This is a genomic window from Streptomyces sp. ITFR-6 (assembly GCF_031844725.1).
GTDB lineage: Bacteria > Actinomycetota > Actinomycetes > Streptomycetales > Streptomycetaceae > Streptomyces.
Genome location: NZ_CP134612.1, coordinates 5,078,589 through 5,301,503 on the forward strand (window position 1 = coordinate 5,078,589; position 222,915 = coordinate 5,301,503).

Sequence of the window (222,915 nt, forward strand, 5' to 3'; positions counted from 1 at the left end):
CCCTCCCGGATGCCCGTACCGGCGAGCGGGGAGCGGGCCTTGGAGTCGGAGGACTCGCCGGGCAGGATGCGCCCGATGGTCCAGTCGCCGTCCCGGCAGAGGAAGTTCACGCCGAGCAGGCCGATCGCGCGCTGGTAGTGCGGCGGGCCCTCGTTGCGGCGGGCGGGCGCGACGTAGGCGTGCGAGGTGCCCAGTTCGCCGAGGACCTCGCGGAGCAGATCCGCGAACTCGTCCGGGGTGGAGACCCGTTCGACCAGTGGACGGTACTGGTCGAGGATCGCGTCCCAGTCGATGCCGCACATGTCCGGCTCCCAGAAGTAGGAGCGGATGATGCGGCCCGCCTCGTCGAAGGCGCCTCGCCACTCGGCCGCCGGGTCGACGTCGTGCAGGATGCGGCGCAGGTCCAGATAGACCGTGGAGTCGTTGTCGCCGGGCTCGGTCGCGGGGACGGCGCGCAGCTCCCCGTCGTCCATGACGACCAGCCGGGAGGTGTCGCCGCTGACGGCGAACCAGTCGAGGTGGCTGACGAGTTCGGTCTTCCTCGCCTTGGCGATGTTGAAGTGCTCCAGGGTCGGGCGGCCCGACATGTCCGCCGGGTTGGCGAACGTCTCCCCGAGCGCGCCGGAGATCGGCCAGCGCAGCCAGACCAGGCCGCCGCCGCTGATCGGGCAGAGCGCGGAGTACTTGGAGGCGGCGACCGGGAACGGCGTGACCCGGCTCTCCAGGCCCTCGAACTCGACGGTGACCGTGGAGCCCTCCACGGCGCCCGCCTCCGCCGTGTCCACCGGGTCGAGGCCGCCGGCCGCCGGGCGGCCGTCGGGGGAGAGCGCGAAGGGGGAGGGGGTCGCGGAGGAGAGCGGGACCAGATAGGGGCGGCAGCCGAGCGGGAAGGAGAGGTCCCCGGTGTGCACGTCGTACACCGGGTCGAAGCCGCGCCAGGAGAGGAACGCGAGGTAGCGGCCGTCACCCGTGAAGACGGGGTTCTCGTCCTCGAAGCGGCCGTTGGTGACATCGACGATCACGGGCGATCCGGCACCCGTGATCCGGGCCAGCTTGATCTGGCGCAGCGTGCGGCCGATCCCGGGGTGCGACCAGGTCAGCCAGGCCCCGTCCGGGGAGAACGCCAGATCGCGGACCGGGCCGTTGACCGAGCGGATCAGCTCGACGGGTTCGCCGGTCGAGTCCTCCTCGACGTCAAGGAGGAGGAGGCGGCCGTCGTGCGAGGCCATCGCGAGGATCTCGCCGTCCGGGTCCGCGACCAGCTCCTGGACCCGGCCGATCCGCCCGGAGGCGAGGCGGCGCGGGGCGCGGTCGCCGCTGGCGCGCGGCAGGTAGGCGATCTCGATCGCGTCCTCGCCCTCCGCGTCCGTCACGTACGCCACCTGGCCCCCGCTGCCGAGCATCTCCGGCAGCCGGACCCGGACGCCGGGGGTGTCGGTGATGGTGCGGGCGGGGCCGTCGCGGTGGGTGAGCCAGTAGAGGCTGCCGCGTACCGATACGGCGCTGGCCCGGCCGGTCTCGTCCACGGAGAGCGCGTCGACGTGGCTGGCGGCCGCCACCTGGTACGGGCGCCGCCCGGCGCGTGGTCCGCCGAGCCGCACCTCCAGCCTGCGCGGCACGGCGTCGGGCGACTCCAGGTCGTCGGCCAGCCACAGTTCGCCCGCGCACTGGTAGACGACGCGCCGCCCGTCGCTGGAGGCGTGCCGGGCGTAGAACGCGTCGTGGTCGCTGTGGCGGCGCAGGCCGGTGCCGTCGGGCAGGCAGGAGTAGAGGTTGCCGACGCCCTCGTGGTCGGAGAGGAAGGCGATCCGGCCGCCGACGAACATCGGTGAGCCGAGGTGCCCGCCGATGTCCGGGAGCAGTCGCTCGCCGTGCAGCCACAGCCGTCCCGTCGCCCCGCCCCGGTAGCGCTTCCAGGCGGCGGGCTCGTGCGGCGGGGTGCCGGACAGCAGCAGGGTGCGGCGCTCGCCGTCGATGTCCGCGACGGCGATGTCGGAGACCGGGCCCCAGGGCAGCCGGCCGCCGGGGCTGCCGTCCGTGGGCACGCTGTAGGCCCAGGAGAAGTACGAGAACGGCTGCCGGTGCGAGGAGACGGCGAGGATCTGCGCGGCGTCCCCGGCGTCCGGGGTCCAGCCGCAGACCCGGGCGTCCGTCGACCCCCAGTAGGTGAGCCGGCGGGCCGGGCCGCCGTCGACCGGGGCGAGGTGGATCTCGGGGTCGAGGCTGCGCCAGGTCGTGTACGCGATCCTGGTCCCGTCGGGCGAGAAGCGCGGATGGCTGACTCTGGTGCGGTCGACCGTCACCCGCCAGGCGCGTCCGGGCCGCTGGCCCTCCGCTGCGAGAGGGGCGACCCAGAGATCGTCCTCCGCCGCGAAGCAGAGGAGATCCTCGTGGAGGTGCGGGAACCGGAGATACGAGACGTCGTCACTCACCCCCCAATGCTTTCCGCGCGAGCGGGGGGCGGCAACTTGTGGTGCGGAACACAAGCGAAACGATTCCGTTTCGCTGGGTGGCCGGGGTACCGTCGAGGTGTACGAAACAGTTTCGTTCGATTGACATAAGTTCGGTCTACATAAGTTCGAGCGACAACACCCACACATCGGACGAGCTCGGAACGGGGGTCGACACATGGCACGCACACGGCTCACGCCCGAACGCGAGAGCGAGCTGTACGCCGCCGTGCTCGACCTGCTCCGCGAGGTCGGTTACGACGCCCTGACCATGGACGCCGTCGCGGCCCGCACCCGTTCCAGCAAGGCCACCCTCTACCGCCAGTGGGGGAGCAAGCCCGAGCTCGTCGTCACGGCTCTGCGGAACAACAAGCCCGTGTCCCTCGGCGACGTCGACACCGGCTCGCTGCGCGGTGACTTCCACGCCGTCCTGAGCCGTACCGATGACTGTCAGATGGAGAAGGACGCCGCGCTGATGCGGGGTCTGAGCCATGCCGTCCACAACAACCCCGACCTCCTCCAGGCCCTGCGCGCACTGCTGGTCGAGCCGGAGCTCTCCGGTCTCGAAGTGCTGCTGAACCGAGCCCTGGACCGGGGTGAGCTGCGTCCGGACAACCCGGCGCTGAAGTACGTACCCCACATGCTGATCGGCGCGTTCACCGCTCGGCAGCTCATCGAGGACCGCCCGGTCGATCACGCGTTCCTCACCGATTACGTCGACTCCGTGATCCTCCCCGCTCTCGGAGTCTGACAGCCGTCCCCACGGCCCCGCACAGCCCTCTCCCCAAAAGCTCCACCTGACACGCCGCTCTCGTCGTCGGGCTGGTTCCTCACGCCTAATTCCACTCAACGACCCGACCGGGAGTACGCCTCCGTGGCCACATTCCTCTACAAAATCGGACGGCTCGCCTTCCGGCGCCGCCGCTATGTCGCCCTGATCTGGGTGGCCCTGCTGGCGCTCGCCGGATTCGGTGCGGCCTCCGCGTCCACCGCCACCTCCAGCTCCTTCTCGATCCCGGGCACGGAGGCGCAGAAGGCCTTCGACCTGCTGGAACAGCGATTCCCCGCGGCCAGCGCCGACGGCGCGACCGCGCGCATCGTCTTCAAGGCCCCCGAGAACGAGAAGATGACGGACCCGGCCAACAAGGCCGACGTCAAGAAGATCACCGCCCAGCTGAAGTCCGGCTCCGACCAGGTGGCCTCGGTCGTCGACCCGTACACCGGCAACGCCGTCTCCAAGAACGGCTCGACCGCGTACGTCTCGGTGACCTACAAGGTCAACTCGATGGAGCTGACCGACTCCACCCGGGACGCCCTGGAGGACGCGGGCGAGGCGGCGCAGAAGACCGGGATGACCGTGGAGATCGGCGGTGACGCACTCCAGGTGATGCCGGAGACCGGCGCCACCGAGGTCATCGGCATCGCGCTGGCCGCGGTGGTCCTCGTCATCACCTTCGGCTCGCTCATCGCGGCGGGGCTGCCACTGCTCACCGCGCTGATCGGTGTCGGCATCGGCGTCTCCACGATCACGGCCCTGGCCAACGTGCTGGACCTCGGCTCCACCACCTCGACGCTCGCGATGATGATCGGCCTCGCGGTCGGCATCGATTACGCGCTCTTCATCGTCTCCCGCTATCGAGCCGAACTGGCCGAGGGCCGGGAGCGCGAGGAAGCGGCGGGACGGGCGGTCGGCACGGCCGGTTCCGCGGTCGTCTTCGCCGGGCTCACCGTGGTCATCGCCCTGGTCGGGCTGGCCGTCGTCAACATCCCGATGCTGTCGAAGATGGGCTTCGCGGCGGCCGGCACGGTCGCCATCGCCGTCCTCATCGCGCTCACCCTCGTCCCGGCCATGCTGGGCTTCGCGGGCAAGCGGGTCATGGGACGCAGGGCGCGCAAGGCGGCGGAGGACGAGAACAGGCCCGACGCCAAGCCGAACATGGGCACCCGCTGGGCCCGGTTCGTGCTGCGCAAGCCGGTGTGGGTGCTGCTCGTCGGCGTCCTCGGCCTGGGCGCGATCGCGATCCCGGCCGCCTCACTGGAGATGGGCCTGCCGGACGACGGCTCCCAGCCCACCAGCACCACCCAGCGCCGCGCCTACGACCTGCTCTCCGACGGCTTCGGCCCCGGCTTCAACGGCCCGCTGATGGTCGTCGTCGACACCGGGAACAGTTCGGACGGCAAGGCCGCCGCCAAGCGGGTCGGTGACGAGATCTCCGGCATGAAGGGTGTCGTCGCCGTCACCCCGGCCAACTTCAACAAGACCGGGGACGCGGCGATGATCACCGTCGTCCCGAAGGACCGGCCCAGCTCGGTCGAGACGGAGAACGTGGTCCACGCGATCCGCGACGCGGGCAAGGACATCAAGTCCGACACCGGCGCCGAGGTCCTGGTCACCGGCTCCACCGCGATGAACATCGACTTCTCGCAGAAGATGAACGACGCGCTGCTGCCGTACCTGGCGCTCGTCGTCGGCCTCGCCTTCCTGCTGCTGATGGTGGTCTTCCGGTCGATCCTGGTCCCGCTGAAGGCGGCGCTCGGCTTCCTGCTCTCGGTCGTCGCGGCCCTGGGCGCGGTCGTCGCGGTCTTCCAGTGGGGCTGGCTCGGCTCGCTCTTCGGCGTCGAGCAGACCGGTCCGATCATGTCGATGATGCCGATCTTCATGGTGGGTGTCGTCTTCGGTCTCGCGATGGACTACGAGGTCTTCCTCGTGACCCGGATGCGCGAGGCGTACGTCCACGGCGAGAAGCCCGGCCAGGCGATCGTCACCGGCTTCAAGCACGGAGCCCGGGTGGTCACCGCCGCGGCCGTGATCATGATGGCGGTCTTCTCCGGATTCATCGGCTCCAGCGAGCAGATGATCAAGATGATCGGCTTCTCGCTGGCCATCGCCGTCTTCTTCGACGCGTTCATCGTGCGGATGGCCATCGTGCCCGCCGTGCTCGCCCTGCTGGGCCAGCGCGCCTGGTGGCTGCCGCGCTGGCTGGACCGGGTCCTGCCCAACGTCGACGTGGAGGGTGAGGGGCTGCGCAAGGAGCTCGGCGCCGCCACCGATGACGGGGCCGGCCCTGACCACGGCGGTGAGCGCGAGCTGACCCGCGTCTGAGCCGCTCGCTTCGAGCCGCAGAACTCCGGAGCCGCGTCTGAGCGGAGCGCGGCCCCGGAAGCGCCGGTTACCTGTGGGACGGGGGACCGGAGCGACGAGAGCCCCCGTGCACCTGGTGTGCACGGGGGCTCTCGGCATGTCGCGGGTCAGGCGGGGGCGGCCTCAGGCCTGGGGCCGGTCCTGGCCTCCGCGTGGGTGCGGCGCAGGAAGCGGATCAAGGGGGAGCTGTCGAACTGCACCACCTCGACACCGGCCGCCGAATGGAGCTCGACGACCAGCTGGGCCCGGCCGCAGGGCCAGATGCGGTAGCTGTCGCGCTCGACCGGGGCGCGCAGCCCGCGCTCCAGCAGCTCACGTTCGACGGTCCACTCCGTACCGCTGGGGAAGGCGATCCGGATCGTGGGCGGGGCGTCGGCGGTGTCATGGCGCAGCTCGACCGGTACCACGGGCAGGTCGCGGGCGTCGGTGACGAGCCGGGCTCTGGCATGTTCTTTGATCATGGGGGACATGGGCCGGCTCCTCCTGTGTATACGTCTTTTGTATACGCCTTCGCCCTCTAATGTCCCATATTTTACGTAAAGAGCACTGCGGGAAGCCTGGGCAGTTGTGACGGGGGTGCTCTTGCAAACGGTTCGCAACAAGGTTCTATTATTGAGAGGTTCATGACCCCGCGCAGTCACGCTGTAACGCAGGAAGCGGAGCCTCCCCCATGCATGTACCCGACGGATTCATCAACGCGCCCGTCTCCGCCGTTGCCGGAGTCGTCGCCGCCGGTGCCGTAGCCGTCAGTCTGAAGGGGGCCCGCCGGGAGCTGGACGAGAAGACCGCGCCGCTGGCCGGTCTGGTCGCCGCCTTCATCTTCGCCGTGCAGATGCTGAACTTCCCGGTCGCCGCCGGTACCAGCGGCCATCTGCTGGGCGGGGCGCTGGCCGCGATCCTGGTCGGGCCGTACACCGGAATCCTCTGCGTCTCCGTCGTCCTGCTGATGCAGGGCATCCTGTTCGCGGACGGCGGGCTCACCGCGCTCGGCGTGAACATTCTCGACATGGGCATCGTCACCACCGTCGTCGCGTACGCCCTCTTCCGCGGCCTCGTCGGGCTGCTGCCGCGCACCCGCCGCTCGATGACCGCCGCCTCCTTCGTCGCCGCGCTCGTCTCCGTACCGGCCGCGGCCTGCGCCTTCACACTCATGTACTGGATCGGCGGCACCACCGACATCCCGATCGGCAAGGTGTTCACCGCGATGGTCGGCGTCCACGTCCTGATCGGCATCGGTGAGGCGGCGATCACCGCGCTGACGGTCGGCGCCGTCATCGCCGTACGCCCCGACCTCGTGCACGGCGCCCGCGGACTCACCGCCCCGCTCAAGCTCCGGATCGACGGCGAACTCGTCGACGCGCCCGCCCGCGAGCCCGTCGCCGCCGCACCCGCCGCCCGCTCCAACCGGGGCCTGTGGGCCACCGGGCTGGTCACCGCGCTGGTCCTGGCCGGATTCGTCTCCTTCTACGCCTCCGCCAACCCCGACGGCCTGGAGAAGGTCGCCGCCGACCAGGGCATCGACAAGAAGGCCGAGGAGCACGCGGCCAAGGACTCCCCGCTCGCGGACTACGGCGTCAAGGACATCTCCGACGCCCGGATCTCCGGCGGACTGGCCGGAGTGATCGGCGTCGGCGCCACCCTCGTCGTCGGCAGCGGTGCGTTCTACGTCGTCACCCGCCGCCGCCGTGCCGACAGCTCCGCGAGCGGCTCCGGTACCACCCGCAGCGACGAGAAGGTCTGATGGGCGCGGGGCACGCCCACAAGCTCTACCGGCACGGTCACTCGCCGGTCCACGACCTCCCGCCGCACTGCAAGCTCGCCGCCGTCTTCTGCTTCGTCGTGGTCGTCGTCACCACCCCGCGCGAGGCGGTGTGGGCCTTCGGGCTGTACGCGCTGCTCCTCGCGGGCGTCACCGCGGCGGCCCGCGTCCCGGCCGGATTCCTCCTCAAGCGGCTGCTGATCGAGGTGCCGTTCGTCGCGTTCGCGCTGCTCATGCCGTTCGTGGTGCCCGGCGAGCAGACCCACGTACTCGGCCTCTCCGTCAGCGTCCCCGGCCTCTGGGGCGCCTGGAACGTCCTGGCCAAGGGCACCCTCGGCGTCGCCGCCTCCGTACTCCTGGCCTCCACCACCGAACTGCGCTCCCTGCTGCTCGGCCTGCAACGACTGAGGCTGCCGCCGCTGCTCGTCCAGATCGCCTCCTTCATGATCCGGTACGGCGATGTGATCACCGATGAGATGCGCCGGATGTCCATCGCCCGCCGCTCGCGCGGCTTCGAGGCGCACGGGGTACGGCAGTGGGGCGTGCTGGCCAAATCGGCGGGCGCGCTCTTCATCCGGTCCTACGAGCGCGGGGAGCGCGTCCACCTCGCGATGGTCAGCCGCGGCTACACCGGCACCATGCCGGTCATCGACGACGTGACCGCCTCGCGCACCCAGTGGGCGTACGCCTCGGCACTCCCCCTGCTCGCCCTCGCCGTGTGTCTGCTGGGATGGACCGTATGAGCACCGACCCCGACCCCGTACCGCCGTCCCTCGAAGTCAGCGGCCTCGCCTACGCCTACCCCGACGGCCACCAGGCGCTCTTCGGCGTCGACCTGACCGTCGCACGCGGCGAGCGCGTCGCCCTGCTCGGCCCGAACGGGGCCGGCAAGACCACCCTCGTCCTGCACCTCAACGGCATCCTCGACGCGGGCGCCGGCACCGTCCGGGTCGCCGGGCTCCCCGTCGAGAAGCGCAATCTGGCCGAGATCCGCCGCCGCGTCGGCATCGTCTTCCAGGACCCCGACGACCAGCTCTTCATGCCCACCGTCCGCGAGGACGTCGCCTTCGGGCCCGCGTCCGGCGGGCTGCGCGGCGCCGAACTGGAGGAGCGGGTCACCGACGCGCTGAAGCAGGTCGGCATGGAGGAGTTCGTCAACCGGCCGCCGCACCACCTCTCGTTCGGGCAGCGCCGCCGCGTCGCCGTCGCCACGGTCCTCGCGATGCGGCCGGAGATCCTCGTCCTGGACGAGCCCTCCTCCAACCTGGACCCGGCCTCCCGCCGCGAACTGGCCGACATCCTGCGCTCCTTGGACGTCACCGTGCTGATGGTCACGCACGATCTGCCGTACGCCCTGGAGCTGTGCGGCCGCGCGGTCATCCTCAGCGAAGGCGTCATCGCCGCTGACGACCGCACCCAGGACCTCCTCTGCGACGAGCAACTGATGCGCGCCCACCGGCTGGAGCTCCCCTTCGGCTTCGACCCGCGCTCCGTGACGGTGAACACGAGGTAACAACCTCACCCGCCCCACCCGCGACCTGCGCGGCAATGCACCATGGGGGTATGAGCGGGAGCGCGGGAACAGGCGTGGACGTACGGGGTGCGGTAGTGCCCGGATTCGAACCGGTCCGGGATGCTTTCATCCGTAACTTCGAACAGCGTGGCGACCGGGGGGCGGCGGTCACCGTCTACCGGCACGGGCACAAGGTCGTCGACCTGTGGGCCGGGACCAGAGACGTGGACGGCGCGGAGCCGTGGGCCGTCGACACCGTGCAGATCGTCCGCTCGGCGGGCAAGGGCATCGCCGCCGCCGTACCGCTGCTGCTGCACCAGCGCGGCCAGATCGATCTGCACGCCCCGGTCGGCACCTACTGGCCGGAGTTCACGGCGAACGGCAAGAAACGCGTCCTCGTTCGCCACCTCCTCGCCCACCGGGCCGGCGTCCCGGCCCTGGACCGGCCGCTGACCCCCGAGGAGGCCGCCGACGGCGTGAGTGGGCCGCTCGCCGTCGCCGCCCAGCGCCCCCAGTGGGAGCCCGGCACCGAGCACGGCTACCACGCGCAGACCTACAGCTGGCTCATCGGTGAACTGGTGCGACGCGTCACCGGCCGCACGGTCGGCCGCTGGGTCGCCGAGGAGATCGCCCGCCCGCTCGGCCTGGACTTCTGGTTCGGCATCCCGGTGGACGAGGCCCACCGGGTGGGCCGGATCGGCCCGGTCGAGGCGCCCGCGGGCGAGGAGACGGGCGCGCTGCGGATGCGTCCCAAGCGCTCGGTCGCCGAGGCCTACCGTGACCCGGACTCGCTGACCCGGCGGGCTTTCGAAGCGATCGACCCGTTCCCCGACGAGAACGATCCCGGCTACCAGGCCGCCGAACTCCCGGGGTCCAACGGGATCGCCACCGCCCGGGGCCTCGCCCGCTGCTATGCCGCGATGATCGGGCCGGTCGACGGCCACCGGCTGTTCGCCCCTGCCACGCTGACCCTGGCCCGCACGGAGGAGTCCGCGGGGCCGGACAGGGTGCTGGTCGTCAACACCCGGTTCGGACTCGGCTACATGCTGCACGGACCGGCCTCCCCACTGCTGGCCCCGGGCTCCTTCGGCCACCCCGGAAGGGGCGGTTCGCTCGGCTTCGCGGACCCCGAATCGGGGATCGCGCTCGGCTATGTGACGAACGGTCTGCAGAAAGGAGTCACCGCCGACCCCCGTGCCCAGGCACTGGTCCGGGCAGTACGGTCGGCGCTATGACTTCTGCCGCGCTCGCGCGCTTCGACGGTTACGGCGTCCTCATCACCGGTGCGGGCCAGGGCATCGGCGCCGCCACGGCCCGCCGCCTCGCGGCCGAGGGCGCCCGGGTCCTGGTCACCGACCTGGACCCGGCGCGGGCCGCGCGGGTGGCGGCGGACATCGTCGCGACGGGCGGCCGGGCCGAGTCGCTGGCCTGCGACGTGACGGACCGGGCGGCGGTCGAGGCGGCGGTGGCCCACGCCGTCGAGGTGTTCGGCGCGCTCGACGTGCTGGTGAACAACGCGTACGCGTGCACCCCCGACGAGGCGCTGTTCGAGGACGAGCCGGACGACGTCTGGGAGCGCGATCTCGACGTCACCCTCAGCGGCGCCTACCGCTGCGCGCGGGCGGCGATGGCGCACCTCGCGGCGTCCGGCCGGGGCGCGATCGTCAGCATCGGCTCGGTCAACGGCGTGCAGGACTTCGGCAACCACGCCTACAGCGCCGCCAAAGCGGGCCTGGCCGGTCTCACCCGTACGCTCGCGGGCCACGCCGGACCGCGCGGGGTGCGGGTCAACCTGGTCACGCCCGGCACGATCCGCACCGACGCCTGGTCCGGCCGCGAGGACGAGCTCGCCCGGGTCAGCGGCCTCTACCCGCTCGGCCGGGTCGGTGAGCCCGAGGACATCGCCGCGGCGGTCGCCTACCTCGCCTCCCGCGACGCGGCCTGGGTCACGGGCACGACGCTGTGCGTGGACGGCGGGCTGACGGCGGTGAACACGGGCTTCCGGCAGGCCCTCGCGAAGGACTGAGGCCGGGCGGGTCGGGGCCGGGGCTCTGCGCTCCCCGGCCCCGACCCGCACCGCCCGGCCCGCCCCCCCCGCTCCGGTTCAGTGGTCGGTCGCGGCGTCGTACACGCCCACGATCCGCTCCAGGAAGGCCGCCACGACGGCCTGTTCGCCCGGCGAGAGCTCCGAGGCGGCTTCGCTGACGCCCTCGATGACCGGCGCCACAGGCTCGTACGCCGTGGCGCCCCAGTGCTCGGCCGGGGTCACGATCACCTTGCGGCGGTCGGTGGGGTGCGGCTCGCGGGTGGCGTGGCCGCCCGCGACGAGCCGGTCCATCACCAGGGTCGTCGCCGCCGTCGAGGCGTCCAGCCTGCGGGCGAGATCGGTGGGCGTCGTCGGCCCGACGTTGACGAGATGGTCCATCACGGCCAGACCCGCCGGGTCCACCCGCAGCCGCCGCCCCAGATAACGCTCGAACCGCTGCTGCCGGAGCGTCAGGATGCTCGTCGCCGAGATCATGGACCTGCTGGACGCGTCCATCGTCAACGTGGCAGGACCCGAACTGGAGAAGTCCCTCGGGGCGGGGCCGGTCGGCCTCCAGTGGGTGATCGGCGGCTACGCGCTCACCCTGGGCGCCGGGCTGATCCTCGGCGGCAGGCTGGGCGACCGCTACGGGCGCGGCCCGATGTTCCTGCTGGGCCTCGCCGCCTTCACCCTCACCTCGATGCTCTGCGCGTGCGCGCCGAGCATCGAATCGCTGATCGTCTTCCGGCTGCTCCAGGGCACCGCGGGCGCGATGCTCCTGCCGCAGGGCCTCGGACTGCTGCGGGAGAACTTCTCCGGCGCCGAACTCACCAAGGTCTTCGGCATCTTCGGCCCCGTGCTGGGCCTCGGCGGCATCGTCGGCCCGGTCCTGGGCGGCGGGCTGATCCAGGGCGACTTCCTGGGCCTGGGCCGGCGGCTGGTCTTCCTGGTCAACCTGCCCATCGGTATCGTGGCCCTGATCGTCGCCGCGAAGGCCGTACCGAAGAAGCCGGGCGACCGCAGCGTGGTCGTCGACGGCGTGGGGGCTGCGCTGATGGCCCTGTCCTGCGCGCTGCTGGTCCTGCCGCTGAACCAGGGCCAGGAGTCCGGCTGGCCGCTGTGGACCTGGCTGTGCATGGCCGCGTCCGCCCTCGGCTTCGCCGCGTTCGCGCTCCAGCAGCGCCGTACCGCGGCCCGCGGGCGGCAGCCGCTGGTGACGCCCGCGCTGCTGCGCAAGCCCGCGTTCACCGTGGGGCTCGGCGGGATCGCGCTGTTCTTCGGCGGACTCGTCGGCAGCCAGCTCGTACTGACCCTCTACCTCCAGATCGGGCAGCACTTCACCGCGGGCGAGGCCGGTCTCGGCAATCTGCCGCTCGCCGTGGGCACCGCGATCGGCGGCGCGGTCAGCGGCGCGTTCCTGGCCGAGCGGATCGGCCGGACGGTCCTGCAGATCGGCCCGCTGGTGCAGCTCGCGGGCGCCGCACTGCTCTGGTACGAGCTCGGCTCCACCGGCTCGTTCTCCGTCTGGGACATCGCGCCCGGCGTGGCCGTCTCCGGTATCGGCGCGGGCATGGTGATCGCCGCGCTGTTCAGTTTCATCCTCGCCGCCGTGGACGACAGCGAGATCGGCTCGGCCTCCGGGGTGCTCACGGCGGTGCAGTCCATCGGCGGCTCGATCGGGGTGGCCGTCTTCGGCTCGGTCTTCTTCGACCGGGCCACGGCCGGTGACTTCACCGCCGGCTACCGGCACGCACTGATCGCCCAGGCCTGTCTGCTGGTGGCCTTCCTGGGCATCACCCTGCCGCTGCCGAAGAAGGCGCGGCCCGAGGGCGACGAGTTCGCGGACGCGGACATCACGGCGTGACTGCCTAACGGGGGGGCGATCCGGGCGGGACGCACACGGCACCGGCCCTCCCGGGGGCAGTCCCGGGAGGGCCGGTGCGCGCGGGTACCCGTCCCCTCAGGCGGGTACCCGCAGGCGCTGCCCGCGCTGGACCTCCGTCTCCTCCCGGGTGGCTCCGCGGGAGGTGAACAGCCGGTCGACGGCGAGCGCGCCAGGCCCGGAGAAGACGATCAGGAGCAGGGTCCAGCAGAAGAAGACCGCCGCCTCGCCGCCGTTCTCCATCGGGAGCAGTCCCCGCTGCTGGTGTACGTCGAAGTACGCGAACCCCATGGAGCCGGAGCCCACCAGAGCGGCCGTTCTCGTACCGAGGCCGAGGAGCACCAGGGTGCCCCCGGCCAGCTGGATGACGGCCGCGTACCAGCCCGGCCAGGTGCCCGCCGGCACCCGCGCGTCACCCAGGAGCCCGAACAGCGAGGCGACTCCGTGGCAGGTGAAGAGCAACCCGATGACGATGCGGAACAGGCTGAGCGCGTAGGGCTGTGCCCGCCCCAGGTTGTTGATCATCATGAGGGCCCTTCTCCTGTCAGCTGTAGACGCCGAACTCGTAGAGCGAGTAGCCGTAGCCGGAGCCGCGCGCCGTGCCGTTGATCCGCACGTAGCGACCGGTGCCGTTGACGTCGATGTCGTCGATGTCGCCGTTGCCGTCGGTCACCGACTTCACCGTCGTCCAGCTCTGTCCGTCCTCGGACGTCTGGATGTCGTACGCCTTGCCGTACGCCGGGTCCCAGGCGAGTTGCACGTGCTTGAAGGCCGTCGAGGCGCCCAGGTCGACCTGGACCCACTGCGGGTCGCTCCAGTCACTGGCCCAGCGGGTGTCGAACTTGCCGTCCACCGCGTTCTCCGCACCGCACGGGCAGCCGCCGGTCGGGTCGGTCTGGAACGAGGACGCCGTGGCCGTCTTGCCCTGGGACACGTTCGTCCCGTCCACCTTCGGCGGGATCACCTTGAGGGACGTGGTCTCGATGCCCACGTTGCCCTTGCCGTCCGTGGACTTCACGTAGACCTTGTAGACGCCCGTCTTGCTGGGCGCCTTCGCGGTCAGGGTGCCGTCACCGTTGTCCGTGGTCTCGGCGGGGACGAGCGCCTTGTTCTCGTCGATGTAATTGCTGCTGAACAGCACCTGGGAGGTGACCGCGTCGCCGTCCGGGTCGGACACCTTGGCGCTGACCTTCACGTCGCCCCCGGTGGGGACACCCTCGGTGGCGTTGTCCACCTTCATGTCGCTGATCACCGGCGGGGTGTTGTCGCCCGAGGTGTCCGCGCCGTACGCCTTCTTCACGGCGTAGTACGAGAGCCTCTTCTCGCCGCCCGGCAGCAGGTTGAACCAGACGCCGCCGAAGTCGTCCTCGACGCCGTAGTGGAACATCGTGGCGCCGAGCGCCACCCCGGTGTGGCCGGTGATGCAGCCCCACGCCTTGGTGTAGCCCTCGGCCTTCGCGACATCGGTCGGCTCGGTCGGGACGCCGTTCGCGTCGTCGTCGACCTCCCACTCACCGGCCGGGCCCGTCTCGGTGACGATGTAGGGCTTGTCGTAACCGCCCTGCTCCCAGTCGGACTTGATGTTGCACACCGCGTTGTAGGCGTTGACGGCGTACAGGTCGAGGTCCGGCGCGTTCTTCTTGTAGTACGGCCAGGCGCCCGTCCAGGCGTCGGTCGAGGTGACCGGGTGGTTGGGGTCCACCGTGTGGATCTTCTTCGCGATGTCGTTCACGAAGGTGGTGTACGCGTTGCGCTGGGCCTCCAGCTCGTCACCGCTGTAGCAGTTCTGCAGGCCGAGCGTCGACTCGTTGCCGACGTTCCACATCAGCACGCCGGGGTTGTCCTTGTAGGTGTCCACCCACTTGGGGAACTCCGCCAGCATGTCGTCCTTGTACTGCGTGTCCGTCAGGTAGTTGACGCAGCCGCCGCTGCCCGGACCGCCGCCCGGCTGGAGCCAGAATCCGGCGATCACCTTGACGCCGTTGGCGGCCGCCGTGTCGAAGAGCGGCTTGCTGGTGGCGTCGGTGCCCCAGGTGCGGATCGTGTTCACGCCCATGGACGCCACGTCCGGCATGTACTTCTCGGCGTCGGCGACCGAGGGGCCCCAGGTCAGACCCTTGACGGTGTACGGCGAACCGTCGACGGTCAGCTGCCAGTTCCCCTGGGAACCGGTGACCTTGACGACGCTGCCGGCCGCCTGGGCGGCGGGTGCCTGGAGAGCCACCATCGCACCGGCCAGCAGGGCCGCCGCCGCGAAGGGGGCCACGAGACGTTTGGCTGTACGGGTGGGGGGGTGGTGCATGTCGATCTCCTTGAGGGTGGGGGAGGAGTGACCCCGGGTGATCTTGGAGAGCGCTCTCCAAGATGGTCCGAAAAAAGACCCCCACCCGGGGTGCGGCCGTCCGGTCGTCTGGTCATCCGGTTGCCCGGTTGCCCGGTTGCCCGACTGTCCGGCCTTGCGGGCTACGGGAGTTCGTAGTCCCCGTTGAGTACCGCGCCCTTCTCGGGGTGGTTCTCGTCGTAGCCGTGCGGGTCGCACTGGAGCCCGCCCTTGACGCAGTGGGTGACCATCGCGTCGAGCGTGGCGGTGTCCCACCCGTTCATGAAGTCGTAGTGGAACGAGAAGCCCTTGCCGCTGGCGAGCTTCACCTGCGACATGTCGCCGTTGACCGGCCAGGCCATCTTGAACTCGATCATCGGCAGGGCCACGGGGTGGTCGGCCGGGCACGAGTTGTAGTTGGCGCCTCCGGCGACCGGGTACGCCATGTGGCTCTTGTGGTCGGGCGTGTCCAGGTGGATGCCGTCCCAGCAACTCGGCGCCTGGAGCCGCAGGTTGAGGTAGGTGTCCCGGCTGGTCGGGCAGTTGGCCGGGAAGTCGAAGTTCTTGAACGACTCACCGCACTCCCAGCCCTCGACGGTGCCCTTCAGGTTCTTGAACTCGTCCTGGGTCTGCATCGGGCTGCCGACGACGTACCGCAGTCCCTTCGGGAAGGGGCGCACGCTCCGGTAGTCGGTGACTCCGGACTTGTAGTAGATCGTCTGGACGCCCTCGGGGAGGATCTTCGTGTCCCCGTTGAAGAGGCTCGGCATCCAGTACCCGGACTTGTCGCCGGGCGCCAGGCACGTCGTGTCACCGGTCTCCAGCGAGGCGGCGGTGGTGTAGGCGTCGGTCGTGGTGTTGCCCATGAACGTGTGGTCGTGGGACTTGCCGGGCTGGCCCGGGTACACGATCGGGTCGTCCGGAGCCGTGTGGGTCGGGGCGCACTTGGCCTGGAACTCGTGGAAGTACGCCGGCGGCGGCACCTCCATCGAGGGGGTGACCCCGGTGACCGGCGGGTCGGCCATGATGTAGCCGTCCCCGTCCGGGTCGTCGCCCGAAGCCTTGGTGGAGGCGGGCATGCCGGGCATCCCGGGCATGGAGTACGCGGCGTGCTCGGTGTGCGCGCCCGCCGCCGCGACCGGCTTCTCAGTCGATGCGTTCGCCGTCGCGGCGATCCCCGCGATCCCTGCGGTGGTGAGGGTCAGCGAGGTGAACAAGAGCAGTCCGGTGAGTGTTCTCGACCTCCGTGGCATGGAGACCTCCTGCTGCGTGGGTGGGGGTGCATGAAGGTGGGAGAGCGCTCTCCCATTCCGGAGTGTTCCGCTCCTGACAAGAGCGTGTCAATAGTTCGTGAACGACCGCCGCGTCGGCCGGAGTTGGCGGCGAAGCGTGAGTTACTGGCGGTAACAGGCTGTGGCCTGGGCCGGTCCGCTGATCGCCCGGTCCGGGCGGCCGTTCACCGGACGCCACGTATATGAGAGGTGGACTCGGGGACCGTGTACGTCATGCGGTGCGCGGAGGCGGCCGACGCAATTCACGAACCCGGCCGCCCGCTCCGCCAACCGCCCGATGACCGCGTCCGGATCGTCGGAGCGACCACGGGCGGCAGAGCGGGAGGGCGGGAGGAGCACCAGATCGGCCCGGTTGCGTACGCTGCCGGGATGGATGACGGCCGAACCGCGCGCGTGCGAACCGGGACAGAGAAGACGGCTCCGCCTGGAGCCCCACGGGGAGAGCGGCGGCAGCCGACGCCGGTCCGGACAACGGCCCCCGCACACGGCGCGGTTCGCGCTCACGGCGGCGGGGCCGGTGACGCGATGAGCATCGACGTACGCCCCTTCCAGCCCTTCGACCTGCCAGGCATGTACCGGGTGTGCCTGCTCACCGGCGACTCCGGCCGGGACGCGACCGCGCTCTACGGCGACCCGGACCTGCTCCCGCACATCTACGCGGGCCCCTACCCGGCCGCCGACCCCGGTCTCACCTTCGTCGCCGCCGATGAGCGGGGGGTGCTCGGCTACATTGTCGCGACCGCGGACACCCACGCCTTCGACGGCTGGCTGGAGGAGCACTGGTGGCCGTCGCTGCGCCACCGCTACCCGCGCCCGCTGGCCGAGGACCCGGGCGACGGGACGAAGGACTGGCAGTGCGTGGCGCACATCCACCGCCCCGGACCGCCGGAGCCGGAGGCGCTGTACGCCCGCTACCCCGCCCACCTCCACATCGACATCCTCCCGCGCGGCCAGGGCGCCGGCCTCGGCCGCCGCCTGATGGACGCCCTGCTGACGGCCCTGTGCGAGCGCGGGGTGCGTGGGCTGCACCTGGGCGTCGGCGCCGGGAACCCCGGGGCGCACGCGTTCTACCTCCGGCTGGGCTTCACGGAGGCCGAACGGCAGGAGTGGGGCTCGGTGATGGTGATGGACCTGACGCGACGGCTCGGGCCGACCCCGTAGGCACGAAGCCCAACGACCCGGGTCAGGCCGGCCCGTTCCTCGGCTCGGTGAGCCTCATGCGTCACCGATCTTCCCGTACCGGCGAAAGGCACTGGTGTCGATGTTCCATGCCCCGAAGGGGACGACGTCCCCGAAGATGTACGGCTCACTGTGACGGTAGGTGCCGTGACAGGGCTCATCATGCACGGTGATCGTGCCGTCCCTCGGATCCACGATCAGGTAGAGGCTGATGTTCATGGCCGGGTAATCGGCCATCTTCTCGACGTAGTCGTTGCTCGGATTCGGCTTCGAGACCACCTCGGCACAGGCCAGCACCTCGTCCGGGGCAAGTGAGTCCCGGTCCGAATCGAGCGCGCTCTCCTCGCACACCAGCACGTCCGGGCGGCGCATGCGACCGACCTGCGGATCCTCGACCTCCGGCCCGGTCTCTGCGATCCACCCCGGATGCGTCAAGCCGATCTGCTGATTGATCTGATCCCTGATCCGGCCCGCGATCCGCTCGTGCCGATTGACCGGGCTCATCATCGCCATGACAGGACCGCCGGCGCCGATCTCCACGGTCCAGGAGCCTTCCAGGTGCTCGGCATACTCGGAAAGGCCGTCAGCGACCTTCCGCATCCACGCATAGTCCGGACTCATACTCCGAGCATATCGAGAATCATCTGCGTGCTCAGCTGCGCCGAATGATGCCGAGACCACTGCCGCTGCGTTACTGCCGAATTCCCGTCTCCGACTCCACGAAACAAGTCACCTTCTCGGGGCCGCATAGACCGGCTTCTGTTCCCTTGTCCCGCAAAGGGTGTGCCGATCGGGGCGTCTGGCGTGACTCGGTACGCCTGTATATGGAGGCCAGGGATGGCTCCGACCCCGCGCCCCCGCCCGCCCCTCAACTCGTATGCAGCATCAGCCCGATGCCCACCACCATCAGCCCCGCCGCCGCGACGCGCGGGGCGCCGAACCGTTCCTTGAAGAACACCGTGCCGATGGCCGCGCCGACGATGATCGATGTCAAGCCTTGCTCATGCGGTGATAACTTGCCTGATCAGGGCGCTGCGGGCGCCGTGGGCGTCGCTCCAGCCGTAGAGCGGCAGGCTGCCCAGGGCTGGGCGAGTGCCTGCCTGCCTGCTTTTGGCCGGCGGGCACGACTGAACATATGTGCCGTGGATTCGGCGGGGCCACTGCGTGCCCGCAGACAGCGCGGCGCTACCGCGCTACGCAGCGAAGCCCCGGCCGAGATGGACCGGGGCTTGGCGCTTCCCTCAGTGCCAGCATCAACCAGTGAGGGGCCCCTTCTCGTCGATGCCAGTCAGAAACGCATGCCAGGCGTGCTCACTGAGCACGATGACGGGACCAGCGATGTTCTTGCTGTCCCGGACGGGAACAGCTCCGCCGCCCACGGTCGCGATCTCCACACACGATGATTGGGCGTTGCTGTAGCTGGACTTGACCCAAGATGCTTCGGTCAGATCAACCCTGTTCATAGCTCCCTGCCACTTCAGAGATCAGGCTCTGCGATGCCTGATCGTCGCTTGCGTTGTTCCAGATATCCACAAAGGCGGCGTCGTAGCTTTCCACCTCGGCTGGCTTGTCCAGGTAGAGGTCGCCGGTGTACCCGTCCGCGTAGACGGTGTCTGGCTCACTCGCGCTTCCGTCTCGGTTGGTGGGAAACCTCAGAACCTGGAACGGTCCTGCCATGACTCCCAGGTGAAGCCCGGCGCTGAAGGGAACCACCCTCACGGTGACGTTTGGCAAGCTGCCGACATCCAACAGATGGCGAAGCTGCTTGGCCATCACTTTGTTACCGCCTACGCGGCGGCGAAGCACAGCTTCATTCACAACGACCTTGAGCCGGACTGGGGCAGTCGTGCGAGTCAGCAGAACCTGCCGTGCGATGCGGAGATCCACCCTACGATCCACCTCCTCGGCGTCCTCGTCAGGCTTCCCTCTCTGGATGATGGTGCGCGCATAGTCCTCGGTTTGTAGCAGCCCCGGGATCAACTCGCTTTCGTACCAGTCGACCTCCGAGGCGGCCTCCTCCAAACCGATGAACAGGTCGAAGCCCTCGGGGATTGCGTCGCCGTACGCATGCCACCAGCCGCGCGCCTTGGTCTCTTTGGCCAGCCCCATCAGGGCCTCTGTGAAATCGGGTGCGGCGCCGTACACGTTGCACATGGCTTCGACATCATGGCTACGAAGAGACGTTTGACCCGTCTCGATCCTCCACATCTTGGCTTCGGACCATTCCAGAGCGCGGGCCGCCGCCTTCACCGTGAGGCGGGCGCCGCCACGAAGTTCTCGCAGGTACCTGCCCAGCTGCCTGCGCGGCACCGTCGATCCTGTGGGGCCGTCGACCACGATTCCACCCTCCTCCTGCTCAGCAGACCTCATTGTGAAGTCTTCCATACGCCCGAAATGAAAGCACCGACTCGATCACTTCGCAATGAAGTGCATCTGTTCGAAACAGTCAAAGTGAAGTTCCTCAAAATGAAGTCTTGCAGAATGACGGACTGGGTGTGCATCCTTGAGGTGTCGGTCCGTCAGGACTCACGGGGTGACGATCGATGGATCGCGCACGCCTGTGGTTCGTGACGGAATCAGAAACCCCCGCGACCGATGAAGCGGTCCGGGGGCATGGCCCACGCTTTGAAGGAGCGTCGACATGCATAATCTTATCGCCCGGTTACTCGAACCGGTGTGCCTACTTCTCGGCTTACGTCGCCGGGAGTCGCCAGCCGAGAGGTTGGCCCCACGGGCGAACTGCCTGCCCGTGAAAATCGGCCCCCGTCGCCTCCTGGTGTGCCGCTCCGCGATGCCGAAGAGCATGGTCCCTCGTCCGCCCAACGGCCCGTACTCGCAGGCTGCGTACGACCGTTGGGAACGTGCGGAGATCCGGATGCGCCGAGAGGAAGCCGCGCTCTGGCTGGTGCTCCACGGCGTCGATCCCGGCCCCCGTACCATCCATGGGGTGGTGGTGCGGTGATGGACTCCGCACTGTTCCACGGGGCGGACTATCCGTTGGGGAGGTCGCCACTCGCCTTCCCTCCCTGTGAATGCGGCGCACCGATCTGCCCGGATCGCCGCACTCCGCCCGACCTCGACGAAGCGCGTCCCGCTCGTCCCTCTCCCTGGCCTGACAGCCCTCTCCTGGCGGATCTCCGCTCACGAGTCCGGGAATCGAACCAGTTCCGCTCCTCGTTCCGGGGGGTGCGATGAACACCCCAACACCAAGAGTTCCGCTCGCGGCTACCGTCCAGCGCAACTCACGGCCGCTCCCCCCTCCGTCCACCTCCACTGAGGCCCCCCGCCGGATGCCGTCCTTCGGACCGCGTGGCCTGAGGCCGGGGCAGGTTGTGTTCGAGCGAGTGAAGGCGGTGCCCTGCATGGTGATCAGCGCGACTGGCACTCGCGTGCGCGTCGTGCGGCCTGGCGGCCGACCGTGGGAAACAGAGCTGCGGCGTCTCCTGCCGGGCACCGACTACCACTGTCGACAACTCGATGCACTGGCGCAGCACATCGCCTACCAGAGGCGCGGCTAGCAAATCGACTTGCTGGTCTAAGAGTTCAGCCTGTGGCCCCGTCCGTCGTGCCGTGCGACGCGGCGGGCGGGGCCACCCCTCAAACTCCCGTTTGGCTTCGCCTGACGGGTCAGTGAATGCAGTGCACCACTCAGCAGAGAGGAACGCAGCATGACCACGTTCATCGAACGACCTGCCCGACCGGTTGCCAGCATCCAGTCCCTTGAGCTGGAGATCACCGGGAAGTGCCAACTGTCGTGCACGCACTGCCTGTCCGAGTCGAGTCCGCAGGCAACGCACGGCGTCATGACTCTCGACGACTGGCGGGCGGTCATCTCCGATGCTGCCACCCTGGGCATCCGTACGATTCAGATCATCGGTGGGGAGCCGACCGTCCACCCGCACTGGCGGGCTCTCACGGAGTACGCGCTTTCGCTCGGACGGCACGTGGAGGTGTACAGCAACCTGTACACGGTCCACGACCAGTGGTGGGAGCTTTTCACGCATCCGGCGGTCACGCTCGGGACCAGCTACTACAGCGACGTTCCCGCCGAGCACGACAAGATCACGGGACGGAGCGGAAGCTACGACCGGACCCGGCACAACATCCGTGAGGCCCTGAAGAGGGGCGTGCCGATCCGGGCCGGAATCGTGGAGACCCTGCCGGGACAACGTGTCGCTGAGGCTCGCGCCGAACTGCAATCCATGGGCGTGACCCGGATCACCATGGACAGAGCGCGGGCGGTCGGTCGGGCGCTGCTGCCGGGGCAGTCACCGACGCTGGACGAGATGTGTGGAAGGTGTACGCGCGGGCGCGCTGCCGTCCTTCCGAACGGTGATCTCGCGGGGTGTGTGCTCGCGCGGGACTTCCCGGTGGGGAACGTACGCGAGACCCGGTTAGGCGAACTGCTCGGCGGAGAGGCTTGGGCGGACCTCGCTGCGCGGATTCCGCTGCCTGCCCGGAATGCCTGCCCGCCGGATGACAGCGGCGATTGCAGCCCGGCGACCACGACCGCATGCGGACCGAAGTACTGAGAGGCTGGCCAGCATGGATTGGCACGGACCTGCGGGGCGGCTCGCGGACAAGGTAGCGGACCCCGATTCGCGGTGGCTGGCGATGGTTGCGAGCGTGCCTCGTCATCAACTGGTCCCTCGATGGTGGGAGAGGGACGGGGAGGGGGACGGCTCGGATTGGGTGCTGCGCGACGGTTCCAGTGATCCTGAGGGGTGGACGCGGGCGGCCTACTCGGACCGGTCGTTGATCACCAAGGTCGGTGCCCTGCACGCCGACCACGCCCAGAGCGGGAAGCGGGCGCACGGCCGCCCCACATCGTCGGCCACGATGCCCAGCCTCGTGGTGCGCATGCTCCGACACGGGCGGCTGGGAGAAGGGCTGTCGGTCCTGGACCTCGGGACCGGAAGTGGCGGGCTCACCGCCTACGCGGCCCGGCGCATCGGGGACCAGCACGTGACCAGCCTGGATGTGGACTCCCACCTGACCGGTGCAGCTCGTGAACGGCTGGCCGGGCTCGGCATTCACCCCCACTTCGTCACTGCCGACGCAACGGATCACGTACCTGGTACGTACGACCGCATCGTGTCCACGGTCGGCCTGCCCGCCGGTACGGGGCTGCGGCCGGTGCTGGCTGCGCTGGCACCTGGTGGGCGCATCGCGACGACACTTGGGCGCACGTGCCTGATCGTCACCGGGTGGAAGCATGCGAACGGTGAGGTGGTGGGGCGAGTGGAAGGTGACATGGCGGGGTTCATGGTCACTCGCTCCGGGGACGATTACCCGCCGGAGCAGATCGAACTCTTCGCGGACGCGTGGAGCACGGAGGGGGAGCAGGTCAGTACGGGCCGTTATCCGGTGGTGGACGTGGCGAACGCGTGGGAGCTGCGATCCATGCTGGAGCTCACCGTTCCCGGCGTGGAAGTGGTCTACGAAGAGTTCGACGATCAGACTCGGGTTGCCTGCCTCGTCCATCCTGACGGGTCGTGGGCGCGAGCAACCGCTGAGTGGACCGATCCGCCAGAGGTGCACCAGAGCGGCCCCCAGAAGCTGTGGACCGCCTTGGAACGTATCCGCAACCGCCTCAACGTCGAGGGCTCGTTGCCTTTGCTCGGCGCGCAAGTCCGCATCTCGCAAGACGGGGTGTGCCACTTCTCGCGCGGCGGATGGAGCGCCTCCCTCGGGCATGCCGAGTAGCTCCGTGCTCCTCGTTCGGAACTGATCAGCCACCCGGTGCCCGCCTGCCTGCTTTTGGCCGGCGGGCACCTTCCTGCTGATCGGGAACTCAGCCGGGGTGCGAGTGGAGCGGCCTCGATAGACGATGAACCCCCGTCCGACGCAAGCAGCATCGGACGGGGGTTCTGTTCGTCAGCCCGTGGCGCGGCCCCGCATCAGTCCAGTTGCATGCAGACCTCGGCCTTGAGGTACTTCTTCGCGACCCATCCCTGAGTTCCGGCCCGCAGACCGGAGGGGGTGTTGTAACTGGTGCTGACCTTGTACCAGGCGCCGGATGCCTTGTGCGCGGCTACCACGTCGCCTTTGTGCAGTTGTCCGATGGCGGTGTTTTTCTTGCTCGGTCCGGTCCGAAGCATGAGCGTGGTGGTCGGTTGGTACCCGCAGGAGTTGAAGCCCTTCGCCACCGTGGCGGGCGCGGACGCGGGGGCTGCGGCGGCAGTGGCCGGGATGATCAGGCCGAGAACGGCAGCTGCCGTGAGTAGTGTGATCTTGGTTTTTTGCATGGTCGGCCCAACGGCAACCCCCCGGCCTCACGTCACGGCCTCTCGAAGAAGTCCACACGGGAGAGCGAACACGTAACTCATCAGGACAAGTGCTTGCATCGACGGGTTACGCACCTCCATACTCATAACTCGTCAGGACAAGTGACGTCCGCATAAGCGGATGTTGCTTGCCATTTCAGAGTGAGAGGTGTGCGAACTATGGGAAAGATCCTGAAGATTCAGCGGCTGTGGCTCGGTGCGGCGGCGGCGGCCGTCGGCCTGGTGCTCGTTGTGCTGCTGGTGCCTTCTCGGGCGGCAGCGGCTCCGGACCTGGTCCGCGCAGTTCCGGCGTCGACCTCGATGCAGGTCGGCAGCGGCGCGATGCGGCCCGGCTTCATCGTGGGGGTCAACGGGCTCCGGCTGCGGACCGGTCCGAGCACCTCGGCCCCGGTGAGGGGGCTTCTGTACCACGGCAACGGGCTGCTGACCCACGGTTGGGGCACTCAGCGCGGGGCCTGGGTGCGAGTCAAGGTGATGCGGACGGGAGCAGTCGGCTTCGTCTGGCGCGGCTACACCGTCTCGGCGCGCTTCGAGCGGTAGCAGCGGAGGGGTGATCACTGCGGCGGCCTACTCCTTGCGGGGTGGGTCGCCGCTTGAAGTTAGCTTGAGCAAATCATGTGCGTGCCACCTGGTGCGCTGCTGGGAGGATCGTCAAGGGCTTCAACTGCCTACTTATGGAACAACGTCACTCGTCCGAGCGATCTGCTCGCCCTTCGTGGTCACACTCTGTACTCGGGTGAGTGTGCTGTGCTTTGCTTCTGTGAGTGATCTTTATGGGGCCTGATCGGCTCTGACGGGGAGGTTTGCTCATGTTCGAGGACCTGGGACCGGGCGTGGTGGATGGCGCCGCTGATGCACTGTGGGTGAGAGGCACGGACTATCTGTCGGCCTGGCAGGCGGCTAGAGATGCTGCTGTTGGGGTCAACAGGACTCTGGCTGAAGTGGGCTTCTCTGAAAGCGAGTTGATGGCGTTCGCGGGTACCGGGCCGGCTGGTGAGCCGATGGTGCGGTATCGGGGATCACCGGTCGGTGCACGGCGTGCGGCGTGGCTGTTACGGCTCGGCGCGGGAACAGTCTCGGCTCACCGTTCCGGGTCGTGGTGAGGGATTGGCGGGCCGCAGTGAGCATCGTGGGCGTTGGCTGTGGCTTTGGGCGGGAGCTGCCAGGGGGCGAGAGAACAGGGGGCCTTACGCTCATCAGCGGATCGGGCGGGTTGGTGAACCTGCCCGTGTTTGCGACCGATTGGCCCCCTGTTCTTAGAGGCTCGCCCCCTGGTGGCTGCCTAAAGCCACAGTCAACGCCCACCCCAGCCCAAGACGCAGTAGCCGGACCGTCAACGCTGTGGCAGACGCGAGAGGGGTTTCGATGAGGCGCAGGAGAGTGGGGCGGCCGCTGCGGACGCGGGGGCGCGGAACCGTCTGGGTCGTCCAGGATGAGCACGGTCACCAGTGGGTGACCTGTACCGGCTGTCGCCTCGACCAGTACGCGGCGGGGGTGTCGCCTGCGTCCTCCGCTGCGCGGAAGCATGCCGACTCGTGCGATCGCTGATCAGCCACCCGGTGCCCGCCTGCCTGCTTTTGGCCGGCGGGCACCTTCCTGCTGTTCAAGGCCTACTCGGGGTGCGGGCAGTCGGCCGTTCGGCCGGGACCGGCGGAACGCCGCAGCCCGGCCGAGGACGGCCGGGCTGCCCGGCGCGCCGCAGGCGCGCCCTTGAGTAAGTAGAGAAGAGTTAGACCGATCCGGCCTTGCGCCTGGCGGCGGGGGCCTTCTCCGGGGTGACACGGAAAGCGAACTGCCCGTGCGCGGCGGAGACCCGCAGCTCTTCGAGGATGAGCGGGCCGCCTTCCGCGTCGGCGGTGACGCGTCGAGTGATCAGCACCGGGTCGCCGTCACCGCCTCCGAGAGTCGCGCGCTCGTCCGGCAGGGGGCCCCGCGCACTGACTGTCTCCGCCCACGACAGGACGAACCCGGCCTCGACCAGCACGGCGTAGATGCTGGACACCGGAGCGTCGGGAGCCTCGGCAAGCTCTGGCGCCTTAGCCACCGTGTCCATGGGGATGAACAGGCGGTGGGCAACGGGGGTACTGGTGCGGGGATCAGTCATCAGCCGATCTACACAGATAGCTTCCTCATCCGCTCGCGCCAGCAACGCCCCTGCTGCGCCACTGAGTTGAACGCGACTCACCGCCGCTGCTTCGGAAGGGGTCAGGCTCTCATCGGAGAACCCTTTGCCCCGGCGGATTACCGACCGGTTGATGGTTGCTGCCGGATCGGCGTCGTGCTTGCGCACGAAAGTCCCCCGGCCGTGCTGGCTCTCGACGAGTCCCATCGCCCTGAGGTGGCCGATCGCGGCGCGCACGGTGGGGCGGGAGACCTCGAACTCCGCGATCAATCGCGCCTCACTCGGAAGCATCCGGCCCGGTTCGTACTCGCCTGACGTGATCCGCGCGGCCAGCTGATCGGCAAGCTGCACGTAGATCGGGCTGCGGTCGATGGCTGCCAAGGAGTCCTCCAAGGGTGAGAGACGGTCGAGTACCACCAGTGGTCAGCATATCTACCCATCACTCGTCAGCATAAGTTCCTTGACTTCCACCCCCCTTCACTTCACACTCAGAACTCGTCAGGACGAGTTACGTCATGATGAGTCGAGAGAAGGGTGCGGGTATGCAAAGCATTCCTGTGGACATGGCAAGACTTGGTGCGGCGCTGTGTGTGGTTCCGCCTGAGCCCCGGCTGAATCCCGAGACCGGAGAGGCGCGTAAGGACCGGGAAGGAAACCCCGTCTGGGTCGTCGGAGTCGCGGTTCGGCAGCTGGAAAAGCGGCGGGCTGACGTCCTCGAAATCGCGGTCTCCGGTGAGCCGCCGGGTCTCACCGAGGGTGCACGCGTGGTCGTGGTGGACCTGGTGGCGACGGTGTGGGAGATCGACGGGCGCCACGGCGTCTCGTACCGGGCTTCGGCGGTACGCACTCAAGGGGCGGCGCCTGTGAGTGCTGGGCGGGGCAAGGCGGCCTCGGGCGGTGATGCCTGATGTCGTTGGAACTCGTGGTGTGGCTGCTCTCGGCTGTCCTGTGCCTGGCGCTGATCTTTCAGCCTCGCTGGCAAAGCTGGGTAGACGCCGTGCCCTGGCGCTGGTACCTGATCGGCTACCCGGCCACCGCCGCGCGCATGACGCTGACATGGCGTCGGCTGTGCCAGAACACCGACCTGTCCGTCAGCCGACGACCCAACCACGTGCTCTTGGGTGGGGATCTGCTGGTCAAGGGCTCGGCACTCCGCCCGGTGGCGCCGAAGCTCGGACCGATCCGGCCAACGCGAACGGGGCTGACCGCGTCCATCCGACTCCACCCCGGCCAAACCCCGCTGCACATGCTGGCGGCCGCCGAAGGGTTCACTCACGCATGGCGTGTGCACTCGGTGCGGGTCACCTCTCCGGCGCGTGGGCGTGTCCTGGTGATCGCGACGGCCAGCGATCCCCTGGGAAAGCCACTGGGCGGCACCCCGGTGCATCAGCCTCGCCTGTTGACTGCGCTCATCGGCCGGACCGGGGACGGGGCGGACTGGGTGATCAACTTCCGGCGGGTACCTCACTGGCTGATCGTCGGCGCCACCCGATCCGGAAAGTCCAATTGGCTTGCGACGCTGGTCCGCGAACTGGCGCCACAGCCTCTCGCGTTGGTCGGAATCGACTGCAAGGGCGGTTTGGAGCTGTCGCCGTTCAGCAAGCGGCTAACCGCGCTCGCGACGAACCGGACCGACGCGACACGGCTCCTCTCCGCGCTCCTGCACGAAGCTACGGAACGCATGCGGCAATGCAGGGCAGACGGTGCCCGATCCATCTGGGACCTCGACGATGCCGTGCGCCCCGTGCCGATCGTGGTCCTGGTGGACGAAGTGGCAGAGCTCTACCTGATCGACGGCAGTCGGGACGCCAAGCACGAGGCTGCCGAATGCTCAGCGGCACTTCTGCGCCTCGGGCAGCTCGGAGCCGCCCTGGGAATCCATCTCGTGATCAGCGCTCAGCGCTTCGGCTCCGAACTCGGCCCCGGCGCAACGGCGTTGCGTTCACAGCTTGGCGGACGAGTCTGTCACTGCGTACACGACAAGGCCAGTGCAGAAATGGCGCTGGGGGACCTCTCACCGGACGCGGTCACCGCCGCACAGATGATCAACGAGAGCGAAAAGGGCGTTGCGATCGCTGCCGTGGGCGGCCGGTGGGTGCGTGCCCGGTCGGTGATCACCTCCCCTCGTGAGGCACGGGAATGCGTCCGCGCGCACGCGCACCGGACTCCGCCCCTGACCCTGACGGGCCCGTCCCTGACCAAGGGCGGCGCCGGGTGACCGAAGACTCAGCACTGCCTCTGATGCTCGTCTTCGCACTCGCCTCCGTGCTCCTCGTCCGGTCCCGCGAAGTCGCGTGGTGGCACGCCCTGTTGATCTTCCTCTTCGGCATCTACACGGCACTGACGCCCATCGTCTTCACCGTGACGGGCCTCGTGAACTGGCTCCTCCAGCGCTTCACCGCCTGACCATCCACAAGAAGGGAACTGCCATGGTTGCAAAGCTCCGCTGTCCCACGTGCCGCCGCCTCCGTCGGCCCACCCGAGGCGGGCGCCTGCGTCGCTGCGTGTGCTACCACCGCCCGCGCACCCTGTAACCACACACGCGAGTGTCCGCCTGCCCGCTTTTGGCCGGCGGGCACGGCCCCGCGGATTTCTAGCCCCCAACCTCCCGGAGGAACACCCCCGTGACACCCCCAACTCCTGTCATCAGTCCACGCGAAAGGTCACCGCCTGCCCATGGATTCCAACAGTTTCCGGCGCCCCGTTCCCCCGGCGGGGCGCCCCTACCTGACCGACACCGAGCGCGATCTCATCCGCCTTGCCAACGAGCCAGGATTTCGGCGCTGGCTCGAACAGATCAAAGCCACCGGAGGATGCGCCCACCCCGTCTACCTCTCCGGACACACCACCACAATCGACGCTGCAACAGGCGCTGTGCTCCGCCACTACGACACAGCCACCGAACCCGGTGGGCGCCTCCCCATCCGGTGCCGCAACCGCCGGGAATCCGTCTGCCCGCCCTGCTCCCGCCTCCACGCGGGCGACACCTTCCATCTCGTCCGGGCCGGACTCCTCGGCGGTAAAGGCACCCCCGCAACCGTGGCCCTTCACCCCCGGCTCTTCGTAACCCTCACCGCCCCGTCCTTCGGCGCAGTCCACCGAATCACCCGTGACGGCTCACCCTGCCGTCCCCGCCGCAATGCCAACGCTTGTGAGCACGGGCGCTCTCTCGGGTGCGGGCTCACCCACACGGAAGAGGACCAAGCGGCTGGGAAACCTCTCTGCACTCGTTGCTATGACTACACGGGACACGTCCTCTGGCACGCACACGCAGGAGACCTCTGGAACCGCACCACCATCAGCATCCGCCGACACGTCGCCACCGAAGCAGGCATTACCCAATCCCGTCTCCGCGATCACGCACGCCTGAGCTTCGCGAAAGTCGCTGAATACCAACGACGTGGCGCGGTGCATTTCCACGCCGTCATTCGCCTCGACGGACCCAACGGCCCTGATTCGCAGCCCCCCACCTGGGCCACTGCTGACCTGCTCGCCACCGCAGTAAAAAGGGCCGCAGGGCCCGTCTATGTACCTATGCCGCACGTGAGCGCGCTCGGTGAACCCATCTTTAGATGGGGAGCTCAGACCGACTGCCACCCTATCGATGCGAGTGCGGCCGACATTCGGATGTCTGATCAAGCGGTTGCCGCGTATATCGCCAAATACGTTTCCAAGAGTGTCGGGGATGCGGGCGGAACTGACCGCCCCGTCACTTCGGCAGAAGAGATCGGGCTGCTGCCCGTATCGGCGCACCTGCGCACGTTGATGCTTACCTGTTGGCGCCTCGGTCGATTGCCAGAACTTGATCACCTGCGTCTACGAATGTGGGCCCATGCGCTCGGCTTCCGGGGCCACATTCTCACGAAATCCCTCCGTTACTCGACTACGTATGGCGAACTGCGGGCTTCGCGATGCAGTCATCATTTCGAAAGGGACGATATGGCACTCGATGAGGCTGTGGTTCGTGTTACTGAATCAGCCTGGCGCTATGTAGGCAGCGGACACACTGACTCGGAAATGCTGATTGCCGCAGGAATTGCTAGTGACCTAGCTCAACTCCGTGATGTGCGGAGAGAGGAGGGATTCTAGGTGGTCTCGCGGAGTGCTGACAAGTGGGCAAGGGCTGTTAGGCGAGAAGCTGCCAAATTTCCTAGAAGAGTCGGGCCGAAGAGTGCGGCCCGACTCGCTCGACTTCTAGGGCCCGAACGTGACGGTTTCTAGCCCAAGGGGTTCGGTCGAGTCTCGACACGATCGGTGTCGAATACCGGGCCCCCCTTTCGATTGGGTGGGTGGATGATTACGGCAGAAAACAGAAACTGATAGATTGCGTTCATGCGGTGATGGTCGTTTGCTCGCTCAAGAGCTTTCCAGTTTTCTTCCGCTGCCGGGCCGGCGATCCCGTCCAGTAGTTTGATTGGGCGTTGAACGGCTTGTAGCTGTCGTTCCTTGATGCGCTTCATGATCTCAGCTCGCATGTCCTTATACTCTGTGGCAGTGAATGCGTCGTCATCCAGCCACATTTGATTAAGCTCTTTGAGCTTCCTTTGATCCAGCTCATCTGCCCGGATATCTGCATCGCTCCTCGAAGTCGCTACCGTGCAACCAGAAGTATCCAGTTCCGAGAGCGCAGCAATTGCGACATCCCGCATGAACGATTCCAACGGGCCAGCGGAAATGGATCGGTCACACTTTCCCTCGCCATGGATTTTGGCTCGTGTGCAACGGTAGTACGCATAACGCGCGGAGTTGCTGCCTGCCATGCGTGCGCCACATGCGCATGTGGCTACTCCGCGCAGCAGATAGTACCGGTCGGAATTCTTCCGATTCTTGCTAATTCGGGCGGCTCGGTGGGTGCGGCGTTCTTGTACCTCGTTCCATTGACCTCGGTCGATGATGGCGGGCCAAGTGCCAACAGCCACCTCTTCGCCATGGTGTGACCTGATCGCCGCTACGTATCGCGACGAAAGTAGATGGCGTACGTTTTCAGCCTGCCATTTTTTCCCCTTTGATGTCGGAATTTTGCGGGCGTAGAGATCCTTTGCGATTGCTGAGGGCGATTCTCCATCGAGATAGCGAAGATATACCTCACGCACGATTTTCGCTTCGTCCTCGTTGATCTCCCTGCCGTTTTTCGTGTAGCCGTAGGGGCGATTTCCGAAATGCGGCTTACCTTCACTCGCGTGATCAATCCACATGTCTTTTAGCCGACGCGATGAGTCGTCGGATGAACGACAGGCGTGTGCTACTTCGATTCGCAGGATGAATCGGTCATCCGGGTCGGAAAGGTTGCGCCGATTCGCTTCTCCGTGCAACATGATGCGCCGTTCATCTGCGATGGATAGCAATTCTTCGAGGTCCTTGGGCTGCCGCATGAGCCTGTCGGGGTGATAAACGATCACATGGCGGGTTTCACCTTCGGCCATGGAAATCAGCATTCGGTCCCAGCCGGGACGCTTTCGGTTGCGCTTCCAAGCGGACCGATTGTTGTCGATGTAGACGTGTTCCGGATCTACGCGCAGTTGTAGCCGTTCAGCGATCTCGCGGCAGATGCGTTCCTGTCGATCTACGCCGGTCTGGTCGTCATCCTGCGTATGCGAGATACGGCAGTAGATCGAGGCATGCTCGCCTGCGGTGATGACGGTCTTGGGCTTCCTGGGGTGACTCATAGTGATCACTGTATGAGCGGGGGGTGATGGAGGATTCGCGGAGGGCGGCGACCGGGGCCAGGGCGGCGCGGGTCTGGGCCCAGAGGACGAGGCCGTACGCCGCTACCGAGAGGGCGGCGCCGAGCAGTCCGCGCAGGGCGTACGGGCGGAGCTGGGCGGGCAGTGCGGAGCGGCGGCGGTACAGGGCGTAGACCGGGATCGCCACGCCCTCCAGGATCATCAGCCAGGCGATGTATCCGAGCGAACTGCCCGAGGCGCGTACGCCCACGCCGTCGACCGTCGTGTAGCCGGCGATGGCGAGACCGGTCGCCAGCGCGGCGACGATCGCGGGCCGGTGCGGGCGCTTGCCGGAGCCGCGGATGCCCCACAGGGCCATCCCGACCAGCCCCGCTGAGGCCACCGCGACGCCCGCCGTGGCCCAGCCGTCCGGGCGTTCGCCCACGAAGACGGCGGCCAGGACGGTGACGACGAGCGGGGCGGTGCCCCGGGCGATCGGGTACATCTGGCCGAAGTCGCCCAGGGTGAACGAGCGCATCAGCAGCAGCATGTACGTCACGTGCAGGGCGGCGGACAGGGCCAGGTACGGCCAGGCGTCCGCGGCCGGGAACGGGACGAAGGCGGCGGCGGCCGCGCCGATCAGCAGCCCGCCGCCGGAGATCAGGGTGAACGAGACCAGCTGGTCCTTGATCGCGTGTGCGATGGCGTTCCAGCCCGCGTGTGTGAACGCGGCTATCAGGACGGCTGTGGCGACGAGCGGTGTCACGGTGGTACCTGGTTCTGTTCAGCGGGGGCGGTGGCCGGTAAGCGCGTGCCGGCGGGTGGTGTGGGCGGCGTCGGGATCCTGGCGTGCTCCGGGGATACGGGGATCGCACTCATGGATGAGGCGAACCCGATGCCTCCCGGACAGCGGCGGAGCCGTCGGCCGACCGCGTCCGCGCCCGCGACGGCGGGCGCGAGCAGCGGTATCCAGCCGACGGCCATGGCGCTCCCCCCTGTACCAGCTGACGGTTCGTGCTCGCGGACGGGCCTGATCCACTTCTACGACTATCAGGAAACGGGACGGCGTTCGTCAACCTCTTCGGGGCGCGTCCGCCCCGCTCACGGACCCGCGAGCAGGACCTCCGCGACGACCGGTCCCGCCGCGTCCCCGCCGTGGCCGCCCGACTGGACGAGGGCCGCCGCTGCCAGGTCGTTGCTGAAGCCGGTGAACCAGCTGTCGGACGAGGCGTGGCCGTCGATCTCGGCGGAGCCCGTCTTGGCGCCCTTGGTGCCGCCCACCCGCGCCATGGCCTCGGTGCCGGTGCCCTCCTGGGCGGTGGCGGTGTATTGCAGCATCTCCTTCAGCTGCGCCGACACCCCGCCCGGGAGCGGGTTGGCGACGGCGAAGGTCCGGTTGTCCAGGCTCTGCGGGACGATGTAGGGCTGCCGGAACTGGCCGGTGATCGCGGTGGCGGTGACGGAGGCCATGTTCAGCGGGTTCATCTCGACCTTGCCCTGGCCGATGAACGACGCGGCCGTCTCCGCGTCGTGGGACTCGGGCACGCTGCCGTCGACCGTCTCGATGCCGGCCTGCCAGTTGCGGCCGATCCCGAAGTACTGCGCGGCCTCGACGCCGAGCGCGGTGTCGCGCTTGCCGTCGCCCAGCGGCAGCACCGGCTTGATGAACGCCGTGTTGCAGGACCTGGCGAAGGCCCGCTTCAACGTGGGGCCGTCCGTCATCTCGAAGTTGTTCAGGTTGTGGAAGGGCACCCCCTTCCAGGTCACGCTGGACGGGCACTTGACCGGCCCGTTCGCGCTGCCCAGTCCGTTCTGGATGATCATCGCGGCCGTCACGATCTTCATCGTCGAGCCGGGCGCCACCTTCGCCCACCGGGCCGCGTCGTAGCCGTCTTTCCGGTTGTTGGCGATGGCGCGGATCGCGCCGGTCGACGGCTCGACGGCCACCACGGACGACTCCTCGAACTTCTTCACGCCCCGCTCGGCCGCCGCCTGGACCCTCGCGTCCAGCGTGGTCCGGAGCTTGCCCGGGTTCCCCTTGACCAGGGTCAGCAGCGTCTTGTCCGCGCCGTCCTCGGTCGCGCTGTTGATCCAGGTCTCGATGCCCGCGGTGCCGCCGGTCTTCCCGCCGTACTTCTTGCGCAGCTCGTCCAGGATGGCGCCGAGCGAGGGGTACTTCTCCTTGGTGAGCACCTGGCCGTTGTGGTCGACCGCCTCGATCGGCGCGGTCCGCGCCTCGCCCGTCTCCAGCGACTCGCCCCTGGCCAGGTCCGGGTGGAGGACGGCGGGCTTCCAGTCGACGAGCGCGTGGCCGGTGGACTGGCCGCGCACCACGGTCAGTTCGGACTTGTACGACCAGGGCTTCGTCTTCCCCTTGTACGAGACGGTCGCCTCGACGGTGTACGGGACCTTCGCGCCGACCGCCGGGCCGGGCGTGATCACGGCCTTGGTGACGTGGGCCGTATCGCGGTAGCCGGCCAACGCCGGTCCGGAGTCGCCCTCGTTGTTGGTGAGGTGGGACGCGACCGCCGCGTCGCCCTTCGCCCACGCCGCGAGGAACTTCTTCGACGTGTCGGCTATCTCCTGCTCGGTGACCGGCCCGGTCCGCACCTCCTGCGAGGCGGTCTCGGTGTCCGAGCCGCCCCCGACGCCGCTGTCCCCGAGCCCGTCCAGGATGTTGTACGCGCCGTAGCCCACCCCGCCGACCACGACCGCGAACACCCCGCCGACTATGCCTATCTTCACTCCACTGCGCATTCCTGCAGTCCCCCTCCCCAGGAGGCCTCCTTGAACACGTTCAAGGAGGCTTTTCCCGGCACTTTACGGGACGGTAGTGACAGCGGAGCCGGTTGTTATCGGAACGCGATCCGGTGTGGCGTGAACAGGGCGGCCATATACGGGCATCCGGTTCTTTCCCCTCCGTGTTCGTGTTCACGTCCGTCAAGCCTTCTCGTCAAGGAGGCGTCCAGGCCCACTCGTTGTGATGGCTCTTTATTTATCGAGCGCGACTGATGGTGATCATTGCTGGTGGGGGCAGGCAGAAAGTGCCCCTGACAAATCACGTGCAACCCCTGACAACAGGAGGACCCCCCACATGCGTCGCACCCTGATTCCCCTCGGCAGCATCGCCGCTGCCGGCATGCTCGCGTTCGCCGGGACCCAGTCGGCAGTCGCCGCGAGCGGCTTGCTCATCGTCAACGGAGTGTCGTACGAGAACCCCGGCGCCGGCTGTTACGCCGCGAGTGACGAGGGCGCCCAGGTCGACAACCAGACCGACTCGGACGCCGAGGTCTTCCTCGACGCGGCCTGCGCGGACGGGCCTGTGAACGTCATCGGCGCCGGTGACTCCGGGGACGTCGACCCCGGCGGAAGCATCAGGCTGTCCTGACGCCCCGCGCCCTCGGCGGCCGATAGACGTCTGGGGGCCGCGGCCACCGGCCACGCCCCCCAGACGTCCGTCCAGCCGGTCAGATCCAGGTGTCCAGCCACATCCGGTCGCGCCAGGAACCCTCCGGGATCGCGGTCCCCGTGTACAGCGGCCAGAAGTAGATGAAGTTCCAGGCGATCAGCAGGACCAGCACGCCGGCCGCGACCGCCCCCAGCGTCCGGCGCCGCTCGCCCGAGGGGTCACCGGCCGTCAGGCCCAGTTCGTGTTTCGCCCCGGTCCCCGCCGCCGGCCCCAGCATCGCCCCGATCATCATCGCCACCGCGAGACAGAGGAACGGTACGAACACCACCGCGTAGAAAAGGAAGATGGTGCGTTCCTGGTACAGGAACCACGGCACCCAGCCCGCCGCCACCCCGCACGCGATCGCGCCCGCCCGCCAGTCGCGGCGGAAGACCCAGCGCCACAGCACGTACACCAGCGCGAAGCAGGAGGCCCACCACAGCAGCGGGGTGCCGAGCGCCAGCACCTCGCGGGCGCACTTGCCGGTCTCCGAGGCGGCGCAGCCGTTCTGCTCCTCGTAGAAGTACGAGACCGGCCGGCCCAGCACGATCCAGCTCCACGGATTGGACTGGTAGGTGTGCCCGGACGTCAGGTTCACGTGGAACTCGTAGACCTGGTACTCGTAGTGCCACAGGCTGCGCAGCCAGTCCGGCAGCCACGTCCAGCTGCCGCCCCTGCCGTCGGTCGCCGCCCAGTCCCGGTAATAGCCGTGCCGGGCGGGGGAGTTGTGGATGATCCAGCCGGTCCACGAGGCGACATAGGTCAGGATCGCCACCGGCACCGTGGAGACGAACGCCGGGACCAGGTCCCGTTTCACCACCGCCGCGTACGGCCGCATCGCGCCCGCCGTACGCCGCGCGCCCACGTCCCACAGGACCGTCATCAGGCCGAACGCGACCAGGATGTACAGTCCGTTCCACTTGGTGGCGAAGGCCAGCCCCAGCATGAGCCCGGCCGCGATCCGCCACGGCCGCCAGCCCAGCCGCAGCCGCTCCGCCACCACGACGTCCGGCCGCAGCACCCCCTCCGCGTCGACCGGCAGCGCCGCCGCGAGCCGGCGCCGGCCCCAGTCCCGGTCGATCAGCAGGCAGCCGAACGCGGCCAGCACGAAGAACATCAGCACCAGGTCGAGCAGCGCCGTACGGCTCATCACGAAGTGCAGCCCGTCCACCGCGAGCAGTGCGCCCGCCAGACAGCCCAGGAACGTCGAGCGGAAGAGCCTGCGGCCGATCCGGCACAGCATCAGCACCGACAGCGTGCCGAGCACCGCGACCATGAACCGCCAGCCGAACGGCGTGAAGCCGAAGATCTGCTCACCGATCCCGATGATCCACTTACCGACCGGCGGGTGCACCACATAACCGGGGTCGACCGGGACGCTCACCTTGGACGGGTCGTCCAGGATCAGCTTGTCGACGTCCTTGGGCCAGGCCCCCTCGTAACCCTGGTTGATCAGCGCCCAGGAGTCCTTGGCGTAGTACGTCTCATCGAATATCACCGCGTGCGGGCTGCCCAGGTTCCAGAACCGCAGCACCCCGGCGACCAGCGCCACCAGCAGCGGACCGCCCCAGGCCGACCAGCGCAGCAGCCGCTCCGCGAGGCCCGGAGGCACCCCGAGCACCGCCCACAGCCGGTTCCCCGGGCGGGTGTACGGCGGAACCAGCCGCTCCCGCAGCCCGATCCCGGGCCGCGGTGAATGGCCGAAGCGGCGCAGCCGCTGCTGCCAGGAAGTCGGCTCCGGGCCGTACTGATCCCCGGCGTCTTGGCCCTGCCGGGCATCGGGCGCTGTACTCGTCACCGCGCCATCGTAGGGAACGCATCTGTGCGAGTGGTGCCGCCCGTGCTGGGAGAATGGACTTGTGACGGAGACGACTGGAACGCTGGTACTCGCAGGGACCCCCATCGGAGATGTGGCGGACGCCCCGCCACGCCTCGCCACCGAACTGGAGACGGCGGACGTCGTCGCCGCGGAGGACACCCGCCGGCTGCGCCGGCTGACCCAGGCGCTGGGCATCCACACCACAGGGCGTGTCGTCTCGTACTTCGAGGGCAACGAGTCCGCCCGTACGCCGGAACTCGTCGAGGCGCTGACCGGCGGGGCCCGCGTACTGCTGGTCACGGACGCCGGGATGCCGTCCGTCTCCGACCCCGGCTACCGGCTCGTCGCCGCAGCCGTGGAGAAGGACATCAAGGTCACCGCGGTGCCGGGCCCCTCCGCGGTGCTCACCGCGCTCGCCCTGTCCGGGCTGCCGGTGGACCGGTTCTGCTTCGAGGGCTTCCTGCCGCGCAAGGGCGGCGAGCGCCTCGGCAAGCTGCGCGAGGTCGCCGCGGAGCGCCGCACCATGGTCTTCTTCGAGGCCCCGCACCGGCTGGACGACACCCTCGCCGCGATGGCCGAGGTGTTCGGGGCGGAGCGGCGCGCCGCCGTCTGCCGTGAGCTGACCAAGACCTACGAGGAAGTGAAGCGCGGACCGCTGGGCGAACTGGCCGCCTGGGCGGCCGAGGGCGTACGCGGCGAGATCACCGTCGTCGTCGAGGGCGCGGCCGACTCCGGGGCCGAGGAACTGGACGTCACCGAGCTGGTACGCAGGGTGCAGGTGCGAGAGGAGGCGGGGGAGCGGCGGAAGGAGGCGATCGCCGCCGTCGCCACCGCCGCCGGCCTGCCCAAACGCGAAGTGTTCGACGCGGTGGTCGCGGCAAAGAACGCGGCTCGGACCGGCCCCCCGGAGGGCAAAGGACTATCGTGAAAGGCAAAGCGAAAGCCGCGTACCGGCCTCTTTTGCCACGAGAAGCCCAAGACCGCTCCAACACTCGACAGGGCCCGGTGCGCCTGTGCCGGTAAAGGCGTCCACTGGATAACGGGACGCATTCTCCGGAGTGCTTGTCCGGCGGACAAGAGGAGCAGGCATGAGTGAGATCGCAGCAACCACCGTGCACGAGGCATACGCCTTCGCCTGCATGAGGTGCGGACACGGCTGGGAACAGGCCTACGAGATAGAGCACCACGTCGACGCCTCCAACAACGCTTTCGTGGTCTACAAGGCGGACGGCCAGCGCGTGCCCTCCCCCCTTTACACGCCCACCTGCGCCAACTGCGGCGGGCACGTCGTGCGCATCATGCGATCCGGCCGCGTCTCGACCGTCCAGCAGCTGATGCGCAACCGCCTGCCCGTCGACAGCAACCCGGCCGGTACGCCTGCCGGGAGCCCCGCCGACGCCGACACCACCGCCGACACCCGCGGACGGAAGGCGGAGGCCGTGGCCGCCACCGCCGTCCCCGCTGGCGAGCACCACTGGCACCTCGCGGACCTGCTGCACCCCTTCCACCGCAGGTGAGCCCCGGCCCCCGGGCCCCGTCCTCGTACCATCGTGGCCATGAGCCGTACCGAAGCCCCGCCGCTGCCCGAACCCCTTGAGGTGCCGGTCGCTGACTCGCACACCCACCTGGACATGCAGGACGGCACCGTGGAGGAGGGCCTCGCCAGGGCCGCCGCGGTGAACGTCACCACCGTGATCCAGGTGGGCTGCGACGTGAAGGGCTCGCACTGGGCCGCAGAGACCGCCGCCGCTCACCCGAGCGTGTACGCGGCGGTGGCCCTGCACCCCAACGAGGCGCCCCGGATCGTGCACGGCGATCCGGAGGGCTCTTCGCGGCAGGGCGCACGAGAGGCCGGTGGCACGGCGGCGCTCCACGAGGCCCTCGCCGAGATCGACGCACTGGCCGCGCTGGACCACGTACGCGGCGTCGGGGAGACCGGGCTCGACTACTTCCGGACCGGCCCCGAGGGCGTGGCGGCCCAGGAGGAGTCCTTCCGGGCCCACATCGAGATCGCCAAACGGCACGGCAAGGCGCTCGTCATCCACGATCGCGAGGCGCACGCCGATGTGCTGCGCGTCCTGGCCGACGCGGGCGCCCCCGAGCGGACCGTCTTCCACTGCTACTCCGGCGACGCGGACATGGCCCGGATCTGCGCGGACGCCGGGTACTTCATGTCCTTCGCGGGCAACGTGACGTTCAAGAACGCCCAGCCGCTGCGCGACGCGCTCGTCGTGGCACCCCTCGAACTGGTCCTGGTCGAGACGGACGCCCCCTTCCTCACCCCCGCCCCGTATCGCGGACGGCCCAACGCGCCGTATCTGATTCCGGTCACGCTGCGCGCCATGGCGGCGGTGAAGGGCCTCGACGAGTCCACCCTGGCCTCTGCGGTCGCCGGTAACACGGCTCGGGCGTTCGACTACTGAGCGGCGCCCGGCGAAAGAGGTCCGCGAGCGACTTACGCTTAACGGGTGAGCACCACAGAGTCCGACGCCCTCCTGGGCCCCGCAGACATCCGCGAGCTGGCCGCGACGCTGGGCGTACGCCCCACCAAGCAGCGTGGCCAGAACTTCGTCATCGACGCCAACACGGTCCGCCGGATCGTGCGGACCGCCGAGGTCCGTCCGGACGACGTGGTGGTCGAGGTCGGCCCCGGCCTCGGCTCGCTGACCCTGGCGCTCCTGGAGGCGGCGGACCGGGTCGTCGCCGTCGAGATCGACGACGTGCTCGCCGCCGCCCTGCCCGCCACGGTCGCCGCCCGGATGCCCCGGCGCGCGGACCGGTTCGCCCTCGTCCACTCGGACGCGATGCTGGTACGGGAACTGCCGGGCCCGCCGCCGACCGCGCTGGTCGCCAACCTTCCGTACAACGTCGCCGTGCCGGTGCTGCTCACCATGCTCGACCGCTTCCCGACCATCGAGCGGACCCTGGTCATGGTCCAGGCGGAGGTCGCGGACCGGCTGGCCGCGCGGCCGGGCAACAAGGTCTACGGAGTGCCCTCGGTCAAGGCCAACTGGTACACGGACGTCAAGCGCGCCGGCTCCATCGGCCGCAAGGTCTTCTGGCCCGCCCCGAACGTCGACTCGGGGTTGGTGTCCCTGGTGCGCCGGGCCGAGCCGGTCGCGACCACGGCGAGCAAGGCCGAGGTCTTCGCGGTCGTCGACGCCGCCTTCGCCCAGCGCCGCAAGACCCTGCGCGCGGCCCTGTCCGGCTGGGCGGGCTCCGCGCCCGCCGCGGAGGCCGCCCTGGTCGCGGCCGGGATCTCGCCGCAGGCCAGGGGCGAGGCGCTGACCGTCGAGGAGTTCGCCGCCATCGCCGAGAACAAGCCCGCCGAAGCCGAGTCTGCCGAAGCAGAGCGGGCCAAGTCCGAGCGGGCCGAGTCAGAGCCCGCCGAGAGCAAGTCAGCCGAGACCACGTCCGCCGAGAACAGGCCGGAGCCATCCGCATGAGCGAGAGCGTCACCGTCCGGGCACCCGCGAAGGTCAACGTCCAGCTCGCCGTCGGTGCCGCGCGCCCCGACGGCTTCCACGACCTGGCCAACGTCTTCCTTGCCGTCGGCCTCTACGACGAGATCACCGTCACCCCCGCCGACGCACTGCGCGTCACCTGCGCCGGGCCGGACGCCGCCCAGGTCCCGCTGGACGCCACCAACCTCGCCGCCCGTGCCGCGATCGCGCTGGCCGGGCGGTACGGCATCGAGCCCCGGGTGCACATCCACATCGACAAGGACATCCCGGTCGCGGGCGGAATGGCGGGCGGCAGCGCCGACGGGGCCGGCGCCCTGCTGGCCTGCGACGCGCTCTGGTCCACCGGCGCCACCCGTGACGAGCTGCTGGCCATCTGCGCGGACCTGGGCAGCGACGTCCCGTTCAGCCTGGTCGGCGGCGCGGCCCTCGGCGTCGGCCGGGGCGAGCGGCTGACCCCGGTCGAGACCGGCGGCACCTTCCACTGGGTCTTCGCCGTCGCGGACGGCGGCCTCTCCACCCCGGCCGTGTACCGCGAGTTCGACCGGCTCACGGCGGGGATGGCGGTACCGGAGCCCGTCGCGTCCCCCGTGCTCCTGGAGGCGCTGCGGACCGGCGACACCACGGCCCTCGCCGCAGCCCTGAGCAACGGCCTCCAGCCCGCCGCGCTGTCGCTGCGGCCCTCGCTGGCCGACACCCTGGCGGCGGGCACCGGCGCGGGCGCCCTGGCCGCGCTGGTCTCCGGCTCCGGCCCGACGACCGCGTTCCTGGCCGAGGACGAGGCGTCGGCCAGGAAGATCGCGGACGCCCTGACCGCCTCCGCGACCTGCCGCACCGCCCGGGTCGCGGCGTCCCCGGCGGCGGGGGCGACACTCCGCTGACGGGGGTGGACCGGAGCGTACGGCCCCGCTCAGCCGAGCCGGACGCTCCGCTTCGCCAGTTCGAACGCCGGGCGCATCCCCTCGTGCTCCTGCGCGTCCAGCCCGTCCAGGTGCACCACCACCGGCCCGTCCGGGGTGGCGACGGCGAAGGCGCGGGCCGGGCGCGACTCCTCCATGATCTCGCTGTGGACGGTGTAGCCGGCCTCGGCCACGGACAGCTTCCCGGCCGTGGACTCCGTGTACGTGATCTTCGAGGCGTTCTCGTCGGCCTTCACGAAGCCCTCCAGCGCCTCGCGCGGCGTGCCGGACTCGGCGTCGCCCCGCCACACCCGCAGGAATCCGATGTGCCCGGCCGGCTTCGCGTCGATCTCGCACACCAGGGCGACCGGGCCCTGCCGGCTGAGCGCGGCGAACTCCGAGTCCGGCTCGTCGGGCACCACGGCCTTCGCCTTCCGGTGCCGCGCCAGGTCGAAGACGACGGGCAGCTCGCAGCCGGAACCGGCGCCCCCGACCGTTCCTCCCCTGGCCACGGCCTTGTCGCCCGCCTTGTGCGCGGCCGCCCCGCCGCCCGGCTTCTTTTCCGCCTCCGTACCGCCGCCGGACTCCGAAGAGCAGCCGATCAGCGCGACGGATGCCAGCAGCGCGACAGCTGCCAGCAGAACGTGCGCGGGCCCGCGACCGTACGTCGTCTCATGAAGTTCCCCACCCCGGAGAGACCCGGGAACCCGCCCGGATCTTGATCAATTCGGGCAAGGTACCGCCGGCAACCGGGGTGAGCGGGCGCTCGTGAGGAGCTCCGCGCCGTGGCGACTACGCTGAAGGTTCAGTGTTCTCCCTTCGAGCTGGAGCGTTCGTGGCCGTCAACCTCGTCAATGTCGAGCAGGTCAGCAAGGTGTACGGCACCCGTGCGCTGCTCGACGGTGTGTCCCTCGGTGTGTCCGAGGGGGACCGGATCGGTGTCGTCGGTCGTAACGGGGACGGCAAGACGACCCTCATCCGGATGCTCGCCAAGCTGGAGGAGGCGGACACCGGCCGCGTCACCCACAACGGCGGGCTGCGCCTCGGTGTCCTGACCCAGCACGACTCCCTCGACCCGGAGGCGACCGTCCGCCACGAGGTCATCGGTGATCTGGCCGACCACGAGTGGGCGGGCAGCGCCAAGATCCGCGACGTGCTGACCGGGCTCTTCGGCGGTCTCGACCTGCCGGGCTTCGAGCACGGACTCGACACCGTCATCGCCCCGCTCTCCGGCGGTGAGCGCCGCCGGATCGCGCTCGCCAAGCTGCTCATCGCGGAACAGGACCTGATCGTCCTGGACGAGCCGACCAACCACCTCGACGTCGAGGGAATCTCCTGGCTGGCCGGCCACCTGCGCGCCCGCCGCTCCGCACTGGTCTGCGTCACCCACGACCGCTGGTTCCTCGACCAGGTCTGCACGCGCATGTGGGACGTCCAGCGCGGCACCGTCCACGAGTACGAGGGCGGCTACAGCGACTACGTCTTCGCCCGTGCCGAACGGGAACGGATCGCCGCCACCGAGGAGGGCAAGCGGCAGAACCTGATGCGCAAGGAACTGGCCTGGCTGCGGCGCGGCGCCCCCGCCCGCACGTCCAAGCCGCGCTACCGCATCGAGGCGGCCAACGAGCTGATCGCGGACGTGCCGCCGCCCCGCGACACCAGCGCGCTGATGAAGTTCGCCAACGCCCGGCTCGGCAAGACCGTCTTCGACCTGGAGGACGTGACCGTCCAGGCCGGGCCCAAGACGCTGCTCACCCACCTCACCTGGCAGCTCGGCCCCGGCGACCGGATCGGCCTGGTCGGGGTCAACGGCGCGGGCAAGACCTCGCTGCTCCGGGCGCTGGAGCAGGCGGCCCGCACCCAGGGCGACGCGCAGCCCGCGGCCGGGAAGGTCGTCGTCGGCAAGACGGTCAAGCTGGCCTACCTCTCCCAGGAGGTCTCCGAGCTGAACCCGAACCTCCGGGTGCTCGAAGCGGTGCAGCAGGTGCGTGACCGCGTCGACCTCGGCAAGGGCCGGGAGATGACCGCGGGGCAGCTCTGCGAGCAGTTCGGCTTCACCAAGGAGAAGCAGTGGACCCCGGTCGGCGACCTGTCGGGCGGTGAGCGGCGCCGGCTCCAGATCCTGCGGCTGCTGATGGACGAGCCCAACGTCCTCTTCCTCGACGAGCCGACCAACGACCTCGACATCGAGACCCTGACCCAGCTGGAGGACCTGCTCGACGGCTGGCCCGGGTCGATGATCGTGATCTCGCACGACCGGTTCTTCATCGAGCGGACCACGGACCGGGTGCTGGCGCTGCTCGGTGACCGCTCGCTGCGGATGCTGCCGCGCGGCATCGACGAGTACCTGGAGCGCAGGCGGCAGATGGCGGCGGCCGGTACCCCCGCCGCGGTGGCGTCCACCTCGTCCTCGCAGCCCGCCGCCGCACCGGCCCCCGGCGTCTCGCCGCAGGAGGCACGCGCGGCGAAGAAGGAACTGCAGAAGGTCGAGCGGCAGCTCGACAAGATGTCGACCCGCGAGACGACGCTGCACGCCCAGATCGCCGACAACGCGACGGACTTCGAGAAGGTGGCGAGGCTGGACGCGGAGCTGCGCGAACTCGTCGCGCAGCGCGATGTGCTGGAGATGCGCTGGCTCGAACTGGCCGAGGACGGCTGACCGTTCGGCCTTCGCCCTCGCAACCCTGCAACAGGTGTGACTGAAGGGGCCTGTGGGGCGGGTGGTAGAAAGGAGCCCTGCCCGGTGCGGCGCGGGCGACCGCGCCGCACCACAGGGGACAACGAAACAGGGAGACGGGCCGATGAGCCAGCCACCCGGACAGCAGCAGCCGCCGCAGGGCGGGTTCGGAGCACCGTACGATCCGCCGCCAGGAACCCAACCGCAACCGGGAGCACAGCCGGGGGTGCCTCAACAGCCGGGTGCGCAGCCGGCCGGCCCGTACGGCCCCGTCCCTGGCCCCTACAACGCCCCTGCCCAGCCCGGTCCTTACGGGCAGCAGCCGCAGGGCTACGGCTACCCGGCCCCGCCGCACCAGCAGCCGACGCAGCCGCAGTACGCCGCGCCGCCGCCGGGCGGACCGGGCGGCGGGGGGTTCTTCCGGGGTACGACCCGCAAGGTGCTGGGCGCCGCGCTCGCCGTGGTCCTGCTGGCCGGCGCGGGCATCTGGTTCCTCACGAGCGGGGACAAGGGCGGCAAGCCCGAGGCCGGTCCGACCCACACGAGTGCGGCGCCGACTGTCTCGCCGTCGCCGACCAGGAGCAAGGTCAAGCCGGACTACAACCCCACGCTCAGCCCCGACGCCGAGGCCCGGAAGATCAATGCCGCGGTCAAGCACGGTGAGGCGAAGGTCCAGTGGCTCCAGGAGGTCGGCGTGGACCTGCCGGGCCGGGGCGCCGATGTCTTCGGGCCCTGGTTCGTGGGCGACACCGTCGCGAAGGCCATGTACCACACGGTCTCCGGCTACTCGGCCGGTGACGGCTCCGTCAAGTGGAGCGTCCGGCTGCCGACCAGGATGTGCGCGGCGCCCTCGCGGCCCACTGCTGACGGGAAGATCGTTTTGGGCATCCTGCACGACACCAGCAGCAGCGCGGCCTGCGACGCCCTGCAGATGATCGACCTGCGGACGGGCGAGATGGGCTGGCGCAAGCAGGTCGTCCGGGAGGGCGTCTGGGACAAGCTGTCGGACCTGGCGATGTCCATCAACGACTCCACCGTGACTGTCGGCCGCACCAGCAGGACCGACGCCTTTCGGGTCGGCGACGGCAAGCCGCTGTTCGGCAAGCAGCCCGGCGCGTGTCAGCCGTACGCCTTCGCCAGCGGTCTCGGTGGGATCGCCGCGACCAGCTGTCTGGTCAAGGGCGACTACAAGGAGTACCGCCTGGAGCGGCGGGATCCCGCCACCGGCAAGCTGGAGTGGTCCTACAAGGTCAAGAAGGGCTGGCAGGTCGAGAACGTCTACTCGACCAGCCCCCTGATCGTCGCCTCGGTGAAGCAGTCGGACAAGTGGGGCATCCTGGTGCTCAACGCCGACGGCACCTACCGCACCCAGCTCTCCGGCGGCGGGGACGACCTCGTGCATCCCCGGTGCTTGGAGCTCGCCAGCCTCGCCACCAACCTCGACGACTGCGTGGGAGTGACCGCGGACGAGAACACCTTCTACATGACGACCGGCAACGTCTGGGAGAAGAGCGGGAGCCAGGAGATCCCCAGGAACACGGTCGTCGCCTTCGACCTGACTACCGGCAAGCCCCGCTGGACGGCCAAGTCCGCGCTCGGTCACCCCCTCACCCCGCTGCGGATGGCTGGCGACGTGGTGCTGCTGTACGCCGCCGCGAGCAAGAGCGAGGGCGGCGGCATCGCCTTCCTCCCGTCCACCGGCGGCACCCCGTCCATGGTGCTGCGGCACCCGGCGTCGGGCACCGAGGTGGAGCGCGGCTTCATCGAGCCGCGCGTCGACTACGTGAACGGACACAGCTACCTCACGATGAGGAGCATCAGCGGCGGCATCAGTGACGGGGACGAAGCGGTGACGCGCTGCCTGGTGGCCTACGGGACCTGACGGACCGTAGGCATAACGGCGGTATTACGGGGCGGTCCTCCCTTGGGAACAGGGGAGGACCGAACCGGATCCGGCCATGGGGCGGGTGGTAGAAAGAAGCCCCGCTCGACTGTCGTATCACTGCGGAATCCATGCCTGATTCGCTCCATTTCACTGGGGATTCAGGGGGTCTAGGCCGACTCCCGGAGTCCCGGTGGAATCGCGGGGGAGTCCGGAACGGGCACCGGACCGCACGAAGGGGGACGCGCTGATGACCCAGCCGCCCAGCCAGCAACCGCCGCAGGGAGGCTTCGGCGCTCCGCAGGAGCCGCCGCAGGGGGTCCCGCAGCCGCCCCAGGCCCCGCCGCAGACGCCGCCCGCGCAGCCGGGCTACGGCTACCCACCGCAGCCGGGCCCGTACGGTCAGCCGCAGCAGCCGGGGCCCTACGGCCAGCAGCCCGGCCCGTACGGTCAGCAGCAGCCGGGCCCGTACGCCCAGCAGCCCGGTCCCTACGGCCAGCCGCAGCAGCCGGGCCCGTACGGTCAGCCGCAGCAGCCCGGTTACGGCTATCCGCAGCAGCAGTACCCCGGCGCACCCGTCCCCGGCGGTCCGGCGGGTCCCGGCGGCCGCAGCCCCTTCAAGGGGAAGCCCGCGATGATCATCGCTGCCGCGGTCGCCGCGCTGCTGGTCATCGGCGGCGGTGTCTACCTGGCCACGAGCGGCGGCGACGACGACAAGAAGCCCGTCGCGGAGAAGAGCACCGACGACGCGAAGCCGTCCGTCTCGCCCTCCGTGGACGAGGGCGACGGCAACGGGGCGGGTCGTGAGGGCAACGACGACCTGAACGCCGGGCGCAAGGACGGCGAGGCCAAGGTCCTCTGGCTCCAGAACAACGATGTCGACCTGCCGCGCAACGGCGCCGACGTGTACGGCCCCTGGATAGTCGGCGACACCATCGTCAAGGGCATGTACCGCACCGTCTCCGGCTACTCGGTGGCCGACGGCAAGCAGAAGTGGACGCTGAAGCTGGGCACGGACATCTGCTCCGCACCGGCGCAGACCACCACCGACGGCAAGATCGTCATCGGGGTGAAGGACGGCACCACGGAGAAGGCGGACTGCGCGGACCTCCAGCTGATCGACCTCAACACCGGCAAGACCGGCTGGAAGAAGTCGATCAAGAGCAGCGGTCTGTTCGACATGCTGTCCGACATCTCCCTCGCGATCAGCGGCAACACCGTGACGGTCGGCCGCACCGGCGCCTCCAACGCGTTCCGGGTGAGCGACGGCAAGGCACTGTTCGGCAAGCGGGTCGGCAACTGCCAGCCGTTCTCCTTCGCGGGCGGCGCCAAGCTGATCGCCGCGACCAACTGCCGTACGGGGGACGTCGAGAACCCGCAGCACGAGGTCGAGGAGATCGACCCGGTCACGGGCAAGCCCAAGTGGACGTACAAGCCCGCGCGCGGCTGGGAGATCGACCGGTTCTACTCGGTGAGCCCGCTCATCGTCTCGCTGACCAAGGGCAGCGGCGACAGCAAGAAGTGGAGCATCCTCGCGCTCAAGGAGAACGGCTCGCTGCGCTCCCAGATCGTCAGTGACAAGGGCGACTCGTTCGCGACCAACTGCGGCGGCATGTTCGCCATCTTCGGCAAGTCCGTCGACGGCTGCGCGGGTGTCGCGACCGACCCCAACACGCTCTACATGGCGACGCAGGGCGACACCAGCGGCTCCGCCCGGACCAACAAGGTCGTCGCGTTCAACCTGAACACCGGCAAGACCAAATGGAAGGCCAACGCACCGGCCGAGCAGACGATGCGGCCGCTGCGGATGGAGGGCGGCAACCTGCTGCTCTACGTGGACGCCGGATACGGCAAGGGCGGCGGGATCGCCAGCCTCGCGCCGACCGGGGGCACCCCGAAGATGGTGCTCCAGCACCCGGACTCGACGGCGGAGATCGAGAGCTCCTTCTACAACGAGAAGATCCTCTACGAGGGCGGCCGTTCGTTCGTCATGAGCGGGCGGGTCAGCGCCAGCAACGACAAGGAAGAGCTGGAGACGAAGACCATGATGGCCTTCGGCAAGTAACGGCTCCCGCCGCGGCACCCGCAGGAACCCCGCCGGCCGAGGACGACAGCAGACCGCCCCCGGCCGGCTCCGGCCCACCCCGACTGACTCTTCTTCTCCAGAGGTACCCAACGCCATGACGCAGCCGCCCCAGCCGCCCCAGCCGCCCCCCAACGAACCGCCGCAGGGCGGGTTCGGCGCACCGCAGGACCCGCCGCCCGGCGGTTTCGGCGCCCCGACACCGCCGCCCGCCGACCCGTTCGGCAAACCGCCCGCGACCCCGCCGGCCACCCCGCCCCCGGGCGGCTACGGCACCCCGCCGCCCGCGGGACCGCCCCAGCAGCAGCCCGGCTACGGCTACCCGCAGACACCCCCGCAGGGCCAGCCGCCGCAGCCCGGTTACGGGTTCCCGCCCGGTCAGCCGCCGCAGCCCGGTTACGGGTTCCCGCCCGGTCAGCCGCCGCAGCCCGGTTACGGCTACCCGCAGGGCCAGCCGCCGCAGCAGGGCTACGGCTACCCGCAGCAGGGCCAGCCGCCGCAGGGCTACGGGTACCCCACCGCCCCGATGCAGCAGCCGCCGCAGAACGGGAACGGGCCGAAGAAGTTCTCCACCCAGGCACAGATCATCGTCGCCGCGGTGGTCGCCGTGGTGCTCATCGTCGGCGGCGGCCTCTGGTACGCCTCCAGCGGTGACGACGGCGGTGACAAGAAGGACGAGGCGTCCACCTCCGCCGGCACCGACGGCGAGAGCAAGGGCGGCGGCGGCAAGGACGTCGGCGGCGGGGGCAAGGAGAAGGCCCCGGCCAACACCAAGTCCTCGGTCGCCTTCCAGCTGCCGCAGCCCAAGGTCACCGACGTCACCACGGTCGACGGCTCCTGGCTCACGGACAAGGCGTACGTCAAGACGGGCGTCAACGAGATCATCGGCTACGACCCGGCCAAGGGCACCAAGCTCTGGTCGATCCCGCTGCCCGGCCAGCTCTGCGCCGCCTCCCGGCACATGAGCAAGGACTTCAAGACGGCCATCGCCTTCGAGGCGGGCAAGCGGACCGCGGCGAAGAAGTACCAGCCCTGCGACCACGTGGGCGCGCTGGACCTCGCCACCGGCAAGCTCATGTGGAGCAAGTCGGTGACCGCCGCCACCGGCGGCGACGCCCCCGTCCGGTTCACCGAGATCACCCTCAGCGGTACCACGGTCGCCGCGGCCGGCTCCGAGGGCGGTGCCGCCTTCGACCTGAACACCGGCGCCGAGCGCTGGAAGCCGAAGGTGAGCACCGACCGCTGCTACGACACCGGATACGCCGGCGGCGACGCCCTCGCCGTGGTCCGCAAGTGCGGCTCGTACGACGACCCCCAGCTCACCATCCAGGCGCTGAACCCGACCACGGGCGCCCCGCTCTCCTCGTACAAGATGCCGCCCGGTGTCGAGTACGCGAGCATCGTCTCCACCAAGCCCCTGGTCGTCGCGGCCGACGTCGGCGACACCGCGGGTGACGGCAGCGGGATCTCCGACTTCTTCTCGATCGACGCCGCCACCGGCAAGCTGCTCGTCCGGATCCCGGCCGACGCGGAGAAGTACGCGGCCAAGTGCGGCTCCACCGAGGTCGAGAGCTGCCAGCAGCTCGTTGTCGGCAACAACCGCCTCTACCTCCCGACGGAGGAGCACGACGGCGGCGAGGACAACAGCGACACCAACGAGATCGTCTCCTTCGACCTGACCACCGGCAAGCAGACCGGCGACCGGGCCGACGCGGGCGACGACTACACGCTGTTCCCGCTCCGCATGGACGGCGGCAACATCATCGCGTACAAGGAGCCCCCGTACGACAAGGGCGGCCAGGTCGTCTCCATCGACGGCAGCACCTTCAAGCAGACCGTGCTGATGGAGAACCCGAGCGACGAGACGGTCCGGGACGCGGAGACCAGCTTCTCCCCGGAGTACGCCGAATACCGCTACAGCGGCGGCCGGTTGTTCATCTCCGAGACGATGATCAGCAAGCCGAGTACGAGCTCGCTGGACGACAAGGAGTACCTCGTCGTCTCGTTCGGCGCGAACTGATCTGACGTCAACACCGCACCCGGCCCTGCCGGTCGATCCGTCGACCGGCAGGGCCGGTCGCTTTGTGGCCGCCAACTGGGCCGGAACGGCGCACGATTGGGTAATCCGCAGTCATTCCAAGGGTCTTCTGCCGGCGAAGACGCACGCGGCGTCGAACATGCGTGTAACTTGCCGGGTCTAGAAGGCCGGGGGCCCGGTGCCAGTGCTACGGGGGTTTGCTCGATGGGCGTGCGGCTGATGGTGGTCGATGACCACCGACTGCTCGCCGAGGCGCTCGCCTCGGCACTCAAACTACGGGGTCACCGGGTGCTCGCCGCCGCCGCTCCCACCGCCGGGGCGGCGGACCTGGTGGTGAGCCGGGCTCCGGAGGTCTGCCTGTTCGGCACCGCCGCACCCGCGGAGCCGGGCGCCTTCGAGCCGATCACGCGGATCAGGCGCGAGCGCCCGCAGATCGCCGTGCTGGTGCTGGGGCCGGTGCCCAGTCCGCTGGGGATCGCGGCCGCCTTCGCCGCGGGCGCGGCCGGCTACGTACGTCACGACGAGCGCATCGAGGGCGTCGAGCGGGCGATCGTCAAGGCGCGGGCCGGTGAGGCGGCGATCGCCCCGCAACTGCTCCAGGGCGCCTTCGCGGAGCTGCTGAACCCGGCGGTCCAGCCGGACGACGAGGGGCAGCGGCTGCTCCAGCTGCTCACCCCGCGCGAGGTCGAGGTGCTGGTCAGGGTCGCGGAGGGGGAGGGCACCCGGCTGATCGCGGCCGGGATGCGGATCGCGCCGAGCACCGCCCGTACCCATGTGCAGCGGGTCCTGATGAAGCTGGGCGTCGGCTCCCGGCTGGAGGCGGCGGCGCTGGCAGCCCGTACCGGACTGCTGGACCGGGCGGCGGGCACGCGGCAGGGGCCGGACCCCGCCGGCTGACGGTGTCCGGCCCCTGCCGGTGATGCTGGTGCCCCCGCGTCTCAGCTGTCGGGCGCGTCCGTGGTGTCCGGGGCGACGGCCGGCGGCTGGACCGGGCGCAGCTTCAGCCAGACCAGGAAGAACAGCCCGAGCACCAGCATGGCCAGGCCGGTCCAGAGGTTGATGTGGACGCCTTCCGCCTTCTTCAGGTCGGCGTCGGACGGGTTGATCCCGGCGATGGTGACGATGACTCCGTAGACCACGAAGAGACCGCCGATGATCCGCCTGATGTCGAAGAGGCGGGCCGCCGTGGCGGACTTCTTCTCCAGATCGGAGACTTCCTTGTGCATGTCGGACATGGTGAGTTGCTCCGATCAGAACGAGTAGGGGACGTAGCACAGGGCGGCGAGCACGATCGCGCCCCAGCCCAGCAGGGCCGGCCGGCGGTACCAGGCGTCGTCGCCCTCCGCGGGCGCCTCGTCGAGGTCCGGTGACTCGGTTCCGTATACGAGACCGGCCAGTTCGGCCTCCGGCTTGGGGGCGGTGAAGAACGTGACGGCGACCATCACGACCGCGCCCGCGACGAACCCGACGATCGCGGAGACGAAGTTGGCGCCCTGGTCGCTCGGGATGTCGATGATGCCCTGCTTGTAGATGACGAAGTAGTTGACCATCGCGGCCGTGGTACCGGCCAGCAGGCCCCAGACACCGGACTTCATCGAGGCGCGCTTCCAGAACATCCCGATGATGAAGACGACGAAGAGCGGGACGTTGAAGAAGGAGAACAGCGTCTGGAGGTAGCTCATGATGTTGGAGAAGCTGGCGGCGATGAACGCCGTGCCGATGGAGGCCAGCACCCCGATCACCGTGATGCCCCGGCCGAAGCGCAGGTAGTACGCGTCCGACTGGTCCTTCTTCACGTACCGCGCCCAGATGTCCGTGGTGAACACGGTGTTGAACGAGGAGACGTTGGCGGCCATGCCCGCCATGAACGCGGCCAGCAGCCCGGTCACCGCGATGCCGAGGACACCGTTGGGCAGCAGCTCCCGCATCAGCAGCGGGATCGCGTCGTTGTACGTGGTGCCGGAGCCCGCGGTGCCGATGTTCGGCACGATCACGGCGGCGACCAGTCCGGGGATCATCACCAGGAAGACGATGAACATCTTCGGGAACGCGGCGATCAGCGGGGTGCGCTGGGCGGCCGAGAGGTTCTTCGCGGACAGGGCGCGCTGCACCTCGGCGAAGTTGGTCGTCCAGTAGCCGAACGAGAGCACGAAGCCCAGACCGAGCACGATCGTCAGCCAGTTGGCGCCGAGCGGGTTGGAGTCACCGATGCCCGTGCCGCCCCAGGCGCTCATGAAGTTCGAGCCGTGGCTCGACGTCAGCGAGTCGCTCAGCCCGTCCCAGCCGCCGACGCGCTTGAGGCCCAGCACGGTCAGCGGGATCAGCGCGGCGAGGATGACGAAGAACTGCAGTACCTCGTTGTAGATGGCGGAGGAGAGTCCGCCGATGGTGATGTAGATCAGGACGAAGAGGCCCGCGACGACGATCGCGACCCACTGCGGCCAGCCGAGGAGGGCTTCCACGACGATCGACAGGGCGTACAGGTTGACGCCCGCGATCAGGACCGCGGAGAAGGCGAAGAGTACGGAGCTCAGCAGGTGTGCCGACTTGTCGAAGCGGTGGAGCAGGAACTCCGGTACGGAGCGGACCTTCGACCGGTAGTAGAAGGGCATCATCACGAGGCCCAGGAAGACCATCGCGGGGATGGCACCGATCCAGTACCAGTGGACGACCGCGACGCCGTACTGGGCGCCGGTCGCCGCCATGCCGAGGATCTCGGTGGCGCCGAGGTTGGCCGCCACGAAGGCCAGACCGGTCACCCAGGCGGGCAGTGACCGTCCGGAGAGGAAGAAGTCGAGGCTCGTCTTCACGCTACGCCGGGCGGCGAAGCCGATGCCGAGAACGACGGCGAAGTAGATCGCCAGGATCGTGTAATCGAGCCCGTTCGTGGGGAGCCGGAGCCCGGATGCCAGAGGGTGCATGGGGGGAACTCGCTTCGTTGCGTGTACTGAACCCGAAGGAAACTACGCCCTTGTGTTCAGAAAATGAACAGTTCCATTGAGCATCTTTGTTTGATTGTGATCGTATGGCCCGAAAACCCGGCCCTAATCCACGAGAACCCCGCGAGGGTCCAACAAATCCTGTCGGTCGGCTGTGCGAGATGCAGCTCGCAACCGGCCGCACTTGGTTGGCCTGGACTCATTGACGCGCCTGTTGATTTGTGGTTCATTGTGTTGGGTTATGTTTGGGAGGAGTCTGGTGAAGAAGACGGTTACGACGCTCGCCGACGGCCGGGAGCTGCTTTATTTCGACAGCCGCGACGACGAGGTCCGGGACGCCGTCGACGGGCGGCCGCTCGACGCCGTGGCGACTTCCTCCGAGATCCGCCGGGACCCCCTGCTGGGGGACAGCGTCGCCGTCGCCTCGCACCGCCAGGGACGTCCGTACCACCCGCCGGCCGACGAGTGCCCGCTCTGCCCGTCCCAGGAGGGGCGGCTCAGCGAGATCCCCGACGACCACTACGACGTCGTCGTCTTCGAGAACCGCTTCCCCTCGCTGGCCGGTGACTCCGGCCGCTGCGAGGTCGTCTGCTTCACCTCCGACCACGACGCCTCGTTCGCGGACCTCACGGAGGAGCAGGCCGGCCTCGTGCTGGAGGCCTGGACCGACCGCACGGCCGAGTTCGCCGGGCTCGACCAGGTCAAGCAGGTGTTCTGCTTCGAGAACCGGGGCGCCGAGATCGGCGTGACGCTCGGCCACCCGCACGGGCAGATCTACGGCTACCCGTTCGTCACCCCGCGCACCGAGCTGATGCTCCGCTCGATGGAGAAGCACCGCGCCGAGACCGGCGGCAACCTCTTCGACGACATCGTCGCCCGCGAGATCGCCGACGGCGACCGGATCGTGCTCTCCGGCGAGCACTGGGTGGCGTTCGTCCCGTACGCGGCCCACTGGCCGTACGAGGTCCACCTCTACCCGCTGCGCCGCATCCCCGACCTGCGGGAGCTCGACGACGCGGAGCGCACGGAGTTCGCACAGGTCTATCTGGAACTCTTGAGGCGGTTCGACCGGATATTCGGCCCCGACCACCCGCCGACGCCGTACATCTCGGCCTGGCACCAGGCACCGTTCGGTATCCCCGACCGGGAGGAGTTCGCTCTCCACCTCGAGCTCTTCACCGTGCGAAGGACCACCAGCAAGCTGAAGTTCCTCGCGGGTTCCGAATCCGGCATGAGTGTGTTCATCAACGATGTGCCGCCGGAGGCCGCGGCCGCGCGACTGCGAGAGGTAGCGAGCGAGTGAGCAAGTCCCCCAAGAAGTACCTGGTGACCGGCGGCGCGGGATACGTGGGCAGCGTGGTCGCCCAGCACCTGCTGGAGGCCGGGCACGCCGTCACCGTCCTCGACGACCTCTCCACCGGATTCCGCGAGGGCGTCCCGGCCGGTGCCGAGTTCATCGAGGGCCGGATCCAGGACGCCGCGAAGTGGCTGGACCCCTCCTACGACGGGGTGCTGCACTTCGCCGCGTACTCCCAGGTCGGGGAGTCCGTCACCGACCCGGAGAAGTACTGGGTCAACAACGTCGGCGGCTCCACCGCGCTGCTCGCCGCCATGCGCGAGGCCGGGGTGCGCACCCTGGTCTTCTCCTCCACCGCCGCCACCTACGGCGAACCCGTCTCCAGCCCCATCACCGAGGCCGACCCGACGGCCCCGACCAGCCCGTACGGCGCCACCAAGCTCGCCGTCGACCACATGATCACCGGCGAGGCGGCCGCCCACGGGCTCGCCGCCGTCTCGCTGCGCTACTTCAACGTGGCCGGGGCCTACGGCGACTGCGGCGAACGGCACAGCCCCGAGTCGCACCTGATCCCGCTGGTCCTCCAGGTCGCCCTCGGGCAGCGCGAGTCGATCTCGGTGTACGGCGACGACTACCCGACCCCCGACGGCACCTGCGTCCGCGACTACATCCACGTCGCGGACCTCGCCGAGGCGCACCTCCTCGCCCTGGACGCCGCCACCTCCGGCGAGCACCTGATCTGCAACCTCGGCAACGGCAACGGCTTCTCGGTCCGCGAGGTCATCGAGACGGTCCGCGAGGTCACCGGCCACCCGGTTCCCGAGACCGCGGCCCCGCGCCGCGGCGGCGACCCGGCCGTCCTCGTCGCCTCCGCCGCCACCGCCAGGGAGCGCCTCGGCTGGCAGCCGTCCCGCGCGGACCTGGCCGGAATCGTCTCCGACGCCTGGACGTTCGCCCGCCGAGAGGAGCCCACCGCACCATGACCGACACCGCCGAGCCGGCCGACACCGTTGAGCCGAGCGCCGTCTCCACCGAGCCGGCCACCGCTTCCACCGAGCTCACCGACTCCTTCACCGAGCTGTACGGGACCGCGCCCGAGGGGGTCTGGGCCGCCCCCGGCCGGGTCAACCTGATCGGGGAGTACACCGACTTCAACGACGGCTTCGTGATGCCGCTCGCGCTCCCGCACACCGCGCGGGCCGCCGTCGCCCGGCGCACGGACGGCGTTCTGCGGCTGCACTCCACCGATGTGCCGGGCGGCGTCGTCCAGCTCCGCGTCGACGAGCTGGCCCCGAACGAGGGCCACGGCTGGGCCGCCTACCCGGCCGGTGTCGTCTGGGCGCTGCGCGAGGCCGGCCACCCGGTCACCGGCGCCGACATCCAGCTGACCTCCACCGTTCCCACCGGCGCCGGGCTCTCCTCGTCCGCCGCCCTCGAAGTGGTCACCGCTCTCGCCCTCGACGACCTGTTCGGGCTCGGGCTCGGCCACGCCGAGCTGGCGGTACTGGCCCAGCGCGCGGAGAACGCCTTCGTCGGCGTCCCTTGCGGGGTCATGGACCAGATGGCCTCCGCCTGCTGCACCGAGGGCCACGCCCTGCACCTGGACGCCCGCGACCTCACCGTCCGGCAGGTCCCCTTCGACCTGGCCGCCCACGGCCTCCAGCTCCTCGTCGTCGACACCCGCGTCAAGCACGCACTCGGTGACGGCGCCTACGCGGAGCGCCGCGCGGCCTGCGAGGAGGGCGCCCGGCTGCTCGGTATCCGCACCCTGCGCGAGCTCCCGTACGAGGGCCTCGGTGCCGGGCTCGACACGCTGGCCGCCGCCGGCGCGGACGAGTCCGTCGTGCGCTGCGTGCGCCACGTGGTCAGCGACAACCAGCGCGTCGAGCAGGTCATCGCGCTGCTCGACGCGGGCGACGTGCGTGCGGCAGGCCCTGTGCTCACGGCGGGCCACGTCTCGCTCCGGGACGATCTGCGGGTCTCCTGCGTGGAGCTGGACCTGGTGGTCGAGGCGGCGAACGCGGCCGGAGCGCTCGGTTCCCGGATGACCGGCGGCGGCTTCGGCGGCTCCGCGATCGTGCTCCTGGAGGAGGCGCAGGCGGACACGGTCACCAAGTCGGTTATGGAGGCGTTCACTTCGGCGGGTTACGCGGCCCCCCGGGTCTTCCCCGCCGTCCCGTCGGCGGGCGCCCACCGGATCGCCTGACCGAGGACGGTTCGAGGACAGAGTCGAGGGCTACCCGCCCAGCCGCTTGGTGAGGGTGAACTCCGTGACGCCCGGCGGGTAGTCCTCGACCCGGCCCGTCACCTCGTAACCCCGCTTCCGGTAGAAGTCCGGGGCCTGGAAGTCCCAGGTCTCCAGCCGGGAGCGGGTGCAGTCCCGGTCGGTGCGGGCCACCCGTTCCGCCTCGGCGAGCAGTCGCGAGCCCAGGCCGCACCCGCGGTGCCCGGGGTCGACCCAGAGCAGGTCCACATGGAGCCAGTGCGCCCAGGTGCGCCCGGTCAGCCCGGCGGCGACCTGCCCGTGGGCGTCCAGCGCCCATACCTCCAGCGGGAGTTCGCGCGCGGCCGGGCCGCCCCGCAGCGCACGGATCTCCGGCGAACCGGCGGTGTTCTCCTCACGGAGCCGTCTGCTCAGCGACTGACGACGCTCTCTGTCCACTTCTGTCTCAAGACGGAACATGCACCACACCCTAAGAGCTGTCCCGCCGCCCAGTTCCGCGAATCCCCTCCCGCCCCGGGCGGCCGCCCGTACGCTGTTGAACAGCACCGGTGGGGGCCGGTGCTGATTCAGGGGTACGAGACAGCCGGGTGCGACACCCGGATGGGGGTGGCGAGTCGGTGCCCGGCGGCGGCCGTGGCACCGCGGTCCGATTCCCCGTTCCGGGTGTCGCACCCGTGCCGGTCCGTCGCTGACGGGGGGCGCACGCTACGGGGCGCCCCAGAACGCACAGCATGGGGGTGCCTGTGGTCCGTATCCGGGTTCTCGTGGTCGACGACCACCGTATTTTCGCCGAATCGCTCGCCGCGGCGCTCGCGGCCGAGCCCGATGTCGACGTCGCGGCGGCGGGCAGCGGCCCGGCCGCGCTGCGCTGCCTGGAGCGGGCGGCCGCGGAGGGGCGCGGCTACGACGTGATGCTGGTCGACGCCGAACTGGGCATCCTGGCCCCGGCGGGCGGCCGCAGGGCCACCGGTCCGGTGGCGGTGCCCGACCCGCCTTCCGGAGCCGGGGCGCAGTCCGACGGCATCTCGCTGGTCGCCGAGGTCCGCGCGAACCGGCCCTCTGTGCGCACGGTGGTGCTCGCGGAGAAGGACGACCCGCGCCGGGCCGCGCTCGCGCTGCAGGCCGGGGCCTGCGGCTGGGTCGCGAAGGACTGCTCGCTCCAGCGGCTGCTCGCGGTCATCCGGGGGGTGCTGCGCGACGAGACGCATCTGCCTCCCGCGCTGCTCACCGGGGTGCTGCGGGAAATGCTGGCGGACCGCAAGCACCGCAGCGAGAGCGAGCAGCTCGTCGAGTCGCTGACCCCGCGCGAGCGCGAGGTGCTGCGCTGCATGGTGGCCGGGCTCGGCCGCAAGGCGGTGGCGGAGCGGCTGTTCCTCTCGCCGCACACGGTGCGTACGCATATGCAGAACGTACTGGGCAAGCTGGGGGTGCACTCGACGCTGGCGGCGGTCGCGCTGGCCAGACGGGCGGGCGTGGGCCCGGCCGATCCGGAGGCGGGTCAGCAGCCCGGACAGGCCCTAGGGGATGTTGTCGAAAGGGGCAGTCAACTGGCGTAGCAGTCCGGCCAGTTCGCCGCGCTGTTGGCGGGAGAGCTCGCCCAGGATGGCGCGCTCCTGGGCGAGCAGCCCGGCCAGCGACTGGTCCGCCTTGTCGCGGCCCTCCGCGGTGAGCCGGACCAGCACCCCTCGGCGGTCGCTCGGGTCGGGGAGCCGTTCGACGAGGTTCTTCTTGGTCAGCCGGTCGATGCGGTTGGTCATGGTGCCCGAGGTGACCAGGGTCTGGGTGAGCAGCTGGCCGGGGGAGAGCTGGTACGGGTCACCGGCGCGCCGCAGCGACGTGAGGACGTCGAACTCCCACGGCTCCAGGTTGTGCTCGGAGAAGGCGATCCTGCGGGCCCGGTCGAGGTGGCGGGCCAGCCGGGAGACGCGACTGAGGACCTCAAGCGGTTCCACGTCGAGGTCGGGGCGCTCTCGGCGCCATGCAGCGACCAGCCGGTCTACCTCGTCCTCCATGTGGATCAGTGTAGAGGGTCTGTCGACATGAAGTCTCTTGAATTCGAGTCTCTTGCATTCAAGTGTCTTGACATCAAGATAGTTTCGGGATGATCCTGGCCCCATGACCGCACCGATCTGGGATCCGCAGCAGTACCTGCGCCACGCGGACCACCGCACCCGCCCCTTCCGCGATCTGCTGGCCCGCGTCCCCCCGCTCCCGGGCGCCCCCGCCCCCCGGATCGCCGACCTCGGCTGCGGAGCCGGCAACGTCACCGCACTGCTGGCCGAACGCTGGCCCGGCGCCCGGATCACCGGCTACGACAACTCCCCGCAGATGCTGGAACGGGCCCGCGCCCACGCCACCGCCCTGCTGGACTTCGCGGAGGCCGACGCCGCAACCTGGACCCCCGACGAGCCCCACGACCTCATCGTCTCCAACGCCCTGCTCCAGTGGGTGCCCCGCCATGCGGAGCGCTTCCCCGACTGGCTGGACGCCCTGGGTCCCGGCGGCACCCTCGCCTTCCAGGTGCCCGCCAACTTCGGCCAGCCCAGCCACGTCCTGATGCGCGAACTGGCCGCCTCCCCGCGCTGGCGCTCCCGGCTGGGCGGCCTGCTGCGCCACGCCGACGCGGTGCTCAGCCCCGCCGGCTACCTGGACCGGCTCACCGGCCCCGGCCGTACCCCGGACGTCTGGGAGACCACCTACCTGCACCTGCTGCCCGGCGAGGACGCCGTCCTCGACTGGGTGAAGGGCACCGGCCTGCGCCCCGTCCTCACCGCCCTGGCCGATGACGAGGAGGCCCGGAGCGCCTTCCTCACCGAATACCGCGACCTGCTGCGCACCGCGTACCCGGCGGGCCCGCACGGCACCGTCTTCCCGTTCCGCCGTATCTTCGCCGTCACCCACCGGGAGAAGTGAGCGAGCGACCGGCGGCCGGGGCGGAAGCGGTTCAGCGATGGATCAAGGTGTCAGCTCTTGCGGTGGCCTATCAGCCGGGGCTTCGACTCCAGGTTCTCCAGCCCGTGCCAGGCCAGATTCACCAGATGCGCCGCCACCTCGGCCTTCTTCGGCTTACGGGTGTTCACCCACCACTGCCCGGTCAGCGCCACCATGCCGACCAGCGCCTGCGCGTACAGCGGAGCCAGCTTCGGATCGAAGCCCCGGGCCTTGAACTCCAGCCCCAGGATGTCCTCCACCTGGGTGGCGATATCGCTGATGAGTGAGGCGAACGTGCCGGTCGACTGGGCGACCGGCGAATCACGCACCAGAATCCGGAAGCCGTCCGTGTAGGTCTCGATGTAGTCCAGCAGGGCGAACGCCGCCTGTTCCAGCAGCTCACGCGGGTGACCGGCGGTGAGTGCGGTGTTCACCATCTCCAGGAGCTGGCGCATCTCCCGGTCCACCACCACCGCGTACAGCCCCTCCTTGCCGCCGAAGTGCTCGTAGACCACCGGCTTGGAGACCCCGGCGCGCGCCGCGATCTCCTCCACCGAAGTGCCCTCGAACCCCTTGTCGGCGAAGAGGGTGCGACCGATGTCCAACAGTTGCTCGCGGCGTTCCTTGCCCGTCATCCGCACCCGGCGGGCCCGCCGGGTGGAGGGTGCGCGGGATTTCTCGCTGCCTGTGCTTCCGTCGGTCGACACATCGTCAATCATGCCGCGTCGGCCTCCGCCGGGTGGCGCCGGGACTCGATACGGGCGGAGTCGGGCCAGCGCACATCCGTAGCCCAGCCCAGTTTCTCGAACCAGCGGATCAGCCGGGCACTCGAATCGATCTGACCGCGCATCACGCCGTGCCGTGCGCTCGTCGGGTCCGCGTGGTGCAGGTTGTGCCAGGACTCACCGCACGAGAGGACCGCCAGCCACCACACGTTGCCGGACTTGTCACGGGACTTGAACGGGCGCTTGCCGACCGCGTGGCAGATCGAGTTGATCGACCACGTCACGTGGTGCAGCAGCGCGACCCGGACCAGGGAGCCCCAGAAGAACGCCGTCGCCGCCCCCCACCACGACATCGTGACCAGACCGCCGACCAGCGGCGGGATCGCCAGCGAGAGGATCGTGAAGGACAGGAAGTGACGCGAGATCCCGCGGATCGCGGGGTCCCTGATCAGATCGGGGGCGTACTTCTGCTGCGGCGTCCGCTCCTCGTCGAACATCCATGCGATGTGTGCCCACCACAGCCCCTTCATCAGGGCCGGCAGCGTCTCACCGAAACGCCACGGGGAATGCGGATCGCCCTCGGCGTCCGAGAAGCGGTGATGCTTGCGGTGATCGGCCACCCAGCGCACCAGGGGACCCTCCACCGCGAGCGAACCGGCCACGGCCAGGGCGATACGGAGCGGACGCTTCGCCTTGAACGAGCCATGGGTGAAATAGCGGTGGAAGCCGATCGTGATGCCGTGGCAGCCGATGAAGTACATCGCCACCAGCAGACCCAGATCGAGCCAGCTGACACCGCGGCCCCAGGCCAGCGGCACCGCCGCGACCAGAGCCAGGAACGGCACGACGATGAACAGCAGAAGCGCGAACTGCTCGATCGACCGCTTGTTGTCCCCGCCGAGCGTGGCGGAGGGAGGACTGTCGGCCGCCGGAGCGGCCTCGATCACATCGGGGCTGGTCTTCATGGGGAGTCCCCTGTGGGTGAGAACGCGACGGAATGCGTGGGCTACGCATCCGTAACCTACGGCGTCGTAAGTATGGCAGTCCGGAGCCCCGCCACAAGAGGGAGCGGCCGGCCTCGCACGGAGTGGCGTCATACGGGGTAGGGGACAGAACGCGTACCCCGACGGGCACCCGTCTTGAAGTGCGGACACCTGTCGGGGCGCGAACAGCACCCAAAGCACGGACACCTATCCTGGAGAGGTCGGACAGCGCGGTCCGCACTCTGCTTTCCCGGGGGTGGCGTGGCACCCGCTGCCAGCCGCGGGCCCCGGATCCCGTGCTCAACCACTGCAAGGAGCCGCACACTGTGAGCAGTGCCGACCAGACCCCTGCCGCCAGCCCCGAGCTGCGCGCCGACATCCGCCGCCTCGGCGACCTCCTGGGCGAGACCCTCGTACGCCAGGAGGGCCAGGATCTCCTCGACCTCGTCGAACGGGTCCGCGCCCTGACCCGCACCGACGGGGAGGCCGCGGCCGAACTCCTCGGTGACACGGACCTGGAGACCGCCGCACAGCTCGTGCGCGCCTTCTCCACCTACTTCCACCTCGCCAACGTGACCGAGCAGGTCCACCGCGCCCACGAGATGCGCGACCGGCGCGCCGCCGAGGGCGGACTCCTCGCCCGCACCGCCGACCGGCTCAAGGACGCGGACCCAGAGCACCTGCGCGAGACCGTCAAGAACCTGAACGTACGGCCCGTCTTCACCGCGCACCCCACAGAGGCCGCGCGGCGCTCCGTACTCAACAAGCTCCGCCGCATCGCCGCACTGCTGGAAACCCCCGTCATCGAGGCCGACCGGCGCCGCCAGGACATCCGGCTCGCCGAGAACATCGACCTCATCTGGCAGACCGACGAGCTGCGCGTCGTCCGCCCGGAGCCCGCCGACGAGGCCCGCAACGCCATCTACTACCTCGACGAACTCCACGCCAACGCCGTGGGCGACGTCCTGGAGGACCTGGCCGCGGAGCTGGAGCGCGTCGGCGTCGAACTGCCCGCCGGCACCCGCCCCCTCACCTTCGGCACCTGGATCGGCGGCGACCGCGACGGCAACCCCAACGTGACGCCCGCCGTCACCTGGGAGGTGCTGATCCTCCAGCACGAGCACGGCATCACCGACGCCCTCGAACTCGTCGACCAGCTGCGCGGACTCCTCTCCAACTCCATCCGCTACACCGGAGCCACCGACGAGCTCCACGCCTCCCTCCGGGCCGACCTGGAAGCCCTCCCCGAGATCAGCCCCCGCTACAAGCGGCTGAACGCGGAGGAGCCCTACCGCCTCAAGGCCACCTGCATCCGGCAGAAGCTCGTCAACACCCGCGAGCGCCTCGCCTCCGGCACCCCGCACCGCCCCGGCTGCGACTACCTCGGCACCGCCGAACTCATCGCCGACCTCGCCCTCATCCAGACCTCGCTGCGCGAGCACAAGGGCGCCATCGTCGCCGACGGCCGGATGGACCGCACCATCCGCACCCTCGCCGCGTTCGGCCTCCAGCTCGCCACCATGGACGTACGCGAACACGCCGACGCCCACCACCACGCGCTCGGACAGCTCTTCGACCGCCTCGGTGAGGAGTCCTGGCGCTACGCCGACATGCCGCGCGACTACCGGCAGAAGCTCCTCGCCAAGGAGCTCCGCTCCCGCCGCCCGCTCGCCCCGACCCCGGCCCCGCTCGACGCCGCCGGCGAGAAGACCCTCGGCGTCTTCCACACCATCAGCCAGGCCTTCGAACGCTTCGGCCCCGAGGTCATCGAGTCCTACATCATCTCGATGTGCCAGGGCGCCGACGACGTCTTCGCCGCCGCCGTCCTCGCCCGCGAGGCCGGCCTCCTCGACCTGCACGCCGGCTGGGCCAAGATCGGCATCGTCCCGCTCCTGGAGACCACCGACGAGCTCAAGGCCGCCGACGTCATCCTCGACGAGATGCTCGCCGACCCCTCCTACCGCCGCCTCGTCTCGCTCCGCGGCGACGTCCAGGAGGTCATGCTCGGCTACTCCGACTCCTCCAAGTTCGGCGGCATCACCACCTCCCAGTGGGAGATCCACCGCGCCCAGCGCCGGCTCCGTGACGTCGCCCACCGCTACGGCGTACGCCTGCGCCTCTTCCACGGCCGAGGCGGCACCGTCGGCCGAGGCGGTGGCCCCTCGCACGACGCGATCCTCGCGCAGCCCTGGGGCACCCTGGAGGGCGAGATCAAGGTGACCGAGCAGGGCGAGGTCATCTCCGACAAGTACCTCATCCCCGCGCTCGCCCGCGAGAACCTGGAACTGACCGTCGCGGCCACCCTCCAGGCCTCCGCGCTGCACACCGCGCCCCGCCAGTCCGACGAGGCACTGGCCCGCTGGGACGCGGCCATGGACACCGTCTCCGACGCCGCCCACGCCGCGTACCGCAAGCTGGTCGAGGACCCCGACCTGCCGACGTACTTCCTCGCCTCCACCCCGGTGGACCAGCTCGCCGACCTGCACCTGGGCTCGCGGCCCTCCCGCCGCCCCGGCTCCGGTGTCTCGCTCGACGGACTGCGCGCCATCCCCTGGGTCTTCGGCTGGACCCAGTCCCGGCAGATCGTCCCCGGCTGGTTCGGCGTCGGCTCAGGCCTCAAGGCCCTGCGCGAAGCCGGTCTCGACACCGTCCTCGAAGAGATGCACGAACACTGGCACTTCTTCCAGAACTTCCTCTCCAACGTCGAGATGACCCTCGCCAAGACCGACCTGCGCATCGCCCGCCACTACGTCGACACCCTCGTCCCCGACGAGCTCAAGCACGTCTTCGACACCATCGAGGCCGAGCACGCGCTGACCGTCAGCGAAGTCCTCAAGATCACCGGCAACACCGAACTGCTCGGCACCAGCCCGGTGCTCCAGCAGACCTTCGCCATCCGTGACGCCTACCTGGACCCGATCTCCTACCTCCAGGTATCCCTGCTGGCCCGCCAGCGCCAGGCCGCAGAACGCGGCGAGGAGCCCGACCCGCTGCTCGCCCGCGCCCTGCTGCTCACCGTCAACGGTGTGGCCGCCGGACTCCGTAACACCGGCTGATCGAGAGCCGTCGCGGGTGCGGTCCCGTCACAGGGCGAAGAACGTCGCCACCAGCAGGACCGCACCCGCGATCCCGGCACCCCACGCGATCCGGGGCAGCCGCATCCCCCCACCGATCACCAGCGCCGCGAGCACCAGCGCGCCGCCCAGCGGCACCCACGCGTGCAGAAGACCCGGCGTGCCCGTGCGCACCACCTCGAACGTGCCCGGCTTCACGACGACCGGGAAACGGTCCCCCTTCTTCGCCGCCACGGACTTGTCCACCGACACCCGGGACCGCCCGGAACCGTCGTCCGAGGGCACATAGGGCCCCGTACACACCTCGCTGCCGCAGCCGGTGACCGTCATCGTGCCGTGCTCACGTCCCTTGGCCAGCACGATGTGCTGCGCCGAGTCCCACGAGGCCAGCACCCCCGCCACCAGCAACAGCAGGACGACGCAGCCGAGAGCCGCGGTGCGGCCGTGGTGCAGGGCACGTTGGGAGGAGCTGCGCTTCATGGGGGCCGATCCTTGGCCAGCGCCCCACGCCCGGTCAAGCCGTGGCTGAAAACAGCCCGATTACCGGCAGGTATGTCGGATTCGCCGCAGGATTCTCCGCTGTCGCTGCTCAGGAGTTGTACGCGCTCTGCGCGCGCTCCAGACCCTCCGCCAGCAGGCACTCCACCGAATCCGCCGCCCGGTCCACCAGGAAACCCAGCTCCTTGCGCTCCGTGGACGAGAAGTCCTTCAGAACGAAATCGGCAACCTGCATCCGGCCGGGCGGACGCCCGATCCCGAACCGGATCCGGTGGTAGTCGGGCCCCATCGACTTCGTCATCGACTTCAGCCCGTTGTGACCGTTGTCGCCACCGCCCAGCTTCAGCCGCAGCGACCCGTAATCGATGTCCAGCTCGTCATGGATCGCCACCACATGGTCGAGCGGCACCTTGTAGAAGTCGCGCAACGCCGTCACCGGGCCGCCCGACAGGTTCATGTACGACATCGGCTTCGCCAGCACCACCCGGCGGCTCAACGGCCCCGGCGGACCCATCCGGCCCTCCAGCACCTGCGCCTGGGCCTTCGGCGCCCGCTTGAACTTCCCGCCGATCCGCTCCGCGAGCAGGTCGGCCACCATGAAGCCCACGTTGTGCCGGTTCGCCGCGTACTCGGGACCGGGATTGCCCAGGCCCACGATCAGCCAGGGGTCGGTGGCGTCGGACATCGCGCTGGGTCTCCTCGCGTACGGCGGGTGGCGGACAGAAAGACGGGGCAGCGGCTCCCCTCACGGGGATCCGCCGCCCCTCAGTCAAGCAGGTGGGACGGGGGAGGCTCAGAGGCTGCCGTGTGACCTCTGATCGGGCGGCCTCTCAGGCCTCGGCGCCCTCGGTCTCGGCGGCGTCCGCGGACGGCTCCTCGGCCTGGGCGGAGACGACCTGGAGCACGACAGCGTCCTCGTCGCCGGCCAGCACGGAGCCCTTGGGCAGCGGGATGTCCTTGGCGAGGATCGACGCACCGGCGTCCAGGCCCGCGATGGAGACCGTGACGGACTCGGGGATGTGAGTGGCCTCGGCCTCGACGAGCAGGGTGTTCTGGACGTACTCCAGCAGGTTGCTGCCCGGGGCCAGCTCGCCCTCGACGTGCACCGCGACCTCGACCTCGACCTTCTCGCCGCGCTTCACGGTCAGCAGGTCGACGTGCTCGATGTTGCCCTTGAGGGCGTTGCGCTGCACGGCCTTCGGGATGACCAGCGCGTCCTTGCCGTCGATCTCCAGACCGATCAGCACGTTGGCGGTACGGAGCGCGAGCTGCAGCTCGTGGGCCGGCAGCGTGATGTGGACGGCCTCGGCGCCGTGGCCGTAGATGACGGCGGGGACGAGGTTGGCGCGACGGGTGCGGCGGGCAGCGCCCTTGCCGAACTCGGAACGGACCTCGGCGTTGAGCTTGATCTCGGCCATGACTGCACTCCTCGTAAGGTGACAAAAACTGCGGAAGGTCACCCGGCCCACGACAGGCCTGCTACGAAGAGCGCGTCGATAACGGACCGCCGTACCTATGAGTACGGCCTCCCTCGCCGAGCAACTCGCTGAGTCTACCCGGCGGGGAGGCCGCACCCCAAAGTGGATCTTCTGTGACGCTTTCCCCTGTGACGCTTTCCCCGGAGGGAACCGCCTACTGCTCCTCGAAGAGGCTCGTCACCGAACCGTCCTCGAAGACCTCGCGCACCGCGCGGGCGATCGTCGGCGCGATGGAGAGCACCGTGATCTTGTCGAGCTCCAGCTCACCCGGCGTCGGCAGGGTGTCCGTGAACACGAACTCGCTCACCTTGGAGTTCTTCAGCCGGTCCGCCGCCGGGCCGGACAGCACACCGTGCGTGGCCGTCACTATGACGTCCTCCGCACCGTGCGCGAACAGCGCGTCCGCGGCGGCGCAGATCGTGCCACCCGTGTCGATCATGTCGTCGACCAGGACACAGACCCGGCCCTCGACGTTGCCCACGACCTCGTGGACGCTGACCTGGTTCGGCACGTCCTTGTCGCGGCGCTTGTGCACGATCGCCAGCGGGGCGTCCAGCCGGTCGCACCAGCGGTCCGCGACCCGGACCCGGCCCGCGTCCGGCGAGACGATCGTCAGCTTCGAGCGGTCGACCTTCGCACCGACGTAGTCGGCCAGGATCGGCAGCGCGAAGAGGTGGTCGACCGGACCGTCGAAGAAGCCCTGGATCTGGTCGGTGTGCAGGTCGACGGTGAGGATGCGGTCCGCACCCGCCGTCTTCATCAGGTCCGCGATCAGCCGGGCCGAGATCGGCTCGCGGCCGCGGTGCTTCTTGTCCTGACGGGCGTAGCCGTAGAACGGCACGATCACGGTGATGGAGCGGGCCGACGCGCGCTTCAGCGCGTCCAGCATGATCAGCTGCTCCATGATCCACTTGTTGATCGGAGCCGTGTGGCTCTGGATCAGGAAGCAGTCGGCGCCGCGGGCGGACTCCTGGAAGCGGACGTAGATCTCACCGTTGGCGAAATCGAAGGCCTTCGTCGGCACGAGGCCCACACCCAACTGGTGCGCAACCTCCTCGGCCAGCTCGGGGTGGGCGCGGCCGGAGAAGAACATCAGTTTCTTCTCGCCGGTCGTCTTGATCCCGGTCACAGCACAGTCTCCTCAGACGTGTTCCTGGCGCTGCACGCAGATGTCCCGATGTGCAACGAGCCAGCCGAAATGGGGTGAGCATCTATCACGGTACGCCGTGCGCGACGCACCTGATTCCGGTCAGCTTTCGCCGCCGGCCTCCTCCGACGCGGCCTGAGCCGCCTGCGCGGCCGCGCTGCCCGGACGCTTCCGGGCCACCCAACCCGCGATATTCCTTTGCTGGCCACGGGCCACGGCCAGCGAACCGGACGGCACGTCCTTCGTGATGACAGAGCCGGCCGCGGTGTAGACACCGTCCCCGACCGTGACAGGCGCCACAAACATATTGTCCGACCCGGTACGGCAGTGAGAGCCGATCGTCGTGTGGTGCTTGGCCACACCGTCGTAGTTCACGAACACGCTCGCGGCACCGATGTTGGTGTGGTCACCGATCGTCGCGTCACCGACGTACGACAGATGCGGAACCTTCGTGCCCTCACCGATCGTGGCGTTCTTCATCTCCACGTACGTACCGGCCTTCGCCTTGGCGCCCAGCCTCGTCCCCGGCCGCAGATACGCGTACGGGCCGACCAGCGCACCCGCGCCCACCTGCGCCCCGTCCGCCACCGTGTTGTCCACCCGGGCGCCCGCGTGCACGACGGTGTCCGTCAGCCGCGAGTTCGGGCCCACCTCGGCGTCCTCTCCGAGGTGCGTCGACCCCAGCAGTTGCGTACCCGGGTGCACGATCGCGTCCCGCTCGTACGTCACCGTCACGTCGATCAGCGTCGACGCCGGGTCCACCACGGTCACCCCAGCCGTCATCGCCCGCTCCAGCAGCCGCTGGTTCAGCAGCCGGCGGGCCTCCGCCAGCTGCACCCGGTTGTTGATCCCGAGGATCTCCCGGTGGTCCCCGGCGACCGAGGCGCCGACCCGGTGCCCCGCCTCGCGCAGGATCGACAGCACATCGGTGAGGTACTCCTCGCCCTGGCTGTTGTCCGTGCGCACCTTGCCGAGCGCGTCCGTGAGGAGCTGCCCGTCGAACGCGAACACCCCGGAGTTGATCTCCCGGATCGCGCGCTGCGCCTCGGTGGCGTCCTTGTGCTCGACGATCTCGGTGACCGCGCCGGTCGCCGCGGACCGGACGATCCGTCCGTACCCGGTGGCGTCCGGGACCTCGGCGCTGAGCACGGTGACCGCGTTGGCGTCGGCGGTGTGGGTGGCGGCGAGCGCGGCGAGCGTCTCACCGGACAGCAGCGGGGTGTCGCCGCAGACCACGATGACGGTGCCCTCGACGGTCCCGCCCAGCTCGTCGAGCCCGACGCGCACGGCGTTCCCGGTGCCCTTCTGCTCGGCCTGGTAGGCGGTGCGCACCTGGGCGTCCGCGGCGGTGAGGTGTGCGGTGACCTGCTCGCTCGCGTGGCCGACGACCACGACGAGGTGCTGGGGTGCCAGCTCGCGGGAGGCCGCGACGACATGTCCGACGAGCGAGCGTCCGGAGATCTCGTGCAGAACCTTGGGGGTCTTCGACTTCATGCGGGTGCCCTCACCCGCTGCGAGGACGACGACGGCTGCCGGGCGTTCGGAGCTCACGGATTGGCCCTTCGGCTTCGGGTGGTGGACATCCGCAGGATACCGGGGGGTGTTCGACCGGGCATGAGTGCGGGCCCCGACCGCTTGGGTCGGGGCCCGCTGTAAGGGCTCCCGGGGAAGGAATCGAACCCTCATTCAATGGACCAAAACCATTTGTCCTGCCTTTAGACGACCCGGGATAGTTTTACCCTTATGCCCGAATTTGCGGTTCGGGTGAAAGCGCAGCACCTACTATGCCGTACCACCAGCCCTCGATGCGACGGTAAAGGTCAGCGCTTCGCAGTACATGGATCGCAAGGCAACCTCGGTAGTTTTCACCGACGTTCTTCCGGACGGTGAGGGGCTGGTGCTTCTTCAGGGTCGTCTTGCCGAACCGTGAGCTGTCGGCACCTGTGTGTTCCACCCGGAACCGCTCGGCTTCGGCCACGTCTGCGGTCTCGTGGATGTTCACATGGAACTTGAGCTGCTCGGACGTGAAGCCGAGTAGGCGCAGCCAGGCGAGGAAGACGCCGATCACGTCGGGGTCGCTGTTGATGAAGGAGACGCGTTCCGATCGGCGGTAGCTCTTGGATTTGGTCCCCTCCGCCCAGTAGAGCGCCACGCCCACCAGGAACAGTTCACGGTCACTCAGTGAAGCGGTTTCCCGACGGGCCGATTCCCTTGTCTGCAGGCGCTCGGTCTCACGCCGGTGGAGTGTTGCCTCCCAGCCGCGCCGCGCGATGGCGGAGGCGTCCTCCCTGCTGCGTCGAGGCGGTTTCGGCAGATCCCGCACCCATGACGAGATGGAACCCTTCGAGCACCCCAACTCCACCTGGATCTGGTCGTATGTCTTTCCCTCCAGCCGCAGCTCTCGCGCCCTGGCCCGCAGGTCGTCCTTGGCGTTGGGTCGCTCGGTCCACTCGGGGGCGGGCTCGCCCTCCAGTAGGCGGTTGAGGAGGACGTTGTTGTGGAGCTGGAGCCGGTCGCGGATCTGGCGGCGGCTGAGGCCCTCCTGTCGCAGCACGACCGCTTGCCTCCGGAGCCCCTCGAAATCCGCGTACTTGCTGGTGATTTCCGTCATGGGACAAGGGTTGTCCGGAATCCGGACGTCCGGGTCGAATGGGTGGTCGATTCGCCATTTCGGGCGATCGTCGATCGTTTCGTCTCCGTTCGAACGTGCGACGTGCTGTCCGGGTCACCCGAAAACGAGGTGCGCCCGCCCGTACGCTGGATGCCATGACCGCAACGGGGGCAGACCGGGAAGCGGCGGGACCGACCACCCGCGGCTACTGGTGGTGGGAACGGCGACGGAGTGTCGCTCTGGATGTGGGACTGGCGCTGTTCTCGGCGCTGGAGTGTGCGCTGGAAGGGGTGGAATTCGCGGGGGACACCGGGCTGCCGGTGCCTCTGGGGGTGGTTTTCGGGTTCTTGGCGGGGGCCGTGCTGCTGGTCCGCCGGCGGTGGCCGATCGCCGTGGTGCTGGTGTCCGTCGCCACGACGCCGGCCGAGATGGGCTTCCTGATGGGCCTGGTCGGCCTGTACACGCTGGCCGCGTCCGACGTGCCACGGCGGATCACCGTGGTGCTGATGAGCATGTCGCTGGTCGGCACGTTCATCGTCACGTACGTACGGCTGCGGCAGGGGGTGTCGGCCAGCGCCGACTTCGGGCCGGGCGACTGGTACGTCCCGATGCTGTCCCTCTTCATGGCGGTGGGGCTCACCGCGCCGCCCGTGCTGTTCGGCCTCTACATAGGGGCCAGGCGCCGGCTGATGGAGAGCCTGCGGGAGCGGGCCGACTCGCTGGAGCGGGAGCTGTCGCTGCTCGCGGACCGGGCCGAGGAGCGGGCCGAGTGGGCGCGTACCGAGGAGCGGACCCGGATCGCCCGCGAGATGCACGACGTGGTCGCCCACCGGGTGAGCCTGATGGTCGTGCACGCCGCGGCGCTCCAGGCCGTCGCACCCAAGGACCCGGCGAAGGCGGTGCGCAACGCGGCGCTCGTCGGTGACATGGGGCGCCAGGCGCTGACCGAACTGCGCGAGATGCTCGGGGTGCTGCGCACCGGGGAGCCGATGGTGGCGCGGGTGACGAAGGTGCCGCTCGCCTCCGTCGGCCGGACGGCCCCGGTCGCGGCGGAGGACGGGCCCCGGCTGGACGAGGTGGAGACGCTCGTCGGGGAGTCACGGGCGGCGGGGATGACGGTGGAGCTCTCGGTGGAGGGCGAGACGCGGCCGTACCCGCCCGAGGTCGAGCAGACGGCGTACCGGGTCGTGCAGGAGGCCCTGACGAACGTGCACAAGCATGCGGCCGGCGCCAAGACCTGGGTGCGGCTGGCGCACCGGGGCGCGGAGGTCGCCATGCAGGTGGAGAACGGCCCGTCCGACTCGGCCACGGCGGACGCGGGGCTGCCCAGCGGCGGCAACGGGCTCGTGGGCATGCGGGAGCGGGTGCTCGGTCTGGGCGGGGTCTTCGTCTCCGGGCCGACGGACGCGGGCGGCTTCCGGGTCTCCGCGGTGCTGCCGGACGCCTCCGGCCCGGCGGGCTGACACCCGCGCCGGACGGGCTGGACGGGGGCGGCCCCGCTTCGGTCAGGCCGAGGTCAGGCGTTCCGGCTGGGCGCCGGTGACCAGGGTGGACAGGGCCCGGTCGATGTCGGGGCCGAGGTACCAGTCGCCGGTGTGGTCGACGCTGTAGATCCGCCCCTCCGTGTCGATCGCGAGCACCGCCTGCCCGTCCCCCTCCTCGCCCAGCGGGGCGACCTCGGTCTCCAGGGCGCGGCCCAGGTCCGCCAGGGTCCGGGCCAGGTGCAGTCCGCGCAGCGGGTCGATCCGCACGGTCGCGGGCGCGATCTGGCGGCCGGGTGCGGTGGGGGTGAGGTGGAGGCCGCCGAATTCGGCCCAGGCCTCCACGGCCGAGGGGAAGACGGCGTGCTGGTGGCCGGCCGGTGAGGCGTGCGAGCGCAGCGCGTCGGCCCACTCCTCGGCCTGCCGGATGTCCCAGCGGCCGGGCTGCCAGCCGGCGGCGCGCAGGACGGCGTCGACGGCGACGGGGAAGCGGGTGGAGGCCTGGCGGTCGTGGTTCGCCGGGTTCGCTTGTTCGGGGAGGTCGTGTCGGTCGGCCATGGGGGCGCGGTCAGCCCTTCTCTGCGGTGGTCGCCGCTCCGGTGGTGGTGAGGTCGACGGGTCGTACGCCGAAGTGGGCGAGCATCACCGAGCAGGAGCGGCAGGGCGGTGCGTAGCTGCCGTGCAGGGGGTCGCCGTCCTCGCGGATCCGGCGTGCGGTGAGCCGGGCGTGCTTGAGCGCGCGGCGGGCCTCGCCGTTGGTGAGGGGTTTGCGCTGGGCGCGCTTGGAGCGGCCGGCCTCGGCGGCGGTGAGGTGTCGGGAGAGCAGTATCGCTTCGGGGCAGCGGCCGGTGAAGCGTTCCCGCTGGCCGCTGGTGAGGGTGTCCAGGAAGTCCTGGACGAGGTGGTGCAGTACGGGTGCCTGGTCGCCCTTGCCCGCGGTGCAGGTGAGTGTGTCGCCGCGGACGGACAGCGCTGCGGCCACCGCCGGCAGGATGCCGTCGCGGCGGTGGGTGAGGCGGGGTGCGTGGCTGGTCGCTGTGCTGCTCCAGCTGAGTCGTGGGTCCCCGGATGTGACGGTGTGTGCAGAGTGTGCGGTGTGCATGGTGCGTTGTCCCTCCCGTGCCCGCAGCGGCCGCTGCCGAATGTGCACGCCCCCGTGTATGCGGGTGACAGCCTGCCAAATGTGTCGGGTCGTGTGAAAGCTGGGTCGGGAAAACGTGTGTGCGTGTCGCCCGATGGTGGCCCGGCCGTCGCTCATCCGGCACAGCGTTGTGACGGTTCGTGACGAAAATGTTCGGGGGTCGGTGGGGCGGGACCCGTCCTTGCGGCACCGCATAGGCTGTGCCTGGACCGCCCCCATGGGCAGGTCGGTCCTCATCAGCCAGACGCAGCAGGGGGCAACCGCCATGACGACAGGTCGGCTCGGGCAGCAAGCCGCGCCACCGAACGGGGCCTACGCCGGGCAGCTCGTGCACTTCCCGGATCCTGTCCGGGCGTCCCGCCACCCCAGAGGTGTGCGCATGGACGGGAACGGGTGTCCGGAGTTCGCGCCGTACGCGCGCGCCGCCGCCGAGATCGCGGAGCCCCCGCAGGGCTTCGGCGTCGACGAACTGCGGCTCACGGACTACGTGTCGGCGAACGCGGCACTGGCGGCCAGTGGGCATGAGCTGTGGGACACGATTCCGGCGGTGGCCACCCCGCACGGCTGGACCTGGCACCACGTGCCGGACGGCCGGCGGATGGAGCTGGTCCCGGTCGAGGTGAAGGCGCTGCTGCGGCACCACGGCGGTCTGGCGACGACCGCGGTGGACCAGAACAAGCGGGGTACGCGTCCGCTCCAGGAGACCCGGCCCGCCCACTTCCGGCTCCCGAAGGGGGCCGTGGCGGTGAGCGAGCAGCAGATCCAGGGTGTCGAGGAGGACCTCGGTTACCGGTTGCCGGGTGCGTACCGCACGTTCCTGAAGGCGGCCGGCGGTTCGGCCCCGGTGGGTGCGGCGCTCGACGCGGAGCTGGGGCTGCTGGTCGACCAGCCGTTCTTCACGGTGCGCGACGAGGCGGCCGTGAACGACCTGGTCTATGTGAACAAGTGTTTGCGGGACCATCTGACCAAGGACTACCTGGGGGTCGGCTTCGTCCAGGGCGGCATCCTCGCGGTGAAGGTCCGGGGCCAGGGCATCGGTTCGGTCTGGTTCTGCGCCTACGACGACGCGCGGGATCAGGACGGCTGGAGTGTCCAGGAGCGGGTGGACCGGCTGCTGTTGCCGTGCGGTGTGGACTTCGACGCCTTTCTCCAGCGCCTCGCGGGCAACCCGCCGGAGCTGGAGACGGTGGCGAACCTGATGGTGGACGGCGGCTTCGCGCGCGCCGTCCCGGTGGAGGGGTGAGCGCGATGGTGACCTTCGCACAGGCGCAGGAGCGCGCGGACGAGTGGGTCAACGGCGACGTTCCGGCGTATCAGCACCGCGAGGTGCGGGTGCGTGAGTTCGAGCTGGGTTTCGTGGTGTGGGCCGAGGACCGGGCGAACGGTCCGGTCTCCGACGGCGGCCGGCAGCGGCTGGTGATCGCCCGGGACAGCGGTGAGGCGACGTTGTGGCCCGGCCTGCCGGTCGGTGAGGTCATCCGGCGGTACGAGGAGGAGTACGGCGCCGCGGCGGTGGCGCAGGCCGCTCCGGAGCCGCCGCAGCGCATCGATCTGAATCAGACGTCGTTCCTGTTGAGCCCGCCGGAGTGGCTCCAGGAGGCGGCGGACAAGCTCGGTATCCCGGACCGGCGGGCGGAGGGTGCGGGGGATCAGGTGCCGCCGCAGGCGTCGCCCCCGGCCGTCCCCGCCACGCCCGCTGTTCCCGCCGCGCCCGCTCCGATCCCCTCTCCCGCGTCTCCTCCCGAGTCCCCTTATTCGTCCGGTCCCGCTGCCCCCGCTGCTCCGTCGGACGGGCGGGGCGCGTACGAGCCCACCGCGTACGAGGGGGTTCAGGCATCCTCGCCGCAGCCGCCGGTGGGGGCCACGCCGTGGGCGGGAACCGATACCAACGCGGGCTCCGACGAGGGGGAGGTGGGGCTGCCGGCCACGGTGTTCGCTCCGCCGCTCTCGGGTGCGGACGACGATGAGGAGCCGCCCAGGGTGGTGTCGGCCGAGGCGCCGACCGCGCTGATGTCCGGGGGCAGCCAGTTGCCCCGGACGGCGGTCGTGCCCGGCCTCGACTCACAGAGCCCCGGACCCCAGGGACCGGGGGCGCCAGGGGCTCCTGGTGTTCCTGGTGCGCCCGGTGCCGCGGACATCTCGCAGGAGGCCACCAGCAAGGCGGCCGTTTCGCCGCGTGGTGCGCGTCCGACTACTCCGCCGCCGCCCGGCGCCCCCGGTGTTCCGGGCGCGCTGCCGGGTGCGCCGGTGCCGCCGCCCTCCGGGCCGGGTGCGCCCGGTGCCCCGGCGGGCGGGTACATGCCGACGCAGCTCGCCCCGCAGCAGGGCCCGCCCGGCGCTCCGCAGCCGCCCGGCCCTCCTGGTCCGCCCGGCCCGCCCGCTCCTCCTGGTGCGACGCCGCCGCCCGGCAGCGACGTGCATCACGCGGCGACGATGTTCGCGACCCCCGCCCAGGTGGGCCCGCCCGGTGCGCCACAGCCTCCCGGCCCGCCCGGTCCGCCCGGCCGGCCCGGTGTCCCCGGCCCGCCGCAGCCGCCCGGTCCGCCCGGCCGGCCCGGTGTCCCCGGCCCGCCGCAGCCGCCCGGTCCGCCCGGCCGGCCCGGTGTCCCCGGCCCGCCGCAGCCGCCCGGTCCGCCCGGTCCGCCCGGTCCGCCCGGTCCGCCCGGTCCGCACGGTCAGCCGGGCCCTCCCGCTCCGCCCGGTCCTCCTGGTCCGCCCGCTCGTCCTGGTGCGACGCCGCCGCCCGGCAGCGACGTGCATCACGCGGCGACGATGTTCGCGACCCCCGCCCAGGTGGGCCCGCCCGGTGCTCCGCAGCCGCCCGGTCCGCCCGGTGGATCGATGGGGGGTGCCCCCGGACAGCTGCCGCCACCCGGTCACACCCCGCCGCCGGCGGCGTACGGGTATCCGCAGGCGCCCCTCGGTCAGCCGACCGTCGGCCCCGGCTACCAGGCCGTGCTGCGCTACCGGGGCCCCGACGGCAGTGAGCAGCAGCTGATCCGGCGTTCGGCGCCGGGCACCCCGCACCCCGAGTGGCAGATGCTGCACGAGCTGCGGGCCATGAACGTACCGCCGCAGCAGGTCATCGAGCTGCACACGGAGCTGGAGTCCTGCGAGCTGCCGGGTGGTTACTGTGCCCGGATGATCCGGGAGACCTGGCCGCAGGTGCGGATCACCAGCGTGGCCCCGTACGGCACCGATCACGCGAGCCGGCAGCAGGGCATGCAGCATCTGCTCACCCATCAGGGCGAGTTGCACCAGGTGGCGGACGGTCCGGCGCGTCCGGCGCCGGTGCGGGCGCCGTTGCCGCAGCTGCCGCCCGCGATGCCGGTGCCGCCGGAGGCGGTCGCGGAGGAGCTGCTCCAGACGTTCGGTCCGCAGGGTGTGCTGCGCTTCGATCAGCGTGCGGTGTCCCGGCAGGGCGTGCCGGAGATCGTGGCGCGGACGCTGGTCTGGGCCGGGCTGCCCGCCGACTTCGGGCCGTTCTTCTGGGCGCAGCCGGGTCAGCCCGTGGTGCCGACGCTGGCCGAGCTGGCGGCGCAGCGTCAGGTGCAGCCCGCGCCCGACGCGGGGTCCTACCTCGTGATGGGTTCGGACTTCGGCCGGGCGATCTGTGTGCAGTACGGGACGGCGAACATCGTGGCCGTGCCGGTGGAGGCGGGGCCCGGCGGGCAGTCGGTGGCGCCGCAGTTCGTGAACACCGGGCTGCCGGAGTTCACCCGCTCGCTGGCCCTGCTGGGCCGGATGTGGCGGCTGCGGTTCGGGCTCAATCCGGAGCAGGCCGGCCGTTGGACGGTCGACTTCCAGGCACAGCTGGTCGCGCTGGACCCGGCGGCGCTGGCGTCGCCGGAGAGCTGGTGGTCGGTGCTGCTGGAGCAGATGTGGGACGGCTTGATCTGATCGTCGAACATCCGTAGCACGTCAGCGGGCGTGGTGCCCCTTCCTGGCAGAATCCCTGCTGGGAACGGGGCACCACGCCTTTGCTGTCTGTGATGCCGGTCGCTTCCGTCCGGAAAGCATCGAAAGGATTCCGACTTCTCAGCCAATTGCCGCATCCTTGACGTATTGCTCGATGGTCGGGCCCGGAGAGTCGGAAAGAGGCGTCAAGGATGAGTTCTGCACCGGTGTCCGCGCACGGCTTCGTCGGCGTGCGCGGACGTGGCTACCGTCCGGAGCAGGTGGACCGCATGGTGGCGGGGCTGTCCGTCGAGCGGGACGAGGCTCAGGAACGGGTGGCGCGGCTGACGGCGCAGGTGGAGACGCTGATCGAGGAGTCGGCCCGGCTGGACGAGGCCGTCGCCGCGCTGGCACCGCAGGACTACGCGTCGCTGGGGGAGCGGGCGCAGCAGATCCTGGCACTGGCCGAGGGCCAGGCGGAGGCGTTGCGGGCGGCCGCGCTGGAGGAGTCGCAGTCCGTGCGGGACGCGGCGGACGCGGCGGCTCGGGCGGTGCGCGAATCGGCCCGTGCGGACGCGGAGGCGTTGCGGGCGGCCGCGACGGACCGGGCGGAGCAGCTGGTGACGTCGGCAGAGGCCGAGGCCGGGGAGGCGCTGACGGCGGCCCGGCAGGAGGCGACGGCGGTGCGCGAGGAGGCGGACGCCGCGATGGAGGCGACCCGCAGCCGGACGGCGAGTGTGCTGGCGCATCAGGAGCAGGAGCACGCCGAGCGCTGGAAGGCGGCCGGGCAGGAGATCGCGGACGCCGAGGCGGCGCAGTCGGCGGAGCACACCGAGCTGACCGGACGGGCGGATGCGCTGCTGGCCGAGGCGCGCCGGGCGCTGGCCGAGGCGGAGGAGGCCGCGCGGCACGGGCAGGAGGACGCGGAGGCGCGGGGTGCGGAGCTGATCGCGGCCGCCCGGGTGCGCGAGGAGCGAGTGGTGCGGGAGACGGAGCGGGTGCTGCGGGAGCACGAGGAGGGGCGCGAGGACGTGCAGGCGCACATGGCGCATGTGCGTAACTCGCTGGCGGCGCTCACCGGGCGGGTGACCCCGGCGGGGGATTGAGACTTCCGGTGAGGAGGGAAGGCCGGGGTCAGGGGCGCGGCCAGGGCTGCTTGGAGAGCTGCTCGATGCCGCTGTTGAAGCGTTTGAGGTAGCCGGCGAACGCGGCGATGTCGTCGTCCGGCCAGTCGTGCATGACCTGGTCCAGGGCGCGTACGACGCGTTCGCGCTCCTGGTCGAGGAGGTCGGCGCCCTTCTCCGTGATGCGGAATTTGCGGGCCATGCCGCCGCCCGGGTCCGCGATGCGTTCGGCCAGCCCGGCGCGGGTCGCTGCCGCGGTCTGGCGGTTGAGGGTGGAGGCGTCGAGGCCGAACGCCTCGCTCAGTTCGCCGTTGGACATGGGGCCCTGGATTTGGATGCGGCTCAGCAGGATGTAGGCGCTGCGGTCCATGAGGGCGTATTTGTGCCGTCCGCCCCTCTGATGGGCGAGGTCGTGCCGCCCGAGCAGCATCTGCTCGTACTCCACTTGGTCCGTGGGCCTGGCCATGTCTCTGCGGCCTCCTGCTCTCCGATGGGCTCGGGATCATGCTCTCACGCGGCGTGCGTCTGACACGTGGTGTGTATGACACATTAGACGTGTGCGATGCACATCGCTATATCGGGCGGGCTGCCCGGCGAACTGTCCAGCGGGCCGTCCTGCGAACGGTCCGGCCGACGTCCGGGCGGACCGGACGACGACCCTTTTAGGAGTTCCTCCTCATGGATGCCCCCAGCCGACAGCCGGAACGGGCGGTGTGGTCGCGACGCTCGCGTTCGCCGGAACCGTGGCGGCCGTCATGCAGACCCTGGTCACGCCGCTCATCGCGGAGCTGCCGCAGCTCCTCAACACGTCCAGCTCCAACGCCACTTGGGTGATCACGGTCACCCTGCTGGTCTAGGCGGTGTGCGTGCCGGTCTCCGGGCGGCTGGGCGACCTGCTGGGCAAGCGCCGGATGCTGCTGGTGTGCTCGGTGCCGTTGTTCATCGGTTCCGTGGTGTGCGCCCTCGCGTCCTCCGTCGTCCCGATGATCATCGGACGCGGTCTGCAGGGCATGGGCATGGGCATGGGCATGGTGCCGCTCGGTATCGCCCTGCTGCGTGACGTGGTGCCGAAGGAGAAGCTGAGCTCCTCCATCGCCCTGGTGAGCGCCTCCCTCGGCATCGGCGGCGCCCTCGGCCTGCCGATCGCCTCCGCGGTCGCCCAGTACGCGAACTGGCGGGTGCTGTTCTGGGGCTCCGCGGCCCTCGCCCTCCCCATCTCCGCACTGATCTGGTTCCTGATCCCGGACGTCCCGGCCGGCGCCAAGGGGCAGCGGTTCGACGTGCCCGGCGCCCTCGGTCTCGCCCTCGGCCTGGTCTGCCTGCTCCTCGCCGTCTCCAAGGGCGCCGAGTGGGGCTGGACCTCCACGACGACGGTCGGCCTGTTCGTCGCCTCCGTCGTGGTGCTGCTGGCCTGGGGATTCTGGGAACTGCGCACCAGGGACCCGCTGGTGGACCTGCGCACCACGGCCCGCCCCCGGGTGCTCATCACCAACATCGCCTCGCTCTTCGTCGGCTTCGGCATGTACGCGGGCATGCTGATCGCGCCGCAGCTGCTGCAGTTCCCCGAGGCCACCGGCTACGGACTGGGCCAGTCGATGCTCGCGGCGGGCCTGTGGATGGCCCCCGGCGGCATCATGATGATGATCGTCTCCCCGCTGGGCGGGAAGCTCACCGACGCCCGCGGGCCCAAGTTCACCCTGATCAGCGGGGTGCTGGTGATCGCGGCTGCCTACGGCCTCGGCATCCTGCTGATGGGCTCCGCCTGGGGCCTGATGCTGTTCCTGATGGTCAGCAGCAGCGGTGTCGGCCTCGCCTACGGCGCGATGCCCGCCCTGATCATGAGCGCGGTCCCGGCGTCCGAGACCGCCGCCGCCAACGGGTTCAACACCCTCATGCGCGCGCTCGGCACCTCGATCGGCGCCGCCGTGATCGGCGCGGTCCTCTCGCAGATGACGACGGAGACGGGCGGCTTCAGCCTCACCTCGGAGGCCGGGTTCCGAACGGGCCTGGTGTTCGGCTGCGCTGTCGCCGTCATCGCGGCGGTGATCTCGACGTTCATCCCGGCCGTCCGCGCTTCGGCCACCGGCGGGAAGACCGACGCGGCCGCCTCGCCGGAGGTGGCCCCGGCCAGGGGCTGACCACGCCCCCCGCTCACCCCTCGCCCAGCGCTGCCGCCTGCCTCTGGAGGGCCCGGACCAGAGCCGTGACCTGGAGGCGGGTGCGGCGGTGGCCGAGCGTGGCCACGCCGATGTGCGCGCCGGAGCCGGTGGCTGGGCCGGGACGGCGCGAGTACTCACCCGCGGTGCGCGGCGGCGAGCCCGAGCTCCGGTTGAGTGCGGAACTGGGCCTCGCCTTCCTGCCCTGGAGCCCGCTGGGCGGCATCACCCGAAGCTCGCTGGACGGCCCGGCGGGCCCGACCTCCGCGGGCACCGCCTTCCACGACATCGCCGCCGATCACCGGGTCAGCCCCCAACAGGTCGCCCTGGCATGGCTGTTGGCCCGCTCCCCGGCGGTGATCCCGGTGCCCGGAGCCAGCCGTCCGGCATCGGTCCAGGACTCGGCGCTGGCCGCCGGGCTCAAGCTGAGCGAGGCGGAGCTGACGCGACTGGAGGGCGCCCGCTAGCGCGACTGCCCCGAAGGGCCCCAAGGGTGTGCACCCTTGGGACCAGTCCCTGACAGGCCCTAGGGGTAGCTCCTTACTTCCGCCCAGGGATCGTTCCTCCCGGCGGAGGACGTGGTCGGTGCCGTCCTCTCCGTAGCGTGTTTCACACACCGCGATTGCGGCAGACCGCAGGGAGCAGGGTGGGGAAAACCCCACCCGAAGACTGCGCTGGGCACCAGCGCGCCGGACCCCCTCGGGCCGACAGGCTTCAGAGCAGACAGCGACCACCCGGCGCAGACGACGACCGCCAGGAGCTGACCGACATAGGAGATAAACCGTGACAACGGCTGTGACCATTCCCAGGCACGAGGGCACTGGAGGGCGTACGGCCGTTGCTGCGCGGGCGCGGCAGGTCGTCAAGGCGTACGGGGTCGGAGAGACCCGGGTCGTCGCCCTCGACCATGTCGATGTGGACATCGCACGCGGCCAGTTCACCGCGATCATGGGCCCGTCCGGATCCGGCAAGTCGACGCTGATGCACTGCCTGGCCGGACTCGACACCGTCACCTCCGGGCAGATCCACCTAGCCGAGACCGAGATCATCGGCCTCAAGGACAAGAAGCTGACCCAGCTCCGGCGCGACCGGATCGGGTTCATCTTCCAGGCGTTCAACCTGCTGCCGACGCTCAACGCGCTGGAGAACATCACGCTCCCGATGGACATCGCCGGCCGCAAGCCGGACGCCGCCTGGCTGCGGCAGGTCGTGGAGACCGTGGGCCTCTCGGAGCGGCTGAAGCACCGGCCGGCCGAGCTCTCCGGCGGCCAGCAGCAGCGGGTCGCGGTGGCGCGGGCGCTCGCCGCCCAGCCGGAGATCATCTTCGGTGACGAGCCGACCGCGAACCTGGACTCGCGGGCCGGCGCGGAGGTGCTCGACTTCCTGCGCAAGTCCGTGGACGAGCTGGGCCAGACCATCGTCATGGTCACCCACGACCCGGTCGCCGCCTCCTACGCGGACCGGGTGCTGTACCTCGCGGACGGGCGCATCGTCGACGAGATGCTCCACCCGACCGCCGACCAGGTGCTGGACCGGATGAAGGACTTCGACGCGCGCGGGCGGACCTCATGACCGTCTGGAAGACCTCGATGCGCAACTTCTTCGCGCACAAGGGCCGGATGGCGCTCTCCGCCGTCGCCGTCCTGCTGTCGGTGGCGTTCGTCTGCGGCACGCTCGTCTTCACCGGCACGATGAACACCACGTTCGACAAGCTCTTCGCCGCGACCTCTGCCGACGTCACGGTCAGCCCGAAGGCGGCCAAGGCCGACGACACCCCGGAGAACGGCAAGCCCGAGTCGCTGCCCGCCTCCGTCGTCGCACAGGTCGAGAAGGCCGACGGGGTGAAGAAGGCCGAGGGCGCCGTCTCCAGCTCGGCGGTCACCGTCGTCGACAGCCACAACAAGAACATGGGCTCCGACACCGGGGCCCCCACGATCGCCGGCAACTGGACGCGGAACGACCTGCGTTCCATGGAGATCACCTCCGGCCACGCCCGCGCCGCCCGACCGAGATCATGGTCGACGCCGACACCGCGGACAAGCACCACCTGAAGATCGGTGACGAACTGCGCACCATCGCCGTCACCGGCGACGTCCGCGCGAAGATCAGCGGCATCGCCACCTTCAAGGTCACCAACCCGGGCGCGGCCATCGTCTACCTCGACACCGCCACCGCCCAGCAGAAGCTCCTCGGCAGCCCCGACGCCTTCACCCAGATCTCCGTCACCGCGGAACCGGGCGTCGGCGACGCCCAGTTGAAGAAGAACGTCGCCACCGCCCTGGACGGCTCCGCCGCGTACAAGCTCCAGACCCAGAAGGAGGCCGCGGACGCCGACAGGGACTCCATGGGCTCCTTCCTCGACGTCATGAAGTACGCGATGCTCGGCTTCGCCGGGATCGCCTTCCTCGTCGCCATCTTCCTGATCGTCAACACCTTCTCGATGCTGGTCGCCCAGCGCACCCGCGAGATCGGCCTGATGCGGGCCATCGGCTCCAGCCGCAAGCAGGTCAACCGGTCCGTGCTCCTGGAGGCGGTGCTCCTCGGCATCGTCGGATCGATCCTCGGCGTCGCCGCCGGGGTCGGCCTCGCCGTCGGCCTGATGAAGGTCATGGGCGCGGTGGGCATGGAGCTGTCCACCCAGGACCTCACCATCGCCTGGACGACCCCGGTGACCGGGCTGGCGCTCGGCATCATCGTGACCGTCCTCGCCGCGTACATCCCGGCCCGCCGGGCCGGCAAGGTCTCCCCGATGGCCGCTCTGCGCGACTCCGGCACCCCGGCGGACGCCAAGTCCGGCTGGATCAGGGCCGGCATCGGCCTGGTCCTGACCGGCGCGGGTGCGGCGGCCCTGTGGGCGACCACCCAGGCGGACAAGTCGAGCGACGGCTCGGCCTTCCTCGGCCTGGGCGTGGTCCTCACCCTCATCGGCTTCATCGTGATCGGCCCGCTGCTCGCCGGCGTCGTCGTACGGGCGCTCAGCGTCGTCGTCCTCCGGTTCTTCGGACCGGTCGGCCGGCTGGCGGAGCGCAACGCGCTGCGCAACCCGCGGCGCACCGGAGCCACCGGGGCGGCCCTGATGATCGGCCTCGCTCTGGTGGCCTGCCTCTCGGTGGTCGGCTCCTCCATGGTCGCCTCCGCCACCGACGAGCTGGACAAGTCGGTGGGCGCCGACTTCATCGTGCAGTCGTCCACCGGCCAGCTGATCGTCCCGCAGGCCGCGAAGGCGCTGACGACCGCCGCCGACCCGACGTACCCGCAGGACCTGCGGCGCGAGACCGTCGCGGGCGACCTGCCCGCTGCCTACGGCAAGAACGCCATGTCCGTCGGGGACGAATACGCCACCAAGCACGGCATCAAGGTCGGTGACACGATCACCTTCGCGTTCAAGGCGGGCGAGACGGCCAAGCTCAAGGTCGCCGCGATCACCTCGGACGACACGAGCGTGGACCAGGGCGCGATGTACCTGAACACCTCGACCGCCGAGAAGTACGTCCCCGCCGACAAGATGCCCAAGAACGTGATCATGTTCGCCAAGGCGCAGGACGGCAAGGAGAAGGAGGCCTACGCCGCCCTCAAGAGCTCGCTCGCCGAGTACCCGCAGTACAAGGTGCAGAACCAGGCCGACTTCAAGCAGGACCTGAAGGACCAGATCGGCCAGCTCCTGAACATCGTGTACGGGCTGCTCGCCCTGGCGATCATCGTCGCGGTCCTCGGTGTCGTGAACACCCTGGCCCTGTCGGTCGTCGAGCGGACCCGCGAGATCGGCCTGATGCGCGCCATCGGCCTCTCCCGCCGCCAGCTGCGCCGCATGATCAGGCTGGAATCCGTGGTCATCGCCCTGTTCGGCGCCCTGCTCGGACTCGGCCTCGGGATGGGCTGGGGCACCTCGGCCCAGAAGCTGCTGGCCCTGGAGGGCCTCGGCGTCCTGGAGATCCCGTGGCCGACCATCATCACGGTCTTCGTCGCCTCGGCCTTCGTCGGACTGTTCGCCGCCCTGGTCCCCGCTTTCCGGGCCGGCCGGATGAACGTCCTGAACGCCATCGCCACGGACGGGTGAGACGGCGGTCCACGTAGACTCACGGATCCGGCCCCGGGCGTTCCTCCAAACGCCCGGGGCCGGATCCGTGTGCCCGCGAGCGGGGTACCGGGGCCCGCGCGAGGTGGCCCCGGTGCCTGTTGCGGGAGCGGCTGTCCGACCGGAGTCGTACGCTGGAACCCCGGCCCGTGCTACGTGTCGGGCCCTTCGCGTTGCCCCTGGCAGCAGCCGGCTGCCGGACCCTCACCCTCGTTACCCGGACGGAAGCCCTTCATGAGCCTGCACGGTCTGCTGGATGTCGTCGTACGTGACCCGGCACTGTCCGAAGCGGTGAAGGCCGCCGGGGACAGCCACCGGATGCACATCGACCTGGTGGGACCGCCTGCCGCCAGGCCCTTCGCGGTGGCGGCGCTCGCCAGGGACGCGGGGCGGACCGTGCTCGCCGTCACCGCGACCGGCCGGGAGGCCGAGGACCTAGCGGCGGCGCTGCGCACGCTGCTGCCGCCGGACACGGTCGCGGAGTTCCCGTCCTGGGAGACGCTGCCGCACGAGCGGCTCTCGCCCCGCTCCGACACCGTGGGCCGCCGCCTCGCCGTACTGCGGCGCCTGGCGCACCCCCGGCAGGACGACCCGGAGACCGGGCCGGTCTCCGTCGTCGTCGCCCCGGTGCGGTCCGTGCTCCAGCCGCAGGTCAAGGGGCTCGGCGACCTGGAACCCGTGGCGCTGCGGATCGGCCAGAGCGCCGATCTCGGGGAGACGGTCGAGGCGCTCGCGGCCGCCGCGTACTCCCGGGTGGAGCTGGTCGAGAAGCGCGGCGAGTTCGCGGTGCGCGGCGGCATCCTGGACGTCTTCCCGCCGACCGAGGAACACCCCCTCCGGGTGGAGTTCTGGGGCGACGACGTCGAGGAGATCCGCTACTTCAAGATCGCCGACCAGCGGTCCCTGGAGATCGCGGACCACGGGCTGTGGGCGCCGCCCTGCCGTGAGCTGCTGCTGACGGACCAGGTCCGCGAGCGGGCCGCCGCGCTCGCGGAACGCCACCCCGAGCTGGGCGAACTCCTCAACAAGATCGCTGAGGGCATCGCGGTGGAGGGCATGGAGTCGCTCGCCCCGGTCCTCGTCGACGAGATGGAGCTGCTGATCGACGTGCTGCCCGAGGGCTCGATGGCCGTGGTCTGCGACCCCGAGCGGGTCCGCACCAGGGCCGCGGACCTGGTCGCCACCAGCCAGGAGTTCCTCCAGGCGTCGTGGGCGGCCACCGCGGGCGGCGGCGAGGCCCCGATCGACGTCGGCGCGGCCTCGCTGCGCGGCATCGCGGACGTCCGGGACCGGGCCCGCGAGCTGGAGATGATGTGGTGGTCGATCTCCCCGTTCGCCGCCGACGACGAGGTGGACGAGGACACCCTCAAGCTCCGGATGCACGCCCCCGAGGCGTACCGGGGCGACACCGCCCGCGCGCTCGCGGACACCAAGGGCTGGCTGGCCGACGGCTGGCGCACGGTGTACGTCACCGAGGGCCAGGGCCTCGCCTCCCGTACCGTCGAGGTGCTGGGCGGCGAGGGCATCCCGGCCCGTCTCGACGCGGACCTGGGCGAGATCTCGCCGTCCCTGGTGCACGTCTCCTGCGGCGCCATCGACTACGGCTTCGTCGACCCCGAGCTCAAGCTCGCCGTCCTGACCGAGACGGACCTGACCGGCCAGCGCACCGCCATCAAGGACCTGGGCCGGATGCCGGCCCGCCGCCGCAAGAGCATCGACCCGCTGACGCTGGAGACGGGCGACTACATCGTCCACGAGCAGCACGGCGTGGGCCGCTACATCGAGATGGTGCAGCGCACGGTGCAGGGCGCCACCCGTGAGTACCTCCTCGTCGAGTACGCCCCCGCCAAGCGCGGCCAGCCCGGCGACCGGCTCTACATCCCGACCGACCAGCTGGAGCAGGTCACCAAGTACGTCGGCGGCGAGGCGCCCACCCTGCACCGGCTCGGCGGCGCCGACTGGACCAAGACGAAGGCCCGCGCCAAGAAGGCCGTCAAGGAGATCGCCGGCGACCTGATCAAGCTCTACGCCGCCCGGATGGCGGCCCCCGGCCATGTCTTCGGACCGGACACTCCCTGGCAGCGCGAACTGGAGGACGCCTTCCCGCACGCGGAGACGCCCGACCAGCTCTCCACCATCGCCGAGGTCAAGGAGGACATGGAGAAGTCCGTGCCCATGGACCGGCTGATCTGCGGTGACGTCGGCTACGGCAAGACGGAGATCGCGGTGCGCGCGGCCTTCAAGGCGGTCCAGGACGGCAAGCAGGTCGCCGTCCTCGTCCCCACGACCCTCCTGGTCCAGCAGCACTACGGCACGTTCACCGAGCGGTACTCCCAGTTCCCCGTCAACGTACGGGCGCTGAGCCGCTTCCAGTCCGAGTCGCAGTCCAAGGCGACGCTCGAAGGGCTGCGCGAGGGCTCCGTCGACCTGGTCATCGGCACCCACCGGCTCTTCTCCTCCGAGACGAAGTTCAAGGACCTGGGCCTGGTCATCGTCGACGAGGAACAGCGCTTCGGTGTCGAGCACAAGGAGCAGCTGAAGAAGCTCCGCGCCAACGTGGACGTGCTGACCATGTCCGCGACGCCCATCCCCCGTACGCTCGAAATGGCGGTCACCGGCATCCGCGAGATGTCGACGATCACCACCCCGCCGGAGGAGCGCCACCCCGTCCTCACCTTCGTCGGCCCGTACGAGGAGAAGCAGATCGGCGCGGCCATCCGCCGCGAACTGCTCCGCGAGGGCCAGGCGTTCTACATCCACAACCGCGTCGAGTCGATTGACCGGGCCGCCGCCCGGCTGCGCGAGATCGTCCCGGAGGCCCGGATCGCGACGGCCCACGGCCAGATGTCCGAACAGGCCCTGGAGCAGGTGGTGGTGGACTTCTGGGAGAAGAAGTTCGACGTCCTGGTCTCCACCACGATCGTCGAGTCCGGCATCGACATCTCCAACGCCAACACCCTGATCGTGGAGCGCGGCGACAACTTCGGCCTCTCCCAGCTCCACCAGCTGCGCGGCCGCGTCGGCCGTGGCCGCGACCGGGGCTACGCCTACTTCCTCTACCCGCCGGAGAAGCCGCTGACCGAGACGGCCCACGAGCGCCTGGCCACGATCGCCCAGCACACCGAGATGGGCGCGGGCATGTACGTGGCCATGAAGGACCTGGAGATCCGGGGCGCCGGCAACCTGCTGGGCGGCGAGCAGTCCGGTCACATCGCGGGCGTCGGCTTCGACCTGTACATCCGCATGGTCGGTGAGGCGGTCGCCGGCTACCGGTCCGCGCTGGAGGGCGGCGCGGAGGAGGAGGAAGCGCCGCCGGAGGTCAAGATCGAGCTTCCGGTCGACGCGCACATCCCGCACGACTACGCTCCCGGCGAGCGGCTCCGCCTCCAGGCCTACCGCTCGATCGCCTCGGCCACCTCGGAGGACGACATCCGGGCGGTCCGCGAGGAGCTGACCGACCGCTACGGCAAGCTCCCGGAGCCGGTCGAGAACCTCCTCCTGGTGGCGGGCCTGCGCATGCTGGCCCGCGCCTGCGGCGTCAGCGACATCGTGCTCCAGGGGCAGAACATCCGCTTCGCCCCGGTGGAGCTGCGCGAATCGCAGGAGCTGCGCCTGAAGCGCCTCCACCCCAAGACGATCATCAAGCCGGCCCTCCACCAGATCCTGGTCCCGCGCCCGACGGCCGGCCGGATCGGCGGCAAGCCGGTGGTGGGGCGCGAACTCCTGGCGTGGACGGGGGAGTTCCTGACGACAATTCTGGGGTCCTGAGGGGGTCCGGCGCGGGGCCGCCCGGCAGAGGCCATGAACGTGAGAGTGGACTCTCACAATATGTGAGAGGATGCTCTCACGTCATGGACTTCACCAACTCCCTGGGCGATGTCGAGATCACCGACCCGCAGACGATGCGCGCCCTGGCGCACCCCGTGCGCCTCGCGATCCTCGAACGGCTGGGCCGGGACGGTCCGGCGACCGCCACCGAGCTGGCGCCGGACGTCGGGGCGACCCCTTCGGTGACCAGCTGGCACCTGCGGCACCTCGCGACGTTCGGCCTGGTACGGGACAGCGCGCCCGGCCCCGACCGCCGCAGCCGGCGCTGGGAGGCGGTGGCGCGCGGATTCCGGTTCGAGGAGTCGCAGGACCCGGCGGACGACGAGGGCCGCTCGACCGCCCGGGAGCTCTCACGGCAGATGTTCCTGCGCTACGCGGACGCCCCGGTCCGCTGGTCGGCCGAGGTCGAGCCCGGACTCGATCCCGCGTGGCGCAGGTCCGCAGGGCTCGCCAACACCCGGATCAGGGTCTCCGCGGAGGAACTCGCCGCCATCCAGGACGGGATCGAGCGCGTCCTCGCGCCCTACGTCACCCGCGACCCGGCCGACCGCCCGGACGGCAGCCGTGACGTCGTGCTGATGCGCTACGCCCTGCCGGAGGGCGAAGGGGAACCGGCGCAGACCCCGGCGGAGCGGACGCCGTGAACGGCACGGACGGGGCGTCGGGCGCGGACGGGAGCCCCGCCATATCGCGGTCGGTGCCGCTGCCGGTGTCGCTGTGGCGGGACAGGCGGTTCACCCGGTTCTGGGCGGGCAACTCCGTCTCGCAGTTCGGTGACCGGATCACCGAACTGGCCCTGCCCCTGATCGCCGTCGGCGCGCTGAACGCCTCGGCCAACCAGGTGGCCTGGCTGACCGCACTCATCTGGACCCCCAACCTGCTCGCGATCCTTCTGGGCGCCTGGGTCGACCAACAGCCCCGCAAACGCCGCCTGATGATTCTCGCGGACCTCCTGCGCGCGGGAGTCCTGCTGAGTCTGCCGGCCGCCTACGCGCTCGGCGCGGTGACGCTCGCGCACCTGTACGCCGTGGCGGTGCTGGCGGGCGCGGCCGGGGTGCTGTTCAACACCTCCTACCCGCCGTTCTTCGTACGTCTCGTCCCGCGCGCCTCCTACGTGGACGCGAACAGCAAGCTCAGCACCAGTCGTTCGGCGTCGTACGTCGCCGGCCCCGCGATCGGCGGCGCTCTGGTCCAGGCGCTCACCGCACCCGTGGCCATCGTGGTGGACGCGCTGACCTTCCTGGCCTCCGCGGTGCTGATCGGCGGGATCCCGGACGACGAACCGCCACCGGCCACCAGGGACAAGGACGCACCCTCCCTGGCACGGCGCGCCGGGGAAGGCCTGGCGTTCGTCGTGCGTCACCCGGTGCTGAGGGCCTCGCTCGGCTGCGCGGCCACCGTCAACTTCTTCACGTTCGTGGCGGGCAGCGGGCTCCTCGTGCTGTTCGCCAGCCGGAGCCTGGGCCTCTCGGCGGGCACGATCGGCCTCGCGCTCGGGGTGGGGGCGACCGGCGCCCTGCTCGGCGCGGTGTGCGCCCCCGCGATCTCACGGCGACTGGGCGTGGGGCGCAGCATCGTCGCGGGCGCGGTCCTCTTCCCGGCGCCGATCGCCATCGCGGCGGCGGCGGACGGCCCCGTCTGGCTCCGCGCGGGCGCGCCGGCCGGGGCGGAGTTCCTCTCCGGATTCGGCGTCATGCTGTTCGACATCGACCTCAACTCCCTCCAGGCCTCGGTGATCCCCGACCGCATGCGCAGCCGCGTCGCGGGGGCGTACAGCACGATCAACTACGGCATCCGCCCCCTCGGCGCCGTCGCGGGCGGCCTGCTCGCCACCCTCGCCGGACGACGCCGCGAGCGCGGTTGGCGAGGCGGAGGGCGAGAGCCGGCCGGTGGCCGGCTGATGCGGCGGTCACGAGGGTGCGGGCTCAGGCGCGGTCGAGGTCTTGAAGATCAGCCGTACGGTCCTGCCGACGACGTGATCGTCGACCCCGAAGTCATCGGCGATTTCGCGTACCAGGTGTAACCCGCGTCCTGAGCACGCGTCGTCGTCGGGTTGCTGAACCACCGGCAGGCCGGGCCCGCTGTCGCGGACCTCCAGGCGCACCAGTTCCTCGCTCCGATGGATTCCGACACTGAATTCGCGGCCGGGCGGCACCCCGTGCAGCAACGCATTGGTGGCGAGCTCTGACACGCACAGCTCTATGTCCTCGACCAAGGGGCGGAGCTCCCACTTGAGGAGGGTGCTGGTGACGAAGTCGCGTGAGGCACCAACAGAGGTGCGCCTGCGGGGAAAGCGTCGTTGCTGAGACAGGGACACGGTGGTTCACCGCCTTGCTCGCGGAACGCAGTGTGGTGGTGACTGTATTGCTATTCGCGAAAAGCGGCAAGATGAAATCGCTGAGGGCGCCGCCTGGGTCGCCTACCGTGTGATGCGGCAGGCTGGTGCGGGTCTTGATGTTGGCTGCGGAGGAGAACGGCATGGGCGGCAGTGAATGGATCAGTACTTCGGTGCCTTATCTCGCCGCGCCTTCCGGAGCTCCGGTTGACGCGTGGGCTGCGGAAGCCGCCGCCGAGGGGCGTCGGGGTAGTCAGCGCATCGTTCAGGCGGGCGAGGTGGAGGCGCCGGAAGCGGTCGCGGAGCTGCTGGGGCTGTCCGCCGGGCAGCGCGTCGTCGCTCGGCGCAGGATCATGTTTCTCGACGGTGAACCGTGCGAGTTGACGGATACGTACTACCCCGTGGACATCGCGGGCGGTACCGGTCTGGCCGGTACCGCCAAGATCCCGGGCGGAGCGGTCAGGCTGCTCGCGGACCTGGGACATGTGGGCGTCCGGGTGCGCGAGGACGTGACCGCGCGGCCGGCGACCGCACATGAGCGGGAGCAATTGCGGCTGGCGACAGAGGAACCTGTGCTGCAACTGACCCGGCTCACGCTGAACGACGGGGACCGGCCCATCCAGGTCGACATCATGGCGATGCCGCCGCGACGCCAGAAGCTGCGGTACGAGATCAGGATCGGATGACTGTGCCCAGACCCGAAGCGGATGCCGTCGACCGCCGCTCGCTGCACGAACGGATCGCGGCCGACCTCAGGGACGAGATCATGAGCGGAGATCTCGCCCCCGGCGCCAGTCTGCCGTCCACCGTGCACCTCAAGGAACGGTTCGGTGCCTCGAACGCGACTGTGCAGAAGGCTCTGCAACTGCTCAAGGAGGAACAGTTGGTGATCGGCAGGGCCGGTGCCGCCGTAACGGTCCGCGAGCATCGCCAGCGAACGGTCCGCCCGGCCTCGTACATGGCACCGGCGGGTTCGGGAGAGCCGTACCGCTGGCTGACCGAGGCCGCCAAGACGGGCTCCCGCGCGCACAGCACGCTGCTTGAGGTGGCCGAGTGCGAACCCCCGGCGGACGTCGCCGAGGCCCTTCGCCTGCCTGACCGTGGCATGGCACTTCTGCGGCGTCAGCTTCTCGTGGTCGATGACGAACCGGTCGAACTCGTGGCGTCGTACTACCCACTGGAGATCGTCGCCGGTACGGCGATGACGGGGCGCCGAAAGATCCCCGGCGGCACACCCACCCTGCTCGCGGAACTGGGCTACCCGCCGCGACTCAGCGTGGACCGGGTCTCGGCGCGGGTACCCACCCATGAGCAGTACCAGGCGCTGCGGCTGCCCGGTGGACTGCCCGTTCTGCGGACGCTGCGCGTCGTCTACAGCGAGGCCGAACGTCCCATTGAGGCGACCGTCATGGTGAAGGCCGGCCATCTGTATGAGTTGCAGTACGAGTTCACGGCGGGGTGAGCGGGGACGGGGAGCGGTGCCACGGCTCTGTCCACCCGAGGCGTACCCCGGCCCCGCCGCCGGCTGGCAGCGGGGCCGGGGCCGGGCCGTCAGAGGCCGTTCAGGTCCAGCGACCCGGCCATCGCGTGGTAGCCCGCGTCGTTCGGGTGGAGGTGGTCGCCCGAGTCGTAGGCGGGGGCGATCCTGGTCCGGTTGGCGGGGTCGGCCGTGGCGTGGTCGAGGTCGGCCACCGCGTCGTACTCGCCGGAGGTGCGGATCCAGTAGTTGACGGCCACGCGCTTGGCCTCGTTGGCGGGGCTGTCGTAGGCCGAGCCGCCGATGGGGGTGAGGATCGCGCCGATCGCCCTGATGCCCTTGGCGTGGGCCTGGCGGATCAGTGAGCGGTGTCCGGCGATGAGCTGGGCGACGGAGACCTCGGGGCTGGGGGTGCCCACCGCGCCCGTGCCGCCGGCGCCGATGTCGTTTATGCCCTCCAGCACGATGACCGTGCCCACGCCGGGTTCACCGAGTACGTCCTTGCGGAAGCGGACCACCGCCTTCTCTCCGGCCCAGTCCGTGTCCTGGGTGACCTGGTTGCCGGAGATCCCCTGGTTGACGACGCTGCGCGGCCTGCCGGTGGCGGCGAAGCGCTCGGCCAGCTCGTCGGGGTAGCGGTTGTCCGCGTCCAGGGTGGACCCGGCGCCGTCGGTGATGGAGTCACCGAAGGCCACCACGCCGTTGCCGCGCGCCGTCCGGCCGCCGCTGACCTCGACGCCGGTCAGGTAGTACGAGGAGTCGCTGGTCTCCGTGAACGCCGTGCCCGCGCGGTTGGAGCGGTGGTCGCCCCGCGCCCGGTAGCTCGTGGACAAGGAGATCAGATGGAAGGTGGCCGGGCCGGTCGGCTCGGCCAGGTACAGCGTGACGGTCAGCGACTCAAGGGCCTCGGTCCTGAACGGCAGGGCGTCACTGGTCAGTTCCGCGCCCGCCGGTACGGTCGCCGAGCGGTGCCCCCCGAAGGACAGCTGCCGGAGCGAACCCGCCCTGACCGAGGACCCGTTGTCCGTACGGCCCACGGTCGCGCCGGTGAGCCGCAGCGGGCTGCCGCCGTAGCGGTTGGACAGTTCTACGCGGGCCCGGGTCCCGCCGGTGCTGACCCGTACCACCTGGCGCACCGTCTGGTCCGCGAAGCCCTGCTGCGACCAGTTCGGCGCGAAGGGCGCGGCCGGTGCCTGCGGCGAGGTCGCCCAGCCGCCCTGCCAGTGGTCGTGGTCCCGCTGTGACGCCGTCGCGGCATGAGCCGGTCCGGTGAGGGCCTGCCCGCCGGCGACCGGCAGGAGCGTCAGTGCGGCGGCGGTCAGCATCGTGACAGCCGTGCGCCGTGTTGCGTGCGTGGTCCTCATGGTTCCCCACCCTGTCGTCTTCCGAAGTCCATGTCGTCGATCACGTGCGCACGACACGGTCAAGCGTCGACAGGCGTCGGGCAGTTCCCGTGGGGCGAGGCTCAGTTGGTTCCGTCCGCCTCGAACGTCAGAGCGGTGAGCGCCCGGAACACCTCCTCCGGATCCCGCTCGCCCACCGCGCCGCCCAGGTTGCCGCTCAGCAGCAGCGTGGCGAAGCCGTGGGCCAGGGACCAGGCGGCCGTGCCCGCGAGCCGGGGGTTCTCGCCGCGGCGGACGGCGGGGAGCTCGCTGACACCGGCCCGCAGTTCCGTCGAAGGGACGCGGAAGGCGGAGACACGTACGAGGAGTTGGGGCGCGCACGGCAGATGTGGCACCTCCTGGAGCCCCTGCACGCTGTTCTCTACTGCGCGCCGGAGGCCTTCTAGGAGGCCGCCGCGCTCGGCGACAGGCCCTAGGGGACGCGAGCGCCGCCCGGGTCACCGGGGTCTTCCACAGCTTCAGCCCGGCCATGGTGGACGAGTACGTGCCCGCCGCCTGGTCCGTCGCGTCGTCCGCCGCCGTCCTCGCGGCCCGCACCGGAGCCGTCGACCGCACGTACCGGACGCTGATGGGAGAGGTGTGCGCCGCCCCGGACACGGCGGAGGCCGTCGCGCTGCTGCGCCGCGTCACGGATGCGGCCGACATGGCGGACCGCCCGCTCGCCGCCGCCAACGCCGCGCTGCCCTGGCCGGACGAACCCCACCTCGCGCTCTGGCGGGCCGCGACCGTCCTGCGCGAGCACCGCGGCGACGGCAATCTCGCGGCGCTCGCCCCGGTCGAGTCGCTGGCCTCCTTCGCGGCCGTCGGCGCGGCGGCCCCGAGGTGTTCGCGAGCCGGGGATGATGGAGCGGGGAGGAGTGGCGGGCGGCCGGTCAGCGGCTGCTCAAGCGGGGGCTGTTGGCGGAGGACGGTACGGCGACGGAGGCGGGCCTGGCGCTGCGAGCCGAGGTCGAGCGGCGCACCGACGAGGCGGCCGCCGCCCCGTGGCGGGAGCTCGCGGGCGAGGAGCGGGAGCGGCTCGTGGAGTTGCTCGGGCCCGTTGTGGGTGGCGGCGATCGGGTCCGGGATGCTGCCGTCCGAGACGACGCTGGGCATCGGAAAGGTGTGATTCGGACCGCATCCGGGGTGAACGGCGGTCATGAACACGTCGTGACGGGGAAGACGTTTGTAGAATGCGCGAGTTGGTTCGGCTATCTCCCCGTCAGGACGGCTTCGAGTGATATCTCCCCGCGCATACCGAGTGATTGTGCCCGCCTTCGGCATGGCCGCCGTGCTGGCTCTGACGGGCTGCGACCCCGAGAAGATCACCTCCGGTGCCGAGTCGCCGGGCACCGGCTCGAACGGCGGCGGCGGGCCGGTCACCGGCTTCGGTGCCAGGCCGCTCGACAACGCCGACGGCACGAAGCCCGGCCTGGCGCCCCTCACCTCGGAGCAGGACCGGGCGGCGGCCAGGAAGGTCATCGAGAAGGTGGCCACCAAGGGGCGTGGCCCCAAGACCGGCTACGAGCGGGACAAGTTCGGGTACGCCTGGAAGGACTCCGTCGACGGCATACCGCTCTCCCACAACGGCTGCGACACCCGCAACGACCTGCTGGTCCGGGACGGCAAGAAGGTCGTGCTCCGGTCGGGTTCGAAGTGCGTGGTCGTCTCGATGACCCTCAAGGACCCGTACACCGGCAAGGCCATCGAGTGGCGCAAGCAGCAGGCCACCAAGGTCCAGATCGACCACGTCATGCCGCTCTCGTACGACTGGCAGATGGGCGCCGCCCACTGGAACGAGGCCAAGCGGCAGCAGATCGCCAACGACCCGCTCAACCTCATCCCGGTGGACGGGCCGGCCAACAACGCGAAGCGCGACTCGGGCCCGGCCTCCTGGCTGCCGCCGTACAAGCCGATCCGCTGCTCGTACGCGCTGCGGTTCGCCCAGGTCTCGCTGAAGTACCGGCTGCCGGTCACCACGGCCGACAAGAAGGTCATGCTGGAGCTGTGCGGCGGCTGACGGTTCCGGCCGGCCGGGCGGGGGCCCGTGCCCGTCAGCGGGACGGCCGGTTCCGGGCTGGTGGGCCGGGCGCCGCGCGCCAGCTGCCGCGCCGCCTCGTACGACCCGCAGGCGCTGGTCATCGAGTGCATGGCGGTGATGCCGGCGCTCCAGGAGATCAACCAGTCCAAGCTGATCCGCTCCACGATCGGCGTGCTCTGCAACGTCCGCGAGGACCATCTGGCCGAGATGGGCCCGACCCTGGACGACGTGGCGCGCTCGCTCTGCCGCTCGATGCCGGAGGGCGGCATCTGCGTCACCGCGGAGGTCGACCGGTTCGCGATCCTCCAGGAGGAGGCCGACGCCCGCGACTGCGAGCTGATCCACGCCGACCCCGAGACCGTGAGCGACGCGGAGCTGCGCGGCTTCAGCTGGTTCACGTTCAAGGAGAACGTGGCCATCGCGCTGAAGGTCGCGGAGCTCCTCGGCGTGGAGCGCGAGACCGCGCTCCAGGGCATGTACGACGCCCCGCCGGACCCGGGCGTCCTCTCCGTCGAGCGGTATGTGACGCCGGACGGCAAGAAGCTGCGGTTCGCCAACGTCTTCGCGGCCAACGACCCCGAGTCCACGCTGATGAACGTCAACCAGCTGCTCGACCTGGGCGCCGTGCACCGCCCGCTGAACGTCGTCATCAACTGCCGCCCCGACCGGGTCGAGCGCAACGGCCAGATGGGCGAGATCATCCCCGATCTCCAGCCCGACAAGGTCTTCGTCATCGGTCACCCGGCCAAGAGCGCCATCGACGCGATTCCCGCCGAGTGGCGCGGCCGCGCGGTGGACCTGGGCGGCGACCGGCGCGACCCCGAGGAGTTCATGCGCGAACTGCTCGGCGGCCTCGGGCCCGACTCCTCGCTGATCGCCATCGGCAACATCCACGGCCAGGGCGAACTGCTGCTGGAGCACCTCAGCGAACTGCCGCCCGACGGGACCCCGGACGGGACCCCGGACGAGACCCCCGACGGGACCCCGGACGAGCAGTCCCGCGAGACCGGGTACGAGCAGCCCGGCGAGACCCCGCAGGAGTGGACGCGGGAGACCCCGGACGAGCGGCCGGACCCGCCCGCCCCGCAGCACGTCCGCCACGACGAGACGCTGCCGCTCCAGCAGTACCGGCCGCACCTGGACCCGTACGCGCCCTACCCGGAGGCGTACGAGACCCGCTACCAGCCGCACCCCACGGTCCAGCCCCCGCAACCGGCACCGCACCAGGCACAGACGCAGACGCAGGCACCGGAACAGGCGGCGGAGCAGACACAGGCAATGGCCGCCGTGCCCGCTCCCGTACCGGCCCGGTCCCGGCCGCGCGGCATGTTCGAGCCCGCCGTGCACCCGGACCCCCAGCACCCCCAGCACCAGTACAACTACCGGCACGGGGAGCAGCATCCGGCCGGGCAACAGCCCCCGGCCCCGTACCCACCGCAGGACCCAGACCAGCAGAGCCGGCAGCACAGCGCAGGAGACCCCCGTTGATCCCCACCGTCCTGACGCGCGAGATCGCCGCCATCGGCATCGCACTCGGCCTGATGTTCTCCCTGGTCTGCTACCTGACGACCAACCTCTCGCCCGGCGGCATGATCACCCCGGGCTGGCTGGCGCTGACCCTCGTCGAGGACCTCCAGCGCGCGGCCATGGTGGTCGGTGTCACCGTCCTCACCTACGTGTCGGTGCTGCTGCTCCAGAAGGTCGTCATCCTCTACGGGAAGCGGCTGTTCTCCGCGGTGGTGCTGACCGGGGTCATCCTCCAGGCGACCGTGATGATCGTGCTCCAGGTGGAGTTCCCCCTGATGTACGCGAACCAGACCCTCGGCTTCATCGTCCCGGGCCTCGTCGCCTACCAGCTGGTCCGCCAGCCGAAGGGCGCGACGCTGCTGGCCACCGGCTCGGTCTCGCTGCTCGCCTACGTCGTCCTGACCGCCGGCATCCTGCTCGGCGCCCTCCCGTCTGCCTGAGGTGATCTCATGACCGCTCCCCGTACCAAGCAGTCCAAGCGCCCCCGCCAGATCCTGCACGGCGTCACGGTGGTCGCGCTGCTCGCCGCCAGCGCGTACTTCACCGTCGAGCTCCGCAAGGACGAACAGGCCAAGGCGCCCGCCGTCCAGGCCATCACGGACAAGCCGGCGGGAGCCACGCTGAAGTCCGGGAAGGAGACCTGGGAACGGCTGAACGCACCCGCCCGCTCCGTCCTGCGCGACGCCGGCGGAAAGGTCCTCGCCACCTTCACCGACCACGCCCGCACCGCCACACTCACCGGCCCCTCCCGCACCTTCGCCGAGCCCGCCAACACCAAGTCCCGGGTGGTCACGGAGAACTGGGTGCGGCTGATGCCGGAGAAGTGGAAGAAGGGCTCCGAGAAGCAGCAGTGGTTCAAGGACTGGTTCAAGACCTACTACGGCAGCGAGGAGGACGACCTGTTCGCCTTCGCCTTCCAGTACGTCGAGGGCGCGCCCCTCAAGAAGGACGACGAGGGCGTCCCCTACGCCGGTGACGCCCAGTTCGGACCGATCAACCCGGTCGGCAGCGAGGGCAACGACCTGCGCCTGGAGCAGTCGGACTTCTTCGACTACCTGGGCATCCCGTACACCTTCCGCAACGGCGTCACCCGCCAGGCCGACAAGGCCCGCTACCGGTCCATCGACTGCTCGGGCTTCATGCGGACGATCTTCGGCTACCGCGCCCGCTACCCGCTCGCCCCCCTCGACGGCCAGGGCGACGGACTGCCCCGCACCGCCAACGGCATCGCCCGCTCCAAGCTCGGCGCCGACGTCATCCCGCTCAAGGGCATCTCGGCCGCGGACCGGCCCACCTCGATCGACGTGCTGCAACCGGGCGACCTGGTCTTCTTCAAGCTCGACCAGCGCACCAGGCAGCGGCTGGACCACATCGGCATGTACATGGGCCACGACTCGGACGGCCACCTGATCTTCGTCTCCAGCCGGGAGGAAGTGAACGGCCCGACCATCGGGGACAAGGGCGACACCTCACGCCTCGACGGCAACGGCTACTACGCGGCGACCCTGCGCAGCGCGAAGCGGCTCTAGGGTCTGTCTTCAAACTGCCGTCGTTGCCCGAAGGGCGGCCGGGCGGCGTCAGGTGCGGCGAGAGTGCGTGCATGGCGTCGCGCGGCAGACGGCAGTTTGAAGACAGGCTCTAGGAGGTGCCGGGAGACGGACCGGGGTTGTACGGAACCACAACGGTTCCGCGCAACCCCGGTCCGCCCGCCGGTGCCGCCCTCTACCCTCGGAGCTGCGCGTACGCCCGTGTGCGCGGACCTTCCACCACCAGGTGTCCAGGAGCAGCCATGTACGCGCCGGGTTATCCGCAGAGCGTTCCGCCCAGAGTCCCGGGGCGGGCCTGGATCGTGTCGATGCGGGTGCTGTTCTGCGCGCTCTCGGTGTTCTCCATCGGGATACTGCTCTGGGCCCCGCTGCTCCGGCTGGCGTTCGTGCGCCGCAGGGCCTCCGACTGGTGGCTGACCGCCGGCGCGTTCGCGTTCGTCGTCGCGGTCGTGCTGGGCATCGGCCGGGACGAGGGCGACGCCCACGGCATCGACTTCGTCCTCATACCCCTGCTGCTCCTGGCGATGCTGGCCGCTCCCGTGTACTACCTCGTCGCGGAAATCCGCCACTACGGGCCGCACGCGGCGAAGCAGCACGCCATGGGCGGATACGTGCCGCAGGCGTCGGCGGCCGGGTACGCGTACGCGACCACCACCCCGGTGAACGCGCATCCGGGCCCCGCCCCGCAGCCCCCGCACCAGCAGCAGCCCTTCCCACAGCCCCAGCACCCGCAACAGCCCCACCCCCAGCCCCCGTACCCGCAACAGCCCCACCCGCAGCCCCAGCGCATCGACCAGGTCCGCGCCGAACTCGACGAGCTGAGCGACTACCTCCGCAAGGAGGAAGGCCGGTGAGCGGTCGCGTCATCGGCGGGCGGTACGAGCTGGCGGCCATCCTCGGCCAGGGCGGCATGGGCCAGGTCTGGACGGCCTACGACCAGCGACTGGACCGCCGGGTCGCCGTCAAACTGCTGCGCCCGGACCGCGTCACCGGGCCCATGGGCAGCGAGGCGGCCGCCGAACTGCGCAGCCGCTTCGTCCGCGAATGCCGGGTCACCGCCCAGGTCGACCACCCCGGCCTGGTCACCGTCCACGACGCGGGCAGCGAAGACGACGCACTCTTCCTCGTCATGAGTTACGTCGAGGGCGCCGACCTCGCCGACCACCTCACCGAACACGCCCCGTACCCCTGGCAGTGGGCCGTCGCCGTCGCCGCCCAGCTCTGCGCCGCCCTGAGCGCCGTACACGCCGTGCCGATCGTCCACCGCGACCTGAAGCCCCGCAACGTGATGGTGCGCCCCGAAGGCACCGTCCTCGTCCTGGACCTCGGGGTCGCCTCTGTCCTGGACACCGACACCACTCGCCTCACCCACACCGGCACACCCATCGGCTCCCCGGCCTACATGGCCCCCGAGCAGGCGATGGGCGGAGCCGTCGGCCCCTACACCGACCTGTACGCACTCGGCGTCCTGCTCCACGAACTCCTCACCGGCGACGTGCCGTTCGCCGGCTCCACCGCACTGGGCGTGCTCCACCGCCACCTCTACGAGGCGCCCGCCCCCGTCCGGCAGCACCGGCCCGACATCCCGGAGGCGCTCGAAGCGCTCGTGCTCCGGCTGCTCGCCAAGGACCCGCAGCACCGCCCGTCCGGCGTCCAGGAGGTCTACGAGAGCCTCGCCCCGCTGCTCCCCGTCCGGGGCGGCGGACCACCCGGCGGACCGCTCGACCCGACCCGCCCCTTCCTGCGCCCGCACGCCCCGTGGCCCGACCGCGTCACCACCCCGCCCGCCGCCGCCCCCGCACCGGCGCCCGCACGGCCCGATGTCGCCGCCGCCGTCGACGAGGTCAAGAAACTCCTCGGTGAGGGCCGGATCACCCACGCCGTCGACCTGCTCGGCGGCATCCTCCCGGCCGCCGCGGAACAGCACGGCGAGAGCTCCCCGGTCGTCCGCATCCTGCGCAAGCAGTACGCGGCGACCCTGATGGACGACGGCCAGTACCGCCGCGCCCTGCCCGAACTGCGCCGCCTCGCCGACGACCGTGCCGCGGAGGCCGGTCCCGCCGACCCGCAGACCCTCCAGTTCCGCCAGGACACCGCGCAGTGCCTGGAGCAACTGGGCGAGCCCGCCGCCGCGCTCGCGGAGTACCGCGCCGTCCTCCCGTACTACGAGAACCGCTACGCGACGGGCGACGATCCGGCCCGCTCCTACGAGATCCGCCACCGCATCGGCCACCTCCTGCTCGCGCTCGGGGACCACGCGGCGGCCATCGGCGGACTCCAGTCGCTGCTCTACGACACCGAGCGCAGATACGGCCCGAACCACCCGCTGCCCGCGGAACTGCGCCGCCAGCTGGACCGCCGCCGCAAGGTCCGGGGCGGCTGAATCGCGGGCGCCACGGGCCAGTTCACCCAATGGTCGCCTCCGGGCCACACCCGGCATCCGCTCCCGACACATTGACCGGCTGATCTGCATGGGTGCTGATCTCGCTGGTGGTGCCCTGCTTCAACGAGCAAGACATACTCGAACGCTTCCATGAACGCGTGACGGACGAGATGACCCGGCTGGGTCATGCGTTCCAGCTCGTGTACGTGGACGACGGGAGCGCGGACCGGACCCTGCCGATCCTGCGGCAGCTGGCCGCCGCCGACCCACGGGCCCGCTACGTCTCCTTCAGCCGCAACTTCGGCAGGGAGGCCGCCATGCCGGCCGGCCTCCGGCACGCCGAGGGCGACGCCGTCGTCATCATGGACGCCGACCTCCAGCACCCGCCCGAACTCGTCGGCCGCATGCTGGAGGAACACGCGCACGGCCACGACCAGGTCATCGCCCGGCGCACCCGCAAGGGCGACCGCGTCACCCGCACCCTCACCGCACGCGCCTACTACTGGCTCATCAACCGCCTCGTCGACGTCGAACTCGTCGACGGAGTAGGAGACTTCCGGCTGCTCTCCCGGCGCGCCGCCGACGCCGTACTCGAACTCACCGAGTACAACCGCTTCTCCAAGGGCCTCTTCGCCTGGGTCGGCTTCCCCACCACGACGTTCAGCTACGAGAACGCCGTCCGCGAGGAGGGCCGCTCCGCCTGTACCTTCGGGAAACTGCTCAACTACGGACTCGACGGACTGCTCTCGTTCAACAACAAGCCGCTGCGCGCCGCGCTCTACCTCGGCCTGCTGCTGCTCTCCCTCGCCCTCGTCTACTCCGGGTGGATCGTCGGCGTCGCCCTGGTGAAGGGCGTCGACACCCCCGGATACGTCACCCTCCTCGTCGTCGTCACCGCCCTCGCCGGGGTCCAGATGGCGATGGTCGGGGTGGTCGGGGAGTACGTCGGCCGGATCTACTACGAGGTGAAGCGCCGCCGGCACTACCTGGTGCAGGCCACCAACACCGGAACCCGCGGCCCGGCACCGGAGCCGGCCCGGCACCGGAGCCGGAGCGGGAACCCCTGGAGTCCGTACGCCGATGACGGTCAAGGCACAACTGGCCCGGTTCGCCCTCGTAGGCGCCGTGAACACCGCCACGTACTACGGCTGCTACCTGGTCCTGCTGCACCGGCTGCCGTACATAGCGGCGCACGTGCTGGCCTTCGCGCTCAGCATGACCGGCTCGTTCTTCCTCAACTCGTACTTCACCTACCGGACCCGGCCCACCTGGCGGAAGTTCCTCCTCTTCCCGCTCACCAACGCCGCCAACTTCGTCATCACCACCGGCGGCGTCTACCTGCTCGTCGACCTGGCCGGATTCAGCAGCCGGTACGCCCCGCTGGTCGCGGCGGCGGCCGCCATCCCGATCACCTTCGTGGTCTCGCGCACGATCATGCTGCGCCCGGACGCACCCCGGAAACCCTCCGTACCGGCCCGCTGACCAGTACGCCGACCGGGCCCCGGGGAGCCCACATCCCCAACTCCTCCCGAATCGTTGGTCGAATCAGTGGCCCACACCGGTTCCACTGCCTAACATCGATCAACGCAAGGCCTTGTGCACCGCCGCACAATCTCCTCGGGAGGCTCCTTTGCACCGCCGTCGCACCGCGCTCACCGTTTCCGCCGTGACCCTCGTCGCAGCGCCGCTCCTCTCCGCCTGCGGCAGCCAGGCCCACCCCGGCGCGGCAGCCGTCGTGGGCGGCGACCGGATCGCGGTGTCCACCGTGCAGGCCCAGGTGGCGGACGTGCGCGACGCCCAGGACACCTCGAAGCAGGCGGCGCAGACCACCGACCAGTCCGGCCAGCTCGTCCGCGCCAAGCTGCACGGGATCATCCTGGACCGGGTCCTGGACCGGGCCTCCGCGGACGCCGGGGTCACCGTCAGCCGCGCCGAGATCCAGCAGATGCGCCAGTCGGCCGTCGCCCAGTACAAGGGGGAGAAGGGGCTGCGGGCCGCGGTGCTCCAGGAACGCTGGATCTCCCCCGGCCAGATCGACTCCTTCCTGCGCGAGCAGATCCAGCTGACCAAGCTCTCCCAGGCACTCGGCGCGGACCCGTCGACCCCGGCCGGCACGAAGATCCTCGGCGACGCGCTGACGAAGGCCTCCAAGGCCCTCAAGGTCGACGTCAACCCGCGCTACGGCAGCTGGGACAACAAGCAGATCCAGCTCGCGGACTACAAGGCCCCCTGGATCAACCAGGTGACCAAGCCCGACCGGGCCCCCGCGGAGGCCGGGGCGTAGCAGCGGCCGGGCGGCCGGGTAGATTCGCAGCGTGAACGCTGAAGACCCCGGCCGTATCGTCCTGCTCACCGCCAGCCACCGCGTCGCCCCCGGACTGCTGTCCTGGCCCGCCTGGCAGACGCTGCACGCCGCCGACCGGGTGCTCTGCGGGGAGCCCGGCCAGCCGCAGCTGCCGTATCTGCGCGAGGCGGGCATCACCGTGGAGGCGGCCGTCCCCGACGCCGAGGAGCTCGTCGCCTCCTGCGCCGGGGGCCGGACCTCGGTCGTCCTCACCGGGGGCGAGGGCAACCAGCCGCTGACCGACGGGCTGGCGAGGCTGGCCGGTTCGGGGCGGGTGCAGATGCCGGACCTGGAGCTGCTGCCCGGTTCGTACGATCTGCCGGGCGCCCGCCTCCTCGACCTCGTCCAGGTCATGGACCGGATCAGGATCGAGTGCCCCTGGACCTCGCAGAAGACCCACAAGGGCCTCGCCAAGTACGCCATCGAGGAGGCGTACGAGCTCGTCGAGGCGATCGAGGACGGCAACCGCGAGGAGCTGCGCGAGGAGCTCGGTGACGTACTGCTCCAGGTCGTCTTCCACGCCCGCATCGCGGAAGAGGACGAGCAGGAGCCCTTCTCCGTGGACGACGTCGCCGCCACGCTCGTCGAGAAACTGATCCACCGCCACCCGCACGTCTTCGGCGACGAGACCGCCGAGACCCCGGAGGACGTCCACGCGCACTGGCTGCGGACCAAGGCGATCGAGAAGCAGCGCGAGTCCGTCACCGACGGCGTACCCCTCGGCCAGCCCGCCCTCGCCCTCGCCGCGAAGCTGGCCGGCCGCGCCCGCACCGCCGGCCTCGACGTGCCGCTCCCCGAGGGCGACGGCATCGGCTACCGCCTCCTCGCCCTGGCCGTCCGCGCCCAGGAGAACGGCACCGACCCGGAGGCCGCCCTGCGCGCGGCGGGCCGCGCCTACCGGGACGCCATCAGGGCGGCGGAGGGTAACGGACAGCGGCACGGGGCGGCTGCGGAGGGCAACGGATAGCCGTCCCGGCCAGCGGATAACGTCGGGGGGTGAACGACAGCCCCGCCGACACCTGCCCCGCCCACCCGGCCGACGCCGTGCCGCCCGCCCCCGCACTCTTCACCTGGGAGTTCGCCACCGACCCGTACCCCGCGTACGCCTGGCTGCGCGAGCACAGCCCCGTGCACCGCACCACGCTGCCCAGCGGGGTCGACGCCTGGCTCGTCACCCGGTACGCGGACGCCAGGCAGGCCCTCGCCGACACACGGCTCTCCAAGAACCCCGCGCACCACGCCGGGCCGGCGCACGCCAAGGGCCGCACGGGCATCCCGGGCGAGCGCAAGGCGGAGCTGATGACGCATCTGCTGAACATCGACCCGCCCGACCACACCCGGCTGCGGCGACTCGTGTCGAAGGCGTTCACGCCCCGGCGCATCGCGGAGTTCGCGCCGCGCGTGCAGGAGCTGACGGACCGCCTCATCGACTCCTTCGTCGAGAAGGGGGAGGCGGACCTCATCCACGAGTTCGCCTTCCCCCTCCCCATCTACGCGATCTGCGACCTGCTGGGCGTCCCGCGCGAGGACCAGGACGACTTCCGGGACTGGGCGGGCATGATGATCCGCCACGGCGGCGGCCCCAGGGGCGGGGTAGCCCGTTCCGTGAAGAAGATGCGCGGATATCTGCTCGAACTCATCCACCGCAAGCGCGAGAACCCCGGGGACGACCTGATCTCGGGGCTGATCCGGGCGAGCGACGACGGCGAGCACCTGACCGAGAACGAGGCCGCCGCGATGGCCTTCATCCTCTTGTTCGCCGGCTTCGAAACGACCGTCAACCTCATCGGCAACGGCGTTCACACCCTGCTGGGCCATCCGGAGCAGCGTGAACGGCTCCAGCGTTCCCTGGCGGCGGGCGAGACGGCGCTGCTGGCCACCGGCGTCGAGGAACTGCTGCGTTTCGACGGCCCGGTGGAGCTGGCGACCTGGCGATTCGCCACCGAGGCGCTGACGATCGGCGGGCAGCGGATCGCGGAGGGGGATCCCGTACTCGTGGTGCTTGCCGCCGCGGACCGGGACCCCGAACGGTTCGGCGCTCCCGACACCCTGGACCTCTCGCGGCGTGACAATCAGCACCTCGGCTACGGACACGGCATCCATTACTGCTTGGGAGCACCGCTCGCCCGGCTGGAGGGACAGGCCGCGCTCGCCACGCTGCTGAAACGCCTCCCGGACCTGCGACTTGCGGGGGAAGCTACCGATTTGCGCTGGCGCGGCGGGCTCATCATGCGCGGACTGCGGACGCTTCCGGTGGAGTTCACCCCCGGGGCCACCACCAAGGAAGGTGACACTCTGTCAACTCTGTGACTTTGGCGTGATCTCCGCTGCATCGACTTGTGACACACGTTCGAGTCCCGCTAGGTTCACCGTTCGACTCACCAGTCACCTTTTCAGTCACACGGAAGGCATTCCCATGGGCTCCGCGAACGGCAGACACCGTCGCCCTCGTCAGGCACCCGCGATCATCGTCGCCGCAGGCGTGACCGGCTCGGCCATCGCCATCCCGCTGCTCGGCGCGGCCGGTGCGCACGCCGCCGACGCCTCGACCTGGGACCGGGTCGCGGAGTGCGAGAGCGGCGGCATGTGGAGTGCCGACCTCGGCAACGGGTTCTACGGCGGTCTTCAGTTCTCGCAGGAGGTCTGGAAGTCCTACGGCGGCGAGACGTACGCCCCGCGCGCGGACCTCGCCAGCCGGTCGCAGCAGATCGCCGTGGCGGAGAAGGTGCTGGGCGATCAGGGGCCGAAGGCGTGGCCCAGTTGCGCCGTCATCTCCGGCCTCACCCCGGAGGGCTCCCTGCCGGGTGTCGATCCGGGCGTCGATCCGGCCGCCACCCCGTCCGCGGACCCGGCGGAGAGCGCGGACCCGGCCGGGAGCGCGGACCCGTCCGCGACTGCCGACCCGTCAGAGAGCGCGGACCCGGCGGACGACGCGGCCGAGGACGCCACGAAGGCCCCGTCGGACGACGCCACGTCCGGCCCGGCCGGCAAGGACCGGAAGGCGGACGCCTCGTCCTCCCCGGACGCCACGCCCCCGGCGTCCGGCTCCTCCGGCGCGGGTGACCCCTCCGGTGGCCGGGACGGGTCCTCCCCGGCCGCGGAGGCGGGCGGCAAGCACCGCGGAGCGCCGGCCCCGGAGCGGACCGGTGACGGCCGGGACGCGGGGCGGCACGCCTCGCGGGGGGACGCGGACGGACGCGGCACGGGCGCGCCGGCCGCCGACGGCACGTACACCGTCCGGCCCGGCGACAACCTCTGGGCCATCGCCGACGCGCAGAAGCTGCCCGGCGGCTGGACCGGGCTGTACGAGGCCAACAAGGCGGCCGTCGGCTCCGACCCGGACCTCATCCTCCCCGGCCAGCACCTCGATCTCGGCGTGAAGACCGGCTGAGACCTGACGCCGGGTCGATCGTGGAAGCGGGCGCGGAAGCGAGCGTGGAGACGGTCTGATCAACAGCTGAAGATGCCTCGATCCTGGGGTACTTAAGAGGCCTATGTCCCACTTTTGAATAAGTGAGACATGGGTCTCTTCGCATGAACTCGCGTGTCTTGTCCGGGAGGTCCCCCCACATCCGTTCCGACCTGCGTAAATAGACGTTAATCAGATGCAAATAAGGACTGTTTATCCGGTATGTCCTTCTTTGAATGTAGGGGTTCGGTGTGTTTACGGTCAGAACCGCTCGCACCGCGGGCCCCGTCGATCGTCACGCCGAATCCTGCCGTCGGTCGAAGGGAACAGACGCGTAAAGCGCCGTAGGCAGGAGCGGGGGACCCAGGTAAGCGCCGGGCCCGGTCGTCGAACACGACGCATCGGGAACGGCTTGGGGTTAAGTCGTGCGCTAGGACGTGCGACCGGGCAACTCACTTGGCCCGAACCCGACAGCTCACCTCGCAGGCGTCGGTGAGGAGAAGTCTCGATGCTGCTCAACAGCAAGGGCAACAAGCACCGCCGCCCGTCCAAGGCCGTCCGTATCGCCACGCTCGCCGGTGTGACCGGTGCCGCCATCGCCGTGCCCCTGATGGGTGCCACCGGCGCCTCCGCCGCCTCCGTCTCCACGTGGGACGCGGTCGCCCAGTGCGAGTCCGGCGGCAACTGGTCCATCAACACCGGCAACGGCTACTACGGCGGTCTGCAGTTCTCGCAGTCCAGCTGGGCCGCCGCCGGTGGTACCCAGTACGCGGCCCGCGCCGACCTGGCCACCAAGGCCCAGCAGATCGCGGTCGCCGAGAAGCTCCTCGACATGCAGGGACCGGGCGCCTGGTCCTGCGCCGGTGCCGGCAACCTGAGCAACGACGGTGTCGACCCGGGCGTCGACACCGGCTCCAGCGCCCCCAAGGCGGAGACCGCTCCCAAGCGGGAGTCCGCTCCGGCGCAGCAGGCCGAGCCGAAGAAGGCCGAGCGCACCGAGGCTCCGGCCACCAACCGCTCGGACCGCTCGACCGCCCCCGGGGCCGGGCAGAAGAAGACCGTGACCACCCCGACCGGCGAGAAGGTCGAGAAGGGTGACGGCGAGTACAAGGTCGTCACCGGCGACTCGCTGAGCAAGATCGCGGCCGACCACAAGGTCAAGGGCGGCTGGCAGCAGCTGTTCAAGCTCAACAAGGACATCGTCGAGGACGCCGACATGATCTTCCCGGGTCAGCAGCTCCACCTGGCGAAGTAGTACGGCGCCCACTTTCCTCGCCGCACTCCCCGGCCCGGTTCGCGTCTTCCCCCACGCGTGCCGGGCCGGGGCCTGTCGGCCGCCGGTCCGGCGGACGGGCGGTCCGGCGTACCGACTGTTCAACTGTTGTAGTTACCGGTCAGTAAATTTCTGGTCTTTCATCCCGCTATGACTGCTCTTGGGTCCTTTTTCGTCCCAGGGGACGGGCGGGCGGCCGACTGAGACGGCCGGGCCGGTTAGGCTCTTGTCGCAAGGCCAAAGCGACCCTGCACAACCAGCGTCATATCCCAGAAGGAGATGCCTCGTGCCGTCCATCGACGTCGTCGTAGCCCGGGAAATCCTCGACTCCCGGGGCAACCCCACGGTCGAGGTCGAGGTTGGCCTCGACGACGGCAGCACGGGCCGTGCTGCCGTTCCGTCCGGAGCCTCCACCGGTGCTTTCGAGGCCATTGAGCTTCGCGACGGTGACCCCAACCGCTACCACGGAAAGGGCGTCGAGAAGGCGGTCCTCGCCGTGATCGAGCAGATCGGCCCGGAGCTCGTCGGCTACGACGCGACCGAGCAGCGGCTGATCGACCAGGCCATGTTCGACCTGGACGCCACGGAGAACAAGGGCTCGCTCGGCGCCAACGCCATCCTCGGCGTCTCGCTCGCCGTCGCCCACGCCGCGTCCGAGGCCTCGGACCTGCCGCTGTTCCGCTACCTCGGTGGCCCGAACGCGCACCTGCTGCCCGTCCCGATGATGAACATCCTCAACGGTGGGTCGCACGCCGACTCCAACGTGGACATCCAGGAGTTCATGATCGCCCCGATCGGCGCGGAGTCCTTCTCCGAGGCCCTGCGCTGGGGCGCCGAGGTCTACCACACGCTGAAGAAGGTCCTGAAGACCAAGGGCCTGTCCACCGGTCTCGGTGACGAGGGCGGCTTCGCGCCGAACCTGGAGTCCAACCGTGCCGCGCTCGACCTCATCGTCGAGGCCATCAAGGAAGCCGGCTACGCCCCCGGCAAGGACATCGCGCTCGCGCTCGACGTCGCCGCGTCCGAGTTCTACAAGGACGGCACGTACGAGTTCGAGGGCAAGTCCCGCTCGGCCGCCGAGATGACCGAGTACTACGAGGAGCTCGTCGACGCGTACCCGCTGGTCTCCATCGAGGACCCGCTGTACGAGGACGACTGGGCCGGCTGGAAGGTCATCACCGAGAAGATCGGCGCCAAGGTGCAGATCGTCGGCGACGACCTCTTCGTCACCAACCCGGAGCGCCTGGCCCGCGGCATCGAGGAGGGCTCCGCCAACGCCCTGCTCGTCAAGGTCAACCAGATCGGTTCGCTGACCGAGACCCTGGACGCCGTCGAGCTGGCCCAGCGCAACGGCTTCAAGTGCATGATGTCCCACCGCTCCGGCGAGACCGAGGACGTCACCATCGCCGACCTCGCGGTCGCCGTGAACTGCGGCCAGATCAAGACCGGCGCCCCGGCCCGTTCGGACCGCGTCGCCAAGTACAACCAACTGCTGCGCATCGAGGAGATCCTCGACGACGCCGCGGTGTACGCGGGCCGTTCGGCGTTCCCGCGGTTCAAGGGCTGACAAGCCCGACCGGGTCCAGCGACCCGGCCTCCGTCCGTCCCCGCACTCGGTCCCGTACCGTGTGCGGGGACGGACGTGCGTAATGGGGAGGCGGAGACATGGCCGCGAAGGACCGGGACCGGTTCTCCACCGCGACCCGGCTGAGGCTGCTCGGTGAGCAGACCGCGGCCCGCGTCTACCGGTCCCAGAACAAGCGCCAGGCCCGCCGCTCCCGCCTCACCGGCCGGGCGGCCTTCCTGGCCCTGGTCGTCTGCTCCCTGGTCGTCGCCCTCGCGTATCCGATGCGGCAGTACGTGTCGCAGCGTGACGAGATCGCGGACCAGGAGCGGCTCGCGCAGGAGGCCGAGGCACGCACCGAGGAGCTGCGCGACGAGAAGGCGCGCCTCCAGGACGACGCGTACATCAAGCGGCTGGCCCGCGAGCACCTGCACTACCTTCTTCCGGGAGAGACCAGCTACACCGTGGTCGATCCCGACGCGGTCAAGGAGCGCAACGGAGTGCCGGACGAGTCCGGCCGGCCGTGGCACTCCAACCTGTGGGACGGCGTGGACAGCGCCGACCGGGGCTGACCCGCGGTCCCGTCATTTCGCATTTCACCGTCCGGCCGCGGCACCGCGGTCCGGGCGGCCCGATCAGAACCTAGGCAGGCATGGAAACGCCCCCTCCCCAGACCGAGTCCACCGCGCCCACCGACGCGGACATCGCCGCGTTCCAGCAGCAGCTGGGGCGCCCGCCGCGCGGGCTGCGTGCCATCGCGCACCGCTGTCCGTGCGGCAACCCGGACGTGGTCGAGACGCAGCCCAGGCTGGAGGACGGTACGCCGTTCCCGACGACGTACTACCTGACGTGCCCGCGTGCGGCGTCCGCGATCGGCACGCTGGAGGCGAACGGGGTCATGCGGGAGATGACCGAGCGCCTCGGTACGGACCCCGAGCTGGCGGCCGCGTACCGGGCCGCGCACGAGGACTACATCGCCCGGCGCGACGCGATCGAGGTGCTGGAGGGCTTCCCGAGCGCGGGCGGCATGCCGGACCGGGTGAAGTGTCTGCATGTGCTCGTGGGGCACTCGCTGGCGGCGGGGCCCGGGGTGAACCCGCTGGGGGACGAGGCGATCGCGATGCTGCCGGAGTGGTGGCGCAAGGGCCCGTGCGTGTCGCCGTGCGGCGCGCCTGGTGAGAACGAGGGCTGAGCGGTCCCCCGCGGGCTCCGTGAAGAGGGGCTAGGAGAAGAGAGGCTTGAGGGTATGACGCGTGTGGCCGCCATTGACTGCGGTACCAACTCGATCCGGCTGCTGGTGGCGGATGCCGACCCCGCCACCGGGGAGTTCACCGAGCTCGACCGGCGGATGGAGATCGTCCGGCTCGGCCAGGGGGTCGACCGGACCGGGCGGCTCGCCCCCGAGGCGCTGGAGCGGACGTTCGCCGCGTGCCGGCAGTACGCGGCGGTGATCAAGGAGCACGGCGCGGAGAAGGTCCGCTTCGTCGCGACCTCCGCCTCCCGGGACGCGGAGAACCGGGACGACTTCGTCCGGGGGGTGCTGGACATCCTGGGCGTCGAGCCCGAGGTGATCAGCGGTGACCAGGAGGCGGAGTTCTCCTTCGCCGGGGCCACCAAGGAGCTCGCGGGGCGCGACGACCTCGCGAAGCCGTATCTCGTCGTGGACATCGGCGGCGGCTCGACCGAGTTCGTCGTCGGCGACGACCGGGTGCGGGCCGCCCGGTCCGTGGACATCGGCTGTGTCCGGATGACCGAGCGCCATCTCTACCGGGACGGCGCGGTCATCGACCCGCCCACCCGGGAGGCGGCCGACGCGATCCGCGCGGACGTCGCCGCCGCCCTGGACCTGGCCGGGCAGAGCGTCCCGCTCACCGAGGCGGGCACGCTCGTCGGGCTCGCCGGCACGGTCACCACGGTGGCCGCGATCGCGCTGGGCCTGGAGGAGTACGACTCCGAGGCGATCCACCACTCCCGGGTCTCCCTGGAGCGGGTCAGGGAGATCGCCGGGCGGCTGCTGTCCTCGACCCACGCGGAGCGTGCCGCGATCGGCGCGATGCATCCGGGGCGGGTCGATGTGATCGCCTCGGGGGCGCTGATCCTGCTGGCCGTCATGGAGCGGACCGGGGCCCGTGAGGTGGTCGTCAGCGAGCACGACATCCTCGACGGGATCGGCTGGTCCAACGCGTAGCGCGGCCCTCGGACGCGGCCTGAAGGCGCGGCGCCGCTCAGCGGCCCTCTGAGGGCTGCGCGCGAGGCCGGGGGCCCCGGGTGCCGACGGGCGCGGAAACGTTGCTCATGCGCATTCCTGCCTGCACCTTTGAGCCGCTCAGGGCCACCCGGGGGAGTCCTTCCGGGACACGCCGCGACGAAGTTCGTGAACTTCTTCACAAGGAATTGGGTCCCTGGGAGCGGACTTCTGCTCCGGACGGGCCCCCAGGAGCGTGTGCGGGGTCACTCGCGGCGCGAACGGGGCGGTTCCGGGGGTGTTGCGGGAGTGTGAACCGGGAGGGTGGTTCACCTCGCCCGGCGGCTCAAGGGCCAGCTCACAAGCGGTGAACAACGTTCGCCACGACGCCGTTGTTCCCGTCCGGGATCATGACCTGGGTCACGTGGGCGGCGAAGTGTAGCAGAGGGTGGCCCATACCTTGTGAAGGGGCTCACGAGCTCACCCCCGGGGAGGGGTGGATACTCGATGGCATGAGCACCACGGAGCGTCCCAGGATCCTCGTAGTAGGCGGTGGGTACGTAGGCCTGTACGCAGCTCGGCGCATCCTCAAGAAGATGCGCTACGGAGAGGCGACCGTCACGGTCGTCGACCCCCGGTCGTACATGACCTACCAGCCCTTCCTCCCCGAAGCTGCTGCCGGCAGCATCTCGCCCCGGCACGTCGTCGTCCCGCTGCGACGCGTGCTGCCGAAGGCCGAGGTTCTCACCGGCCGCGTCACGACCATTGACCAGGACCGCAAGGTCGCCACGGTCGCGCCGCTCGTCGGCGAGGCCTACGAGCTGCCCTTCGACTACCTGGTCATCGCGATGGGCGCCGTCTCGCGCACCTTCCCGATCCCCGGCCTGGCCGAACAGGGCATCGGCATGAAGGGCATCGAGGAGGCCATCGGCCTGCGTAACCACGTACTGGAGCAGCTGGACAAGGCTGACTCGACGACCGATGAGGATGTCCGCCGCAGGGCGCTCACCTTCGTCTTCGTGGGCGGCGGTTTCGCCGGTGCGGAGACCATCGGCGAGGTCGAGGACATGGCCCGCGACGCGGCGAAGTACTACACGAACGTGAAGCGCGAGGACATGCGCTTCGTGCTCGTCGACGCCGCCGACAAGATCCTTCCCGAGGTCGGCCCGAAGCTGGGCACCTGGGGCCGGGAGCACCTGGAGTCCCGCGGTGTCGAGGTCTTCCTCTCGACCTCCATGGACTCCTGCGTCGACGGTCACGTGGTGCTGAAGAACGGCCTTGAGGTCGACTCCAACACCATCGTGTGGACGGCCGGCGTGAAGCCGAACCCGGCGCTGGCCCGCTTCGGCCTGCCGCTCGGTCCGCGCGGTCACGTGGACACCTCGGAGAAGCTCCAGGTGCAGGGCACCGACTACATCTGGGCCGCGGGCGACAACGCCCAGGTTCCGGACCTGGTCGGCCGCAAGGCCGGCAATCCGAACGCCTGGTGCCCGCCGAACGCCCAGCACGCGCTGCGTCAGGCCAAGGTCCTCGGTGACAACGTCATCTCCGGGATGCGCGGCTTCCCGCAGGCCGACTACAGCCACGCCAACAAGGGCGCGGTCGCCGGTCTGGGCCTGCACAAGGGCGTCGCGATGATCGTCGTCGGCAAGATGAAGATCAAGTTCAAGGGCCGTCTCGCCTGGTATGCGCACCGTGGCTACCACGGCATGGCGATGCCGACCTGGAACCGCAAGATCCGGATCTTCGCCGACTGGACGCTCGCGGTGTTCCTCAAGCGCGAGGTCGTCTCGCTCGGCGCCATGGAGACGCCGCGCGAGGAGTTCTACGAGGCCGCCAAGCCGGCTCCGGCCCCCGCCGCCGCCCAGCCGGTGGCGGAGAAGGCCAAGGCCTCCTAGCCCGCACGCCGCAGGACCGTTGTACGACGCCCGAAGGGGCCGTCCGCCATCCGTGGTGCGGGCGGCCCCTTCGGGCGTATCGGGGCGGGGTGGGGCGGGGCACGGTACAGGGGGAGCGAGGCCAGTGGCCCGGCGGATGCATGGTCCATGCAGGTATTTTGCCGATTGATTGCGCAGTAGCGGGATGGCCCGGCCGCCGGAAACTGTTGTGGGGGGTGTACCTCGCCGCGGCGCCAACGGGTGCCGCGGCGTGGTCAGAGACATGTGTGGGCATGTCTGGGCACGTTGGGAATCACCATCACGGAGGTGTGCGCCATGGCAGACGCCGCGTTGCGGCTGGCCGCTCTCGCCCAGGAGTTGCTGGGAGAACCCCTACCGGTCCGGATCCGGGCCTGGGACGGCAGCGAATCCGGACCGCCCGAGGCCCCCGCCCTCGTCTTCAGGAGCCGTCGTGCCCTGCGCCGGCTGCTGTGGAAGCCGGGCGAACTGGGCCTCGCCCGCGCCTGGGTGGCCGGGGAGATCGATATCGAAGGCGATCTGTACGAGACCCTGGACCTGGTGGCAGGGCTGATCTGGGAACGCGGGATCGACGCGAAGGACAGCATCCACCCGGTCCGCGACCCGAAGGTGCGGGCGGCCGCCAAGGGACTGCTGCAACTCGCCGGCCCGTGGCCGCCGCCCCCGCCGCCGCCGGAGGAGGTACGCCGCCGTACCGGCGCCCTGCACACCAAGCGCCGCGACAAGGAGGCCATCAGCCACCACTACGACGTGGGCAATGACTTCTACGAACTGGTCCTCGGCCCGTCCATGGTCTACTCCTGCGCCTACTGGGAGGACGGCGGCACCCTTGAGGACGCCCAGCGCGACAAGCTCGACCTGGTCTGCCGCAAGCTCGCGCTGAAGGAGGGGGACCGCCTCCTGGACGTCGGCTGCGGCTGGGGCTCCATGGCGATCCACGCCGCCCGCGAGTACGGCGCCCGGGTCACCGGCGTGACCCTCTCCACCGAACAGGCCGCCTTCGCCCGCAAGCGCATCGCGGAGGAAGGGCTGACCGACCGGATCGAGATCCGGGTCCAGGACTACCGGGACGTCAGGGACGGCCCGTACGACGCCATCTCCTCCATCGGAATGGCGGAACACGTCGGCGCGGTCCGCTACCGCGAGTACGCCGACGACGTCTACGCACTCCTCAAGCCCGGCGGGCGCCTCCTCAACCACCAGATCGCCCGCCGCCCGGAGAAGGACGAGTCCGCCTACCGCGTGGACGAGTTCATCGACGCCTATGTCTTCCCGGACGGTGAGCTGGCCCCGCTGGGCCGGACCGTCGCCACCCTTGAGGAAGCCGGCTTCGAGGCCCGCGACGTCGAATCGCTCCGCGAGCACTACGCGCTGACCCTGCGCCGCTGGGTCGCCAACCTGGAGAAGGAGTGGCCGCGCGCGGTGAAGATGACCTCGCCCGGCCGGGCCAGGGTCTGGCGCCTGTACATGGCCGCCTCCGCGCTCTCCTTCGAGCACAACAAGATCGGCGTCAACCAGATCCTGGCCGTGCGGTCGACGGAGGGCGGAGCCGCCCGGATGCCGCTGCGCGCCCGCGACTGGAAGGCGTCCGCGACCGGCTGAGCCGTGCACACGCCTGAGGGCCGGTATCCGCGGTGGCGGATACCGGCCCTCTCCCGTACGCCGGCCGGCGCTACTCGGTCTTGATGGCCGTCAGCATGTTGAGCTTCGCGGCGTTGCGGGCCGGCCACATCGCGGCCAGCACCCCCACCAGTCCGGCCAGCAGCAGGAAGAGCGCGATCCGGCCCCACGGCACGACCAGCGCGTACTGCGGGATGGAGGACGAGGCGGCGTTGCCGATCGCCCAGCCGAGGAACAGGCCGAGCCCGATACCGACCAGCGCGCCGAACACCGAGATGACCACGGCCTCCAGCCGGATCATGCGCTTGACCTTGCGCCGGTCCAGGCCGATCGCCCGCAGCATGCCGATCTCCTGCTGCCGCTCGAACACCGACATGGCCAAGGTGTTGACGACCCCGAGCACCGCGATGATCAGGGCCATCGCCAGGAGCCCGTACATGATGTTCATCATCAGGTTGATGGTGCCGCCGAACATGTCCCGGATGTCCTGGCGGTCCATGACGCTCATGCCCGGGTTGTCACCCAGCGCGTCCACCACGGCCTTCTCGTTGGCGGCGCTCGCGCCGCCGTCCGTCTTCACCCAGATCTCGCGGATGTCCGCGCGGCCCTCGTGCGGGGCCACCTTCTCGCGGGGGATCAGGACCGGCGACAGGAACTCGTTGTCCTTGTAGAGCACCCCGACCTTCAGGTTCTCCTTCTTGTGGTCCTCGTACGTGACCGGGACGCTGTCCCCGGTCCGCCAGCCGTTCGACTTCGCGGTCTTCTCGGAGACGGCGATCGTGCCGCCGCCCAGGGAGTCCATCGAGCCCGAGGTGGTGTCGATGCTGAAGACCTTCTGCACATCGCCGGGGGTGACGCCGGACGCCGACAGATTGGCCTTGCCGACCGTCAGCCAGACGGACTGCTGGGGGGAGACGGCGGTGACGCCGTCAGCCTTCTCCAGAGCGGTGAGCGCCGACTCGTCGAGCGAGTCCCCGCTCGCCATCGACACCATGTAGTCGGCCCTGACGTTGTCCGTCGTCATCCGGTCGACCGCCTGGCCGAGTGTGACGCCGAGGACCGAGATGCCGGTGACGAGGGTCAGGCCGATGGCCAGCGCGGAGGCGGTGGCACCGGTGCGCCGGGGGTTGCGCACGGCGTTCTGCGCCGCGAGCTTGCCGGAGACCCCGAACAGCCGCCGCAGCAGCGGGCGGAGCAGGGCGATCACCGGGCGGGACAGCAGCGGGATGAGGATGATGATGCCGATCAGCGCCAGGAAGGCACCGGCCGCGATGGCGGCCTGGGCCGAGTTCCCGGACCGCGCCGCACCGGCCACGACCGCCGCCGCGCCGAGCAGGGTGATGACCGCGCCGATCGAGTTGCGCACCACCAGGGACTTCACGGTGGCCACCGCGTACTGGCTGTTCATCGCCGCGACCGGCGGGATCTTCGCGGCCCGTCGGGCGGGCAGCCAGGCGGCCAGCACGGTGATCAGAACGCCGACGGCGAAGGTGGCGACGACCGTGCTCGGCGCGACCACCAGCGGACCGGCCGGGATCTTGCCGCCGATCAGGCTCATCGCGGAGCGCAGCCCGATGGCGAGACCGATGCCCAGCGCGAAGCCGATGACGGACGCGATCACACCGACCACGGCCGCTTCGAGCAGCACCGAGCGCTTGACCTGGCGGCGCGAGGCGCCGACAGCACGCAGCAGCGCCAGCTCCTTGGTGCGCTGTGCGACCAGCATGGTGAAGGTGTTGGCGATCAGGAAGACGCCGACGAACAGGGCGATGCCCGCGAAGCCGAGCAGCAGCTTGTTGAGGCTGCTGAGGCCGGACTCGATGTCCTTGGCCTGCTCGTCGGCGCGCACCTTGCCGGTCTTGGCCTCCGCGTCCTCGGGCAGCAGCGGCTTCACCGCGGCCAGCACCTGCTGGTCGGAGGCGCCGGGGGCGGCGGTGACGGAGACGTCCTGGAACTCGCCGGGCCGCAGGAACAGCTTCTGGGCGACGTCGGTGTCGAAGAGGACCAGGCTGCCGCCGGCGTTGACCGCGCCGTCCTCCGTGGTGAAGACCCCGGACAGGGTGTACTCCTTCACCGGACCGTTCGTGGCGACCCGGACCGTGTCACCGACCTTGTACTCGCCCTTCTTCGCGGTGTCCCGGTCCAGGGCGATCCGGCCGTCAGCGGTCGGACCGGTGCCGTCGGTGAAGGCGTACTGCGCGTCCTTTCCGCCCTTGCCCGGGGCGAAGTTGGCGCCGGTGTTGGACCAGCCGTTGCCGATCAGCTTGCCGTCCGGGTCCGCGACCCCGGCGAAGCCGGAGACCCGGCCGGTGGCGCTCTCCACCCCGTCCAGGGCGCGGATCTTCTTCAGGGTGGCGGCGTCGACGCCGCGCGACTCCGCGTCGCGCTGGTCGGCGTAGGTGGTGACCGCGACGGCTACGTCGTCGTAGTTCTTGGCCGACTGGTTGCGGAAGGCGTTTCCGAGGGTGTCGGTGAAGACCAGGGTGCCGGAGACGAAGGCCACGCCGAGCATCACGGCGAGGACGGTCATCAGCAGCCTGGCCTTGTGCGAGAGCACATTGCGCAGGGCGGTACGGAACATGGCTGTGTCCTGGGGGAGGGGTTCCGGAAAGGGGCACGGTTCGGGCGTCGCACGGCGCGAGGCGGTGCGAAGTCGGGGCCGAGGCTGCGGCCCGGGGCTCAGCTCAGCTGGTGCGCCCCTTGGTGTCGAACGCCTTCATCCGGTCCAGCACGCCGTCCGCGGTGGGGTGCATCATCTGGTCGACGATCGCCCCGTCCGCCAGGAAGATGACCCGGTCCGCGTAGGAGGCGGCGGCCGGGTCGTGGGTCACCATGACCACGGTCTGGCCCAGCTCGCGCACCGAGTTGCGGAGGAAGCCGAGGACCTCGGTGCCGGAGCGCGAGTCGAGGTTGCCGGTCGGCTCGTCACCGAAGATGATCTCCGGCTGCGAGGCCAGGGCGCGGGCCACCGCGACGCGCTGCTGCTGGCCGCCGGAGAGCTCGGTGGGACGGTGCTTCAGCCGGTCGGAGAGCCCCACCATCTCGATGACCTTGTGCAGCCAGTCCTGGTCGGGCTTGCGGCCTGCGATGTCCATCGGCAGCGTGATGTTCTCCAGCGCCGTCAGGGTCGGCAGCAGGTTGAACGCCTGGAAGATGAATCCGATCTTGTCCCGTCGCAACTGGGTGAGCTGCTTGTCCTTGAGGGACCCCAGCTCCGTCTCACCGATCCGCACCGATCCGCTGCTGAAGCTGTCGAGACCGGCCACGCAGTGCATCAGCGTGGACTTGCCGGAACCCGACGGGCCCATGATCGCGGTGAACTCGCCCTGCGGGAAGTCCACGGTGACCCGGTCCAGCGCGGTCACCTTGGTCTCGCCCTCTCCGTAGACCTTCGACAGTTCCGTGGCGCGGGCAGCCACCGCGGTGGCGCGGTGAGCGGTGGTCATGGTGGTCACGGGAGGCTCCAGGGTGGGGTGCGTACGGGACGGGGGACGTTCGGTCCGGGGACCGATTGATCCGGGGACCGTTCGGTCCGGGGCCCTGAGGCAGGCACCGCGGGACGCGGCGCCCTCCTCGGAGGCACTGCTCCATCGTCTCCGCCGTTTCGCCGCGGATCGTCACTCCCGGTGCCCGTTCCAGGGGCCGCCTTGAGTCGCACCGAAGGGCGTCCGCGTCCTCCTGCGGTATGACACCGCCCCCGAGACGGGGACGCCGCTTGGAGGGGGTACGGCACCGTGTTCATGATCACAGACGGGGCCCCGGCGGATCCTGAACCCGCGGGTGGGCACCCCGTCCCGCGCCGCGTGAACGACCCCGCCGGCCGGCAGGGGTGGCGCGCCCCTGGCGATCAGTGGCGTGCCCCTGGCGAATCGGCTGTGTGGGTGCGGCGAATTCACGTCAATTCGGATTGCCGGTCGCCGCGCTCACAACCCGGCCAGGCGTGTGACTATGCCTCTCGGGTGTGCTGACGCACCCTCAAGCGGTCAATAAAATAAGACAACATCGAGCCACTGTTCGGGTGATCGGGAGAGCCCCCCGGATAGGGTCATGTGCCAACGCAGAGCCGCGCCAAGCCCGGATGGTGGAATGCAGACACGGCGAGCTTAAACCTCGCTGCCCCTCGGGGGCGTACCGGTTCGAGTCCGGTTCCGGGCACCACCGCGATCATGCGGTTTGACCTGCAAGTACGGCTGATTCCATATGCCCCTCTTTCGTGCGTTGGGCGCACCATGGGCGCACCGCTGCCCTACGGTCCCGATATGGCGTACATCGTGATGCGAAAGAACGAGGCCGGCGAGGTCACCAGCTACCAGGTGAAGTGGCGCCTGGGTGGCGCCCGGGACGGGGACTGGCAGACGGAGCGCTTCGATGACGAACCGTCTGCTGAAGTATTTCGGGATGCGGTTAACGAGGCGGAGCAACAGTGGCCGCCGGGCTGGATCAAGGGTCAGGGCTACATCACGACGGTGAGTAGCGGTGACAGCGCGACGAAGTACCGGTTCCGCGAGTACGCACTGCTGAGCGTCAAGGACCGAACCGGCATCGAGGAGCACTACCGCAACTCGATCCGGAAGGAGCTGGAGACGTACATCTTCCCCACGTTCGCGGAGTGTGACATCCGGTCGGCCGAGCACTTCAGCCAGGACACCATCCGGCCGTGGGTGAGGCAGCTGGAACAGACGATGGTGCGCAAGGGGCAGATGCCGAAGCACGGCAAGCCGAAGCTCCGCAAGATGAGCCCCAAGACCATCCGCAACCTCCACGGGCTGCTGTCCAGCATTCTGGAGGAGGCGGTCAAGGCGGAGCCGCCATTGCGGGGCCGGAACCCGTGCAAGCTGACCAGGCTGCCGCGCACCGACGATGACGGCGCGAGCGCGGAGGACGGGGAGGACATTGAGTTCCTGACTCCGGAAGAGGTCGCGGGAATCATCGGCCATCTGGCCCGCCGCAGCGACCAGCTGCTCGCCATCGTGAAATACGGGACGGGTATGCGGTGGAGCGAACTGACGGCCCTGGCACCGATGTGCGTGCTTCTCGCAGATCCCGGAAAGCCGAAGGCCAGGGTTCGACGGGCGTGGAAGCGGGATGGGAAGGGCGGCTACTACCTCGGGACGCCGAAGTCGCGGCGAGGCCGGCGCACGCTGCGGATCTCGCCGACGGTGCTTGACGCGTTTACGGAGCTGGGTCAGCACCAGCTCGGGCGCGACGACCTGTTCTGGACGAATGACGCGGGGGCGCGCCTGCACTACAGCAGCTTCTACGACCGGTGGGAGCGGGCTGTGAAGCGGGCGCACCAGGACGGTGTGTTGCCGGCGGAGAAGAATCCGACGCCGCACGACCTGCGGCATTCTCACGCTGCGGTGCTCCTCTCGCAGGGGCGGTCGTTGACGTACGTGCAGCGGCGACTCGGGCATGAGTCGATCAAGACGACCAGCGACACGTACGGGCACCTGCTGCCTGAGGCCGACGACGACGCCATGGACGACATCGAGAGGTCGCTGGGTGGCGGCCGCCCGTCGAGCGGTGTCCTGGAAGGTGGCGAGACACAGTTGGGCCAGGTGGTCTACGTAATCCATCTGGAGGCCGTGGTGCAGGGCTTCCGCAAGCGCGACGACGCCGTGGCGGTCCTGGAGCAGTGGAGCCTCGACACGGGCCTTACGGGACGCCTGGAGACGTGGAGTTGGGCGTGGTGGCAGCGGATGCCGGGTGGGCAGAACGCGCTCCACTCGTACGTCCCGGAGCGCGTGTGGCTGTGGAGCATGGGGCTGGCCCTCTATCGGGCAGACGGGGCGGAGATTGTGCCGGCCGGAGAAGCCGACGCTCCGGCCGGCCGGTGGGTCTGGGAGTGGGAGGACCTGTTCACGGATGACCCGGCGGTCAGCCGGACGGAGTGGCGGCCTGACGGGCACACGGAGGCAGAGGCGTGGGGGGTGAATCCGGAGGCGGTTCAGGTGGCGTTCGCGCAGGCCCGTGCAGACGCGCTTCGGGTGTGCGCTCTCAACCCTGCCGCTGGACAGGAGGAACCGCAGCCGGTCTCTGGGTAGCCCTGGGCGGAGAGGGGCCTCCGGACATCCGGGGCCCCTCTCCGCGTGTCTGGGGCGCCGAGATGCTTAGAGGCGGTCGTGGTCTCCACGAGCCGCCGCACCCGGGATTCGGGCACGCTGCCTAGTCGCAGCCTGGGGGGAACTGCCGCGCGCCGCCGCGTCGCGAGTGAAACGGTCTGCTCCAGCTTGCAGGGTTTCCTGGACGAGGAGGTTGTGCTCCTCGGCGAGCTCAAGGAGCTCACGCTGGGCAACCAGACGCAGGCCGCGCTCGCGGCTCAACTCGCTGAGCAAGTCATCGTGCCGCTTTTGGACGCCTTCGATGCGGAGCTGATTGGTCTCGGTCTGTCGCTCGACCAGGCGTGCGTGAGCCTCCAGCGCGCGGCGCTCGGCGCTGAGCGCTTCAAGGTCGCTGCGGATGGAGGAACTGTGCCGGATCAGCCAGCGCCGGATCAGGAGGACGGCGCCGATGATCGCGCCGACGGTCAGCATTGTGGTTCCGCCTACGGCGCGGATCCAGTCGCGGTGACGGAGCCCTGAGGCGCCAAGTTGGCCGCCGTAGATAGTGGTCCCCAGAGTGATAGTCCGCAGGACGATCTGTCCGGTGAGTCGGCACCTCTGGATTAGCAAGATTTACCCCCTAGATGCAGCCCCGCCCCCTTCGGCCTCCGCCTCCGCTTCCTGCTGGAGGCGGATTGCCTGCTCGACGTTGCTGATGAGCATCTTGCGAATCATGGGGTCGGTGATGCCCCATTCGTCCGCCGCGTCCTCTGGGGTGAGCGAAGCCGAGCGTACAGGCGGTTCATTCTCGTCAGTCCAATATTCACCCGAAATGACCTTGCCTTGGACGAGCGTCGTCCGGAGGTCCATCTTGAGGACCCTGGCGATCTTCTCCATCTGTGAGGGGCGGGGGAGAGTCACGCCCTCGATGGTCCGACTGATGGCGGACGGGCTCATGCCCACATCTTTGGCGAGCCGTTTGCGGCCGCCCGCACCGGAGGTCAGGTCGTAACCGGCCCTGGCTGCGCCTTCGGCGAAAAATCGGCCGAAGGCTTGGGCGGCTTCCGAGGCGGGGGTGTTCATGTCTTCGACTTTAACGTGCATGCAAGCACGCGAACAGAGCGTGCATGCATGCATTGCCGCAGGTCAAGGCGCAGAATCGATGAACCCGCAGGCCGAATAGGGGGTGCGCGGGCGCACATCACTAGAAAACACGCACCAGGAAGCCACGTTTTAGGTGACCGCATGCATGCATGCAAGTGCTAACGTGCATGCATGCATGCAACCGTGCATGCATGCACACCGAGGGAGGTGGTCCTGTGCTGCGCCTACGAACCGATCTGCTTCTCGCGAGGGCATCTGCGGCCGGGCAGAAGACGCCCAACGACATCGCCCAGCGCATCGGCGTGGAGGACTCGACGATGTGGCGCCTTGTCGGAGGCCGTACCACGCCGAGCCTGAACACGCTCGTCGCACTGAGGGCCGTGTACGAGATCAGCCTTGACGATCTGGTCCGTGAAGCCGCATGAGCCTTGCCAGCCAGTCGATCAAGACTGCCGAGATGCTCCCGGGGATCCCGCGCCTCGGCGCCATCCCCGGCCTCCAGAACTACTCGCTCGCCGAGGCCGCCGAACTGCTCCGCTGCTTCCCGCGGTTCCTTGAGGACAACCTCAAGGAGCTCCCGCACCAGAAGATCGGCGCGGCCGTGGCTTTCGACGCCGACGAGCTGCTGGAGATCAAGAACCTGTTCCGCGTCCGCCCTGCTGGCGCCGGAACGGCACTCCGCGACGCGCCCCCGCTGGCGCTCGCCGACATCGCACCGTCACGGCGCCGACAGCGCGTCTGACGTGCAACGGGGCCGCCCGGACCGTTTGCCCCGGTTCCGGCCAGCCCCGCCAACCCAAGCCCCTCAACCAGTGAACTGAGGAACTCGTGAACGCACATGTTACCGACGGCGGGGGAGCCCGATGAGTGCTCTCATCCTCGCCGCCATGATCGCGCTCTTTGTACTGATCCCGGCCTCGATCGTCGCTCACCGCGTCGCGACCGCTCCGCCGGAGGAGACCCACACCCCCGCCGGCTGCCGCCACTGCGCGGACCTGCTCCAGGTCGACCCGCCCGCGCACATCCCGGGCCAGCGGACCGGCGGTGAGTCGTGAAGAACGAGCAGACCCACAACGCGCGGACCTGCACCCTGTGCGCTCCGCTGCGTCACCCCTCCAACTACCGGGCGCGGCGCGTGCTGTCGACGCTCCCCCGGCAGACCGCCGAGTCGGCGGGCACGGAACGCAAGAGCGCCGGTGGCTGCTGATGGACCACCTTCTCCTCAACCAGCTGCCCGTCGGCGACGTCGCGTGGCTGCGGGTCGCGTCCAGCAGCGAGCCCGAGCGGTTCCGGGCCTGCATGGCCCGGACGCTGACCGCCATCGCCCAGGGCGACGACGTCGCCACCTCGGCGTGGAACGCCACCGCCCCGGTCCGGCTCGCCGCCGAGATCGAGGCCATGGCTGGCATCCGCCGTCTCAACTGCTTCCGGAAGGACCCGAAGTGACGACCGTGACCCCGCTGTTCGACCTGACCGACGAGACCGGTGGCGCACTGGTTGATGCCCCCACCGCGCGCCTCCTGCTCCCCGCCGACGCCTCCCGCGAGGAGTGGTTGGAGGTCCGCCGTGGCGGTATCGGCGGCTCCGACGTCGCCGGAATCCTTGGCCTGGCCGGGAAGTACACCGGCCCGCGCCACGTCTTCGAGGAGAAGCACGGCCGCAGCACCTTCGAGGGCAACGAGTACACCGAGATCGGCACGGAGATCGAGGACTTCATTGCCCACATGTTCACGAAGCGGTCGGGTGTGACGACGGCCGAGGCGCCCGGGACGCTCGTGCATGTCGACCGGCCGTGGCAGCGGGTGAACGTCGACCGCTACACGTTCGAGCAGCCGGGCCCGGCGTCCGGGGTGCTGGAGTGCAAGAACAGGTCCGAGCACCAGGCGGAGCAGTGGGAGAACGGGGCTGTCCCCGACGCCCCCGCGATTCAGTGCCACTGGGGTATGGCCGTCGGCGGCTGGAACCACGGTTTCGTGGCCGCGCTGGTCGGCGGCAACAAGCTCCGCTGGGTCCGCCTGGAGCGCGACGAGGAGATGATCGAGTACCTCGTCGACTACTGCGGGCGCTGGTTCGAGCGCCACATCGTCGAGGGGGTTGAGCCCCCGGCTGACGGCCTGGAGGCGACCACCGACCTGCTGGCGAAGCTCTGGTCAGTCAAGGCGGAGACGATCGCTGAGATCGACGTGGCGAAGGCCAAGGAGCTGCGTGCCAGGCACGCCGAGGTCAAGGCACGGGCGAAGGCCATCGACGAGGAACTGCGGCTCGTCGAAAACGAGATGAAGCTCCTCACCGCCGAGAACGAGGTTGCGAAGTCGGGCGGCAAGCCGGCGTGGACGTGGAAGGGCAACGGCACCTTCGCGAGCAAGAAGTTCGCGGAGGCGCACCCCGACCTGGTCGAGAAGTACACGCACATGTTGCCCGCGCTCGACGTCGACCGGCTCAAGGCCGAGCAGTCCGAGACGTACGAGAAGTTCCGCGCACGCCGCCTCATCGTCCCCGCGAAGGGAATCTGACCCATGTCTCTCTCAACTCTCAAAGACCGTGTGCGCGCGGCGACCGTAGAGCAGCCGGCCACCGACGCGACCGTGCAGGCTCTCGCCGAGGACACGAAGGGGGCGGTCCCGGCCCAGCTGCACACGTCGGCTCAGGCCGAAGGCGACGACGTCGCCGACAAGGCCCTGACGTGGCTGGAGAAGTACGGCGACGACTTCACGCGGGCACTGCCCTCGCACATCGACGTGAAGGCGTTCCTGTCCGCCGTGCGGGCCGCCCTTCCGGGCCTGATCCGGTGCACCCCGGCGTCGCTCCGTCAGGCGCTCCTGACCTGCGCCCGGTTCGGTTTGGTGCCGGACGGCCGCCATGCAGTCATCAAGCGCGAGGGCAAGACGGCCGTGTTCGTGCCGATGGCCCAGGGCTACGTCGATCTGATGTACCGCTCAGGCCGGGTCGGGTCGGTTCACGTCGGGATGATCCACGAGGGCGACGAGTGGAACTACGAGCCCTCCGCGCCGTCGCCCTTGGATTTCACCCACAAGCCCGCCCTGACCGCGTCCAAGAGGAATCGGGGCCCGGCGCTCTTGGCCTACGCCTTCTGCTGGATGGCGTCCGGCGCCCGCTCCCAGGTCATCGTGCTGAACCGCGAGGACGCCGAAGAGATCCGCAACGAGTACAGCCAGGCGTACCGGCGGGCACAGGAGCCCGGCAAGGCCGATTCCTTCTGGCACACGGACTTCGACAAGATGTGGGCCAAGTCGGCGCTGCGGCGCCTGCACAAGGTCGTCCCGATGTCCGCCGAGCTGGTCGCCCTTCTCAAGGCCGACGACGCCGGCGACTCGGGTGAGGTTCAGGTCGTCCACGCCCCGGCCGAGGAGACCCACCTCCAGGCCGAGGCGGACGAGGCCCACGAGCGGGCCGAGGAGTCGCAGGACCCGCAGGAGACGCGCACCCGGCCGCTGCCGCGCAAGCGGACGCAGCCGAAGCGGCAGACCCGGGCGGCGCGCACCGGGCGGAGGCGCGCCCGTCGGTGACCGACCTGTCTCTCAGCAGCCTGGCCGTGCTCGTCACGGCCAGGCTGCTGCCCCCGGCGGCGCGGGTCCTCTCGCGCCGCCAGGGCGCCCCGGCCGCCGGATTCCGGAGCGGACCGCTGTTCGCCTGGTGTCCGGCCGAGGGCCGCGAGATGCCCCACGTCCTCGACGCCGGCGGGCGCCGCTGCCACTCCTGCAAGACCACCACCCCCATCCCCGAGACAACGACGTCAGAGGAGACGACCCGTGGATGAATCCTTCGGACCCGAGTACGTCCGCCCCGCACAGGCGGACTGCTCGCGCTGCGGCTGCTGTACGGCCGCGCTGTGTGAGAAGGGCCGGAACAGCGTCAGGCGGTGCGCGGGGTCGACGACCGACGAGCACCGGACGACGGTGGACGGTTGCCCCTGCTCGGCGGAGACGACGCAGCGCACCGCGGCCTGGCGGCCCGTGGAGGACCCCAACAGCTTGTTCCCGCAGTTGAAGCTGCGCGGCTTGGGTCAACTCGTTCACGCCCTCCCGGCGATCACCCCGCTCGGGCACACATACCTCGCGGCGCTCGACGACGCGCGTGCGCCCGCCTCGGTGCGGGTGGTCGACGTGGACATGAAGTCGCGCACGGCTCAGGTCGAGGTCACGGCCTGGCGGACGGACGAGTTGGCGACCGTGCTGGTCGACCTGATCGCCAGCGACACCGGTCTCAACATCGACGCGCTGCCGGGCAGTTGGCTGGTCGCTGAGGCGAACTGCCACGCGGACAGTCACGACCGGCTCGTGCTCACCGGATTCCGCAAGCAGGTCTCCCCTCCCGCCGGCTGGATGGGCACGGGCGGCGGTGGCGGCGAATGACGGAGGTCACTGCCGGGAGTCTGCTGCCCGCTGGCGGCCAGGAGGCCGACCACGCGCGGGCGCAGCTCCTCGCCCAGGCCCTCGCGCCGGGCGGCGCCGAGTTCCGGTTCATCACCTTCACCGGCGACCCGGCGAGCAAGGCCCGTCCCCGCTTTACGAAGGAGGGGCGGACGTACAAGACGGACGCAGACACGCAGGCGGAGACGCGTACGGCCTGGCAGCTCCGCCGGTCCTTCCGGCAACCGTGGACGGGGAACCTCGCGCTGGGTTGCGTGTTCTTCCGGCCGGACCGGCAGCGCATCGACGTCGACAACATGTTGAAGCACGTGTGCGACGCCGGTAACGGCATCGCCTGGGTCGACGACGCGCAGATCACCGCTGTGTATGGGGTGGCCGAGCTGGACGTCGACAACCCGCGGACCGTGCTCGTGGTCGCCCGTCACGTCTCGTCGCTGGACCGCTCCGACCTCGGGAAGAAGCCTCGTGCCGCGCGCCGGAAGGCGGGGGTGCGGGCGTGACGTCCGAGGAGATCGCCGCCGCGCTGGACGCCGCCGACGTCTCCGTGCCGGGCCCTTCGGTGCCCGCGCGGGGCCGGTCCGTGTCGGCCGCGTCGTGGCAGGACGCGTTCAACGCGCGGACAGTCGCGATGGAGGGCGGTCACCTGCACTGGACCGGCGCGACCGGGCACCGCGGTACGCCCGTCGTCTCGTTCCGGGGCCAGGTGCAGACCGGGTACCGGCTGGCGTTCCGCTGGCACCACGGGCGGGAGCCCGAGGGCAACGTGCGGCCGACGTGCGACTACCCGTGCTGCCTCGCCGGCGGGCACCTCGCCGACCGCAGGATCCGCGAAGGGGGCGCGGCGTGATGCTCCCTGGCGCGACGTGGGACAAGGGCATCGACCTGGTCGCTGTCGAGCGTGCCGCGTTGTGCCGGGGAGCGTGCCCGGCTCTCACGGACGAGGAGAAGCGGCGCACGGTCCTCGTGATGACGGAGGCCGGGCGGTCCGCCGAGGACATCGCGGCCCGGCTGGGGATGGCCGAGCGGACTGTGGGCCGGTGGCGCGGGGAGATGGGGCTCTCGTCATGACGTGGCTGGACGTCTTCGTGGTCTACGTGGAGGTCGCCGACGCCGTGGTGTCGACGTCCCCGGTGTGGGTGCCGCTGCTCCTCGGCGGGGCGGCGCTGGCGTGGGGCGTGCGGCGTGTTCCCCGGCGCCGCCGGACACATCCGGACGCGTCCGGACAGGACCCGGACAGCCCGCCGGACATACCGGCCTTGCTGTCCACCCCCCCAGCCGTGACCTGCGCGGACACCGTCCGGACATGCCCGCCGACTTCTGGCCGGACATGCCCGGACGTGACGAACATGCAAGGAGCAGACCATGCCGCGAGTCCCCCGTCCCACCGACCACACGACGCTGCCCCGTGCCCGGCACTGGAGCGACGACGCAGCGTGCGTCGGCGTCGAGACCAGCGTGTTCTTCTCCGGCAAGGGCGGCGTGCCCGCCGCGCTGGACGCGGCCTACGCCAAGACGTTCTGCAACCAGTGCCCGGCCCGCGACGCGTGCCTGGCGCACGCCCTGACGCACCGCGAGGACTACGGCGTGTGGGGCGGCCTCGACGAGGGCGAGCGCGCCGAACTCCTGCGCCAGGCACGGCGGGCGGCTGAGAAGCAGCGCCGCCAGGAGCGCGAGAGGGCGAAGGCCGATGCCACCACGGCCGCGTAAGCGTGCGGTACGAGAACCCGGGCGGAAGCCGGCTCTGCCGCCGGGCGGGCTGCTCGACTGGTCCGCGTCCTGGCACTTCGACGAGCAGGCCCTGCCGTGCCGGTACTGCGGTGCGCCGACGCACCTTCGGGACTCCAAGAAGTCCCCGGCCGACAAAGTCTGTGCCGAAGCGGCACTGGCCGAGATCGACCAGATCATCCAGGTCTACAGCGGCCAGAGGCAGCTGTGAGCAGGGGGCGGGCGTGCTGAGCCCGGGACTGCTGACGCTCTGGACACGGCAGGTCCTCGAAGCGGCGCACCGCGGCGATGGGGACCTGGTCCACGACGTCGCCGGGCGGATCGCCGACAGGGGCGACGCCCTCGACCTGCTGGCCGCGTGCCGGGTGGCGGCCGACGACGCGGTGCGGGCCCTCCACGTCCTGTACCGGCGGCCGGACCCGGCCCGGGGTGAGGCATGGGCGCTCGACCAGCTCGGCGACGCGGAGGGGCGCCCGGCCCGGCTGTTCGCCGCCCGGCTGGTGACCGCCTACGCCAACCACGACTACGACCTCGTCACCGCGCTCGTCGCGGCGGCGGCCGGCGCCTCCCGCGACGAGCGGGCCGAGTCGCTGCGCGCGCTGGTGACCTACGCGGCCGAGCTGGACGCTCGCGCCGCCCGACACATCAACCCCACGGAAGGAACGCACGATGAGCACCGACCTGACGACTCCTCCGCAGGAACGGCGGGGCGCCCGGAACAACTTGCAGCGCCGCCCGAGGCACCGTGGCGAGGAGCGCGAGACGCTGCGCCAGGACCTCGCTACGGGCTACGGGGCACTGGCCTCGATCCGGGACTTGGCCGCCAAGCACGATCTGTCGTACGGCTTGACTCGGACGCTGCTGCTGGAGGCCAAGGTCAGCCTCCGGTCCCGGAACCGTCGTGCGAAGAAGGCCCAGGGATGACCGCCCGCCACGCGGTCATCGGCGGAGTCATCGCCCTGGTCGTGCTGCTGCTCCTCGTCCTGGCCGGCTGCATGAAGGTCGCCGGTGACGACGACACCGACTGCGACGACGAGTGGTTCGCGCTCGTTACGGCGGAGAAGCCCGCCCCGCCCCGACCTGCCGCGCCTCGTCCCGCCGCTCCCGCGCGCAAGGCGCCGGTGGCCCCCGTGGTCCCGGCCCAGCCGGACAGCCGGGCGGTGCCGCACGCGCCCTCGGTGTACAAGCCGACGCCGACGAAGACGAAGCGCTCGCACGGCCACCGCGGCCACCACGACCTCGACATCTGCGACGACTGATCCGAAAGGCGACCACAGTGAAGTCCACCACCGAGACCCGCCTTGGGGCTGACGGCAAGAAGTACCGGCCCCTCTTGGTCGGGGAGGCCCGCCAGAAGGTCGTTCGCGAAATGACCGAGTGGTACGAGGCCGGGTCGTCGATCCGGGACCTCGTCACCGAGTTCGACCGGCCCTTCGGTTCGGTCCAGCGGTTCCTCGCCGAGGGCGGCGTGGTGATGCGCCCCCGCGGCGACACCCGCCGACCACACCCGCACTGACCCGCTGACATCACGCCTCGCCGCTCCACCTCTTCGGCGGGGCGGCACTGGCACAACCGCCCATGGAAGGACGCAGGTGCGCCGACTCTCGATCTGCGCCGAGTGCCGCCGCGAAGTGCTGTGGACGGTCACGGACGCCGGGAAGCGTCTGGCCGTCGACTCCGAGCCGTCCCCGGACGGGAACTCAGCGGTCTACCGCGACGGAACCGGCACGCAGCGGTCCCGCCGCCCGTCGGAGGAGCTGCCTCTCAAGGGGTGGGAGCGGCTGCACATGCCGCACGTCGTCACCTGCCCCGGCAGGCGGCGCGCGCCTGCCCCTGCCCCTGCCCGGCCCGGGGTGCTGCCGCCGGGCGTATCGGACCTGGCCGCGTACCGGCTCAAGGGCCGGGGGCAGTCATGAGCAGGCCCGTCCCGTCGGTCGGCCGGTGCCAGTGCTGCGGGTACGACCGCGCGCTGTCCGCACACCGGTCCCGCCGAGACGGCCTACAGAGGCTCCTGTGCACGCCGTGCTGGTCGGCGGCCACTCTCGCCGAGGAGCGCGGGGAGGTCGTGACGTGGGCCCCCGGGCACACCGAAGAAGCCGCCCCGGTGGAAGGCGGCCTGTGGTGAATCGGTCGTCAGGAAGCCGGCTGCTCGCCGAGCGCCTTCATGGCGCGCTCGTAGAACTCCGGCGTCACCAGGCAGATACGCCGACGCCCGCGCACGGTCAGCGCGGTCACGAGATCCCGCTCGCGGGCGTCCTCGATCAGCGTCGTGAACTGGGCGCGGGCAAGGGTGAGGGACAACTCGCGCACGCCGTCTCCGGCCACGCTGTCGTGCGCGCTGTAGCGGCGTCGCGGCGAGTAAGTCCTGTTGTGCTCGGGGTTCTCACGGCGGACTGCTTCCGCTTCGGCCTGCGCGGCCGTTGCTCGGTCTGCGTGCCACTGGACGTCACGCCGGGCAACATCCGACCACCACGGCTTGTCCGTCGAGTGCTGGGCGAATCGGACGTCGGGCTGGTGGGAGATGCCGATGTACAGCAGCCCTCCCGACTGGTCGTAGAGCCGGTGCAAGGCCGTCCTGCGGCTAGCGATGTCCACGGGCGATCTCCTCGGTCAGGCCGAGGGCTCGGCCCCCGGCTGCTGTGCCTCCTCGGCTGCCTCCGCGATGTCCACGGGAACGATCGCCGCTACCCGGCGCCCACGGCTGGTCACGTAGGTGATGCGGCCTCGGACGGTGCTCTCGTGCAGGACGTCGGACAGCTGGGTCCGCAGGTCGCGGACGCCGATCTCGGCGCTTGTGTTCGCAGGCATACGCAGAGGCTAACTCATGTACGCCAGGACTCGCGAACGTACGCTAGTGTACACATGACGGATCTTGATCCTCCCCGGGTTCCCGCCCGCTCTGCCTGACTCCCACCACCCGACAGCACAACCGAGAAGAGACACCATGAGGAAGCGGAGCGGTCGCCCGCCCCGGTTCGCGCAGGTGCCGAACGAGACCGTCGACGACTCCCCGAACCTGGACCTGACGGCGCTCGGGCTCCTGACCGTGTTCCTGCGCCACAAGGACGGCTGGGACATCACGCTCGCCGACATTGGCGCCCAGTACGGCTACGGCGAAGACGCGATGGCGAAGGCCATAGGGATGCTCCAGGTCGCCCGCTACGTGGTGAAGGTGCGCGTGATGGGCGCCGGAAACCAGTGGCGTACCGAGATGGCCGTGTACGCCCCGCCGGCCACCGACGTCGAGGTTGACGAACTGCTCGCCGCCATCCGCGAAGAGGACCCCGCGGTCCGGCGGGCGGAGGTCATCGAGCCCACGGCCACCGCGATCAAGAAGGTCGCCGCGAGGCGCAAGAAGCTGGCCGAGGCGCAGCCCCGGAAGCGGTCACGGAAGGCTTCCCCGACTCCGGGAAATCCCGGAGTCGGGAAACGGGATGACGGCACCGGATCATCGCAGGTCAGCCCCGACTCGGGGGTTTCCCGGGACCCGGAGAACCCCCGAGTCTCTAAGAACACGGTGGGTGAGAAGACGATGGGAGAAGACAAAGACGCTGGTCCTGACGCCGTAGGCAAAACTGCAGGTGGTTGTGCGCGTGCGGACGAAAGCGACAGCGCGGCGGACGAAAGCGACCAGGCCGAAGGCGGCTCCGCCGCGTCCGGAACGAAGCTCCCCACTCAGCGCAAGACGTCACCGCGAACGGCCACAACGAAGACCCGGCCCCGCAAGGAGTCGCCCGGCTTCGAGACGGTGCGGGCCGCGATCCCGGCCGCCGCTGCCCGCCCCGGAACGAAGCTGTTCCCCGGGCTGCACCGTGCGATCAACGACCTGCTCGACGGCAACGCGGCGGCGGGCATCCCGCGCCGGACCCCGGAGCAGGTTGTCGCCCGGATCAACCGGCGCTGGTACGGCGAGAACGCCGAGGACCGCGCGGCGGCCGACTACCGCGGCTGCGACCGCTGCACGGCTTCCGGATGCACGGCTCCTCGCCGAAACCTCGAGAACCCGGAGGGTTGCGACCGGATCAAGAACCGGAACTCGTGGCTCGCCGCCGCGATCCTCGCGCAGGACTGCCCGGACCCGGGATGCGAGGACGGGCAGCTCATCGATGGCGGCGACTGCCGCAACTGTCGTGAGCGGGCCGAGGAGCGCCGGGAGGTCGAGCGGGGCATTGCTGCTGCCCGCGCCCTGCTGGAGGCGGACACCGAGGCCCTGACGACTGCTCAGGCCGCCGTCGCCGAGTGGGAGGAGGCGCGGGCCGCCGAGGAGGGGCGGCTGCGCGCGGAACTCGGCCGCGCCGGGATGTACGGCGCGATGCTCGACCACCGCATTGGCCAGCACATGGCCGGATGGCGGGACCGGAACCCCCGGCCCGCCGCCCCTGCTGCTCGGGGCACCAACGAGCGACAGGCGGTAGACGCGTGAACCCCGACTTCCTGCCCCCGCTGGGGGCGTCCCTGCGGGCCCTGGGCGACTTCGCTGCCCGGCACGAGGTGAACGACGACACGCTCGCCGCGATCGGCGCCGAGCTGGATCGGGCCCGGTCGCTGATCCGCTCCGCGCAGGGCGAGGTGCGGGCAAACCGCTGCTTGCGGCACCCCGGCGGCCCGGTCGACCCGACCGCCGACAACGGGTGCCTGCTGTGCGGCACCCAGCAGAGGCGGCCGGCTCGCCCGGTCCCTGACGACTTCGTGCCCGGTGACGTCCTGCGCGTCCTCCAGGAGCACGGCTACGACGCGGCCACCGAACGGTTCGGCCCGCAAGCGGTGACCCGGGCCGTCGCCCTCAGCGGCCGTCACCCCTCCACCGACCAGCGGCGGGGCATCCCCGCCCAGCCGCACGACGACGAAAGCGAGAACTGACCATGCCCACCCGAAAGTTCACCGTCCACGAGCTGGCCGACCTGGGCGTTCCGCCCGACAGCCCGAAGGACATCAAGTACAGCGAGACCGTGCTCGTCGACGAGCACGTGAGCATGAGCAAGTACAGCCAGGTCCGGCGGTGCGTCTTCCGTGACGACGACGGCCGCACGTACGGGGTGACGTACGAGGCGCAGGTCGAGGCGGGGCACTACGAGGTCGGCCCGCCGCCGGAGAACCACGGCTGGCTCGGCGCCACCGTCGAGGCCGTCGAGGTCGAGCAGCGGCCCGTGATCGTCGCCCGCTGGGAGCCCGTCGGCGACGAGCCCGCCGTCGACCGTCCGGCGCGCGGCGCGATCGACTCCCTGGCCGCCGTCTGGTTCCAGGAGGCCGGCGCCCGCGAGGACGTCGCCCGGGAATCCGCCGCCGCGTGGATCATCCAGCACGCCGACGAGGTCGCCGAGCTGTACGACGCGTACCTGGACTCGGCGGAGGGCGAACAGTGAGCACCGTCGGACCGAAGCCGCGCGGCGAGTGCCCCGTGTGCGGGCTGGACTACCAGCTCACGAAGGACGGCATCCTTGGCCGCCACAACGGCATGACGGCGGCCGGGTTCTCCACCGGCGAGCGCTGCCTCGGCGTCGGCGAGCCCCCGTTCGTCCCGGAAGGCGCCTGATGACCGGCCAGTCCCTGCCGCGCGGCGCGTACACGGCGACGCCGTGCCGCGCGTGCCGGACCCCGAAGCCGGCCCGTTGGTACCTGTGCGGCGGCTGCTGGGCGGCGCTCCCCGCACCGGCCCGCCGAGCCCTGAACCGCCGCGACGGCCGCGCCCTGACGCGCCTCCGCGAACTCCACGCCCGCATCGACAGCGAACAGCCCCTGAACGAACTGGAGATCACCCCGTGACGATCGAATCCCGCCTCGCCGTCGCCGCGGCCCTGCAAGCCGCCGGATGGACCGGCACTCCCGGCCGGCTCGGCCACGGCATCCTCAAGCACCCCTCCGGGGCGGTCTGGCAGATCAGCAACGAGGCCGGGGGCTGCTCCCTCGACCTCGACGTGCCGGACGGGCCCACCGTCGACTTCCGCAGCAAGGTGCCGAACTCGGTGGTCGTCGCCGCGTGCCTGGCCGCCTCCGGGCAGCTCGACCCCGCGCCCACCGGCCCGCCCCCGCCCAGTGCCCTGCTGGTCGCCGAACTCGAAACCGAGGCGCAGACGGCGGTGGTGACGAACCTGCTGGCCACGGCGACCACGACCACCGAGATCAACGCGGTCGCTCGTGTCGCTCTGCGCGCCGGGCTCCTGTGGCGCTGCCATCCCTGCAAGCGGGATCACTACCTCCGAGACAACCGATGCGTCGAGTGCGGCGCCAGCCGCCCGACCGACTACTGACACCGCTGGAGAGCACCGTGAGCACCACGTACGTCGTCCCCGAACTCACCCGCGGCGAGGTCGAGTCCATCCAGGACCGCGACCCGCGCCCGGCCGACTGCCCGCAGTGCCAGACCGGCTACCCGGTCCCGCACTGGCCCAGCCCGGCCGGCTGCCGCAGCAGCTACCGCGACAGCACGGGTCGGCTGTTCCGCGTCCACTGCACCTGTGACCGCTGCTGGTAACGGCACGGCCGTCCGCCCCGTTCGACCCGGGGCGGACGGCCTGGCCCCCACCGTACGACCGAAGGACCCCCGTGGACTCCTGCGAGGACTGCAACCGACCGTTGTGCCGCGACTGCGGCACCCACTACTGCTGCGAGCCCTGCCCCTGTGCGCGCTCGCACACCTGCGCCTGCGAGTGCAGCGCCCACGACCACCGCATGACCTACGCGGACTGATGAAAGGACCCGGCCCGATGATGCCCGCTCCCGACCCGGCGGCAATCTTTCAGGCGCTCGCCCTCGGCGTCACCGGCGACCACCAGGGCGGCCTGGACGCCCTCCAGCCTCTCGTCGACGCCGGCCCCGCCTCGACGTTCGCGCTCCTCGCCTCCCTCGCCGAGACCGCGTCGAAGGAGGCCCGCGAGGCCAACGGCCCCGACACCTTCTACGGGACCGTCGTCGGTCCCGACGGGGAGGGCGACATCGGCATGTTGCCGCCGCCGATCCGGTTCGCTGCCCGCTTCATCACCGCGTGGGCGAACCGCGACCGCGACACGGCGCACGCCCTGTTCTGGGCCGTGGTCGAGCCGTCCGACCGGAACGGCACCAGCGACCTGAGCGACGCCATCACCGCGGTGTACGGCATGGCCGTTGCCGCTGCCGAGCACCTGGTGCTGGAGCAGCGCCGCAAGCGGGAGGGCACGACGTGAACCAGTCCTCGCCCGTCCCGGTCGCACCGATCGAGGGCCTCTTGCACATCGCGCTGCTCCTGGCCGTCGTCTGCGTGCAGGACCGCGACGAGTCGCCGTTCGGCTGGTCCGAACTGCCACCCCCGACCGCCACCCCCGAAGGGATGTACCCGTGAAGCTGCACTCGCCGCCCATCCTCGACACGCACTGGGAAGGCTTCGAGCTGAGCGCCGACGCCACCCACCGCTACCTGTGGATCTGGCAGGGCTCCAACATCCGGCTGATCGCCGTCCCGCACGGAGAGGACGGCCTCGGCGCCTACGACCACGCATGGTGCTACCCGCGCGACCCCCAGCTGGTCGCCGAGCACGTCGCCGCGTGGAACCCGGACACCCAGGACGAGCCGACCGGCTGGCACAAGCGGCCTACCTCGCCGGCCCGGCAGGCACCGCAGCGCGACGTCGAGCCCGAGCACAACCGGCCGCGCTGCGTCCACGGCTGTTACGTCGCCGACGGCTGCCGGACCGTCAACTGCCGCGATGCCCTCGAACACGCGCGCAGGTGCGGAACCGGCCCTTCCTGAACCCCCTACCATCCCCCGGCACCGCACGAGGCGCGGCAGCTCCTCGTGCGGTGCCCTGCCCCCTGTCGCCCAGCGAAAGGACATCCGAGATGACCCAGCCCACCCAGCCCGGCACCGCGGCCGTCGCGGAGAAGACCGACGGCCTGCCGCCGTTCTCCGGGGAAAGCACCGTGTGCGTGAAGTGCTCCGACAGTGAGGCGTTCACCCGGTTCCGGCCGGCCTGCCCGCGCGGCCTGTGGGAGTACAACGGCCGTACCGACATGCGCGGCCCGCTCCCGGAGCGCCTGGAACGGCAGTGCCAGCGCTGCGACTTCCAGTGGGACGAGGCGCTGAACCCGACGCCTGGTGCCCGCCCGGCTACCAACCAGGAGATCGCGTACGCGCTCCAGCAGTCCCACGCCGGGTGGGCGCTCGACCTGTCGGCGGAGTGCGCCGCGTACATGGCACACCAGCTGACGGAGATGCTTCACCTCCTGGTCCGCCTCGACCACCCGATGTGGCTGCCCCGCCCCGGCCGCCCGCTCCTCGTCCCGCCGCAGGGCCCCGTTGAGCCCAACCCTCAGCACACGTCGGCCGTGCCGATCCCGCTGCACGAGCGCCCCGACATCCAGGCAGGCCCCACCGCCTACACCACTGCGACCACCGAATGAACAGCCCGGACAGCCGTCCGGACGCCCAGAGCGGGATCGTCCGGACAACGGCGGATATCGGCGAGACGATCGACTGCGGCCCCCTCCCCACCAGCACGGATACCGTCCGGACGCGTCCGGACGCCGCCCCTGCGGACAGTCCGTCGGGGGTCCGGTTCGCGTATAACGCGCGCGTGCCCCGACGCCACCTCGGCGCAGCACTCGCCGAAGCGCTCACCCTGCTCGCCCGCGAGACCGCCGACGGAGGCGACCCAGGCGGGCCTGCCCCGGCCGGTGAACCGCGCTGCACCGCGGTCTGGTCCAGCACGGCCAAGGGCACGGTCACCTGCTGGCGTGCGGCCAGCCACAACGGCCGTGACCGCGACGAATTCGGATCTCCGCAGCATATGGGTGACGCCCAGGACGGCACCCGCTACCGGTGGAGCGATCACGAAGGCACCACGCCGCACCAACCACCCGGCTTTATCGACCACCGCACCGAAGTCCGCGCCTCGATCACGGATGCCTTCGACCTGCCCCCGAGCATCCTCCGGAAGGACCCGACGTCATGACGCCCGAACAGGCCAGCGCCCACGCCGCGCTGGTGCTGATCCGCCGCCTCGTCCGCACCCACGGACTGAGCGTCGAGGACGCGGCGACCGCCGTTGCCCAGCGCCGCCGCCGCGAGGACGGCCCGCACACGCACCTCGTCGTCGCCGAGGCGCACGCCGTCCTCGCCGAGGCGATGGCGCCGATCCGCACGTTCATGGAGGCGATGCGCCCTGTGGCCAAGGCGGCAGCGGCAGCGATGGCCGAACTCGCCCGCGCGCTCCAGCCCGTCGCCCGCCAGGTCGCCACCGTCCGCGACCGGCCGGCCTGGGCGAGCCCGTACGGGCCGCCGCCGCGCCGCCGCTGAACCGCCCGACACCGAAGGACCTCCGTGAGCAACGACGACATCAGCGAGGCCCCGCCCAGCTACGCGCCCTGCGCGGCCGTGCGGATCACGCCGTACGACGGCGACCACCCCCCCGACCACGACCAAGCGGTCACGTACCGGTTCGGCACGCCGATCACCTTCGTGCACGTCTACCGGACCCGCCACCCGTACCTCGGCACGACGGTCAGCCGCGACGAACAGCGGATGCCCGGCCTCGTCGGCTTCACCGTCCCCGACGACCACGAGGAAGCCGACACCGCCCTCGCGGTCGCGCAAGGACTGTGGCAGCGGCGGGGCACGTACGTCGCCGTCGACCTGTGGTCGCGCAGCCCGCACGGCCAGCTTTACGCCCTCGTCCCGTTCTGGAAGCGCCTCGACCTCGACGAGCACCCGGGCCTCCCCGAGCGCCCCGAGCACCGCACCATCGCGCTCGGCGAGAGCTGCCCCGCGCCCCGGACCGTCCTCTGGCCGCGCTCGGTCACCGAACCCGGCCCGTACACCGTCGAGCCCGGCGTGCAGATGCTCCTGTCGACCGACGTCGACCCGCCACCACCCGCCGGCTTCCCCGCTCCCACCCGGACTACCGGACAGCGGACAGCCTCCTGACCAGCCCGGACACCGTCCGGGCACCGAGAGCGGTCCTCCTCCCCGACGCGGGGACGAAGGGCCGCTCTCGCGCGTGGGGGACGCCACGCACGCAGTGCCCAGCGCTGGGCACTGCCGCCGCACCACCGCGGCAACCCTGGAGATCCACCGAGAAGGAGCCCACCGTGAACACGCACCACCAGCCCGCCGCCGTCCAGGCCGCCGTCGCGTACGCGGCCCTCACCGCGGCCCACGAGGTCGGCGACTACATCGTCCAGCGCGACGCCGACGCCACGGCGAAGGGCAAGCACGGCCCGGCCGGCGCCGTCGCCTGCGCCCGCCACGTCGCCTCGTATACCGCCACGCAGGGCCTCGCGCTCTACGCAGCCGACCGGTACCTCCGGCTCGGCCTGAACTGGCGCCGCGCCGGGGCCGCGCTCCTCGTGTCCGCCATCACGCACTACGTCGCGGACCGCTGCAACGACCACTGGCCCGACGACAGCAAGGACGCGCCGCTCCTCGTCCGCGCCGCACACGCGGCCGGGAAGACGAAGTGGCTCAAGGGCGACCCGGCGGCCGGCCCGCTGATCGACCAGGCATGGCACAAGGGATGGATCAGCCTGGCCGCTGCTGTGGCCGCCGGGGGCGGACGCGGCGCCTGACCCACCCGGAGACTGCTCGGAGACCACGCCCCCTCTCTTCTGCTCTTGCACCCTGGGAGAGGGGCGTCGTGTGGCGTCAGCCCGCCCACCCGATGTCGCGCACTTCTGGGCCGTCGGCATATGTCACGTACGAGACCCAGCACAAGGCGCCGAATGCGTCGGTAGTCTCCTCGCCGCCGGGCTCCGGCCACCACGCCGGATGCCCGGCGATCTCGACGAGCAGGCCCTGCACCGCCGCCCGCGCCTCCTCGGACGGCAGCCCGTCCATGACCTGCACGGCCAGCCACTCCAGCCGCATGTGCGGACCTCCGATGATCGACAGACGGCACGCTACGGCGAGCCGGCCGATCCAGCCAGAGCCTGCCGGGCGGTCTGAGCACCGCTCGGCCGCCTCACGTCTCTGGCTGCGCCTCGGCCGCCTTCTTGGCTGCCGCCTTCTTTCGCGTCGCCCCGCTCAGTCCCTTGCCGATCTGCTGCGCACGCTCCGGGGTTACACCGCCGATGATGGCGGCGATCTCTGGCCACGTTCGCTGCTCGTTCCGCAGGGCGTTGACTCGCTTCTCCCGCAGCTTGCGCAGGTCGGACCCGAGGTCGGGCCATCGGCGCAAGACCTCGGAGACGGCGGACGTACAGGCAGCGTCGTCTTCTATCTCCGACAACGCCGCGATGGCCTCCAGCACCTTGGTCACCTCTGGCGTCACCTCCTCCTGATCGTCAGACACGCCCCGCTCCTTCCTGATTCGCGGGACGACCACACCACACAAACCCTAGGGCTTGCCATGTCCAGAGACAAGCCCTAGGGTTTGTATTGCGAGGTCGGCGCCCGCCGATCCCGTAAGTACAAGTCGGCCCCCGGACGGGGCCTAGAGAACGCCGTCCGGGGGCCACGCCAGACCTGCCTGTAACAGGAGCTGACGCACATGGACCAGATTACTGATCAGACGACCCCTGTGGTCGACAAGTGGGTCACCAGCGTGCTGCTTGCCGTCGCTGACCACTTCACCGAGACGACTCCGACCGCCGTCCTGGAACAGCACAGCCTGCTCGTCAGCGTCGGCGCGGAGGCGTACCGCCTCGTCGAGCGCCGCTCGGATGGCTCGGGCCAGGCCCTCTCGAAGGCAGCCCTCGCGGCCATGCCGGAGGTGCCCGCCGGCATCACGCGCGGCGAGTTCGCTCTGTGCCTGCGTCGCGCCGTCGACAAGTGGACGAGCGATGACAACGAGCGGGTGACCCCGACGATCCCCGCCCCGAGGCCAGCGTCGATCCCGTCTCAGCCTCAGGCCGGTGAGAGCCGATGAGCGCCGAGACGACCCCCGTCGACCAGGACGCGAACGCCACCGCGGCTGAACTCCTCGCGCGGGCCCAGGTCGACCGCGAGGAGCAGGTCGCCACGGAGAGGGCGAGGGGCCAGAAGTGAAGGGCCTCAACTGGCTCTGCGCCGGTCAGACGTGGGCGGACCGCGACCGCCTCCGCGAGCACTACGGGCGCTGACGGCAGCACCTCTACCCGACCTCAAGGACGCCGTGGGCGGCGCACCCCTTCTTCGCGCTGCCCACGGCGCCATCCAGCCATGCCGAAATCCCCTTGGAGAACCCGATGAACATCAAGCGCATCAGCACCAACACCGCCCTCGTCGCCGCCCCGGCCGTTATCGCACTCGCCGCATCCCTGCTGATCCCGACCCCGGCCGCGGCTGACCCGCTGGCCCCACCGACCGGCGGCTGCCCCGGCGTGAGGGTCGGCACGTACCGGCTCAACGGCTCCTCTCACATCGAGATCTACTACTCGCCGGCCCATGGCGGCACGAACTGCGTGAAGACGGTGTCCGAGAAGACGTCGCGGCGCTACCTCCAGGTGTGGGCCACGGTCGTCGGCACCAGCAAGGCCAACTCCGACGAGGGCCTGTACCGGTCGTACGCCGGGCCGCTCACGTTCACCGGCGTCGCCGGGCGGTGCATCTCCGTGGTGGCGAAGGCGAGCCCCGGCACCAATCCGGCCGAGGTCACGAGGCGGTCTCTGGACGCCCTGCACTGCGGCTGACCCGGACCTCCCTGTCGTCCCCAGCTCCAGCCCCGGAGGGCTGGGGGCGGCAGAGAGGTCCGGACCAGCCGGCCCGCCCCGGAAGGGACAGCGATGCGCGCCCTCTACGTCCTGGCCATGGTCTGGCCCCTCGTCCTTGTCACCTACCTCATCGCCCGCTGACCCACGTCTGGAGCTGGAGCACGATGACCGATCCCACCACCCAGCCGCCGCGCATCGAAGGCGTGAAGTACCGCAAGGTGCGGCTGTTCCGCAATGAGACGACCGTGATCGACGGCATCTCTTCTACCCGGCGGGTCGGGTACGACGGGTGGGAGCCGGTCCCGCCGCGCGAGTGGGACGAGCTGATCCTCAAAGGCGTGACCGGCATTGCGATCGGCTTCACCACCATCGCCATTGCGGGCGGAACGGCCAGCCTCGGCGGTCTCCTGAACCCGCTCGTCCCCGAGGTCGTCGCGTACGGCATGGGCAGCGTGTTCGCCATCGCGTGGCTGTACTGCCTCGGCATCGAGTGGCTGAACCGGACCGCCCCGGACCGGGCCCGCCCCGCGAAGGTCGCCGGGTGGCTCTTCCTGCTGCTCAGCATGGGCGCCGTCGCCGCATACGGTCACACGCTCCACAAGGAGTGGGCGGGCGCCTTCGGCGCGTGCGTCGACCTGGTCGCCAAGGGCTCGTGGTGGCTGCTGCTCCGCGAGTATGCCGTCCCGCTTGACGAGGGCGTCGCGCACTGGGTCCAGGACGAGGAGCAACGGCTCGCTGGGCGCTCACTGCTCGCCGGCCGGGTCCGCCGCCTCAACCGGCGGGCCGCGTACCAGCGGGCCGTCGGAGGCGCCGAGTTCCAGGCCGCCGACGCGATGCTGACCCGCGCCGAGGCGGCGCGGAGCCTCCCCGAGGCAGCAGCCGAGCACGCTCCAGAGCCTGTACCCGCCGCGCCCGCCGCTCCCCCTGCTCCGCCCGTCGTCCCCGCGGCCACCGCGCCCGTCACCCCTCCTGCGGACCCTGGAAGTTCAGTCCCTTCGGTCCCTCCGGCGGAGCAGCAGGAGGTCGAGCAGCAGGCCCCGGTTCCGCCGGTGTCCGACATCAGCCGCCCGGCCATCGCTGCGATCTGCCGCAAGGAGATCGCCGCCGACGCGGAGGTCAAGGACGCGGACCTCGTCACCGCGGTGCTCGCGGCCGGCCACCCCGACAAGCCGAACCTCGCGGACACCGTCCGTCGCACGGCTCAGCGCGTCGACCCGACTCGGAAGACCCGGAAGATCTCATGACCCACACGCTCGTCCTGGTCGCGTTCGTTGTCGCCGTCTGGTACTTCCCAGGCGGGCGGCAGCGGCTCGGCGCGGGCTCCTCGGCCGCCGCTCAGGCCCGCCGCCTCCGCACTCCACTGGTCCGCCTCGCCGACCTGGTCGGCATCCAGACCGCCCGTGGCCGCCAGGCGCAGCAGTGGGCCGCAGGGGCTGCGGGGGAGAAGGCCACCGCAGCCCGCCTCAAGTCCCTGGCCCGCCAGGGCTGGACCGTCCTCCACGACCGTGCGCTGCTCACCGGCTGGGCGAACGTCGATCACCTGGTGATCTCGCTGACCGGAGTGGTCTTCGTGGTCGACAGCAAGCTGTGGTCCGCCCGGTACCGGCTGAGGGTCGTCGGTGGCCGACTGCTGCACGGCAACCGCGACGTCACCGAGCGGCTGCGCGGCATCCGCCATGAGGCCCGCTCCGTCGCCGAAGCGCTCGGCTGCCCCGTGATCCCGGTCGTGTCCATGGAGGGCGCACCAGTCGAGGGCGGCGAGCTGGTGATCGACGGCATCCGCATCGTCCCGGCCGAACGCCTCGTGCCCGTGCTCCGGTCCCTCGGCCGCAGCAAGGGCGCCTGCGGTAAACACCCCGGCCAGCGCGCCGCTCGCCTCTTCAAGCCGTACCGAAGGAAGTGACCGCCGTGGACAGCCCCACCGACGACGAGACCGAGGACCAGGCCCCGGCGAAGACCTCGTTCCGGGTTCGCGACGTGTTCGCCTTCCGCCGCCGGGCCGAGCCCGAGAGGGGCGAGGACGCGGAGCCCGAGGTCCCGCCCATGCCTGCCGAGCCGCCGACGGTCCCCGCCCAGCCGGCCCACGGCGGCGGCCGGCTCCCCGCCTGGTGGGAGCCGAAGAAGGACATCTCCGCGGGCCCTGGCGTCGGCGGCATTAAGTGGATCAACGGCGTTCCCCATCACGTCCCCGCGCCCAAGCCGAAGCAGTGCGAGCACCCGGAGCCCCACGAGGTCCGCAACAAGGTCACCGGCCATCTCCTCGCGTACTGGTGCGCCGAATGCGAGACCCAGCTCAGCGTCCCCGACGACTACGACGAGCTCGCCGACATCACCGACGAGGACGGCGACGGGGGAGAGGTCGATGAGGACGGAAACCCTGTCGACAAGGTCCCGGCCGCTGTCCGCCGCCGCTGGACCATGCGCGGCAACGGCAAGAAGACGTACGCCCGCCCCGTGTACGGCAAGACCTCGGAGGACGGCAAGAAGTCCGGGATCGAGGCGTGGACAGCGCTGCCGAAGAAGACCCGGCATCTGCTCTACAACGGGGTCGCGCTCGGCGCCGGCTTCTACCTCGGCGTCCCGCAGTTCTTCACGGACGAGGTCGCCTACCTGGTCGCCAACTACAGCTCGTGGACCGACTTCTACGTGTGCGTCTGGTACGGCATCGCGGTCGGAATCTGGGTCCTCGACTACCGCACCCGGAACTGGTTCCCGCCCTTCGCGCTGGCCGCCCGCATTCCCCTCGTCTCAATGATCGTCGGCGTCCTGCTGTACGGCGATCCGGCCGCCTGACCGCCTCCCTCCCCGAACGGAAAGCAGCATGAGCAGCAGCCTGATCCCCGCCTTCGGCGCTCCCGGCCTCGCCCTCGGCCTGACCGGCATCCTCTTCTTCGGTACCACCACCGGCGGCAAGGTCAAGCCCATCGGCTGGTGGTGGACGCTGTTCCTGGCCATGGTCGCCGGAGCCGCGTACAAGGCATCCGGGACGCCCTTCGACCTCGTGTCCAGCCTCATCAACGACCTGCTCTCCCTGTTCGGCGAAGTCGTCCAGCGCACCACCATGGCGGGCATCGCCCTGTTCGTCACCGGCGTGATCCTCTACAAGAAGCTTACGACCCGGCAGGTCGCCGTGATCGGCATCCTCTACTGGTACATCGCCTCCGGCGCGGGTGGAGGGTTCTCCCTCCTCGCCGAGAAGATCCAGGCGATCATGCAGAGCTTCGCCTGATGGCCGCCCACCTGCACGCCGTCCCCGACCCCGAGCCCGACGAGGCCCCGGGGCCGGGGGACTGGTCTATCCCGACCGTCGTCGTCGCCCCGCGGCCCTCGGCGGACGACGAGACCCCGGTCGACGCCCGCCAGATCGAGGACGCTCGCGCCGACGAGGAGGAGCAGGGCCCCGACGACCAGAACGACGTCGCCGACGACGAGAAGCCCGAGGACGACGACCAGGGCGACGACGTAGGGGAGCGGCACGGGCTGCTCGCCGACCTCAAGCCGTACTACGACGTGCGCCAGCTCCCGGTCTCCGAACTGCGCGCGCTCGCTGTCGAGGTCGGCAAGACGGCCGGCCCACCGCTCCGGTACGGCACCGCCCGGGTCCTGCACGGCATCGGCCGGGTGCTGCGCGACCTCGTTCAGATGGCCGCCTGGTATGGCCGGGGGATCGGCGTACTCCTGGTCCTCGTCGCCGGATGGCTGTCCGGGAAATACGGCAAGCGGGGCAGCCTCGGCGCCCGGTTCGCCGGCGCCGCGTTCCTCGTCTACGCCGTCGTGCGGCTGTCGCAGAAGTACCCGGACGCCTGGCTGCTCCTTGTCATCGCGCTGGTCATCACCGTCGCCCTGGCCGCGTCGGGCCACATCGAGATTCCCGTAAGCAAGCCTGCGAAGAAGGCCGACGACAAGAAGAAGACGACGAAGGGCGATGAGAAGAAGGGCGGCACCGGGAGGAAGGCCGCCGCGCCGGAGAAGAAGGAAGAGGGCCCCGAGAAGGCCGCCGAGGTGTCGAAGGAGGACGCGCCCAAGCCTCCCCGGAAGGGCCGGCTGGCCCGCCTCCTCGACCGCCGCGCGACTCCCCCCGAGAAGCCGCCGGTCGACCCCACCGAGACCGACATCGAGACCCCGGAAGCGGACCCCGCCGAAGGTGAGGAAGAGGCCGAGGAAGAGGCCCCTGCGGCACCCTCCACCGAGGCCGTGATCCGGGCTCTCCACCACCTCTACCAAGGGGGCAGTGGAGTGCTGCACACCGCCCTCGCTCAGCACCTCCAGCTCCCCCACACCCGGGCCGTAAAAGAGGTGCTGACAGAGGCCGGCATCACCCACCGCCCGGGGGTGCGCACACCGGCCGGGAACGGGCCCGGCGTGCACCGCGAAGACATCCCGCCGCTGCCCTCCTCCCAGGGAGACCTCCAGGGGGTCGATGTTGTCGCAGGTCAGCCCGCCAACGCCAACGCCAACAACGCCGAAAGCGGCCCCCGAGAGGGGTTGTGTGTAGAGGGCAACGTCTGGACGTCGACGGAGCTGACGCAGGGCTACCGGTGGGTGCAGGACGAGTCCAAGCCGTGCGCCTGGAGGATCGAGCAGTACAAAAGGCACTGACGCTCGGTCGCGGAACGAGTGCAACCTGTAGCCGAAGGGCGAGGAGTCCGTCATGATGGAGGTGATCTGAAATGAGGGAGGCAACGGTGATGAGCCACATCCAGCACACTCCGCACGGGCAGTGCTGCTGCTGCGCCCGAGCGAGCGCCGCCCAGGCCGAGGAGCCCGAGCCGTTCCGGTTCTCCGACGTCCCCTCGGGGCAGTGGCTCGTCGGCAGCCTGATGATCCTCGCGATCGTCATCACGATCGCCGTCCGGCACCTGTAGAACAGGGCCGCACACGCGAGAGGCCGCACACGATTCGTGTGCGGCCTCTCGCGTGTGCGGAGGGGGTACGCTCCCCCGTCCAAGGTGCAGTTCGGAGGGTGGCGTCATGGCGGGTACGACGGCGTTCGTATGGGTTCTCCTCGGCGGCTGCGCGGTCGCGCTAACCGCGGTCGTTGCGCGCGCGAAGGTAGAGATCGCCCGGATCCAGGCGAAGCACGCAGAGCCGAAACGCCCGAGCTGACCGACCCGGTCAGTCCTCGCTGGGCGACGTCTTGCGCTGGCGCAGCCCGGGGACCTTGTACTCCCGGGCGATGCCGGTGATGGTCCCCTCGGTCCACGGCGTGTGCGGGGCGAGCGCCCCGTGGGAGACCTGAGCGGTGCGCAGCTCCTTGGCGACGGCCGCGCGGGCGGCGTGCCGCTTCTCCTCTTCGAGCTTGACGACGTCCTCCCAATCCTTGATCGCGGCCAGCATCTCCTCGCTGGGCTGGTAGTCGGCATACGTGTTGCGCGGTCCGGTTCGGCTCATGCCCCGAGTGTTCCACGAGTCCGTTTCGGCAAACCCGGTACGGACAACAGATTCCATAAATTCATTTCGGTTATCTGGTTTCGCTCAATCCATTACGGAAAGAATGGAGGTGTATCCACTCACCACCCCACCCGGAAGGCCCCACATGACCGACAGCCCCGCCCGCACCTACGCGGAGCGCCTGGCCGCCTCCTCCCCTCTGCCCGCCGTCCCGGCCGGAGCCGGCATCGCCGTCCACCTGATCTCCACTCCAGCGCCGCCGAGGGAGCTAACCTCGTGATGTCGCTGGTTGTGGGCCGGACACACTACGCAGTTGTGGGGTGAGTCCGATAGCGAGCGTTTGCGCCTGTGGTGAGTACTTCGTCGTGAATGATGAAGGTGAACTCTGCCTCGTTCCCGGCACGATGGGGCTGCGGGACGTGATCTCGATCAGCTCCCCAGGGACCCACCAGTTCGTCAAGGGCGACTACCCCTGGCTGTCGCGTGTGCGGGTCCAGGTCCAGGGCGGCGGGGGCGGGTCCGGCGGCGCCGACTCCGATCAGAACGAGGCCATTTTCCGGCCGGGTGGTGCGGGCGGCGGCTGGTCGTCGTCGCTCCTGGACGTCTCCCTGCTGGGTGCGGTGGAGACCATCGTGGTCGGCGCGGGTGGGCTGGGCGGCTCCGCGAACCAGCCCGGCGTCGCAGGGGGCAGCAGCAGCTTCGGCGGCCTGGTGGTGGCCAACGGCGGTGACGGCGGGACGGCGAGCATGACCTCCGGTACCGGCGCCACGACGGCCAGCGGCATCCCCGGCCCGTTCGGCGGGTCCGGAGAGCTCGCGATGGGCGGCGGAGCCGGTGAGGGGGCTATCCGGCTGAGCGGTAGTTCCGGCCTCGCCGGCATGGGCGGGGCCTCCCACCTCGGGTTCGGAGGGTACGGGCGGGCGACCCACGGGCCGGGAACCTCAGCACGTGGATGGGGTGGCGGAGCAGGCGGTGCCGTGTCCATCGGTGGCGAGGCACAGCCTGGTGCGGACGGCGGCTTCGGCATCGTGATCATCGAGCTCTACGGCTGATGTCCGGTCGACTCCGGACATCGCTTCGGACAGTGTCCGCGCAGGTCGCGGCCCTCAAGTCTCGCGTGTCCGGACACTGTCCGGACACCTCCGGCACTCCCCTGGAGGTGCGCATGTCCCAGCAGCCGACCGTCGGTAGGACGGTCCACTACGTCAGTCACGGAACCCCGTTGCGCAGCGACGGCAGCCAGGTCTTCCCGCCGACCTGCCGCTCCGCGACCGTCACGGAAGTAGACCCGGAGGACCCCGGCCGAGTCGGGCTGTGCGTCATGAATCCGACGGGCCTGTTCTTCCACCCGCTCGATGCGGGCGGCTCGGTCCACGACGACACCGGTGCCCAGCTCGGCGGCACCTGGCACTGGCCGGAGCGTGTGTGATGGCCGCACCGCTGACTGCTGACCAGCTACTGAAGGCGCTGCGTGCGGAGGGAGTGACGGTCGTGGAGGTCGGGGACTGGCGTACTCATAACCGCAACCACAAAGGGGCCTGGGGCCCGGTGCACGGCTCGCTCGTCCACCACACGGTTACGTCTGGCACCGCGGCCACCGTCGCGATCGTCCGGGATGGCTATCCCGAACTGCCGGGCCCGTTGTGCCACGGGATGATCGCCAAGGATGGGCGGGTGTACCTGGTCGGGTACGGCCGCACCAACCACGCCGGTGGCGGCTGCCCCAGGGTGCTCAACCAGGTGATCAACGAGTCCTATGGCGCCCACCCGTCCCCGCCGACCCGAGGCAACCTCGATGGCACGGACGGCAACCGGCACTTCTACGGGTGGGAATGCGAGAACCTCGGCGATGGCGAAGACCCGTGGTCGGCCGTCCAATACGACGCGATCGTGCGCACCCAGGCCGCTCTCATCCGCGCTCACCGCGCCAAGGGCGACGACTGGGGTCTGGAAGGCAAGTCGTCGATCGGGCACCGGGAGTGGTCGAACGACAAGGTCGACCCGGTCGGATTCACCATGCCAGCCCTCCGCGCGGACGTCGCGGAGCGGCTGGAGCACCCAGCGAGCTGGAACCCCACGACGGAGGACGACATGCCCACGCGAGCCAATCCCACGGTCAAGAAGGTGGCGGGCCGTCCGGGCGGTGAGTGGTTGACCGTGCCGCTCTCCGGTCCGCTGGTGACCGGCGCCGCGCACTACTCCGGCACCGTGACGCTGCGCCTGGCCGGCGTCACGGACCGGGCGACGGTGCAGCTGCGGTTCTACGAGACCAAGGGCGGCAAGCGCCACAAGACCGGCCAGATCGTCGAGCGTGCCGGCACGGACGGGGACACGTTCGTGGACGTCACCAACGGGGGCGGGCACGCCGATGACGGCGCCGCCCTTGGCGTCGAGTACGCCGTGTTCGGCTCCGCCGGTACGCACGACCTGCTGTCCGGCCAGGCGCAGCTCCTCTACTGGAAGTGACGTCGAGCTCCCGTCGTGTCACCCATCACGGAACCACCGCCACTATCTGAAAGGGGCTGGCTCATGGCCGCTCACACCCGCGTGGAGAACAAGGTCAGCTGGGCCGCGGCCGCGGCCTACATTGCGTCGACCGGGCTCCTGGGATCGCTCGCGATCATCCAGGACGATGCACGGCTGCTGTCCTGGATGCCTGATGCAGCGGCCCCGTTCGCTCTCGCCCTGGTTCCCGCGGCCATCACGTTCGTTGCCGGGTGGCAGGCCAAGCACACCCCGCGCGCCGTACCCGCGGCTATTGCTGACCTGGACGGTGACGAGTGAGCGTGGAAGCGACCGGTATCCCGGCTATCGACGCTGTGCTGGTGTGGGGAGGGGTGGGGTCCGTCGTCATGGCGGCGGGCGCCGCGCTGTGGCGCATCACGCGCGGGGTGCTCCACATGAGCAGGCGCGTCGAGCTGTTCATGGATGACTGGTCCGGGGCGGAAGAGCGCCCCGGGGTGCCTGGCCGCCCTGGGGTTATGGCACGTCTGGGCGGGTTCGAGGACCGGATGACCAGGGTTGAGCACGAGCTGTATCCGAATTCGGGCGAGTCGCTGCGGGATGCCGTAGACCTCGCGAACCAGCGCCTGGCATTGATGTGCCCGGACGACCCCGACCGCAGTGCTCAGTTCCCGTCACCCGCTCCCGCCGGTGGGAACTCCTGAGGCTGGGCAGGCCGCACGGTCAGCGTCCCGTGCGGGGCTACAGAAAGCCGAGATCTATGTCGGGCCGGCAGTTGCACCGCCCGAGGCCGCCGCCACGGCGCGAGCGCCGCCGATATCGCGGTGTCCAGGCAGCTCTTGCGGACCGTCTCGACCAGCAGCACCCCTCCGGCCTGGGAGGCCACCGCCCTCGATGCGGACACGCGGATAGGGCCCGATACGTTTCTTCACCTGGGGAGTGCTTCTTTCATGCGGCGACCTGGACCCCAGACAAATCCATCGTTGCAGGTCAGGAGCACTCGTCGCATTTCCGGTCCATGCATCGGACACCTCAGCCACGTGAAAGCCCGAGGTTAAGGGGTTGGGAAGTGTCCTTGCCTATCCAGCCACATGGCATCGCCGAGACGCTCCTGGCCTACTGACCATTCTATCTTGCTGCCGTGTCGGCCTCGGACGACACGGCAGCAACACGCATTGTGATTGAGTTCACAATTTGCGTGCGCAACGAACTCAAAGTGATGACGCTCTGAAGGTAAAGGTCCCTTTTTTGCGGCGATCACCACATATCTTTCACGAGATCCGGTCGACAATGTGACCGAACGTGATGCATCAGTGACAAACCAGAGGACTTTCGCAGGTGACAGCGCCGAGCGCGCTGGTCTATGTTCGCCCCGGCGCTTCACGACTCGACCACGTGTGCGACAAAACGGCGGGGGATGACGACGGTTCTGCGGCATGCCGCGACCGTTCTTTGCGGACGGGCTGCACTCCACGCCTTGGATTCGGGCCGACCGCTGGGGGCCCATCGCTCGACACGTGGGGAGTCGTGGCACGCCACGACATGCCGCATACGGGTGGGAAGTAGTCAGCCACCCTGAAGGCGGCGTGCATTGGGAGAGATGGGGCCCCCGGCCGGGTGCCGGCAAGCAATGGCCAGGAGCCCCATGAGTCGGAACTCAACATCCTGGAGGATGTAATGCGCTCCATCGGTAGCATACGCGCCAAGCACGTAGCCACAACACTCGTTGCTGTCCCTGCGGCCTTCCTTCTCACCATGGCGCCCGCACAGGCAGCCGGGAAGACGACCGTCACCTACACGTCGGAAGGTGGCAGTACGTACGGCGGCAAGGCGATCTTCTGGGGCGGCTATGACCAGGAAGCCTTCCAGGTGTGCGACACGAAGAAGGACGGCATGGCAGCCTGGGCGCATTGGTCTTGGAAAGGCGGCTCGGTCACGTTGGAGGATGCCAACGGCTCGACCGCCTTCTGCGACAACGAACCGCAGCACATTGCTCGGAAGCAGGTTCCTGAAGGCTCCACAGTTGACATCACAGTGTGCCGCGTAAAGAACAGCGCGAAGCGGGACTGCACGTACAGCTTCGGCAAGGCGTGAACTAAATGATCCGAGGGGCGGCCACGCACTGCGCGGCCGCCCCTCGGGCACGTGGGCTTGGGAGCCACCTAATGCGCGATTATCTACTTCTACTTTGCATTGCGGCTGCAGTTACCGCACTGCTGACCGGCCCAGTCCGCCATGCGGCCATCGCGACTGGCAGCCTTCCGGAAGTGCGAAACCGTGACGTTCACAAAGCTCCCACCCCGAGAATGGGCGGCGCAGCGATGTTCGCAGGCCTCGCTGCCACTCTCGTTGTCGCCGAGCACCTTCCTGATTTTAAATCCACCCATAATCTGAACGATATCCGGTCAATTTTCACGGGCGCCCTACTCTTGTGGATTACGGGCGTGTTGGATGACAGACTCGAGTTGACGGCCCTTGTTAAATTGGGTGCACAGCTTGTGGCTGCCGGGGTGATGTCATGGCAAGGCGTTACCCTATTGTGGCTGCCGATCCCCGGCGTCGGAAATGTTGTGTTGGCATCTCCCCTCAACGTCATCGTGACCGTTATCATCCTGCTTGTTTCAATTAACGCCGTGAACTTCATTGATGGCCTTGATGGGCTCGCAGCTGGCGTAGTCGCCATCGCGGGAACTGCGTTCTTCGTCTACTGTTACAGGCTTTGGTTCGGCCACGGCATAGAGGCTGCGGCTCCCGCCGCTATGCTATCGGCGATCACGGTCGGGATCTGTGTTGGATTTTTGTTGCATAATTCACACCCGGCGCGCATCTTCATGGGTGATTCCGGTTCGATGCTATTGGGGCTCCTTCTTGCAGGCTCCTGCATCTCCTTTCTAGCCGAAGTAGATCCTGATTCCCTTGCGCGTCAACTGGGTGGAGAGCGCAGTGCTGTTTATGCCTCCACGCCTCTGTACCTAGCCGTTTTGCTACCAGCGTTGATAATTGCGCTCCCGCTCGCCGACCTTTCCATGGCAGTCGCGCGGCGCATACTGCGCGGGCAGTCTCCGTTCGCAGCAGACAAAGGGCACTTTCACCATCGCCTCTTGCGAATTGGGCATACTCACCCACGGGCTGTGCTGGTGATGTACTTTTGGTCCGCCTTGCTCTCGTTCGGGGCCGTAGCGTACTCAGTAGCCCCAAGCGGTCGAACGATATTGATCATTGGCGCCCTCGCAATCAGCGGTCTGATACTGCTATTCGCTCCGCACATTACGGATGAAAAGTGGCGATGGAGACGACGATGACAATCGTCAAGATTGCCAGTCCGGCCAAGAATCCGACGACTGCTGATCTGTCGGACCGAGCTTTATGGGACCGATCCTCTTCCAATTCCTCTCTTCTTTGAATTCTCCCATGGATCTCCACTGCGTCAGGGTCGTCAGACATTTCGTCTATGCCGCGCCTCACCAAACGAGCAATTTCGCGGTCTGTGATCTTCCTTGACGAGTTAAGGGAGGGATCATCTGCCATAACGCACCTCATCGTTGGCCAGTTCTTAACATCTTCGCATAGGGAAAAGCCTGTGCCTACCTCCTCGTCGGCTCCTATTGGTCACTAACTCAAAGGGTTCTCGTTGAGGGTGTAGCGGACGTGGGGGCCGTGGAAGTAGCCGCGGACGATGTGGGGCTGGCGTTGGCGTCTGCGGAAGAACCGGCGGGTCTCGGCGGCGAGTTCGGCCTGGCTCCTGGCTCCTGGCGCCGTGGCTCTTGGGCAGGCTGTGCTTGAGGTCCGCGTTGACAAGCTCATCAGGGTTCAGCTCGGGGCTGCACGGGGGCAGGAAGTGCAGCTCGATCTCCTCGGCGTGGTCCGCGAGCCAGCCCCTGAACCTTCTTCGAGCGGTGCGCGGAATGCCCGTCGACCACGAGGTGGATCTTGTGGTGGTGCGCCTTGGCTGATGCCCAGCCTCCAGGACCCAGTCTGGCGTTGGTGGTCGCCGTACTCTCCCTCCCGCGATTCGAGTTTCTGCTGCTCTGCTGCGGTGACGGCTGCGCGGACGTGCCCGATCCAGATGGTGAGCTGCTGCTCCAGGGCGCGGAGGCGTGGCAGATCAGCAGGAAAGCCGTACATATGTTCTACTCTACGCCGGATGCTTGAGTGAGCGAGGAGGTCCGCATGGAAGACGCTGACCAGCTGCGATCCCTCGGCGTAGACCTGTCTGCCCTGGACCCGGCGCCGCCACAGACGCCGCGGTGGGACGCCGGAACCGAGCGGCTCAAAGCGCGGCACCCCTGCCTGCTCTGCGGCCAGCCGTCCAGTGCGGTCGGAATCGCGCATACTCCCGGGCACGGTCGCCGATGGGTTGGCACCTGCATGCCGTGCCTCGTCGCCACCACCCCGAGCGGTCGCACTGGAGTGTCGCTGACCGACACGCTCGCCGTATTGCGGGAGGCCGCCCGCGAGGTGGGCGCCGTCCTGAAGATCATCACCGACGAGGCGTAGCCACCCGTGGACCACTACTGCCTGACGCTGACGATCGGAGCCCGGACCATCATGCGCGGGTGGTGCCCGGACCTGCCGACGGCCGAGCGAAAATGCGCCCACACGAGCCAACCCCCCGGTCAAGAAGGTCGCGGCCCGTCCGGGCGCCGAGTGGCTGACTGTGCCCCTGTCCGGCCCGATGGTCAACGGCGCTGCTCACTACTCCGGCACGGTGACGCTGCACCTGGCCGGGATCACGGCGGGGGCGACGGTGCAGCTGCGGTTCTTCGAGACCAGGGCGGCAAGCGCACCAAGAGCGGGCAGATCGTCGAGCGCGTCGCCACGGACGGGGACACCTTCGTGGACGTGACCAATGGGGGCGGGCATGTCGATGCCGGCGCCGCACTGGGGGTGGAGTACGCCGTCTTCGGTGACCAGGCCACACACGACCTGGTGTCCGGCCAGGCACAGATCCTCTACTGGCCGTAGCGGCGCGCTGGCCACCGCCATCACCACACGGACCTACGTCATCAACCTGTAAAGGACTGCTCTCATGGCCACTCGTACCCCGGTGGAGAAGAAGGTTAGCTGGGCTACGGCCGCGGCCTACCTCAGCTCGACCGGCATCCTCGCCATCCTCGCGACCGTCCAGGACGACGCGCGGCTGCTCTCCTGGATGCCTGATGCGCTCAGCCCGTTCGCCCTGGCCCTCGTGCCCACGACCATCACGTTCGCGGCAGGGTGGAGGACCCGTTACACCCCTCCTCGGGCGCCTGCGCCCGAGGAGGGGTGAGCATGGACGGCACAGGGATCGAGGCCGTGGACGTGATCCTGGTGTGGGGCGGTGCTGTCACCGTGCTGGCCGGCGCGGTGGTTGCGGTGTGGCGTGCGGTCCGTGGCGCGCTGCACCTGGTCGGCAGGGTGGATGAGTTCATGGATGACTGGACCGGCGAATCAGACCGGCCCGGTGTGCCTGGCCGCCCCGGTGTGATGGCACGGGTCTCCGGTATCGAGGACCGGCTGACTGCCGTCGAGCATGAGATGTATCCCAACAGCGGGGCCAGCCTCCGGGATGCCGTGGACCTCGCGAACCACAGGCTGGCCCAGCTCTGCCCGGACGAGGGTGCCCCGATCGCATCTCCGCCGGCTGCGAGACCTCCGGCCGCAACCTCATGATGGCCACCCGCCCCCGTGGTTCTGGGGACGGAAGGTTTCACGGACCGGAAGATCCCCCCCCGAAACTGCTGAGATGTCAGCTAGTGGACTTCCTCGTCGGGCACTCACTCTGTGGGACCTTGTTCTTTTCTGACAGCGGGGAGCCGTCCAAACCGACTCCGGCCCAGTAGACACCGATGGAGGATTGGGGCTGGCCGGAGGTCGCGGTGACGAACACCTGGGAGACGTATCTTTGCCCCCCACGGGTAAGGCCTTCGACTTCGATGACACGCCCCCCCGCAGTTGTCTTTGAGTTTCTCACTGGCGCGGTGCGCAAAACGCGGGGTGGGTCGGCTGGCTTGAGGCAGTTCGCGGCGGCTTCCTTCCAGACGGCTTGGCACGCACCGACTTGGTAGGCGTACTTCTTGCAGAAGTCGACTCCATCTCCACCCGCAGGGGCGGCTGCCACCTGTTTGAGGACTGCAACCGCCTCCTTCTCGCTGACTGCTGGAGCAGTCGTCGGGGCAGCCTCATGCCTCTGCGTACCAGTACCGCACGCTGTGACGAGGGATGCTACTGCTACGACGGCGAAGGCAAGTCCGCGTTTCATGAGTCTCCTCCGGTATGGGGCGAGGGGCCCTCAGTCCTTGCTGAGACGCAGCCCATCGGAACCACCGTGCGCCCTATGGATCTTAACTGAGCACAGTCTGCTTTCTCCTTGGCTTCCGTACGACGAAACTCACCAAATCTGATGGCTGCTTGAGCCTTATGGGACCGACATGGGCGACTCGTTGCAATATGACCGAAATGGGGCGCCCGTTACGTTTTTGTGTGCGGCGCGCACATTTGAGTAACGGCTATTCTTTACGGGTCACATTAAGATAGAGGCCCGGGTTTTTGAACCCACTCTGCATGAGTTCGGACCTCATGCTTTGCTCAAGTTTCGAAAAGGTCGAGACAGGAGCAACGCAAGTGATGCACTATTCCCTTCGTCCAGAGAAACCAAGGGGAGGGTAAAATGAGAGCAACGAGACGAAGAATCGCCGTGGCTATCTCTGCTGCTACAGTGCTGCTTGGAGGCGTAACGGCTTCGAGCACAGCTCAGGCGGCCACCGGTGCGGAATCTGTTGCTGTGACGTCGTCGAACTCCGGCGACATCACATCGTCGGCAGAGGGGCGGAGAGCGCTCACGGAGTTCGCCTCCAGCGTCAGCGGCGACGCGCCACAGCTTGCGGTTCGGAGTGCAGCGGATCTGGCAACGGACTACCGAGTCCTGCAAGTCAACATGACTCAGATCCGTTCGCAGATCGCCCCAGGGGTTAAGTGCGTGGACGCTGAAGGCGACACGTATGTGCAAGACCTGCTCGTTGCCCCGCGAACCGTAGAGAACATCCGCTACGAGGTCAGCGCCGACATTCTTCAAGACCCCAACTACAACCCAAACGTGGCGGAAAGTCGATGTAAGGCTGACGTGTTCTGGGACGAAACAGCCCCGGAGGACGTCAACGACGATCCAGATGTGGCTGCCCGAGTCGCACCGTACACGCAGAAGTACGCGAGTGACTGCTTCTCCCGCAAGGCGCAGTACAAGTCATTCCTCGGCGATAACGTGTACTTCTCGTACAACGACTCCTGCTGGTCGGACTACGTGACGAAGTACGACGGCAACTCGACCTGGAATTATTACAGCGTCAAGGCGCCCTCCTCATGCCATAAGAACACAGCCACGTTTCTTACGTCCTGCGGTCACGGTGTAGAGCGGAATGCCGCCAAGGGCCCGGCTGTGAAGTGGGATGACTGGGCTCCTGCCGCTGACTCTAACGGCTCGTGCAGGGACAAGAGTATCTCCGTGTCGGTCGGCCCTCTGTCCGTTGGCGGCAGTTACACCCACTGCGAGACTCAGAAGATCCACAAGTATGCCCAGAACGGCCAGATGAGCTCTTACTGGGCCGGCAAGGAGGAGGGCACCCGTGCCACTCAGCACCAGGTGTCGGTGAAGGTCGCTCAGAACGCAGGGCGCCCCCGGTGGACCCACTGGATCAACTCTGATGCCTGCCTGCCCTGCACCAAGTAGTAGCGGATGAGGTGCTTCGCTCCCGACGGGTGCACCGGCCTTTGCGTGCAGTGAGACCGTGGCCTGAAGAGTTCACCTCATCGATCGAGTGACGAGAAGCGCTGACGCCGCGCCAATGGGGCGGCGCCAGCGCATTCAAGCGGAACGGGCCTTGAGCGAAAAGGGGTTGAGGCCCTTGCCGAATAGGTGCCCGTTCTTCCCATTGTTGCTGGGCCTCCGCCTACCGTTGGAGGGCACGCTGAGCGTGATTCGTCAAGCCGCGCGACAGGTCGGCGCCAGCGTCGCTGTGACCATAAAGCCCCGGCCGACGGGACAGGATCGCTACCGGGTCACGCTGCCCATCGGCGACCGCCCCGTTGCGCGCATGGTGGCCGGATCACGCTCACGGACGAAGCGGACAGCGGGTGGTCATTGAAGCCGTAGTCCCTGCACGGTGAAGGCGCCCCGCTCCTCCCGAGCGGGGCGCCTTTGTGCCCGGGCCGGTCAGGAGCCGGGAGCGCCTCCGCCGCCGGCGCGGACCATCACTTCAAGCAGGCCGGACGGTCAACGTGTATGCGGAAGGGCCTCACGAAAGAAGTTCGTAAGGCCCTTCCGCCGATACCGGTCCGCGCGGCGGGAGTACCGTTCCTAGTGGACGCTAGAAATGGAGACCAGCATGCCACGTTGGAGTGAGTACACCACCGGCGAGCGCATCAAGATCCTGCGGGGAAAGACCATCCGGCAGTCGGATCTCGCGGAAATGACCGGCCTGTCGCTTCCCACGATCCAGGGGGCGGAGCAGGACAAGCGGCTCACCCTGCCGACGCTCATGAAGATCGCCGCAGCGCTGCGCGTCGACACGTCCGTCATTCTCGGGCAGCAGGGGCCGCGCCGAGCGATGGAGCACGGGGACCGCACCACGATGCGCCAACTGTCTTGCGCCGTGCACGACTCGGCTGTCGGGCTGCTACCCCTGGGCGTCAACGCGCCGAGCGCAGACGAGCTTCGACAGACCACGAAACGGTGCTGGGACCTCTACTGGAAGGGCAACTATGTTGAGGCTGGCGCGGTCGCGGCGCTGCTCCTCGCCGAAGCCAGCGCCCACGTGCACGTGCAACCTGCTAGCGCGCAGTCCGAGGGGTGGGGCTTCGTCGCGGACGCCTACCGTCTCGCCGCGTATGTAGCGAACCTCATGGGGTCACGCGATCTGGCGTACGCAGCCATCGGCCATGCGCAGCAAATGGCGGACCGTGCGGGGGACGGCATGCGGGCCGCCCTGGTGGCGTCGGGCCGGTCGTGGATCTACCTGCGGGACGCGCGGCTGGAGGAGGCGCTCGCCCTGGCGGAGAAGTCTGCTGTGGACATCGAGCCCATGTTCTCGAAGGCGACCGTGGACCAGCTGGTGGCGTATGGAAGCCACGTGAACTTTGCGGCCGTCGTCGCCTCGCGTATGGGCGACAAGGAGCGGGCGGCCGACTACTTGTCGCAGTCCCACGCAACAGGCGCCCGTATGGGTGCCGAGCACCGAGCTTATGGGACCGTCTTCGGTCCGGTGTCGGCGACGACGCAGGCGGTCGGTGTGAACGTCGCGCTGGGGCAGACCGGGAAGGCACTGACACTCATCGACTCGATCAAGGATGTGTCGACGCTCTCTGGAGCGGCCCGGAACCGGTACGCGATGGACAAGGCCATGGCGCAGGCGGATGCGAAGATGTTCGATGCGTCGCTCGACACCCTGGAGGAGGCCCTTGTCGCTGCTCCAGACTGGGCGCGCCATCAGGCCCTGCCGTCCGTGATTGTTCAGAAGGTTGGTCTGGCCAATACGGCGCGGCTACGCCGGGTGTTGAAGCTGATCGGCGCCTCCCCGGCCGGAACTGGCAGTTTCCTGCCCGCCACTGCTAAAACCGCGTTGTAACTCGTACGCCACGTACGAGTATTGACGCTTACTCATATGCCACTCATACGCCTGGTGCGACTCCCGGTCTGACCAATCGGCAGAGTCGTACGGGGCGTTTCTTCCGGTCGCCCCCCGTTAGCGGGACGGTTCTCGCATGAACCGGACCCCACAGCAACGGGCTCGCCGCGCAGTTCTGGCCGAGGCAGCGAGCGGCGGACTCCGCGAGGGACTTCCTGCTCGCATCTCTCGTGTCCGTGTCGTGCTGTACGACTGCCAGCCGGCGCCCGCGGATGGGCAGCCCCTGGCTTCGCACCGCGTATTCGCTGAGGCGCGAGACTGGACGATCGTCGCCGAACTCGTTGACACGGCACCGCCCGGAACGCCCGCCATGACGTGGCCGCTCTGGCCGCGCATCGCCGAACTGTTCGAGACGGGCCAGGCTGACGGCATCGTCACCTCCGCATGGGAACCCACCGACGACGACGTCCTGTCGTGGCTGCTGGAGCGCCACGCCTTCGCTGCGTGCATCGGCACAACGGCTGTCGCCCGAGGCCCCGGACAACCTGACGGAAGCCGTCGGCCGTGAGCAATGCTGCCGCGCCGAGCGGCCTTGAGTGGGCTTCGCCCCTGCCGGAAGAAGACGTCTCCGGTGACCGGCACTGCTTGAGCGTGCTGGCCAGCCCGAGCTGTTTCGGGTTCCTCGCGTTCGTTGGCTCGTTGATCGCCGCCTGCGCCTGGCACGACCTCGCCATATGAGGTCTCGGAGCCACCTCGTTCAAAGCTGATTTGCCCATCAAGGACAGACGTCCGGGAGCTGACGATGCCGAGCACACACGCGAGAGATAACGAAGCCGCCGGCCTCGTTCCGACACGCCCCCGGGCGGCTGATGCGAGTACTGCGCCGAAAGCAGCGGCGTTATCGACTCGTGCCGAGCGGATGCTCGCCTCCGGACACTGGCTGTTGTCGGCCGCTCCGGTAAGTGCGCAGGCGAAGGCGGAATGGGAGGAGAGCGGGGCGGCCTGGCTGCGGCCGAGCTTCCTGTTCGCGGCCGTCATCGTCCCGGCCGGTGTCGTCCACGCGGCTGTCGGTCTCGACGGCCCGGAGGCGTGCAGGGCGCCCCTCGCTGAAGCGCTGGAGTACGGACCGCTGTTCTACAGTCCGGACGACTTCTCCAACGAGGGGTCGTACACCGCGCTGGTGCCGGGCCGCGTCGCCAGGCTGCGGCCGATCCCCGGCGTCGTGATGCACCCGCAGCGCGCCTTGCTCCTGGTCCCCGCGCCCGGCGTCACCGCGCCGGACGACAGCGGGCCTTGGTGGGTCTCGCCGCTCGACGGTCCCGGTCTGCTGTGCCCCCCGGAGCGCGTCGCCGCCCTGGTCGCGATGGGCCGGGGCTTCCTCGCCGCGGAGGAGCCCCAGGATGCTTGAGACTGCCACCCGTACCCCGGCCGCCCTCGCGGTGCCGACTCCTTCGGGGGCGGTCGGCCGACGTGCTTCCCGGCATATCAGGATTGGTTCGCTCGTCATGGTCGAGACCGGAACGGGCACGCTGCCCGCCTACACGGAGACACTGCCGAGGATTCCCGAATCCGCACGCGCCGCGCGCCGCCTGGTGCACCTGGCGCTGAACGTGTGGGGCCTGAACGGGTTGCAAGACGCCGCCGAGGTTGTCATCAGCGAGCTGCTGACGAACGCGGTCCTGCACGCGCGTCGGGAGTCAGTCCGGGTGACTGTGACCCGGCTGAGCCACGAGCGGGCACGGGTCGCCGTGGTGGACATGTCGAAGAAGCAGCCCGATCTCCGGCCGGCTGGATCGGAAGAGGAGTCGGGCCGGGGCCTGGCGATCGTGGACGCGCTGAGCGGCGGACGCTGGGGCGTCGAGTCGTTGACGTGGGGGAAGCGCGTGTGGGCCGAACTTGGCCCTAGGGAGGGTGAGCCCGGTGAATGAGCGCACTCGTCAGATCCTGTACGTGGTGCTCCTCGCCTCGCTGCTCAGTGCCCTGATCCTCGGAATCAAGGACGGATAGTCGCCTCGTGGACCGAGAGTGGACTACTGGCCTGTGCTGGCGCTGCGAGGCGCCCGACGTTCCCGTCCTGTGGCTTGGACCCGCACAGAGCCTGGAGAGCGGGGATGCCCCGTACTACTGCTGCTTGTCGTGCATCCGCCGAATCGAAGCCCTGATCCGCGCCCATAACCGGGCCTGATTACCCGTCGCGCTCCCTCTGTCCTCATCCGGTGCAGGGCGAGCGGACGACCGAGCATCCGCGGGGCGCGTGGCGCCTTGGGCCAAGGCGGTTCCCGTTTTTGCCGCCTGCCTCATGCCCTCCACCCCGGAGCGGGTGCAACACCCCATCCCAAAAGGAGAGTTGGCTGGTGACACTCACGACGAGCGAGAACACGGCGGTGAGCGCGGCGCTGCTGCACACCGCGAGCCAGCGGGCCATCGCCCGCTCAGTCGAAGAACTGTGGCCGGACAAGGAGATCGTCCTCGGCCCGCAGTGCCCGAGCATCACGTCGTACGTCTGCCGGGTCACGGTGGACCACGAGGAGTTATTCGCCAAGTACTCCTGGCTGGGGCTGTCGCTGGTGTCGATCCTGCGGGGCGCCGGGGGGACGTGGCAGGAGGTCCAGGACGCTCAACTCGCCTACGTCCAGAGCCCCGACCTGCTGACGGTCCGGGAGGCGCAGAATCTGGATTCGCTGCGCAGGATAGGGCGCCCTCGGGTGTGTGAGACGGCCGGCCTGCATGGTGGGGTTCTCCTTACCCGGATCGCGGATGGGACGTCCCTGGCTGACGAGATGGCCGCACGTCCGTGGGAGACGGGTTCTCTCCTCGACGCGGTCCTCCTCAGCCTCGGCGACCTGCACAGCCCGGCCCGTGCCGAGCACCTGCGAGGAACTGCACAGATCAGTGAGCGGTCCGTCGTCGGCGTCTTCCGCAGGAAGTTCAACGGCCTGAGCACGACGGCCTATCTGCGGGCGCTCGGCCAGGACAGCGGGCTCCCGGAGCGCGAGCGCCAGGAGGTCGTGGAGCTGGTGCAGGGGACGGTGTCGAGGCTGCTCCGGATGGGCTCTGCGGTCTCATCCCGCCGGGGCACCGTGGTGTTCGGGGATCTCAAGCCGGAGCACGTCTTCATCGACGGCGCCCGGCTCACCTTCATCGACCCCGCGATGCAGCGGGCGGCCGGACCGCAGCCGGACATCGCGAAGCTCACCGGCCGGACGCTCCTGCTCGCAATCGGGCATCCGGAACCGCAGTCCGGACGACAGATCATGCAGGGCGTCGCCTCGACGCTCGCCCGGCACGTCGCGTCGTTGCCCGAGCAGAAGCGAGCGGCCCGGCTCCGTGAGGTCCTGGTCCTGTGGCTCATGGACACCGTGAGCATCCTGAGCACCTGCCTCAGCGCTCCGCCGGGGCTTCCCCTGGCTCCTCATCAGCAGACCCTCATCGCACGGGCCCGTACGGTGGCCGGCCTCGTGGACCGGGTGAGCGCGCTCCTCGTGGGGTCGATGGCTGGCCCCAGGCTCCTGGACGCCGTCTTTTCCGAAGTGGAGCACAACACCAAGGGTGCCCGGTGAGCGGCTCGGCGGTGGGGATCGTCGGGGCGGGTGCCGTCGGGCAGACCGTCGCCGCGAGCCTGGTCGCCGCCGCGCTGCCCGGACGGCTCCTCGTGGTGTCCCGGCGACCGGATCAGGTTCACGGCCTTACCGCCGACCTCCAAGACCTCGCGGTCTCCGCCCGGTCGGGCACTATGGTCGAGGCCGGGGAGGTCGCTGACCTCCACGGCTGCGATGCGGTGGTCGTCGCCCTCCGTACCGACTTCAAGAACACCGCCGCGCGGGACATCCGACGCGGCGGCGCGGTGGCGAACACCCCCGCGCTCGGCGCCCTCGCCCGGGAGCTGCACGGGTTCGGCGGAACCGTCCTCGTCGTGACGAACCCCGTGGACCTGATGGCCCGGGTCTTCGCCGAGGCGTCCGGCTGCACCCGGGTCTTCGGGATCGGTTCGAACCTCGACTCCGCCCGGTACCGAATCCTGCTGGCCCGGTATGCCCAGGTACCCCCGGATGCCGTGCACGGCCATGTGATCGGCGAGCACGGCGACCGGGCCGTGGTGTGCGCGTCGACGACCACCGTCGCCAGCCGCCCGGTCGACGTCCCGGTGCGCACCGTCGTGGAAGAGCTCCAACGGCGACCGGCCCTGATCCGGACCGGCATCGGCCGGACCCGCTGCGGCCCTGCCGGTGCCGTGCTGTCCGCGCTCCGCATGACTCTCGGCCTGGCCGACGGCATCGAGGAGCTGTCCGTGCCGTACGGGGATGTCTGGCTCGGACTCCCCCTGCGCTTCAACGGCGGCCAGGCCGTACCGTGCCTGCCCCCGCTGACCCGTTCCGAGCGCCTGCGTCTGGACTCTGCGGCCAGCAGTCTCCGTGACGCCTACACCGCGATAGTCGGACACGCCCCCTGGCCGCAGCCTTCTGCCCTCACGAGGAGTCGCAGTGAATGAGTGGACCCGCGAAGGGCCCATGACCGAGCCCGCATACACCTTGGCCGACCCGCAGAGCGGTCGGACCTTGGTGAACTACCACCTGCGCGAACTGGGTATCGGCGAGACACAGTTCGTCAGAATCGGCGATGACGGGCTGCGCTACGGCCGAAGTGAGAAGCCTGCGGATATCGGGGTGTGCCGCGCGTACGTGCTCACCGAGGCTGCCTGGCCCCAGGGAGCTGAGCTGTGCGTCATCGTGGATTGGTCGCCGGACGCCGCGCTGCGCCGTGACGCGGCAACGGGCAAGGTGCCGGCCGGGGCCGAGGACCACTGGCGTGAGCGGATCACCGCGACCGCTCAAGCTCTGGAGTCCCTCGGCTACGTCGTGGAACCGAGCCGGTTCCGCTGCTCGCCCCGGTTCCACTTCACCGCCGAACTGCTCGTGTACCGGATGACCAGCGGTGTGCTGCCGAGGAGGGCACCGGCAGACTCCGACTGGGCACTGACGAAACCCGTCCCGCCGCACTACCAGAGACACGGCTGGACGTGGCAGGAGCAGGCGCCGGAGGATCTCGTTCGCGACGCCCTGGGTGAAGCCGGGCTCCACCCGAACCGGCAGGACCAGAGGTCACCGCACGGCCAGGTCGGCGTTCGCCGCATCACCCAGACGGTGTGGCCGCCCGAGGCCGACCGCTGCGCCTTGGTTACCTGGTGGCCTGCCGTCGGAGCCGAGAACCACTGGACCGAGATCCACGAACACCTTCAACGGGTCCTGGGCCAGGCCGGCCTTGTCGTGCGCTCCCGTGCACGCCCCTGGAATCCGGAAGAGGAGACAGCCGAATTCCTCGTCTACCGCGTTGCCTCATCACCCTGACAGTCACGCCGGCACAGAGCCAGACCGCGTGGCATCGCCTCTATGCACCTGCCCCTACCGAAAGGATCTCCGCATGATCAGCGCTACCCGACTTGAGGCCGCCGCGGCGGCCGTAACCGTGCTCAGCAACCGACCGGAGGTCACTGGCTGGGCCCTGCGTTACTTCGGCCCGTGGTGGAACGCCGCGCCGGTGGACGCCACCGCCGTGTGTGCCGGATCCGTGGTGATCGCAGACGTCAAACAGGACGCCTACGAGAAGATCACCCGCCTCGTCCATGACGGCCGGTCCGTGGAGCCCGTGGACTACGCGAAGCACGCGCTGCTGGTGGCGCGTGACGGCGAGGACATCATCGCGACGTCGCCGGAGGAAGGGATCGCGTACCGCAGCACACCGTCCGCCAGTCGTCTCGTTCTCGCCGGGATCGATCCGCAGCCGCTCGCCCTGGCCGCCGCCCGCATCGCGCGGGAGGCGATCCGCGGGCAGCTCCTCCGCGACGGGTGGGCCGTGCTGCACTCCTCCGCTGTTCTGCGGCCGGGGGACGGAGCGACCATCCTCACCTTCGGTGACAAGGGGGCCGGGAAGACCACCACGGCGCTGCTGCTCGCCTCGCACGGCTGGCAGCTCCTCGCCAACGACCGGGTGTTGGTGAGGCCGACCGGTGAGCGGGGCGTCGAGGTCGTGCCGTGGCCGTCCGCTGCCGCGCTCGGCCTGGGCCTGCTCCACTCGCTCGGCTGGGACGTCCGGGCACGGGAGCACCTGCGGGACGGGGGGAGCTTCCACCCGACTCAGCACGAGTCGGTGACCGAGGCGCTGCTCGCCGGCGACCGCACGCCGCTGTGGGAGACCGCGAAGAGGGAGCGCAAGGTCCAGGTGTTCCCGGACCAGTTCCCGGGCCTGTTCGACGTTCCGCTGGCCACCGGCGGCAGGGCGGCGGCACTCCTGTTCCCCCAGATCGATGCCGATGTGGCGCCGGACGTCGTCGACGGCACCCGCACGCTGGGCGAGGCCGACTTCATGTCCGGACAAACAGAAGACCGGTATCCGGACGTCTTTGGGCAGGCCCAGGGCGTGAATGGCGGCGGCCGGGAGAGCGCCCGCGCCGAGGTGGCGGCCCGGCTCGCGGAGCTGCCGCACCGCGCGGTTCGGCTCAGCCACGACATCACGGCGAGCGCCGCGGTGCTGTGGAAGGTCGCGGACGCGATCTGACCCTGGGCTCCTGTGTCCCGGGTGCTGTCGCCGAGCGGCTGCTGACATAGAAGAGGTGGAGCACCGCGTCGGCCTTGGTGCCCGTGGCGGTGTCGCACCCGGCGTGGCGTGGAGGCCTGAGTGACCAGTTTTAGACACTCAGGCCTTTCGCGTGAACCACCGCAAATGGTCCGTGCGCCCACGGGCGCACGGGTGCGAAGCGGAACGAGAAGGGACGGGGGCGAACGGGCCGGAACGGGTGACGCGGCCCAGGTCAGGGACGAAATGCCTGTTCAGCGGCCTGCCCGGGTCCGGTTCGAGTCCGGTTCCGGGCACCACCGCGATCTCATCCCTGGGGAGCCGGCCGGCGGCAATCCGTTCGAGGAATTCCGGCGTCGGGCGAGAATTCCGGCATCGGGGCGAGCGAGCGGCCGTCGTCGACCGCAGGGCGTCACCGTTCATGGCCAACACCCGTACGGACCTACTTCGGCGGCGCGGCGGCCAGCCTCCCGGCGGCTCCGGGACGGCAGTGGATGATCATGGCCTTCCGGTCCGTTGCCACGAGCGGGACGCGCGTGCGCGATCACATCGCCGCTGGAGGATGCCCGCATGTTCCGTCCGCTGCGCGCAGCGATCTCCTCGGCACCGGGTTCGGCGGACGACGACGACACCACCGCTATCCGCACGCCCGCCACCCGCGATGTCGTCCTGGCGACCTTGGTGACGACGGCCGTCGTGGTCGTCCTCGGTCTGCTGACCGGGACCGCAGTGCTCCTTCTCGGTCTGCTGGTGTTCCTGCCGGCCTTCGCCTCCGCTCTGTGCGGCCCGGGTCAGACGGCGCTGGTCTCCGGCTGGGTGAGCCTCGTCGTCGTCACGCCGGTGGTCTTCCAGCCCGGGGAACGGATCCTCGACCGGGTGATCCTGGCGCTGTTCGCCGTCGGCTTCGGCACGCTCGCCGTCTTCGGCGCCCGGGTGCGCGTCACGCGTGAGGGCGCCCTGGTGCGGCTGCGGTCGACCGCGGCGGCGATGCAGCGGCAGATCCTGCGGCCGTTGCCGCTGCTCACCGACGACGTGCTGGTGGACGGCGTGTACGAGCCCTTGCAGGAGGACAAGCTCGTCGGGGGCGACATCTACGACGTGGCGGCCACTCCCTGGGGCACCCGGGTCCTGATCGGCGATGTCCAGGGGAAGGGGCTGGCCGCCATCGGGATGGCCATCGACGTGGTGGGGGCGTTCCGGGAGGCCGCGCACCGGGAGCCGACGGTGACCGCGCTGGTCGACGCGCTGGAGGCGGCGGTGGTCCGGCACAACGACTACGCCGCACAGCGCGATGAGCCCGAACGGTTCGTCACCGCGCTCGTGCTGGGGGTGGACGCGGGCACCGGCACCCAGCTCGTCGGGTGCGGCCACATCCCGCCCTACCTGCTGCACGAGGGCGGCGTGACCGTCGTCGGCGCGGGGGACGAGCACGTACCGCTGGGCCTGGCGGGTCTGGTCGACGAACCGCGCACGGTGGCGTGGTTCGCCTTCCCCGCCGGGGCCACGCTGCTGCTGTGCACCGACGGTCTGACCGAAGCCCGTTCGCGCGAAGGTGCCTTCTATCCGCTGGAGGAGCGTCTCGGCGGCCACGTCGACGTCACCGCGGGCCGGCTGATCGGTTCGCTCGTCGACGACATGCGGGACTTCACCGCCGGGGTGCAGCAGGACGACCTGGCGGTCCTCGCGGTACGCCGGGCGCCGCACGGGGCGGGGTAGGGCCCGCGCCGGGCACGGCAGGGGTCCGCCGCCGGGCCGTCAGTCGACGCGATCGGTGGCGAACAGTTCCAGGTGCGAGCAGGCGGGGCAGCGGTAGGCCTCGATCCGCCGAGTCGGCTTGCCGGCCTTCTTCGCGCCGCCCAGCAGGCCGATTTGGAGGGGGCCGGCGATCCACCGCGCGTATCCGCGGGCCCCCTGGCCGGATTCCTCGACGAAGCCGGTCTCAAGCCCCGTCGCATCGCACTGGGTGCACCGCATGTTGTCCATCGGGGGAGTGTGGTGAGCGGCCGACGGCGTGGACAGCGCATCCCAGGGCGAAGCCGTAGACGGACACCAGGCCGTGGCCGTTGGACTGGGCGAACCAGACCGCCAGGCCCAGCAGCGGTACGCCGGCCGCCAGCAGGATCTCCTTCAAGTGCTCCCGGCCGGTGCTGTGTTCGGCGCCGGGGGCAGTGCCGCGATCGCTGCCGCGGCCGGTACGCGGGGTGCGCAGGACGCGCAGGAGGAGCGCCGCGGACAGGGTCGCGGCGAGGAAGTACGTGGCGCCGGAGCTTCCGGCGAAGTTGCGGGGGTCGGTGCTGTGGCCGCTCTCGCCGAACAGGGTGTCGACGTACCCGGGCAGCAGGATGCCGGCGAGGAACAGGCCCAGCGTGAGGGGCGTGCCCCAGAACCAGTCGGCCAGGGCGGCGATGACGGCGAGGGTGGCGATGTTCCAGGCCCCGCCGAGCAGGCCGCCGTTCTGCATGAACGCCGAGGTGACGATCCGCCACCAGCCGGACCTGGCCGGGTCGCTGTCGAACGCGTCCATCGCGCCGGACCAGCAGAGCTGGGTGATCACCCCGGCGACGGCGAGCGAGGTGAGCCCCACCGCCGCCCACGGGACGCGGCGTCCCCGCAGGGTGCCCTGGCCCAGCAGGGTCGGTCCGCCGTTGAGCATCAACATCATCAGTGCCGCCGTGGTCACGTTGAACAGCAGTCCGCCCATCGTCACCACCCCCTTCAAACGCTGTTTGATTCCCGTCGGTGATGACAGTAGACGCGTCTCCGGCAGTTTTCAAACGATGTTCGAAAGTCGGCTACAGTGGGTTCCATGAAGCTGAGTACCGACCGGATCATCGACGCGGGCATGGCGGTGTTCGCCGAAGCCGGCTACCACGGGCTGTCCATGCGGCAGGTGGCGAAGCGGCTCGACGCGCACGCCGGCAGCATGTACTACCACGTGCCCAACAAGAGCGCCCTGCTCCAGCTGATGGCCGACCGGCTGGCTCAGCAGGCGTACGACGCGGGCACCGCCGCCCTGGCCGCACTGCCCGAAGGGGCCGGCTGGCCGGAGCGGGTCGAGGCCCAGGCCGTCTCGCTCCGGCAGAGCCTGCTGAGGCATCCCGGCGGCGCGGTCATGTTCGCGGACAGCCCCAAGGTGCTCAGCACCGGGGCGCTCTCCCTCATGGAGCGGCTGCTGTGGACGCTCGGGGACGCCGGTGTGCGGGACGAGCACCTGGGCGTCGCCGGTGACGCGGTGCTCAGTCACATCACCGGGTACGTCCTCCAGGAGCAGGGCGAGCCGCCCGCCATCGAGGTCGGCCCCGAGGATGTCGTCGAACTCCACCGGCGTTTCCCGCTGACCGTGGCGGCGGCGGGCGGGGACCAGGACGAGAAGTTCGTCCGCAGCGTGCGGCTGCTCTGCGCCGGGATCGGGGCGCTGGACGGGCCGGGGCCGGAGGCGGCCACCCGATCCGCCCGGTCACCCTCCGATGATCATGGCTGACGCACTGTGGGCATCGGGTCGGGGCTGTGGAGAATGGACCTCCTCATACGGACGTACTGGGGGGTCACGTGAGCGTTCTGTCGATCGGCGGGTTAGCGCTGATAGTTGTCATCGTGCTGGCCTATTTCGTGCCTACGGTCGTCGCCTTCACCCGAGGGGTGTCGAACAGCGGCTCCGTGTTCGTGCTGAACCTGTTCCTCGGCTGGACCGTGGTGGGCTGGGTCGTGGCGCTGGCGATGGCTACGCGCAGCACCGAGCCGCGCACGCGGATGTGAGCCACCGCCCCCCGGTGAGTCCTGACCGGGGAATCCATGACCACGCGTCGTACGTACTCATCGGTGTGTGCGCCCCGGCCCGCCGCGGCCGGGGCGCGGTGCGCTACGGACCCGCCGGCCCGCAGCGCACCGCCACCCTGGCCGGTGGGCCGCGCGGTCGGCGGGGTCTCCCGTTATCCGTACATGCCGACCTGGTAGTCGCCGGCGGGCTGCTGGGTGATCACGTTCAGCCGGTTGAAGGCGTTGATCACGGCGATGACGCAGACCAGGGCGGCGCGCTCGGCGTCGGTGAAGACGGTGGCCTCCCGCCAGGCCGCGACCAGATGGAGGCGCACCGCGGTCTCCCCGGCGTGCGCCGCCTCCTTGGTGTGCATGTCGAGGCAGCCGGCGCAGCCGTTGATCTGGCTGGCACGGAGCTTGACCAGCTCCTGCGTGGCGAGCGGCAGCGTCGACTCCGCGAGCACGCTGCCTGCCGCGATGATGTGTTTGAGGGCCTTGCCCGCGACCGGGCTTTCGAGGAGCTTCAAACGGGCGTTCATGGTGCACTCCCTTGCGGTTTCTGTTGCCTGTACCTCTCTGGCCGATCAGCCCGGCCCGATGTGACAGCAACGACTGTGACCTGCGTCTCACGGTCCGCGTATCCCGCTCGTCCTCGCGGTGCGGAGGCGGCACGCGGCGAGGGCGCCCACCCCGTCGGCCCGCGCGGGACAAGCGGTTGGCCCGGGATCACGCGCCTGGCAGATCTGGGCCCATGACCGCGACCGGCCACAAGCGAGATCTCCAGCTGTATCTGCAGGACGCCCGCGACACCTTCCTGTGGAAGCTCGAAGGGGCCCGCGAGTACGACATCCGGCGCCCCCTGACCCCCACCGGCACCAACCTGCTGGGGCTGGTCAAGCACGTGACCGGGGCCGAGGCGTTCTACTTCGGTGCCGCCTTCGGCAGGCCGGTCGAGGCGCCGGAGCTCTGGATCGCGGGTGACGCCGAGCCGAACGCCGATCTGTGGGCCACGGCCGACGAATCGCGTGCGGAGATCGTCGAGGGGTACCGCCGGGTGTGGGCCCACTCGGACGCGACGATCGACTCGCTGGAGCTGGACGCCGTCGGCCGGCTCCCCGGGGAAGCGGGAACCGAGCTGACGCTCCACCGAATCCTCGTCCACATGGTCGCCGAGACCCAGCGGCACGCCGGGCACGCCGACATCGTCCGGGAACTCGTCGACGGGACCACGGGCCTGCGCGCCGGGAACGACAACATGGCCTCCGGTGACGCGGCGTGGTGGGCCGACCACCGGGTCCGTGTGATCAGCTGATCAGTGCGATCACGGAAAGATCCTCCCCTGGCACTAGGGAGTTTGTTTTGCCTACCCATTACTCTTGTCGCAAGGCCGCGCTGGGCGGCCATGGAGGAGTGAGATGAGGAGCAGCAACCCGGTCTTCTCGCGACGGGGCTTCAGCCGCGACAACGGTTACGCGAACGTCAACGCGGCGCCGCAGGCCGGGGCCCCGGTAGCGGGTGCCAATCCGTACGCCACCAACCCCTATGCCCAGCCGGACGCCCAGTACGGCGCCCCGCAGGCGCCCGCGCGTTCCGGTGCGATGACGATCGACGACGTCGTCACCCGTACGGCGCTGACGCTGGGCACGGTCGTGGCGGGTGCCGCCGCCGCCTGGGCCCTGCTCCCGGTCGACGAGGCGAACCTCACCAAGTCGTACGGCATCGCGATCGGCGCCGCGCTGATCGCCTTCGTGCTGTCGCTCGTCCAGTCGTTCAAGCGCACCCCGGTCCCCGCGCTGATCATCGCGTACGCGGCCTTCGAGGGCGTCTTCCTCGGGGTCATCTCCAGCGCGGTCAGCACGTACATCGGACCGGGCGTCGTGATGCAGGCGGTGATGGGCACCATGTGTGTCTTCGCCGGTGTGCTCTTCGCGTACAAGATGCGCTGGATCCGGGTCACCCGCCGGTTCTACGGCTTCGTGATGGCCGCAGCCATGGGCTTCATGCTCCTGATGGTGGTCAACCTGCTGTTCGCCGCCTTCGGTGGCGGTGACGGCCTCGGCTTCCGCAGCGGCGGCCTCGGCATCCTCTTCGGTGTCGTCGGCATCATCCTCGGCGCATGCTTCCTGGCCCTGGACTTCAAGCAGGTCGAGGACGGCGTCGCCTACGGCGCTCCGCGCGAGGAGTCCTGGCTGGCGGCCTTCGGCCTCACCATGACCCTGGTGTGGATCTACCTGGAGATGCTGCGCCTGCTCTCTATCCTGAGCGGCGACGACTAGACAGCCGCCGGACGGCACAGCGAACGAACGGCCCGCAGGCTCCTTCGCAGGGGCCTGCGGGCCGTTTCTGTGCCGTGTTCTGTTCCGTGGGGACGGGGGCTACAGGAGCTTGCGGGCTGCTCTTCGCAGGTCGTACTCGTGGATGAGCGCCTTCGCGTGTCCATAGGCGAGGTCGTGCTCGCCCCGCAGCCAGCTGACCTTCTCCTCGAAGCGGAGAGCGGGGCCGTCCTCGACGGTGCGGAGCCAGTCGGAGATCTCACGACCGGTGCACTGCGGGATTCTGGAGAGCAGATTGCGGTGGGTCTCTTCGGACAGGACTTGGGACATCGGCGCCTCCGACGCGTTGTGCGCGGTACTGGTCCTTCCCGACACCGTGCCTGAGCGTCGGCCCGTTGGCAACCATCGCGGCAGGGGCGCGTAGGGTCGCGGGGTGCTCGATACGACGCCCCTGATCATCGCCGTGGACCGATTCGCCGACCGGCTGCGCGCCGCCCCGCAGAGCAGACTGCGGCGGGGTGCGGCCGCCGAGGGACTGGCCCTGGCCAGGCAGCTGGCGGTGCGGGCCCAGCGCGTCGAGGCCCCGGACCGGGAGCCGAGGACCATGCCGGACGCGGGGATGTTCGCGGTCGGGGACCAACTCGCGGTCGCGGGCCGGGATCTGGCCGTGGCACTGGAAAAGGCCCCGTCGGCGGAGCTGGACGAGGCCGTGCGATACGTAGAGGAAGCGGCCGCCCGAGCGTTCGCCTAGGCGATACGCGAGCGGTGGGCCGCCGCAGCGGCCGGCGAGGGCCGCTGTGTCGGGGGCGTGGGGATCCGGACGACCGGTCGGCGGGCTAGAAGCTCGCGATGACGCGGTCGGCCAGTATGTACACGTTCTCCCGGCCGCACGAGAACGTCAGCGCGTACGCACCGGAGACACCGGAACCGCCCAGCAGCACCGGGTGCTCACCGTCCCGGAGCGATGTGGCCAGCCGCTCGGCCGTCTCGCGGTGGCCGGGGGTCATACAGAGCGTGGTGCCGTCGGCGAAGACGTACACGTCGAGCGTGCCGAGCGGGCCGGGGCGCACGTCGGAGAGTTCCGTACGGCTGTCGGCCAGCTCCTCCAGCCGGTTCACCGTGCGCTCGTGGTCGGTGACGACGGGTGTCTGCACCGGCACGAAGTCCGGGTGCGAGGGGTGGCGGCGACGGGCGGCGGCCAGCTCGGGGGAGTCCTCCGCGAACTCCGCGAACTCCGCGATCTCGGGGAGCTCGGTGATGTCGGCCAGTTCCGTCAGCTCCTCCAGCGCCTCCGTGGCGTCGAGGTCCATCGCTTCGAGGCCGGCGAAGTCCGCCTGGCGCGGCATGAAGAACGGGGTGTCCTCACCGACTCCGGCCAGACCGCCCAGCAGGGACGGGGCGTCGGCGGCGTCCCGCGCTTCCTGCGTGGCCCAGAAGGCCCGCGCCTCCGCGAGCTCCCGCTCCCGCTCCTCGGCCAGCGCCTCGGCCACCGCCGCGCGTATTTCCGAGGCAGGTGTGGCGTCGTTACGGCTCTGGGCCGGGACCGAGGCGGCGTGGGCGCGGCCGTCGGCCAGCTCCCTCCGAAGGGCCGATACCTGCTTACGCAGCCCGTGAGCGGCGTGCAGAGCGGCAGCGCCCACGGCCGTGGCGGCGGCGGTGGTCAGCAACAGGGCAAGAGGCATGGCGCTCACTGACTTACTCCCGGTTTCAATCGATCCCCCGACTTCCTACATCAGCTTGACCCGTACCGGCACCATGTGTCAGTGCATTACGTCACGAATTGGACAGGTCTTTGTGCCCGGGGTTTAACCCTGATGCTGGTGTGACCTGCGGGAATGGGTCTCCCCCAGGAGATAGGTCACATCCTGGGGGAGATTCGGTCACGGTGAGGGCTCGGAACCGGCCATCGCACCCGCTCCCGCCCTCCGCTCCAGCTCAGCTCAGCCGCTCGTGCTTGTGGTCGCGTTCGCTTCGCTTGCGCTGCGGGCAGGTGCCGCCCTCGTCCCTCGGGCGACCCCTACCCTCCGCTCCAGCTCAGCTCAGCCGCTCGATGACCATCGCCATGCCCTGGCCGCCGCCCACGCACATCGTTTCCAGGCCGAACTGCTTGTCGTGGAACTGGAGGCTGTTGATCAGCGTGCCGGTGATCCGGGCGCCGGTCATGCCGAAGGGGTGGCCGACGGCGATGGCGCCGCCGTTGACGTTGACCTTGTCCAGCGGCAGACCGAGGTCCCGGTAGGACGGGATCACCTGGGCGGCGAAGGCCTCGTTGATCTCGGCCAGGTCGATGTCGTCGACCGTCAGCCCGGCCCGCTTCAGCGCCTGCTTGCTCGCCTCGACCGGTCCGTATCCCATGATCTCGGGGGAGAGGCCGGAGACGCCGGTGGAGACGATCCGGGCCAGCGGGGTCAGGCCCAGCTCGCGCGCCTTCGTGTCGGACATGATCACGAGCGCCGCGGCACCGTCGTTCAGCGGGCAGCAGTTGCCCGCGGTGACCAGGCCGTCGGGGCGGAAGACCGGCTTCAGCCCCTGCACGCCCTCCAGGGTGACGCCCGCACGCGGACCGTCGTCCTTGGCGACCACCGTGCCGTCCGGCGTCGTCACCGGGGTGATCTCGCGCTCCCAGAAGCCGTTCTTGAGGGCTTCCTCCGCGAGGTTCTGCGAGCGGACGCCGAACTCGTCCATGTCCTGACGGGTGACGCCCTTGGTCCGGGCCAGGTTCTCCGCGGTCTGCCCCATCGAGATGTACGCGTCCGGCACCAGGCCGTCCTCGCGCGGGTCGTGCCAGCTCGCACCGGACTCCTCCGCGCGGGCCGCGGTGCGGGCCTCGGCGTCCGCGAAGAGCGGGTTGTGGGTGTCCGGCCAGCTGTCGGAGTTGCCCTTGGCGAACCGGGACACCATCTCGACGCCCGCCGAGATGAACACGTCGCCCTCACCGGCCTTGATGGCGTGCAGCGCCATCCGGCTGGTCTGCAGGGAGGAGGAGCAGTAGCGGGTGACCGTACAGCCGGGAACGTGGTCCATCCCCATCTGTACGGCGATGATGCGGCCCAGGTTGTTGCCCTGCTCGCCGCCGGGGAGGCCGCAGCCCAGCATCAGGTCGTCGATGTCCCTGGGATCCAGCTCCGGGACCTTGGCCAGTGCGGTCTGGATGATCGTGGCGGTCAGGTCGTCCGCCCGCAGGTCCTTCAGCGAACCCTTGAAGGCCCGGCCGATGGGGGAACGGGCAGCAGAGACGATCACGGCTTCGGGCATCACGCGGCTCCATGAGGGCTGGAAGGCTGTCTGGCTGGACTGCTCTGGAAGTTACCCGGACGTACTGCGGAGGTCACCCGCACCGGCGTGTGATGCGGGCCTCTTTTCTAAGCAACCGCTCAGTCAGCTGTCCGGGCAACCGCTCGGTCAGCCGGTGGCGGCCGTGCCGGTGTCGCTGCCCGGACGCCGGTCGACCCGGGTCGAGCCTCCCTGTTCCCCGTGTTCCTCCTTCAGCGGTGCTCCCGGCGAACGGTGCTGGTACCAGTGCGGATGAGGGTGCGGTTCCGTGGCCGCGGGCAGGCGCCGCCGCCTGCGGTGCTTGAGGAGAGCCCAGGGCGCCCGTGCCCCGGTGACCTCCGTACCGGCCTCCCTGGCCGCCTGGGAGGCCGCCTTGGCCACCGGCAGCATGTCCTCGCGCCGGGCGCCGTCCAGATGATCGGACTCCGGCCACAGCCCCAGCACCGCGCAGAGCGTCGGCAGGACCGCCATCGCCGCGGTCGCGTACCCCTCCGCGGAGGGGTGGTAGTTGTCCGGGCCGAACAGCTCCCGCGGGTTCGCCTCGAACTCCGGGCCCAGCAGGTCGCCCAGCGACACCGTCCGCCCGCCCTGCTCCACGGAGCCGATCGTCTGCGCCGCCGCCAGCTGTCTGCTCACCCGCCGGGCCAGCCACCGCAGCGGCTGGTAGACCGGCTCGATCGTGCCCAGGTCCGGGCAGGTGCCGACCACCACCTCCGCGCCCGCCGTCCGCAGCCTGCGTACCGCCGTGGTCAGGCAGCGCACCGACTGGGTCGCGGGCATCCGGTGCGTCACATCGTTGGCCCCGATCATGATCACGCAGACGTCCGGAGTCCCGGACGGGTCCGACAGCAGCAGCGAGACCTGCCGCTCCAGATCGTCCGACCTGGCCCCCGGCTGCGCGACATTGCGCAGATCCACCGGCCGCTCCGAGACCGCCGCCAGCCCGGAGGCCAGCAGCGCACCCGGCGTCTGCCCGGCCCGCCGCACACCCTGCCCGGCCGCCGTGGAATCCCCCAGCAGCCCCAGCCGCAGCGGGTCCGTCGGCCCGGCGAACGCCACCCCGTACCGCCCGTCCGCGCTCGGCGGGACCGGCGCGACCCCGCCGCCCACCAGCCGCTTCGCCAGCTGGACCTCCGCCAGCAGGACGCCTACCGCCGCGGCCCCCAGCAGCCCGACGCTGCCGCCACCGTAGGCCGCGCCCGCTGCGATCCGCCGTGCCACCCTTGCCCTCGACACAGTCCGGTCCACCTCCTCGTCGCCGTACGTGCCGTACCGCCGTACACAGAGCTAACTGCCCCCAAGAGGGCGTCCTTCAATCGCTTCGCCCAATCCGGTCCCCGTACGCATACTCTTGCCGCACCATCACGGAGACCCCGGAGTACACGGTGCAATTCCACGATTCGATGATCAGCCTCGTAGGCAACACCCCGCTGGTGAGGCTGCGCAGTGTGACGGCCGGCATCCAGGCGACGGTCCTGGCCAAGGTCGAGTACTTCAACCCCGGCGGCTCGGTCAAGGACCGGATCGCCCTTCGCATGATCGAGGCCGCCGAAGAGAGCGGCGCGCTCCGGCCCGGCGGCACGATCGTCGAGCCGACGAGCGGCAACACGGGCGTGGGCCTGGCGATCGTCGCGCAGCAGAAGGGCTACAAGTGCATCTTCGTCTGCCCGGACAAGGTGTCCACGGACAAGATCAACGTGCTGCGCGCCTACGGGGCCGAGGTCGTCGTCTGCCCGACGGCGGTCGACCCCGATCACCCGGACTCCTACTACAACGTCTCCGACCGGCTGGTCCGTGAGACGCCCGGAGCCTGGAAGCCCGACCAGTACTCCAACCCGAACAACCCGCGCTCCCACTACGAGACCACCGGTCCCGAACTGTGGGAGCAGACGGACGGGAAGATCACCCACTTCGTGGCGGGGGTCGGCACCGGCGGCACGATCAGCGGCACCGGCCGCTATCTGAAGGACGTCAGCGACGGCGCGGTCAAGATCATCGGCGCGGACCCGGAGGGCTCGGTCTACTCGGGCGGCTCGGGCCGGCCGTATCTGGTCGAGGGCGTCGGTGAGGACTTCTGGCCGACGGCCTACGACCGTACGGTCACCGACGAGATCGTCGCCGTGTCCGACAAGGACTCCTTCCAGATGACCCGCCGGCTCGCCAAGGAGGAGGGCCTGCTGGTCGGCGGCTCCTGTGGGATGGCGGTCGTGGGCGCCCTGGAGGTCGCGAAGCGGCTGGGCCCGCAGGACGTGGTCGTCGTCCTGCTCCCGGACAGCGGGCGCGGCTACCTGAGCAAGATCTTCAACGACGAGTGGATGGCGGACTACGGCTTCCTGGAGGACACCGGCCCCTCCGCACGCGTCGCGGACGTCCTCGACTACAAGGAGGGCCCGATCCCGACGCTCGTCCACATGCACCCGGAGGAGACCGTCGGTGAGGCGATCGACGTCCTGCGCGAGTACGGCGTCTCGCAGATGCCGATCGTGAAGCCGGGCGCCGGCCACCCGGACGTGATGGCCGCGGAGGTCATCGGCTCGGTGGTCGAGCGGGAGCTGCTGAACGCGCTCTTCGCCCAGCGCGCCTCGCTCTCCGACCCGCTGGAGAAGCACATGTCGCCGCCGCTGCCGCAGGTCGGTTCCGGCGAACCGGTCGAGGACCTGATGGCGGTGCTCGGCGGTGCGGGCGCGGCGGACGCGGCGATCGTGCTGGTCGAGGGCAAGCCCAAGGGCGTGGTCAGCAGGCAGGACCTGCTGGCGTTCCTCGCCAAGGACGCGGCGGCGGTCACCAAGCCGTAGGACGGACCGGACCGGGGGCTTCGCGAAAACGGTACGAGCGCGACACGTACCCGCAGCACCGGCTTAACACGGGTCGGGCAGATTGATGGGTGTCGGCAGGGAAACCCGCCGGCACCGATACGGCGACACGGACTACGGAGCGGCTCCCGGACCTCCACTGTCGTCAGGATGCGATACCGGCCCTGACCCGGACCGCGTCCCTCGCGGGGACCGCCGTCGTCCCGCCCTCCGGGAAACCGGGGGTGCGGCGGTCCCCGCGATACTCCTCGTCACGGCGCCGCCGTCAGCAGCGCGAGGCGCTCCGCCGACTCCGTACCCGGCTCCGGGGTGTAGACCACCAGGCACTGATCGGGATCCCCGGGCACACCGAGCGTCTCGTACGGGAGCGTGAGCAGACCGGCTGCCGTGGCTGATCCGCTTGACGCCGTACGCGTTCGCCTTCACCTGGTGATCCGCCCACAGCCGGCGGAAGTCCTCGTTCTTCACCGACAACTCGCCGACCAGCGCCGCCAGTCGCTTGTCGTGCGGGTGCAGGCCCGCGTCCAGGCGCAGATGGGCGACCGTCTCCGCCGCCACGGCCGCCCAGTCCGGATAGAGCTCCGGGGAGGCCGGGTCGAGGAACACCTGACGCGGGACGTTGCGCACACCGGGGGAGAGCCGCGAGAAGCCGAGGAGCGCGTCGGCCGCCCCGTTCCACGCCAGTACGTCCATCCGGCGGCCCAGGACGAACGCCGGTGCCCCGCCCAGGGTGTCCAGCAGCAACCGCAGCCCCGGGCGCACCCGTTGGGCGGCCGGGGCCGCCGTGCGCGGCTTGGGGCGGGCCACCGTGCGCAGATGCGCGTGCTCCGTCTCGTCCAGCCCGAGCACCCGGCCCACGCGTCCAGCACGGCGTCCGAGACGCTCGGGCCGCGCCCCTGCTCCAGCCGGATGTAGTAGTCCACGCTCACCCCCGCGAGCTGCGCCACCTCCTCGCGCCGCAGACCCGGAACGCGCCTGCGGCCGTAGGAGTTCAGCCCGACGTCACCGGGCTGTATGCGGGCACGTCGTGAGCGGAGGAAGTCTCCGAGGTCGCCGTCCAAGCCGCGATCGTAGAAGACCCGGCCGCGTCCCAGCCTGGTACTGCCGGACCCAGGAAAGACGCATCCCTGGGTAGCGGCGGCCCGCGGCGGAAGAGTCGGTGCTCGGCCGGGGAAACGCCCCGGCCCACAGCACCAGGGAGTACGGACATGTCGTACGGGACACTCACGGGCCGCACCGCCGCCGAAGGCCGCACCGCCGACCTGGTCAACATCTCCTCGATCGGCGCGCACGTCACGTTCCCCAACTACGCGGTGTACGGGGCGACAAAGGCCGCGCTCAGCTATCTCTCGGCCTCACTGCGCACCGAACTGGGCCCGCGCGACGTCCGGGTCACCAACATCGAGCCCGGCCTCACCGACTCCGAACTGGCCGGGCACGTCGACAACGCGGAGCTCAGCGGCCAGCTCGACGGCATGTTCGACGAGCTCGGCGGGCTGTCGAGCGAGGAGATCGCCGACCTGATCGCCTACACGACCAGCCGGGCACGCCACATCAACCTGCGCCGGCTGGTGGTGCTGCCGACCCGTCAGGCGTGAGGAGTGTCCGCCGCTCAGCCCTCCCAGTCGGACCCCTGCCGCTCGTCGTTCCGACGCCGGAAGAGCCGTCCGCCGCGAGAGGCCTGGAAGGCGTTGACGCCGACGATCCCGAGCCAGGCCACGACCAGCCCCTGGAAGCCCGCGTTCACCACACCGATGGCGGACAGCGGGACAGCCAGGACCAGCGAGACGACCGCGAAACCGTACTGCTCACCGAAATGCCCGAGGGGCCGCTCCGGCGAGCGCGCCCCCCTGACCTGCTGCTCCGCGAGATGGCGCCTCACCCGGCGGTCGAGCGTGCCGTCGAGCCGCTGCTCGACCTTCTCCAGAAACGACTCGACGAGCGCGGACTCGTACTCGGGGCCCAGCTCGCTGCGGGCCTGAAGGGTAGCGTTGAGCTCCTTCTTGAGCTCCGTGCCGGATGCGTCCATCCTCCTACGTTACGAAGCCGCCTCGGCCGGGTCAGTGGGGCTAGCCCCCCGGTTTGCGGGGGGCGTGCCACCGCGAACGCGGCCATGGCCGCGTCGCCCCGGCGTCTGCATATGGACATGCAGACGCCTTGCTGGCTGAATGGATTCCTCGGCGCCGGACCGCGGCGCGAAGGATCCAGCGAGGGGACAGGATGAGCAGGAGCAGCCCGGCCGCGAGGTTGCAGCAGCTGTTCGAGGGGCGCAGGCTCACCCCCACCCAGCGGCGCATCGCGCACTCGATGGTGCGCAGGGCCGGTGACGCCCCGTTCCTGTCCAGCGTCGAGCTCGCCGAACTCGCCGGGGTCAGCCAGCCCTCCGTCACCCGGTTCGCGGTGGCGCTCGGCTTCGACGGCTACCCCGCGCTGCGCAGGCATCTGCGCGAGGTCTCCCCGGCCGGGCCCTCGGCGGGGGACGGGGAGGACACGTACAACGAGTACCAGCAGGCGGTGCTCGGCGAGATCGAGAACCTGCGCCACCTAGCGGAGCTGCTCGCGGACCCGGGCCCGGTCGAACGGGCCGGCCGGCTGCTCGCCGGCTCGCGTCCGCTGCCCGTGCTCGGGCTGCGCGCCGCCTCCTCGCAGGCCCGGGGCTTCGGGTACTTCGCCGCCAAGGTCCACCCCGATGTCCGGGTGCTCGACGAGGGCGGCAGCATGCTGCACGACCGGATCGACGCCGCTCGGCGGGCCGGGGCCACCGCGCTGATCTGCTTCGCGCTGCCGCGCCATCCCCGGGAGGTCGTGGACGCCCTCGCGTACGCCAGGGAACAGGGGCTGACGGTGGTCTCGGTCGCGGACTCCGCGTTCGCCCCGGTGGCCGCGCACAGCGATCTGCTGATCCCGGCCGCCGTCGGGACCGGGCTCGCCTTCGACACGGCGTGCGCGCCGATGCTGCTCGGGCGGGTGCTGCTGGAGTCCATGTGCGACGCCCTGCCGGACGCGCAGGCGCGGCTGGAGGAGTTCGACGCGAGGGCGGCGGCGCGGGGCCTGTTCATCGAGTGACCCGGGGGGTGCGCCTGCCCCCCGGTGGGTGGGGGGCAGGCGCACCCCGCGGCCGGCCGGGTCCTCAGACCTCCAGCTCGGCTTCGATCTTCTTCAGCTTGTGCCGGGCCATGGCCAGGTTGGCACGGCCGGAGTCCAGCACCAGGTAGAGGAACGGGCCCTTGCTGCCACGGGTCCTGAGCAGCCGGATCAGGTGGTACTGGGTGCCCAGGGTGATCAGGCTGTCCTCGATCTCGTCCTGGATGCCCAGCTGTTCCATGGTGCGGAGCTTCGCGCGTACGACGTCGGTGTTGCCGGCCGCCGCGACCTCCAGGTTGAACTCCTTGCCGCCGCCGAGGGTGCCCAGCGCCATGCCGCTCGTGTAGTCGACGAGGGCGATACCGAGGGTGCCCTCGATGTTCGTCATCGCTTCCTTCAGTGACGCTTCGGTGTTCGCCATGAGTGCTCGATTCCTTTCCCTGACCGGCCGCGACGGCCGGTTCCGTTGACTGGGTCCGATGGGCTGAGAGGTGGTCAGGTCGGGCGTCGGGGCAGCGTTCCCGGCGGCTGCGGGGTGCGTGGCGCGGGCGGGCGCCGGGCGGGGGCTGCGGTGCGCGTTCCAGCGCGGTGTCGACGAGCCGGCCGATCCTGGCCCCGGCCCGGCGGCCCTCCAGATGGAGCCTGCCGACGTTGATCCGGTCCTCGGCCAGCAGCGTCAGTACGGCGGAGGAGCCCGCGGCGTACGCCGCGATGTAGCCCGTCTCGCCCCGGACGAGGAGTTCGCGGAAGCCGCCCCGGTCGGTCGCCGCCGTCATCCGGATCGAGACGCCGAGCGCGGCCGCGGTCAGTGCGGCGACCCCTTCGGCCTCCACCCCCGGGGTGTCATGGGCGAGGACGAGACCGTCGGTGCTGGCCGCCAGGGCGCCGGCGAGCATCGGAACCCGTGCCCGCAGCCGCTGGAGTTCGGCCAGGACATCACGCACTTCGGCCTCGGGCACCGTCAGCTGTCTCCTCCCGGGACGCTGTCTGAGCGCGCGTATCACAGGGCCTCCAATGCGTCTCGGAGCCGGCGCAACAGGGCGACGTCGGGGTCCGGCGTGATCTCGGGCAGCTCGATCCGGGCGGTCGCGGAGGCGGCCGGGCCCGTCGGCTGCCGGACCGTCTCGACCAGCCCCGCGGCGGCCGGCCGCCGCAGGTCGACCAGGGTGTGGAACGCCGATCTGCCCAGCTCCTGGGCGATGTCCGTCGCGGTGCGCACCCCGTCCACGCACTCCAGGACGCGCTGCTGGCGCGGCGGCACCGGGCTGTCGACCGGGCCGCCGGTCCGGGCGAGCGGGGCGCTGTCGCCCGCCGCCTCGGGCCAGATCCGGTCCAGCAGCTCCCGGCGCCGGAGCGTCTCGCGCTGCATGGCGTCCACGGGCACCGGGCGGACCGGGCCGATCCAGTGGGCGACCCCGTAACGGAAGCGGGCCGGGGTCCGGGTCGGGGCGAGGGCGAAGAACGCCGCGTCGTACAACACCCCCAGGTGGCACAGTTCCAGCGCGCCGCCCGCCACCCGGCCGCTGTCCACCAGATAGCGGCCGACCCGCCGATGGGCGCCCGCCTGGGCGACCGCGTCCCACCAGCCGTCGCGGTGCAGTGCGCCGCCCCGGGTGAGCAGGACGTCGATCCCGGGCGTCGCCGGGCTCTCGGCGTGCACCACCTCGCCGACCGCGAGGTAGAGGGTGCCGCAGTCGCGCATCAGGGCGCCGGTGGCCCGTTCCGCGGCGAGGCGCTCCAGCATCGGTGAGAGCACGCTGGCGGGGGAGGGGGCGGGTACGGGGGCGGCCGTTCTCATGCCAGGACCAGCCGCTCGGCCGTCTCGCCCAGCCGTATCCGGGCCAGGGCGAGATTTCCCTCCGCGCGGTCCGGCCACAGGTGGAGGAAGACGCTGCTGTCGAAGTCCGTCTCGACGAATCGGAGGATGTGGTACCCGGCCCGGGTGGTGACGATGACGTCCTCGACCGGCGGCTCCGTCCCCGTGACCCCTGGGCCGGCCGCGGTGTCCGGCGGCCGGGGCGCCCCCCGAGGTGAAGGCGGACTGTTCGGCCGCCATCCGTGCCACCTCCGCCGTCTCGGCGGCGGTGGCCTCGTGATCGCCGTTGGGCGAGTCACCGATGGTGCCGAGAGCGAGACCGCTGGTCCAGTCGACCACGGCGGCGCCACGGGCACCGGGCAGTCTCATGACGTCGAGCAGGCACTTGTCGATTCCGGGCACGCGGACTCCCCTCCGACTCGGTATGCGGCTGTGACCCAGGGGTTACGCAACGTGCTCGGGACCGGTGGAGGTTCTGGCATTTTCCATAGGTGCATGCAGGTGGCCGCTGGAAAACGTCCCGCCGCACATCGGAAGGAGGCCCTCGGGAGACCGTCCGCGCCACCCTGTTGACTGGGGCTATTCAGCCGATCAAGATGTGAATAGAAAATTCACAGTCGCGAGGAGGCATTGCCATGTCAGGACCCCGCCCCGTACGGGCACCGCGCGGTACCGAGCTGAGCGCCCTGGGATGGCAGCAGGAAGCCGCGCTGCGGATGCTGCAGAACAACCTGGACCCCGAGGTCGCCGAGCACCCCGACAAGCTCGTCGTCTACGGCGGCACCGGCAAGGCGGCCCGCGACTGGCGCTCGTTCGACGCGATGGTCCGCACGCTGCGCACTCTCAAGCAGGACGAGACGATGCTCGTCCAGTCCGGGCGGCCGGTCGGCGTCATGCAGACGCACGAGTGGGCCCCGCGCGTGCTCATCGCCAACTCCAACCTGGTGGGCGACTGGGCGAACTGGGAGGAGTTCCGCCGTCTGGAGGCGCTCGGGCTCACCATGTACGGCCAGATGACCGCCGGATCGTGGATCTACATCGGCACCCAGGGCATCCTCCAGGGCACCTACGAGACGTTCGCCGCCGTCGCCGCGAAGAAGTTCGGCGGCACGCTGGCCGGCACGATCACCCTGACCGCCGGACTCGGCGGCATGGGCGGCGCCCAGCCGCTCGCCGTGACCATGAACGACGGCGTCGCGATCTGTATCGACGTGGACCCGCGCGCCATCGAGCGCCGCATCGAGCACCGCTTCCTGGACGTGAAGGCCGACAGCCTGGAGCACGCGCTCCAGCTCGCGGTCGAGGCGCGGGACGCCCGCAAGCCGCTCTCCATCGGCCTGCTCGGCAACGCCGCGGAGCTGCTCCCCCGGATGCTCGCGGAGGGCGCCCCGGTCGACATCGTCACCGACCAGACCAGCGCGCACGACCCCCTCGCCTACCTGCCGGTCGGGGTCGGCTTCGACGACATGGCCGACTACGCCACCGAGAAGCCCGCCGACTTCACGCTGCGCGCCCGTGAGTCGATGGCGAAGCACGTCGAGGCGATGGTCGGCTTCATGGACGCGGGCGCGGAGGTCTTCGACTACGGCAACTCGATCCGCGGCGAGGCCCAGCTCGCGGGCTACGGGCGGGCCTTCGACTTCCCCGGCTTCGTGCCCGCGTACATCCGGCCGCTCTTCTGCGAGGGCAAGGGCCCGTTCCGCTGGGCGGCGCTGTCCGGCGAGGCTTCCGACATCCGCAAGACGGACAAGGCGCTGCTCGAACTCTTCCCGGAGAACGAGTCGCTGCACCGCTGGATCAAGATGGCCGGCGAGCGCGTCCAGTTCCAGGGGCTGCCCGCCCGGATCTGCTGGCTCGGCTACGGCGAGCGGGACCGGGCCGGTGAGCGGTTCAACGACATGGTGGCGAGCGGCGAGCTGGCCGCGCCGCTGGCCATCGGACGCGACCACCTGGACTGCGGCTCGGTGGCCTCCCCGTACCGGGAGACCGAGGCCATGCTCGACGGCTCCGACGCGATCGCGGACTGGCCGCTGCTGAACGCCATGGTGAACGTGGCGTCGGGGGCCTCCTGGGTCTCCATCCACCACGGCGGCGGCGTCGGCATGGGCCGCTCCATCCACGCGGGCCAGGTGACGGTGGCCGACGGCACGAAGCTGGCCGGCGAGAAGATCCGGCGGGTGCTGACGAACGACCCGGGCATGGGCGTCATCCGGCACGTGGACGCGGGCTACGACATCGCGGAGTCGGTCGCCTCCGACAAGGACGTGCGGGTGCCGATGCGGGAGGGCGAGGCGTGACGGCCACGGGCGCACCGAGGCCCACCCTGTCCTTCCAGGACATGTGGCGGGAGCTCGCTCCCGTCGGACGGCACCCGGACAGCGGCGGCTACCGCCGCTACGCCTGGACCGCCGCCGACGCCGACTGCCGGGCATGGTTCCGGGCGCAGGCCGAGGCGCGCGGGCTGGCCCTGGAGACCGACCGCAACGGCAACCAGTGGGCCTGGCTCGGTGATCCGCTGGCCGGGGACGCCGTCGTCACCGGCTCGCACCTCGACTCGGTGCCGGACGGCGGCGCCTTCGACGGGCCGCTCGGCGTCGTCTCCTCCTTCGCCGCGCTCGACGAACTCCGCCGCAGGGGAGTGGAGTTCACCCGGCCGCTGGCCATCACCAACTTCGGTGACGAGGAGGGCGCCCGGTTCGGCCTGGCCTGCGTCGGCTCCCGGCTCGCCGCCGGACAGCTGACCGTCGAGGCCGCGCACCGGCTGCGGGACGGTGACGGCGTCACGCTCCCGCAGGCGATGGAGGCGGCCGGATACGACCCCGACGCCATCGGCCCCGACCCCGAACGGCTCGCCCGTATCGGCGCGTTCGTCGAGCTGCACGTCGAGCAGGGGCGCGCCCTCGACCTCAGTGGCGACCCCGTCGGCATCGCCTCCGCGATCTGGCCGCACGGCCGCTGGCGGTTCGACTTCCGGGGCGAGGCCAACCACGCGGGCACCACCCGGCTCGCCGACCGGCGCGACCCGATGCTCACGTACGCGGAGACGGTGCTCGCCGCCCGCCGGGAGGCGGAGTTGGCCGGCGCCCTCGCCACCTTCGGCAAGATCGCCGTCGAGCCGAACGGCGTCAACGCCATCCCCTCGCTGGTGCGCGGCTGGCTCGACTCCCGCGCCGCCGACCAGGACACCCTGGACACCGTCGTCACCGCCATCGAGCGGGCCGCCCGGGAACACGCCGGACGGGCCGGAATCGATCTCGACGTCGTACGGGAGTCCTTCACGCCCGTCGTGGAGTTCCAGCACGCCCTGCGCGACGAGCTGGGCACGATCCTGAAGGGCGCCACCCGGGGCAACGGCCGCGCCGTCCCCGTGCTCGGCACGGGAGCGGGACACGACGCGGGTATTTTGTCCGCTTCGGCCCCTACCGCCATGCTGTTCGTCCGGAACCCCACCGGGATCTCGCACTCGCCGGCCGAGCACGCCGCCGAGGACGACTGCGTGGCCGGGGTGATCGCACTCGCCGATGTACTGGAAGGTCTCGCGTGCCGCTGACAACGGAGCCCCCGAAAGAGCCCACGACGGAACCGGCCGCGGAGCCGACGGGCAAGCCCGTCACCGCGACGTACTGGCTCTCCCACGCCTGGCTCGGCACCCATGTCGAGCCAGGCGTCGTCGTGGAGGTGTCCGACGGGCTGATCGCCGGGGTACGGACCGGCGTCGACTCCCCGCCGCCCGGCGCCACCGTGCTGCGCGGGCTCACCCTGCCCGGCCTCGCCAACACCCACTCGCACGCCTTCCACCGCGCCCTGCGCTCCACCGTCCAGGTCGGCTCCGGCACCTTCTGGACCTGGCGCGAGACCATGTACCAGGTCGCGGCCCGGCTCACCCCCGACACGTACTACGAACTGGCCCGTGCGGTGTACGCCGAAATGGCGCTGGCCGGCATCACCGCGGTCGGTGAGTTCCACTATCTGCACCACGCGCCCGGCGGCACCCCGTACGACGACCCGAACGCGATGGGCACCGCCCTGATCGAGGCCGCGCGCGAGGCGGGCATCCGGATCACCCTGCTGGACACCGCCTACCTCGCCGCGGGGTTCGGCCGTCGTCCCTCCCAGTACCTGAAGCCCGACCACCACCAGCTGCGCTTCTCCGACAACACCGCCGACGCCTGGGCCGAGCGCGCCTCCCTCCTCAAGGGCGACGAACACGCCCTGATCGGGGCGGCCGTCCACTCCGTGCGCGCCGTGCCCGCGGACCAGCTCGCCACCGTCGCGGCCTGGGCGCGGGACAGGCGGGCGCCGCTCCATGTCCACCTCTCCGAGCAGACCGCGGAGAACGACGCCTGCCTCGCCGCCCACGGCCGGACCCCCACCCGGCTCCTCGCCGACCACGGGGTGCTCGGCCCCCGCACCACCGGGGTGCACAACACCCACCTCACGGCCGAGGACATCGCGCTGATCGGCTCCACGGCCACCGGCACCTGCATGTGCCCGACCACGGAGCGCGATCTCGCCGATGGCATCGGCCCCGCCGTCGCCCTCCAGCGCGCCGGCTCCCCGCTCTCGCTGGGCAGCGACAGCCACGCCGTGATCGACCTCTTCGAGGAGGCGCGCGCGATGGAGCTCAACGAGCGCCTGCGCACCAGGACCCGCGGCCACTGGACCGCGGCGGCCCTGCTGCGGGCCGCCTCCGCCGACGGCCACGCCGCGCTCGGCCGGCCGGAAGCGGGCATCCTCGAACCGGGCGCGCCCGCCGACCTGGCGACCGTCGCCCTGGACTCCGTCAGAACAGCGGGGCCGGTGCCGCGACTGGCCGCGGAGACAGCGGTATTCGCCGCCTCCGCGGCCGATGTGCGCCATACGGTGGTCGCCGGGCGGCACATCGTGCGCGACGGGCAGCACGCGCTCGTCCCCGACGTCCCGGCGGCACTCGCGAAGGCCATCGCCGCCCTGCACCACTGACCGGCGCGGCCCCGAACCCGCCGCCCCCACGCAAGGAAGCGTCTTCACGCAAGGAAGCGCCCCGACGCAAGGAGAGCAGTCCCCCGATGACGACGACCGCCATCACCCACATCTCCGCACTGGTCACCAACGACCCCTCCCTCGGTGACGGTTCCCCCCTCGGACTGATCCAGGACGCGGCCGTCGTCATCGAGGGCGACCGCGTCGTCTGGACCGGTGAATCCAGCAAAGCACCCGCCACTGACAACGCCGTCGACGCGGCGGGACGGGCCGTGATCCCCGGCTTCGTGGACTCCCACTCGCACCTGCTCTTCGCGGGCGACCGCACCCAGGAGTTCAACGCCCGGATGTCGGGCCGGGCCTACAGCGCGGGCGGCATCCGCACCACCGTCGCCGCCACCCGCGCCGCCACCGACGACGAGCTCGACGCCAACGTCACCCGCTACCTGGCCGAGGCGCTGCGCCAGGGCACCACGACCTTCGAGACCAAGTCCGGCTACGGCCTCACCGTCGAGGACGAGGCCCGCGCCCTGCGCGTCGCCGCCCGCCACACCGAAGAGGTCACCTTCCTGGGGGCCCACATCGTCTCCCCGGACTACGCCGACGACCCGGCCGGATACGTCGACCTGGTGACCGGCCCGATGCTCGACGCCTGCGCCCCGTACGCCCGTTGGATCGACGTCTTCTGCGAGCGCGGCGCCTTCGACGGCGACCAGGCCCGTGCCGTCCTCACCGCGGGCCTGGCCAAGGGCCTGCACCCACGCGTCCACGCCAACCAGCTCGGCCACGGCCCCGGCGTCCAGCTCGCGGTCGAACTCGACGCGGCCTCCGCCGACCACTGCACCCACCTCACCGACGCCGACATCGACGCCCTGGCCCAGTCCGCCACCGTCGCCACGCTGCTCCCGGGCGCCGAGTTCTCCACCCGCGCCGCCTGGCCGGACGCCCGCCGCATCCTGGACGCGGGCGCCACCGTCGCGCTCTCCACGGACTGCAACCCGGGCTCCTCGTTCACCTCGTCCATGCCGTTCTGCGTCGCACTCGCCGTGCGCGACATGGGCATGACCCCCGACGAGGCGCTCTGGTCCGCCACCGCGGGCGGCGCCGCGGCCCTGCGGCGTACCGACATCGGGTGCCTCGCCCCCGGCGCCCGTGCCGACCTGGTGGTCCTCGACGCACCCAGCCACGTCCACCTCGCCTACCGGCCCGGCGTACCGCTGGTGCACGAGGTCTGGCGGCGCGGCGAGCGCACCGGCCCGCGCCGCTCCGGCTGACACGGCGCCGGAACGCGGAAGGACCTGCCCCTTGGCGGGGCAGGTCCTTGATCCGGCAGTCCTCGCGGGCGCGCCGCGAGGTGCCCGCTCACTCGTCCAGTGTCAGGCCCTTGCGGAGCTTGACCAGCGTGCGCGAGAGCAGCCGGGAGACGTGCATCTGCGAGATGCCGAGCTCCTCGCCGATCTCCGACTGCGTCATGTTGGCGACGAACCGGAGCGAGAGAATCGTCCGGTCGCGGCTGGGCAGCGAGGCGATCAGCGGCTTCAGGGACTCGACGTACTCGATGCCTTCGAGCCCGTGGTCCTCGTAGCCGATCCGGTCGGCCAGCGCGCCGTCGTTCTCGTCCTCCTCTGGCTTGGCGTCCAGCGAACTCGCGGTGTACGCGTTGCTCGCCGCCATGCCTTCGACGACTTCTTCGTTGCTGATGCCCAGGCGGTCGGCGAGCTCGCCCACGGTGGGCGCGCGGTCCAGCTGCTGGGCGAGCTCGTCGCCCGCCTTGGCCAGGTCGAGCCGCAGCTCCTGCAGCCGGCGCGGTACGCGCACGGACCAGCTGGTGTCGCGGAAGAAGCGCTTGATCTCACCGACGATGGTCGGCATCGCGAAGGTCGGGAACTCGACGCCCCGGCTGAGCTCGAAGCGGTCGATCGCCTTGATCAGGCCGATGGTGCCGACCTGGATGATGTCCTCCATCGGTTCGCTGCGGGAGCGGAACCGGGAGGCGGCGAACTTGACCAGGGCCATGTTCAGCTCGACGAGCGTGTTGCGCACGTAGGAGTACTCGTGGGTGCCCTCTTCGAGGGATTCGAGCCGGGCGAAGAGCGTCTTGGAGAGCGCCCTGGCGTCCAGCGCCCCCATCTCGGAGGCGGGCGGGATCTCGGGAAGGTCCACGAGTCCGCCGGTGGTGCTGTCGGTATCGCCGTGATCACTGCTGGTGGTGCTTGAGCGCGTGCCGTCCAGGACGGTCGCGGCAGGGGAGTCTGATTCGGCCAGTCCCTGAGGACATGCTGACGTCGCGTTGTGGGTACGCGTTTCGTCGAGCCGGGGTGACATGGTCTCCTCCATCGTTCTCGGCATATGGCTGCCGATGCCTATACGTGTTCCTGCGGTGAAGCGGCGCCTCCAAAGCCGGCCATGTTTTGGGTGTCCCCCTACCCTTACCGGTCCGTATGGCTCGTTACAAGCTCCAATTACCGCCATATGTCCGGTTTGTTGAGGTCTTCGGCTACCGCGTGGCGCATGAAACGCGTACTGTTTCAAGAACGTCAGCGACAGCTGCAACGCATCTGCATGCATAGCTATGCAGACAGTGACGATCGGCGAAGAGGGACGGGCATGGACCGCGGGACGGTCGGCAGCGCGAACCGGGGGCGACTTCAGGTCGAGGCCCGCACGGTGGGCCGCAGTGAGGTTGTGACGCCGGTGGGTGAGCTCGATCACCACACGGCGGACCTGCTGCGCGAGCCCTTGGAGAGTGCGGTCGAGCAAGGGCGTGCGCGCCTGGTGGTGGACTGCTCGCGACTCGAATTCTGTGATTCCACCGGGCTGAACGTGCTGCTCGGTGCCCGCCTCAAGGCGGAGGCGGCCGGGGGAGGGGTCCATTTGGCCGGAATGCTGCCGGTGGTGGCGCGCGTATTCGAGATCACCGGGGCCGAAGCGGTTTTCACCGTTCACGGCTCCCTCGAAGAGGCCCTGGAAGACTGATCATGGTGCGTTCCACCACCCCGTGCGCCCCGCGTGTTGCTCGTGTCACGCGATCCGCGTAGCCGAAGTGGGTGTTGTCACGATTCCGCCGGGCAGGAGAGTCCCCGGTGAGCCCTCGTGGTGAGCCGCACGATCCGTGTCCGACCGGTGCCCGTATCGGTACCCCTGTCTGTATTCGTATGTGCGTTCGTATCTGTAGTTGTATCTGTAATCTGTTCAATGGCGACATGGTGAATCGGTGAGGTGAAGCGCTGATGAGCACCACCCGGCAGCATCCGCCGGGCGACCTCGGCCGCGAGCCGGAGGGCGCGGGCGTGGGTGCACATGCCGACGCGGGCCCCGGCGCGGACGTGGGCCCCGGCGCTTCCTCCGAGGGTCCGGGCGAGCGGCAGTGGCGCACGCTGTCCCTGCGGCAGGTGAGCGGCATCGTGCCGACGGCCCGTGATTTCGCCCGTGCCGCACTCCAGGAATGGGGCTGGCTGCCCGCCTCGACCGCCGACCGCCGGGCGGCCGCGGAGGACGTCCTGCTGGTCGTCTCCGAGCTCGTCACCAACGCGTGCCTGCACGCGGAGGGCCCCGACGAGCTGCGCATCGGGCGCACGCCGAAGGCGCTGCGGGTCGAGGTCGTCGACGGTGGCGCGGGACAGCCCGCGCCGCGCACCCCGCACCGGGCCGGCCGGCCCGGTGGGCACGGCATGTTCATCGTGCAGCGGCTCTGCCTGGACTGGGGAGTCGTACGGGTGCCGGGCGAACCCGGCAAGACCGTCTGGGCGGAGCTGGCCGCCCCCGCATAGCCGACGCGGGTTTCCCCCGCCCGCCCCAGGGGCCGCACCCCCTCGGGCCCCACGCACCTCGAAGAGCGCGCCGGATCGGCGCGCTCTTTGTCTTCCCTCCACAAGGCCCCGGGCGTACCTTGAGCGCCAAATCTGATGTGTCGTCAGCTATGTGGCCGCACGGAAGCGGCGCACGGCGACTCCCGGCATGAGGGGAATTCGAGGTGTCGTACCAGAAGCGAACAGCTCTCGCGCTGGCGTCCGGGCTGGCGGGGGCGGTGGTGCTGATGGCCGCGCCCGCCGCCCACGCGACGGTCGTCGACGTCAACTACAAGTGCAAGACCCCGATCGGGGACAAGGCCGCCGTGTCGCCCATCGACATCAAGAGCGTCAAGAGCGGCGGCGGCTACAAGCTCACCATGTCCTTCCAGAAGGGCGTCTCCTCCAGCCCGGTCGAACTGGGCAAGGGCGCGATGAACCCCAGCGCGGTGATCAAGGTGGGCGGCGCGGACCCGGGCCAGGTCCAGGTGGCCGGAGCCGCCAACTCCGCCGCGATCCCCGCCAACAGCCCCATCAAGATCAGTGACCTGTCGGGGACGTACACCCCGAAGAAGAGCGGCAAGGTCGACTTCACCGCCGGAGTGCTCACCATCAAGGCACTCGGTACGACGACGACCTGCACCCCGTCCAACAACCCGGGCCCCTCGCTCTCCCTCGACGTCACGGCCGCGGGCGGAAGCGCGAGCGGCGGCGGAAGCACGAGCGGCGGCGGCCGGAGCACGCCGGACGGCGGGTCGTCGCTGCCCAAGACCGGCCCGCTCGACTCGGCGGTCGCACTCGGCACGCTCGGCGGGACCGTGCTGCTGTCCGGCGCGGCCGGGGTGCTGTGGCTCACCAGGCGCGGGCAGCGGGCCACGGGCTGACTCCCCGCGAACCGCAGCCGCCGTCACGCACCAGGGAGCCGCCCATGCCGCCGTCGACCGGTCACCTCACCCGCTTCGCCCTCGCCGTACCGCTGCTCGCCGCCCTGTGGTGGACCGCCGCCATGACCGCGTCGGCCGGTGCCACCGAGCACCCGGCCGCCCCGGCGTGGACGGCCCGGCCCGCGGCGAACGGCGCGGGCCGGGACGACGGCAGGCCGTACTTCTACCTGGAGGGCCTGCCCGGCAGCGTCCTCCAGGACCGGCTCTCGGTCACCAACCCGGGCCCGGACCCGCTGACCGTACGGCTGCGCGGCGCCGACGCGTACCACACCGCGAAGGGCGGCTTCGCGGTACGCGGCGCGCACGGCTCCACCGGTACCGGGGCCTGGCTGCGGACGGCCGCGGAGAAGGTGACCGTGCCCGCCCGCACCCGCGCGGAGGTGCCCGTGTCCGTCACGGTGCCGGACGACGCGCTGCCCGGTGACCACCCGGGCGCGATCGTCGCGGAGAGCGGCGGCCGCTCGATGGGCGTCCGGGTCCAGCTGCGGGTCGGCGGGCCGACGCTGGCCGCGCTCACGGTCGAGGACGTCGAGGTGTCCGGGGGCACCATCCACTACACGCTGGTCAACCGGGGCAACGCGGTCCTCGCGCCCCGGCTCACCGTCGGCGCCGACGGGGTGTTCGGCACCCTGCTGCGACGCGACGCCCGCGCCCTGCCCGTCGAGCTGCTGCCCGGACAGAGGGTCCGGCTCACCGAACCGTGGCGGGACGCCCCCGCCCTCGACTCCGCCACCGTCCGGCTGAGCGTGACCGCCGGGGGCGGCGCGCACAGCGAGGCGACGGCCTCCGCGCTCTTCGTCCCGTGGCTGCCGCTCACCGGGGGCGCGCTGCTGCTCCTGGCCGGGGCCGCCGCGGGCACGTACGCCCACCGGAGGCGGCGAGCGGCACGGCGCGACGGGCACGGCTCCACCGGTACCGGGGCCGGCCCGTCCCCTGACCGGCAACAGCAGTCCGACGAGAGGCACTTGGTGAAGGCGGGAGCGGAATCGTGACTGGACGGACCGGACCGGCGGCACTCCGGAGCGACGGCCGCGGGCGGGCGGCGCTCCTCTCGAAACACGTCCTGGCCGCCCTGCTGACCGCGATACTGCCCGCCCTGCTGCTGACCGCGACCGGCGCGCACGCCACCGGCCGCAGCGCGGCGGACCCGAAACCGGCGGTCACGCTCTCCGGGAAGCAGGCGGGCAAGGGCGGCGAGATCACCGTCAAGGGCACCGGCTGGCGGCCGGACACCCTGCTGATGATGCTGGTCTGCGGGCGGTCCAGCCCCGACCGGGGGGTGATCGGCGGCACCAACTCCTGCGCCAACGCGGACGGCAGGGCCGTCACCACCGACTCCAAGGGCGCGTTCAGCAAGAAGCTGCCGGTCGCGGAGCCGCCCGTACCGTGCCCCTGCGTGGTGCACGTCGCGACGGTCACCGGGGACCAGTCGGTGGCCGACGCCGCGTTCGTCGTCGCCGGACACCCCGTCGCCGCGCTGCCCAAGGAGGACGGGAACGGGAAGCTCGCCGTCCTGGCCACCACCCGGCTGGAGGGCGACAGCGGGATCCTCACCTGGTTCGGCGCCCCGCCGTCCCGCCGGCTCGTCCTCACCGTGGGCAATCTGGGCTCCGCCCCGGTCAAGGACCCGGTCTTCCAGGTCGGCACCGCACACGGCGTCTACGCCCCGCAGTGGGAGGAGCGGCAGTGGCGCGGCACCGTCGAGCCCGGCCGCAAGGCGCGGATGGAGCTGCCCGTCGAGCTGACGGCGGGCGCCCACGGCGACTACCAGGTCTCGCTGATGTACGGCACCAAGGTGCTGGCCGAACAGCCGTGGGGCGTCGGCCGCCCGTGGGGCGTGACGCTCTTCTGGATCCTGCTCTGCCTCGTCGTGCCCGCCGCCGTGTTCCGTATCGGCATGGCGGTCGTCGACAAGGTCCGGCCGCGCTCCGCGCACGCGGCGGCCCGGCTGCGCCGGCGCCCCGACCGGTTCGCCGGTGTGACGGCCCGGCTGCCGAAGCTGCGGCGGGCCCCCGCGCCGTCAGAGGGTTCCGCGCCCTCGGCGGGCGCGGGCCGCACCACCACGGCCGCACTGCCGTGGTTCACCCCTGATTCCGCACCGTCAGAGCACAGACCGACGACGAAGGGACATTCGTGAGTACGCAACGCAGGACGGTCGCGGCGGGAGTCGCGATGATGATCGGCGGGGCGGGCATGCTGCTGGCCGCGAGCCCTGCCCAGGCCGCCGACATCTCGTACAAGACGGAGTGCATACCCCCGGCCATCTCCGGACTGCCGCCTGTGGAGGGCACCACCCAGGTGCAGCTGACCGCACCCGCGGAGGCGAAGGTCGGGGACACCGTCGAGGTGGTGTGGAAGACGGTCGCGGCCGCCTCCAAGAACCCCGATGTCCTGGACCTGAGCAAGGACACGGTCCAGCCGACCGGCACCATCAAGCTGGGCGGCGCCGCGACCGGTGACCTGAAGATGGAGGGACCCCGGCAGAACCCGCCGATCCCCAAGAACTCCGCGATGCTCCTCTCGGACATGAAGGGGTCGCTGAAGCTGGAGAAGGCCGGTGACCTGACACTGACGCCGGACGCGTACAACATCAACGTCTCCAAGCCGATCTCCACGGACACCAAGTGCACCCCGAAGGAGACGGTGAAGCCGGGCGCGACGATCAAGGTCACCGACGGCGGCGGAACCACGGCCGGCGGAACGACCGACGGCGGTACGGACGCCGGTGGTACCGATGCCGGGGGCACGACCGACGGCGGCAGCGACGCGGGCGGTACGGACGCGGGCGGCGCCGACACCGGAGGCGCGGCCACCGGTGGCGACACCGGCGGTACGGACGCGGGGGGCGCCACCGCGGGTTCGGGCGGTACCGGCGGTGCCACCGACTTCCCGGGCAAGGAGGTCGCCGTCAACTTCGCCTGCAAGTCGCCGGGACCCGCCTCCATCGAGTCCGAGGTCACGGTCAACGCCAAGAAGAACGGCGGCAGCTACGGGCTCACGGTCAAGACGGCCAAGGGCGTGATGGACAGCCCGGCCGACCTGCCCGCGGGCGCGCTGAAGCCGTCCATGCAGATCGTCGTCGGCGGCGCCGACAAGGGCTCCGTCGCCGTCACCGGACCGGGGAACCCCGATCCGCTGAAGACGGGCAAGCCGGTCGACCTGCCCGACATGACCGGCACGTACAAGCCGGGCGCCTCCGGCAAGTCCACCCTCACTCCGGGCACCCTGACGATCGACGTCACGCTCGGCGGCTCGAAGATCAACATTCCGTGCACGGTCAAGGGCGCCGTCAAGGCGTCGCTCGAACTCGACACCACCGCCCAGCAGGGCGGCGCGTCCGGCGGCGACACCTCGGGGTCCGGCTCCGGCGGTGCGGCGGCCGCGGCGGCCGGCGGTACGGCCTCCGGCGGCGGCCTCGCGGCGACCGGTGCCGAGGACAACGGCGCCCTGCGCGCACTCGGCCTGGTCGCCGGTACGGCGATCCTGCTGGGCGGCGCGGTGTTCACGTTCACCCCGTGGCGCAGGCTGCGCTCCGGCCGCTGAGCCGAAGCGGGTACACATACGGCAGGGGCCGCCGCACCGTTTTCCCGGTGCGGCGGCCCCTGCCTGTCGCGTGCGGCGTGGTCAGCTCTCGTCGCTCATGTGCTGGGTGACCTTCCTGCGGTACATCCAGATGCCGACACCGGCGATGACGGCGAGGATCGCCTCGGCCGCGACGGCGCCCGTGGTGTTCAGGTCGACGCCGAGCTGCGGGGAGGTGAGCAGACCGGTCACCGAGTCGCCCGCGGTGACCGCGAGGAACCAGACGCCCACCATCCGGGAGCTGTACTTCGCCGGGGCCATCTTCGTGGTGACCGACAGACCGACCGGCGAGAGGCAGAGCTCCGCGACGGTCTGGATGAAGTAGATCGCCACCAGCCACATCGGGCTGACCCGGCCGCCGTTGGCGGCGGTGTCGATCAGCGGGATCAGGAAGACGACGAAGGAGACACCGATCAGCACCAGGCTGGAGGCGAACTTGACGGCGGTGCTCGGCTCCTTGCCGCGCTTGTTCAGCCACAGCCAGCCGGAGGCCATCACGGGGGCCGCCGCCATGACGAAGATCGGGTTCAGCGACTGGTACCAGGACGTCGGGAAGTCGAAGCCGAGCAGGCTGTTCGTCGTCGAGTTCTCACCGAAGATCGACAGGGTCGAGCCGTTCTGGTCGTAGATCATCCAGAAGACGGCGGCGACCACGAAGAACCAGATGTAGCCCGACAGCTTGGACTGCTCGGTCTTCGTCAGTTCCTTGTCGCGCTTCATGCGGACCAGGACGGCGACCGGGATGACCAGACCGGCGACGGTGATCGGCAGCACCGCCCAGTCGACGAAGTTGCCGGTGACGGCGAGCAGGCCGTAGAAGACGACCGCGACGATCAGCCAGATCAGGCCCTTGCGCAGGGCCGAGCGCTTCTCCTCCTCCGTCGCCGGGGTGGCGACGACATCGCTCTCCGGGCTCAGGTGGCGGGTGCCGAGCATGAACTGGGCGAGGCCCAGCGCCATACCGACCGCGGCGAGCGCGAAGCCGAAGTGCCAGTTGACGTTCTCACCGACGGTGCCGATGGACAGCGGGGCGAGGAAGGCGCCGATGTTGATGCCGATGTAGAAGAGCGTGAAGCCACCGTCACGGCGCGGGTCCTTCGGGCCCTTGTAGAGGTGGCCGACCATCGTGGAGATGTTCGCCTTCAGCAGGCCGGAGCCGAGCGCGACGAGGGCGAGGCCCGCGAAGAACGTCGCCGAGTTGGGCACGGCGAGCGTGATGTGGCCGAGGATGACGACACCGCCACCGATGGCGACCGTCTTGCGCGGCCCCCAGAAGCGGTCGGCGAGCCAGCCGCCCGGCATGGCCAGCAGGTAGACCATCGCCATGTAGGCGGAGTAGATCGTCGTCGCGGTGGCGGCGTTCATGTGCAGCCCGCCGGGCGCGATCAGGTACAGCGGGAGCAGTGCCTTCATGCCGTAGAAGCTGTAACGCTCCCACATCTCGGTCATGAAGAGCGTGGCCAGGCCGCGGGGGTGGCCGAAGAAGGTCTTCTCTGCGCCAGGCGGGCTGGCAGGGTCCTTCGTCAGGCTGGACGCCATGGTCGATCCTTGCTTGCTCGGGACGCGGCGCCTCGTGAAGCGGTACGCGCCCGGTGGGGGGAGGCCGGCACCGACGCGGGTACGCCCACCGCGTCGGGATCCACGCCCGGTGCCTTCATCGGCGTTCCGGGCCCGGCCCACAGGTCATTCACTGGGTTGTTTCACCGGTACTTCGACTTCCGGGCCGGCGGGTACCGACCCCGCACACAAAAGAGACCCTGGGTGCTCATAGCTGCCCAAAGGTCTTTGAGTAGTGCAACAGGCGTTGAGACACCATACGACACGACAGAAGTGGATATGAAAGGACTTGAGACATGGATCACAGGTGGGAGTGCAACCACACTCCCATATTCGAAGGTCTGAACCTGGATGGGGCGCAGACCCGCAGGGCTTTTGGATCACCTCACTCCTGGTCCGCTGCGCGGACTACCATCACTCCATGACCCGTGTACTGCTCGCCGAGGACGACGCATCCATCTCGGAGCCACTGGCCCGCGCCCTGCGTCGGGAGGGTTACGAGGTCGAGGTCCGCGAAGACGGTCCGACCGCTCTCGACGCCGGCCTCCAGGGCGGCATCGACCTGGTCGTACTCGACCTGGGGCTGCCCGGGATGGACGGCCTCGAAGTCGCCCGCAGGCTCCGCGCCGAGGGCCACACCGTGCCGGTGCTGGTGCTGACCGCCCGCGCCGACGAGGTCGACACGGTCGTCGGCCTCGACGCCGGCGCCGACGACTACGTCACCAAGCCCTTCCGGCTGGCCGAACTCCTGGCCCGCGTCCGGGCGCTGCTGCGCCGCGGGGCCACCGAGCCCGCCCCGCAGCCCGCCACCCACGGCGTCAGGATCGACGTCGAGTCGCACCGGGCCTGGATGGGCGAAGAGGAACTCCAGCTCACCGCCAAGGAATTCGACCTGCTGCGGGTGCTGGTCCGCGATGCGGGCCGGGTCGTCACCCGCGACCAGCTGATGCGCGAGGTCTGGGACACCACCTGGTGGTCGTCCACCAAGACCCTCGACATGCACATCTCCTGGCTCCGCAAGAAGCTCGGGGACGACGCGGCCAATCCGCGCTACATCGCCACCGTCCGGGGCGTCGGCTTCCGCTTCGAGAAGAGCTGACGTACAGAAACACTCATGCGCCGAAGACTGATCAACTCCACCCTCGCCGTGGTGCTCGTGGTGATCGCCGTCTTCGGCGTCTCCCTCGTCATCGTCGAGGCCCGCACCATCAGCAGCAGCGCCCAGGAGAGCGTCGACTCCGAGGCGCTGCGGGTGATCAGCGTCATCGAGAGCCGGCTCCTGGGCTCCGAGCGGATCAACCCCGGAGTGCTCGCCGAACAGGTCGACGACAAGCGCTACGCCCTGGTGAAGATGGTCGGCCGCGAACCGATCGAGGTGGGCGAGCGCCCCAGCGGCAGTGTGATCAGCGCCACAGAGGTGGGTGAGCACGGGGAGCGGGTCACCATCGAGGAGTCCCGCTCCGCCGTCACCCGCGAGGTCGGCCGCACCCTGATGATCATCGGCGCGGTGGCGCTGCTGGCCATCGTCTCCGCCGTCCTGCTCGCGGTGCGCCAGGCCAACAAGCTGACCTCGCCGCTCACCGACCTGGCCGAGACCGCGGAGCGCCTCGGCTCCGGCGACCCGCGCCCGCGCCACAAGCGGTACGGGGTGCCTGAGCTGGACCGGGTCGCCGATGTGCTCGACTCCTCCGCCGAGCGGATCGCCCGGATGCTGACCGCGGAGCGCCGGCTCGCCGCCGACGCCTCCCACCAGCTCCGTACGCCGCTGACCGCGCTCTCCATGCGGATCGAGGAGATCTCGGTCACCGACGACCCGGAGACGGTCAAGGAGGAGGCGAACATCGCCCTCACCCAGGTCGAGCGCCTCACGGACGTGGTCCAGCGGCTGCTGACCAACGCCCGCGACCCGCGGACCGGCTCCGCCGTCGTCTTCGACCTCGACGAGGTGGTCAAGCAGCAGATCGAGGAGTGGCGCCCGGCCTACCGGGGCGAGGGCCGCGCCATCGTCCGCTCGGGCAAGCAGGGGCTGCGGGCCGTCGGCACCCCTGGCGCGGTCGCGCAGGTGCTCGCCGCGCTGATCGAGAACTCGCTGATGCACGGTGGCGGCACGGTCGCCCTGCGCACCCGGGTCACCGGCAACCAGGCGGTCATCGAGGTGACGGACGAGGGCAGCGGAGTCCCCGCGGACCTGGGTGCGCGGATCTTCGAGCGGACCATCAGCGGCCGCAACTCCACGGGGATCGGCCTCGCGGTCGCCCGGGACCTGGCGGAGGCGGACGGCGGCCGTCTCGAACTGCTCCAGCAGCAGCCCCCGGTCTTCGCCCTCTTCCTCAGCCGGGTGGCCCTGAACAGAAAAGAACCGGAACGCCCGGTGAGGTAACCGGAGCGCTCTCGGACGTGCCCGGAGGGCTACCGCCGAGCCGTATCCGCCTCGACCCGCGCGACGGGCGCGGCCGCCGGCGCGGGCACGGAGACCGCGGGCGCCACAGGCGCCTCCGCCTCGCTCAGCACGCCCTCTTTGTCAGGCAGCGCCTTGAAGACCCAGCTCCGGTACGACCAGAAGCGGAACAGCGTCGCGACACCGATGCCGACGATCTTGAAGACATTGCTCTGGACCGGGCTGTTCCAGCCGAACCCGTACGTCGCGGCGTACAGCACCCCGGTCTCGATGACCGCTCCCACCGCGCTGAACAGCAGGAACAGCGTGAGTTCCCGCGTCCGCCCGCTCTTGTCGCGGTCCCGGTACGTCCAGTACCGGAAGCCGACGTAGTTGCAGAGGATGGCGACGAACGTCGCGAGCAGGCCCGCCCGGACCGTCGGGATGTCCGTGTAGCGCCACAGCAGGTTGGATACCGCGATATTGACGACCAGACCGACCGCGCCGACCACGCCGAACTTGGCGATCTCCCGGGCCAGCAGATCCAGCCGGTCCCGCAGTGCGCCCCGTTCACTCATGGTGATTGCTCAGCCCGTCTGTCGGTTCGTCTTCAGGTTCCGTCAACCCGGCCATGCTAACCAGCCCGCCCGTCGGCCGCCCGTGAGTACGGGTACGGGTGTGGCGAGGCGGCCACCTCGGGCCGTCGTCGAGGGCCCCCGCGGGGTGCGGATACCCTGGATGAGTGACGTTCCCGGTAGTCGGCATGGTCGGTGGCGGTCAGCTCGCCCGTATGACCCACGAGGCGGGCATCCCCCTCGGCATCAAGTTCAAGCTCCTCAGCGACACCGCTCAGGACTCGGCGGCCCAGGTCGTGAATGAAGTCGTCGTCGGCGACTATCGCGACCTGGAGACGCTGCGTGCCTTCGCGCGCGGCTGTGACGTGATCACCTTCGATCACGAGCACGTGCCGACCGAGCACCTGCGGGCCCTGGAGGCGGACGGCATCCCCGTGCGCCCCGGCCCCGACGCGCTGGTGCACGCCCAGGACAAGGGGGTGATGCGCGCGAAGCTCACCGAGATCGGCGCGCCCTGCCCCCGCCACCGCATCGTGAAGGACCCGGCCGACGCCGCGGCCTTCGCGCAGGAAATCAGCGGGGGCGGCGCGCAGCGCCTCGGTGAGGGGCGGTGGCCGGGCGACGGGTCGGGAGGCTTCCCCGTCATCCTCAAGACCGTGCGCGGCGGCTACGACGGCAAGGGCGTCTGGGTGGTCCGCTCCGAGGCGGACGCGGCCGACCCGTTCCGGGCCGGTGTCCCGGTCCTCGCGGAGGAGAAGGTCGACTTCGTACGGGAGCTGGCGGCCAACATCGTCCGCTCGCCGCACGGCCAGGCGGTCGCCTACCCGGTCGTCGAGTCCGTCCAGGTGGACGGCGTCTGCGACACGGTCATCGCCCCGGCCCCCGAGCTGGACGAGCGGCTCGCCGGTGAGTCCCAGCAGCTCGCCCTCCGGATCGCCGCCGAGCTCGGCGTCGTCGGCCACCTCGCCGTGGAGCTCTTCGAGACCCGCGACGGGCAGATCCTGGTCAACGAACTGGCGATGCGCCCGCACAACTCCGGGCACTGGACGCAGGACGGCGCGATCACCTCGCAGTTCGCCAACCACGTCCGCGCCGTACTGGACCTCCCGCTCGGCGACCCGCGCCCCCGCGCCACCTGGACGGTCATGAGCAACGTCCTGGGCGGCGACTACCCGGACATGTACCAGGCGTACCTGCACTGCATGGCCCGCGACCCGCAGCTCAAGATCCACATGTACGGAAAGGACGTGAAGCCCGGCCGGAAGGTCGGCCACGTCAACACCTGCGGCGACGACCTGGCGGATGTGCGGGAGCGCGCCCGGCACGCGGCCGACTACCTGCGAGGAACGATCACCGAATGACTTCCCCCTCCGCCGCACCGGTCATCGGCATCGTCATGGGCTCGGACTCCGACTGGCCCGTCATGGAAGCGGCGGCCAAGGCCCTCGACGAGTTCGAGATCCCCTACGAGGTCGACGTCGTCTCCGCCCACCGCATGCCGCGCGAGATGATCGCGTACGGCGAGAACGCCGCGGGCCGGGGCCTGAAGGCGGTCATCGCCGGGGCGGGCGGCGCCGCCCACCTGCCCGGCATGCTCGCCTCCGTCACCCCGCTGCCGGTCATCGGCGTACCGGTGCCGCTGAAGTACCTGGACGGCATGGACAGCCTGCTCTCCATCGTGCAGATGCCCGCAGGAGTCCCCGTCGCCACCGTCTCGGTCGCCGGCGCGCGCAACGCGGGTCTGCTGGCGGCCCGTATCCTCGCCGCCCACGACAGCGAGCTCCAGGCCCGCATGGTCGAATTCCAGAAGGAGCTCAACGACCAGGCCACCGAGAAGGGCAAGCGGCTGCGCACCAAGGTGGCCGGCGCGGACTCCTTCGGCTTCGGAAAGTAGGCAACGGATGGACCAGCTGGAGAAGGCCAGGGAACTCCTCGCGGAGCACCCCGTGGTCGACGGCCACAACGACCTGCCGTGGGCACTGCGCGAACAGGTCAACTACGACCTGGACGCCCGCGACATCGCCGCCGACCAGTCGGCCCATCTGCACACCGACATCCCCCGGCTGCGCGCGGGCGGCGTCGGAGCCCAGTTCTGGTCCGTCTACGTACGGTCCGACATGGCGGGCGAGGACGCCGTCAGCGCCACCCTGGAGCAGATCGACGCGGTCACCGAACTGCTGGCCCGGCACCCCGCGGACCTGCGCCGCGCGCTGACCGCAGACGACATGGAGGCGGCCCGCGCCGAGGGCCGCATCGCCTCCCTGATGGGCGCGGAGGGCGGCCACTCCATCAACAACTCGCTGGGCACCCTGCGCGCCCTGCACACCCTCGGCGTCCGCTACATGACGCTGACCCACAACGACAACATCGCCTGGGCGGACTCCGCGACCGACGAGCCGGGCGTCGGCGGGCTCTCCCCGTTCGGCCACGAGGTCGTCCGGGAGATGAACCGCACCGGGATGCTGGTCGACCTCTCGCACGTGGCGGCCACGACGATGCGCGACGCCCTGCGCACGTCCACCGCGCCGGTGATGTTCTCGCACTCCTCGGCGCGGGCGATCTGCGACCACCCGCGCAACATCCCCGACGACGTCCTGGAGCGGCTCCCGGCCAACGGCGGCATCGCCATGGCGACCTTCGTACCGAAGTTCGTCCTGCCGGCGGCCGTCGCCTGGACGAAGGCCGCCGACGAGAACATGCGCGCCCAGGGCCTGCACCACCTGGACACCACCGAGCGGGGCATGCGGGTGCACGCCGCGTTCGAGGCGGCGAACCCCCGCCCGATGGCGACCGTGGCGACGATCGCGGACCACCTCGACCACATGCGCGAGGTCGCCGGGATCGACCACATCGGCATCGGCGGCGACTACGACGGCACCGCGTTCCTCCCGCAGGGCCTGGAGGACGTCGCGGGGTACCCGAACCTGATCGCGGAGCTCCTCGGCCGGGGCTGGTCCGCCGCCGACCTGGCCCGGCTCACCTGGCAGAACGCGGTACGGGTGCTGCGTGCGGCGGAGGACGTGTCGCGCGAGCTGTCCGCCCACCGGGGCCCGTCGCACGCCACGATCGACCAGCTGGACGGCTGACCAGCCGGCTCAGCAGGCGCAGAGACAGAACGGGTGCCCCGCCGGATCGGCGTACACCCGGAAGCTCCGCTCCCGGTCGTCCGCTTCGAGCACCGTCGCCCCCAGCGCCAGCACCTCGCGCTCCGCCGCGTCCAGATCCCGCACGGTCAGATCCAGATGGAACTGCTGCGAACCGTCCGGACGCGGCCACTGCGGCGGTACGAAGCCGGGCGCGGCCTGGAAGGCGAGCGGAGTGCCGGTGATCCCGGTGAGATCCACCCAGTCCCCCTGCTGCTCGACCTTCCCGCCGAGCAGTGCGGCGTAGAAATTGGCCAGGGCGGTGGGATCCGGGCAGTCCAGGACGACGGCACCCAGTGCGGCTACAGCCATGACGCTTCCTCCTCGGGCAGATACGGGCATGCGGTTACCGGCAATCCGGCTCAACCGGTAACCGTTACTGCATGCTGCCGCAATGGAGGTAACGTCGCAACCATGAATGAGAGGGACTCCGCGCCCGGCGGACTCGCGCTGATCGAAGCCCTGGTCAACACCCTGGACGTGGAGACCGGCGTGGACACCCTCGACACGGCGGAAGGGCGCGCCGAACTCGACCTGGCCGGCCCGGACGTCCCGGCGGCCCGCGCGCTCCGCGAGGCCCTGCGCGCCGTCTGCCTGGCCCACGCGGGCCACCGCCCGCCCGAGGGCGGCTCGGTGTCCCTGCTGGACCGGCTGCTGGCGGAGGCGCCCCTGCGGGTCCGGGTGGACGAGGCGGGCGCGGCGGTGCTCTGCGCGGTGCAGGAGCCGCCCGGACTGACCGCCCGGGTCGCGACGGCCGTCGCCGCCGCCTGCGCGGACGGCACCTGGGACCGGCTCAAGGTGTGCGAGGCGGCGGACTGCCGCTGGGCCTATTACGACCGCAGCCCGGCGGGGCGCCGCCGCTGGTGCTCGATGTCGGTGTGCGGGGCCCGCGCGAAGATGCGCGCGTACCGCGCGAGGCAGGGCTGAGAGGGCTCAGGCACCCAAGGCGCAGGCGTGAGAGGGCTCAGGCACTCAGGCCTTCGGCCGTCCCATCGCCCGGAACGTCCACCCGGCCTCGCGCCACACCACGGGGTCCAGCGCGTTGCGCCCGTCCAGGATGAGCTTGCGCCCCGCGGCCTCGCCCAGCATCACCGGGTCCAGCTCGCGGAACTCGCTCCACTCCGTCAGGTGCAGCACCACATCGGCGCCGCGCACCGCGTCCAGGGCGGTGTCCGCGTAGCCGAGGGTCGGGAAGAGGCGGCGGGCGTTGTCCATGCCCTTCGGGTCGAACACGGTGACCTGGCCGCCCTGGAGGTGGATCTGCCCGGCGACGTTCAGGGCGGGCGAATCGCGTACGTCGTCCGAGTCCGGCTTGAAGGTGGCGCCCAGGACGCCCACCCGCTTGCCGAGGAACGAGTCGCCGCCGACGGCCTCCCTGGCCAGCTCCACCATGTGGCCGCGGCGCCGCATGTTGATGGAGTCGACCTCGCGGAGGAAGGTCAGCGCCTGGTCGGCGCCCAGCTCACCGGCGCGCGCCATGAAGGCCCGGATGTCCTTGGGCAGGCAGCCGCCGCCGAACCCGATGCCGGCGCGCAGGAACTTCTTCCCGATGCGCTCGTCGTGGCCGATGGCCTCCGCCAGCTTCACGACGTCGCCGTCGGCGGCCTCGCAGACCTCGGCCATGGCGTTGATGAAGGAGATCTTGGTGGCGAGGAAGGAGTTGGCCGAGGTCTTCACCAGTTCGGCGGTCGGGAAGTCCGTCACCACGAACGGCGAGCCCTCCGCGACCGGTGTGGCGTACACCTCGCGGAGCAGCTTCTCGGCCCGCTCGCTCTCCACGCCGACGACGATCCGGTCCGGGTGCAGCGTGTCGTTGACGGCGAAGCCCTCGCGGAGGAACTCCGGGTTCCACGCCAGCTCGGCGGCGTCGCCGGCGGGCGCCAGCTCGGTGAGCCGGGCGGCGAGCCTGGCCGCGGAGCCGACCGGCACGGTGGACTTGCCGACGACCAGGGCGGGCCTGGTCAGCAGCGGTGCGAGGGATTCGAAGGCGCTGTCCACGTAGCTCATGTCGCAGGCGTACTCGCCGTGCTTCTGCGGGGTGTTCACGCAGACGAAGTGGACGTCACCGAATTCCGCCACCTCTTCCCACGAGGTGGTGAAGCGCAGCCGGCCGCTGGCGCCCTCGATGCCCGCGACGTGCTTCTTCAGGATCTCTTCGAGCCCCGGCTCGTACATCGGGACCCGGCCGGCCGACAGCATCTCGATCTTCTCGGGCACGACATCGAGCCCCAGCACTTCGAAGCCCAGTTCCGCCATGGCCGCGGCGTGGGTGGCGCCGAGGTAGCCGGTGCCGATCACAGTGATCCTGAGGGCCATGTAGTGCTCCTGTGAGATGCGGACAGACGTGCGGTGAACGAGCATAGTCGTGGCACTGAATCGCTCCATTCCGGCTGTCGTGAAGCTCACGGCCCCAGCTCATATGCCATTGCCGGGGCAGGCGCCTAAAATTGGGTTACTTAACGGTAGTTAGCATCCTTGGGGAGTGAGAGTCTTGGCGGGTTCGACCGATTTCGACCTGTACCGTCCGGCAGAGGAGCACGACATGCTCCGTGAGTCGGTGCGTGCGCTCGCCGAGGCGAAGATCGCCCCGTTCGCGGCCGCGGTCGACGAGGAGGCCCGCTTCCCGCAGGAGGCCCTGGACGCCCTGACCGCCGCCGACCTGCACGCGGTCCACGTCCCCGAGGAGTACGGCGGCGCCGGTGCCGACGCGCTCGCCACGGTCATCGTGATCGAGGAGGTCGCCCGCGCCTGCGTCTCCTCCTCCCTGATCCCCGCGGTGAACAAGCTCGGCTCGCTCCCGGTGATCCTCTCCGGCTCCGAGGACCTGAAGAAGAAGTACCTGGGCCCGCTCGCCAAGGGTGACGGAATGTTCTCGTACGCGCTCTCCGAGCCCGACGCGGGCTCGGACGCGGCCGGCATGAAGACCAAGGCCGTCCGCGACGGCGACTTCTGGGTCCTCAACGGCGTGAAGCGCTGGATCACCAACGCGGGCGTCTCCGAGTACTACACGGTCATGGCGGTCACCGACCCGACCAAGCGCTCCAAGGGCATCTCGGCGTTCGTCGTCGAGAAGTCGGACGAGGGTGTCTCCTTCGGCGCCCCGGAGAAGAAGCTCGGCATCAAGGGCTCCCCGACCCGCGAGGTCTACTTCGACAACGTCCGCATCCCCGCCGACCGCATGATCGGCGAGGAGGGCACCGGCTTCGCCACCGCGATGAAGACCCTGGACCACACCCGCATCACGATCGCGGCCCAGGCACTCGGCGTCGCCCAGGGCGCACTGGACTACGCCAAGGGCTACGTCCAGGAGCGCAAGCAGTTCGGCAAGCCGATCGGCGACTTCCAGGGCATCCAGTTCATGCTCGCCGACATGGCCATGAAGCTGGAGGCGGCCCGCCAGCTCACCTACTCGGCCGCCGCCAAGTCCGAGCGCCTCGACAGCGACCTCACCTTCTTCGGCGCCGCGGCCAAGTGCTTCGCCTCCGACGTCGCGATGGAGATCACCACCGACGCGGTCCAGCTGCTCGGCGGCTACGGCTACACGCGGGACTACCCGGTGGAGCGGATGATGCGCGACGCCAAGATCACCCAGATCTACGAGGGCACCAACCAGGTCCAGCGGATCGTGATGGCGCGGAACCTGCCTTAGCAGGGTCGAACCAACAAACGAAAGCCCCTGCCAGAAAGGGCGAATTCGAGGGGTCGTTGCAACACGTGGTCGGTTGTTCAGGCCGCGGGTAGTTTATGCAGGTGCTCGGCTGGGGTTTCCCAGCCGAGCGTTTTGCGTGGGCGGCTGTTGAGTTCGGCGGCGGCGGCGTCGAGGTGGTCGCGGCTGTGGGTGGCGAGGTTGGTGCCTTTGGGGAAGTACTGGCGGAGCAGGCCGTTGGTGTTCTCGTTCGAGCCGCGTTGCCAGGGGCTGGCGGGGTTGCAGAAGTAGACCGGGATGTTGGTGGCGATGCTGAAGGCGTGGTGGGCGGCCATCTCGGAGTCCTGGTCCCAGGTGAGGGACCGCAGCAGGTGGGGCGGCGGTGTTTTCACGGTGTCGGTCAGGGCGTCGCGCATACTTTCGGCGCTGTGGTCGCCGGGCAGGTGGACCGGCATCAGGTAGCGGGTGCTGCGTTCGACGAGGGTGCCGATCGCCGATCCGCTGTTCTTGCCGATGATGAGGTCCCCTTCCCGGTGGCCTGGGACGGCCCGGTCTTCGGCCTCTGCCGGGCGGTCGCTGATCATGACCATCGGGGTCGTGAAGCGGGGCTGGCGTTTGGCTGCCTGGCGGTGGGGGCGGCGGCGGGCGCGGCCGGTCCGCAGGGCCCGGGTGAGTTCGCGCCGTAGTTCGCCGCGTCCTTGGACGTAGAGGGCTTGGTAGACCGTCTCGTGGGTCACGTGCGTCTCCGGCCGGTCGGGGAACCGTCTGTGGAGAGCGTGGCAGATCTGCTCGGGGCTCCAGCGCAGGGTCAGGTGGTCCTGGATGAAGTCCCGCAGTTCGGGGTTCTGGCCGATCTTCCCCGCCTTGGGGCGGGGCCGGCGGGTATCGGCGCGGGCCTGGGCGGCGTGCGGCCGGTACTGACCGTTGCCGGGGTGCCGGTTGCGGCGTATCTCACGGCTGACTGTCGACGGGCTGCGGCCCAGCTCGGCGGCGATCGCGCGGACCGTGGCCTTCTCCCGCAGCCGGTCGGCTATGTGGATACGGTCGGCCTCACGCAGGTAGCGGGACGGGCCAGAAGGCGGCGCCTCCTGGTGGACCGGAGGCGCCGCCTTCTTCTTGCCGATGTGCGCGTGTGACCCGTCGCGCCACTTCCTGCCGGTCCGCAGGTTGATACCGACGATCCGGCAGGCTTCCCTGCTGCTGCAGCCCTGCTGCATGAGCTGGAAGTATGCCGCCCGCTCACGGGTCAGCTTCCGTGGCCCCTGCGGCCCCCGGTCCTTGCGTATCTCGAAGTCCATCGCATCCCCTGAGCTGGGGTGTTGCAACGACCACTAGAACTCAAGCACGGGGCGGGGCCGTTCGCGAGGGTGTCCGCCTCAGTCGCTGGAGACGGTGACCTTCTCGTCGTTGTTGAGCTGCTCGACCAGCTGCTTGACCTTGGCCTTGTCCCAGACCAGGTTGCCGCCTGCGGAGCCGGAGATCGGCATGTTCATCGACGTGCCGTCGCCGCCCGTGACGCCCTTCATGGCGAAGAACATCTGGCCCAGGTCCCAGAGGGACATGTCCTTGTCGACGACCAGGGTGTCCAGACCGGCGCCCATCGTCGGGTAGAGCTTGAACGGGTTGAGGATCGTGGACGCCGTCGCCGTCTGGTTCGCCAGCGCCGCGAGGAACTTCTGCTGGTTCTTCGTACGGTCCAGGTCGCTGGCCGCGAAGGCGTACCGGGTGCGGACGAAGGCGAGGGACTGCTCGCCGTTCAGCGTCTGCTTGCCCGCCTTGAAGTCGGCGCCGGAGTTCTTGTCCTTGAAGGCCTTGGGGATGTCGAGCTCGACCCCGCCGATCGCGTCCACGATCTGGGCGAAGCCGCCGAAGCCGATCTCGACGTAGTGGTCGATGTGCAGGCCGGTGTTGAACTCGACGGTACGGACCAGCAGTTCTGGCCCGTCCTCGGCGTACGCGGCGTTCAGCTTGGTGGTGCGGCCCTTGCCCTCGTACTTCTTGCCGGACTCGGAGCCGACGAACGACGGGATCTCGACGTTCGAGTCACGCGGCAGCGAGACCAGCGTCGGGCCGTCGCCGCCGTCGTGCAGGATCATCATCGAGTCGGTCCGCTTGCCCTCGGCGGAGCCGGTGTGGAGCTTCTTCTTGTCCTCGGCCGTCATGCCCTCGCGGCTGTCGGAGCCGACGATCAGGTAGTTCGTGCCGTCGCCCGCCTTCGGCCGCTCGATGACCTTGGAGAGGTCGACGTCGCGCTTCAGCTTGGAGTCGGCCCAGAAGTACGTGCCGATGGAGACACCGAGCACCACGACCACCAGGACCAGCGCGCCGATCTTGATCCGGCGCCGCCAGTCCGGCGCGGCCGCCGGCCGGCCCTGGACGTATCCGCCGTCGCCCGGTCCGCCGCCCTGGCCGCCACCGCGCCCGCCGCTGTTGCCGCCGCCGTAGACCTGGCCCGTGTTGTAGCCACTGTCGTACTGCGGTCCTTCGTCGTAGCCGCCGGGCTGCTGCGGCACCTGCCGCTGTCTCGGCGGCGCGGGGCGCCGCTGCGAGGGAGCGGGCTGCTGGGGCGGGACGGGGCGCTGGACGTGCGGCATCGCGCGGGCGCTCTCGGGCCGGTCGCTCGCGCTTCCCTGCCCGTAGCGGTTGCCGCCGCGGTTGTCGTCGTTCCAGCCCTCGGGCCAATCGTTCATGCGATCCAGTGTGCAGGCCGGGCCCACTGCTATTACAGGGTGTAAGGGAAATCGGACCTGGGCTGTTGCGAAGCTGATGCATTGCGACGGGCTCGAAGCCCCCGCATAAGGTGGAGGGCATGACAGATCAGGCCCCGCGCCCGGAGGGCGACATTCCGGGCAAGCCGACCGCAGCCTCCCGGACCACCCTCAGTCACATCATGACCGGCAGCGACACGAATCTGCTGGGTACGGTGCACGGCGGCGTGATCATGAAGCTGGTCGACGACGCGGCGGGCGCCGTCGCGGGCCGGCACTCCGGCGGCCCCGCCGTGACGGCCTCGATGGACGAGATGGTCTTCCTGGAGCCGGTCCGCGTGGGTGACCTTGTCCACGTCCGCGCCCAGGTCAACTGGACCGGCCGCTCCTCGATGGAGGTCGGCGTCCGGGTCATGGCGGAGCGGTGGAACGAGTCGACCCCGGCGCAGCAGGTCGGCAGCGCCTACCTGGTGTTCGCGGCGGTCGACGCGGACGGCCGCCCGCGCGCCGTACCGCCGGTCATCCCGGAGACCGAGCGGGACAACCGGCGCTACCAGGAGGCGCAGATCCGCCGTACGCACCGGCTGGCCCGGCGCCGCGCGATCAGGGAACTGCGCGAGAAGCGCGCCGCCGACGGCATCGAGGACTGACCCAGGACTGAGGACCGGGGACCGGAAGCTGTTACGCACGGGCGCTCACGGGCACGTCACCTCGTCGCCCGTGACGGCCCCGAACCTGCTCGGATCGGGCTCCTCGGCCCGGACCCGCTCCACCTTGGCGTAGTCCGCGCCCGCGGTCACCTTCATCGTGGGGCCCTGGCCCTGCACCGGCTTCAGCTCCGCCCCCGGCAGCGCGGCCGCCAGCGACTTCGCTGACCGGTCCCAGCGCGGGTCGTACGTGACCACGGTGTGCTTGAGATCGCGCTGCTCCCCGTTGAGAGGGGCCCGGGTGGTGTCGAAGCCGGTGCCGTGCAGCGCGGCGTCGACCGTGGAGCCGAGGCCGTCCTTCGGGGTCCCGTTGTAGACCTGGACCCGGATCTGCTGCGGCGGCACGTCCACCTTCTTCGCCGGCGCCTGCTCGGGCCGCTTCACCGTGAGCGGCTTGTCCTCGCGCAGCGCCTGGAAGAGCTGCTTCGACTTCTTGGGGTCCCATTTCACCGTCGAGCCGATGCCCTTGACCGGGTAGGCGACATCGCTCATCGGCACCGAGGTGAATTCCGAGGAGGCGGCGGAGAAACCCTGCATCGCCTGGCCGAGGTCCAGCATCTGCTGCGTACCGAAGCCCCTGTCGGCCCGTACCGACTTCAGCATCGTCGAGGCGACCTCGCGGAACTTCACCGGATTCAGCAGCACCCCGCTGCTGGTCGCCTGCTTGATCAGCGAGGCCATGAACTTCTGCTGGCGCTGCATCCGGCCCAGGTCGGCGGCGCCGTCGATGTGCCGGGAGCGTACGTACTGGAGCGCCTGGCCACCGTCCAGCTCATGGGTGCCCGCCGCGAGATCGAGACCCGTGTAGGAGTCCTTCATCGGCCGGGTGGTGCAGATCTCCACCCCGCCCAGGGTGTCGACCGTCGTCATGAAGCTGGTGAAGTCGACCTCCAGATAGTGGTCGACCTTGACGCCCGTCATGTGCTCGACGGTCCGCACGGTCAGACCGGGCCCGCCCTCGGCATAGGCGGCGTTCAGCTTCAACGGATGGGCCGCGTGCTCCTCGCCGGTGGTCTGGTCCCGGTGCTCGGGGATCTCGGCGTAGCTGTCACGCGGCAGGCTGACGATGCTGGCCCGCTTCTTGTCCGACGACAGGTGCACCAGCATGATCGTGTCGGTGCAGTGGCAGGGCGCGCCGCCCAGCCGGTACTTCGCCTTCTCCTCCTTGGTGATCTTGTCGCGTCCGTCGGTGCCGACCAGCAGCAGGTTCATGCCGTGACCGCCCGAGGGCCGGTTCTTCATGTCCTTGAACGGGTCGATCCGGTCGATCCCGTTCTCCAGGTTGGTCACGACGGCGTGGCCGATGCCACCGGCCCCGAGGACCAGCACGGAGAGGCCGGTCGCCATCCGCATGCCCCAGCGTGGTCTCTCGTCCTGCTTTCTGGGCCGTCGGCGCTGCGGGGGAGCGGCGCGGGGCCGGGGCGGACGGGGGGAGCGGTGCGGCGTGGGCACGGGGGGACACCTCCGCGGTGCAAGGGGGACCTGTCGCACGGTAGGCCCATACGATCTGCATCCCGGCCCGCAACCCGGCGGCGCGCTCCGGGTTCCCCCATTCGCGGTAACGAGACGGCCGAATATCGCCGCCAGGGGCCAGAACGCCCGGCGCCGAGGGCTCTCACCCCCCGGCGCCGGGGTTCCGACCCCCGACGCCCCCATTCGTGTCCCGCGCGTCCGTTACATCTGGCGGTACGGCCAGTACACGTCCATGCAGTCGTCCGACTTGGCGCCGTTGACCGACTCGGTGTCCTCCAGCGGATCGCTGTCGTCCGCCGCGGCCTTCGGGAACGTGGAACCCGTCCGCCAGTCCGAGCCGACCGTGAGCGTCAGGCCGGGCCCGTCCGGGGTCTCCTTCACGGCGCTGGTCGGTATCGACAGGGCCTTGGCGACCGACAGCGCGTCCGACCTGCCCTGGGCGCCCGCGCTCTTCGGGTAGGCCACCTCGGTCGTCCGGGCCGAGCCGGGATCGGTCTCGGTGCCCGCCTCGGTGAAGCCCTTGGCCTTCAGCAGGTTCTGGACCTCCGCGGCACGGCCCTGGGTGGGGGCCTGGCCGTCACCGGAGGTGCCGTTGACGACCGTCACCCCGAGGGAGGCGGGAGCGCCGGCCTTGGGTCCTGCAGGCGTCTTCTTCTTCGCCTTGGCACGGTCCTTGGGGTCGAGCGACTGGTCGTCCCGGATCAGCGCCCAGAGCCTGTCCGCGGCACCCGGCTTCGGCAGCACGTGGGCGTCGGGGTCCTCGGGGTCCTGGATCCGCGGCATCGTCAGCATGTTCATCTTGTCCAGCGGCACGTTCTTCAGCTGCATGCCGAGGTCGAACAGCTTCTTCACCGTGCCGATCTCGTCGGAGACCTGGAGCGAGTCGACGGCGGTCTCCGCGAGGTTCAACAGCTTGCCGGAGTCCGTGAACGCGTTCTGGCTCTTCAGCTCACGCAGGACCGAGTTCAGGTACATGTGCTGCGCCTGGGACCGGCCGATGTCGCTCGCGAAGGCGTGCCGGGTGCGCAGCCACTTCAGCGCGTCCTCGCCCTTGATCTTGTGCTTGCCCGCCGTCAGCCGCAGATGGGAGCCACCGGGCACACCGGGCTTGGGCACGTCGTTGACGTCCTGCTTGACGCACACCCAGGCGCCGCCCACGGCGTCCGCCATGTCCACCACACCCGCGAAGTCGACCATCATCCAGTGGTCGATGTAGACCCCGGTGAGCTTCTCCCAGGTGTCCAGGGTGCAGCCGGCGCCGCCGCGCAGCGTCTCGTTGATGATGCCGTTGGTGGCGGCGAACTTCTCGCCGGTGTCGGGGTTCTCGCACGCCGGGATGTCGACACGGGTGTCCCGGGGGATGCTCACGACCGAGGCGTTCTTCCGGTCGGCCGAGACGTGGAGCAGCATCTGCACATCGGCCAGCGGCGTCCCGCCCACGCTCTCCTTCGAGCCGCCGAGCTTGAGGTTCTCCTTGCTGTTGCGGCTGTCGGAGCCGATCATCAGGATGTTCAGCGGGGTCTGGCCCGCGGCGTTCGGAGCGGTCTTCTGCGCCGCGCTGTTGCCCGCGCTGCGGGCCCCTTTGCGGATCTTGCCGTTGAGGTGTTCGTACCAGAGGTAACCGGCCGCGCCGGTGCCGAGTATGACGAAGGCGAGGGAGAAGGCGATCCAGCGCAGTATTCGCCGCTTCTTCGTCCTGCCGGCGCGGTGGGGCCGGCCCCGGCGCCCGCCGCGGCCCTGGGCGCGGCGGCCGCCGCCCCCGCCGCCCTCGGAACGACCGCCGCCGGCCTCTTCCCCGTTGCCGTCGGGTGTCGGGGCGTCGCCCTTCCCGTCCTCGTAGAGGCCGTCGTCCCAGCCGAGTTGACCGGCATGCCGGACCCGCGGTCGCGTTCCCTCCCCTGGCGTGCTGCTCCGTCCCACCGGGACCCCCCTGCTGCTCAGTCTCGCGATATCGCGCAGTGACCCGGTGTCACTTGGCGCACTCTGCCTTGTCGGCACTGGCCTTCGGAATGTCGATCTTGGCCGGCCCGGTGATCGGGGTGCCCGCGCCCTTGAAGTCCCTGCCGAGGGTCAGGACCATCGCCTGGAGCCCTTCGGCATCGGTGGTGCCCTTCTTGAGCGCCGATCCGGGGAGCCCCATCATCGCGGCGAGCGCCCGTGCCTGGTCCGCCTGGTTCGGGGCGTACTCAAGCGCCGTCTTGGCGGCCTTCGCCGGGGCGTTGGCCTTGTTGGTGGATTTGAGGACGCCCTTCTCGTTCTGCAGCCAGGTCACGGTCTGCTGAGCGGCTCCGGAGATCTCGCCGCCGTTGTAGACGTCGACGCGTACGTCGCCCGCGGCGGCCTTGGTGCCCTTGAGGAGGGCGTCCTGCTTGCCCTTGGCCGCCTTCTTCTGCGCGGCCACCTCGGTCAGCGAGGTGTCCGCCTGCATCATCGAGAACAGCTGCGGCGCCTTCACCGGGTCCACGACGACCGTGATCGGATTCGGCTCCGCCGGGTTGTCGATCACCGGAAGCGTCACGAACGAGATGTTCTTCGTGTCGATCTTGGTGAGTTCCTTGGCGAGCGTGGTCAGCTTCGGCACCGAACCGATGGCCTTGTCGACCGTCAGGGCCTTCGTCGCCGAGTCCGCCAGCTTGAAGAGCTTCGTCGGACTGGTCAGGGTGTCGTCCGACTTCATCTGCCGGATCATCGAGCCGATGAACTGCTGCTGGACCTTGATCCGGTCCAGGTCGCTCCCGTTGGCGAAGGCGTGCCGGGTCCGTACGAACGCCAGCGCGTCCTCGCCCTTGATCCTGTGCTCGCCCGCCGACAGGTCGAGGTGGGAGTCCGCGTCCTTGATCGGCCTCGCGAGGCAGATGTTGACGCCGCCGACCGCCGTGGACAGCTCCTTGACCGCGTTGAAGTCGACCATCATGAAGTGATCGACCTTGAGGCCGGTGAGCTCCTTGACCGTCTCCATCGTGCAGCCCGGGTCGCGGCCGGACTGGCCGAGGCTGACGTTGAACCGGATGTTCTCCGTGCCCGGGATGACCTTGTCGGAGCCGTCCGGCTGCCTCGACCTGCACTCCGGGATGTTGGTGATGAGGTCGCGCGGGATGCTCAGCGCGGTGGCGTTGGTGCGGTCCTTGGAGACGTGGAACAGGATGTTGGTGTCGGCATGGCCGGTACTGCCCTTGTCGCCGTAGCCCTCGTTGCCCTTGCCGGTCCGCTTGTCCGTACCGATGACCAATATGTTGAGGGGCGCGTTGGCGGTGACGACGTCCTTGTTGCCGGCGTCGCCGATGTCCACGGAGTTCAGGTTGCCGTTGAAGTGCTGGTACAGCGCGTAACCGCCGACCGAGACTCCGACGAGCAGGAAGGCCACCACGCCGCCCGTCCAGATCAGCGCCTTCTTGCGGCGGGCCTTGGGGGCCTTGCGCTTGCGGCGGCCGGCGCCGTTCTCGGTCGAGGACGAACCCGGACCCTCCTTGGCGCGGGTCTCCTGGCCGCGGGCGGAGCGGCGACCGCCCTGCCTGGGCACCTCGCGGCCGGGCCCGACGCCACGTCCCCCGGCGTCGCGCGGGGAGTCCCGCCGCCGCCCGCCGCGCGGCGCGGAAGAGGCCTGACCGCCGCCCGAATCCCCTCCGGATTGGTTCAGTCGCAGTTCGTAATCGCCGGTGTCCGGGTTGAGGACCCATTGGTCTGCGGGATCGATGTCTTCCGCCCGCCCACGGCCTTGTGCATCCACGGTTGTTTGAGTCCTCCGTCGGTGCCACGCGAGGCGCCTCCCCCCGAAAGGCGCTCAATCTTTCACTCCGGAAGTGCTCGGCCCTGGGGCCCGGAGCAACCGGATCGCGTCACACTATCCGTCCGGTTCGGCGCCGAGCGATGGGCGTGACATATTCCACGGCCCTTACAACCGGGCATTCTTCCCATTGCGCGCCGAACGTTGATGGCTGCTTGGCAATTGCTTTACTGCTTGCACAGGTCGGTCGCGGCGTTGTTACCCGAATAGGTGGGCGTGGGGCTGGGCCCCGGGGCGCCTGTCGCGCCCGATTCGCCATCCGTCGGCTCACCGGACCGGCCGTTGTTGTCTTCATCCTGTGAATGTTCCGAACCCTCCCCGCCGTCGGTGTTCTTGCCGTCGTCACCATTGAGCTGATCTGCGGGAACCACCGTGAGCGGCTTGTCGTCGCGCAGTTGCTTGAAGAGCCTGTCCGCATCGGGCTGTACCAGTTCGTCCCGGTTCCGGTTGGCCGAGTACGGCTGCCGGGGAACGGTCAGGAACTGAACCTTGTCGGTCGGTACGTTGCGCATGCCGCGTACCAGGTCGTACAGGTCCTTCAGGGTGTCAAGCCCCGGGTCCGTGGTCAGCGCCTTCGTCGCCGCGTCCAGCACCGGGTAGAGCCGGGTCGGGTTGAGGAGTACGCCGTTGCTCTGCACCTTGTTGACGAGCGCGCCCAGGAACTGCTGCTGGCGGTCCATCCGTTCGGTGTCGCTGCCGTTGCCGATCGACTTGCGGACCCGTACGTACCCGAGCGCCTGCTCGCCGTTGAGCTTCTTGCGGCCCGCCGGGAGCTTGAGGTGGGCCGCGCTGTCGTTGATCGGTTCCTTGAGGCAGATCTCCACGCCGTCCACCGCGTCGACCATGTCCTTGAAGCCGTTGAAGTCGACGACCATGTAGTGGTCGATGCGGACGCCTGTCATCTTTTCGACGGTACGGATGGTGCAGGCGGTTCCACCGAGCTCGAAAGCCCAGTTGAACTGGGCGAATTGCGGCCTGCTGGCAGTTTTGTCCGCCTTGTGGCAGGACGGGATGTTCGCCATCAGGTCGCGCGGGATGGACATCGCGGTGGCGCTTTTCCGGTTCGCGGCCAGGTGCAGCAGGATCGTGGTGTCGGAGCGCTGGCTGCCGCCGTCGTCGCGGCCGTACTCGCGGTTGTCCCCGGCCCGGCTGTCCGAGCCGATGAGCAGGATGTTCTCCGCGTTGTGGACGACGGAGGGCGGTCGCTCCTTCTCGTACGCCTTGAGCTCGGCGGCCGCGGAGGTGTCCGTCTTGATGTTGCCGTCCAGCTTCTTGTACAGCCACCAGCCGGTGCCCGCCGCGACGAGGACGACGAACGAGGCCCCGAGCGCGGTCCAGCGCAGCCAGTGCCGCTTGCGCTTGACGGTGATGTCGAGGGTCGGACCGGATCCGGAGCCCTCGGGCGGCGGCCCCTCCGAGGCCCCGCCGCCGGACCCGCCCCCCGGCCCGCTGCCGGACCCGCTGCGGGTCTCGCCGCCCGGGGTGCTCGCCGGGGCGTCCTTGGAGGCGTTCTCCGAGGCGTTCCGGGGGCTGCTCTCCGGGGTGGTTCCGGTTCCCGGGGCGTCCTCCGGCGCGCGCTTTCCGCCGGGCGCCGCGCCGGGCGACCCGTCCGGCGTCTGGTCCTCGCCCGCGGCCGAGTCGTCGGGGTCGGCCGGAGTGCCGGCACTTTCGGTCACGTCTGCGTCCATCCTTCACGTTCGGCGGCGCGATGGGCCGCCGGTTGCAGAAGTAGACGGCTGAACCTCACGCTTGGTTGTGCCTTGAGTGGTCTGTACCGCAGATCATGTACCGGAGTTGACGAATCGCCCGGAGGGCTCGGCCCACGATGGGCCGGACGGGTGGCCCTCGGACCGCTTGTCGTACCGCGGCGCCCCGGTCCTCGTCGGGAGCGCCGCCGCGCGGGCCGCTGTCACACGGTCAGGGTGACCCGCTCGCTCTCGACGCGCTGCGCCAGCCCGTCCTCGCCCAGCTCCCCGAGGTGCCGGCACAGCACCACGGAGCCCCCGGTCGCCAGCGGTGCGAACAGCCCGGCGCTGAGGCCGTCCCAGGTGTCGTACGTACGCCCCGAGAGCAGCCGCGACCCGGCGCCCAGGCCCAGCGCCGCACCGTCCGCGCGGGCCCGCGCGACCAGCTCCGCCGAGCTGAGCGCCACATCGCCCACGGTCAGCGCCGGCGCGTCCGGGTCCACCGGGGCGAACGGCGCGAACCGGTCGCCCTGGCCCGGCACCTCCACCGCGTAGTCCGCGAAGCCCTCCGGCGGCTGCGGGAACCGGCCGCCCATCGGACGCAGCGCCAGCGCGATCCGCTCACCGCGGCAGGCCCGCGCGGACTCCAGCGTGTCCGGTCCGGTGACGACCAGATCGGCGGCGGCCGGATCGCCCCCCACCTCCGCGACGACGCCGACCGAGGAGCAGGCGAGCAGCCAGACCGCGGACTGCCAGTGCGCGGGGAGCAGCAGGGCGAGCCGGTCACCGGGCTCCGCGGCGAGGTCGCCCTGGAGCAGGTTGGCGGTCTTGGCCACCCAATTGGCGAAGGTGGCCACCGACAGTTCGACGCGTTCTCCGGTGGCGTCGTCGTAGAAAGTGACCATGGGGCGGGCCGGGTCCGCGGCGAGCGCGGAACGCAGCAGGTCGGCAGGGGTGCGGTCGCTGGCATTCATCCGCGCAAGGTTACGTGGCGGCGGCGGGCCGGACCGGGCGCCTCGGGTGAGCCGTACACCGGTTCGGCAGACGGGCCGTCAATTGCCGGGAGAAACACCGGTGGCCGGAGTTGTCCGCTTGTGCTCAGGATCATCTGTATGCGTGCCTTCATTGCATCCTCCATCGGTGTCACCTGCGCGGCAGCTCTCGCGCTGCCGCTCGCCGCGCCCGCGGGCGCCGCTTCCGACACCCCCGCCCACCCGGCCACCGCGGGCTCCGTACCCGCCGAGGCGTCCGAGCCCGCCGCGCTGCCCGGCTCGACGCAGTCGCTGGCCCTGTCCCCCCTGTCCACCGCCTCCGCGCGGGCCCCCGGTGAACCCGCCGCACCAGCCGCCGGACAAGGGCTGACCGAGCGCGACGTCCACCCGTTCTCCATGGTCGGCGTCGTCTGGGACGACGTGAACACCGAACTCCACGGCACCGCCCAGGTCCGTACCCGCTCCACCGGGACCGGCCGCTGGTCCGGCTGGCAGGACCTGGAGACGCACAACGCCGAGCACTCCGCGGACCCCGGCACCGCCGAACGCGAGTCGAGCGCGGTCCGGGGCGCCACCGCCCCGCTCTGGGTCGGCGCGTCCGACGGCGTCGAGGTCCGGGTGGACCCCGAGGCCCCGCCCGCCACCGCCACCCGAGACGCGTCCGCCACCCCCGTACCGCTGCCCGCCGGGCTGCACCTCGAACTCGTCGACCCCGGCAAGGATCCGCAGGAGCCGTCCGCCACCGGGGCGGCCGACGCCGACCGCGCCGCGGCCGGGAACGCCACCGCCCTCCCCGCCCTGAGCAGGTCCGCGACCGACGCGGCCGCCGGATACGCGCCGGGCGCCAAGCCGTACATCGGGCCCCGCCCGCGCATCATCACCCGCAAGGGCTGGGGCGCCGACGAGAAGATCCGCGAGAAGGCCTTCGCGTACACCAAGACCGTCAAGGCGGCTTTCGTCCACCACAGCGCCACCGGCAACAACTACACCTGCTCCCAGGCGCCCTCGGTGCTGCGCGGCATCTACCGCTACCACGTCAAGAGCAACGGCTGGCGCGACATCGGCTACAACTTCGCCGTCGACAAGTGCGGAAACATCTACGAGGGCCGGGCCGGCGGCGTGACGAAGGCCGTCATGGGCGCGCACACCCTCGGCTTCAACACCAACACCATGGGCGTCGTGGTGCTCGGGACCTTCAGCGGCACCAACCCGCCCGCCGCCTCCGTCAACGCCGTCGCCAAGCTCACCGCCTGGAAGCTCGGGCTCTTCAAGGCCAACCCGAAGGGCAAGGTGACCCTGGTGTCGGGCGGCAGCAACAAGTACAAGAAGGGCAAGAAGGTCAAACTCAACGTCATCTCCGGCCACCGGGACGGTTTCGCAACCGAATGCCCCGGAGCACGTCTCTACAAGAAGCTCGGCACGACCCGGACCAGCTCGGCCAAGCTCCAGGGCCGCTGACCCGGAAGGAGCCGAAGGGCGCCGACCGCCCCGGGTCCTGCTGCGGGCTGCAGACCGAAGGACCCCCCTCCGGTCTGCATACACTGGCCAGCCGAAACCGGGCCGGCCCCAGCAGGAAGCAGAGACAGTGCTGTGACAGAGGCAAAAGAAGCGATTCTCCTGGTCGGCGGCAAGGGAACCCGGCTGCGCCCGCTCACGGTGCACACCCCGAAACCCATGGTTCCGGCGGCGGGCGTCCCCTTCCTCACGCACCAGCTGGCGCGTGCCCGTGCCGCCGGAGTCGAGCACATCGTCCTCGCGACGTCCTACCTGGCCGAGGTCTTCGAGCCGTACTTCGGCGACGGCTCGGAGCTCGGCCTGCACATCGAGTACGTCACCGAACGCGAACCGCTCGGCACCGGCGGCGCCATCCGCAACGTCGCCGCACGGCTCACCTCCGGCCCGGACGAACCGGTACTCATCTTCAACGGCGACATCCTCACCGGCCTCGACATCCGGGCGCTCGTCACCTCGCACGCCGACTCCGGGGCGGACGTCTCGCTCCACCTCACCCGGGTCGAGGACCCGCGCGCCTTCGGTCTCGTACCGACGGACGACACCGGCCGGGTCACCGCGTTCCTGGAGAAGCCGCAGACCCCGGAGGAGATCGTCACCGACCAGGTGAACGCGGGCGCGTACATCTTCCGCCGCTCGGTCATCGACACCATCCCGACCGGCCGCCCGGTCTCCGTGGAGCGCGAGACCTTCCCCGGACTCCTCGCCTCCGGCGCCCATCTCCAGGGCATGGTCGACTCCACGTACTGGCTTGATCTAGGCACCCCGCAGGCCTTCATACGCGGCTCCGCCGACCTGGTGCTGGGCCGCGCGCCCTCTCCGGCCGTCCCCGGCCGCTGCGGCGACCGGCTCGTGCTGCCGACCGCCTCGGTCGCCCCCGACGCCAAACTGACCGGCGGTACGGTCATCGGCGCCGACGCCGTCATCGGCGCGGGCGCCAGGATCGAGGGCTCCGCCGTACTGGCGGGCGCGGTCGTCGAACCCGGCGCGGTGATCACGGACTCCCTGGTCGGAGCGGGCGCCAGGGTCGGCAGCCGTACGGTGCTGGCCGGCGCGGTCATCGGGGACGGGGCCGAGGTCGGCGCCGACAACGAACTGCGCGACGGCGTCCGGATCTGGTGCGGGGCACACCTGCCCGCCGCGTCGGTGCGCTTCTCCTCGGACGAATGACCGGGCGAGCCGCTCCTCGCAGCACACCCCGAATGGCCGGAATCAGCCGTACCCTCGACAGGCACCCCCGACTACCGAGGACCTCACCCGTGGCAGGACGATTCGCTCCCCGCAGCGCCCCGCACGCGGCCGTCCCGCGCCAGGTGACGACGCCGGAACCGGCGGCGCTGACCCGCGACTGGACCCCGCCGGGCCCGTTCGACCTGCGGCTCGTCCTCGGCCCCCTGCGCCGGGGCCCCGCCGACCCGACCTTCCGGATGTCCGCCGACGGCTCCGTCCGCCGCGCCAGCCGCACCCCCGCGGGCCCCGGCACCCTCCACGTCGTCGCCCGCGAAGGGCGGATCGAGGCGGCTGCCTGGGGGCCCGGCGCGGAATGGCTGCTGGACCAGCTGCCGACGCTGCTGGGCGCCTCCGACGAACCGGAGGCCTTCACCCCGCGCCACCGGCTGCTCGCCGTGACCCACCACCGGCGACCGGGACTGCGGCTGCTGCGCACCGGCCTGGTGATGGAGTCCCTGATCCCGTCGGTGCTGGAACAGAAGGTCACCACGGACGAGGCGTACCGCGCCTGGCGCCTCCTGGTCCGCAAGTACGGCGAGCCGGCCCCGGGCCCGCAGGAGTACGGCCTGTACGTCATGCCGGACGCCCGCACCTGGTCGCTGATCCCGTCCTGGGAGTGGCACCGCGCGGGCGTGGACAGCAAGCGCTCCGCGACGATCCTGCGCGCGGTGCGGGTGGCCCGCCGCATGGAGGAGGCCGCCACCATGAAGCTGACCGAGGCGATGGCCCGCCTCCAGGTGATCCCGGGCATCGGCCCCTGGACGGCCGCCGAGACCCTGCAGCGCTCCAACGGCGACCCGGACGCGGTGACGGTCGGGGACCTCCACCTGCCCGGCATCGTCGGCCACGCGCTGGCCGGCAACCGGGACGCCGACGACGAGGAGATGCTGACCCTGCTGTCCCCGTACGAGGGCCAGCGCCACCGGGCCACCCGCCTGATCATGCTCTCGGGCAACACCCCGCCCCGCCACGCGCCCCGGATGACCCGGGGCGACATCGCGCGCCTGTAGAGCCGGGCGAAGCCCACCTCACCGCACCACGACGAAGTCCTCCGCCTCGCGCCCCACCCGAGGCGCCGCCGCCTCCAGCGGCCGCCCCACGGCAACCGCCCCCAGCGGATCCCACGACGACGGCAACGCCAGCACCTCCCGCACGACCTCGCGGCAGAACATCGTCGAGGACACCCACGCGGACCCCAGCTGCTCACCCGCCAGCGCTACCAGGAAGTTCTGGATCCCGGCCCCCGCGGCGACCACGAACATCTCGCGCTCCGCGCCGTCCCGCCGCTCGTCCCCGTAGGTGTGGGAGCCGTCCATCACCATGCACGGGACCACCAGGTACGGCGCCCGGCGCAGCACATCGCCGCGCCGCACCCGCTTGGCGACCGACTCCTCGCTCTTCCCGTCCCGCCGCAGATCCGCGATCCACGCGTCCCGCATCGCGTCCAGCAGCCGGGTCCGCGACTCGGGCGACTCCAGCAGCACGAACCGCCACGGCGTCGTGTGATGCGGCGCGGGCGCCGTCACCGCCGCGGCCACGGCCCGCCGCACCGCGCCAGGGTCCACCTGTTCGTCGGTGAACTCGCGCACCGTGCGCCGCTGGGTCATCGCCTCCCGTACCGCCTCCGACGTGCCCAGCCGGAACATGTCGTCCGCCGCGACCCGCACCATCGCCCGCGCGCCCTCGCCGGACGCCGGGTCCACGAGGTGGCCGAGGCCGCGCACCACCGCGACGGGCAGCCCGTTCGCCTTGCCCTTGACCAGGTCACCGGCAGCGGCCAGCTCGTCCGCGGTGGCGACGACGGTCGCGCTCAGCGGATTGCCGTGCGCGTCGCTCCCGCCCCGCAGATCGTCCAGCACCCGCACCCCGGCCGCGCCGATCGCGACATCGGTCAGCCCGTTGCGCCACGGCCGCCCGAAGGTGTCCGTGACCAGGACGCCGACCTCGACGCCGAGCGCGTCCCGTAGCCCGTCCCGGATCGCCCGCGCCGACGCGTCGGCGTCCTCCGGCAGCAGCAGGACCGTTCCGGCGGGGGTGTTGGAGGCGTCGACCCCGGCCGCGGCCATGACCAGGCCCTGCCGGTTCTCGACGATCCGCAGCGCCCCACGCCGCGCCACCACCCGTACCGTCTCGGCGTCGATCGCCGCCTCCCGGTCGGTGGCCTCGACGATCCGGCCCTCCGCCTTGGAGACGATCTTCGAGGTGACGAGCAGTACGTCACCGTCGAGGAGACCGGGCCCGGTGGCGACGATCAGCTTCGCGAGATCGTCACCGGTCCGCACCTCGGGCATCCCGGGCAGCGCCCACAGCCGGAAGGAGGGCGCGGCGTCCGGGGCGGTGCTCATGCCCGTACCTCTTCAGCCAGGGCGAGCGCCTGCCGGGCCATCTCGGCGGTGGCGGCGACGTCGGTCATCATCAGCGGGACGGAGCGGCAGCGGATGCCCGCGGACTCCACCTCGTCCACCGTGCCCGCGTCCACGGTGTCGACGAGCCAGCCGTCGAGCAGCCCGGAGCCGTAGTGCTGGGCGACCGCCGCGGCCGTCGACTCGACGCCCACCGCGGTGAGGACCTTGTCGGCCATCCCGCGCACCGGTGCGTCACCGACGATGGGGGAGAGGCCGACGACCGGCACTCCGGCCTCGGCGATGGCCTCCCGGATACCGGGCACGGCGAGGATGGTCCCGATGGACACGACGGGGTTCGACGGCGGGAAGAGGATGACGTCGGCGGAGGCGATCGCCTCCAGGACGCCCGGCGCCGGCTTGGACTGCTCGGCACCGACGGGCACGATCGCCTGGGCC

General features: G+C 70.2%; 223 protein-coding genes, 2 tRNA genes, 12 pseudogenes and 1 riboswitch (2 of these 238 running past the window's edge). Of the genes and pseudogenes, 164 read left to right on the forward strand and 73 right to left on the reverse strand.

Translation table 11 applies throughout. The annotated features are described in order from the left end of the window. Positions 1 to 2,432: the 5' portion of a S41 family peptidase gene (locus RLT59_RS23115; protein WP_311305158.1), read on the reverse strand. It extends 850 nt beyond the left edge of the window; the window shows 2,432 of its 3,282 coding nt (coding positions 1–2,432); its start codon is at positions 2,430 to 2,432; the stop codon falls past the left edge of the window. Positions 2,433 to 2,628: 196 nt separating this feature from the next. On the opposite strand from RLT59_RS23115, the gene RLT59_RS23120 reads away from it, so the two are divergent. Next, positions 2,629 to 3,201 carry a TetR/AcrR family transcriptional regulator gene (locus RLT59_RS23120; protein ID WP_311305159.1) on the forward strand — a complete coding sequence of 191 codons (573 nt, stop codon included), beginning with the start codon at positions 2,629 to 2,631 and terminating at the stop codon, positions 3,199 to 3,201. Between the two features lie 123 nt (positions 3,202 to 3,324). Next, a complete protein-coding gene (locus tag RLT59_RS23125) occupies positions 3,325 to 5,553 on the forward strand; it encodes an MMPL family transporter (RefSeq protein WP_311305160.1) in 2,229 nt (742 codons plus the stop codon). Between the two features lie 146 nt (positions 5,554 to 5,699). On the opposite strand, the gene RLT59_RS23130 is transcribed toward RLT59_RS23125, so the two are convergent. Beyond that, a complete protein-coding gene (locus tag RLT59_RS23130; RefSeq protein WP_311305161.1) occupies positions 5,700 to 6,062 on the reverse strand; it encodes an SsgA family sporulation/cell division regulator in 363 nt (120 codons plus the stop codon). Positions 6,063 to 6,262: 200 nt separating this feature from the next. On the opposite strand from RLT59_RS23130, the gene RLT59_RS23135 reads away from it, so the two are divergent. The 5 genes from RLT59_RS23135 (at position 6,263) to RLT59_RS23155 (ending at position 10,890) form a co-directional block, all read left to right on the forward strand. Then, positions 6,263 to 7,333: an energy-coupling factor ABC transporter permease gene (locus tag RLT59_RS23135; protein WP_311305162.1), complete on the forward strand. Its 1,071-nt coding sequence runs from the start codon at positions 6,263 to 6,265 to the stop codon at positions 7,331 to 7,333. Beyond that, positions 7,333 to 8,094, forward strand: a complete 762-nt coding sequence (cbiQ, locus tag RLT59_RS23140; protein WP_311305163.1) for a cobalt ECF transporter T component CbiQ — start codon at positions 7,333 to 7,335, stop codon at positions 8,092 to 8,094. Before RLT59_RS23135 ends, cbiQ begins: the two co-directional genes overlap by 1 nt. Further along, a complete protein-coding gene (locus tag RLT59_RS23145) occupies positions 8,091 to 8,864 on the forward strand; it encodes an energy-coupling factor ABC transporter ATP-binding protein (RefSeq protein WP_024494190.1) in 774 nt (257 codons plus the stop codon). Before cbiQ ends, RLT59_RS23145 begins: the two co-directional genes overlap by 4 nt. 74 nt (positions 8,865 to 8,938) lie before the next feature. Continuing rightward, on the forward strand, positions 8,939 to 10,099 hold the full coding sequence (locus RLT59_RS23150; RefSeq protein ID WP_311307825.1) for a serine hydrolase domain-containing protein: 1,161 nt from the start codon (positions 8,939 to 8,941) through the stop codon (positions 10,097 to 10,099). Then, positions 10,096 to 10,890, forward strand: a complete 795-nt coding sequence (locus RLT59_RS23155; RefSeq protein WP_311305164.1) for an SDR family NAD(P)-dependent oxidoreductase — start codon at positions 10,096 to 10,098, stop codon at positions 10,888 to 10,890. Before RLT59_RS23150 ends, RLT59_RS23155 begins: the two co-directional genes overlap by 4 nt. A gap of 78 nt (positions 10,891 to 10,968) precedes the next feature. Here RLT59_RS23155 and RLT59_RS23160 read toward each other — a convergent pair whose 3' ends face one another. After that, entirely contained in the window at positions 10,969 to 11,385 is a 417-nt protein-coding gene (locus tag RLT59_RS23160; protein WP_311305165.1) for a MarR family winged helix-turn-helix transcriptional regulator, read from the reverse strand. Between RLT59_RS23160 and RLT59_RS23165 the strand changes: the two genes are divergently transcribed. After that, positions 11,366 to 12,754 (forward strand): MFS transporter, encoded by a 1,389-nt coding sequence (locus RLT59_RS23165; protein WP_311305166.1) that lies wholly within the window; start codon positions 11,366 to 11,368, stop codon positions 12,752 to 12,754. The genes RLT59_RS23160 and RLT59_RS23165 overlap by 20 nt on opposite strands. A 96-nt stretch (positions 12,755 to 12,850) precedes the next feature. Here RLT59_RS23165 and RLT59_RS23170 read toward each other — a convergent pair whose 3' ends face one another. From RLT59_RS23170 to RLT59_RS23180, 3 genes are all read right to left on the reverse strand, one after another. Next, positions 12,851 to 13,297 carry a DoxX family protein gene (locus RLT59_RS23170; protein ID WP_311307826.1) on the reverse strand — a complete coding sequence of 149 codons (447 nt, stop codon included), beginning with the start codon at positions 13,295 to 13,297 and terminating at the stop codon, positions 12,851 to 12,853. Positions 13,298 to 13,316: 19 nt separating this feature from the next. Beyond that, entirely contained in the window at positions 13,317 to 15,074 is a 1,758-nt protein-coding gene (locus tag RLT59_RS23175) for a discoidin domain-containing protein (RefSeq protein WP_311305167.1), read from the reverse strand. Between the two features lie 161 nt (positions 15,075 to 15,235). Then, on the reverse strand, positions 15,236 to 16,345 hold the full coding sequence (locus RLT59_RS23180) for a DUF1996 domain-containing protein (RefSeq protein WP_311305168.1): 1,110 nt from the start codon (positions 16,343 to 16,345) through the stop codon (positions 15,236 to 15,238). Between the two features lie 564 nt (positions 16,346 to 16,909). On the opposite strand from RLT59_RS23180, the gene RLT59_RS23185 reads away from it, so the two are divergent. Continuing rightward, on the forward strand, positions 16,910 to 17,545 hold the full coding sequence (locus RLT59_RS23185) for a GNAT family N-acetyltransferase (RefSeq protein WP_311305169.1): 636 nt from the start codon (positions 16,910 to 16,912) through the stop codon (positions 17,543 to 17,545). Between the two features lie 54 nt (positions 17,546 to 17,599). Here RLT59_RS23185 and RLT59_RS23190 read toward each other — a convergent pair whose 3' ends face one another. The 4 genes from RLT59_RS23190 to RLT59_RS23205 all read right to left on the reverse strand — a co-directional run bounded on the left by RLT59_RS23190 (position 17,600) and on the right by RLT59_RS23205 (position 19,900). Beyond that, a complete protein-coding gene (locus RLT59_RS23190) occupies positions 17,600 to 18,184 on the reverse strand; it encodes a Uma2 family endonuclease (RefSeq protein ID WP_311307827.1) in 585 nt (194 codons plus the stop codon). A 247-nt stretch (positions 18,185 to 18,431) separates the two neighbouring features. Further along, complete coding sequence (locus RLT59_RS23195) at positions 18,432 to 18,557, reverse strand: hypothetical protein (protein ID WP_311308000.1); 126 nt, start codon at positions 18,555 to 18,557, stop codon at positions 18,432 to 18,434. 259 nt (positions 18,558 to 18,816) lie between these two features. After that, the gene (locus RLT59_RS23200) at positions 18,817 to 19,026 is read right to left on the reverse strand and encodes a DUF397 domain-containing protein (protein WP_311305170.1); all 210 of its coding nucleotides are present in this window, start codon (positions 19,024 to 19,026) and stop codon (positions 18,817 to 18,819) included. Beyond that, a complete protein-coding gene (locus tag RLT59_RS23205) occupies positions 19,013 to 19,900 on the reverse strand; it encodes a helix-turn-helix domain-containing protein (protein ID WP_311305171.1) in 888 nt (295 codons plus the stop codon). The genes RLT59_RS23200 and RLT59_RS23205 overlap by 14 nt, the downstream gene beginning before the upstream one ends. A gap of 466 nt (positions 19,901 to 20,366) precedes the next feature. On the opposite strand from RLT59_RS23205, the gene RLT59_RS23210 reads away from it, so the two are divergent. The 3 genes from RLT59_RS23210 to RLT59_RS23220 all read left to right on the forward strand — a co-directional run bounded on the left by RLT59_RS23210 (position 20,367) and on the right by RLT59_RS23220 (position 23,269). Then, on the forward strand, positions 20,367 to 20,525 hold the full coding sequence (locus tag RLT59_RS23210; RefSeq protein WP_311305172.1) for a hypothetical protein: 159 nt from the start codon (positions 20,367 to 20,369) through the stop codon (positions 20,523 to 20,525). 706 nt (positions 20,526 to 21,231) lie between these two features. Further along, on the forward strand, positions 21,232 to 22,095 hold the full coding sequence (locus tag RLT59_RS23215) for a radical SAM/SPASM domain-containing protein (RefSeq protein ID WP_311305173.1): 864 nt from the start codon (positions 21,232 to 21,234) through the stop codon (positions 22,093 to 22,095). Between the two features lie 13 nt (positions 22,096 to 22,108). Next, positions 22,109 to 23,269 carry a methyltransferase domain-containing protein gene (locus tag RLT59_RS23220; RefSeq protein ID WP_311305174.1) on the forward strand — a complete coding sequence of 387 codons (1,161 nt, stop codon included), beginning with the start codon at positions 22,109 to 22,111 and terminating at the stop codon, positions 23,267 to 23,269. Positions 23,270 to 23,463: 194 nt separating this feature from the next. On the opposite strand, the gene RLT59_RS23225 is transcribed toward RLT59_RS23220, so the two are convergent. After that, positions 23,464 to 23,811, reverse strand: a complete 348-nt coding sequence (locus RLT59_RS23225; RefSeq protein ID WP_311305175.1) for an SH3 domain-containing protein — start codon at positions 23,809 to 23,811, stop codon at positions 23,464 to 23,466. A gap of 198 nt (positions 23,812 to 24,009) precedes the next feature. Here RLT59_RS23225 and RLT59_RS23230 point away from each other — a divergent pair, with 198 nt between their 5' ends. Then, positions 24,010 to 24,390 (forward strand): SH3 domain-containing protein, encoded by a 381-nt coding sequence (locus RLT59_RS23230; RefSeq protein ID WP_311305176.1) that lies wholly within the window; start codon positions 24,010 to 24,012, stop codon positions 24,388 to 24,390. Positions 24,391 to 25,579: 1,189 nt separating this feature from the next. On the opposite strand, the gene RLT59_RS23235 is transcribed toward RLT59_RS23230, so the two are convergent. Continuing rightward, positions 25,580 to 26,353, reverse strand: coding sequence for a GntR family transcriptional regulator (locus RLT59_RS23235; RefSeq protein ID WP_311305177.1), 774 nt, complete (start codon positions 26,351 to 26,353; stop codon positions 25,580 to 25,582). A 182-nt stretch (positions 26,354 to 26,535) separates the two neighbouring features. Between RLT59_RS23235 and RLT59_RS23240 the strand changes: the two genes are divergently transcribed. The 4 genes from RLT59_RS23240 to RLT59_RS23255 all read left to right on the forward strand — a co-directional run bounded on the left by RLT59_RS23240 (position 26,536) and on the right by RLT59_RS23255 (position 30,061). Beyond that, a complete protein-coding gene (locus tag RLT59_RS23240) occupies positions 26,536 to 26,880 on the forward strand; it encodes an SCO3933 family regulatory protein (RefSeq protein ID WP_311305178.1) in 345 nt (114 codons plus the stop codon). Then, positions 26,880 to 28,190, forward strand: coding sequence for an FtsK/SpoIIIE domain-containing protein (locus RLT59_RS23245; protein ID WP_311305179.1), 1,311 nt, complete (start codon positions 26,880 to 26,882; stop codon positions 28,188 to 28,190). Before RLT59_RS23240 ends, RLT59_RS23245 begins: the two co-directional genes overlap by 1 nt. Further along, on the forward strand, positions 28,187 to 28,378 hold the full coding sequence (locus RLT59_RS23250) for a hypothetical protein (protein ID WP_311305180.1): 192 nt from the start codon (positions 28,187 to 28,189) through the stop codon (positions 28,376 to 28,378). Before RLT59_RS23245 ends, RLT59_RS23250 begins: the two co-directional genes overlap by 4 nt. Before the next feature lie 270 nt (positions 28,379 to 28,648). After that, positions 28,649 to 30,061, forward strand: coding sequence for a replication initiator (locus tag RLT59_RS23255; RefSeq protein ID WP_311305181.1), 1,413 nt, complete (start codon positions 28,649 to 28,651; stop codon positions 30,059 to 30,061). 128 nt (positions 30,062 to 30,189) lie between these two features. Here RLT59_RS23255 and RLT59_RS23260 read toward each other — a convergent pair whose 3' ends face one another. From RLT59_RS23260 to RLT59_RS23270, 3 genes are all read right to left on the reverse strand, one after another. Continuing rightward, entirely contained in the window at positions 30,190 to 31,638 is a 1,449-nt protein-coding gene (locus tag RLT59_RS23260) for a recombinase family protein (RefSeq protein WP_311305182.1), read from the reverse strand. Then, positions 31,553 to 32,401 (reverse strand): EamA family transporter, encoded by an 849-nt coding sequence (locus tag RLT59_RS23265; RefSeq protein ID WP_311305183.1) that lies wholly within the window; start codon positions 32,399 to 32,401, stop codon positions 31,553 to 31,555. Before RLT59_RS23265 ends, RLT59_RS23260 begins: the two co-directional genes overlap by 86 nt. Before the next feature lie 335 nt (positions 32,402 to 32,736). Next, a complete protein-coding gene (locus tag RLT59_RS23270) occupies positions 32,737 to 34,392 on the reverse strand; it encodes a penicillin-binding transpeptidase domain-containing protein (protein ID WP_311305184.1) in 1,656 nt (551 codons plus the stop codon). Between the two features lie 337 nt (positions 34,393 to 34,729). Here RLT59_RS23270 and RLT59_RS23275 point away from each other — a divergent pair, with 337 nt between their 5' ends. Beyond that, positions 34,730 to 35,023, forward strand: coding sequence for a hypothetical protein (locus RLT59_RS23275; protein WP_311305185.1), 294 nt, complete (start codon positions 34,730 to 34,732; stop codon positions 35,021 to 35,023). 79 nt (positions 35,024 to 35,102) lie between these two features. On the opposite strand, the gene RLT59_RS23280 is transcribed toward RLT59_RS23275, so the two are convergent. After that, positions 35,103 to 36,881 carry a dolichyl-phosphate-mannose--protein mannosyltransferase gene (locus tag RLT59_RS23280; RefSeq protein WP_311305186.1) on the reverse strand — a complete coding sequence of 593 codons (1,779 nt, stop codon included), beginning with the start codon at positions 36,879 to 36,881 and terminating at the stop codon, positions 35,103 to 35,105. Between the two features lie 61 nt (positions 36,882 to 36,942). Between RLT59_RS23280 and rsmI the strand changes: the two genes are divergently transcribed. The 5 genes from rsmI to RLT59_RS23305 all read left to right on the forward strand — a co-directional run bounded on the left by rsmI (position 36,943) and on the right by RLT59_RS23305 (position 41,244). Next, positions 36,943 to 37,830, forward strand: coding sequence for a 16S rRNA (cytidine(1402)-2'-O)-methyltransferase (gene rsmI / locus RLT59_RS23285; protein ID WP_311305187.1), 888 nt, complete (start codon positions 36,943 to 36,945; stop codon positions 37,828 to 37,830). A 160-nt stretch (positions 37,831 to 37,990) separates the two neighbouring features. Further along, complete coding sequence (locus RLT59_RS23290) at positions 37,991 to 38,419, forward strand: hypothetical protein (protein WP_311305188.1); 429 nt, start codon at positions 37,991 to 37,993, stop codon at positions 38,417 to 38,419. A gap of 39 nt (positions 38,420 to 38,458) precedes the next feature. After that, positions 38,459 to 39,325, forward strand: a complete 867-nt coding sequence (locus RLT59_RS23295; protein ID WP_311305189.1) for a TatD family hydrolase — start codon at positions 38,459 to 38,461, stop codon at positions 39,323 to 39,325. A gap of 45 nt (positions 39,326 to 39,370) precedes the next feature. Further along, a complete protein-coding gene (gene rsmA / locus RLT59_RS23300; RefSeq protein ID WP_311305190.1) occupies positions 39,371 to 40,348 on the forward strand; it encodes a 16S rRNA (adenine(1518)-N(6)/adenine(1519)-N(6))-dimethyltransferase RsmA in 978 nt (325 codons plus the stop codon). After that, positions 40,345 to 41,244 (forward strand): 4-(cytidine 5'-diphospho)-2-C-methyl-D-erythritol kinase, encoded by a 900-nt coding sequence (locus RLT59_RS23305; protein WP_311305191.1) that lies wholly within the window; start codon positions 40,345 to 40,347, stop codon positions 41,242 to 41,244. The genes rsmA and RLT59_RS23305 overlap by 4 nt, the downstream gene beginning before the upstream one ends. Before the next feature lie 29 nt (positions 41,245 to 41,273). Here the strand turns inward: RLT59_RS23305 and RLT59_RS23310 are convergent, their stop codons facing one another. Next, the gene (locus RLT59_RS23310) at positions 41,274 to 41,903 is read right to left on the reverse strand and encodes a lipoprotein (RefSeq protein ID WP_311307828.1); all 630 of its coding nucleotides are present in this window, start codon (positions 41,901 to 41,903) and stop codon (positions 41,274 to 41,276) included. Between the two features lie 194 nt (positions 41,904 to 42,097). On the opposite strand from RLT59_RS23310, the gene RLT59_RS23315 reads away from it, so the two are divergent. From RLT59_RS23315 to RLT59_RS23335, 5 genes are all read left to right on the forward strand, one after another. After that, positions 42,098 to 43,921, forward strand: a complete 1,824-nt coding sequence (locus RLT59_RS23315; protein WP_311305192.1) for an ABC-F family ATP-binding cassette domain-containing protein — start codon at positions 42,098 to 42,100, stop codon at positions 43,919 to 43,921. Positions 43,922 to 44,165: 244 nt separating this feature from the next. Further along, on the forward strand, positions 44,166 to 45,821 hold the full coding sequence (locus RLT59_RS23320; protein WP_311305193.1) for a BamB-related PQQ repeat family beta-propellar protein: 1,656 nt from the start codon (positions 44,166 to 44,168) through the stop codon (positions 45,819 to 45,821). 250 nt (positions 45,822 to 46,071) lie between these two features. Then, positions 46,072 to 47,886 carry a BamB-related PQQ repeat family beta-propellar protein gene (locus RLT59_RS23325; protein ID WP_311305194.1) on the forward strand — a complete coding sequence of 605 codons (1,815 nt, stop codon included), beginning with the start codon at positions 46,072 to 46,074 and terminating at the stop codon, positions 47,884 to 47,886. Positions 47,887 to 48,001: 115 nt separating this feature from the next. Further along, complete coding sequence (locus RLT59_RS23330; protein ID WP_311305195.1) at positions 48,002 to 49,924, forward strand: BamB-related PQQ repeat family beta-propellar protein; 1,923 nt, start codon at positions 48,002 to 48,004, stop codon at positions 49,922 to 49,924. Positions 49,925 to 50,146: 222 nt separating this feature from the next. Continuing rightward, entirely contained in the window at positions 50,147 to 50,839 is a 693-nt protein-coding gene (locus tag RLT59_RS23335; RefSeq protein ID WP_311305196.1) for a response regulator transcription factor, read from the forward strand. 41 nt (positions 50,840 to 50,880) lie between these two features. On the opposite strand, the gene RLT59_RS23340 is transcribed toward RLT59_RS23335, so the two are convergent. Both RLT59_RS23340 and RLT59_RS23345 read right to left on the reverse strand, forming a co-directional pair. After that, on the reverse strand, positions 50,881 to 51,177 hold the full coding sequence (locus tag RLT59_RS23340) for a hypothetical protein (protein ID WP_311305197.1): 297 nt from the start codon (positions 51,175 to 51,177) through the stop codon (positions 50,881 to 50,883). A 15-nt stretch (positions 51,178 to 51,192) separates the two neighbouring features. Then, on the reverse strand, positions 51,193 to 52,863 hold the full coding sequence (locus RLT59_RS23345; protein WP_311305198.1) for a sodium:solute symporter family protein: 1,671 nt from the start codon (positions 52,861 to 52,863) through the stop codon (positions 51,193 to 51,195). Between the two features lie 277 nt (positions 52,864 to 53,140). Here RLT59_RS23345 and galT point away from each other — a divergent pair, with 277 nt between their 5' ends. The 3 genes from galT to galK are packed head-to-tail and all read left to right on the forward strand — an operon-like array spanning position 53,141 to position 56,384. Beyond that, the gene (gene galT, locus RLT59_RS23350; protein ID WP_311305199.1) at positions 53,141 to 54,184 is read left to right on the forward strand and encodes a galactose-1-phosphate uridylyltransferase; all 1,044 of its coding nucleotides are present in this window, start codon (positions 53,141 to 53,143) and stop codon (positions 54,182 to 54,184) included. Further along, entirely contained in the window at positions 54,181 to 55,161 is a 981-nt protein-coding gene (galE, locus tag RLT59_RS23355) for a UDP-glucose 4-epimerase GalE (protein ID WP_311305200.1), read from the forward strand. Before galT ends, galE begins: the two co-directional genes overlap by 4 nt. Further along, positions 55,158 to 56,384 carry a galactokinase gene (galK, locus tag RLT59_RS23360; protein WP_311305201.1) on the forward strand — a complete coding sequence of 409 codons (1,227 nt, stop codon included), beginning with the start codon at positions 55,158 to 55,160 and terminating at the stop codon, positions 56,382 to 56,384. Before galE ends, galK begins: the two co-directional genes overlap by 4 nt. 30 nt (positions 56,385 to 56,414) lie before the next feature. On the opposite strand, the gene RLT59_RS23365 is transcribed toward galK, so the two are convergent. Then, a complete protein-coding gene (locus RLT59_RS23365) occupies positions 56,415 to 56,861 on the reverse strand; it encodes a GNAT family N-acetyltransferase (protein ID WP_311305202.1) in 447 nt (148 codons plus the stop codon). 272 nt (positions 56,862 to 57,133) lie between these two features. On the opposite strand from RLT59_RS23365, the gene RLT59_RS23370 reads away from it, so the two are divergent. Continuing rightward, positions 57,134 to 57,958, forward strand: coding sequence for a LuxR C-terminal-related transcriptional regulator (locus RLT59_RS23370; RefSeq protein WP_311305203.1), 825 nt, complete (start codon positions 57,134 to 57,136; stop codon positions 57,956 to 57,958). Here RLT59_RS23370 and RLT59_RS23375 read toward each other — a convergent pair. Continuing rightward, positions 57,920 to 58,414, reverse strand: a complete 495-nt coding sequence (locus RLT59_RS23375) for a MarR family winged helix-turn-helix transcriptional regulator (protein ID WP_311305204.1) — start codon at positions 58,412 to 58,414, stop codon at positions 57,920 to 57,922. The genes RLT59_RS23370 and RLT59_RS23375 overlap by 39 nt on opposite strands. A 103-nt stretch (positions 58,415 to 58,517) precedes the next feature. Between RLT59_RS23375 and RLT59_RS23380 the strand changes: the two genes are divergently transcribed. Next, on the forward strand, positions 58,518 to 59,315 hold the full coding sequence (locus tag RLT59_RS23380) for a trans-aconitate 2-methyltransferase (RefSeq protein WP_311305205.1): 798 nt from the start codon (positions 58,518 to 58,520) through the stop codon (positions 59,313 to 59,315). A 50-nt stretch (positions 59,316 to 59,365) separates the two neighbouring features. Here the strand turns inward: RLT59_RS23380 and RLT59_RS23385 are convergent, their stop codons facing one another. Together RLT59_RS23385 and RLT59_RS23390 are read right to left on the reverse strand one after the other, a co-directional pair. Beyond that, positions 59,366 to 60,052, reverse strand: coding sequence for a TetR family transcriptional regulator (locus RLT59_RS23385; RefSeq protein ID WP_311305206.1), 687 nt, complete (start codon positions 60,050 to 60,052; stop codon positions 59,366 to 59,368). Beyond that, positions 60,049 to 61,023 (reverse strand): acyl-CoA desaturase, encoded by a 975-nt coding sequence (locus tag RLT59_RS23390; protein ID WP_311305207.1) that lies wholly within the window; start codon positions 61,021 to 61,023, stop codon positions 60,049 to 60,051. Before RLT59_RS23390 ends, RLT59_RS23385 begins: the two co-directional genes overlap by 4 nt. Before the next feature lie 344 nt (positions 61,024 to 61,367). Between RLT59_RS23390 and ppc the strand changes: the two genes are divergently transcribed. Beyond that, entirely contained in the window at positions 61,368 to 64,097 is a 2,730-nt protein-coding gene (gene ppc / locus RLT59_RS23395) for a phosphoenolpyruvate carboxylase (RefSeq protein WP_311305208.1), read from the forward strand. 27 nt (positions 64,098 to 64,124) lie between these two features. On the opposite strand, the gene RLT59_RS23400 is transcribed toward ppc, so the two are convergent. The 7 genes from RLT59_RS23400 to RLT59_RS23430 all read right to left on the reverse strand — a co-directional run bounded on the left by RLT59_RS23400 (position 64,125) and on the right by RLT59_RS23430 (position 69,849). After that, entirely contained in the window at positions 64,125 to 64,595 is a 471-nt protein-coding gene (locus RLT59_RS23400) for a hypothetical protein (protein WP_311305209.1), read from the reverse strand. A gap of 109 nt (positions 64,596 to 64,704) precedes the next feature. Continuing rightward, the gene (gene pth, locus RLT59_RS23405; RefSeq protein WP_311305210.1) at positions 64,705 to 65,298 is read right to left on the reverse strand and encodes an aminoacyl-tRNA hydrolase; all 594 of its coding nucleotides are present in this window, start codon (positions 65,296 to 65,298) and stop codon (positions 64,705 to 64,707) included. A gap of 145 nt (positions 65,299 to 65,443) precedes the next feature. After that, positions 65,444 to 66,031, reverse strand: coding sequence for a 50S ribosomal protein L25/general stress protein Ctc (locus tag RLT59_RS23410; protein WP_311305211.1), 588 nt, complete (start codon positions 66,029 to 66,031; stop codon positions 65,444 to 65,446). Positions 66,032 to 66,245: 214 nt separating this feature from the next. Next, a complete protein-coding gene (locus tag RLT59_RS23415; protein ID WP_024490433.1) occupies positions 66,246 to 67,220 on the reverse strand; it encodes a ribose-phosphate diphosphokinase in 975 nt (324 codons plus the stop codon). A gap of 120 nt (positions 67,221 to 67,340) precedes the next feature. Beyond that, on the reverse strand, positions 67,341 to 68,789 hold the full coding sequence (gene glmU / locus RLT59_RS23420; protein WP_311305212.1) for a bifunctional UDP-N-acetylglucosamine diphosphorylase/glucosamine-1-phosphate N-acetyltransferase GlmU: 1,449 nt from the start codon (positions 68,787 to 68,789) through the stop codon (positions 67,341 to 67,343). Positions 68,790 to 68,897: 108 nt separating this feature from the next. Next, positions 68,898 to 68,968: transfer RNA gene (locus RLT59_RS23425), tRNA-Gln, on the reverse strand. Between the two features lie 11 nt (positions 68,969 to 68,979). Further along, positions 68,980 to 69,849 carry a hypothetical protein gene (locus RLT59_RS23430; protein WP_311305213.1) on the reverse strand — a complete coding sequence of 290 codons (870 nt, stop codon included), beginning with the start codon at positions 69,847 to 69,849 and terminating at the stop codon, positions 68,980 to 68,982. A gap of 155 nt (positions 69,850 to 70,004) precedes the next feature. Here RLT59_RS23430 and RLT59_RS23435 point away from each other — a divergent pair, with 155 nt between their 5' ends. Next, the gene (locus RLT59_RS23435) at positions 70,005 to 71,312 is read left to right on the forward strand and encodes a sensor histidine kinase (RefSeq protein ID WP_311305214.1); all 1,308 of its coding nucleotides are present in this window, start codon (positions 70,005 to 70,007) and stop codon (positions 71,310 to 71,312) included. Positions 71,313 to 71,354: 42 nt separating this feature from the next. Here the strand turns inward: RLT59_RS23435 and RLT59_RS23440 are convergent, their stop codons facing one another. Both RLT59_RS23440 and RLT59_RS23445 read right to left on the reverse strand, forming a co-directional pair. Further along, positions 71,355 to 71,888, reverse strand: a complete 534-nt coding sequence (locus RLT59_RS23440; RefSeq protein ID WP_311305215.1) for an SUKH-3 domain-containing protein — start codon at positions 71,886 to 71,888, stop codon at positions 71,355 to 71,357. 10 nt (positions 71,889 to 71,898) lie between these two features. Then, complete coding sequence (locus RLT59_RS23445; protein WP_311305216.1) at positions 71,899 to 72,432, reverse strand: YwqJ-related putative deaminase; 534 nt, start codon at positions 72,430 to 72,432, stop codon at positions 71,899 to 71,901. 304 nt (positions 72,433 to 72,736) lie between these two features. Here RLT59_RS23445 and RLT59_RS23450 point away from each other — a divergent pair, with 304 nt between their 5' ends. The 3 genes from RLT59_RS23450 (at position 72,737) to RLT59_RS23460 (ending at position 77,474) form a co-directional block, all read left to right on the forward strand. After that, entirely contained in the window at positions 72,737 to 73,714 is a 978-nt protein-coding gene (locus RLT59_RS23450; protein ID WP_311305217.1) for an SMI1/KNR4 family protein, read from the forward strand. 5 nt (positions 73,715 to 73,719) lie between these two features. Further along, positions 73,720 to 76,371 (forward strand): SUKH-4 family immunity protein, encoded by a 2,652-nt coding sequence (locus RLT59_RS23455; RefSeq protein WP_311305218.1) that lies wholly within the window; start codon positions 73,720 to 73,722, stop codon positions 76,369 to 76,371. A gap of 209 nt (positions 76,372 to 76,580) precedes the next feature. After that, positions 76,581 to 77,474 (forward strand): coiled-coil domain-containing protein, encoded by an 894-nt coding sequence (locus RLT59_RS23460; RefSeq protein WP_311305219.1) that lies wholly within the window; start codon positions 76,581 to 76,583, stop codon positions 77,472 to 77,474. Between the two features lie 28 nt (positions 77,475 to 77,502). On the opposite strand, the gene RLT59_RS23465 is transcribed toward RLT59_RS23460, so the two are convergent. Then, a complete protein-coding gene (locus tag RLT59_RS23465; RefSeq protein ID WP_311305220.1) occupies positions 77,503 to 77,958 on the reverse strand; it encodes a MarR family winged helix-turn-helix transcriptional regulator in 456 nt (151 codons plus the stop codon). Between the two features lie 247 nt (positions 77,959 to 78,205). Between RLT59_RS23465 and RLT59_RS23470 the strand changes: the two are divergent. The 7 genes and pseudogenes from RLT59_RS23470 (at position 78,206) to RLT59_RS23500 (ending at position 89,574) form a co-directional block, all read left to right on the forward strand. After that, positions 78,206 to 79,630: pseudogene (locus RLT59_RS23470) on the forward strand (MFS transporter). Positions 79,631 to 79,773: 143 nt separating this feature from the next. Then, positions 79,774 to 80,115 (forward strand): annotated as a pseudogene (locus tag RLT59_RS23475) (aldo/keto reductase); the annotation flags it as partial. A gap of 316 nt (positions 80,116 to 80,431) precedes the next feature. Beyond that, positions 80,432 to 81,220: an ABC transporter ATP-binding protein gene (locus RLT59_RS23480; protein WP_311305221.1), complete on the forward strand. Its 789-nt coding sequence runs from the start codon at positions 80,432 to 80,434 to the stop codon at positions 81,218 to 81,220. Continuing rightward, positions 81,217 to 83,705 (forward strand): annotated as a pseudogene (locus RLT59_RS23485) (ABC transporter permease). Before RLT59_RS23480 ends, RLT59_RS23485 begins: the two are co-directional and overlap by 4 nt. Positions 83,706 to 83,957: 252 nt before the next feature. Beyond that, complete coding sequence (gene mfd / locus RLT59_RS23490; RefSeq protein ID WP_311305222.1) at positions 83,958 to 87,491, forward strand: transcription-repair coupling factor; 3,534 nt, start codon at positions 83,958 to 83,960, stop codon at positions 87,489 to 87,491. Positions 87,492 to 87,574: 83 nt separating this feature from the next. Further along, a complete protein-coding gene (locus RLT59_RS23495) occupies positions 87,575 to 88,195 on the forward strand; it encodes an ArsR/SmtB family transcription factor (RefSeq protein WP_311305223.1) in 621 nt (206 codons plus the stop codon). Positions 88,196 to 88,236: 41 nt separating this feature from the next. Further along, complete coding sequence (locus tag RLT59_RS23500; RefSeq protein WP_399126950.1) at positions 88,237 to 89,574, forward strand: MFS transporter; 1,338 nt, start codon at positions 88,237 to 88,239, stop codon at positions 89,572 to 89,574. On the opposite strand, the gene RLT59_RS23505 is transcribed toward RLT59_RS23500, so the two are convergent. Then, entirely contained in the window at positions 89,461 to 89,868 is a 408-nt protein-coding gene (locus RLT59_RS23505) for an ATP-binding protein (RefSeq protein WP_311305225.1), read from the reverse strand. The genes RLT59_RS23500 and RLT59_RS23505 overlap by 114 nt on opposite strands. Before the next feature lie 161 nt (positions 89,869 to 90,029). Between RLT59_RS23505 and RLT59_RS23510 the strand changes: the two genes are divergently transcribed. Continuing rightward, positions 90,030 to 90,572, forward strand: coding sequence for a GntR family transcriptional regulator (locus tag RLT59_RS23510; RefSeq protein ID WP_311305226.1), 543 nt, complete (start codon positions 90,030 to 90,032; stop codon positions 90,570 to 90,572). Next, positions 90,569 to 91,348 carry a GntR family transcriptional regulator gene (locus tag RLT59_RS23515; protein ID WP_311305227.1) on the forward strand — a complete coding sequence of 260 codons (780 nt, stop codon included), beginning with the start codon at positions 90,569 to 90,571 and terminating at the stop codon, positions 91,346 to 91,348. Before RLT59_RS23510 ends, RLT59_RS23515 begins: the two co-directional genes overlap by 4 nt. An 89-nt stretch (positions 91,349 to 91,437) precedes the next feature. On the opposite strand, the gene RLT59_RS23520 is transcribed toward RLT59_RS23515, so the two are convergent. Then, a complete protein-coding gene (locus tag RLT59_RS23520; RefSeq protein WP_311305228.1) occupies positions 91,438 to 92,727 on the reverse strand; it encodes an SGNH/GDSL hydrolase family protein in 1,290 nt (429 codons plus the stop codon). Positions 92,728 to 92,828: 101 nt separating this feature from the next. Then, positions 92,829 to 93,041: pseudogene (locus RLT59_RS23525) on the reverse strand (TetR-like C-terminal domain-containing protein); the annotation flags it as partial. A gap of 51 nt (positions 93,042 to 93,092) precedes the next feature. On the opposite strand from RLT59_RS23525, the pseudogene RLT59_RS23530 reads away from it, so the two are divergent. From RLT59_RS23530 to RLT59_RS23625, 20 genes and pseudogenes are all read left to right on the forward strand, one after another. Beyond that, positions 93,093 to 93,874 (forward strand): annotated as a pseudogene (locus RLT59_RS23530) (hypothetical protein). A 153-nt stretch (positions 93,875 to 94,027) separates the two neighbouring features. Continuing rightward, on the forward strand, positions 94,028 to 94,765 hold the full coding sequence (locus RLT59_RS23535; RefSeq protein ID WP_311307829.1) for an HNH endonuclease family protein: 738 nt from the start codon (positions 94,028 to 94,030) through the stop codon (positions 94,763 to 94,765). 27 nt (positions 94,766 to 94,792) lie between these two features. Beyond that, a complete protein-coding gene (gene pgsB, locus RLT59_RS23540; RefSeq protein WP_311305229.1) occupies positions 94,793 to 96,274 on the forward strand; it encodes a poly-gamma-glutamate synthase PgsB in 1,482 nt (493 codons plus the stop codon). Further along, positions 96,271 to 96,753 (forward strand): poly-gamma-glutamate biosynthesis protein PgsC/CapC, encoded by a 483-nt coding sequence (locus tag RLT59_RS23545; RefSeq protein ID WP_311305230.1) that lies wholly within the window; start codon positions 96,271 to 96,273, stop codon positions 96,751 to 96,753. The genes pgsB and RLT59_RS23545 overlap by 4 nt, the downstream gene beginning before the upstream one ends. A 9-nt stretch (positions 96,754 to 96,762) precedes the next feature. Beyond that, complete coding sequence (locus tag RLT59_RS23550; RefSeq protein WP_311305231.1) at positions 96,763 to 97,842, forward strand: NlpC/P60 family protein; 1,080 nt, start codon at positions 96,763 to 96,765, stop codon at positions 97,840 to 97,842. Between the two features lie 260 nt (positions 97,843 to 98,102). Then, positions 98,103 to 98,714, forward strand: coding sequence for a hypothetical protein (locus RLT59_RS23555; protein WP_311305232.1), 612 nt, complete (start codon positions 98,103 to 98,105; stop codon positions 98,712 to 98,714). Beyond that, a complete protein-coding gene (locus RLT59_RS23560; RefSeq protein WP_311305233.1) occupies positions 98,711 to 100,243 on the forward strand; it encodes a serine/threonine-protein kinase in 1,533 nt (510 codons plus the stop codon). The genes RLT59_RS23555 and RLT59_RS23560 overlap by 4 nt, the downstream gene beginning before the upstream one ends. Positions 100,244 to 100,335: 92 nt before the next feature. Then, positions 100,336 to 101,283, forward strand: a pseudogene (locus RLT59_RS23565) (glycosyltransferase family 2 protein); the annotation flags it as partial. 40 nt (positions 101,284 to 101,323) lie between these two features. Further along, the gene (locus RLT59_RS23570; RefSeq protein ID WP_311305234.1) at positions 101,324 to 101,725 is read left to right on the forward strand and encodes a GtrA family protein; all 402 of its coding nucleotides are present in this window, start codon (positions 101,324 to 101,326) and stop codon (positions 101,723 to 101,725) included. Between the two features lie 148 nt (positions 101,726 to 101,873). Next, on the forward strand, positions 101,874 to 102,527 hold the full coding sequence (locus tag RLT59_RS23575) for a SurA N-terminal domain-containing protein (RefSeq protein ID WP_311305235.1): 654 nt from the start codon (positions 101,874 to 101,876) through the stop codon (positions 102,525 to 102,527). Positions 102,528 to 102,558: 31 nt separating this feature from the next. Further along, positions 102,559 to 103,554 (forward strand): nucleoside triphosphate pyrophosphohydrolase, encoded by a 996-nt coding sequence (locus tag RLT59_RS23580; protein WP_311305236.1) that lies wholly within the window; start codon positions 102,559 to 102,561, stop codon positions 103,552 to 103,554. Positions 103,555 to 103,583: 29 nt separating this feature from the next. Beyond that, on the forward strand, positions 103,584 to 104,897 hold the full coding sequence (locus tag RLT59_RS23585; protein WP_311305237.1) for a cytochrome P450 family protein: 1,314 nt from the start codon (positions 103,584 to 103,586) through the stop codon (positions 104,895 to 104,897). Positions 104,898 to 105,003: 106 nt separating this feature from the next. Beyond that, positions 105,004 to 105,978 carry a transglycosylase family protein gene (locus tag RLT59_RS23590; protein ID WP_311305238.1) on the forward strand — a complete coding sequence of 325 codons (975 nt, stop codon included), beginning with the start codon at positions 105,004 to 105,006 and terminating at the stop codon, positions 105,976 to 105,978. Between the two features lie 348 nt (positions 105,979 to 106,326). Continuing rightward, a riboswitch (cyclic di-AMP (ydaO/yuaA leader) is annotated at positions 106,327 to 106,500 on the forward strand. 4 nt (positions 106,501 to 106,504) lie between these two features. Continuing rightward, a complete protein-coding gene (locus tag RLT59_RS23595) occupies positions 106,505 to 107,251 on the forward strand; it encodes a transglycosylase family protein (RefSeq protein ID WP_311305239.1) in 747 nt (248 codons plus the stop codon). Between the two features lie 304 nt (positions 107,252 to 107,555). Continuing rightward, a complete protein-coding gene (gene eno, locus RLT59_RS23600) occupies positions 107,556 to 108,836 on the forward strand; it encodes a phosphopyruvate hydratase (protein WP_311305240.1) in 1,281 nt (426 codons plus the stop codon). 98 nt (positions 108,837 to 108,934) lie between these two features. After that, the gene (locus RLT59_RS23605) at positions 108,935 to 109,405 is read left to right on the forward strand and encodes an FtsB family cell division protein (RefSeq protein WP_311305241.1); all 471 of its coding nucleotides are present in this window, start codon (positions 108,935 to 108,937) and stop codon (positions 109,403 to 109,405) included. Between the two features lie 80 nt (positions 109,406 to 109,485). Next, entirely contained in the window at positions 109,486 to 110,025 is a 540-nt protein-coding gene (locus RLT59_RS23610) for a DUF501 domain-containing protein (RefSeq protein ID WP_311305242.1), read from the forward strand. A gap of 54 nt (positions 110,026 to 110,079) precedes the next feature. Next, positions 110,080 to 111,021, forward strand: coding sequence for a Ppx/GppA phosphatase family protein (locus tag RLT59_RS23615; RefSeq protein ID WP_311305243.1), 942 nt, complete (start codon positions 110,080 to 110,082; stop codon positions 111,019 to 111,021). 509 nt (positions 111,022 to 111,530) lie between these two features. After that, on the forward strand, positions 111,531 to 112,916 hold the full coding sequence (locus RLT59_RS23620) for an NAD(P)/FAD-dependent oxidoreductase (RefSeq protein ID WP_311305244.1): 1,386 nt from the start codon (positions 111,531 to 111,533) through the stop codon (positions 112,914 to 112,916). Positions 112,917 to 113,231: 315 nt separating this feature from the next. Further along, positions 113,232 to 114,536, forward strand: coding sequence for a class I SAM-dependent methyltransferase (locus RLT59_RS23625; protein ID WP_311305245.1), 1,305 nt, complete (start codon positions 113,232 to 113,234; stop codon positions 114,534 to 114,536). Between the two features lie 70 nt (positions 114,537 to 114,606). Here the strand turns inward: RLT59_RS23625 and RLT59_RS23630 are convergent, their stop codons facing one another. Both RLT59_RS23630 and RLT59_RS23635 read right to left on the reverse strand, forming a co-directional pair. Continuing rightward, positions 114,607 to 117,135, reverse strand: coding sequence for an ABC transporter permease (locus tag RLT59_RS23630; protein ID WP_311305246.1), 2,529 nt, complete (start codon positions 117,133 to 117,135; stop codon positions 114,607 to 114,609). A gap of 103 nt (positions 117,136 to 117,238) precedes the next feature. Then, entirely contained in the window at positions 117,239 to 118,009 is a 771-nt protein-coding gene (locus tag RLT59_RS23635) for an ABC transporter ATP-binding protein (RefSeq protein WP_311305247.1), read from the reverse strand. A 617-nt stretch (positions 118,010 to 118,626) separates the two neighbouring features. Here RLT59_RS23635 and RLT59_RS23640 point away from each other — a divergent pair. The 3 genes from RLT59_RS23640 to RLT59_RS23650 all read left to right on the forward strand — a co-directional run bounded on the left by RLT59_RS23640 (position 118,627) and on the right by RLT59_RS23650 (position 121,135). Next, positions 118,627 to 118,712 (forward strand) — tRNA-Leu (locus RLT59_RS23640). A 71-nt stretch (positions 118,713 to 118,783) separates the two neighbouring features. After that, entirely contained in the window at positions 118,784 to 120,598 is a 1,815-nt protein-coding gene (locus tag RLT59_RS23645) for a tyrosine-type recombinase/integrase (protein WP_311305248.1), read from the forward strand. Positions 120,599 to 120,676: 78 nt separating this feature from the next. Next, entirely contained in the window at positions 120,677 to 121,135 is a 459-nt protein-coding gene (locus RLT59_RS23650) for a hypothetical protein (protein ID WP_311305249.1), read from the forward strand. A 93-nt stretch (positions 121,136 to 121,228) separates the two neighbouring features. Here the strand turns inward: RLT59_RS23650 and RLT59_RS23655 are convergent, their stop codons facing one another. Beyond that, on the reverse strand, positions 121,229 to 121,678 hold the full coding sequence (locus RLT59_RS23655) for a helix-turn-helix domain-containing protein (RefSeq protein ID WP_311305250.1): 450 nt from the start codon (positions 121,676 to 121,678) through the stop codon (positions 121,229 to 121,231). 236 nt (positions 121,679 to 121,914) lie between these two features. Between RLT59_RS23655 and RLT59_RS23660 the strand changes: the two genes are divergently transcribed. The 18 genes from RLT59_RS23660 (at position 121,915) to RLT59_RS23745 (ending at position 129,731) form a co-directional block, all read left to right on the forward strand. Then, on the forward strand, positions 121,915 to 122,124 hold the full coding sequence (locus tag RLT59_RS23660) for a helix-turn-helix domain-containing protein (protein WP_311305251.1): 210 nt from the start codon (positions 121,915 to 121,917) through the stop codon (positions 122,122 to 122,124). Continuing rightward, on the forward strand, positions 122,121 to 122,441 hold the full coding sequence (locus RLT59_RS23665; RefSeq protein ID WP_311305252.1) for a hypothetical protein: 321 nt from the start codon (positions 122,121 to 122,123) through the stop codon (positions 122,439 to 122,441). The genes RLT59_RS23660 and RLT59_RS23665 overlap by 4 nt, the downstream gene beginning before the upstream one ends. Positions 122,442 to 122,562: 121 nt before the next feature. After that, complete coding sequence (locus tag RLT59_RS23670) at positions 122,563 to 122,754, forward strand: hypothetical protein (protein ID WP_311305253.1); 192 nt, start codon at positions 122,563 to 122,565, stop codon at positions 122,752 to 122,754. Then, on the forward strand, positions 122,751 to 122,906 hold the full coding sequence (locus tag RLT59_RS23675) for a hypothetical protein (RefSeq protein ID WP_311305254.1): 156 nt from the start codon (positions 122,751 to 122,753) through the stop codon (positions 122,904 to 122,906). The genes RLT59_RS23670 and RLT59_RS23675 overlap by 4 nt, the downstream gene beginning before the upstream one ends. Continuing rightward, complete coding sequence (locus tag RLT59_RS23680; RefSeq protein ID WP_311305255.1) at positions 122,906 to 123,145, forward strand: hypothetical protein; 240 nt, start codon at positions 122,906 to 122,908, stop codon at positions 123,143 to 123,145. The genes RLT59_RS23675 and RLT59_RS23680 overlap by 1 nt, the downstream gene beginning before the upstream one ends. Beyond that, on the forward strand, positions 123,142 to 124,212 hold the full coding sequence (locus RLT59_RS23685; RefSeq protein ID WP_311305256.1) for a YqaJ viral recombinase family nuclease: 1,071 nt from the start codon (positions 123,142 to 123,144) through the stop codon (positions 124,210 to 124,212). The genes RLT59_RS23680 and RLT59_RS23685 overlap by 4 nt, the downstream gene beginning before the upstream one ends. Positions 124,213 to 124,215: 3 nt before the next feature. Next, a complete protein-coding gene (locus RLT59_RS23690) occupies positions 124,216 to 125,226 on the forward strand; it encodes a phage-derived integrase/recombinase RecT (protein ID WP_311305257.1) in 1,011 nt (336 codons plus the stop codon). Continuing rightward, complete coding sequence (locus RLT59_RS23695) at positions 125,223 to 125,477, forward strand: hypothetical protein (protein WP_311305258.1); 255 nt, start codon at positions 125,223 to 125,225, stop codon at positions 125,475 to 125,477. Before RLT59_RS23690 ends, RLT59_RS23695 begins: the two co-directional genes overlap by 4 nt. Next, a complete protein-coding gene (locus RLT59_RS23700; protein ID WP_311305259.1) occupies positions 125,470 to 126,072 on the forward strand; it encodes a hypothetical protein in 603 nt (200 codons plus the stop codon). The genes RLT59_RS23695 and RLT59_RS23700 overlap by 8 nt, the downstream gene beginning before the upstream one ends. Further along, positions 126,069 to 126,590 (forward strand): RusA family crossover junction endodeoxyribonuclease, encoded by a 522-nt coding sequence (locus RLT59_RS23705; RefSeq protein ID WP_311305260.1) that lies wholly within the window; start codon positions 126,069 to 126,071, stop codon positions 126,588 to 126,590. The genes RLT59_RS23700 and RLT59_RS23705 overlap by 4 nt, the downstream gene beginning before the upstream one ends. After that, complete coding sequence (locus RLT59_RS23710; RefSeq protein ID WP_311305261.1) at positions 126,587 to 126,937, forward strand: hypothetical protein; 351 nt, start codon at positions 126,587 to 126,589, stop codon at positions 126,935 to 126,937. Before RLT59_RS23705 ends, RLT59_RS23710 begins: the two co-directional genes overlap by 4 nt. Then, positions 126,937 to 127,158, forward strand: a complete 222-nt coding sequence (locus RLT59_RS23715) for a helix-turn-helix domain-containing protein (protein ID WP_311307830.1) — start codon at positions 126,937 to 126,939, stop codon at positions 127,156 to 127,158. Before RLT59_RS23710 ends, RLT59_RS23715 begins: the two co-directional genes overlap by 1 nt. A 294-nt stretch (positions 127,159 to 127,452) precedes the next feature. Beyond that, positions 127,453 to 127,797 (forward strand): WhiB family transcriptional regulator, encoded by a 345-nt coding sequence (locus tag RLT59_RS23720; protein WP_311305262.1) that lies wholly within the window; start codon positions 127,453 to 127,455, stop codon positions 127,795 to 127,797. Next, positions 127,778 to 128,026 carry a hypothetical protein gene (locus RLT59_RS23725; protein WP_311305263.1) on the forward strand — a complete coding sequence of 83 codons (249 nt, stop codon included), beginning with the start codon at positions 127,778 to 127,780 and terminating at the stop codon, positions 128,024 to 128,026. Before RLT59_RS23720 ends, RLT59_RS23725 begins: the two co-directional genes overlap by 20 nt. 458 nt (positions 128,027 to 128,484) lie before the next feature. After that, complete coding sequence (locus tag RLT59_RS23730) at positions 128,485 to 128,739, forward strand: helix-turn-helix domain-containing protein (protein WP_311305264.1); 255 nt, start codon at positions 128,485 to 128,487, stop codon at positions 128,737 to 128,739. Further along, a complete protein-coding gene (locus tag RLT59_RS23735; protein WP_311305265.1) occupies positions 128,736 to 129,074 on the forward strand; it encodes a hypothetical protein in 339 nt (112 codons plus the stop codon). The genes RLT59_RS23730 and RLT59_RS23735 overlap by 4 nt, the downstream gene beginning before the upstream one ends. 17 nt (positions 129,075 to 129,091) lie before the next feature. Further along, the gene (locus RLT59_RS23740) at positions 129,092 to 129,331 is read left to right on the forward strand and encodes a helix-turn-helix domain-containing protein (protein WP_311305266.1); all 240 of its coding nucleotides are present in this window, start codon (positions 129,092 to 129,094) and stop codon (positions 129,329 to 129,331) included. A gap of 76 nt (positions 129,332 to 129,407) precedes the next feature. Continuing rightward, on the forward strand, positions 129,408 to 129,731 hold the full coding sequence (locus RLT59_RS23745) for a hypothetical protein (protein ID WP_311305267.1): 324 nt from the start codon (positions 129,408 to 129,410) through the stop codon (positions 129,729 to 129,731). Positions 129,732 to 129,948: 217 nt separating this feature from the next. Here the strand turns inward: RLT59_RS23745 and RLT59_RS23750 are convergent, their stop codons facing one another. Then, a complete protein-coding gene (locus RLT59_RS23750) occupies positions 129,949 to 130,410 on the reverse strand; it encodes a hypothetical protein (protein WP_311305268.1) in 462 nt (153 codons plus the stop codon). A gap of 15 nt (positions 130,411 to 130,425) precedes the next feature. Further along, complete coding sequence (locus RLT59_RS23755; protein ID WP_311305269.1) at positions 130,426 to 130,623, reverse strand: type II toxin-antitoxin system prevent-host-death family antitoxin; 198 nt, start codon at positions 130,621 to 130,623, stop codon at positions 130,426 to 130,428. 136 nt (positions 130,624 to 130,759) lie between these two features. Here RLT59_RS23755 and RLT59_RS23760 point away from each other — a divergent pair, with 136 nt between their 5' ends. The 15 genes from RLT59_RS23760 (at position 130,760) to RLT59_RS23830 (ending at position 138,350) form a co-directional block, all read left to right on the forward strand. Continuing rightward, positions 130,760 to 132,238: a hypothetical protein gene (locus RLT59_RS23760; RefSeq protein ID WP_311305270.1), complete on the forward strand. Its 1,479-nt coding sequence runs from the start codon at positions 130,760 to 130,762 to the stop codon at positions 132,236 to 132,238. After that, positions 132,235 to 132,675: a hypothetical protein gene (locus RLT59_RS23765; protein ID WP_311305271.1), complete on the forward strand. Its 441-nt coding sequence runs from the start codon at positions 132,235 to 132,237 to the stop codon at positions 132,673 to 132,675. Before RLT59_RS23760 ends, RLT59_RS23765 begins: the two co-directional genes overlap by 4 nt. Positions 132,676 to 132,677: 2 nt before the next feature. Further along, positions 132,678 to 133,178: a hypothetical protein gene (locus RLT59_RS23770; RefSeq protein ID WP_311305272.1), complete on the forward strand. Its 501-nt coding sequence runs from the start codon at positions 132,678 to 132,680 to the stop codon at positions 133,176 to 133,178. Then, positions 133,175 to 133,348: a hypothetical protein gene (locus tag RLT59_RS23775; protein WP_311305273.1), complete on the forward strand. Its 174-nt coding sequence runs from the start codon at positions 133,175 to 133,177 to the stop codon at positions 133,346 to 133,348. The genes RLT59_RS23770 and RLT59_RS23775 overlap by 4 nt, the downstream gene beginning before the upstream one ends. Further along, a complete protein-coding gene (locus RLT59_RS23780) occupies positions 133,348 to 133,578 on the forward strand; it encodes a hypothetical protein (protein WP_311305274.1) in 231 nt (76 codons plus the stop codon). The genes RLT59_RS23775 and RLT59_RS23780 overlap by 1 nt, the downstream gene beginning before the upstream one ends. After that, positions 133,575 to 134,063, forward strand: a complete 489-nt coding sequence (locus RLT59_RS23785) for a hypothetical protein (protein WP_311305275.1) — start codon at positions 133,575 to 133,577, stop codon at positions 134,061 to 134,063. Before RLT59_RS23780 ends, RLT59_RS23785 begins: the two co-directional genes overlap by 4 nt. A gap of 17 nt (positions 134,064 to 134,080) precedes the next feature. Further along, entirely contained in the window at positions 134,081 to 134,287 is a 207-nt protein-coding gene (locus RLT59_RS23790) for a hypothetical protein (protein WP_311305276.1), read from the forward strand. A gap of 232 nt (positions 134,288 to 134,519) precedes the next feature. Further along, positions 134,520 to 134,975, forward strand: a complete 456-nt coding sequence (locus RLT59_RS23795) for a hypothetical protein (protein ID WP_311305277.1) — start codon at positions 134,520 to 134,522, stop codon at positions 134,973 to 134,975. Then, positions 134,972 to 135,130 (forward strand): hypothetical protein, encoded by a 159-nt coding sequence (locus tag RLT59_RS23800; protein WP_311305278.1) that lies wholly within the window; start codon positions 134,972 to 134,974, stop codon positions 135,128 to 135,130. Before RLT59_RS23795 ends, RLT59_RS23800 begins: the two co-directional genes overlap by 4 nt. Further along, on the forward strand, positions 135,127 to 135,537 hold the full coding sequence (locus RLT59_RS23805; protein ID WP_311305279.1) for a hypothetical protein: 411 nt from the start codon (positions 135,127 to 135,129) through the stop codon (positions 135,535 to 135,537). The genes RLT59_RS23800 and RLT59_RS23805 overlap by 4 nt, the downstream gene beginning before the upstream one ends. A gap of 89 nt (positions 135,538 to 135,626) precedes the next feature. Beyond that, positions 135,627 to 136,187 (forward strand): hypothetical protein, encoded by a 561-nt coding sequence (locus RLT59_RS23810; RefSeq protein ID WP_311305280.1) that lies wholly within the window; start codon positions 135,627 to 135,629, stop codon positions 136,185 to 136,187. Positions 136,188 to 136,360: 173 nt separating this feature from the next. Beyond that, positions 136,361 to 136,738 (forward strand): hypothetical protein, encoded by a 378-nt coding sequence (locus RLT59_RS23815; RefSeq protein WP_311305281.1) that lies wholly within the window; start codon positions 136,361 to 136,363, stop codon positions 136,736 to 136,738. Continuing rightward, the gene (locus RLT59_RS23820; protein WP_311305282.1) at positions 136,735 to 137,082 is read left to right on the forward strand and encodes a hypothetical protein; all 348 of its coding nucleotides are present in this window, start codon (positions 136,735 to 136,737) and stop codon (positions 137,080 to 137,082) included. Before RLT59_RS23815 ends, RLT59_RS23820 begins: the two co-directional genes overlap by 4 nt. Positions 137,083 to 137,106: 24 nt before the next feature. After that, a complete protein-coding gene (locus RLT59_RS23825) occupies positions 137,107 to 137,709 on the forward strand; it encodes a hypothetical protein (protein WP_311305283.1) in 603 nt (200 codons plus the stop codon). A 164-nt stretch (positions 137,710 to 137,873) separates the two neighbouring features. Beyond that, a complete protein-coding gene (locus RLT59_RS23830; protein WP_311305284.1) occupies positions 137,874 to 138,350 on the forward strand; it encodes a hypothetical protein in 477 nt (158 codons plus the stop codon). Positions 138,351 to 138,426: 76 nt separating this feature from the next. Here RLT59_RS23830 and RLT59_RS23835 read toward each other — a convergent pair whose 3' ends face one another. Both RLT59_RS23835 and RLT59_RS23840 read right to left on the reverse strand, forming a co-directional pair. Further along, positions 138,427 to 138,648 (reverse strand): hypothetical protein, encoded by a 222-nt coding sequence (locus tag RLT59_RS23835; RefSeq protein ID WP_311305285.1) that lies wholly within the window; start codon positions 138,646 to 138,648, stop codon positions 138,427 to 138,429. A 94-nt stretch (positions 138,649 to 138,742) separates the two neighbouring features. Beyond that, the gene (locus RLT59_RS23840; protein WP_311305286.1) at positions 138,743 to 139,072 is read right to left on the reverse strand and encodes a hypothetical protein; all 330 of its coding nucleotides are present in this window, start codon (positions 139,070 to 139,072) and stop codon (positions 138,743 to 138,745) included. A 198-nt stretch (positions 139,073 to 139,270) separates the two neighbouring features. Here RLT59_RS23840 and RLT59_RS23845 point away from each other — a divergent pair, with 198 nt between their 5' ends. From RLT59_RS23845 to RLT59_RS23885, 9 genes are all read left to right on the forward strand, one after another. Then, positions 139,271 to 139,648, forward strand: coding sequence for a hypothetical protein (locus tag RLT59_RS23845; RefSeq protein ID WP_311305287.1), 378 nt, complete (start codon positions 139,271 to 139,273; stop codon positions 139,646 to 139,648). Beyond that, on the forward strand, positions 139,645 to 139,767 hold the full coding sequence (locus tag RLT59_RS23850) for a hypothetical protein (protein ID WP_311305288.1): 123 nt from the start codon (positions 139,645 to 139,647) through the stop codon (positions 139,765 to 139,767). The genes RLT59_RS23845 and RLT59_RS23850 overlap by 4 nt, the downstream gene beginning before the upstream one ends. 179 nt (positions 139,768 to 139,946) lie before the next feature. After that, positions 139,947 to 140,390, forward strand: a complete 444-nt coding sequence (locus RLT59_RS23855) for a hypothetical protein (RefSeq protein ID WP_311305289.1) — start codon at positions 139,947 to 139,949, stop codon at positions 140,388 to 140,390. 185 nt (positions 140,391 to 140,575) lie between these two features. After that, positions 140,576 to 141,655 (forward strand): hypothetical protein, encoded by a 1,080-nt coding sequence (locus RLT59_RS23860; RefSeq protein WP_311305290.1) that lies wholly within the window; start codon positions 140,576 to 140,578, stop codon positions 141,653 to 141,655. Beyond that, complete coding sequence (locus RLT59_RS23865; protein WP_311305291.1) at positions 141,652 to 142,314, forward strand: nuclease-related domain-containing protein; 663 nt, start codon at positions 141,652 to 141,654, stop codon at positions 142,312 to 142,314. Before RLT59_RS23860 ends, RLT59_RS23865 begins: the two co-directional genes overlap by 4 nt. A 5-nt stretch (positions 142,315 to 142,319) precedes the next feature. Beyond that, positions 142,320 to 143,204 carry a hypothetical protein gene (locus tag RLT59_RS23870; RefSeq protein WP_311305292.1) on the forward strand — a complete coding sequence of 295 codons (885 nt, stop codon included), beginning with the start codon at positions 142,320 to 142,322 and terminating at the stop codon, positions 143,202 to 143,204. A 28-nt stretch (positions 143,205 to 143,232) separates the two neighbouring features. After that, on the forward strand, positions 143,233 to 143,640 hold the full coding sequence (locus tag RLT59_RS23875) for a hypothetical protein (RefSeq protein ID WP_311305293.1): 408 nt from the start codon (positions 143,233 to 143,235) through the stop codon (positions 143,638 to 143,640). Next, positions 143,640 to 145,010 carry a hypothetical protein gene (locus tag RLT59_RS23880; protein ID WP_311305294.1) on the forward strand — a complete coding sequence of 457 codons (1,371 nt, stop codon included), beginning with the start codon at positions 143,640 to 143,642 and terminating at the stop codon, positions 145,008 to 145,010. Before RLT59_RS23875 ends, RLT59_RS23880 begins: the two co-directional genes overlap by 1 nt. A 71-nt stretch (positions 145,011 to 145,081) precedes the next feature. Further along, positions 145,082 to 145,276, forward strand: a complete 195-nt coding sequence (locus RLT59_RS23885; RefSeq protein ID WP_311305295.1) for a hypothetical protein — start codon at positions 145,082 to 145,084, stop codon at positions 145,274 to 145,276. 250 nt (positions 145,277 to 145,526) lie between these two features. Here RLT59_RS23885 and RLT59_RS23890 read toward each other — a convergent pair whose 3' ends face one another. Continuing rightward, entirely contained in the window at positions 145,527 to 145,802 is a 276-nt protein-coding gene (locus tag RLT59_RS23890; RefSeq protein ID WP_311305296.1) for a hypothetical protein, read from the reverse strand. 145 nt (positions 145,803 to 145,947) lie between these two features. Between RLT59_RS23890 and RLT59_RS23895 the strand changes: the two genes are divergently transcribed. The 6 genes from RLT59_RS23895 to RLT59_RS23920 all read left to right on the forward strand — a co-directional run bounded on the left by RLT59_RS23895 (position 145,948) and on the right by RLT59_RS23920 (position 148,969). Next, positions 145,948 to 146,082, forward strand: coding sequence for a hypothetical protein (locus RLT59_RS23895; RefSeq protein WP_311305297.1), 135 nt, complete (start codon positions 145,948 to 145,950; stop codon positions 146,080 to 146,082). 85 nt (positions 146,083 to 146,167) lie between these two features. Beyond that, positions 146,168 to 146,854, forward strand: coding sequence for a glycine-rich domain-containing protein (locus tag RLT59_RS23900; protein WP_311305298.1), 687 nt, complete (start codon positions 146,168 to 146,170; stop codon positions 146,852 to 146,854). Positions 146,855 to 146,967: 113 nt separating this feature from the next. After that, a complete protein-coding gene (locus RLT59_RS23905; protein WP_311305299.1) occupies positions 146,968 to 147,231 on the forward strand; it encodes a hypothetical protein in 264 nt (87 codons plus the stop codon). Then, positions 147,231 to 148,268, forward strand: a complete 1,038-nt coding sequence (locus RLT59_RS23910; protein WP_311305300.1) for a peptidoglycan recognition protein family protein — start codon at positions 147,231 to 147,233, stop codon at positions 148,266 to 148,268. The genes RLT59_RS23905 and RLT59_RS23910 overlap by 1 nt, the downstream gene beginning before the upstream one ends. 63 nt (positions 148,269 to 148,331) lie before the next feature. Next, positions 148,332 to 148,586, forward strand: a complete 255-nt coding sequence (locus RLT59_RS23915; protein ID WP_311305301.1) for a holin — start codon at positions 148,332 to 148,334, stop codon at positions 148,584 to 148,586. Next, complete coding sequence (locus tag RLT59_RS23920; protein WP_311305302.1) at positions 148,583 to 148,969, forward strand: hypothetical protein; 387 nt, start codon at positions 148,583 to 148,585, stop codon at positions 148,967 to 148,969. Before RLT59_RS23915 ends, RLT59_RS23920 begins: the two co-directional genes overlap by 4 nt. Before the next feature lie 59 nt (positions 148,970 to 149,028). Here the strand turns inward: RLT59_RS23920 and RLT59_RS23925 are convergent. After that, positions 149,029 to 149,197: pseudogene (locus RLT59_RS23925) on the reverse strand (IS1380 family transposase); the annotation flags it as partial. An 823-nt stretch (positions 149,198 to 150,020) separates the two neighbouring features. Between RLT59_RS23925 and RLT59_RS23930 the strand changes: the two are divergent. Further along, positions 150,021 to 150,359: a hypothetical protein gene (locus RLT59_RS23930; RefSeq protein WP_311305303.1), complete on the forward strand. Its 339-nt coding sequence runs from the start codon at positions 150,021 to 150,023 to the stop codon at positions 150,357 to 150,359. Positions 150,360 to 150,571: 212 nt separating this feature from the next. Next, entirely contained in the window at positions 150,572 to 151,567 is a 996-nt protein-coding gene (locus tag RLT59_RS23935; RefSeq protein WP_311305304.1) for an MraY family glycosyltransferase, read from the forward strand. Positions 151,568 to 151,877: 310 nt separating this feature from the next. Here the strand turns inward: RLT59_RS23935 and RLT59_RS23940 are convergent. Next, positions 151,878 to 152,197, reverse strand: a pseudogene (locus RLT59_RS23940) (transposase); the annotation flags it as partial. Positions 152,198 to 152,435: 238 nt separating this feature from the next. Here RLT59_RS23940 and RLT59_RS23945 point away from each other — a divergent pair. The 15 genes from RLT59_RS23945 (at position 152,436) to RLT59_RS24015 (ending at position 166,150) form a co-directional block, all read left to right on the forward strand. Next, a complete protein-coding gene (locus RLT59_RS23945; RefSeq protein ID WP_311305305.1) occupies positions 152,436 to 152,762 on the forward strand; it encodes a hypothetical protein in 327 nt (108 codons plus the stop codon). Positions 152,763 to 153,101: 339 nt separating this feature from the next. After that, positions 153,102 to 153,230: a hypothetical protein gene (locus RLT59_RS23950; protein ID WP_311305306.1), complete on the forward strand. Its 129-nt coding sequence runs from the start codon at positions 153,102 to 153,104 to the stop codon at positions 153,228 to 153,230. A 64-nt stretch (positions 153,231 to 153,294) separates the two neighbouring features. Continuing rightward, positions 153,295 to 153,534 (forward strand): holin, encoded by a 240-nt coding sequence (locus tag RLT59_RS23955; RefSeq protein WP_311305307.1) that lies wholly within the window; start codon positions 153,295 to 153,297, stop codon positions 153,532 to 153,534. 2 nt (positions 153,535 to 153,536) lie between these two features. Then, a complete protein-coding gene (locus RLT59_RS23960) occupies positions 153,537 to 153,917 on the forward strand; it encodes a hypothetical protein (protein WP_311305308.1) in 381 nt (126 codons plus the stop codon). Positions 153,918 to 154,941: 1,024 nt separating this feature from the next. After that, positions 154,942 to 155,970 carry a hypothetical protein gene (locus RLT59_RS23965; protein ID WP_311305309.1) on the forward strand — a complete coding sequence of 343 codons (1,029 nt, stop codon included), beginning with the start codon at positions 154,942 to 154,944 and terminating at the stop codon, positions 155,968 to 155,970. Between the two features lie 643 nt (positions 155,971 to 156,613). Beyond that, positions 156,614 to 157,864 (forward strand): helix-turn-helix domain-containing protein, encoded by a 1,251-nt coding sequence (locus RLT59_RS23970; protein WP_311305310.1) that lies wholly within the window; start codon positions 156,614 to 156,616, stop codon positions 157,862 to 157,864. 241 nt (positions 157,865 to 158,105) lie between these two features. Continuing rightward, positions 158,106 to 158,432 (forward strand): hypothetical protein, encoded by a 327-nt coding sequence (locus tag RLT59_RS23975; RefSeq protein ID WP_311305311.1) that lies wholly within the window; start codon positions 158,106 to 158,108, stop codon positions 158,430 to 158,432. Further along, a complete protein-coding gene (locus tag RLT59_RS23980) occupies positions 158,429 to 158,602 on the forward strand; it encodes a hypothetical protein (RefSeq protein ID WP_311305312.1) in 174 nt (57 codons plus the stop codon). Before RLT59_RS23975 ends, RLT59_RS23980 begins: the two co-directional genes overlap by 4 nt. 181 nt (positions 158,603 to 158,783) lie before the next feature. Next, positions 158,784 to 159,272 carry a hypothetical protein gene (locus RLT59_RS23985; RefSeq protein ID WP_311305313.1) on the forward strand — a complete coding sequence of 163 codons (489 nt, stop codon included), beginning with the start codon at positions 158,784 to 158,786 and terminating at the stop codon, positions 159,270 to 159,272. Further along, positions 159,265 to 159,792: an ATP-binding protein gene (locus tag RLT59_RS23990; RefSeq protein WP_311305314.1), complete on the forward strand. Its 528-nt coding sequence runs from the start codon at positions 159,265 to 159,267 to the stop codon at positions 159,790 to 159,792. Before RLT59_RS23985 ends, RLT59_RS23990 begins: the two co-directional genes overlap by 8 nt. A gap of 426 nt (positions 159,793 to 160,218) precedes the next feature. Further along, positions 160,219 to 161,424, forward strand: a complete 1,206-nt coding sequence (locus RLT59_RS23995; RefSeq protein WP_311305315.1) for a hypothetical protein — start codon at positions 160,219 to 160,221, stop codon at positions 161,422 to 161,424. Then, positions 161,421 to 162,353 carry a lactate/malate family dehydrogenase gene (locus RLT59_RS24000; protein WP_311305316.1) on the forward strand — a complete coding sequence of 311 codons (933 nt, stop codon included), beginning with the start codon at positions 161,421 to 161,423 and terminating at the stop codon, positions 162,351 to 162,353. Before RLT59_RS23995 ends, RLT59_RS24000 begins: the two co-directional genes overlap by 4 nt. 19 nt (positions 162,354 to 162,372) lie before the next feature. Further along, positions 162,373 to 163,209, forward strand: a complete 837-nt coding sequence (locus RLT59_RS24005) for a hypothetical protein (RefSeq protein ID WP_311305317.1) — start codon at positions 162,373 to 162,375, stop codon at positions 163,207 to 163,209. A 73-nt stretch (positions 163,210 to 163,282) separates the two neighbouring features. Further along, complete coding sequence (locus RLT59_RS24010; RefSeq protein WP_311305318.1) at positions 163,283 to 164,416, forward strand: phosphoenolpyruvate carboxykinase (ATP); 1,134 nt, start codon at positions 163,283 to 163,285, stop codon at positions 164,414 to 164,416. Between the two features lie 588 nt (positions 164,417 to 165,004). Then, positions 165,005 to 166,150, forward strand: coding sequence for a PP2C family protein-serine/threonine phosphatase (locus RLT59_RS24015; RefSeq protein WP_311305319.1), 1,146 nt, complete (start codon positions 165,005 to 165,007; stop codon positions 166,148 to 166,150). A 39-nt stretch (positions 166,151 to 166,189) separates the two neighbouring features. Here RLT59_RS24015 and RLT59_RS24020 read toward each other — a convergent pair whose 3' ends face one another. Continuing rightward, positions 166,190 to 166,417, reverse strand: coding sequence for a hypothetical protein (locus RLT59_RS24020; protein WP_311305320.1), 228 nt, complete (start codon positions 166,415 to 166,417; stop codon positions 166,190 to 166,192). Next, positions 166,374 to 167,135, reverse strand: coding sequence for a hypothetical protein (locus RLT59_RS24025; protein ID WP_311305321.1), 762 nt, complete (start codon positions 167,133 to 167,135; stop codon positions 166,374 to 166,376). Before RLT59_RS24025 ends, RLT59_RS24020 begins: the two co-directional genes overlap by 44 nt. A 105-nt stretch (positions 167,136 to 167,240) precedes the next feature. Here RLT59_RS24025 and RLT59_RS24030 point away from each other — a divergent pair, with 105 nt between their 5' ends. Together RLT59_RS24030 and RLT59_RS24035 are read left to right on the forward strand one after the other, a co-directional pair. Then, positions 167,241 to 167,915: a TetR/AcrR family transcriptional regulator gene (locus tag RLT59_RS24030; protein ID WP_311305322.1), complete on the forward strand. Its 675-nt coding sequence runs from the start codon at positions 167,241 to 167,243 to the stop codon at positions 167,913 to 167,915. Between the two features lie 68 nt (positions 167,916 to 167,983). Next, on the forward strand, positions 167,984 to 168,190 hold the full coding sequence (locus RLT59_RS24035) for a superinfection immunity protein (RefSeq protein ID WP_311305323.1): 207 nt from the start codon (positions 167,984 to 167,986) through the stop codon (positions 168,188 to 168,190). Positions 168,191 to 168,363: 173 nt separating this feature from the next. On the opposite strand, the gene RLT59_RS24040 is transcribed toward RLT59_RS24035, so the two are convergent. Continuing rightward, positions 168,364 to 168,729 carry a carboxymuconolactone decarboxylase family protein gene (locus RLT59_RS24040; RefSeq protein ID WP_311305324.1) on the reverse strand — a complete coding sequence of 122 codons (366 nt, stop codon included), beginning with the start codon at positions 168,727 to 168,729 and terminating at the stop codon, positions 168,364 to 168,366. Between the two features lie 212 nt (positions 168,730 to 168,941). Here RLT59_RS24040 and RLT59_RS24045 point away from each other — a divergent pair, with 212 nt between their 5' ends. Next, entirely contained in the window at positions 168,942 to 169,502 is a 561-nt protein-coding gene (locus tag RLT59_RS24045; protein WP_311305325.1) for a DinB family protein, read from the forward strand. A gap of 103 nt (positions 169,503 to 169,605) precedes the next feature. Next, complete coding sequence (locus RLT59_RS24050; protein ID WP_311305326.1) at positions 169,606 to 170,466, forward strand: Bax inhibitor-1/YccA family protein; 861 nt, start codon at positions 169,606 to 169,608, stop codon at positions 170,464 to 170,466. 99 nt (positions 170,467 to 170,565) lie between these two features. Here RLT59_RS24050 and RLT59_RS24055 read toward each other — a convergent pair whose 3' ends face one another. After that, positions 170,566 to 170,793, reverse strand: coding sequence for a DUF4287 domain-containing protein (locus tag RLT59_RS24055; protein ID WP_073738497.1), 228 nt, complete (start codon positions 170,791 to 170,793; stop codon positions 170,566 to 170,568). Between the two features lie 103 nt (positions 170,794 to 170,896). On the opposite strand from RLT59_RS24055, the gene RLT59_RS24060 reads away from it, so the two are divergent. Further along, entirely contained in the window at positions 170,897 to 171,214 is a 318-nt protein-coding gene (locus RLT59_RS24060; RefSeq protein ID WP_311305327.1) for a hypothetical protein, read from the forward strand. A gap of 85 nt (positions 171,215 to 171,299) precedes the next feature. Here the strand turns inward: RLT59_RS24060 and RLT59_RS24065 are convergent, their stop codons facing one another. From RLT59_RS24065 to RLT59_RS24075, 3 genes are all read right to left on the reverse strand, one after another. Further along, complete coding sequence (locus tag RLT59_RS24065; protein ID WP_311307831.1) at positions 171,300 to 172,145, reverse strand: hypothetical protein; 846 nt, start codon at positions 172,143 to 172,145, stop codon at positions 171,300 to 171,302. Between the two features lie 352 nt (positions 172,146 to 172,497). Further along, the gene (locus RLT59_RS24070; RefSeq protein WP_311305328.1) at positions 172,498 to 173,718 is read right to left on the reverse strand and encodes an acetyl-CoA C-acetyltransferase; all 1,221 of its coding nucleotides are present in this window, start codon (positions 173,716 to 173,718) and stop codon (positions 172,498 to 172,500) included. Positions 173,719 to 173,865: 147 nt separating this feature from the next. Then, a complete protein-coding gene (locus RLT59_RS24075; protein WP_311307832.1) occupies positions 173,866 to 174,957 on the reverse strand; it encodes an SGNH/GDSL hydrolase family protein in 1,092 nt (363 codons plus the stop codon). A 164-nt stretch (positions 174,958 to 175,121) separates the two neighbouring features. Here RLT59_RS24075 and RLT59_RS24080 point away from each other — a divergent pair, with 164 nt between their 5' ends. Further along, on the forward strand, positions 175,122 to 176,531 hold the full coding sequence (locus tag RLT59_RS24080) for a cystathionine beta-synthase (RefSeq protein WP_311305329.1): 1,410 nt from the start codon (positions 175,122 to 175,124) through the stop codon (positions 176,529 to 176,531). Between the two features lie 269 nt (positions 176,532 to 176,800). On the opposite strand, the pseudogene RLT59_RS24085 reads toward RLT59_RS24080, so the two are convergent. Further along, positions 176,801 to 177,610: pseudogene (locus RLT59_RS24085) on the reverse strand (helix-turn-helix transcriptional regulator). Positions 177,611 to 177,787: 177 nt separating this feature from the next. Between RLT59_RS24085 and RLT59_RS24090 the strand changes: the two are divergent. Then, positions 177,788 to 178,147, forward strand: a pseudogene (locus RLT59_RS24090) (SDR family oxidoreductase); the annotation flags it as partial. Positions 178,148 to 178,161: 14 nt separating this feature from the next. Here RLT59_RS24090 and RLT59_RS24095 read toward each other — a convergent pair. Next, the gene (locus RLT59_RS24095; protein WP_311305330.1) at positions 178,162 to 178,578 is read right to left on the reverse strand and encodes a hypothetical protein; all 417 of its coding nucleotides are present in this window, start codon (positions 178,576 to 178,578) and stop codon (positions 178,162 to 178,164) included. A 191-nt stretch (positions 178,579 to 178,769) separates the two neighbouring features. Here RLT59_RS24095 and RLT59_RS24100 point away from each other — a divergent pair, with 191 nt between their 5' ends. Continuing rightward, positions 178,770 to 179,615, forward strand: coding sequence for a MurR/RpiR family transcriptional regulator (locus RLT59_RS24100; protein WP_311305331.1), 846 nt, complete (start codon positions 178,770 to 178,772; stop codon positions 179,613 to 179,615). A gap of 64 nt (positions 179,616 to 179,679) precedes the next feature. Here the strand turns inward: RLT59_RS24100 and RLT59_RS24105 are convergent, their stop codons facing one another. From RLT59_RS24105 to RLT59_RS24120, 4 genes and pseudogenes are all read right to left on the reverse strand, one after another. Continuing rightward, positions 179,680 to 180,054: a hypothetical protein gene (locus RLT59_RS24105; RefSeq protein WP_311305332.1), complete on the reverse strand. Its 375-nt coding sequence runs from the start codon at positions 180,052 to 180,054 to the stop codon at positions 179,680 to 179,682. 74 nt (positions 180,055 to 180,128) lie between these two features. After that, positions 180,129 to 180,637: pseudogene (locus tag RLT59_RS24110) on the reverse strand (roadblock/LC7 domain-containing protein). Next, a complete protein-coding gene (locus tag RLT59_RS24115) occupies positions 180,634 to 181,431 on the reverse strand; it encodes a transcriptional regulator (RefSeq protein ID WP_311305333.1) in 798 nt (265 codons plus the stop codon). Before RLT59_RS24115 ends, RLT59_RS24110 begins: the two are co-directional and overlap by 4 nt. After that, a pseudogene (locus RLT59_RS24120) lies at positions 181,428 to 181,851 on the reverse strand (hypothetical protein). The gene RLT59_RS24115 and the pseudogene RLT59_RS24120 overlap by 4 nt, the downstream one beginning before the upstream one ends. Positions 181,852 to 182,084: 233 nt before the next feature. On the opposite strand from RLT59_RS24120, the gene hutU reads away from it, so the two are divergent. The 4 genes from hutU to hutI all read left to right on the forward strand — a co-directional run bounded on the left by hutU (position 182,085) and on the right by hutI (position 187,685). Continuing rightward, positions 182,085 to 183,746: a urocanate hydratase gene (gene hutU / locus RLT59_RS24125; protein ID WP_311305334.1), complete on the forward strand. Its 1,662-nt coding sequence runs from the start codon at positions 182,085 to 182,087 to the stop codon at positions 183,744 to 183,746. 41 nt (positions 183,747 to 183,787) lie between these two features. Next, positions 183,788 to 184,999 (forward strand): allantoate amidohydrolase, encoded by a 1,212-nt coding sequence (locus tag RLT59_RS24130; protein ID WP_311307833.1) that lies wholly within the window; start codon positions 183,788 to 183,790, stop codon positions 184,997 to 184,999. Further along, complete coding sequence (locus RLT59_RS24135; RefSeq protein ID WP_399125987.1) at positions 184,990 to 186,411, forward strand: formimidoylglutamate deiminase; 1,422 nt, start codon at positions 184,990 to 184,992, stop codon at positions 186,409 to 186,411. The genes RLT59_RS24130 and RLT59_RS24135 overlap by 10 nt, the downstream gene beginning before the upstream one ends. 86 nt (positions 186,412 to 186,497) lie before the next feature. Next, positions 186,498 to 187,685, forward strand: coding sequence for an imidazolonepropionase (hutI, locus tag RLT59_RS24140; protein ID WP_311305335.1), 1,188 nt, complete (start codon positions 186,498 to 186,500; stop codon positions 187,683 to 187,685). A gap of 88 nt (positions 187,686 to 187,773) precedes the next feature. Here hutI and RLT59_RS24145 read toward each other — a convergent pair whose 3' ends face one another. Next, positions 187,774 to 188,736 carry an RNA polymerase sigma factor SigF gene (locus tag RLT59_RS24145; RefSeq protein ID WP_311307835.1) on the reverse strand — a complete coding sequence of 321 codons (963 nt, stop codon included), beginning with the start codon at positions 188,734 to 188,736 and terminating at the stop codon, positions 187,774 to 187,776. A 282-nt stretch (positions 188,737 to 189,018) separates the two neighbouring features. Here RLT59_RS24145 and RLT59_RS24150 point away from each other — a divergent pair, with 282 nt between their 5' ends. From RLT59_RS24150 to RLT59_RS24175, 6 genes are all read left to right on the forward strand, one after another. Next, positions 189,019 to 189,387 carry an STAS domain-containing protein gene (locus RLT59_RS24150; protein WP_311307836.1) on the forward strand — a complete coding sequence of 123 codons (369 nt, stop codon included), beginning with the start codon at positions 189,019 to 189,021 and terminating at the stop codon, positions 189,385 to 189,387. Positions 189,388 to 189,641: 254 nt separating this feature from the next. Then, positions 189,642 to 190,181, forward strand: coding sequence for an ATP-binding protein (locus RLT59_RS24155; protein WP_311305336.1), 540 nt, complete (start codon positions 189,642 to 189,644; stop codon positions 190,179 to 190,181). Between the two features lie 203 nt (positions 190,182 to 190,384). Continuing rightward, positions 190,385 to 191,083, forward strand: coding sequence for a peptidase (locus RLT59_RS24160; protein ID WP_311305337.1), 699 nt, complete (start codon positions 190,385 to 190,387; stop codon positions 191,081 to 191,083). Between the two features lie 44 nt (positions 191,084 to 191,127). Beyond that, on the forward strand, positions 191,128 to 192,135 hold the full coding sequence (locus tag RLT59_RS24165; protein WP_311305338.1) for a COG1470 family protein: 1,008 nt from the start codon (positions 191,128 to 191,130) through the stop codon (positions 192,133 to 192,135). Next, positions 192,132 to 193,280 (forward strand): hypothetical protein, encoded by a 1,149-nt coding sequence (locus RLT59_RS24170; protein WP_399125990.1) that lies wholly within the window; start codon positions 192,132 to 192,134, stop codon positions 193,278 to 193,280. The genes RLT59_RS24165 and RLT59_RS24170 overlap by 4 nt, the downstream gene beginning before the upstream one ends. A 38-nt stretch (positions 193,281 to 193,318) precedes the next feature. Further along, positions 193,319 to 194,686: a hypothetical protein gene (locus tag RLT59_RS24175; protein WP_311307838.1), complete on the forward strand. Its 1,368-nt coding sequence runs from the start codon at positions 193,319 to 193,321 to the stop codon at positions 194,684 to 194,686. Between the two features lie 81 nt (positions 194,687 to 194,767). Here the strand turns inward: RLT59_RS24175 and RLT59_RS24180 are convergent, their stop codons facing one another. Continuing rightward, a complete protein-coding gene (locus tag RLT59_RS24180) occupies positions 194,768 to 196,264 on the reverse strand; it encodes a peptide MFS transporter (RefSeq protein WP_311305339.1) in 1,497 nt (498 codons plus the stop codon). Positions 196,265 to 196,703: 439 nt separating this feature from the next. Here RLT59_RS24180 and RLT59_RS24185 point away from each other — a divergent pair, with 439 nt between their 5' ends. Continuing rightward, positions 196,704 to 197,381 carry a response regulator transcription factor gene (locus tag RLT59_RS24185; RefSeq protein WP_018104033.1) on the forward strand — a complete coding sequence of 226 codons (678 nt, stop codon included), beginning with the start codon at positions 196,704 to 196,706 and terminating at the stop codon, positions 197,379 to 197,381. 15 nt (positions 197,382 to 197,396) lie between these two features. Further along, positions 197,397 to 198,662 (forward strand): sensor histidine kinase, encoded by a 1,266-nt coding sequence (locus RLT59_RS24190; protein ID WP_311305340.1) that lies wholly within the window; start codon positions 197,397 to 197,399, stop codon positions 198,660 to 198,662. 29 nt (positions 198,663 to 198,691) lie between these two features. On the opposite strand, the gene RLT59_RS24195 is transcribed toward RLT59_RS24190, so the two are convergent. Beyond that, a complete protein-coding gene (locus RLT59_RS24195) occupies positions 198,692 to 199,237 on the reverse strand; it encodes a GtrA family protein (RefSeq protein WP_311305341.1) in 546 nt (181 codons plus the stop codon). Positions 199,238 to 199,401: 164 nt separating this feature from the next. On the opposite strand from RLT59_RS24195, the gene RLT59_RS24200 reads away from it, so the two are divergent. From RLT59_RS24200 to RLT59_RS24210, 3 genes are read left to right on the forward strand one after another with little or no spacing between them, the layout of a single operon-like run. Beyond that, positions 199,402 to 200,595: a 5-(carboxyamino)imidazole ribonucleotide synthase gene (locus RLT59_RS24200; RefSeq protein WP_311305342.1), complete on the forward strand. Its 1,194-nt coding sequence runs from the start codon at positions 199,402 to 199,404 to the stop codon at positions 200,593 to 200,595. Next, positions 200,592 to 201,128, forward strand: coding sequence for a 5-(carboxyamino)imidazole ribonucleotide mutase (gene purE / locus RLT59_RS24205; protein WP_311305343.1), 537 nt, complete (start codon positions 200,592 to 200,594; stop codon positions 201,126 to 201,128). The genes RLT59_RS24200 and purE overlap by 4 nt, the downstream gene beginning before the upstream one ends. A gap of 7 nt (positions 201,129 to 201,135) precedes the next feature. Continuing rightward, positions 201,136 to 202,320 carry a dipeptidase gene (locus RLT59_RS24210; RefSeq protein WP_311305344.1) on the forward strand — a complete coding sequence of 395 codons (1,185 nt, stop codon included), beginning with the start codon at positions 201,136 to 201,138 and terminating at the stop codon, positions 202,318 to 202,320. Between the two features lie 9 nt (positions 202,321 to 202,329). Here RLT59_RS24210 and RLT59_RS24215 read toward each other — a convergent pair whose 3' ends face one another. Then, entirely contained in the window at positions 202,330 to 202,689 is a 360-nt protein-coding gene (locus RLT59_RS24215; RefSeq protein ID WP_311305345.1) for a VOC family protein, read from the reverse strand. A gap of 102 nt (positions 202,690 to 202,791) precedes the next feature. On the opposite strand from RLT59_RS24215, the gene RLT59_RS24220 reads away from it, so the two are divergent. Further along, on the forward strand, positions 202,792 to 203,304 hold the full coding sequence (locus tag RLT59_RS24220) for a CGNR zinc finger domain-containing protein (RefSeq protein WP_311305346.1): 513 nt from the start codon (positions 202,792 to 202,794) through the stop codon (positions 203,302 to 203,304). 45 nt (positions 203,305 to 203,349) lie between these two features. Here RLT59_RS24220 and RLT59_RS24225 read toward each other — a convergent pair whose 3' ends face one another. Further along, positions 203,350 to 204,693 (reverse strand): UDP-glucose dehydrogenase family protein, encoded by a 1,344-nt coding sequence (locus RLT59_RS24225; RefSeq protein WP_311305347.1) that lies wholly within the window; start codon positions 204,691 to 204,693, stop codon positions 203,350 to 203,352. A 175-nt stretch (positions 204,694 to 204,868) separates the two neighbouring features. Here RLT59_RS24225 and RLT59_RS24230 point away from each other — a divergent pair, with 175 nt between their 5' ends. Continuing rightward, positions 204,869 to 206,026, forward strand: coding sequence for an acyl-CoA dehydrogenase family protein (locus RLT59_RS24230; protein WP_311307839.1), 1,158 nt, complete (start codon positions 204,869 to 204,871; stop codon positions 206,024 to 206,026). 77 nt (positions 206,027 to 206,103) lie between these two features. On the opposite strand, the gene RLT59_RS24235 is transcribed toward RLT59_RS24230, so the two are convergent. Beyond that, positions 206,104 to 207,240, reverse strand: coding sequence for an IS30 family transposase (locus RLT59_RS24235; RefSeq protein ID WP_399126955.1), 1,137 nt, complete (start codon positions 207,238 to 207,240; stop codon positions 206,104 to 206,106). A gap of 159 nt (positions 207,241 to 207,399) precedes the next feature. Next, positions 207,400 to 208,713 (reverse strand): LCP family protein, encoded by a 1,314-nt coding sequence (locus RLT59_RS24240; RefSeq protein ID WP_311305349.1) that lies wholly within the window; start codon positions 208,711 to 208,713, stop codon positions 207,400 to 207,402. 119 nt (positions 208,714 to 208,832) lie between these two features. On the opposite strand from RLT59_RS24240, the gene RLT59_RS24245 reads away from it, so the two are divergent. Further along, positions 208,833 to 209,381, forward strand: a complete 549-nt coding sequence (locus RLT59_RS24245; RefSeq protein WP_124284167.1) for an acyl-CoA thioesterase — start codon at positions 208,833 to 208,835, stop codon at positions 209,379 to 209,381. A 45-nt stretch (positions 209,382 to 209,426) separates the two neighbouring features. Here the strand turns inward: RLT59_RS24245 and RLT59_RS24250 are convergent, their stop codons facing one another. The 5 genes from RLT59_RS24250 to RLT59_RS24270 all read right to left on the reverse strand — a co-directional run bounded on the left by RLT59_RS24250 (position 209,427) and on the right by RLT59_RS24270 (position 217,354). Continuing rightward, entirely contained in the window at positions 209,427 to 210,791 is a 1,365-nt protein-coding gene (locus RLT59_RS24250) for an LCP family protein (protein ID WP_311307840.1), read from the reverse strand. A 321-nt stretch (positions 210,792 to 211,112) separates the two neighbouring features. After that, positions 211,113 to 212,831, reverse strand: coding sequence for an LCP family protein (locus RLT59_RS24255; RefSeq protein WP_311305350.1), 1,719 nt, complete (start codon positions 212,829 to 212,831; stop codon positions 211,113 to 211,115). Positions 212,832 to 212,880: 49 nt separating this feature from the next. Beyond that, positions 212,881 to 214,638, reverse strand: coding sequence for an LCP family protein (locus RLT59_RS24260; protein WP_311305351.1), 1,758 nt, complete (start codon positions 214,636 to 214,638; stop codon positions 212,881 to 212,883). Between the two features lie 224 nt (positions 214,639 to 214,862). Then, positions 214,863 to 216,383: an LCP family glycopolymer transferase gene (locus tag RLT59_RS24265; RefSeq protein WP_311305352.1), complete on the reverse strand. Its 1,521-nt coding sequence runs from the start codon at positions 216,381 to 216,383 to the stop codon at positions 214,863 to 214,865. A 221-nt stretch (positions 216,384 to 216,604) separates the two neighbouring features. Beyond that, the gene (locus RLT59_RS24270; RefSeq protein ID WP_311305353.1) at positions 216,605 to 217,354 is read right to left on the reverse strand and encodes a TIGR03089 family protein; all 750 of its coding nucleotides are present in this window, start codon (positions 217,352 to 217,354) and stop codon (positions 216,605 to 216,607) included. Positions 217,355 to 217,492: 138 nt separating this feature from the next. Between RLT59_RS24270 and RLT59_RS24275 the strand changes: the two genes are divergently transcribed. The 3 genes from RLT59_RS24275 (at position 217,493) to RLT59_RS24285 (ending at position 221,124) form a co-directional block, all read left to right on the forward strand. After that, a complete protein-coding gene (locus tag RLT59_RS24275) occupies positions 217,493 to 218,830 on the forward strand; it encodes a peptidoglycan recognition protein family protein (RefSeq protein WP_311305354.1) in 1,338 nt (445 codons plus the stop codon). 132 nt (positions 218,831 to 218,962) lie between these two features. Continuing rightward, the gene (locus RLT59_RS24280; RefSeq protein WP_311305355.1) at positions 218,963 to 220,054 is read left to right on the forward strand and encodes a mannose-1-phosphate guanylyltransferase; all 1,092 of its coding nucleotides are present in this window, start codon (positions 218,963 to 218,965) and stop codon (positions 220,052 to 220,054) included. An 89-nt stretch (positions 220,055 to 220,143) separates the two neighbouring features. Further along, complete coding sequence (locus RLT59_RS24285) at positions 220,144 to 221,124, forward strand: DNA-3-methyladenine glycosylase family protein (protein WP_311305356.1); 981 nt, start codon at positions 220,144 to 220,146, stop codon at positions 221,122 to 221,124. A gap of 18 nt (positions 221,125 to 221,142) precedes the next feature. Here the strand turns inward: RLT59_RS24285 and RLT59_RS24290 are convergent, their stop codons facing one another. Further along, complete coding sequence (locus RLT59_RS24290; protein ID WP_311305357.1) at positions 221,143 to 222,459, reverse strand: coenzyme F420-0:L-glutamate ligase; 1,317 nt, start codon at positions 222,457 to 222,459, stop codon at positions 221,143 to 221,145. Then, positions 222,456 to 222,915, reverse strand: partial view of a 2-phospho-L-lactate transferase gene (gene cofD / locus RLT59_RS24295; protein ID WP_311305358.1) — the final stretch only. The gene runs 497 nt beyond the window's last position; 460 of the gene's 957 nt are visible here — the last part of the coding sequence; its start codon lies off the right edge, out of view; it ends in the stop codon at positions 222,456 to 222,458. Before cofD ends, RLT59_RS24290 begins: the two co-directional genes overlap by 4 nt.

Coding starts and splice junctions, on each gene's coding strand:
- RLT59_RS23120 (WP_311305159.1), top strand. CDS start 2,629: ATGGCACGCACACGGCTCACGCCCGAACGCGAGAGCGAGCTGTACGCC.
- RLT59_RS23130 (WP_311305161.1), bottom strand. CDS start 6,062: ATGTCCCCCATGATCAAAGAACATGCCAGAGCCCGGCTCGTCACCGAC.
- RLT59_RS23135 (WP_311305162.1), top strand. CDS start 6,263: ATGCATGTACCCGACGGATTCATCAACGCGCCCGTCTCCGCCGTTGCC.
- cbiQ (WP_311305163.1), top strand. CDS start 7,333: ATGGGCGCGGGGCACGCCCACAAGCTCTACCGGCACGGTCACTCGCCG.
- RLT59_RS23145 (WP_024494190.1), top strand. CDS start 8,091: ATGAGCACCGACCCCGACCCCGTACCGCCGTCCCTCGAAGTCAGCGGC.
- RLT59_RS23155 (WP_311305164.1), top strand. CDS start 10,096: ATGACTTCTGCCGCGCTCGCGCGCTTCGACGGTTACGGCGTCCTCATC.
- RLT59_RS23165 (WP_311305166.1), top strand. CDS start 11,366: ATGCTCGTCGCCGAGATCATGGACCTGCTGGACGCGTCCATCGTCAAC.
- RLT59_RS23160 (WP_311305165.1), bottom strand. CDS start 11,385: ATGATCTCGGCGACGAGCATCCTGACGCTCCGGCAGCAGCGGTTCGAG.
- RLT59_RS23170 (WP_311307826.1), bottom strand. CDS start 13,297: ATGATCAACAACCTGGGGCGGGCACAGCCCTACGCGCTCAGCCTGTTC.
- RLT59_RS23175 (WP_311305167.1), bottom strand. CDS start 15,074: ATGCACCACCCCCCCACCCGTACAGCCAAACGTCTCGTGGCCCCCTTC.
- RLT59_RS23180 (WP_311305168.1), bottom strand. CDS start 16,345: ATGCCACGGAGGTCGAGAACACTCACCGGACTGCTCTTGTTCACCTCG.
- RLT59_RS23185 (WP_311305169.1), top strand. CDS start 16,910: ATGAGCATCGACGTACGCCCCTTCCAGCCCTTCGACCTGCCAGGCATG.
- RLT59_RS23190 (WP_311307827.1), bottom strand. CDS start 18,184: ATGAGTCCGGACTATGCGTGGATGCGGAAGGTCGCTGACGGCCTTTCC.
- RLT59_RS23200 (WP_311305170.1), bottom strand. CDS start 19,026: ATGAACAGGGTTGATCTGACCGAAGCATCTTGGGTCAAGTCCAGCTAC.
- RLT59_RS23210 (WP_311305172.1), top strand. CDS start 20,367: ATGGTCCCTCGTCCGCCCAACGGCCCGTACTCGCAGGCTGCGTACGAC.
- RLT59_RS23215 (WP_311305173.1), top strand. CDS start 21,232: ATGACCACGTTCATCGAACGACCTGCCCGACCGGTTGCCAGCATCCAG.
- RLT59_RS23220 (WP_311305174.1), top strand. CDS start 22,109: ATGGATTGGCACGGACCTGCGGGGCGGCTCGCGGACAAGGTAGCGGAC.
- RLT59_RS23225 (WP_311305175.1), bottom strand. CDS start 23,811: ATGCAAAAAACCAAGATCACACTACTCACGGCAGCTGCCGTTCTCGGC.
- RLT59_RS23230 (WP_311305176.1), top strand. CDS start 24,010: ATGGGAAAGATCCTGAAGATTCAGCGGCTGTGGCTCGGTGCGGCGGCG.
- RLT59_RS23240 (WP_311305178.1), top strand. CDS start 26,536: ATGGCAAGACTTGGTGCGGCGCTGTGTGTGGTTCCGCCTGAGCCCCGG.
- RLT59_RS23245 (WP_311305179.1), top strand. CDS start 26,880: ATGTCGTTGGAACTCGTGGTGTGGCTGCTCTCGGCTGTCCTGTGCCTG.
- RLT59_RS23255 (WP_311305181.1), top strand. CDS start 28,649: ATGGATTCCAACAGTTTCCGGCGCCCCGTTCCCCCGGCGGGGCGCCCC.
- RLT59_RS23260 (WP_311305182.1), bottom strand. CDS start 31,638: ATGAGTCACCCCAGGAAGCCCAAGACCGTCATCACCGCAGGCGAGCAT.
- RLT59_RS23270 (WP_311305184.1), bottom strand. CDS start 34,392: ATGCGCAGTGGAGTGAAGATAGGCATAGTCGGCGGGGTGTTCGCGGTC.
- RLT59_RS23275 (WP_311305185.1), top strand. CDS start 34,730: ATGCGTCGCACCCTGATTCCCCTCGGCAGCATCGCCGCTGCCGGCATG.
- RLT59_RS23290 (WP_311305188.1), top strand. CDS start 37,991: ATGAGTGAGATCGCAGCAACCACCGTGCACGAGGCATACGCCTTCGCC.
- RLT59_RS23295 (WP_311305189.1), top strand. CDS start 38,459: ATGAGCCGTACCGAAGCCCCGCCGCTGCCCGAACCCCTTGAGGTGCCG.
- RLT59_RS23305 (WP_311305191.1), top strand. CDS start 40,345: ATGAGCGAGAGCGTCACCGTCCGGGCACCCGCGAAGGTCAACGTCCAG.
- RLT59_RS23325 (WP_311305194.1), top strand. CDS start 46,072: ATGACCCAGCCGCCCAGCCAGCAACCGCCGCAGGGAGGCTTCGGCGCT.
- RLT59_RS23330 (WP_311305195.1), top strand. CDS start 48,002: ATGACGCAGCCGCCCCAGCCGCCCCAGCCGCCCCCCAACGAACCGCCG.
- RLT59_RS23335 (WP_311305196.1), top strand. CDS start 50,147: ATGGGCGTGCGGCTGATGGTGGTCGATGACCACCGACTGCTCGCCGAG.
- RLT59_RS23340 (WP_311305197.1), bottom strand. CDS start 51,177: ATGTCCGACATGCACAAGGAAGTCTCCGATCTGGAGAAGAAGTCCGCC.
- RLT59_RS23345 (WP_311305198.1), bottom strand. CDS start 52,863: ATGCACCCTCTGGCATCCGGGCTCCGGCTCCCCACGAACGGGCTCGAT.
- galK (WP_311305201.1), top strand. CDS start 55,158: ATGACCGACACCGCCGAGCCGGCCGACACCGTTGAGCCGAGCGCCGTC.
- RLT59_RS23365 (WP_311305202.1), bottom strand. CDS start 56,861: ATGTTCCGTCTTGAGACAGAAGTGGACAGAGAGCGTCGTCAGTCGCTG.
- RLT59_RS23370 (WP_311305203.1), top strand. CDS start 57,134: ATGGGGGTGCCTGTGGTCCGTATCCGGGTTCTCGTGGTCGACGACCAC.
- RLT59_RS23375 (WP_311305204.1), bottom strand. CDS start 58,414: ATGGAGGACGAGGTAGACCGGCTGGTCGCTGCATGGCGCCGAGAGCGC.
- RLT59_RS23380 (WP_311305205.1), top strand. CDS start 58,518: ATGACCGCACCGATCTGGGATCCGCAGCAGTACCTGCGCCACGCGGAC.
- RLT59_RS23385 (WP_311305206.1), bottom strand. CDS start 60,052: ATGATTGACGATGTGTCGACCGACGGAAGCACAGGCAGCGAGAAATCC.
- RLT59_RS23390 (WP_311305207.1), bottom strand. CDS start 61,023: ATGAAGACCAGCCCCGATGTGATCGAGGCCGCTCCGGCGGCCGACAGT.
- RLT59_RS23400 (WP_311305209.1), bottom strand. CDS start 64,595: ATGAAGCGCAGCTCCTCCCAACGTGCCCTGCACCACGGCCGCACCGCG.
- pth (WP_311305210.1), bottom strand. CDS start 65,298: ATGTCCGACGCCACCGACCCCTGGCTGATCGTGGGCCTGGGCAATCCC.
- RLT59_RS23410 (WP_311305211.1), bottom strand. CDS start 66,031: ATGGCCGAGATCAAGCTCAACGCCGAGGTCCGTTCCGAGTTCGGCAAG.
- RLT59_RS23430 (WP_311305213.1), bottom strand. CDS start 69,849: ATGACGGAAATCACCAGCAAGTACGCGGATTTCGAGGGGCTCCGGAGG.
- RLT59_RS23435 (WP_311305214.1), top strand. CDS start 70,005: ATGACCGCAACGGGGGCAGACCGGGAAGCGGCGGGACCGACCACCCGC.
- RLT59_RS23440 (WP_311305215.1), bottom strand. CDS start 71,888: ATGGCCGACCGACACGACCTCCCCGAACAAGCGAACCCGGCGAACCAC.
- RLT59_RS23445 (WP_311305216.1), bottom strand. CDS start 72,432: ATGCACACCGCACACTCTGCACACACCGTCACATCCGGGGACCCACGA.
- RLT59_RS23450 (WP_311305217.1), top strand. CDS start 72,737: ATGACGACAGGTCGGCTCGGGCAGCAAGCCGCGCCACCGAACGGGGCC.
- RLT59_RS23455 (WP_311305218.1), top strand. CDS start 73,720: ATGGTGACCTTCGCACAGGCGCAGGAGCGCGCGGACGAGTGGGTCAAC.
- RLT59_RS23460 (WP_311305219.1), top strand. CDS start 76,581: ATGAGTTCTGCACCGGTGTCCGCGCACGGCTTCGTCGGCGTGCGCGGA.
- RLT59_RS23465 (WP_311305220.1), bottom strand. CDS start 77,958: ATGGCCAGGCCCACGGACCAAGTGGAGTACGAGCAGATGCTGCTCGGG.
- mfd (WP_311305222.1), top strand. CDS start 83,958: ATGAGCCTGCACGGTCTGCTGGATGTCGTCGTACGTGACCCGGCACTG.
- RLT59_RS23495 (WP_311305223.1), top strand. CDS start 87,575: ATGGACTTCACCAACTCCCTGGGCGATGTCGAGATCACCGACCCGCAG.
- RLT59_RS23510 (WP_311305226.1), top strand. CDS start 90,030: ATGGGCGGCAGTGAATGGATCAGTACTTCGGTGCCTTATCTCGCCGCG.
- RLT59_RS23515 (WP_311305227.1), top strand. CDS start 90,569: ATGACTGTGCCCAGACCCGAAGCGGATGCCGTCGACCGCCGCTCGCTG.
- RLT59_RS23520 (WP_311305228.1), bottom strand. CDS start 92,727: ATGAGGACCACGCACGCAACACGGCGCACGGCTGTCACGATGCTGACC.
- RLT59_RS23535 (WP_311307829.1), top strand. CDS start 94,028: ATGGCCGCCGTGCTGGCTCTGACGGGCTGCGACCCCGAGAAGATCACC.
- RLT59_RS23550 (WP_311305231.1), top strand. CDS start 96,763: ATGACCGCTCCCCGTACCAAGCAGTCCAAGCGCCCCCGCCAGATCCTG.
- RLT59_RS23555 (WP_311305232.1), top strand. CDS start 98,103: ATGTACGCGCCGGGTTATCCGCAGAGCGTTCCGCCCAGAGTCCCGGGG.
- RLT59_RS23570 (WP_311305234.1), top strand. CDS start 101,324: ATGACGGTCAAGGCACAACTGGCCCGGTTCGCCCTCGTAGGCGCCGTG.
- RLT59_RS23590 (WP_311305238.1), top strand. CDS start 105,004: ATGGGCTCCGCGAACGGCAGACACCGTCGCCCTCGTCAGGCACCCGCG.
- RLT59_RS23595 (WP_311305239.1), top strand. CDS start 106,505: ATGCTGCTCAACAGCAAGGGCAACAAGCACCGCCGCCCGTCCAAGGCC.
- RLT59_RS23605 (WP_311305241.1), top strand. CDS start 108,935: ATGGCCGCGAAGGACCGGGACCGGTTCTCCACCGCGACCCGGCTGAGG.
- RLT59_RS23610 (WP_311305242.1), top strand. CDS start 109,486: ATGGAAACGCCCCCTCCCCAGACCGAGTCCACCGCGCCCACCGACGCG.
- RLT59_RS23615 (WP_311305243.1), top strand. CDS start 110,080: ATGACGCGTGTGGCCGCCATTGACTGCGGTACCAACTCGATCCGGCTG.
- RLT59_RS23620 (WP_311305244.1), top strand. CDS start 111,531: ATGAGCACCACGGAGCGTCCCAGGATCCTCGTAGTAGGCGGTGGGTAC.
- RLT59_RS23625 (WP_311305245.1), top strand. CDS start 113,232: ATGGCAGACGCCGCGTTGCGGCTGGCCGCTCTCGCCCAGGAGTTGCTG.
- RLT59_RS23630 (WP_311305246.1), bottom strand. CDS start 117,135: ATGTTCCGTACCGCCCTGCGCAATGTGCTCTCGCACAAGGCCAGGCTG.
- RLT59_RS23645 (WP_311305248.1), top strand. CDS start 118,784: ATGGGCGCACCGCTGCCCTACGGTCCCGATATGGCGTACATCGTGATG.
- RLT59_RS23655 (WP_311305250.1), bottom strand. CDS start 121,678: ATGAACACCCCCGCCTCGGAAGCCGCCCAAGCCTTCGGCCGATTTTTC.
- RLT59_RS23665 (WP_311305252.1), top strand. CDS start 122,121: ATGAGCCTTGCCAGCCAGTCGATCAAGACTGCCGAGATGCTCCCGGGG.
- RLT59_RS23670 (WP_311305253.1), top strand. CDS start 122,563: ATGAGTGCTCTCATCCTCGCCGCCATGATCGCGCTCTTTGTACTGATC.
- RLT59_RS23680 (WP_311305255.1), top strand. CDS start 122,906: ATGGACCACCTTCTCCTCAACCAGCTGCCCGTCGGCGACGTCGCGTGG.
- RLT59_RS23690 (WP_311305257.1), top strand. CDS start 124,216: ATGTCTCTCTCAACTCTCAAAGACCGTGTGCGCGCGGCGACCGTAGAG.
- RLT59_RS23705 (WP_311305260.1), top strand. CDS start 126,069: ATGACGGAGGTCACTGCCGGGAGTCTGCTGCCCGCTGGCGGCCAGGAG.
- RLT59_RS23715 (WP_311307830.1), top strand. CDS start 126,937: ATGCTCCCTGGCGCGACGTGGGACAAGGGCATCGACCTGGTCGCTGTC.
- RLT59_RS23720 (WP_311305262.1), top strand. CDS start 127,453: ATGCCGCGAGTCCCCCGTCCCACCGACCACACGACGCTGCCCCGTGCC.
- RLT59_RS23725 (WP_311305263.1), top strand. CDS start 127,778: ATGCCACCACGGCCGCGTAAGCGTGCGGTACGAGAACCCGGGCGGAAG.
- RLT59_RS23730 (WP_311305264.1), top strand. CDS start 128,485: ATGAGCACCGACCTGACGACTCCTCCGCAGGAACGGCGGGGCGCCCGG.
- RLT59_RS23735 (WP_311305265.1), top strand. CDS start 128,736: ATGACCGCCCGCCACGCGGTCATCGGCGGAGTCATCGCCCTGGTCGTG.
- RLT59_RS23755 (WP_311305269.1), bottom strand. CDS start 130,623: ATGCCTGCGAACACAAGCGCCGAGATCGGCGTCCGCGACCTGCGGACC.
- RLT59_RS23760 (WP_311305270.1), top strand. CDS start 130,760: ATGAGGAAGCGGAGCGGTCGCCCGCCCCGGTTCGCGCAGGTGCCGAAC.
- RLT59_RS23770 (WP_311305272.1), top strand. CDS start 132,678: ATGCCCACCCGAAAGTTCACCGTCCACGAGCTGGCCGACCTGGGCGTT.
- RLT59_RS23780 (WP_311305274.1), top strand. CDS start 133,348: ATGACCGGCCAGTCCCTGCCGCGCGGCGCGTACACGGCGACGCCGTGC.
- RLT59_RS23795 (WP_311305277.1), top strand. CDS start 134,520: ATGATGCCCGCTCCCGACCCGGCGGCAATCTTTCAGGCGCTCGCCCTC.
- RLT59_RS23810 (WP_311305280.1), top strand. CDS start 135,627: ATGACCCAGCCCACCCAGCCCGGCACCGCGGCCGTCGCGGAGAAGACC.
- RLT59_RS23820 (WP_311305282.1), top strand. CDS start 136,735: ATGACGCCCGAACAGGCCAGCGCCCACGCCGCGCTGGTGCTGATCCGC.
- RLT59_RS23835 (WP_311305285.1), bottom strand. CDS start 138,648: ATGCGGCTGGAGTGGCTGGCCGTGCAGGTCATGGACGGGCTGCCGTCC.
- RLT59_RS23845 (WP_311305287.1), top strand. CDS start 139,271: ATGGACCAGATTACTGATCAGACGACCCCTGTGGTCGACAAGTGGGTC.
- RLT59_RS23850 (WP_311305288.1), top strand. CDS start 139,645: ATGAGCGCCGAGACGACCCCCGTCGACCAGGACGCGAACGCCACCGCG.
- RLT59_RS23855 (WP_311305289.1), top strand. CDS start 139,947: ATGAACATCAAGCGCATCAGCACCAACACCGCCCTCGTCGCCGCCCCG.
- RLT59_RS23860 (WP_311305290.1), top strand. CDS start 140,576: ATGACCGATCCCACCACCCAGCCGCCGCGCATCGAAGGCGTGAAGTAC.
- RLT59_RS23865 (WP_311305291.1), top strand. CDS start 141,652: ATGACCCACACGCTCGTCCTGGTCGCGTTCGTTGTCGCCGTCTGGTAC.
- RLT59_RS23875 (WP_311305293.1), top strand. CDS start 143,233: ATGAGCAGCAGCCTGATCCCCGCCTTCGGCGCTCCCGGCCTCGCCCTC.
- RLT59_RS23880 (WP_311305294.1), top strand. CDS start 143,640: ATGGCCGCCCACCTGCACGCCGTCCCCGACCCCGAGCCCGACGAGGCC.
- RLT59_RS23885 (WP_311305295.1), top strand. CDS start 145,082: ATGAGGGAGGCAACGGTGATGAGCCACATCCAGCACACTCCGCACGGG.
- RLT59_RS23890 (WP_311305296.1), bottom strand. CDS start 145,802: ATGAGCCGAACCGGACCGCGCAACACGTATGCCGACTACCAGCCCAGC.
- RLT59_RS23895 (WP_311305297.1), top strand. CDS start 145,948: ATGACCGACAGCCCCGCCCGCACCTACGCGGAGCGCCTGGCCGCCTCC.
- RLT59_RS23905 (WP_311305299.1), top strand. CDS start 146,968: ATGTCCCAGCAGCCGACCGTCGGTAGGACGGTCCACTACGTCAGTCAC.
- RLT59_RS23910 (WP_311305300.1), top strand. CDS start 147,231: ATGGCCGCACCGCTGACTGCTGACCAGCTACTGAAGGCGCTGCGTGCG.
- RLT59_RS23915 (WP_311305301.1), top strand. CDS start 148,332: ATGGCCGCTCACACCCGCGTGGAGAACAAGGTCAGCTGGGCCGCGGCC.
- RLT59_RS23930 (WP_311305303.1), top strand. CDS start 150,021: ATGGCGCCCGCACAGGCAGCCGGGAAGACGACCGTCACCTACACGTCG.
- RLT59_RS23935 (WP_311305304.1), top strand. CDS start 150,572: ATGGGCGGCGCAGCGATGTTCGCAGGCCTCGCTGCCACTCTCGTTGTC.
- RLT59_RS23945 (WP_311305305.1), top strand. CDS start 152,436: ATGGAAGACGCTGACCAGCTGCGATCCCTCGGCGTAGACCTGTCTGCC.
- RLT59_RS23955 (WP_311305307.1), top strand. CDS start 153,295: ATGGCCACTCGTACCCCGGTGGAGAAGAAGGTTAGCTGGGCTACGGCC.
- RLT59_RS23960 (WP_311305308.1), top strand. CDS start 153,537: ATGGACGGCACAGGGATCGAGGCCGTGGACGTGATCCTGGTGTGGGGC.
- RLT59_RS23970 (WP_311305310.1), top strand. CDS start 156,614: ATGGAGACCAGCATGCCACGTTGGAGTGAGTACACCACCGGCGAGCGC.
- RLT59_RS23985 (WP_311305313.1), top strand. CDS start 158,784: ATGCTCGCCTCCGGACACTGGCTGTTGTCGGCCGCTCCGGTAAGTGCG.
- RLT59_RS23990 (WP_311305314.1), top strand. CDS start 159,265: ATGCTTGAGACTGCCACCCGTACCCCGGCCGCCCTCGCGGTGCCGACT.
- RLT59_RS24005 (WP_311305317.1), top strand. CDS start 162,373: ATGACCGAGCCCGCATACACCTTGGCCGACCCGCAGAGCGGTCGGACC.
- RLT59_RS24010 (WP_311305318.1), top strand. CDS start 163,283: ATGATCAGCGCTACCCGACTTGAGGCCGCCGCGGCGGCCGTAACCGTG.
- RLT59_RS24015 (WP_311305319.1), top strand. CDS start 165,005: ATGTTCCGTCCGCTGCGCGCAGCGATCTCCTCGGCACCGGGTTCGGCG.
- RLT59_RS24020 (WP_311305320.1), bottom strand. CDS start 166,417: ATGGACAACATGCGGTGCACCCAGTGCGATGCGACGGGGCTTGAGACC.
- RLT59_RS24025 (WP_311305321.1), bottom strand. CDS start 167,135: ATGGGCGGACTGCTGTTCAACGTGACCACGGCGGCACTGATGATGTTG.
- RLT59_RS24030 (WP_311305322.1), top strand. CDS start 167,241: ATGAAGCTGAGTACCGACCGGATCATCGACGCGGGCATGGCGGTGTTC.
- RLT59_RS24040 (WP_311305324.1), bottom strand. CDS start 168,729: ATGAACGCCCGTTTGAAGCTCCTCGAAAGCCCGGTCGCGGGCAAGGCC.
- RLT59_RS24045 (WP_311305325.1), top strand. CDS start 168,942: ATGACCGCGACCGGCCACAAGCGAGATCTCCAGCTGTATCTGCAGGAC.
- RLT59_RS24050 (WP_311305326.1), top strand. CDS start 169,606: ATGAGGAGCAGCAACCCGGTCTTCTCGCGACGGGGCTTCAGCCGCGAC.
- RLT59_RS24055 (WP_073738497.1), bottom strand. CDS start 170,793: ATGTCCCAAGTCCTGTCCGAAGAGACCCACCGCAATCTGCTCTCCAGA.
- RLT59_RS24065 (WP_311307831.1), bottom strand. CDS start 172,145: ATGCCTCTTGCCCTGTTGCTGACCACCGCCGCCGCCACGGCCGTGGGC.
- RLT59_RS24070 (WP_311305328.1), bottom strand. CDS start 173,718: ATGCCCGAAGCCGTGATCGTCTCTGCTGCCCGTTCCCCCATCGGCCGG.
- RLT59_RS24095 (WP_311305330.1), bottom strand. CDS start 178,578: ATGGACGCATCCGGCACGGAGCTCAAGAAGGAGCTCAACGCTACCCTT.
- RLT59_RS24100 (WP_311305331.1), top strand. CDS start 178,770: ATGAGCAGGAGCAGCCCGGCCGCGAGGTTGCAGCAGCTGTTCGAGGGG.
- RLT59_RS24105 (WP_311305332.1), bottom strand. CDS start 180,054: ATGGCGAACACCGAAGCGTCACTGAAGGAAGCGATGACGAACATCGAG.
- RLT59_RS24115 (WP_311305333.1), bottom strand. CDS start 181,431: ATGAGAACGGCCGCCCCCGTACCCGCCCCCTCCCCCGCCAGCGTGCTC.
- hutU (WP_311305334.1), top strand. CDS start 182,085: ATGTCAGGACCCCGCCCCGTACGGGCACCGCGCGGTACCGAGCTGAGC.
- RLT59_RS24130 (WP_311307833.1), top strand. CDS start 183,788: ATGTGGCGGGAGCTCGCTCCCGTCGGACGGCACCCGGACAGCGGCGGC.
- hutI (WP_311305335.1), top strand. CDS start 186,498: ATGACGACGACCGCCATCACCCACATCTCCGCACTGGTCACCAACGAC.
- RLT59_RS24145 (WP_311307835.1), bottom strand. CDS start 188,736: ATGTCACCCCGGCTCGACGAAACGCGTACCCACAACGCGACGTCAGCA.
- RLT59_RS24150 (WP_311307836.1), top strand. CDS start 189,019: ATGGACCGCGGGACGGTCGGCAGCGCGAACCGGGGGCGACTTCAGGTC.
- RLT59_RS24155 (WP_311305336.1), top strand. CDS start 189,642: ATGAGCACCACCCGGCAGCATCCGCCGGGCGACCTCGGCCGCGAGCCG.
- RLT59_RS24165 (WP_311305338.1), top strand. CDS start 191,128: ATGCCGCCGTCGACCGGTCACCTCACCCGCTTCGCCCTCGCCGTACCG.
- RLT59_RS24175 (WP_311307838.1), top strand. CDS start 193,319: ATGATCGGCGGGGCGGGCATGCTGCTGGCCGCGAGCCCTGCCCAGGCC.
- RLT59_RS24180 (WP_311305339.1), bottom strand. CDS start 196,264: ATGGCGTCCAGCCTGACGAAGGACCCTGCCAGCCCGCCTGGCGCAGAG.
- RLT59_RS24185 (WP_018104033.1), top strand. CDS start 196,704: ATGACCCGTGTACTGCTCGCCGAGGACGACGCATCCATCTCGGAGCCA.
- RLT59_RS24190 (WP_311305340.1), top strand. CDS start 197,397: ATGCGCCGAAGACTGATCAACTCCACCCTCGCCGTGGTGCTCGTGGTG.
- RLT59_RS24195 (WP_311305341.1), bottom strand. CDS start 199,237: ATGAGTGAACGGGGCGCACTGCGGGACCGGCTGGATCTGCTGGCCCGG.
- purE (WP_311305343.1), top strand. CDS start 200,592: ATGACTTCCCCCTCCGCCGCACCGGTCATCGGCATCGTCATGGGCTCG.
- RLT59_RS24210 (WP_311305344.1), top strand. CDS start 201,136: ATGGACCAGCTGGAGAAGGCCAGGGAACTCCTCGCGGAGCACCCCGTG.
- RLT59_RS24215 (WP_311305345.1), bottom strand. CDS start 202,689: ATGGCTGTAGCCGCACTGGGTGCCGTCGTCCTGGACTGCCCGGATCCC.
- RLT59_RS24220 (WP_311305346.1), top strand. CDS start 202,792: ATGAATGAGAGGGACTCCGCGCCCGGCGGACTCGCGCTGATCGAAGCC.
- RLT59_RS24225 (WP_311305347.1), bottom strand. CDS start 204,693: ATGGCCCTCAGGATCACTGTGATCGGCACCGGCTACCTCGGCGCCACC.
- RLT59_RS24235 (WP_399126955.1), bottom strand. CDS start 207,240: ATGCAGCAGGGCTGCAGCAGCAGGGAAGCCTGCCGGATCGTCGGTATC.
- RLT59_RS24240 (WP_311305349.1), bottom strand. CDS start 208,713: ATGAACGATTGGCCCGAGGGCTGGAACGACGACAACCGCGGCGGCAAC.
- RLT59_RS24245 (WP_124284167.1), top strand. CDS start 208,833: ATGACAGATCAGGCCCCGCGCCCGGAGGGCGACATTCCGGGCAAGCCG.
- RLT59_RS24250 (WP_311307840.1), bottom strand. CDS start 210,791: ATGCGGATGGCGACCGGCCTCTCCGTGCTGGTCCTCGGGGCCGGTGGC.
- RLT59_RS24265 (WP_311305352.1), bottom strand. CDS start 216,383: ATGGACGCAGACGTGACCGAAAGTGCCGGCACTCCGGCCGACCCCGAC.
- RLT59_RS24270 (WP_311305353.1), bottom strand. CDS start 217,354: ATGAATGCCAGCGACCGCACCCCTGCCGACCTGCTGCGTTCCGCGCTC.
- RLT59_RS24275 (WP_311305354.1), top strand. CDS start 217,493: ATGCGTGCCTTCATTGCATCCTCCATCGGTGTCACCTGCGCGGCAGCT.
- RLT59_RS24290 (WP_311305357.1), bottom strand. CDS start 222,459: ATGAGCACCGCCCCGGACGCCGCGCCCTCCTTCCGGCTGTGGGCGCTG.